Origin of the sequence: Streptomyces sp. NBC_01450 (genome assembly GCF_036227505.1) — a bacterium.
Classification (GTDB): domain Bacteria; phylum Actinomycetota; class Actinomycetes; order Streptomycetales; family Streptomycetaceae; genus Streptomyces.
The window spans coordinates 624,169-854,854 of record NZ_CP109481.1 but is presented as its reverse complement, the minus strand read 5'-3'; the positions used below and the strand labels follow the sequence as shown (position 1 = coordinate 854,854).

Here is a 230,686-nt window from a genome sequence, read left to right as displayed (position 1 = left end):
CGGCCCCCTGACGGATATCCGTCAGGGGGCCGCTCCGCGTCCCGTGCGGATCCACGGTGATCGAGAACGTGACGAGCCATTGCCAGGCGTGTTTCCCCAGGATTAATATCTCAACTGAACTGAACTTGACTCAGTTTGACCTGGGGAGGGTCATGCGACGACGCACGATACGCGCGGGTGCCCCGGCCTCCTTCGGCATCCCCGAGAGGGTGGGCGTCGACGCGTACGTCAGGTCGGTCAACGCACGGCGGGACAGGCGGTCGCAGGGCCACTTCTCCGCCCCGCCCGTCCGCGGCTGACATCAGCCCGCCCCGAAGCCGACGGACATCGCCGGGCCGGCCGCCGTGCCGGACATCCCATCCGCCTGGGCCGCCGGCAGCCCGTCCGACCAGTGAAAGGACCATCCATGGCCAGCGTGTTGCGCGACTACATGGCACGTATGGACAGCGACCACCCCGAGCAGGCACTCGAGCTTCTCGTACCGGACTTCCGTTTCCACATCGCGCTGCCGGGCCGAGAGGCGACGGGACGGTCCAAGGGCGAGTTCGCCGCTTACATCGCGGGCCGCAACGCCGTCGAGAGGGTGCACGAGATCCTGCGTCACAGCTCCGACGGTGATCTCGAGACCGTGTACGGAGTGGTGACCGAGTCGGGGAAGGCCGTCGGGTCCTTCCTGTCGGCCGCAGTTGTCACGCCCGACGGGCAGATGGCGCGCTACCAGTCGTACTTCACCACGACGTACGACCTCATCGACTGGCCGGAGTAGCGGCGCTGCCGGGCCGGCGGGACTGACCGCGACACCCATGGCCGCGGCTGTGCACGCCGGTGTCCGCAGCGAACTCAACCGTGCACGAGCACAGCCCCGCACCCCACCGAACGGCAAGGAAACACCCATGACCGACGCCTCCACGGACACAGCCCCCGCCGCGACCGCCCCCTTCCTCACCGCATGGTTCGAGATCCTCGACAGTGACGAGCCGAACAGGATCCTCGACCTGATCAGTGACGACTTCTCGCTCTCCATCCTCTTCTCCACCGGCGACGGTGACGCCACCGACTTCGCCGGGGACCGTGCCGCGCTGGTCCGCTACCTCGAACAGCGCGAGCGGGGTACGCGCACCCACCATCGGCTGTCCGCGACCACCCTCGGCCAGGACGAGCTCTTCCTCGGCGAGGTGCGGCGCGGGGGCGTTGTCGAGGCGAGTTTCGTCGCCGCCGGGCGGGTGGACGCAAGCGGTCGGCTGCAGCGTCTGCTGATCGGCCGGTCGTCCGAGATCCGTTTCGAATGAACACGGTTCGTCCGCACTGAACCCGTTCGGATTCACTGAACTCGCTCTCTCTCAAAGACCACGTACGGAGGACAGTCATGTACAACCTCGTCCTGCTGGCAGCACGGCCCCCGGAGTGGACGCACGAGCAGTTCATCGGCTGGTGGCGAGGCGACCACGCGGAGCTGACCTACCGGCTGCCCGGACTTCGCGCCTGGCGGCACACCGAGATCGACCAGGCCCTGGAGAGGCGCTCCGAGGGGTGGGACGGGATCTCCGTGCTCAGCTTCGACTCCCCGGAGGACCTGAAGAAGGCCCTCGCCAGCCCGGAGTGGGCGGCCGCGGTCGCCCAGGTCGGCGACATGAAGGGCCGCCGCATCGCGCTGATGGGCCACGAGGCGGAGATGTTCACCGGATGAGGCTTCACATCAGCCTCGGCGGCGATGCGCATCAGTCATTCACAGCAGGGTTCGTGACGGAGTTCGGCACAGCGTAGCGAGGACGCGGGATGCGACAGGTAGTGCGGGAGTTCCAGCAAAGAGCCGAGCAGGCGGACTTCGTCGCCGTCATCGACGACGCGGGCAGCCATACGGCGCGAGAGATGCTCGCCGAGGCGGCCCGGCTCGCCGAGGTGATGTTCCCGGGCGCGGCCGGCGGGACCGGCGGCACCGTCATGCTCCAGGCCGACAACTCATGGCGCACCGTCGTCGGTAGCCTCGCCGTCGGCCTGAGCGGCGGGGTGCTCGCGGTGGTCAACCGGCACACCACACGGGCCGAGTTCGCCGCGGCCTTCGAGGACATCCGCCCCGACGTCGTCGTCGCCGAGCCCTCGGCCATGAGGGAATGGGCGGTGCCCGAGCTGGTACCGGGCGGGGCCGAGGACACGGCGCTCGACGGCTGGAGCGTCCACCGCACGCTCGGGCAGCCGGATGTGTCGCGCTGGTCGGGTGGCGTCCTCATCGGGCTGACCTCCGGTTCGACCGGGCGGCCCAAGGGCGTCGTGCAGTCCGAGGAGGCCCTGCGCTACGCCGGCACGAGCACCATCGAGATCAACGGCCTGACCGGCGGCGACGCGGTGGCCGCGATCGTGCCGCTGTCGTCGACAGCCGCGTACTGCTTCGGCGTCTACCTCTCGCTTCTGCTGGGCGGCCCACTCGTCCTGACGGCGAAGTGGGACCGGGCCGTCGCGCTGCGGCGGATGGCCGACGCCGAGGTCCGCTGGACCATGTGCGTACCGACAATGGCGCTGCAGATGGGCGCTGAAGCGGCGGGCTCCGGCATTCTCTCGGGGGTCCGCGCGATCACCGTGGGTGGCGGACCGATGGACCGCGGCGCCCTCGCGCGGGCCGAACAGTCCCTGGGCACGAAGATCCTCCGCGTCTTCGGCATGTCCGAGTGCCTCGGCCACACCTCGCCGAGCCCCGACGACCCCGAGGACATCCGGCTCGGCAGGGACGGGCGCCCCTTCCCCGGCACGGACCTCCGCGCGCTGACCCCCGACGGGGCCGAAGCCGGACCCGGCGTGTCGGGCCGGGCGCAGGTACGCGGTCCCTCCCTCTTCCGCGGCTACGCGCGGGACGGCCGGGTCGAGCCTCCGGCGCTGACGGAGGACGGCTACTTCCCCACCGGCGACCTGCTGATGACCCACGAGGACGGCACCGTCAGCATCATGGGCCGTGAGAAGGACATCATCATCCGCGGCGGCCGCAACATCGACATCACCGAGATAGAGCGGGCGGTCGCCAGCTATCCGCGCGTGGCCAGGGCCTGTGTCGCGGCCGTCCCGGACGAGGTGCTCGGCGAACGTGTCGCGCTGCTCGTCGTCACCGAGGACGGAGGCGGCATCGACCTCACCGAGGTGACCGGGCACCTGGAAAGCGTCGGGCTGTCCAAGACCAAGTGGCCCGAGTTCGTCTACGGCATCGAGGAGTTGCCTCAGACGAAGGTCGGCAAGCTCGACCGGTCGGGGGCCCGCGAACTGGCCCATCGGCTGCGCGCGCGTCATCCCGACCCGACCTGATCCGAAGGCGCGGACGCGGGGCACGCCCGCGGGCCGCACTCACGCCGCTCCACGCGGCCTGATCCACAGCGGCAGACCAGCCAGCAAGGGAGAGTCATGACCACGCGGTTCGACCAGGGCCCATGGGCCGCAGCCGGAGTCCAGACCGTGCAGCCCGGGGTGCACCGCGTTCCCCTGCCGCTGCCCAACGACGGCCTGCACGCCGTCAATGTCTATCTGCTGGAGAATGTGGCGGACGACGACGGCATCGTCATGATCGACGGCGGCTGGGCGATCCCCGAGGCACGCAAGGCGCTCGAGGAGGCACTGGCCGCCATCGGCCGCGATCTCGGCGACATCAGCCACATCCTGGTCACCCACATCCACCGCGACCACTACACGAACGCCGTGGAGCTGCGACGGCTGCTGGGCTCGCGCGTCTACCTGGGCGCCGGTGAACGGCCGGGCCTGGAGATGCTCGGCCGGCTGCGCAGCGACGAACCCGCCGGCTCACTGGAGACGTTGCGCAGGGCGGGCGCCGGTGAACTCGCCGACCGCATCCAGGCGATGGACCACGGCGGCTACGACCCGAGCGTGTGGGAGGCCCCCGACCGCTGGCTCGGCGCGGAAACCCTCCGCTTCGGCGACCGCGAGCTGCACGTCGTACCGACTCCCGGGCACACCAAGGGACACGTGGTCTATCTGGACGAACAGCGCGGACTGCTGTTCTCCGGGGACCACGTCCTGCCGCACATCACCCCGTCCATCGGCTTCGAACTGGCCGAACCGGGCGGCCGGCCACTCGCCGACTACCTGGACTCGCTGCGGCTGATGACCCGGTACGCCGACACCCGCCTGCTGCCGGCGCACGGGCCGGTCGCCGACAGCGCCCACATCCGCGTCGCCGAACTGCTCACGCACCACGACAAGCGGCTGGCCCAGAGCCTGACGGCGCTGGGAGAGGGCACGCTCGACGCCCACGCGGTCGCGCGCGAACTGGGCTGGACACGCCGGGAAGTGCCGTTCGGCGAGCTCAACGCCTTCAACCAGATGCTCGCCGTCAACGAGACGGCCGCTCATCTGGACGTCCTCGTGCTGCGGGGGCGGGCCACGGTGGCGTTCAAGGACGGGGTGAACCAGTACACGCGCGTGCAGTGACACCCGGATCGCGAAGAGGATCGCGAAGAGAAGGGGGCCGCGGCAGGTGCCGCGGCCCCCTTCTTCTGCCTGTCAGCGGGCCGTCCAGCCGCCGTCGACGTACAGCTCGGAGCCGGTGACGAAGCTCGCGTCCTGTGAAGCCAGGAATGCCACGGCCCCCGCGACCTCGTCGGGTCTGCCCAGTCGGCCCAAGGGGGTGCCCTCGACCATCGCCGTGTGCCGGGGCGTACCCCTCCACAGCTCGCGCGAGAGAGGCGTCTCGATGAAGCCGGGATGGATCGAGTTGACGCGGACACCGCGCGTGCCCCAGTGCAGCGCGGCGTTCTTCGTCATCAGCCGGACCGCGCCCTTCGCGGCGTGATACGAGAACTGGCTGCCGAAGCCGCCGACCGTACCGAAGATCGACGCGATGTTGATGATCGAGCCCCCACCGGAGCGTTCGATCGCCGGCCCGCCGTGCTTCATGCCGAGCCAGACCCCGCCCTGGGTGACCGCGATGACCTTGTCCCAGGACTCCTTTGTCTCCGTCTCCACGGTCCGCATTTCGGCGATGCCCGCGTTGTTGACGAGCACGGACAGGCCGCCCAGCTCGGCGACCACGCGCTCGACCGCGCCGCGCCACGCCTCCTCGTCGCTGACGTCCAGCGCGAGGCCCAGGGCTCGCGCCCCGTCGGCCGTCAGCTCCTTCGCCAGCTCCTCGCAGCGCCCGGCGTCCACGTCGGTGACCACCACCGTGGCTCCCTCGGCGGTCAGCCGACGCGCGACGGCGGTTCCTATGCCCCCCGTCGCGCCGGTGACCAGTGCGATCTGCCCGGACAGTCTGTCTCGCACGCCTTCTCCTTCGTTCGGTGCGCCAGCGGTCACGGCAGCAGCTCCAGCCCCGACCGCAGCAACGCGGGTACCGCGGAACCGACCCGTTCGAAGCCGGTGCCGACGGTGTGTCCCGCGAGATAACGGGCGTGGATGCCCTCGGCGATGACGGCGAGCTTGAAGCAGCCCAGCGCCTGGTAGAAGGCCAGGGCCGTGATGTCCCGGCCGGATTTCGCCGCGTATCGCTCGGCCAGCTCACGGCCCGCGGGGAAACCGGGGTTGGCCGTCGGGACATGACGTGCCCCGAGGACCGGTTCGCAGGTCGGATCCCAGTACATGAGCAGCATGCCGAGGTCGGCGAGAGGATCGCCGAGCGTGGCCATCTCCCAGTCGACGATCGCCGCGATCCGGCCGAAGTCACCGGGCGCCAGAATGGTGTTGTCCAGGCGGTAGTCGCCGTGCACGACCGCCGCGGCGCCGCTCGCGGGCAGGGCGCGGGCGAGCCGGCCGTGCAGCATGTCGAGGTCGGGGAGCACCCGCGTGGCTACCTTGTCCCACTGCCCGCGCCACCGTCGCACCTGACGGGCCAGATAGCCGTCGGGGCGGCCGAAGCCGCCGAGCCCGACCGCGGTGGCGTCGACCGCGTGCAACGCCACCAGGGCGTCCACGAGCGCTTCGGCGGCGCGTCGCGCGTCGGCGGGCGGCAGCGCGGCGGTCTCGTCGCCGTCGCGCAGCACCGCGCCCTCGACGAAGTCGACGACGCTGAACGGCGCTCCGATCACTTCAGGGTCCGCGCACGACAGCACCGCCCGGGCGACCGGTACGCCGGTGGCGCCGAGCGCGGCGACGACGCGGTACTCGCGGTCCATGTCGTGCGCGGTCGGTGTCAGTACCCCGAGCGGCGGCCGGCGCAGCACCCACCGGTGCGTCCCGTCGGTCACGTCGTAGGTGAGATTGGAGCGCCCGCCGTGCAGCAGCCCGACCCTCAAAGAGCCCGCGCACTCGGGTACATGGCGCTCGAAGTAGCGCTGCAGCGCCGGCACATCGACGCCGACCACGGCCGTCTCGGGTGTGGTCACCGCGCGGCCCTCCGCTCCTGAGCCGCCCGTACCGCGCGCTTGGCGATCGCCCAGCGGTGGGTCTCGGAAGGGCCGTCGTAGATACGGAAGGGACGCACCTCCCGGTACAGGCGCGACAGCGGGGCGTCTCCCGAGATGCCGAGCGCGCCGCACACCTGCACGGCCCGGTCGACCACTCGGTTCACCGCCTCGGAGACGTACGTCTTGGCGATCGAGGTGTGCTGGGCGGCCGAGCGGCCCTGGTCCAGTTCCCAGCAGGCCCGCCACAGCACGGCCCGGCTGGTCTCGATGTCTATCTCGTTGTCGGCCAACAGTTGCTGCACCATGCCCAGTTCGGCCAGCGGCTTGCCGAAGGCCGAGCGGTCCGCGGCGCGGTCGAGGGCGACGTCCTGCGCCCTGCGCGCCACTCCGAGCCAGCGCATGCAGTGGGTCATGCGAGCGGGTCCGAGGCGCACCTGCGCGTACCTGAAGCCCTGGTCCACCTCGCCCAGCACGGCGCTGTCGCCGACCTCGCAGCCCTCGAAGACGATCTCGCTGTGGCCGCCGAACAGGCCCTGGTCCAGGGTGTCGATATTCCGGACGATCTTCATGCCCGGGTTGCCGGCGTCGACGAGGAACATCGTCGCGCCTCCCGCGTCGCCGGGACCGCCGCTGGTGCGGGCCATACAGATGGCGAAAGCCGCCCCGTCGGCGCCGCTGATGAACCACTTGCGGCCGTCGATGCGCCAGCCGCCCTTGGTCTTCGTCGCGGTCGTGGCGAGCGCACGCGGGTCGGATCCGGCGCCCGGCGCCGGCTCGGTCATCGCGAAGCAGGAGCGCACCTCACCGGTGGCCAGCGGGCGCAGGTACCGATCTTTCTGCTCCTCGGAGGCCACCATCTCGAGCAGGTGTGCGTTGCCCTCGTCGGGCGCCGCGCAGTTGAGCGCCAGCGGCCCCAGCAGCGAGTACCCGGCGGCTTCGAACACCACCGCCTGCCCGCACAGGTCCAGTCCGAGCCCGCCCCATTCAGTGCCCACATGCGGGGCGAAGACTCCGGCCGCCCGCGCCGCGTCCTGCAGCCGCCGCCGCAGCGGCTCCGGGCCGGCGTGGACGTTCCCGTCGCACGCCTGCTCCTCGGGTATCACCACTTCTCGTACGAACTCTGCGGTGCGCCGCGCGATGTCGGCGACCCTCTCGTCGGTCTCGAACCCGATGGACACGTTCACTCCCGAGTTTGGCTAATGGGCATTAGCCATCACAAGACCAGAAGAGGTGCTGTGTCAAGGGTCGGGTTATACTGCCGACCCCATGGAGATGGAATGGGCTAATCATCGATAGCTTCGGGGGTCCGTGTGAGCGCAGACCAGGACGGCCCGTACGAGCGGGCACACCGGCCGGCGCGGCCGCAGGGCGCACCCACGGCCGACCGCAGATCGGCCATCCGACAGGCCGCGCTGCGGCTGTTCGCCGAGCAGGGCTACCGGTCCACCACCATGACCGACATCGGAGCCGCCGTCGGCATCCGCGGTCCGAGCCTGTACAAACACGTGGCTTCCAAGCACGAGTTGCTGGCCGAGATCATGATCGGCACGATGGAGCAGCTCATCGCGGACCACGTCGCGGCCGTCGCCGGCACCGACGACGTACGGGAGCGGCTGCGCCGCGCCGTGGAGGCGCACATTCGCTACCACGCGCGTCATCGCCTGGAGGCCTTCGTCGGCAACCGTGAGATCGGCAGCCTGGAACAGGCCGACCAGGACCGGGTGCTCAGTCGCCGCAGCGACTACGAGCGCCGCTTCCGTGAACTCATCGAGCGAGGTGCCGACGAGGGCGCTTTCCGGGTGCGGTCGGCCAGAATCGCCTCGTACTCGATCCTGGACATGGGCATCGGTGTGGCCAGCTGGTTCCACGAGGGCGGCGAGTTCTCCGTAGACCAACTCGCCTATCAGTACGGCGACATCGCGCTGCGTGTCGTGGGAGCGCGGCCTTCGGGTGGCAGGCACGAGGGCGACACGGAGCACGCCGGTCAAGGCGCCCTCGCCCCTCCCGGGGCGGACGCCGGACCGCCCGGCGGCGATCCGGCGTCCCGGTGACCGTCAGGCGGTGGTGGTCGGTACGTCGGAACCAGCGGTGGCCCGGGAGGCGCGGCGCCGGGTCAGGCGCGTGCGCAGGCCCAGCCGCCCTCCGGTCACGACCAGGGCGACGATCAGGACGAGCCCGGTGAACAGGCTGGGGGCCCACTGGGCGGAGGTCGCGAGGCCGAGGCCCACCGTTCCGGTGCCCAGCAGGAGGATCGCGATGACGGTGCCCCAGGCGTTGAAGCGGCCCGCGCGGAGCTGGGTGGCGCCGACGAAGGCGGCGGCATACGACGAGAGCAGATAGGGCGTGCCGGCCTCGGGGGAGCCCGAGCCGATCTGCGCGGCGAAGACGACGCCCGCGAATCCCGCGATCGCCGAGGACGCGACGAGCGTGAGAAAACGCAGACGGTCGGTGGGCACCCCCTGCAGACGTGCCGCGTCCGAGTTGAAGCCCGTCGCGTACAGGCGGCGCCCGGTCGCGGTGTGCTCCAGGACGAACCACAGGGCGATCGCCAGCACCAGGAGATAGAGCACGGGGACGGTGAATCCGCCCGCGCTCGCCTGCGCCATGCCCGCGAAGGGTTCGAGCAGGAGCTTGACGCCCGTGATCGACGTACCGTCGGTGAACATCGTGATGAACGCCTGGATGAGTGACCCGGTCGCCAGCGTCGCGATGAACGAGTCCACCCGAAGTGTCACCACGACGATCCCGTTGATGACCCCGATCACCAGCGCCGTGGCCATGGCGAGTGCGATCGCACCGCCGGCCCCGATGTCCGTCGACACGATCACCTTGGCGGTGATGACTCCGCTCAGCGACATCGTGTAGGCGAGCGACAGGTCGAAGACGCGCGCCGCCAGCGGCGGCACCACGCTCAGCGCGACCAGACCGGCCACCGCGTTGCTGTTGAGCACCTGCTGGAAGGTCGACCAGGTGGGAAAGGTGGCCGGCGCCCAGAACGAGAACACGATGATGATCACGATCCACACGTAGACCGCGCCGATGTTCGTGAACGAGAGGGACGAGAGCGCACGGCGGGCCGGTGAGGGGCGGGCGGGCGGGGCGGGCGGTTCCTCCACCGGTCCCCCGAGGGCGGGTCCCGTGCCGGTGGGTCCGGCGGCGGTAGTGCTCATCATTCGGTTCCTTCCATGGCGTGAACCAGCGTCGGCTCGGTGATGGCGTCGCCGGCGATCTCCCGGACCACCCGGCCCTCGCGCAGGACGAGGACGCGGGTGCACAGTGCGAGCAGGTCGCCCACGTCCGACGACGAGACGATGACCCCGAGTCCCTGGGCCGCCTGGGCCCTGATCAGGTCGTAGAGCTGGAGCCGGGTGGCGATGTCGACACCGGCCGTCGGCTCGCACAGCACCAGCACCTCGGGTTCGAGGGCCAGGCAGCGGGCCATGACGACCTTCTGCTGGTTGCCCCCGCTGAGCGTGGTGATCGGGGCGTCGCGGCCGGCCGTCCGGATGCCGATCCGCGCCACCCAGTCGTCTACGAGCGCGGCCTCGCGCCGGCCGTCGAGTGGACGCCGGGGCCCACGAAGCCTCGACAGCGACGGCAGGGTGAGGTTCTCGGCGACGCTGAACTCGCCGATGACACCCTGGGCGGCCCGGTCACCGGGTACCAGGGGGATACCCAGGCGAGCCGCACGGGAGGCCTGCTCCCACTCCGGCGAACGGGCGGGGGAGCGCAACCGCCCGTGCACGTCACCGGGCCAGGCGCCGGTCACGACGTACGGCAGCACGTCGTGACCGGAACCGGCGAGCCCGGCGATGCCGAGCAGTTCACCGCGGGCCAGGGTGAAGTCGACGCGCTGGAGCGGGCCGGCGGTCAACTCCCGGGCCTCCAAGGCCGGTTCGGCGGTCCGTATGGTCGCAGGTACCTTCGGGCGATCGGTGGACGGGCCCGTGTCCTCACCGGCCATCAGCGAGACGAGCGCCTGTGGCGTCAGCCCGTCCACCGGTCGGGTGGCGATCCGTCGGCCGCCCCGGATGACGGTCACCCGGTCCGCGACCTGGAAGATCTCGTCGAGGCGGTGCGACACGTACAGCACGCTCGCCCCGCCTCGCCGCACCTCCCGGACGATGTCCAGCAGTTTGGCGACCTCGCCCGGCGGCAGTACGGCGGTCGGCTCGTCCAGCACCAGCAGGCCCTGGTCGCTCTCCCAGCCCTGCAGTGCGGCCGCGATCGCCACCACCGTGCGCTGCACGGGCGTGGCGTCGACCAGCGGCCGGCGTACGTCGATGTCCAGGCCGAACCGGTGGACGAGTTCCACCGTGCGGCGTTCCTGCTCGCGCCACCGGATATTGCCGAACCGGCTCCGGGCGAAGCCCCGGCTGAGCGCCAGGTTGTCCATCGCGCTCAACTCGCCCACCAGGCCGAGCTCCTGATGGACGAAGCGCAGTCGGTCGTGGTCCGAGCCGAGATCGAACGGCTCGCCGTCCAGCCTGGCGTCGGCTCCCGCGTCGGCCTGGTGGTAACCGGCGAGGATCTTGATGAGGGTCGACTTTCCGGAGCCGTTGGGGCCGATCAGGGCGTGGATCTCGCCGTGGGCGATCTCCAGGTCGACGTCCTGCAACGCCTGCGTCCCGCCGAATCGCTTGGACAGCCCGGTGATGTTCAGCACCGGCGTGGTCGTCACTGTCTCCGACACGTCGATCACACCCCGCCCTGCACGGCGAGACCCTCGGTGGCGGCCGGGTTCGGGCGACCTTGGATCAGATCCGCGAGCCGTTCCGCGGCGGCGATGGTCGGGAGATTCGTGTTGGCGCGGGGCACCTCCGGGAAGACCGAGGCGTCGGCGACCCACAGCCCGTCGACGCCGAGCACGCGGCCGGCCGGGTCGACCACCGTGCGCGGGTCGTCGGGCGCGCCCATGCGGCAGGTGCCGCAGATGTGACCGGTGTCGCCGATCGTTTCCAGCAGCCAACGGTCGATGGCGGCGTCGTCCGCGAGCGCGTCGACGCCCGCGCCGGCGAGGTCGACGGCGATGTGCTCGAAGGCGGTGTCGAACGATCCGGAACGCACCAGCTCCAGACAGCGTTCGACTCCGTCCCGCATCCGTTCCAGGTCCCCGGGGTCGCTCAGCAGGTTCTGGTCGATCAGGGGGTGTACGTCCGGATCGGGTGAGGCCAGACGCAGGGTGCCGTGCGAGAACTCCTGGTTGGCCCACAGACACAGCAGCCCGGGGCCGCCGGAGACGTGACCGCCGCCCGCGCCGCCCCAGGTGCCGCGAGCCCCGTCGGCCACCAGGTGCGAGTCGTTCATGTCGGGCAACGCGAGCGTCTGGTTGATCGACACGATCATCATGTCGTTCTCGCCCGAGTCCGCGAGACCGGACGAGTAGCGCAGACAGCAGTTGGTCTGACGTGCGTCGAGATCCGGCCGCACCTCGGGGCGCGGGTGGAGCCAGAACAGGGCCAGCGGGTGCTCCTGCATGCCCTCCCCGACCGGCAGCGCCGCCACCGGCCCGCCCGGGCCGATGCCCGAGCGCAGCAGGATCGCCGGGGAGTGCACGGCCCCGGCGCACAGCACGACCCGCTCGGCGCGGACCTGCGTCCACTCATCGCCCACGCGCACCCGCACGCCCACCGCACGACCGTGCTCGAACAGCACGCGGTCGACCGTCGCGTCACCCACGATCCGCACATTCGGTCGTTGCCGGGCCGGTTCCAGGTACGCGTCGTTGGTGGTGACCCGGCGGCCGTCGCGGGAGTTGACGCCGTAGGGCGAAACCCCCGTGCCCGTCGGCCCGTTGTGGTCGTCGCACCACGGGTGGCCGAGGCCCAGCGCCGCCTCGGCGAGCGCATGGTCGGCGGGGCCCCACGCCTCGCGCCCGAGCCGCCGCACCGGGATCGGTCCGTCGGCGCCGTGGTGGGCCCGGTCGCCGAAGTCGGCGTCGCTCTCCATGCGCCGCAGGTAGGGCAGCATCTCCTCGTAGGACCAGCCGGGGCAGCCGTTCGACGCCCAGCGGTCGTAGTCGTCGGGCATCGCCCGGATGGCGATCATGCCGTTCACCGACGACGAGCCGCCGAGGCCCCGGCCACGCACATGCGGGCGGCGCTCCTGCGCGCTGCTGCGCCGTGACTCCAGACCCGGCCATTGGAAGCGCGCGCACGCCGTCTGGTCCAGCGCCCGCCAGCCGTTCACGCTGCGCAACTGAGGCGGGGCCTCCGCGGAGCGCCAGTCCGGTCCGGCCTCCAGGAGTACGACGTTCTGGGCGGGATCCTCACTCAGCCGGGCGGCCAGCACGCACCCCGCGCTGCCGCCGCCGACGACCACCCAGTCGGCCTCAATCACCCGGTTCATCACGCATTCACCTTCTTTCCCACGTACTTGGGGACGTCTAGGTCCTCCGTGGCCACGGCCACGGCCACGGCCACGGCCACGGCCACGGAACCGGGGACGGACGGCGGTCCGTTCCACGGCGTGATCACGCTGACCGGGCCGAAGGGATCGGCCCGTGGGGTGAGCGGGGCCACGAGCCGCCGCGGTCGGCGCTCCTGCTCCAGTGGCGTCAGGAAGCGCCGGGGGCCGTCGTCGAAGGCCGTGCGCGCGATGCGTACGGCCGCGGACACGTCATCACCGGAATCGGAAGAGGGGTGTGGGCAAAGGGTGGGGTCGGTCAGCTGGGTGGACATGCGATGACTCCCATATGCGCGGCGTCGCGCGATCGGGTCGTGAGTCAAGTGAAGTAGCTTCAGTTGTGCGGTGGAGGGTGGGCGACGTCGGGAACGCGACGTCAGCTCTTGCCCCACAGCTTCTTGAACTGGGCCTGGTAGTCCTCGACGAGCGAGAAGTCCGTCTTCGTCGAGATCAGGTTGTCCTTGTCGATGAGCATGAACGGCAGCCGCGCGTCCTGGGTCACCTTCATCGACTGGCCGGTGAAGTGCCGTGCCAGCCCGTCGGCCTGTGCCCACGCGTTCTCGATGTTGTTGAACGCGACGGCGGCCTGCGTCTGCCCGGAGGCGATGTACTGGTAGTTGGTGGACTCTCCGATGTTGACGATCGTGTGCACCTTGTTCTGCAGCCCGGCGGCCCGCAGCGCGGCCGGCACGCCCACGTTGAGCAGCGCGACCGAGAAGACGACGTGGGTGACCTTGGGGTGCGAACGCACGTAGGAGACCACGCGGTCCGGCATGTCCTTGCCGATGGCGCTGATCGGCACGTCGACCTTGTCGTACCCGCAGCCGGAGCACCACTTCTGGTAGTCGTCGCGGAAGGTGTCGGCGACCGGCTTGAGGATGCCGTAGGTCGGCAGGTCGAAGTAGACGGTGTCGGCCGCGCCCTTGCTGTCCGAGGTCACCCAGGAGGCCATGATGCTGCCCTCGAGTTTCACGACGTCGGGGCCGTCGATGAGCATGGAGATGCCGTCGCCCGCCTTGTCGTCGGTGGAGGACTCGACGACGGGGATGTTCATGTCCTTGATCTGCTTCAACTGCTTGGCGAACACGCTGCGCGGGAACCCGGAGGCGATCACCGCGTCCGGCTTGTCGCGCACGACCTGCGTCCAGGCGGCCTGCACCGACTGCGGGGTGCCCTGGGTGGGGATCTTGTTGACAGTCCAGCCGAGCACCTTGGCCGCCTGCGTGAAGTAGTTCGCCAGGTCCTGGCAGGACTGCACCCCGCACAGGATGAAGTCGATCTTCTTGCCGGCCGGGATCGGCTTCCCCACCGGCTGCGTGATGCCGACGCTCGTCGGCCGCTTCGCGTACTGGGCGAGCACTTGCTGGGCCGCCTTGACGCCCGCGGATGACCCCCCGGCGGCCGCCTTGGACGAGTTGCCGGCCCCGGTGTTGCCGCCGCAGGCGGCCAGGGCGAGCAGCGCGGCGGTGGTGAGGAGGGCTGTTGTGGCGCGGGTACGGCCGGTGGGGGTGGTTCTGCGGCTCATGGCACTTCTCCTGTCGACCGGGCGGCGGCTCGTGCCGCGTCGCCATTGATGCACAACCTGAGTTCAATTCAGGAGAATGTAAGCGCGCCGGGCCCGGCAGGCAACAGTCGTGCACGCGATTGCCCGTGTCTCCTCAACTGGCAGCGTGTCGGCTGGCAGCGCGGGGCGGCGACCGCGCCGTAGGTCCTCGACACGGCGCCGTCGAAGGCGGGTGGTCCCGAGGTCGTAGTCGACTCGGGTTCGGCTCGGTGGCGGCTGCTGGTCACCCTCGCCGTGAGGCCGCGGTGAACGTGTCGATCAGAGCGGCCGCCTCGCCGGTCGTCACCGCCTTCGCGATGCCGGCCTCGTTCTTCGAACTCTTCTCACGGCCGATCCGGAGAGTTCGAGCGGGGCGCGGTGGACCTGGTGCGCTCCTCGCCGGACCGCCCCCTCACCGGCATCGCCCACAGTCTGGGCATCCATCTGGAAACCTTGCGAAAGCGGGTCCGCGACGACAAGGCCCGCACCCAGGCGGCGGAAAGAGCTTTCCGGAGGATCTGTTGACGAGTACCGGAGCACCCACAGGGTGAAGCGGATGTGCGATGTTCTCGGCTGGAACCGCTCCGGCTACTACGCCTGGCACCAGAACAGGGAAGCGCGGCGGGAGAAGGCCGATGCGGAAGAGGACCTGGCCCGCCGCATCCGGGCGATCCACACCGATTCCCGGGGAGCCTACGGCGCCTGCCGGATTGCTCAGAAGCTACGTAGCCAGGGGCACGCGGTGAACCGTGAACGCGTCGCGCGGATCATGCGGGAGCGTGAGACCGTCGGGATAACGTGCTGGAAGCCGCGGTCGCTGACGAAGCAGGACCGTACGGCGCCGCCGACGCCGGATCTCGTCCAACGGGAGTTCACCGCGCTGATGCCGGGCCTGAAATGCGTCGGGGACTTCACCTGCCCGCCGACGGCAGAGGGATGGCTGTACCTGGCGACGGTGATCGATCTGTGCACACGGGAAGTCGTGGGCCGGCCGATGGCCGGCCTATGCGGGCGGACGCACAGCGGGCAACGCGATCTTCCATTCCGACCGCGGATCACAATACACTTCTCGCCAATTCCGGAAAATTTCGGCCGAGTTGGATATCCGGCAAAGCGTCGGCCGTACCGGTTCGTGCTTCGCTTGACGCCGCTGCGGAGAGCTTCTTCGCCGTCCTGGAAGCGGAGATCGGCATCACGGTCCGAGAGACCCGGGCGCCGGCTCGGCAGGACGTGTTCCGATGGATTGCGGAACATGGCAACCGGGTGCGGACCCACTCGGTCATCGGCTACATCACGCCGTACCAGGCGAGGACCCGCTGCCACCAACGGCTGACCTCGCGGCATAAAACGGACGTGTCGGGACCTGCGGGGGTCACTTCACTCATGGCCGGCACCAGCACCGTGAACCGCACAGTCCAGCACGTCCTGAACCGCCCCGACCGGGAATCCGAACTCGCGGCAACCGCCGACGCCCTCACGGCCGCCCTGCTGCTCGCCGCCACCCACGCCAGCTCCCCCCCTTTTTGACCATGCTGAGTACCGCCGTCGTGCTCTGGTCGGCCACGGCGCCGATCCCTGCCCTGGTCGCCATCCGCGAAGCCGCCGAGTACCTGGCCCGCCCGCCCGTACTACGTCGCGCCCCGGCGGCAGCCGGGCGTACCTCCAAGGCGGAGACCTCCGTTGTCCGGGCATGAAGGACGCCACCACCGCTGCCGGTGACACCGTGCCCCGGATCCGCGATCGAACAGCTCCTGGCCACGGCCGACTGCGTGTCGAGGTAGTGGTTGGTGTCGACCTGATGCCCGCGGCCGAAGCCGAGGACGGGCACCGGCGGTTTGCACTCCACGCCGAGCGACCGGACCCAGGCCACTCCGTCGGCGAACCCGCCGGTCAGGGTCGCGGCCAGCGCTGGGTCGCCGTCCGGATCGACCCGGTGCAAGTCCTCTGTGGCCGGGCTGACGGGCGCCGCCCGTCAGCCCGGCCATGCCACCGCCGATCACCAGCAGATGCACTATGTCAGCGCCCATGGGCAGTCCACCGCCGTGGCGTCGCCGAGTGAGACATGAGGATAATTGAACTCACCTCTGCGGTAGAGAGGTTGGTCCGAGTGCGTTGGGCCGCACGGTTTCGGCGTGTCCGGTCGCACCGGTCGGGATGCTTCGACCGGGGCGCATCGGTCGGGACACGCTGCCGGGACGACTCAGCTGGGACCGTCGGGAACGATGACGGCGCGCCCCCGTACCGCGCCCGCGCGCAGCCTCTCGATCGCTTCCAGCGCGCCCGGCAGTGTGTAGCGCTCGACCTCCACGCGCAGCGAACCCTCGCGGGCCAGCGTGACGACCCGCTCGAGTTCGGGCACCGTTCCCCAGAAGGGCAGCGAGATCCGCGTCCCGGGAGGGAGCGCGCCGGGTTTGCGGACCGTCAGTTCGCCGCCCCCGCTTCCGACCACGGCCAGCTCTCCGCCCGCCCGCAATACGGCGACCGCGAGCTCCAGGCTGGAGCGGCTGCCGACGAAGTCGAGCACGGCCACGGCTCCGGCTCCGGCCGTCCGGGCCCGCAGGACCTGGGCGGTGTCGGGCCGGAGCAGTGTGGCGAAATGCGCGCCGCACGCGTCGGCCAAGGCGAGCGCCTCCGCCCGTACGTCCACGGCCAGCACCCGCGCGGTCGTCGTGGCCCGCAGGATCTGGACGGCCAGGTGTCCCAGCCCGCCGACGCCGAGTACGACGACACCCCCTCCGTCGGCGAGCGCGTGTCGTACCGCGGTGACGGCGTGGTAGGCGGTGAGTCCGGCGTCCGTCAGTGGGGCCGCCTGGACCGCGTCGAGGTCGCCCACCGGGACCAGTAGCCGCCCGGACGGGACGAGCAGCACATCGGCCATCCCGCCGTCGTGGCCGAGCCCCGCCCCGGTGCCGGTCAGGGCCCGGTCGAGAGCCGTCCGGCGGTCGCAGTAATTCTCCGCGCCCGACGTGCAGTTCGCGCACCGTCCGCAGCCCCATGGCCCGTACACGACCACGCGCTCACCCACCGCCGGCCCCACGGACTGCGGGCCCCGCTCCACCACCCGGCCGGCGACCTCGTGGCCGAGTGTGAACGGAATTCGGTAGGGGAGGCTGCCCGGAGTGGCGTCGATGACATGCAGGTCCGACCCGCACAGCCCGGCAGCCTCGACCCTGACCAGCACTTCCTGACCCGTCGGCACAGGTCGCGGCAGCTCGGTGAGGACGGGTGGGCCGCCCCAGCGCGTCAGCCGGACTGCTCTCGTCTCGCCTGTTGACATGTCTGAGACAGTAACAAAAATGAAGTCAGTTCAGTAGTGTGAGTGAGTGGTGGTCGCCATGGATGACGAACGCGGTGACGGGAGGGCCGGACGCTTCGGCGGACGGGTTGGTCGAGGGTGGCGTGCTGTGACGCTGTGTTCGATCACTCATGTGGGTTCCGGTACCTCCTGCGGGGGATTGCCAGGTGTGGGCGTGGCCATCACAGGGGCCAGTTCCGGGCGGGGATCGACGGCGTGACGCAGGAAGCTGCGCTTCGAGTAATAGGTGTGCTCGGTCGCCCACCCGCGGACCTCCCGGGCAGAGGGGCGCAGTGATCTGGAGGCCTCTGCCTGGAAGATCCACCAGTGGTGGCCGACCGGACCGGTGGGCGTACGGCGGCAGCGGTTGGGCCGCCACTGGTCCAGCAGCAGGTGAAGGCGGGTGACGGTGAGACCCGCCTCTTCAGTGACCTCATCACGGGCGGCCTGCTCCGGGCCGCCGTGCTGGTCGACATGGCCGGCGACCGGAGCGAGACCGGCCGGAGGAGTCACCCGGTCGAACACCAGGAGCCCGCTCGGGGAAGAGATCAGTACCCCGACGCTGGTGTGGTCGCAGAAGCTCTCCTTGCTTCCGGGTGCGAGGTCGGCCGTGGTCATGCGGTGGTCTCCGGCCGCTGAGCGACGACGACGAGCCAGCTCGTCACCGACGGGGCGTCCGGGGTGGTCAGGGCGTAGACGGCGTCGAGGATCCGCATCCGCTGGGCGTGGGTGAATTCTCCTTGGGGCCGCGCGAAGACGGGGATGGACAGCCACGCCTTCTTCTCCGCCATGGTGCTGTGCTGGGCGGTGACCTCGGTGTCGACGACAGCCAGTGCGGCCCTGCCCAGCTGCTCGGTGACCGTTTCCAGCGGCAGCTTCGGCGGCGCCTCCGAGGCCGCGAGTGGCGGTGAGTATCCGTAGTTACGGACGGCGATTTGGCGGATGAGAGCGTTCAGCGACGGCCCGGTACGGACGGACTGTTCGTCCGGGTGCCGCACGCCGGCGAAGCCGCCGCCGATGTTGAAGACGAACCGCCCGCCCGGGCGCAGGATGTGGGCGACGGCCGCGAACACGAACACGAACACGAACACGAACACCGCCGCAGCGCCGGTCCTCCAGATCGCCGAGTTGCACACCACGGCGTCGGCATTGCCAGCGGGAACGTGATCGGCGAGCTGCTCGGCAAGTGTGGTGATCCAGCTCAGGCGATGGTTGGTCAGGGTGCGGCGGCCGACGCGCTGCATCGCGGCGGCATTGTCCACGGAGACGACCCGGGCCGCCTTCTTGTCGTTGGCCTGCAGCCTGATCTGCTGGCGGCGTCTGAGGAGAGCCACCTCCTGATCGTTAAGACTTGGGCGAGCGTGAGCCGTACGCAGGTCCGAACACCACGAGTAGCACCAGGTCTTCGGCCACTTCTGTGAATCGGTGCTCTTCACCGGCCGGCACGAAGATCACCGTCCCGGGACTCACTTCGTCCGTCCGGCCTGGTGTTTCGATCTTGGCGCGTCCGGCTGTGACGACATAGATCTCATCCTCGGTGTGCGGGCTCTGGGTATCTCGCCCGCCGACCGGGATGCATTACGTCCCCACCGACAGATCCGACGTCCGTAGCTGTTCGATCCAGTCATTGCCCGCTTCGCCGGGGTGCGTCCACACGCCTGCGCCCTTGATGATCTCCATGACGGGACCCTGACCTCACGCTTTGCCGAGGTGGCCTGTCCGGCTGGTGATCGCGTAAGCAGAATATGCCTCTGAACAGCGAGAATGAGGATTTTCGAGGCTTTTGTTCCAGCATCGATATCAGGCACTTCCCTGGTGAAGAAGCGCAGCAGTGGGCGGTGCATGATCCGGGCAAGATCCTGCTCGATGTGGCGCGCGATCGCGCCTGAGGGGCTCTTGGCCGATGTCGCGCTGTTGGGGGGGGGCTGGGCCGGGCGTGTTCGGGCACCGGTGACTTCTGATCCGATGCCCGCATGGTCGACGCACTTGCCACGGGCGGGAAGCCGTTCCTCACCACGATACGTACGGCGGTGGGGGCCCGAGATGCGGTAGTGGGCCGACGCGCATGCCAGACGCTGATCGGTGTGACTCCGGCGGCGGGACGCATGAGTACATCGACCGGCTGGCCGATGGGCATGCGGTCTTGTCCGCACCCCGGCATCCAACCGCGGTTCACCGACGCCGACGGCATGCGCCTGATCTGTGTGCCGCCACCACCGTCCAGGTGCTCCCGGCATGGGTGTGGTGCGGGAGCGATGTCGGAGCCGGAGCCATGCAGGGTGCCGCCAGGTCGGCGCCGTGGCGTGGGTCGTCGAAGACGATGCACATGACGAACACCCGAGGTCGGAAAGGGCTCATGGTGTCTTCGCGGTGCACGTAGGCTCTGGATGCGCGCGGTCGATGGGGAGCGCGTCGCGCCTGTGCTTGAGGGGTTTGATGAACGGAGTGTTCTGCTGTGCCGGAAGCTCATGAGGAAGAAGTCCTGGCCCGGATCGGTAAGGGGCTTGTCTATACCGAGTCGGAAGCAGCCTTCCAGGCCCCTCGACGCCGCACGGAGCAGATCTTCGAGTACAACCACACACCACCGAGCGAAACGGAAAAGCGTCGATCGCTGCTCGATGCGATCTTCGGATCAGTCGGAGAACGCACGGTGCTGCTGCCGCCGTTTCACGCCGGGTTTGGAAGCAACGTCTACATCGGTGACGACTTCTTCGGAAACGTGAACCTCACGTTCGTCGATGACGTGGACATCCGTATAGGCAACGGTGTCATGATCGCACCCAGCGTGACACTGACCACGACGGGACACCCGGTGCATCCCTCGCGGCGCGTGGACTACGGGCGGTTCTCGGAACCGATCGTGATCGAGGACAAGGTTTGGATCGGCAGCAACGTGGTCGTCCTCCCAGGTGTCCGTATCGGATACGGATCGGTCATCGGCGCCGGCAGCGTCGTCAGTCACAGCATTCCCCCCATGACCGTCGCGGTCGGAACTCCATGCCGTGTGCTCCGCCCCATCACGGACGAAGACCTCACAACACGCACTGCCGGGCGTTAGCCTCGCGCTTTCGCGAGATGGCCTGTCCGAGGGCTGATCGAGAACGCGGGAAGTGCTCCTGTCAACGATAGGACTTGCTGAGGGCCCTGTTGGCTGCGAGGAAAGAAGCAATTCCCAGGTGAAGAAGCGTATCGGGTCGTACCCGCGTGTCCGCATCGAGGGCGGCGGACGTGTGAGGCTGATCCTTTGGAGTGGACACCCTGACAATGGATCTTGATGGTCCAGGGAGGGATGTTCAGGTGGGACGCAAATCTCCGTATCCGGAGGAGTTCAGGAAGGACGCGGTCGCGCTCTATCGCGCCGGGGGCGGCAAGCGCACATACGCGGCGGTGGCGGCGGACCTCGGCATCACCGCCGAGTCGCTGCGGACGTGGGTCCGCAAGGAGAACGAATTCCAGGCACTGCCCGAGCGCCGCGAGGCCGGCGGAAGTCCGGCTGGGGAACTGGCCCGGTTGCGGGCGGAGAACGCCCGGCTGCTGAAGGCGGAGAAGGAGTGGCAGCTTGAGCGTGAGATCCTGCGCCGGGCAGCTGCCTATTTCGCCCGGGAGGTGAAGTGAGCCGCCGCCGCTGGGACTTCATCTCCGAGAATCGCGCCGCCTTCGGCGTGAAGCGGATCTGCCGGGTCCTGGGCGTCTCCCGCTCCGGCTACTACCAGCACCGGGCCATTGCAGATGCCCGCGCCGACGAGCCGTCGAGGAAGAACGAACGGTGTCGGAAATCCGACCGATCCATGCCGACCACCAGGGCGCCTATGGCGCACCGCGCGTCCATGCCGAACTCCGCTCCCGCGGGAGAAAGATCAACCGCAAGCGCGTGAGCAGACTGATGAGGATCAACCGCATCGTCGGACGGCACCTGCGGCGCAAGAAGCGCACGACCATTCAGGACAAGACGGCCCTGCCTGTGCCGGACCTGGTGATGTGTGACTTCACGGCGGACATGCTCAACACCAAGTGGTGCGGCGACATCACGTACGTCGCCGTCGGCTCGACCTGGCTGTATCTCGCCACGGTCATCGACATCTGCTCGCGGCGCGTGATCGGCTGGTCGATCGCGGACCACATGCGCACCTCGCTGGTCACCGTCGCGATCGAGATGGCGGTGGCCGCCCGCGGCGGCCAGGTCCACGGCGTCGTCTTCCACGCGGACAGGGGCGCGCAATATGGATCGGCCGCCTTCTCCGAGGTCTGCCGTCGGCACGGCATCCGTCGCAGCGTGGGCCGCGTCGGCTCAAGTTATGCCCTCGCCCTCGCCGAATCGTTCTTCCAGGGCCTCAAGCGCGAGTTGCTGCACGGAAGGCGCTGGACCTCGAAGGCGCAGACACGGCTGGAGCTGTTCAGGTGGCTGTCGTACTACAACCGGCGCCGCCGCCACTCCGCCCTCGGCTACGTCGCGCCAGCCGAATACGAACAGCAATTGATCACGTCACGTACGCTGTCACTGGTCGCGTGAAACCCGGTGTCCACCCCCGGGGATCAACCTCAGTGGAGCCGCACATCACCGGCGCGGGCATCACGGCCAACTTCTTGTCTTTCTTGTCGGTGAACTGCACGCTGCCGTCGGGAAGTTGCTCAGCCTTCAGCCCCTTGGCCTTGAGGGGCAGTGTGTAGGAATAACCGCCCGCGTCGGGGCGCTCCCTTATCGCGACATACTGGTCGAAACCCGTCCGTGTGGCTTCGACCACTACGTCCGCGACGGCGCGCAGGGGAACCTGGCGAGTCCAGGCTCCATGACGGCGATGGACCGGTGGTGGCCGTCGTGTCACGTAGATGTCGCGCCGGCGCGGTTCGATTCAGAGCAGGATCGGCTCTTCGAGGCCGTGCTCGGCGATCGGCTCCTTCAGCTGGTCGACCTTCTGCCGGTCTTGGCCCTGGGATAACTGGCGGAGTTCCGATGTCCTGGAGCACTTTGAGTGTGGTGTAGCCGTCATGACGTCACCCCGAACCGAAAAACCTCAGTAGCGGCAAGGTCACTGCCTGCGGCGGGCCCTGAGTATCTTTGAAGCATTGCGGGCCCTGGTCTTCAGCAGTTCAGCGATTTCGTGGATGCGACGGCTCTGTGCATGGATCACCTCATCCTCGTAGTGAGCCACCAGAAGCCGCAGGATTCCTGAGAAGTTCACCTCGTCCCGACAGTCTCTGTCTGCGGCCGCAGTTGCGATCTCTCGCTGGGAAGGGGGGCTCCCAGCTGTCTGTTCTTCAGGGGTCCACCGCGGATCGCTCATCGATTCGTCGGGGTTCCGATACTGGAACCCGCGCTTGCGCATGCACGCGCTCCATGACCGTACGGTGGACAAGAAGCGGGGATCGGACCGCGCCCGATCCCCTTCCTGTTGCCTGAGCGCCTGAATACCACGTTCAGGGCTCACCGCGGGATCGGTCTTGTCTACCTGCACTGAGATTTCCCCGCCGTTGAGCTTGCGGCGAGTCTCCTCGTCACATCCCCCTTTCGGGACAACCTTCCCATTGTAGGTAGTGACGCTTCCCTCAAATACCGGCAGTTGGCTTTCCGGAATCACTATGGGTCGGCTTTCACGCCGGGCCGCCGCGGCCATTTCTTCCGCGAAGCCCGCAGGCCCGCGGTAGCCGTATCGGTCAACATCATTGGAGCCGAGCCAGCCGAGCATGGTGGCATTCTTAGGGTACTTCGATGCGGAGACCTCCGGGCCCCTGAAATCCAAACCGAAGGCGTCCATACAGTCATGAAGTGATCGCATGGTCGCGCGCTGAACCCGGACATAGTCATCGTTCGACAGTTCATACGCGTCCATAGGGAGCGTCAGAAAGCCTGCGGATTCCACCCGCTGGCTGATTTTCGGTGCGTCCGCTTGCGCTGACGTCTTGGGCGCGGACGTGCATGAGACGGACCCCAGGAGCAGTAAAGTAGACGCTGAGATCACCACTATCGATGGTTTCATTTTCTTCATTGCTTCCCCTGGGGCGGTTATTACGTCAGGCCGTGTGAGGGTCTCCGCTGATGGGCAACACGCCAGGCTGTCGGAGCACTGGAGCGGAGCTGTGCGCCGTGGTCAGTGGCTATCGCCAGAAGACCGTCGGACCGTAGGCGACGATGCTCGAGTGCACGTACTTCGCCTGAACCTTGTATGCGTGCGCGTCATCGACGCCCGCCGTGTAGTCCTGGGCCCATTCCCGTACACCGTCACGGTTGCCGCACTGGTAGATCTCTTTGTCCGACTGGTTGATCCAGATCAGAGCCACATTGTCGAAGCCGTAGTTGTACATCTTCGCCCAGGCGTACCACTTACCGCCGTAGCTCCCCTGGTTGACGCGGATGTACGTGGAACCGCCGACGTTCGCCTGAGTGCCGTTCACCGGGGAGATGTTCGACGCCTGGGAGGGCTCCTTCAGCCAACTCCCGCACCAGAGCGGAGCAGCCGAGGCTGGAGAACCGGACAACATGAATGCTGCCGTGGCCGTGGTTGTCGCCATGGCGACGCTGAGGATTTTCTTGAGCATTTGAGTCTCCTGACGGGTTGGCGGTAGACGTACGCGATCTGGCAGGGGTCAGCGCGGCCGAGCATGGATCCGGCAGCGCGCCCGAGCCGTTCCGGGCGGCGGACCACCCTGTTCTGGACACGTCGACAACGGTGTACGGCCAACCTGGGGCAGACCTTGCGAGAAACCTTGTGGGCCAGGTCACGGTGGTGCTTTGTGGGCCTGTACAGGTGTGAAGGGGCACGGCATGGTGGAGTTCCGGTTGCTGAGCGCTCTCGAGGCACGAGTCGGCGGACGACCAATACCCTTGGGGCACGCGCGGGAACAGTGCGTCCTCGCGGCCCTGCTGATCGACGCCAGCCGTCCCGTGCCGGCCGACCGGCTGCTCCACCGGGTGTGGGGCGACCGCGTGCCCCGCCGGGGTCGGGACACGCTCTATGCCTACATCTCCCGTTTGCGCCGTGGACTGGATCCGCACGGCATCCGTCTGGTCCGCCGTTCCGGCGGCTACGTCATCGACATCGACGAGACTGCGGTGGACTTGCACCGCTTTCACTACCTGATCGCGCAGGCCAGGAAGGCCCCGGACGACCCGTCTGCGCTGAGTCTGTTCGACGAAGGGCTCGGACTGTGGCGGGGCGAGCCGCTGGCAGGCCTGGACTCCCCTTGGCTGAACACTGTGCGTGAGCAGCTACAGGCCGAGCACTGGGCCGCGGAGCTGGACCGGACCGATGCCATGCTCCGCACCGGCCGCCACAGCGAGTGTCTGGCCGATCTGTCCGTACGGGCCGTCGCCCATCCTCTGGACGAGCGGCTGGCCGGCCAGTTCATGCTGGCCCTTCACCGCGTTGGCCGCCCCGCCGACACCTTGGCCCACTACCGGCGCGTCCGGGGACGGTTGGCCGAGGAGTTGGGGGTGGACCCCGGCCAGGCCCTGCAACAACTCCACCAGCAGATCCTCAGCGCCGACCCTGCCCTCGTCATACCGGCTCCACTCTCCGCATCCGCTTCCGGGCCGCCACGCATCCCGGCTCCTCAGCGGGCCGCATCAGTGGGGAGTTCGCACACGCCGGTTTCGGACCGGCCGGACGACGCCACCGGTCGCGGTCACGAAGATCGGGGTGGGCCGAACGTACCGCAACAACGCCCCCGCCTGCTTCCGCCGGCCCCGTCCCTGTTCATGGGCCGGGAATACGAGGTGGCCGAGGCCCGTCGCCTGCTCGGCCAGGAGACGACCGGGCCGCTGACCCTGCTGGTCACCGGCCCGGCTGGGGTCGGTAAGACGGCCTTCGCCGTGCACACGGGGCATCTGCTGACCCCCCGGTTTCCGGACGGTCAGCTCTACGTGGACCTGCGGGGCTTCGGCGACGAGCCAGGCGAACCGTTCACGGTCCTGGGCGCCTTCCTACGAGCGCTCGGTGTGCACGGCGGTGCGATGCCCCCGGACCTGATCGGCCGGATCCACCTCTACCGCACCGTGCTGGCCCAGCGCAGGACACTGGTCATGCTGGACAACGCGGCCGATGCGCTGCAGGTGAACGACCTACTGCCCAGCGGAGCACATTGCGCTGCCATCGTCACCAGCCGGACCACACTGGTGAGCCTGGACGGTGTCCGGCTCCCTCTGAGAACCCTCGACTCCGCGACGGGGCTGGCTCTGCTGCGTGAGATGGTAGGCGCGGACCGGACCGTCGCGGAGTCCGACTCGGCCCGGTCCATTGTGGAAATGTGCGACGGTCTTCCCCTCGCGATATGGGTCGCCGGAGCGCGATTGGCCGCACGACCGCATTGGCCGTTGGCCAAGGTCGCCCGTGCGCTCGACGACGAGCAACGCAAGCTTGATGAGCTGGCCGTCGGTCACGTCGCCGTGCGAGGAAGTCTCGAACTGACCTACCGGAGCTTGGCGCCCACGATCCGGCACGCATTGCGGATGCTCGCACTGCTGCCCGGACCGGACTTCGCCGTCTGGGCCTTGACGGCGCTGCTGAACGTGGACCTGGGCCGCGCGGAGGCCGTGCTCGATGAACTGGTGGATGTCCATCTGGTGGAGGTCGGATCGGCTGGTGCCACCGGAGTGCGCTACCGGCTGCACGACCTGGTGCGGCTGCTGGGCCGGGAACGGGCGGAGCGGGAGGTCCCGTTGCCGGAGCGCACGGCCGCGCTCACACGGCTGCTGGGCGCGAGCCTGCACCTGGCCGACCTGGCCGCGGACACCCTCAGTGTCGACTTTCAGGGCATCGCACAGACCGGCCTGGCATCCTGGCGGCCCTCCCCGAAGGACACCAGCCAGATCCTCGCGCACCCGCTTGCCTGGTTCAACGACGAGCGTCAGTTCCTCATCGAGGTGGTGGATCAGGCGCTTGACAGAACCGAAATCGCACCAGCCGCCGGGCTGGCCACCACCCTGACGACGCTCTTCCAGATCGGCAGCCACTTCGACGATTGGGAACGGATCCAGAGCCGGGCGCTCAAGGTGGCAGTGAGTTGCGGCAACCAGCGAAGCGCTACCCAACTCCACCGCTGCCTGGGCGAACTCACTACCATCCTCGACCGGTATCCGGAGGCGCTGGACCACTTCGAGAAGGCGCTACAGCTGGCCGACGGCGAGGGTGAGGCCTACCGAGCCAGCGCCACAGCCGGGCTGGCCTACGTACACCGCCTGTTGGGCCGGTACTCCTCGGCCGTGCGTCTTTTCGAACAGGCGGCTGAGCTGGCCCGAACGGTGGAGAACGTCAATTGTCGCGTGTACGCCACCAACGGCATCGGCGTCATCTATCTCGAGCAAGGGCGTGTCGAAGCGGCCATGGAGCGGTTCACGCAGTGCCTGCGGGCGAGCCGAGAAGCGGGATACCGGCCCGGCGAAGCCCAGGCTTTGCGATGCCTGGGACAGAGCCACCGTGCGCTTGGCGCCTACCCCAGTGCCGCCGACTGCTTCCGACAGGCCGCTTCGATCAGCGAGAGTCTGGGCGACCGACTCAGCGTCGCACATGCGACCTGCTGGCTGGGTGACGTTCTGGTCCGACAAGGCACCCATGGGGAGGGGCGTAAATTACTGGCCAGCACTCTTTGGACCTACCGGGAGTTCGGCAATCTGTGGGGCGAGGCGGCGACGCTCTATGCGCTTGCGGAGGCGCAACTCGTGGCAGGCCACCCAGCTTTGGCCCGCCGACGCGCCGAAGCAGCCGTCAGGCTGTGGCGACAAATCGGTTCCCGGTCCTGGTTGGCCGTGGGCCTCGACACCCTGGCCAAGGCCCATACCATGGCCGGTGACCTCGTGGCCGCAGCCTGCACTCGGGACGAGGCCACGGCAGTTCGGACCGCCCCGGACACCCATTAGGGCGCGTATCGGGTCGTGATCAGAGCGGGTTCTCCTGATCGCCGTCGGTATCCAACCCGGCCAGGCCCGATCAACGGCCCTGTTCGCCCTCGCCGAAGAAGTCCCGGCGGCGATCCTGGCCCGCATGCTTGGCATCCACATCATGTCGCAGTCCAGTGGCAGAAAGGCATCCGCTGGCGACTGGACCGCCTACGCCGCCGACGTCAGCCGCCGCTCAAGTGGTCAGGAAACCGAAGGAGTCCCTCATCCATGACGCCCACGCCTCGCTGGAAGCAACTGCTCGACGACCGGCTCGCCGAGGCGGTCAACGTGCTCGGCGCCGTCCCCGGCGTCCACAGCCTGATCGTCGGCGGCAGTCTCGGACGCGATGAGCCCTGGCCCATGTCCGACATCGATCTCCTGCCCATCTACGTCTCCTCGATGGAGCCGTCACAGAGGGTGGAAGAGCGACGCAACGAACTCGTCGACTGGTGGGCCGCCTCCGGCCACGCACAGACGCTCGACACCGGATGGCTGGCCTTCACGGCCCAAGAACTGCGTGACGTCCTCTCGGCAGGACCGGAGGGGATCGCGCAGCGCATGCCGGAGCCGCGCTGGTTGCACGGCTTGGACAAGGCATTCGGCGGACACGCTGTCGCAAGCAGGGACAAACTGACCGCAGAGTTCACCCACTGGGCCACGCAGATCCGATTCCATCCCTCAGTTGTTGAAGCCCGTCTCCAACGCTGGCGTCACGACGCGCGTCAAGCTGCAACCGAGGCGTCCCTCCTGCGCGACAGCGACCCGCGGCGAGCTACTCAGTTTCTGCGAGAGTCCGCTCGCGCCCTGCGGATGGTCTGCATCGAAGGCTGGGGAGAACGCCTCGGGTCCATGGGGCGGGAATGGACCCGCTTCGAACGCATAGCGGAACGAAACGACGCCCATCCCCTCGCCGCCCGGATCGCCACCATCGCGGGGGCCGACCCCCAGGAAGCGGCCGAACGCGCCAAAACGGCGCCGCCCTGGCTTCAAGAACGCATCGACCTCAGTCACCGCGCTCGGCACATGGTCGGGGAACACGTCACAGCCGAGGAGAACGCCCGCGACCAACTGGCCGCGTTCACCGTCCACGTCACGAAGCACCGACCCGACCTCGACGGACCCTGGAGCGGCAGCCCAGATCCCGCACTCGACCATCACCTCGCCCAGCTCCAGGAACTCCTCACCCGACATGGCTGACCGTCGCTGCCCGGACCCATTCCAACAGTTCCAATACCCGACCTCACCCGCAAATCCACACCCGCCGAGGGCGGCTTCCGCACCTTCCAGCCCGTTGTCAACGGTGACGCATGTCCATGGGGTCTGAACCGCCACAGCTGCCAGGAGTTCGTGATGTCCGGAGCGGACCTCGTCTACTGGCACCGCAAGCGCGAGCAGTGACGGATGCTCGCCGAGCGAGCGCCGGGCAGCGCGACCGCCGACTACCTGCACGAGGTATTCGAACCCACGGCCCTGTATGTGCCAGAAACCTCATCCAACGCTGGCCAGGATGTGGAGAGGCGTTGTCGTGAGTTCCTGCCAGTCGACGGTGATAGTGGGGCCTCGGTGATTGCCGGGCGGCCCCGGGCGGCGCCAGGATGGTCCGGTGCTGCTGCGACTGCCCTACCTGGCCCTGACGAGCATGTTCACCTTGATACGGCTCCTGCCGATGGGCGATTGAGGCAAGGACGCCGAGATCCTGGCGCTGCGCCACCAACTCGTCGTGCTGCAGCGGCAGATCGACAGGCCGAGGCTCACCTGGCCGGACCGCGCGCTGCTCGCCGCACTCCCGTACCGCCGCCCCGGGTACAACTTCGAGCGCCGCCCGGCACAGCACCGAGGCGGCGCGTCACATCACAACAGGGCAAACGTTGCCTGCCGCGGCACTAGTAGCGTGTCGCTGCTTAGGTATGGGCTGTTTGATTGAGAGGCTTGCGTCTGGCAGATTCCTCTCCCGCTCTGCCGGACAGGACTGGTGCGATGGGTTCGCAGAAGAAGAGGCCGGTGGTGCTGACCGCGCAGGACCGCGAGGAGTTGGTCCGGGTGACCACGACGGGGGTTCATCCGGCCTCGGTAATCAGGCGGGCGAGGGTGCTGCTCGCACTCGACACCTCTGCAGGCGGGATCGGCTCGCAGGAGGTGATCGCGGCCCGGCTCGGCGTCTCCGGTGAGACGTTGCGGCTGGTCGCCAAGCGTTTCACCGAAACCGGTGGCGATGTTCACGCCACCATCGCGCGGAAGAAGCGCGACCTCCCGCCGGTGCCCTCACCGGTGACCGGTGAGGTCGAAGCCCGGCTGATCGCGATGGCGTGCTCACAGCCACCCCAGGGCTATACCCGGTGGTCGCTGCGGCTGCTGGAGAAGCACGTCGCACTGGTCGAGGACATCCCCGATCTGGACCATTCCACCATCGGCCGGGTCTTAAAAAAACGGAACTGCGTCCTCACCTGAAGAAGTGCTGGACCATCCCACCACGGGCGAACGCGGAGTTCGCGGCCCGGATGGAAGACGTACTGGCCGTCTATGCCCGGCCCTATGACCCGGCACGTCCGGTCGTGTGCATGGACGAGAAGCCCTACCAGCTCCTCGGCCATGTCCGCGACCCGCTCCCGGCCCGCCCAGGTCACGACGCCTGCCAGGACAGCGAGTACATCCGCTGCGGCACGTGCTCGATCTTCGTATGGGTCGAACCCCTGCGCGGGTGGCGTCGAGTTCAGGCACTGTCCCAGAGGACCCGGATCGACTGGGCCGGCCAGGTCAGGCAGCTGCTGAGCGTGGACTACCCCGATGCCGAGACGGTTGTGCTGGTGATGGACAACCTCAACACCCACGGCATCGCCTCACTGTACGAGGCATTCGAACCAGAAGAGGCCTTCGCCCTGGCTCAGCGCCTCGAGATCCACCACACGCCCAAGCACGGGTCATGGCTCAACATCGCCGAGATCGAACTCTCCGCGCTGACCAGGCAATGTCTCGACCGCCGGATCGGCGACCTCGACACCCTCAACACCGAACTCTCAGCCTGGCAGAACGCCACCAACACCGACCAACGTCAGGTGGACTGGCAGTTCACCACCCACGACGCACGCATCAAACTGCGCCACCTCTATCCCAGGAATTAGCTGCGACAGTCTACTAGCTGGTGCAGCGGCGACGTTCCGGCGTTGATGCAGCTGAGCGCTCTCTGGCTGACCATATACAGTGCAACAGGTGTGGCGATATCGCTGGTTCGAGTGGTTTACCTTCCGTCCGCCGCCCCTCGGTTACCGATCTTGATGATCAATCGGTCGATTGGTCATCAATCTTTCCCGCGGCTCGCCTCCGCCACCGGTCAAGACTGCGCTGGGTCTTGATCGTGTCCGGGTGGTTGGGGCCAAGTACTCGTTCGTGGTCGGCGAGCAGCTTGGCGAAGGCGGTAACGGCACCGGCCGCGTCCCCCGACTTTCCCTGCCAGTAGGCGAGGTCGTGTCGGGAGATGAGGGTTTCGGGATGGTCGGGGCCGTTGACTCGCTCCTGGTCGACGAGCAGCTTGGCGAAGGCGGTAACGGCACCGGCCGCGTCCCCCGACTTTCCCTGCCAGTAGGCGAGGTTGTGTCGGGCTTTGAGGGTTTCGGGATGGTCGGGGCCGTTGACTCGCTCCTGGTCGACGAGCAGCTTGGCGAAGGCGGCAGCCGCGCCAGCCGCGTTCCCCGCGTCCCCCTGCCACCAGGCGAGCTTGTGGCGGGTGTCGAGAGTGTCGGGGTGGTCGGTGCCCAGCACCCGCTGCTGGTCGGCGAGCAGCTCGGCGAAGGCGTCAGCCGCGTCAGCCGCGTCCCCCGCGGCCCCCCGCTGATTGGCAAGGTTGCTTCGGATATACAGAGTGGACCGATGGTCAGGCCCCAGCACCCTGAGGGCGTCTTCCACCAGTTGTTCGGAAGTAGCGATGGCGGTGGCACGGTCTCCGGCCTCCCCTTGCCACCGAGCGAGGATGGCTCGGGCTCTGAGGGTATGGGGGTGGTCCGGGCCTTGCACCCGTTCCCGGTCGGCGACCAGCTGTTCAGATGCTGCTGCGGCGCCAACTACATCTCCGGCCTCGCCCCGCCACCAGGCGAGGTTATGTCGGGCTTGGAGGGTGTCGGGGTGGTCGGGGCCGTTTACCCGCTCCTGATCGGCGAGCAACTCGGCGAAGGCGGTAGCCGCGCCAGCCGCGTCCCCAGACCAGCCCTGCCAGGAGGCGAGGTTATGTCGGGCTTGGAGGGTGTCGGGGTGGTCGGGGCCGTTTACCCGCTCCTGATCGGCGAGCAACTCGGCGAAGGCGGCAACCGCGCCGGCCGCGTCCCCCGCCTCTCCCCGCCACCGGGCGAGGCCAGCCCGGGCGTCCAGCGTGTCGCTGTGGTCGGGGCCCAGCACCCGCTCGCTATCGGTGAGCAGTTCGGCGAAGGCGGTAGCCGCGCCGGCCGCGTCCCCTGCTTCTCCCCGCCACCGGGCGAGGGCACCCCGGGCGTCCAGGGTGTCGCTGTGGTCGGGGCCAAGGCGGTTACTTGTCTCGGTAGCGAGGCGCTGGAAGTGGTCGCGGGCGGCGCTCACCTGGCCGGATTCACCGAGACTATTTCCGCTCCGGTACAGCACCACGTGGGCGTCGGGCCGGTAGAGGGGGTCTTCGGCCGTGCCAGTGAGGACGGTGGCGTTGGCACGCAGGGCTTGACCGAGGTCGGTGTCGCGTTCAATGTCGGGCCAGGCGGCCCGAAGAGCGTCGGCGGCGGTGCGGGCGAGTTGGTCGCGCAGGTCTGGGGTGAGGGTGTCGCGGGTGGCGCGTTGGATGAGGCGGTGGACGCGGACGGCCCGTGGGGGCGTGTCGGGGGTGTGGTCGATCAGGCTGAGCCGGTGCAGAGCACGCAGGGCGCCGACGGCGTCCTCCCGGGTCACCGTACTGGGTGCCGGCCCAGTGGTGGCCGAGGCGGTGCCGCTGGTGCGGTGGAGGGTGATGTGGTCGAGGGCGGGGGCGCTGACCAGCGCAGAGTCGGGGATGCCGCTGGGGTCGAGCATGGCGATCAGTTGGAGCATGGGCCGGGCCAGGCCCTGCGGGCGGAGGCGCTCTGCCCGCTCAATCGACAGGGACCAGGTGGCGGCGACGGTGGTTGCTTGGTCGTCGGGAAGGATGTCGGGCTCGGGGAGCAGGTCGGACAGGATTCGGGTCCGGTCGGTCAGCAGTTCGCGGTAGCGGGCGCAGCTGATGCCGGTGTCGATCAGGTAGGCGGCGGCCTGGGATAGGGCAAGCGGCAGGTGCCCGAGATCGGCGGCCAGAGTGTGGAGATGGTCGGCGGGTTCGTGGCGGTGGTGGTCGGCGAGCGCCTGGGCCAGGTGGGCGGTGGCTTCCTCGGGGGTGAACAGACCCACGGTGAGCAGGCGCCGGCCCGCCGCGGTCAGGGCGGCATCGCGGCGCCGTGTGGTGGCCACGGTGCGGCCGTGCGGATTGCACGGTGGCCACAGCCCGCGCAGGTCGGCCGGGTCGGTCACGTCGTCCAGCACCACCAGCCACCGGCACGGCTGTTGTCTGCCGGGCCTGGGGTGCAGCCACGCCAGGAAGGCATCGGCGGCGTGCTCGTCCCGTTCCACGGCCAGCAGTTCGACGGCGGCCTGCGTGAAGCCAGCCACGACCGCTTCCCGGCTGCTCGCGCTGACCCACACCAACACATCCAGCTCACCGTGTTCCCAGGCGGTGCGGGCGTAGTCGGCAGCCAGCTGCGTCTTGCCCACCCCGCCCAGCCCGGACAGCACCTGACCGAGCACCGCGGTGTCCCCTCCGCTGACCGCCTGAAGCAACTGGTCGGCCACGGCACGGCTTTGGAAGGCCAGCGCCCGCGGCGGGATCACACCCACCTGGTGCGGCCACAGCGCCGGTTGCCGCGCCAGTGTCTGGAACTGGACCTGTTCGGCGTAGCCGACGGCCAGGCTGCCGTGCTGGGCAATGACTCTGGTGCCCTGAGCGTCGGGCACACGCTTGGTGGCAGTCCCGGGCCGGGGCGGCGTGGTTGCCTGGGTGCTGCCGGGTACGTTCAGCCCTTGCGTGGACCCGGCTGCGGAGGGTTTCCCAGGTTCACATCCCCCATGGTCCAGGCAGCAGCCGAGCCACTCTCGGCGCGGATGGACACGTCCCCGCTCACAGCCACCCCGCCGTCGCCCGCCGACGCAGCCCCCGACGGCCCCAGCTTCTGCAGGTGCCCGACTGCGCTGTTCAACGCCTCGGCGAAGCCCCGGTCCTGCTCGGCGGCGTCCTCCAGCGCTAGCTGGACCCGCTGCCGGGTACGCTCGCTCGGTGCCTCCTGCCCAGCGCCCGCTTCCTCGGCCAACCGGTGCAGCGCCGGATCCTCTCCCAGTTTCCGGCCCACCAGGTCATGGAGACGGTCCATGCCGACATCCAGCGCCCGGTCGACCTCGCCGTCCGCCCGGTCGCCCACCCGCCGCGCCTTGCGTACGCCCCACGCGAACAGGTACCCCACCGCGATCTCGATGCCCGTCACCATGCACTCCCCCTAGCATCGTTGACTACGCATCAGACCGTACCGCTAGCCCATACGAATGAGAGCAGATTGGGAGCGGTCCAGAATCTGCGGCGATCCTTCCGTGATCCGCTTGGATATCTCCCCACGAATTCGCGACGCGAAGCCATAGTGCAAAGGGGCGTAACCACCATGGACTCCGGCGCTGGACTTCGTGGTCCCGACCGCGCGACTCCGGCGCAAGCCCAGCTCTCGCAGGAAGGCATCCGCCTCCACGACCACCCGTAGTTCGTCATCGAGAACCGTCCAATAAGTACTTCCTGAAGGCACCCGTACGGGCAGCGCCTTCATCCGAACCCCTCGCTCTGCGCGCAACGATCTACCGCAGAGCCGCATCTCCAGAGAACCGTCGCAGCACCCCAAACGAAGAGGGGACCTGCAATGTCACGTAACAGGGAACGGCTCCCCGAGAACGTGTGGCGGCCACGGCCAGGTCCATTCAGAGCGCGATGACGTCGCGGCCGGTACGGGACTGCAGCCGGACGCTGTCCTTGATGCGCCACAGCACGGTCCGGTGGCCGTCGACCTTGATCTCGTAGGCCCACGGACCCGCCGGCAGCTGCGGCACCGGACGTGCCAGGGCGACGTCTACAGGCCACTTCACAGGAACAGCCTGCGGCTCTCGGACACCGGCCGCCTGCTGGAGTACTCCCGCGCTGCCAGCAGGCGGCCCTGGCGGTATGGCCGCACCGCCGCACGGCGCGAGCCCGGCCGAGCTGCGCGACCGGGCCCTGAAGTGGTCCGTGGTGTTCTCGACTTCCTGTTGAGCGTCTCGCCGAACCGCCAGGCTGTCATCACACGGGTGGCGCCCGCTCACGGCAGCGGTCTCCTTCGCCTTCACCAGGGCGGCGAGCGGGGAGCGCCGACCCTTCCCGATATTACGGATCTTAGGGACAATTGGACTGTCTCGGAGGGTGTGCCGTCTCAGTTGAGACCACGGCGTTGAGGCGTTAGTACCGGCTGGACGACCAAATGATCTCTCTCAGGAAGAGTTGAGCAGCTTCATCCCTTCGCGGCGGAGCCGAGAGTACTGGTTGGCGAAGTACGTCGACTTTTTACCGTGAGCCTTTCCAACCTGGCGGCAGCGCCAGGGTGTTGATGAGTGAGGGCTGTACGGAACGACGAAGCTCCTGGTAGACGGGTTCTCGACCAAGATCACCGGTGTGCGCCAGGAGCTTCGCGTGCTTGTCCACCCGTCCTCGATCGATCTGTCCAGCCGCACCCTGGGACACCTGAGCAGACAACTCGCCGCCCGGCAGCGAGAGATCGGGACACGATGGCGCCGCCTGTCGGCCTGTCGCCAGGCGTTGCCGGTCCTGGGCCACCTGCGGTGCGGTGATACGTACGCCCAGCTCGCCGCGGGGTTCGGCGTCGGAATCGCGACCGTGTTCCGCTACATACGAGAGGCCGTCGAGGTGCTGGTCGCCCATGCCCCGACCCTGATCGAGGCGATGGAGACCATCCGGACGAAGGCATTGGTCATCCTCGACGGGACCCTGCTGCCGATCGACCGGATCGCCGCAGACACCCCGTACTACTCGGGGAAGCACAAGCGGCACGGCATGAACGTCCAGGTCCTGACCGACCCCTTCAGGCGGCTGCTGTGGGCCTCGCCCGCGCTGCCCGGCGCCACCCACGATCTGACCGCCGCCCGAAGCCACGGGATCATCGATGCCCTCGCCACCGCCGGGCTGAAGTGCTGGGCGGACAAGGCGTACCAAGGAGCCGGCCCCCTCGTGCGAGTGCCCTTCCGGGGCCGCCGCCTCAAGGGATGGAGGAGACGCCACAACGGCACCCACGCCAAGATCCGGTGCCTCGGCGAGCAGGCCATGGCCACCCTGAAAGGCTGGCGCCTGCTACGCAAACTCCGCTGCAGCACCGACCGGATCACCGACATCGTGAAGGCCGTCCTCGTCCTTCACAACGCCTTAACCTGAGGTTGGAAAAGGCTCCGTGTCCTTACGCAGCAGAGATGCGGTGCGTGTGGCGCAGGGATCGCGGCTGGCGGCCGGTCGGTGGGTTCGCAGTGCCGGCTGCCGTTGTTGAAGGCGAGTCGGGGTCGCGGTGCTGCAGCTCCTGGCGGAGTTGGGCGAGTGCCCGGTGCAGTGTGCTTTTGACCGTGCCGGGCGCCATGCCGAGGGCGGTGGCCGTCTCGTCGGTGGACATCTGCTCCCAGTAGCGAAGGACCAGGACGCTGAGCTGCTGGGGCGGCAGCCTCTTGATGATGTCCATGAGCAGTGCACGGACAGCGTGCTGCTCGGCCTGGTCCTCGACGGACGCGTCCGGCAGATGGTCGGTGGGGAACTCCTGCAGTTTCCGGGCCCGCCACGACCCGGTGCGGGTGTTGATCATGACGCGGCGCAGGTAGGCGTCCGCGAGGCGTTTATGGCTGGTCCCGTCCTCGTCCAGATGGCGGTGGAGGGCGCCGCCATCCGGACGAGGATTTCTGGGCGTCGTTCGTCGGCTACTTCAGGTTGAGTGCGTCCCCGGCCGACACCTTCAGCGAGGTGGTCGTGGTGCCGGGGAAGTACCAGCGCCAGCTGCCTGCAGAGGTGACGGTCACGTTGGTGGTCAGCTTTCCGGCGTCGCCCGTCGTCACGGTCTTGACCGTGGTGTAGTGGGCGGCGCCCTTCTTCCTGAACTGGAGCTTGACCTGCTGTCCGGTGAACCCGTGGTACTTCAGGTCCTCCCAGTTGGCCCGCGACAGCTTGCCGGTGACGGTCACCTTGGCGCCCTTGGTGACCTTCGCGGGTGCGATCACCGTGGTGAGCTGGGCAGCCCGCTTGACCTTGTACTCGGCGATGTCGTCGGAGATCCAGTAGTCCCCGTCGTTCGCCTTGACGGTGGCGTCGAGGCGCCAGATGCCGGCGACCCTGTTGGTGTCGATGTCGTCGCTGTCGGGGATCCAGGCGGGGTCGATGGTCATCGTGGCCCGGCACACCGAGGTGGTCGCGCTCTTCTTCGTGCAGGACGAGTCGTCGTTCCAGGTTGCGAAGGTGTAGGCGTTCGTCTTGTTGAAGGTGAAGACATCCGTGAGCTTCTTCACCCCCGAGTTGTCCTTGATGGTGATGTCGATCGGGTAGCGGATCGTCTTCGCCGTGCCCACGATGACGTTGCCGCCGCCGTTGACGACGGTCTTCACCACCCGGATGTCACCCCGCCCCTCCGCGTGCGCTCCGGTCGCCGTCGTCAGCACCAGGGCCGCCGCCCCGCCGGCCGCGGCCCAGGCCGTTCTGCCTCTCATGATCCTCCCCTTGTCGTGCGCGTGCCAGGAGAGACTATGTGATCAAGGACCTTCCACGGTGTTCGGTTTCCACGCAGTGACCGGCTTCCTCACGACGTCGCCGCTCGGCGGCAAAACGCTTGGCCTTGCGCCGAACCCGCTCGCCCAAGGCCTCTGGCTCGGCGGTGCGGAGCAGCTGCTGCTCCGCCGGGTGGAATGTTCATGGCCCGCGTTCGCCGCCTTGATGCAGCAATCCGGGGCTTGGGCGTGGACTTGACCGCGCCTCAACTCGCGGGCCTTTCCTGCATCGCTCCGCCCCAGACCCGGAAGCCCTTTGCGGAGGACGCCTGGGACGCGGTGTATGCATCTCCCGCGGGGCAGGCGGCGAACGTGCACCGGTTCTGTACTCAAGGAGCTGTCGCTGGCGAACTGGGAGTGCGCGAGCGTACTGTGGCTGCGCCCCACCTACCGGCTCGCCCGGACGGGGGATGCGGCTTGCGTTGCTTGCTGCCCCGTGACTTGGCCATACGGGGAGCCTAGGGACGTCCTGCGGCCCGCAACCGGACCTGCTGCAACAGGCGCCTTGGGGCCAGCGCAGGCGGGAGCCGTTCGCACCACCGCGGACAACTGACGAGCTTCCATGCCACCGCAGCGATTCACCGAGGTCACCCGGCAGCGCCTTCCCGACTTCCTGGAGGTGGAGAAGGTCTGGTGGTGGGGTGCCCTGGACGAGGTGCGCTTCCTGCAGCGCCTGTTGCGGCCGATACACCCACACCCACACCCGCCCGCCACCGCGCCGGGCCGCACACAGCCGGCACAAGAAGGCCACGGGTCGGCACTCCAGCGCCCCCACCCGCCACGCCCACCCCTGCGCGTCCCCACCCCGGCAGGCCAGCGCTTCAGGCCCGGCGGCCCCCGACAGCAAAGCCCGCGCCAGATGCTGTGCAAGTACACGGCACCACCCGGCCAGTTACTCCTGCGCCACCCCGTCGAGCAGCACCTCGCCGTCCGGACGCCCACCATGCCTGCGCTGCACCGGGTTCGCCCACCGCCACGATGCCGTGAGATCGGAGACCTGCAGCCGGTAAGCGGCCGCCACCCGGTGCAGTAAAGACCACGCTGTCTCCCCCCGACGGGCACCACCCGCAGCGCTCCGCACACGGCGTCTCCTCCCGCGCCACGTCGTGCACCGCAGCCCGTCGTTGAGCCCCCCGTCGTCAACGTAGACGGTTGACCAGAGCGAATGCGTCCTCGGTCTTGGGGTGGGTCTTGCCCAGTCGGGTGTGCAGGATCTGTGCACCCCGGCGCGCGAGGTCCGCTGCGGTCGGGTCGTTCAACGTGTGCAGGGTTCGGGCTTTGAGCAGCAGGGCGTACCCGATGTACAGGTGGTCCGGCGCGTAACTGGCCTCGCGGATCCGCAGCGACCGCGAGATCAGCGGCACGGCGGTGGCGTAGTCACCGAGGTCAAGGTGGACGTTCGCCAGTGCTATCAGGTCGAAGCTCACGTACGGATCGTCCGGCCCGTACGCGGCCTCGTCGATCTGTAGCGCCCGTTCGGCCAGTGGCCGCGCCGCCTCGTGTTCGCCGAGAAGGCACAGGATCCGCGCAAGCGTGGCCAGGTCCGTCGCGATGGCGGGACTGCCCGCCGGCAGGCTGGACTCGTGCAGGCGCAGCGCGCGTTCCGCCAACGGGCGTGCCCTCTCCGTCGCGCTGAGGTCCTGGTGGATCTGCGCCAGGGTGATCAGGTCGAAGCCGACCTCCGCATCCCGGCCCTCGAGCGACTCGTCAATCGCGAGGGCACGTTCACAAAGGGGCAGTGCCACCGAGTAATCCCCGAGCTGGATGAGGAACGTCGACGCCAGCCTCAGCAGCACCGCAGTCTCCGCAGCGCACTCGGCCGGTGGGTCGTCCTTGGCCACCGCAATGACGTGCGGGAGCAGGTTCTGCCACCGCGGCCGCGCGTCCGGGTCGCCGTGGATGTCGTGCGGCACGACCGCGAGCAGCGCACGACACAGCTGGACCCGAGCGTCAGTGTGCACCTGGTCCGGCATCGCGGCCCGGATGGCGGCCTGCACCAGTCGGTGCAGCACCAGGGACGCGTTCCCGCGCCTCGCGAGACCCATACCGGCCAGGGCGCCGACCGTCGTGTCCCACGCCAGCGGGTCGGCTGCGACTCCGTTCAGCGTTTCGGGGTTGACGGTGAACAGGTCCAGCGGGATCGGCTCCGGCGCCAGCAGGGCACACAGCTCCAGCAGACGCACCGCCTGGGGCTGGTCCGTCTCCAGCCTTCGCACACTGAGCTGCCACAGGGTCGCGACCACCACGGCCGGCCGGTCGGTCAGCTCGCCCCGCGCGATCATGTCCTCCAGCCGCGACGTCAGCAGAGCCAGGTACTCCTCGGGCGCCGTGTGGTTGTAGCCCATATACCCGGCCGCCTGCTCCAACGCCAGTGGCAGGTCCCCCAGTTGCTCGGCGATCCGGTCCGCCACCGCCGCGGTCATGCCGGGGACCCGCCGGACCAGCAGCTCCACCGACTCTCGCCTGGTGAACACATCCAGGTCGATGACGCCGGATCCGCCCGACCAGCCACTCACCCTGGTCGTGACGATGACATGGCCATTGCTCCCCGGGCCGCCCGACGGCAGCGCGTGCGTGAGCGTGCCCGGCTTCTCCCCGTTGTCGAAGATGATCAGCCAGGGCCTGCGGTCCACCAACTTGCCGTACACCCGTGGGATGACCTGGTCGGAGGTCACCTCCGTCAGCCCCAGCTCCCCGGCCAGCGATACGAACTGGGACGCCACCAGATCGGGGTGCTCGGCGTCCACGAACGCGACGAACCGGTACTTCGACAGGTAGCGGTAGGCGTACTCGACGGCGAGCTGGGTCTTGCCGACGCCACCCAGCCCGTGCACGACCAGCATCGCGGCGTCGTTCACCGAGGTGAGGTGCTTCCGCACCTCCCGCAGCGTCGCGTCGCGGCCGGTGAAGTTGGTGTTGCGCGGCGGCAGTCGGTACGCCACGGGCGCGAGCGGGTCCTGCGCCCGGTTGCGGCGCGGCGCCTGCCACAGCCCGATGAGTGCCAGTGGTATCAGGATGAGGAGTACCACCCACGGGTGGACGCGTACGAAGTCGAGCGGCCCCGGCCAGCGGCTCTGGCCAGACGCCGCGTTGAAGGCAAGGCTGCCGACGAACAGCACCAGCAAACCGGCCACCGCGCTGGCCAGCGTTCGCCACATGGCTCCCTCTTCGGTATGACGGCGACCGCGACGATCTACAGCCAGCGCGATCTTATCCCAGGCGCCGCACCACCTGAGGGGAATCGACCGCAAGAGCGGGATCGCCGCTGCTCTCTTCGCCTGGGTGCACAGCGCATGGCCGCCCAACTGGACCACGCCGCACAGTCCCTCCTTGCCGGCCCCTTTCCGCAGTGATAGGGGCCTGGCCAGGCTTCCTCGATCGCGGCCTGCGCGAGGGCGGCTGGAACCCGCAATGGGAGCCGACGACCTGGGGGCCGGGATTCGGGCAGGTGGCGGGCGAGTGGGGGTTCACCATCGCCCCGCGACGGCCCGCCGCATGGCGCAAGCAGCACCGGGCGTCGCATCGTGCTCACTCCGCAGCATCTATGGTCCTCGGCTAGGGACTGGGACAGGTCACGCCGGCGCGACGAGGGTCCTCTGCGACGTGTTCCTTCTTCTGTTACACCTCAGGTGCTGTGACCTGCGGAGGCAGGGGGACAGCGCGGCATGCAGGGGAAGTTGGGAAAAATTCTTGCCCCGGGCATCCGGATCCGGCCTCGTCGCCCGTGACCACGGCCAGCCGCAGCCGGGGCATCCCGTCCCTGCCCATACTGCCACCGTACGGAGCGAGAACAACTGCCGGGAGCCCCCACGAGGACTCACACGGCAGCGAACTTCCGCAACAGCGCGTCCCTGACCTTCGGCTTGCACCACCCGTCCGCAGGGATGAACAGGATGCACATGCAGCCCGCTTCACGACCCGCACTGCTGGGAAGGAAACTCGGCTGACGGCCCTTTCGTATGTCCGTCCGTCAAGGGCGCCAGACGAGTTGCCACCCTGGCGGTGCCGTTGGACGAAGGACATGGGGGCCGGATGAGGAGAATCCAGAGCAGGGGCCGTGGCCCCGATCTCCCACGCCGCAATACATGGCAGCGACGGACGATGGCGAGAACGCAGGCGAGGAGTCGTGGCCCCGGCCGTCCACGCCGTGCCACGTGGGCAGGACGCTCTCTCGGCTGGATCATCACGGCAAACAAGGCATTACTCGCCGCGATCAGTGCCGGTCTCGTCGGGATCGTCACGGCTTGGGTCACGGGGTTGCCGAACCTTCTCGTTGCCCAGCTGAGCGATCCGGCGCCGCCGCTGACGGCCACGGGCACTTCCTCACCCGGCAGTTCGGAGGCGGCGCGGAAACATCCTGCACAACCGACCGAAGAGGACTGTGCTCTCGCGGGCGTCTACGCCGTACCTGGCACTGGGTACGCCACCCGCCCTCGTTCCACGGCGGATCTGTCCGCGTGGCTGAATGATGCCGCCGATCCCGACGCGACATCAGGCGAGTACGTGTTGCAGGCCAGAGCTGGTCAGACGGTTGTTGTGACGGCCTTCCACACGGTCCTGATCAGGAGGGTTCCGGCACCGCGGGCAACGGTGGTCACCGTGTTCTCTCCCTGCGCTGGCGCCCCCGAGATCTTCTACCACGCCTCGGTGGACCTCGACGCGGCAGATCCCACGCCGAAGCTCACAAAGACGGTGAACGAGTCCAAGAGGGTGCCCGTCGACCGCTTCGAGGACACGGTCACCAACGACTCACCGCTCGTTCTCGATTTCGAGGCCTCGTCTGCCAAGTACGACGTGACGTGGAAGTTCCGAATCGACTACACCGTCGATGGCCAGTCGAAGACCGCTTGGATTCCTGACGCTACGCATGCGTTCCACACGCTCGCCACACGACCCGACGCCCCTGAGCTGACCTATTCTCCCGGAACAGGCGGCATGTGGACCGTCCGAAAGGGGTCGCCAGACTGACAACGTCCATGCTCACCCCCAACCTGCACTCTTCTGGCAGGGGCGCTTCAGGAACAGGCACTCTCAGCCAAGTGACGCGGTAGCCGGGGAGAAGGTGCAGCCGAGCAGAAGCCTGTGGTCGGGTCAGCGCAGGCGGACCACGGTGACGACCGCGTGCCGGGTCGTGCCCGCCACGACTTGCACCACGATGTCGCCCCCGGCGGGCGTGCAGGCGTCGCCGGCCTTCGTGGACGCGCGCCCGGGCTGGGGGACCAGGCGCAGGGCGACGGCAGCGGCGAGTGCCGTGGTCAGGCGCTGGGACAGCGCGACGCGTCCGTCGGGAAGCTGTACGGCGAGTGCCCGCGGCTGGCGCGCGGTGCCGGTGAACCCGGCCACGGTCGCCTCGATCGTGTCCGCGTGGCGGATCTTCAACCACGACGTCCCGGTGCGGCCGGCTCGGTAGGGGGAGGTGGTGCGTTTGGCGACGATGCCTTCGACGCCGTGCTTGTTGTGGAGGGTGTTGTACCAGATGAGTGCGGTGTCGCGGTCGGTGGTGGCGGAGACGGCCTGGATCGGGGTGTGCGCGGGCAGTTCTGCCAGGAGGTTGAGGAGGGCTGCGCGGCGCTCGCTGTACGGGCGCGGCCGGACGTCGTCGGATGGCAGTTGCAGGGTGTCGCAGGCGATGTAGTGCGCGGGGAGCTGGGCGGTCAGGTGGCGGGCGCGGACGGGGGAGGAGGCGGCTCGGGCTTGGGCGGCCTCGAAGCTGATCCGTCCGTCCTCGGTGGTGATGACAGCCTCGCCGTCCAGAACGGTTCCGGCCGGGGGGGTGGTGGCCTGCGAGGCCGAGATCTCCCCATGTGGCGGTGACGTCGCGTCCGGAGCGGGCCTGCAGGCGGACCCCTTCGCCGGTCCGCCACATGATCATTCTGTGGCGGCTGAGCTGCCCAGTCTCCGCCGGTTCGCCCAACACCTCGAACGCGACCTCGACGCCGTGACCGCCGGCCTCTCGCATCCGTGGAACTCTGGTGTCGTGGAGGGCCGTGTCAACCGGATCAAGATGCTGAAGCGCCAGATGTTCGGCCGCGCAGGATTCGAACTTCTCCGTAAGCGAGTCCTGTTGACATGACTGAGCGTCACCAGGGCTCGTTCGCACAGAGTTTGCCCCCAGCCCGAGATCGACGCATAGGGTGCTGCCGTGAGCAGCGAGAGTGTGTATGCAGGCCGGTTCCTCGGGGAGTTCCAGGAGCTTGAGCATGGCCGCACGGACGGACCCTCACTGAGGGATTGCGTGCGAAGAGAGGGCGAGGCATATGAAGCGGATCTCGTTCGCTACCTGCGTGCCGGCTCGCTGCTGGCCGCGACCACCTCACGAGTCCACGACGTCCTCAGCTCCAGAAACGAGCTGATCGGCGGCGTGCATCTCCTGACTGACGGTGAGTGGTTCTGGTACACGGACCTGGCGCACTACGTCGAGCACTACCACGTTCCCCTGGACGCCCGATTCGTCGACCACGCATGTGGCCGCGGCTGGAGACCGCCTCAGCTGAGCGACGCCGAGCTCGTCCGGATCGCCGATGCCTTCTTCCCCGACGACGTCTCTGCACCGGCAGTAGAGGGTTTGTGAGACACCCAGAACCGGGGCCGCTCGACTCCTTGACTGCATGAGGTGTCTTTCCCGCCGGATGGTTCTCGGGCGACCTTGACCGCCGTCACATGAAGATCGACAGTGACGCTGCGTACGTGACCACAAGAAGTGGACCAGAGCCTTTCTTCGGGAGTCATTTGTTGGTGACTTCGGGAGTCACCCTGTGACGAAGATTGCTAGTTGACATCGGGCGACGTTCGTGACCTGCACTGATGCCAACCAGCTTCCGCGGCCGGAAGCACAGAATCAGGGAGATAGTTGGCACTTTGGTACAGCGCAGGTCACGGTACCTGTGGCGACCGCGCCTCCGACATCGTTGTCGAAAGCGCGGCCTGCACGAGGCGCGGCCCTACGGGATGCAGCACGCCCCGAGGGGACACCGGACGCCGGGGAGTGTGGTCGGCCTACGGCGTGTAGTGGGCGTCACTGCCGTACAGCTCCCTGGTGAACGCGGAGACATCGGCGCTGCGATCGGCGCCGTCGAGGTTGTACGTCAGATAGACGCCGTATCCCTCACTGACCGTGCGGCGGGCGAGGTTGGCGGCCGTGCTTTGTGAGGTTCCGCCGATCTCGACGGCCGCCGGCGACAGCTTCGACTTGGGCAGTGCGATGCCGGGGACCTGCCAGGTGCCGTAGTACGGGTTCCAGGCGTAGTCGAACTTGGACGAGACGTCGACGCCGCCGTAGGACAGGCGCGACGCGGCCGGACCGATGTTGTAGAGGCTGATGATCTTGTCCGGCATGTTGGCACGCAGTGCCGACACCAGGTACACGAACGAGCTGGCGTTGGGCTGGCCGGTGCCGTTGTTGCCGTAATCGGCGTACTCGTCGTCGAAGTCGATGCCGTCGAGGCCGTATTTGGCCACGGTGTCCGACAGTTGTTTCGCGAACGTCGAAGCCGCCTGCTGGGACGGGAAGTTGGCGAAGCCCGCGCCCTGGTGGTTGCCGAGCACCGAGAGGACGACCTTGATGCCCTTCTGCTGCAACGGCCGTATCTGCGTGGCGGCGTTGTCGAGGACGCGTTGCACGTTCTCGTTGAAGTACAGGGTCGCCGCCTTCGTGCCCGTGTTGTAGTTGATGTTCGCCGCGAAGATCACTGCGACGTCGAAGACGTTGCCGCCGCCGTTGGCGAGGGTGTACTTGCCGACGTTCAGCATGCTGTTGTTGTTCACCTCGACGTACGCCACCGAGGTTGGTCCCTGTTTCGCGGGAGCGGGGGCCGCTGCCGCGCCGGTCGTGGCGGTCGCGCCTAAGGCGAGGGCCGTAATGGCCGAGAGTACGAGCGTGGCCGTCCGTATTCTGCTCCGCACTGGAGTGAACATCGTTGATCGGTCTCCCATCGCATGGAGCGGCGCCCGACCTGTTCGCGAGCGCCGAGAAAGCCCCCCGGATCTTTCCGTTCCCGTGACCGAACCCCCAGAACCATGCGGGAACTCTTCACGACTCCCACGCACGCACGTCGCACCGTAACCCTGGTCCCCGGCAAGGGAGTTACTAGAACGCTGTGCTGCCGCGCCGGCCCAGGCCGGCGACCAACAGAACCCATGGAGATCGGCATCGACGCGATCACCGCCGGCGCGGACGAACCAGGCATGCACGCCGCGGATCCGCAGCACTGGAGCAAACGGTCAGCCGCTCCTCTCCAGCAAACCTCAGGTTCCGCTCCTCGCGGATCGAACGTCTGACCGGTGTCAACCATCCTCTTTTGCACCAACCAAGAATCCTTGTCATACACCCAGGAGATCAGCTCTGGAATTCGAGCGAAGGGCGAAGGCATCTCGTCCGAAGGCCTGCGGCGGCTGGTCGAGTGCGTCCGTGCCGCGCTCGACCAGCAACGAACCGGCCTTGAGGAGGTGCATGGCGACTGGGTGGTGTTCATGCCGCAAACAGGGTGGGCGCTGAGTCTGGACGACTTCCTCATGACCCGGCTGGTCGAGCTCGCGGTGCATATGGATGACCTGGCGGTCAGCGTGGGCCTCAGCGCGCCGGATCTCCCGGGCGCGGCCCTCGATCCCGTGGTTGCGCTGCTGACCGGGCTTGCCGTCCGGCGTCATGGCCAAGCGGCCCTGCTGCGTGCCCTGACGCGTGCGGAGCGGGCGCCAGTTGCGATCAACGTGTTCTGAACGTTGCGTCAGCTCGCGTCAGCCCGTTCGGCCTGGGCTTGGGTGTGGTCGAGGCGGTAGGACTCGGTGCCGGTCTGGATGATGGCGCCGTTCAAGGTCAGCCGGTCGACGGTAGCCGCGCAGAGCCGCGGATCGGTGAACGTCTTCGTCCACCCATCCGGGGCTGGCACATGTTCCCTTTCGAGGATCACCGCTGGTCTTGTCAACTTGGTGGGGTTCGAAGTGTGTTGGGGCTTGACGGGGCCGAAGGGAGCCGTCGGCCGGTGCTGTGGTCAGGGTGCCGCAGGTACGTCTGTGTTCTTGTTCCAGATCGTGAAGCGGATGGTCATCTCGGCGCGGTGGTCGGGGGCGGTCAGAAGGGGGCGGCGGGGCCGGAAGTGTGGCGAGACGGCGCTGGACACCGAGAGGAATTCTGGGCGCCGGCGGGTGAGCGGAAGCCCTTCATGGCGCGTTCGCGCCGGCGGGTCGGCTGGTGGGAGTTCTCCGCCCGGTTGTTCAGGTACGTGGACTGCCGGTGCTCGACGGAGCGCATCAGCTCGCGGTGGGCGACGCCGTAGCCGCGGAGCTTGTCGGTGACCAGCGCCCGCGGCACCCTGCGCTGCTTCTTCATCAGCTTGGCCATGAACCGCCTGGCGGCCTTGGCGTCGCGCCTGCTCTGGACAAGGACGTCCAGCACGTTGCCGTCCTGGTCGACCCGCGCGCCACAGGTACCGCCGCTCGCCGTTGATCTTTACGAACACCTCGTCCGGGTGCCGCTTGTCACCGGCCCGGGGCTTTCGGCGGCGCAGCCCGGCCGCGTACGCGGGTCCGAACTTGGCGCACCACTGGCGGATCGTCTCGCAGGAGGCGATCACGCCGCGGGCGAGCATGAGCTCCTCAACCACGCGGAAGCTCAGCGGGAAGCGGTGATACAGCCACACGCAAGTAGGCGATGATCTCCGCCGGGTACCGGAACCCCTTATACGACGGCGACCCCGCGTCCAAGAGTGCCCTCCCCGCGATCACAACCCCAAGATCATCCCAAACCTCAGCCAAGTTGACGACGCCCGTCACGCAAGCCTTCGCAGAGCATCCCGATGCCCCGATCATCCGCAGCTTTCCGGGACTCGCCTCACTGACCGGCGCCCGGATCCTGGCAGAGATCGGCGATGACCGGACCCGCTTCGCCAACGCCGGATCACTCAAGGCCTACGCAGGAAGCGCCCCGCTCACCAGGCGCCAGAGCCCACTACGACCGCCGCCGAGAGGCCGGCGACCGCCACGTGGCCGCACAGAGGAACCTCTTCAACCGCTTCATGGGAATGCTGTTCTACTGCCTCCAGAACGGTCACCTATACGACGAAGCAATCGCCTTCCCGCAGCCGTCACCCGAACTCGCTGCAGCAGCGGCTTGACGCCTATCGGCGTGGGATGTCTTGTCGGTCAGGACCGTATCCGGCGTCGTGCGGGGGCGGCCGATCCGCTGGGCGCCGCCCGCACACGGCCGGGGCCCGTTGGGGTGGGCTCCGGCGGCGTGCTGGTCAGCGCGCACGATCGTGGAGTCGACGGCGACGACCCGATCGAGGTCGCCCTCGGCGTCTGCCCGCGCGAGCAGAGCGGTGAAGATCCGTTCCCACGTGCCGTCGACCGCCCACACCCGCAACCGCCGCCCCGTGCTCACCGACAAAATCAGCCGAACATTCCCTGAGCGCTGCCCAGTTGGCAGTACCGGGACGCCTCGGGGTTGCCGGTGCCGGCGGCCCGGAGAACTCCCGCCATCACAGGTCACAAGGCACGTCTTCCGTCGCCAAGGAACCCGCAGGCGGTCACCGATCCATGGATCCGTCTTCAAATCTTGCGCACAAATTCCACACGCCCCTCTCTTCAGACGGGCCCCGATGGTCTAGATTGACCGTGCTTCACATGCTGGGACACGAGGCGACAAATGGTGAACTATGGGTCCGACGATGCAGACGGCCAGTAGCCGCGTCGCTTGCGCCAGACATGGGGGTGATCATTTCTTGGAGCCCGAGAGGGGCTTTGGGTGCAGGGAGCATCCGAGGTTTCGACGGGTTCCCGCGCACCTCAAGAGCCTGGCAGGACATGCGAGTCTGCTGCCGCCAGGGTGGGTTGTTCACGTAGCTCTGAAATAGCCGGGATGTCATGCGCGGGGGGCGGGGGCGTCCCGAGGGGAGGAACAGTGCGGGGGCGGGGGCCTCCCGCAGGGGGGCGAAACAGTGTTAGGCGAACACGTCGAACCACTGGGGACCTTGGGGGGTTCTGTGCGGCAGGGGGGAATAGTCGGCCCCTATTCGTCGGCGCGCGGGCGTCTGGCGGACGGGGCAATCAGCCAGCCCGCGATCGAATGGGAGCAGCGGTACAGACGTACCGTGATCATCAGCGACACCGTGGCCACCGCCCTGGTGGTGGCGGCGATCGGCGACTTCTTCGGGGCCCGGGACGCGGCCAACTGGCATGAGAAGTGGGGAATTCTCGCCTTCGGCACCCAAGTGCTGGTGCTGGGAGCGCTGGCGGTGAGCCGGTCGTGGGCTCCGGCCGTACTCGGCCAGGGCGCCGAGGAGTTCCGCCGGCTCGGACGTTCACTGTTCACGGCGACCGTCGTCCTGGCGCTCGGCGGGATCGCCCTGACCTCGCGCAACATCAAGCTCTGGATCTTCGTCGCGATCCCCGCGATCGCGCTCGTCACCATGACCGCGCGGTATCTGCTCCGCCTGTGGCTGCACAAACAGCGCAAGGAAGGACGATGCCTGAGACCGGTGCTCGCTGCCGGGAGCCCGCCCACCGTGCGCGACCTGATCAACCGGACCCGCAAGTTCCCGCACCTCGGCTGGCGGGTGGAGGCGGTGTGCACGACGGACGGCCGCGGGCTCGACGGTGACCAAGGCGGGCTCGACGGCGACCAGTTGGACGGAGTGCCGGTCATCGGCCTGCTGGAGGACGTCGCCAAGCACGTCCGCCACGACGGCTACCGTGTCGTCGCGGTCACACCGGACCCGCACTGGTCACCGGACCGGCTGCAGCGACTGGCCTGGAACCTCGAAGGCAGCGACGCCGAGATGATCGTGGCCCCCGTGCTGATGGAGGTGGCCGGCCCACGGCTGCACGTCGACGCGGTGCTCGGGATACCGCTGCTGCGGGTCAGCATGCCGACCTTCACCGGAGGCCGCCGGGCGATCAAAGGGGTCGCCGACCGGATGGGCGCGGCGGTCCTGCTGGTGCTGTTCGCGCCGCTGATGGTCCTCGTCGGGCTGCTCGTGCTGGTGGACAGCCGAGGCGGGGCGTTATACCGCCAGCGCAGGGTCGGCAAGGACGGCCGCGAGTTCACCATTGTCAAGTTCCGCACCATGGTCGCCGGGGCCCACGGGGCACGTGCCGAGCTGGCCGACCGCAACGAGGGCGCGGGCGTGCTGTTCAAGCTCCGCCGGGATCCGCGGGTGACCCGGGTGGGAGCGGTGCTGCGCCGGTACTCGCTCGATGAGCTCCCGCAGCTCTTCAACGTGCTCACCGGATCGATGTCGCTCGTCGGTCCACGGCCTCCGTTGCCGGAGGAGTGCGCCGCGTACGACCCGGACATCCGGCGGCGACTGCTGGTCAAGCCCGGGCTCACCGGCCTGTGGCAGATCAGCGGACGCAGCGACCTGTCGTGGGAGGAGGCGGTCCGCCTCGACCTGCGGTACGTGGAGGACTGGTCGCTCGCCCTGGACACAGTGATCTTGTGGAAGACGCTGCGTGCCGTGCTCCACGGGCAGGGGGCCTACTGATGCGCGGGGGTCGTCCGACCGGCGCGCGGACCGCAGGCCGCAGGGGCCTGCCTGGGGGGAGAGACCGGTCATGAGAGTCAGCGTTTTCGGGCTCGGCTACGTGGGCTGCGTATCGGCCGCGTGCCTGGCCAGCATGGGGCACGAGGTCATCGGAGTGGACGTGAACCAGGTGAAGGTCGACCTGGTCAACGACGCCAAGGCTCCGGTGGTGGAGGAACGTATCGGCGAGCTCCTCGCCGAGGTCGTGCGGACCGGAGCGCTGCGCGCCACCCGCGACGTCCACGAGGCGATCATGGGCAGTGAGGTGTCGCTGGTCTGCGTGGGCACGCCGTCCGAGCCCAACGGCAGCCTGTGCACCACGTACTTGGAGCGGGTTACCGAGGAGATCGGTGCCGCGCTGGCCGAGCGGGGCGGGCGCCAGACCGTCGTGTTCCGCAGCACCATGCTCCCGGGCACCTGCCTGAACCTGCTGGTGCCGATCCTGGAGAAGAACGTCGGCGGCACGGCCGGGGTGGACTTCGGGGTCGCGGTCAACCCGGAGTTCCTGCGTGAGGGCACGAGCGTGCGGGACTTCTTCGACCCGCCCAAGACCGTCATCGGCGAGCTCGACCCGGCGAGCGGCGACGCGGTGACGGCGCTGTACGACGGCTTGCCCGGCGAGGTGTTCCGGGTGCCGGTGCCGACCGCCGAGGCGATCAAGTACGCGGACAACGCGTTCCACGGCCTCAAGATCGGCTTCGCGAACGAGCTGGGCGCGGTGTGCCAGGCGCTCGGGGTGGACTCGCACCAGGTGATGGACGTGTTCCTGGCCGACCGCAAGCTGAACATCAGCCCCGCCTACCTGCGGCCCGGCTTCGCCTTCGGTGGCTCCTGCCTGCCCAAGGACCTGCGCAGCCTGGTCCACGCGGCGCAGCGGGCCGACGTCTCGGTGCCCATCCTCTCCCACGTGCTGGCCTCCAACTCCGACCATCTGCAGCGCGCGGTGGACCTGGTCGAGCGCACCGGCAAGCGCCGGGTGGGCCTGTTCGGGCTGTCCTTCAAACCCGGCACCGACGACCTCCGCGAGAGCCCGCTCGTCGAGCTGGCGGAGAGGCTCTTCGGCAAGGGCTACGACCTCAAGATCTACGACGCCAATGTGAGCCTCTCCCGGCTGCTCGGCGCGAACCGCGAGTACATCGAGAGCCGGCTGCCGCATCTCGCGCAGCTGCTCGCGGACTCCGTCGACGAGGTGCTCGAGCACGCCGAGGTGTGCCTGGTGGGGACCAAGGACCCGGCCGTGCTGTCGGCGCTGCCCCATGCGGGCGGACCGGTGATCGTCGACCTCATCCGCCTTCCCGACGCCGAGGCGCGCCGGGCCGAACCGGGGTACATGGGCCTTGCTTGGTAACGCGACCAGCGGCGACGGGACGAACCGTCGCGCGCTGATCCTGGTGGAGAACCTGTCGGTGCCGTTCGACCGGCGCGTGTGGCAGGAGTGCACGACGCTGCGCGACGCGGGCTGGGAGGTGCACGTCATCTGTCCCAGGGGGGAGAAGCGGGACACGGAACCGGAGGCGGTGATTGACGGGGTGCGGATCCACCGCTACCCGTTGCGCGCGGCCACCGGAGGGCCGGCCGGCTACCTGCGGGAATACGGATCGGCGTTGTGGCACACGGTCCGGCTGGCCCGCAAGGTCGGCCCGGTCGACGTGGTCCACGCCTGCAACCCGCCCGACCTGCTGTTCCTGCCGGCCCTGTGGATGAAGCGGCGCGGCGCGCGGTTCGTCTTCGACCAGCACGACCTGGTACCCGAGCTGTACCTCTCCCGGTTCGACCGCGGCGAAGACCTGCTCTACCGCGCCGTGTGCGCGCTGGAACGGCGGACCTACCGGGCCGCGGACATCGTGCTCGCCACGAACGAGAGCTACCGGGACGTCGCGCTGCGCCGTGGCGGCCGGCGGCCGGAGGATGTCTTCGTGGTGCGCAGCGCGCCCGCGACCGACCGGTTCCAACCGGTGCCGCCGGAGCCGGAGTTGAAGCGCGGCAAGCCTCATCTGTTGTGCTACCTCGGCGTCATGGGCCCTCAGGACGGCGTCGACTACGCCCTGCGGGCCCTCGCGAAGCTGCGCGACGAACTCGGACGGACCGACTGGCACGCGGTCTTCGTCGGCGCAGGCGACGCCTTCGACGCGATGGTGGAACTGTCGCGGCGGCTCGGTCTCTCCGAACAGGTGCAGTTCACCGGGCGCATCCCGGACGCCGACCTGGTGCGCTACCTGTGCACCGCGGACGTGTGCCTTTCCCCCGACCCGCGCAATCCGCTCAACGACGTGTCGACCATGAACAAGGTCCTGGAGTACATGGCGATGGGGCGGCCGATCGTCTCGTTCGACCTCCGGGAGGCGCGCGTCTCCGCCGGTGACGCCGCCGTCTACGCGCCCGCCAACGACGAGGCCCAGTTCGCCAAGCTCATCGCGCTGCTCCTCGACGATCCCGAGAAGCGGGCCCGGATGGGCAAGATCGGCCAGGAGCGGATCAGCGGGCCGCTCTCCTGGCGGAACTCGCAAGCGTCGCTGCTCGCCGCCTACGCCGCCGCCTGCCGGGACCATGCCCCGGTGTCGGCGGGTGGGCCGGTCCGTACGGGGAAGAGGCCGCACCATTGAATGACGACACGATCCGCCTGGTCACGATCGGACGGATTCTCCGTCGGCGGTGGCGGCTTCTCGCCGTCCTCGCCGTAGTGGGTGCGCTCGTCGGCTTCGGCACCTCGGTGCTGGTGCTTCCGCCGCGGTACACGGCAGAGGCATCGGTACTGCTGCCGGGGCAGTGGGAGGAGCGCGAACTGCTGACCCAGGTGGACATCGCGACCAGTTCGGCGGTGGTCGACCGCGCCGCCGCCGCGCTCAACTGGAAGGGCGTCAACGGCACCGAGCTGCGGGACGACGTGAGCGCCAAGGCCGCCGACGGGAACATCATCAAGATCTCGGGTACGGCCGACACCCCGGAGCGCGCCCAGCGGCTCTCCGACCAGGTGGCCCAGCAGTTCGTCACCTTCGCCACCCGCATCGCGGGCGGCAGTACCGACCCCCAGGCGGATACGGCGACAGAGGCACTGCGGAAGCAGGTGGCGGAGACCAACCGCCGCATCACCGACCTGGCCAACGCGGCCAACCCGGGGCAGACCGTGGAGGGCGTGCAGGCCCGCACCGAGCTCGAGGGTCTGCGCACCGGGCTGCAGGACGCCATGAAGAAGCTGGAGGAGGCCAACCCGGCGACCGCCAAGGCCAGCATGGTCGTCATGGGACCGGCGCCCCGGCCGACCGGCGCGGCAGCGCCGACGCGGATGCAGCTCATCGCCGCCGGGGCGCTGCTGTTCTTCCTGCTCGCGGTCGTCGGCCATCTCGCCGCCGCACGGGTGAGCCGCCGATTGCGCACCGAATCGGAGATCGCCGCGGCGCTCGGCGCGCCGTTCCTCGGCACCGTCGACGTGCCCGGCGAACGGCACGGGCACCGGCCCGAAAGCCGTGGCTCACGGGCCCGGCTCCGCCGGCTTCTCGGCATCGACACCCGGTGGGACATACCTGCCCCGCAGAGATCCGGCGATGAGGCCGAGAGGCGGATCCGCTACCGGCGGGTGTGCGCTCGCCTCCGGGACCAACTGCCTGCCCCCCGGCGGCTGCTGGTCGTCGTACCGGAAGGCGACGAGGTCGCCCGCCGGGCCGCCGGACAGCTCGTCGCCGAGGCCACGAGTGATCCGCAGCTGCGGGTGGTGGAGGTCTCGGTGGACCGGCCGATCGTGCCGGACCGCGACACCGAGTCCGGTGCCCTGGCCGTCCTCAGCCCGGGCAACTGGACCGCCGAGGAACTCGCCGGCATCGCCGAGGCGTGCGCGGACGGCGGGCACGAGGTCGTCGGCGTCGTCGTCGCCGGCACGGTCCGCACCCGCCCGGCGCGGACTGCCGACCGCCCTTCTGACGAGGCCACCCTGGCGCTCGCGGTTCACGGCCACGCGACAGGAGATTCAGCGTGACGACGAGCACGACTTCGGAGTCGTCGGCCGCCACTCCGCTCCTCGACCTGCAGGCGCTGGTGGTCGCGGTGCGCAGACGTCGCCGTCTGTGGAGCGCCATGGCGCTGCTCGGACTGCTGATCGGCGCGGCCGTGGCGGTCCTGCTGCCGCCGGCACCGGCCGCGGTGACCAAGGTGCTGGTCGCGCATCAGGAGGACCAGCCGAACGACACCGGAACGCTGATCCGCACCGACGCCCAGCTGCTGGCGACCTCGCGGATCGCCGGCCAGGCCCTGCGGATCCTCAAGTCCCCGGAAAAACCGGAGGACCTCATGCGGGACTACCGGGGCACCGGACTGACCAACAACGTCCTCCAGATCGATGTGACAGGCAAGACCGACGCGGAAGCGGTGGCCCGGGCCAAGGCACTGGCCGAAGCGTTCGTCGCGGACCACGCCAAGCGCATACAGGACATCGCCAACGCCAACGCCCAAGGCCTGCTCGACCAGCGCGCCCGCATGCGGGCGGAGCTCGCCGACGTCAACAAGGCGATCGGCGGCCGGACGCCCGACACCGACCCGAAGGACGCGGCGAACCTCGAGTCGCTCTTCGCCCGGCGGGCCGAACTCACCTCACAGATCTCCGACTTCGGCCAGCGCGCCGAGGAGGCCCGGGTCGGCGCGCCCCAGCTCGTCGCCGGCACGCAGATCGTGGACGCCCCGCGCGCGGTGCGGCACTCCCTGCCCAAGGCCGTCGTCACCAACGGCGTGATCGGACTCGTTCTCGGGCTCTTCCTCGGGCTCGCGCTGGCCGCGGTCGGCGTGGTGGTGGCGGACCGCCCCGTGCTGCGCCGGGACATCGCGGCGAACCTCGGTGCCTCGGTCATCGCGGAGCTGCCCCGCCGGTCGGGCAGGCTGTGGCAGCGCCGACGGACCCGGGTGGCACGCGAACGGCTCACCACGACACTGGCCCGCACCGTGCGCGGCTCCGCGGAACCGCTGTCGCTGTTGGAACTGGGCTGCGCCCGCAGCACGAGCGTGATCGCCCTGAACCTCGCCCGGGCACTGGCGGCGGACGGGCCGGTGGTCGTCATCGACGGTCTCCCCGGCCCGCAGCTCGCAAGGCGCCGCCCGAAACCAGGAGACCCCACCGTGGTCGGCGGCGAACGTGCCGCGGCCGTGTCGCCTCAGGAGCACCGGATCGGCGTCGGCTCGGTGGCGCCCGGCACGGCGTGGACCGACCTCCAGTATCTCGGCACCCAGACCGTGCTCGTCGTGCGTGCCGGGCACGGCAGCGCCGCATGGCTGCACACAGTGGCGCGGCAGCTCGCGGACCAGCGCATTCCGGTGATCGGTGTAGTGCTGATCGACCCCGATCCGCGTGACCGGACCGACGGCACGCTGTGGGACGGGCTGCACACCGCGCTGCGCGGCCGGAGCGAGCGGCCGGCCCTGCAGAACGGGACGGGCCGGCGGCGCGCGGAGCGGCAGCCGATGCGGGCCGCTCGGGTCCCGGACGACGACCAGGAGGTGCGGTAGGACATGTGTGGCATCGCAGGCACTTACCGATGGCCGGACGGAAAGGTCGTGACCGACCGGCTCACCGACACCCTCGCACACCGTGGCCCGGACGGCGCGGGCCGCTACGGCCACCCCGTCGGTGACGGCGAAGTACAGCTCGGGCACCGCCGGCTGGCCATCATCGACCTGTCCGGGACCGGCGCCCAGCCGATGGTCTCGGACGGCCTCGCCCTGACGTACAACGGCGAGCTGTACAACGCGCCCGAGCTGCGTGCCGAGTTGGCAGCCACCGGTGTGCGCTTCCGCGGTACCTCCGACACCGAGGTACTCCTTGAGGCCTGGCGGCGCTGGGGCACGGACTGCCTGCCCCGACTGCGCGGCATGTTCGCGTTCGGCATCTTCGACGAGCGAACCGGTGACCTGGTGCTCGCCCGCGACCAGCTCGGCATCAAGCCGCTGTTCCTGCTCCGGCGCGGCGAGGGCCTGATGTTCGCCTCCGAGCTCAAGGCGCTCGCCGCCGCGACCGGCGGGTCGCTGGAGGTGGACCATGCGGCGCTGGTGGCCTCACTGCTGTACTACTGGGTGCCCGACTCGCGCTGCGCGTTCCGCGAGGCGGAGAAGCTGCCGCCGGGGAGCTGGCTGAGGTGCCGGCCCGACGGCCGGGTGGAGCGCGGCCAGTACTGGAACCTCCGGGACATCGCCGCCGAGGGCCGGGAGCGGGCCCGAGCCGGCGAGCAGCCGGACCTGGCCGCCGTCGTGGAGGAGTCGACCCGGCGCCACCTGCTCTCCGACGTACCCGTGGCGACCTTCCTCTCCGGCGGCCTCGACTCCAGCTACCTGACCGCGCTGGCGGCCCGCCACCAACCAGGGATCTCCGCCTACACGATCGGCTTCCGCGCCGAGGACGCCAAGTTCGAGGCGATGCCGGACGACCTGCGCTACGCCCGGCAGGTGGCCGAGCGGTTCGGCGTCGACCTGCACGAGATCGAGATCGCCCCGAACGTACTCGACCTGCTGCCGCAGATGACGTACCACCTGGACGAGCCGATCGGCGACCCCGCCGCGATCAACACGTATCTGATCTGCATGGCCGCCCGGGAGGCCGGGGTCAAGGTGATGCTCTCGGGGATGGGCGCCGACGAGCTGTTCGCGGGGTACCGCAAGCACCTGGCCAACCTGCTCGCGCTGCGCTACCAGCGCGTCCCGCGACCCCTGCGGCGCGGAGTGTCCGGGGTCGTGGACCGGCTGCCGGTCGCCACGTCCCGCCGGGGGTACCGGTCGGTGCGCTTCGCGAAGCGGTTCCTCTCCTTCGCCGAGCTGCCGGAGGAGACCGCGTTCCGGCGCAGCTACACCATGTACGACCAGGACGAGCTGCTCGCCCTGCTCGATCCGGACCTGGCCGGGACGGTCGACGACGTGCTGACCGAACATGCGGACGTCTACCAGGACAACGACCTCGAGGACTTCGTCAACCGCATGTGCCTGACCGACGCCCGGATGTTCCTGCCGGGCCTGAACCTCGCCTACACGGACCGGTCGAGCATGGCCGCGTCGACCGAGGTACGGGTGCCGTACGTGGACGTCGAAGTGGTCAAGGCGGCGTTCGCCGTGCCCGGCGATCGCAAGATCGTCGGACGGCAGGGCAAGGCCGTCCTCAAGGAGGCGGCCACCTCGATCCTGCCCCGGGAGATCGTCTACCGGCCCAAGGGCCTGTTCAGCGCCCCGCTGCGCGCCTGGATGAGCCGGGACCTGGCACCGCTGGTGCGCGAGGTGGTCAACGACGGCGAGCTCGTCCGTTCCGGGCTCCTGCGCCGCGACGCGCTGGCGCGCATGGTCGCCGAGGACGCCGCCGGGCAGCAGGACTTCTCCAAGCATCTGTGGCACGTACTGACCCTCGAGTACTGGTATCGCGACGCGACCTCCGGGTCCGGCCAGAGCACTCGGTTGACGGCTTAGGAATCAGGAGTTCGGGTGAAGCAGGTCGTACAGAACTACAAGAGCGGCGAGCTGGCGGTGCTCGACGTGCCGGAGCCGGGGTGCAAGCCGGGCGGTGTGCTGGTCCGCAGCGCCTTCTCGCTGATATCCACCGGAACCGAGCTCATGAAGGTGTCCGAGGCCGGCATGTCGATGCTGGGCAAGGCCCGCTCCCGGCCGGACCAGGTGGCCAAGGTCATGCAGAGCGTGGCCACCAACGGGGTGCCCGCCACCTACCGCAAGGTGATGGGCAAGCTGGACTCCTACACGCCGCTGGGCTACTCGCTGTGCGGGGTGGTCGAGCAGGTTGGCACCGGGATCGACGACGTGAAGGTCGGCGACCTCGTGGCCTGCGCCGGCAACGAGCACGCGCTGCACGCCGAGCTGAACTGGGTGCCGAAGAACCTCTACGCCCCGGTGCCGGACGGCCTCGCGCCGCGCCACGCGGCCTTCGGCACCGTCGGGTCGATCGCGATGCAGGGCGTCCGCCAGGGCGAGCCGCAGCTCGGCGAGGTGGCGCTGGTCATCGGCCTCGGGCTGATCGGGCAACTGGTGGTGCAGCTCCTCGCCGCCGCGGGAGTCCGCGTGGTCGGAGCCGACCCCGACCCGGTGCGCTGCGAGCTCGCCGAGCGCCTGGGCGCCGCGGCCTGCGGCGATCCCGCGTCCGCGGCCGTGGAGGCGGCCGTCGCCGAACTCACTGGCGGGCACGGCGTGGACCAGGTGTTCCTGGCCGCCGGCGGTGGCAGCAACCAGCCCGTCGAGCTGGCCGCCCGGCTCTGCCGGGACCGCGGCCGGGTCGTCGACATCGGCAAGTGCCGCCTGGACCTGCCGTGGAACGCGTACTACGAGAAGGAACTCGACGTCCGCTTCTCGCGCTCGTACGGCCCCGGGCGCTACGACCCGGAGTACGAGCTCGAAGGGCGGGACTATCCGATCGGCTACGTGCGCTGGACCGAGCGCCGCAACCTGGCGTGCTTCCTCGATCTCCTCGCCCGCGGCAGCGTCGACGTGGAGCCCCTGGTCTCCCACATCGCCGAGTTCGACGACGCCGTCGAGACGTACCGGCGCCTGAAGGACGGCGAACTGAAGGCCGTGGCCGTGCTGTTCCGGTACCCCGAGCAGAAAGAGGAAGCGGGGGAGGCCGAGGTTCCGGCCGTCGCCGTGCCCGCGGTGAAGCGATCCGGCGGCAAGGCGCCCGCTCCGGCCCGGTCCGCCAAGGCTCCGGTGCGCCTCGCGTTCGTCGGCGCGGGAAACTACGCGACGTCGATGCTGCTGCCGCACCTGGCAGGGCGCGAAGGCGTCGAGTTGTCGACGGTCGTCACCACGACGGCGCTGTCCGCGGCCAACGCGCAGCGGAAGTTCGGCTTCGCCGAGGCGACCACCGATCTCGACGCCGTGCTCGGCGACAAGTCCATCGACGCGGTGTTCGTGGTCACCCGGCACAGCTCGCACGCCGAACTGACCCGGAGAGCGCTGCTGGCCGGCAAGACGGTGTTCGTGGAGAAGCCGTTGGCGCTCACCGAGGACGAGCTGGCCGGCGTACTCGCGGCGGTGGAGGAGTCCGGCAACGACCGGCTGCAGGTGGGCTTCAACCGCCGGTTCGCGCCGCTGCTGCAGGAGGCCAGGAAGCGGTTCGGCGCCCGGACCGGTCCGGCGAGCCTGCGCTACCTGGTCAACGCGGGCCGGCTGCAGCACGGCAGCTGGTACCTCCAACAGGGCACCGAGGGCTCGCGGTTCGCCGGTGAGGGCGGACACTTCATCGACACGGCGAGCTGGCTGCTGGATGCCGACCCGGTCTCGGTGTACGCGACAGCGGCGCCCGGCAACGAGGACCTACAGGTCGTCCTGCGCTACCCGGACGGGTCCACCGCCACCATCAGTTACGTCACCACCGGCGCGCCCGGTTTCCCCAAGGAGACGCTGGACCTCATCGCGGACGGCAAGGTGTTGCGGCTCGACGACTTCGTTCGTGCCTCGGTGTTTGCAGAAGGGGGGGTCGGCCGCAAGCGGTGGGTCAGTTCGCGGCTGCCCAAGGCCCGGGACAAGGGCCAGAACGCCGAGCTGGCCGCGTTCATCAAGGCCGTGCGGACCGGCGGGCCGATGCCGGTGCCGCTCGAGTCGCTGGTCGCGACCACGGCGGCCACACTCGCCGTGCAGGCCGGCCTGGTCGGCGGCGCGCCGGTGACGCTGGCGAGGGCGCGATGACCATGAGCGCGGGCTGGTACCTGCGGCGGCTGTCCCGGATGGGACCGCGGGAGGTCGGCGGCCGGGCGGGCGACGCGGTGCGCAGGCGGCGGTGGCGGTCGGCGCGGCCGGACTGCCCGAGCGTGACCGGCGCCCGGTTCACCGCGGTACTGCCCGCCGGGACGATCGCCGCGATACCTCCGGACGCCGCGAAGCGTCTCATCGCCGAGGCGGACCGGCTGATGTACGGGCACGTCGAGTATTTCGGGGTGGTCCGCGACGACCTGACCGACCCGGACTGGTGGTGCGACCCGAAGACCGGGCGCCGGGCTCCGTGGGGCTACGCCTTCGACGTGCCGTACCGGAACGAGGACGCGGTCGGGGACATCAAGCAGATCTGGGAGCTGTCCCGGCATCAGTACCTCACCGTGCTCGCCGCCGCCTACGCGATCACCGGGAACGAGCGGTACGCCGAGCGCGTGGCCGAGCACCTGCGGTCGTGGTGGGCGGCCAACCCACCGCTGCGCGGCGTGCACTGGATCAGCGGCATCGAGCTGGGCATCCGGCTGCTGTCCTGGGTGTGGATCCGCCGGCTGCTCGACGGCTGGCCGGGCGCGGCCGGGCTGTTCGAGGGCAACCCGGTGGCGCTGAACCAGATCTGGCACCACCAGCGCTGGCTGGCCGCCTTCCCCAGCCGGGGGTCTTCGGCGAACAACCACGTCATCGCCGAGGCCGCCGGGCAGTTCGCCGCAGCCTGCGCGTTCGGGTGGTTCCCCTCCTCGGCGCGTTGGCGAGCCGGCGCGCTGCGGTCGCTGGAGCGGCATCTGCGCGGCAACACCTTCGACTCCGGCCTCAACCGCGAGCTGGCCACCGAGTATCACGGACTTGTGCTGGAGCTCGGCCTGGCCGCGGTGGCCGAGGCGGATGCCGCCGACGTGCCGGTCCCCGCGTCGATCCGGCTGGTGCTGCTGCGGATGACCGACGCGCTCGCGGCCGTCGTGGACAGCCGGCTACGGCCGCCGCGCCAGGGGGACGCGGACGACGGACACGGTCTGGTCGTGGACGGCGCGGGCACCGACCGCTGGGCCTCGCTGCTGGCCACCGGCGACGCCGTGTTCGGCCGGCTCGCATGGTGGCCGGCGGTGACCGGCACCGATGTGCGCACCCCGCTGCTGGCAGCGCTCATCCGGCCGTACTCGGAAAGTGGAACAGCACCGGCCGTGACCCGCCCGGCAAGCCGCCCGGCCCATTTCGCCGACGCGGGGCTCACCATCCTGCGCGGTCCGGGAGAGATCTGGTGCCGCTGCGACGGTGGTCCGCACGGCTTCCTGTCCATCGCCGCGCATGCCCACGCGGACGCGCTGTCCGTGGAGGTCCGGCACGACGGGGTCGACGTGCTCGCCGACCCGGGGACGTTCTGCTACCACGGGCAACCCGAGTGGCGGCAGTACTTCCGGTCGACCCTCGGCCACAACACCCTGCAACTGGACGGCAGTGACCAGTCCGTCTCCGGCGGCCCGTTCCTGTGGACCCGGCAGGCCCGCAGCCGCGTCCTGGTCGCGGACGCATCCGACGAGGGTGTGGCCCGCTGGTGTGCTGAGCACGACGGTTACCGGAGCTCCGTGCACCGCCGCCGGGTGGAACTGACGGCCGCAGCCAAGGAGCTGAAGGTGGTGGACGAGGTGCGCGGCCCGAGCGGGGCCGTGCAACTGGCGTTCCACCTCGGCCCGGCGATCGCCGCGGACCTGGCGGACAACCGGGCCGTGCTCACCTGGACCCGGGACGGCGAGGACCGCTCCGCGGAGCTCGACCTGCCCGGGCAGCTGTCCTGGCGGGCGCATCGCGGCGAGACCGACCCGCCGTTGGGCTGGTACTCCGCCGGCTTCGGGCGCAAGGAACCCACCACCACGCTGGTCGGCACCGGCTTCGCCGATGGCGCGGAGGGGTTCACCACCGTCCTCAGGTTCCGCGGCTAGGGGGGCGCGTGGGGATCAAGAGGCGGCACTGGGCGTTGGCGGTGGCACCGCTGGCGCTGGCCCTGCTGGCGACGACCGGCTGTGAGAGCACTTCGGGAACCAAGTCGGAGTCGAAGGCCGCGCCATCCACGTCCGCCACGTCCGCGGCCCGATCCGTGGCCCGGGTGTGTGCCAAGCCCGCGGCCGGGCCGGCGAAGGCACCGGCGGGCGCGGTGACGGTCGACCCCGCGGTGGTCGGTGACCTGGCGGCGAAGACCAAGAGCAGCCCGCCGAACACCACGTTCTGGCTCAAGCCGGGCAAGCACAGGCTCGACCCGGACCGCTACGCCCAGGTCATCCCGAAGGAGGGGGACCGCTACCTCGGTGCGCCGGGCGCCGTGCTCGACGGCCGGGAGAAGAACCAGTACGCGTTCGCCGGCAGCGCCCGCGACGTCGCCATCCGCTACCTGACCGTGCAACGTTTCGTGGCGCCGCCCGACGAAGGCGTGGTCAACCATGACTCGGCCGACGGGTGGGTGATCGAGCACGCGACAATCCAGGACAACTCCGGCGCCGGGCTGATGGCCGGTGCCCGCCAGCAGGTCCGCGCCAGCTGCCTGCGCGACAACGGCCAATACGGCATGAACGCATATAAAGCCAACGGCCGCATCACCGGCCTGGTGGTCGAGGGCAACGAGATCGTGGGCAACAACACCGGCGACTGGGAGCGGCGGCGCAAGGGCTGCGGCTGCACGGGAGGCATCAAGTTCTGGGCTGTCAACGGCGCCGACGTACGCGGCAACTGGGTGCACGACAACCGCGGAACCGGGTTGTGGGCGGACACCAACAACAACGACTTCCGCATCGAGAACAACGTGCTCGAGGACAACGACGGTGCCGCGCTGATCTACGAGATCAGCTACAACGCGGTCATCCGGAACAACACGATCCGGCGGAACAACTGGGTCGAGGGCCGAAAGGGAGCCGACAGCGGCGACACCTTTCCGCTCGCGACCGTCTACCTGTCCGAGTCCGGCGGCGAACCACGGATCCGAGCCCGCACGGACAAGATCGAGATCTACGGGAACGTGTTGGAGAACAACTGGTCCGGGATCACCCTGTGGGAAAACGCCGACCGGTTCTGCAACAGCCCGGCCAACACCTCGTCAGGTGACTGCACGTTGCTCGTGAAGAAGACGAACCGCTGCGTACGGCCGGCGATCGCCAAGGCACCCCTCTACTCCGACTGCCGATGGAAGACCCAGTGGGTGGACATCCACGACAACCGCTTCGTGCTCGACGAGTCCGTCGTCAAGTGCACGGAGATGTGCGACCGCATGGCGGTGCTGTCCAACTACGGCACCTATCCGGACTGGTCCCCGTACCACGGCGAAGGGGTGGCCGACGCCATCACCGAGGAGCAGCACAACCGCTGGCACGACAACGTCTACGTCGGGCCGTGGAAGTTCGTCGCCGAGGACCAGAGCCGGGTGCTCGACTTCGGGCAGTGGCAGGCGACGCCGTACCAGCAGGACAAGGGCAGCACCCTCGACCTACAGGCCGGTGGTTGAGATGGGTGAGAACCTGACGCGCGGACCGGACACGGCGGGGACGCTGCCCGGCGCCGAACCGCGCCCGGCCGGCACACCGAAGACCGTCGGGATCGCCTGGGGGCTGCTGGTCCTCAACACGCTCGGCTCCGCCGGAGCGAAGACCATCGTCCCGCTGCCCCGCTCCCTCATCCAGATGGTCACCATGGGCTCGCTGGTCGCCGCGTTCGCGCTGGCCCTCGTGGTCAACCAGCGGGTGCGCATCAGAGCCAGCGCCTACGTGCTGCTGCTCACCCTGCTGCTGGTGTCCAGCGCGATCTCCAGCGCGAGCCTGGAGTCCGGGACGGGCGCGCTGTTCCGCTGCTTCCGGCTGACTCTCTTCGTCGGCACCCTGTGGCTGCTCAGCCGCTGGTGGGACGGCAGCCTCACGTTCGTCCGCCACCACATCCGGGCGTACTTCGCGGTCCTCGGCTCGGTGGCCCTCGGCCTGGTCGTCTCCCCGGGCAAGGCCCTGCCCGACCTCTACGGCGGACGCCTCGTCGGCGCGCTGTGGCCGCTCACCCCGCCGCAGATCGGGCAGTACGCGGCGGTGATCATCGGGCTCACCGTGCTGCTCGTCATCGGCAGGCGGACCGACCGGACCAGCGCCGTGCTGGTCATCGTGCCGTCGCTGGTGCTGCTCGCGCTGACCCACACCCGGACAGCCACGCTCGGCCTGCTGCTCGGGCTGGCGCTGGCGATCGGCTCGCTCGTCCTGACCAGCGCCGCGGCCCGCCGGTTCTTCACCTGGGCCGTGCTGTGCTCGGTGGTGGCCGCGGTCGGCTTCGCCTCCGCGCTGCAGACCTGGTTCCTGCGCGGACAGAGCCAGGAGAACTTCTCCAGTCTCACCGGCCGGGCCAAGGTCTGGAACGCCCTGCTGGCCGAGCCCCGGTCCACCTCGGAGAAGCTGTTCGGAGTGGGCCTGGGAGACAAGTCGTTCGGCGGGCTGCCGATCGACAACAGCTGGCTGGCCGTCTACAACGAGCAGGGCCTGATCGGTGTCACCCTCGTCGCGGTGATCATCGTCGTGCTGGGCGGCGTCGCGCTGCTGCGCCCGCCGTCCCTGCAGCGGGCCTGCGCGATCTTCCTGATCAGCTACTGCGCGATCGCGTCGTACACCGAGGCCGGCCTCGGCGACGCCTCGCCGTATCTGCTCCATCTGGCCCTGGCCGCCTCGCTGTTGGCGGCCCCCGCCCAGGCCGCTCCGCTCGCGCTGCCCGAAGCCCCTCGACGGCACGTCCCGCGCTGGGCCCGTAGATCGGAGGTGACCTGACCATGCACGTCCTCGTGGTGCACAACCGCTACGCCTCGGCGCAGCCGAGCGGGGAGAACAAGGTCGTCGACCAGGAGGTGGAGCTGCTGCGCGCGGCCGGCCACCGGGTCGAGGTGTTCGAGCGGCGCAGCGACGACATCGCCGCCCGGTCCCTCCTCGGCAAGGTCGCCGTGCCGCTCCTCGTGCCGTGGAATCCGGGGGTGCGCACGGAGCTCGCCGCCCGGCTGCGCGCCGAGCGGCCGGACGTGGTGCACGTCCACAACGTCTTCCCGCTCCTGTCGCCCGCGGTCCTGGCCGCGTGCGCCGACGCCGGTGTGCCCGCCGTCGCCACGCTGCACAACTACACCCAGGTGTGCCCACCCGGCACGCTCCAGCGGGACGGCCGACCGTGCACCGAGTGTGTCGGGTCGACGCCGCTGCCCGCCGTCCGGCACGGCTGCTACCGCAACTCGCGCCTCGCGACGGTGCCGCTCGCGGTCAGCCTGTCGGTCAACCGGCGGCGCTGGTGGTCCGGGGTGGAGCGGTTCCTCTGTATCTCCGCGGCGCAGCGCGACGTCCTGGTGCGGGCCGGCATGCCGGCCGAACGGCTGGCGGTGAAGCACAACTTCGTGCCCGAACCGGACACCCGCCGGGAAGGCGGGGGAGAGCAGTTGCTCTATCTCGGCCGGCTCGCGGAGGCCAAGGGCGTGCGGCTGCTCATGGCCGCGTGGGACGAGGTCGCGGCGAGCGGTGGTGTGGGCGTCCCGCTCGTGATCGCCGGCACGGGGCCGCTGGAGCGAGAGGTGACCGCCTGGGCGGAGGGCCGGGACGACGTGCGCTACGTCGGTCTGCTGGACCCGGCGGAGTGCCGAAAGGCCATCGCGGGATCGGTAGCCGTGGTGGCTCCCTCGACATGGCTGGAGGCGTTCGGTCTGGTGGTCGTGGAGGCGATGGCGGCCGGGGTCCCGACCGTCGCCGCTGGTCACGGTGCCTTCGTCGAACTCGTCGAGGACGGCGTCACCGGGCTGCTGCACCAGCCGGGCGAGCCCGCCTCGCTCGCGTCCTGCATACGCCGGATCGCCGCCGAGCCGGCCCGCAACCGGGAGATGGGCCGGGCGGCCCGGCGCCGTTACGAGCAGGGGTTCAGCCCGGCCGTCGGCCTTGAGCGCCTGGTGGAGGAGTACCGCACCGCGATCGCGGGTCGGTCAGCACTGGCTCGCGATGGGGACACCCGCGCGAGCAGGGGGGATGGGGACAGCAGATGACACGATGCCGACTCTGCGGCTCGGAAGCGATGGCGAGCGTCGTCGACCTGGGGGCGACCCCGCCGTGTGAGAGCTTTCTCGCCGCGGACCAACTGGACCTGCCGGAGCCGGCGTACCCGCTGCACCTGCGGGTCTGCACCGACTGCTGGCTGGCGCAGATACCGCCGCTGATCACGCCGGAGGAGACGTTCAAGGAGTACGCGTACTTCTCCTCGTTCTCGACCTCCTGGGTGGAGCACGCGCGCACGTTCGTCGACGGCGCCGTACAGCGCCTCGACCTCGGCCCCGACGCCTTCGTGGTCGAGGTCGCGAGCAACGACGGGTACCTGCTGCGGCACGTGGTGGACCGGGGGATCCGCTGCCTGGGCATCGAGCCCTCGGTGAACGTCGGTGCCGCGGCGCGGGATGCGGGTGTGCCCACGCTCACCGAGTTCCTGGACCCGGCCACCGGCAACGCCGTCCGCGCCGAGCACGGCCCGGCGGACCTGGTCGTGGCCAACAACGTGTACGCGCACATCCCCGACGTGGTCGGGTTCACCCAGGGGCTGCGCGCCCTGGTCGCCGACGACGGTTGGGTCTCCATCGAGGTGCAGCACCTGCTGACCCTGATCGAGGAGAACCAGTACGACACGATCTACCACGAGCACTTCCAGTACTACACGGTCGCGTCCGCGACCCGAGCCCTTGCGAGCGGCGGACTCGCGCTCGTGGACGTCGAGTTGCTGCCCACGCACGGCGGCTCCATCCGGCTGTGGGCCCGGCCGGCCGAGGTGGCCGGCGAGCCGACCCGGCGGGTGGCCGACGTGCTGGCCCGGGAGAAGGTCGCCGGGCTGCAGGAGCTGTCCGGGTACACCGAGTTCTCCGCTCGGGTGGCCAAGGTGCGCCGGGATCTGCTGCGGTTCCTCATCGAGGCGGCCGAGCGCGGCGAGACGGTCGTCGGCTACGGCGCCCCGGGCAAGGGCAACACCCTGCTCAACCACTGCGGTATCCGGCCCGACCTGCTCGCGTACACGGTCGACCGCAACCCGTACAAGCACGGCAGGTTCACCCCCGGCACCCGCATCCCGATCCTGCCGCCCGAGCAGATAGCCGCCGACAAGCCGGACTACGTCCTCGTCCTCCCGTGGAACCTGCGGGCCGAGCTGGTCGAGCAGCTGTCCTTCGTGCACGACTGGGGCGGCCGGCTGGTCTTTCCGATCCCGGAACTGAGCATTGTCGAGGTCAAGTCATGAAGGTCGTTCTGTTCTGCGGCGGTTACGGGATGCGCATGCGCAACGGAGCCTCCGACGACGTGCCCAAGCCGATGGCGATGGTCGGGCCGCGACCGCTGATCTGGCACGTCATGCGCTACTACGCGCACTTCGGGCACACGGAGTTCATCCTGTGCCTCGGCTACGGGGCTCACCACATCAAGAACTTCTTCCTCAACTACGAGGAGACGACGTCCAACGACTTCGTGCTGCGGGACGGGCGGACCGAGCTGCTGTCCACCGACATCGCGAACTGGACGATCACGTTCGCGCAGACCGGCATCGAGTCGCCGATCGGGGAGCGGCTGCGCCGGGTGCGGCACCACCTGGACGGTGACGAGATGTTCCTCGCCAACTACGCCGACGTGCTCACCGATGCCCCGCTGCCGGAGATGATCGACCGGTTCGCCCGGCGCGACGCCGGGGCGTCGATGATGGTGGTGCCGCCGCAGTCCTCGTTCCACTGCGTGGAACTGGGCGAGGACGGCCTGGTGGGGGGCATCACCGCGGTGAGCGAACTGCCGCTGTGGGAGAACGGCGGCTACTTCGTGCTCCGCCAGGAGGTCTTCGACCACATACCGGAGAACGGGGACCTGGTCGCCGACGGATGTGCCCAACTGGCCAAGCGCGGGCGGCTGGTGGCGCACCAGCACCGCGGCTTCTGGAAGCCGACCGACACCGTGAAGGAGCGGGCCGCGCTCGACGACGCCTACGCCCAAGGCGACCGCCCGTGGGCCGTGTGGGAACGGGACGGCGCGGGGGCGAACGCAGGAGTGGGGACCGCATGATCCAGCTCAACGCCGGGCGCCTGGACCGGATCGTCGCAGTGGGCGCGCACTGCGACGACATCGCCATCGGCGCCGGCGGCACGCTGCTGACGCTGTGCCTCGCGCGGCCGGGTATCCGCGTCGACGCGCTGGTGCTCTCCGGCGGTGGCAGCGAGCGGGAGCAGGAGGAGCAGGCCGCGCTCGCCGCCTTCTGCCCGGGTGCCGACCTGCGGCTGACCGTGCTCAAGCTGCCGGACGGCCGGATGCCCGCGCACTGGGAGGAGGCCAAGGCCGCGGTCGAGGAACTGCGCGAGCGGACCGAGCCGGATCTGCTCCTCGCCCCGCGCACCGATGACGCGCACCAGGACCACCGCGGCCTGGCACAGTTGCTGCCCACCGCATTCCGTGACCACCTCGTGCTCGGCTACGAGATCGTCAAGTGGGACGGCGATCTCGGCCGCCCGGCGGCGTACCAGCCGCTGTCGCCGGAGATCGCCGAACAAAAGGTGCGGCTGCTGCAGGAGCACTACCCCTCGCAACGGCACCGGCCCTGGTACGACCGGGAGGTCTTCCTCGGCCTTGCACGAATCCGCGGGATCGAATGCCACGAGCGCTACGCCGAGGCGTTCGCCGTCACCAAACTCACGCTCAATCTGGGGGACTGAACTTTGCGCGTACTGCTGACCGGACACCAGGGCTACCTGGGCACCGTGATGGCCCCGGTCCTCGCGGCCGCCGGCCACGAGGTCGTCGGCCTCGACGCCGGCCTGTTCGCCGACTGCGTCCTCGGCCCGACGCCCGCGGACCCGCCGGGGGAGCGGATCGACCTGCGCGACGTCACGGCCGAACACGTGGCCGGGGTGGACGCTGTGATCCACCTGGCCGCGCTGTCCAACGACCCGCTGGGATCGCTGGCGCCGGAACTCACCTACGACATCAACCACCACGCGTCCGTCCGCCTTGCGCGGCTGGCCCGCGACGCCGGAGTGCGGCGCTTCCTGTACGCGTCGACCTGCTCGGTCTACGGCGCCTCCGGCGGCGACGACCTGGTGGCCGAGGACGCCCCGCTGCGCCCGGTGACGCCGTACGCGGAGTCGAAGGTGCGGGTGGAGGACGACCTGCACGCGCTGGCTGACGGCGACTTCACCCCGGTGTTCATGCGCAACGCCACCGCCTTCGGCTACTCGCCCCGGCTGCGCGCCGACATCGTGCTGAACAACCTGGTGGGCCACGCGCTCCTGTCCGGCGAGGTGTTGGTGCTCTCCGACGGCACCCCCTGGCGCCCGCTGGTGCACGCCGCCGACATCGCACGCGCCTTCGCGGCCGCGCTGACCGCGCCGCGCGCAGCCGTTCACGACCGGGCGTTCAACATCGGCAGCGAGATCAACAACGTCACGGTCGCCGAGATCGCCGAGCAGGTCGCCGAGGCAGTGTCCGGCGCGAAGGTGGTGATCACCGGGGAGAACGGTGCCGATCCGCGGTCGTACCGGGTGGACTTCTCCCGGTTCCGCGCCGCGATTCCCGGCTTCGACTGCGAGTGGACGGTGAAGCAGGGCGCGCTCGAACTCGCCGACGCCTACCAGAAACACGGGCTGACCCGGGAGGACTTCGAACGACGCTTCACCCGCCTGGCCGTGCTGCGCGCGGCGACCGACGCCGGCACCGTCGACCACACTCTGCGGTGGCGCCGATGACCGACGCCGGCGAAGAGATGTACGCGCTGGTGGAGCGGCTGTACCCGCTCTGCCGGAGCATCACCGGCGACGGTGTGCGCGCCACCCTGGAGATCGTCGGCGAGTACCTCCCGCTCCAGGTGCACGAGGTGCCGACCGGGACGCAGGTGCTCGACTGGACGGTGCCGCAGGAGTGGAACATCCGGGACGCGTACATCGCCGACACAGCCGGCCACCGGGTCGTCGACTTCGCCGCGTCCAGCCTGCACGTGCTCGGCTACAGCGTGCCGGTGTCGGCAACCATGCCGCTGGCCGAGCTGCGCGAACACCTGCACACCCTGCCGGACCACCCGTCCTGGGTGCCGTACCGCACCAGCTACTACAAGCCGGAATGGGGGTTCTGCCTGGCCCAGGACACCTTGGACGCGCTGCCGGACGGCGAGTACGAGGTACGCATCGACTCCACACTGGCCGATGGCCACCTCACCTACGCCGAGCACGTGGTCCCCGGGCAGATCGCCGACGAGGTGATCGTCTCCTGCCACGTCTGCCACCCGTCGCTGGCCAACGACAACCTGGCCGGCATCGCGGTGGCGACGTTCCTGGCCCGGGCGCTGGCGGAGGAGAAGCCGTACTACACCTACCGGTTCATCTACGCGCCCGGCACCATCGGGGCGATCACCTGGCTGGCCCGCAACGCGGAGCGGGTGCAGCGGGTCAAGCACGGCCTCGTGCTGGCCTGCGCCGGGGACCCGGGCCAGTTGACGTACAAGCGGAGCAGGCGCGGCGACGCGGAGATCGACCGGGTGATGCGGCACGTGCTGGCCGCGTCCGAACGCCCGCACCACGTCAACGAGTTCACTCCGTACGGCTACGACGAGCGGCAGTTCTGCTCGCCAGGGTTCGATCTCGGCGTGGGCTCACTCACCCGGACCCCGTACGCCGGCTACCCCGAGTACCACACCTCGGCGGACAACCTGGACTTCGTCTCCCCGGAGGCGATGGTGGACACCCTTGCAGTCTGCCGCGAGGCGTTCGCCGTCCTCGACCGCAACCGGCGGTACCTCAACCTCAGCCCCTACGGCGAACCACAGCTGGGCCGACGCGGGTTGTACGACGCGCTCGGCGGCCGCAGCGACACGAAGCAGGCCCAGATGGCCATGCTCTGGGTGCTCAACCTCTCCGACGGCGAGCACAGTCTGCTGGACGTCGCCGAGCGGTCCGGGCTGCCCTTCGACACCGTCGCCGCCGCGGCCGGCGCCCTGTGCAGCGCCGAATTGATCAAGGCATGACGTCGATGACCACCGAGGGGGAGAATCCGCAGACAACGGCGCCACCGGCCGGATCCGCCAGGCGGGCCCTCGTCGGCAGGCTGTCCTGGGGACTGGCCGACCAGGCGGCCTCCAGCGTGAGCAACTTCGCGGTGGGCATCTACGTGGCCCGCTCGCTGGGGGTGACCGCGTTCGGCGTGTTCAGCCTCGCCTGGGTGACGTACGGCGTGGTGCTCAACGTCTCCCGCGGGCTGGCCACCGACCCGCTCGTGGTGCGCTTCAGCGGCGTGCCGGACGCGTCCTGGCGCGGGGCCGTGGCCCGGTCGACGGGTACCGCACTCGGCGTCGGTGGCGCCCTCGGCGCGGTGTGTCTGGTGGCCGGGCTCGGCCTCGGCGGCCGGGTGGGGCCCGCGTTCGCCGCCCTTGGCGTCATGTTGCCGGGGCTGCTGCTCCAGGACGCCTGGCGGTTCTCGTTCTTCGCCAACGGCGCCGGGCGGAAGGCGTTCGTCAACGACGTCGTGTGGGGAATCGCGCTCGTACCGGCCATGGTGGTGGCGGCCCGGGTGGGCAGCGTGGCCGCTTTCGTGCTCGCCTGGGGCGCGTCCGCCACGGTGGCGGCGGGGTACGGCTACCTCCAGTCCGGCATCCGGCCCGGGATGACCGAGGCACGCGGCTGGCTTCGCGAGCAGCGCGACCTCGGCTACCGGTACCTGGTCGAGAACGTCAGCCTCAGCGGCGCCAGCCAACTGCGGGCGTACGGGCTCGGCGCGATCGTCGGGGTCAGTGCGGTGGGTGCGGTGCGGGGCGCCGAACTCCTGCTCGGCCCGTTCCTCGCCGTGCTGATGGGGCTCTCGCTGGTCACCGTTCCGGAGGCGGCACGGGTACTGCGGCAGGCACCGCAGCGGCTCGGCAGGTTCTGCCTCCTTCTGGGCGGGGGACAGGCCGCCGGCGCGCTGCTCTGGGGCACGTCACTGCTGCTGATGCCCGACCGGCTCGGCGAGCTGGTGCTCGGCGACGTCTGGCACTCCTCCTCGCAGCTCATCGTGCAGATCACCCTCAGCGTCGCGGGAGCGGGCCTCGGCACCGGCGCGGCGGCGGGGCTGCGCGCTCTCGGCGCGGCCCGGCGCAGCCTGCGCTCCCAACTGTTCGCCTCCGCCTGCTACGTCGGCGGCGGGCTCGGCGGGGCAGCCCTCGCCGGCACGGCCGGCTCGGCCTGGGGCGTCGCCGCCGCGACCATCAGTGGCTCGGCCGTGTGGTGGCTGCAACTGCGCTCCGCCCTGCGCGAGCGCCGCCGCGATCCCATCCCCGAAGTGAGGACCTCATGACCGACCGACCGAGGCTGAGCATCGGCCTGCCCGTGTACAACGGCGAGGAGTACCTGGCCGAGTCGCTGGACGCCCTGCTCGGCCAGACCTACGAGGACTTCGAGCTGGTCATCTCCGACAACGCCTCGACCGACGCGACCCAGGACATCTGTGCCAAGTACGCCGCGCAGGACTCACGCATCCGGTACCTCCGGCTGCCCCGCAACATCGGCGCCACGCCGAACCACAACCATGTGTTCGCCGAGTCCCGCGGCGAACTGTTCAAGTGGGCCTCGCACGACGACCTGTACGGCCGCGACCTGCTGCGGCGCTGCGTGGAGGCGCTGGACGAGCGGCCGGACGTGATCCTCGCGCACACCGACCAGGCGGTCATCGACGGCGACGGCCAGGTGAAGGTCCCCTACGAGTACACGCTCGCCACCGACTCACCGCACGCGCCGGAGCGCTTTCGCAGTCTGCTGTTCGAGCCCGGGGGCGACGACTTCTACGGGGTCATGCGGGCCGACATGCTGCGCCGGGTGAAACCGATGGACAGCTACCACCACGCGGACCGCACGTTCGTCGCCGAGATCACCCTGCACGGGCCCTTCCACCAGGTGCCGGAGTTGCTGTACTTCCGCCGCGACCACCCCACCCGCGCCGAACGGGCGAACCCCTCCAAGCGCGCCCGGTGCGTCAACCTGGACCCGCGCCGGGCAGGCCCGCTGCACCCGACGCCCCGGCTGCTCGCCGAGTACGTCTGGGGCTTCGCCTCGGCGATCCGGCGGGCGCCGCTGTCCCCGGCCGACCGGCGCGCCTGCTACCGCCACCTGGCCGCGTGGATGACCAGCCGGGTCCGGCCCGGCGCCGGCGAGCGGGTCGAGGACCGCGCCCCGGTCGACCCGGCCCAGCTCACGGTCTCCGTCGACGCCCTCGTCGCCGGCCGCGAGGGGAGGCACGCATGACGTCCGGGGGCGAAACTCCGGTGCGCGTCGGGGTGTTCGGCCTGCTCGGCTCCGGCAACCTCGGCAACGACGGATCGCTGGAGGCCGTCCTCGGGTACCTCCGCGCCGAGCACCCGGAGGCGGTCGTGGACGCGCTGTGCGGCGGGCCCGAGGCCGTGACGACCCGGTTCGGGATCCCCGCCACGCGGCTGCACTGGAACCGCGCGGAGTACCGGACCGCGTCACGTGCGGGCGCGATCGCGGCCAAGGGGCTGGGCAAACTCGTCGACGTCTTCCGCACCGCCGCTTGGGTGCGCGGGCACGACGTGGTGATCGTGCCGGGCATGGGCGTCCTGGAGGCCACACTGCCGCTGCGGCCGTGGGGCTTCCCGTACTCGCTGTTCCTGCTCTGCGCGAGCGGCCGGCTGCTGCGTACCCGTGTCGCGCTGGTCAGCGTCGGCGCCGCCGAGATCGGCAACCGGCCCACCCGGGCTCTGGTGCGCTGGTCGGCGCGGCTGGCCGCGTACCGGTCGTACCGGGACGCCCAGTCCCGTGACGCGATGCGGTCGATGGGCGTGGACACCGCGTGCGACGAGGTCTACCCGGACCTCGCGTTCGCGCTGCCGGCGCCGCGGGCGAGCGTACCCTCGGGCCCGCCGGGCACGGTCTGCGTCGGCGTCATGGACTTCCACGGCGGCAACGACGACCGCGCCCGGGCCGAGGAGATCTACCGGCGCTATCTCGACGGGACGATCCGGTTCGTCCGCACGCTCGTCGAGGAGGGCAGGCCGGTCCGGCTGCTCACCGGCGACCAGTGCGATGCCTCGGTGGTCGCCGCGATCCTCGACGCGGTGGACTCACCGCTGGTCACCGCAGCCGAGCCGGCCTCACTGGCCGACCTGATGAACGAGATGGCGGCCGCCGACACCGTGGTGGCGGTCCGCTACCACAACCTGATCTGCGCGCTGAAGACCGGCACGCCGGTGCTCGCACTCTGCTATGCGGCGAAGAGCGACGCGCTCATGGACCGGATGGGGTTGGGCGCGTACTGCCACCCGGCCCGCGAGGTCGACGCCGACCGGCTCCTGGAGCAGTTCCGGGCACTGGAGAAGCGATCGGCCGAGCTGCGGCAGACCCTCACCGAGCGGAACCTGGCCGCGGCCCGGCAACTCGAGCACCAGTTCACCTCCCTGACCACGGCCCTGTTCCCCGCGACCGACCACGCCCACACCCTGCGGAAGGCTCCATGAAGGCGACCGAAGTCCCGGAGATCACCGGCGCGTACCTCTTCGAGCCGACGCCGTACGCCGACGAACGCGGCTTCTTCTGCCGCACCTTCGACGCCGACGTGGTCCGCTCGGTGGGCCTCGACCCGGACGCCTTCGTCCAGGACAGCCTGTCCCGCTCGGTCCGGGGCGTGCTGCGCGGCCTGCACCTGCGCTCCGGCGCCGGCGAGGCCAAGCTGGTGCGGTGCTCGTACGGGAGGATCTTCGACGTCGTCGTGGACCTGCGGCCGGACTCGCCGAGCTACCGCAACCGGGCCTTCTTCGAGCTGTCCGGCGAGACGCAGACGACCCTGTACATCCCGGCGGGGTGCGCGCACGGCTTCCAGGCGCTGACCGACACAGCCGACACCTCGTACCGGATCGATCGCCCGCACGATCCGGCCGAGGACGTGACGATCGCCTTCGACGACCCGGAGCTCGCCATTCCCTGGCCGCTGCCGATCACATGGATGTCCCAACGGGACCGGGAGGCGCCGAGCCTCGCCAAGGTCCTGCAGCACACAGAAAGTTGAGGCCGGCGTGCCCACCGAAGACACCCAAGAACTCCTCCTGCCCCGCTCGCGGAAGGCGAACGAGCGGCTGCACGCCATGATCCCGGGGGGCGCGCACACCTATGCCAAGGGCGACGACCAGTACCCCGAGAACCTGGCCCCGGTCATCAGCCACGGCCGCGGTGCCCACGTGTGGGACATCGACGGCAACCGCTACATCGAGTACGGCTCCGGCCTGCGGTCGGTCAGCCTCGGCCACACCCACCCACGCGTGGTCGAGGCGGTGCGGCGGGAACTCGACCGCGGCAGCAACTTCGTCCGGCCGTCCATCGTGGAGGTCGAGGCCGCAGAACGTTTCCTGGCCACAGTGCCGACCGCGGAGATGGTGAAGTTCGCGAAGAACGGCTCCGACGCCACCACCGCCGCGGTGCGGCTCGCCCGCGCCGCCACCGGGCGCCCGCGGGTGGCCCTCTGCGCCGACCATCCGTTCTTCTCCGTCGACGACTGGTTCATCGGCACCACACCGATGTCCGCCGGCATTCCGGCGGCGACCAACGAGCTCACCGTGGCGTTCCCCTACGGAGACCTGGCCGCCACGGAGGAGCTGCTCACCCGGTACCCGGACGAGATCGCCTGCCTGATCCTGGAACCCGCCACCCACACCGAGCCGCCGCCCGGGTACCTCGCCGGCCTGCGCGAGCTGGCCGACCGGCACGGCTGCGTACTGATCTTCGACGAGATGATCACCGGTTTCCGCTGGTCCGAGGCGGGCGCCCAGGGCCTGTACGGCGTCGTCCCCGACCTCTCCACGTTCGGCAAGGCGCTGGGCAACGGATTCGCTGTCTCCGCGCTGGCCGGGCGCCGCGACCTGATGGAGCAGGGCGGACTGCGTCACTCCGGCGACCGGGTGTTCCTGTTGTCCACCACGCACGGTGCGGAAACGCACTCCCTGGCAGCCGCGATGGCCGTGCAGACCACCTACGTCGAGGAGGGCATCACCGCGCGGCTGCACGCCCTCGGCGAGCGGCTGGCCGCCGGTGTCCGCGACGCGGCGGCCGGCATGGGCGTCGGCGACCACGTTGTCGTCCAGGGCCGGGCCAGCAACCTGGTCTTCGCCACCCTCGACGAGAACCGGCAGCCGTCGCAGCAGTACCGCACCCTGTTCCTGCGCCGGCTCCTCGCGGGCGGGGTCCTGGCCCCGTCCTTCGTGGTGAGCAGCGCACTCGACGACGCGGACATCGACCGCACCGTCGACGTGGTGGCCCAGGCATGTGCGGTGTACCGGAAGGCGCTGGACGCCGCCGACCCCACCCCCTGGCTAGCCGGGCGGCCGGTGAAGCCCGTGTTCCGCCGTCTGGCGTGACGTGATGTGACGTCAGCGGCGCTCCCGCCGACCGGCATCGGCCGTTCGACCGGCCGACCGATCGCCCAGCCGGTCGGCCGTCCGGTCGACCAGCCACGCGGTCGCCGGAATGACCGCCAGCGCCGTGCACCAGCCGCCGAGCACGTCGGTCGGATAGTGCGCGCCCAGGCCGACCTGCGCCCATCCCATGGCGGCGCCGGCCACCAGCGCCGAGGCGAGCACGAGTGACGTGCCGGCCGTCCTGCCGAGGCCGAGCCGGCGGGTCGCGAGCAGCGCCGCCATGAGGGCGAGCGCGGTGGCGAAGGCGGTGTGCCCGCTCGGGTAGGACAGGTTGTCACCGTGGATGGTGCGTCCCACCAGATGCTTGAGCAGCGTCGCCGTCCCCACGGTCACGGCGACGCCGGCGACGACGAGCACCGCCGCGCGTGGACGCCGAAGCAGCAGGCAGCCCGTCACGGCGGCCAGGACCAGCGTCGCCGCTCCCACGGGTTCCCCCAGGAAGTCCAGGGCCAGGGCGACGTGCCGCCACGGCGGCCGCAGGGTGTCCGCCGTCGGCCGGATGATCCACCTGTCCACCGCGCCGGGCTCGCTGTGGCCGGCGTACAGGACCCCGAGCGCGACGACCACCAGCGCGGCGAGGACCGCGATCAGCGCGAGCCGCGGGCGCAGCGACGGGGGCAGCACCGCGAGCACCGGTCGGCCGGTCACACGTTCACCGCGTCCGGTCGGCCTGCGATAGTGACTTTGTTCCGATGCCGCTCGTCGGCATGGCCGGGATCGTCAGCCTGTACGGGCTGCGCGGCTGGACCGAGCAAGATGATGAACCCGTCAAGTGCGAACTGGGCCGGGCCGACTTCCAGGTCCTCTCCTGCCAGGTGATCCAACGCGAGCCCCCGTCGTGTCCGATTCATTCTCCAGCGACCATGACCGCACCGCGGACACCCGCTCCTGGCCCGTACGCCTCCGCGGGAGCCGTCAGCACCCTAACCGCGATCCGGTCGTGGCAAACCGCCGTCGGACAGTCTCGGACTGTGAGCTGCGCCCTGTTTCGTAGCGGATGTTCGCGGACGGTGACTTCGAGCCTGAGGCGCCTGGAGGGGCAAAGTTCCCCTCCAGGCAACCGACTTGAGGCTCTAGAAGAAGCCGAGCTTCTGCGCCGAGTACGACACCAGCAGGTTCTTCGTCTGCTGGTGGTACAGAGGCAGCGCATCGCTGACCAGCGCAAACAGTGCCCGTCTCGGCTTTGGCAGGATTGCTGGCCCGGGAATGGTCCGGATCTTGACCGATACGGTCCCTCGGACTGGGTGGCCGCTCGGTGCCACGCAGCGGTCGGAGCCGACAAGGGGGGCCGCCTACTGCGTCCGCTCGCACTCTGGTGTGACATAGCCATCGGCCGATACCGCCCTGTACGCCGAATCCCGCACGCTGCTGGCGTAGAGCGATAATCCGCTCGCCGTGGCCGGGTGCGGTGGTGGCCGTCCGTCGTGAGCTATGACGGTCCCACATGGCACAGGTTGCAGGTAGCGTCTTGTGCGGTCCAGGTGGTCCACGTGAGCCGTGTAAGCCAGGTCAGGTCCTAGTGGTCCAGGCGCGTCGATGCTCTTGGTGAGATGTGCGTGAGAGCGTGCGAGTGGTGAGGAACCCCGCCGGCTGGTGCCGACGGGGGTTCTGTCTGTGGCGACGAGTTGCGCCGTGCGGTGTTCGACGGAGCTTGCTGTGCTCCGGCTCGCCGCTTCCGACTCGGCACCGGCGAGGCGGACGTCCTGAACAGCGCAGCGCTGCGGGACTGCTACCAGCAGGTGACGGCGACGGCGCACGGGCTGCTGGCCGACTTTCGCGAAGTCGAGGCGAACTTCAGGGAGCTGGACGATCGTGTCGATCACCGCGACGTGGAACTGTTCCCTGGTCAGGTCGAGGCCGTGCTCCTCGAAGAGGTCGATTCCGGTCTGCATCGTCATGTGGTCTCCAGTGTCGTCCTGTCCGACGAGGATGGGGTCGGAGACGGAGGCCCCTTTGATGAGCGTCTTGGCGTCGAAGTCGGCGACCCGGCCGACGTAGCCGTAGTGGACGTTCGACCACATGTCGCAGAAGACCTTGTAGTCAGTGCCCGGAACGTTGATGAAGTAGCTCTCCTCGGAAAGGTTGAACTTCTTGTCCAGCTTGGGCTTGTGGTCCCACTCGCAGACCTCGGGACAGACCTAGGAGCCCCACAGGGACAGGGCTTCGCACATGGCGCGCCCCCGGTCGCGTCCGGTCAGTCCGTCGTACCAGGCTCCCGGTCGCAGTAGCCCTTGGATCGTATTCACCTCGTCGGACCGTGCGTTGTGTGTCAGTTCGTCGCATATGTAGATCTCCATCTCGGAGAACAGGTCCTTCCCCTTGTTCAGGTCAGGCTTGGGCTCGGGGCCCTTCTTGTAGGTGGCCTTGTGAGAGATCTTCCCGTCATCGTTCTTGACGGTGATGGTGAAGACCCCGCAGACGGGGCTGAAGCCGCCGAGGTACACGGGCACCGTGTAGGTCTTCGTGTACGACCAGTCCCAGCCGTTCCTGCTCTTGGTTCAGGTCTCGGTACCACCGTTGCAGGAGCTCGAGGCACCGCCACACATGCCGTCGGGGCGGAGTCCGGTGGGGTCGGTGAGGGTGACGGGGGTGTTGTTGGCGTAGGCGTAGCCGTTGAGGGATTCGTGGTTGTCGGGGGCGAGGACGGGGTCGACGGAGAGGAAGCGTCCGGTTGCCGGGTCGTACTCGCGGGCGCCTATGTGGGTGAGGCCGGTGTCGGTGTCGGTGGGTTTGCCGAGGAAGCCCTTGTCGTCGGGCCAGGCCGACGGTGCCGCGCCGCGGGTTTCGCCGAAGGGCTTGGTATAGCGGCTGGTGACGGCCTGTGCGGTGGCGTCCACGGTCGGGTGCTCGCGCAGCTCATCACGGTGATCATTGCGGGGAGATCATCGGTCACCGAGCCACCTGGTGGTGCGTCAGCACCAGCGGGGCCCGCACCAACGTGGTCGCGTGCCGCGGGTGCACGCGTACCTTGGTCAGGAGAGAACTGGTTGCAGAGCAGTAGTCGCCGGCGCCGCTCTCCGATAACGTACCGACCAGACGGTACGCCTGAGTGTGCCCCACGCGCCGTCGTGTGCTCGATGAACAGCAACGTTTCATCCGCCACAGGACGGAGAGCCCCTCATGACGCAGAACACGGACCGCGACAGCCTGGCCCTCGCGCGCCGGACCTGGAGAACTCTCGAGCCCTACCACGGGGCTGTCTACTTCTCGCCCGAAGCCGCAGGCCAGTACGCCGAGTTGGGCGTGGACGCCAGGACGGGGTACTTCGCGTCCCGCTCCGCCGCGCTCGGCGCCGCCCCGGCGGATCTGGTCATCGCCACGTTCTACAACTTCAATCCCCAACTGGTGCGCCGAGCCATACCCGCGGCATGGGAAGCCGCCACGCCGCAGCGGTTCGCCGTCGCCCGGCTCACCGGGATCGATGCCACGCTCCGCCGCATCCTCGGCGCGGACGTCTCCTCACCGGCGCTGGCCCGCGCAGCGGAATTGGCCCGTACCGCGGCTGAAGTGGCCGTGCGCCATCCACAAGGCCGCCCCCTCTTCGCCGCGCACGCCGCACTGCCGTGGCCGAGCGCACCCCACCTCGTGCTCTGGCACGCGCAGACTCTGCTGCGGGAGTTCCGTGGCGACGGTCACGTGGCGGCACTACTGACTGGCGGACTGAGCGGGCTCGAGGCTCTCGTCACGCACGCCGCCACAGGCGACATCGACGCAGGGGTGCTGCGCGACTCGCGGGCATGGACGCCGGAGCAGTGGGGACAGGCCGTGCAGAACCTGCATGAGCGTGGATGGCTCGACGACGGACCCGACCTGGCCTTGACCGAGGACGGTACGCGGCGCAGGGCGGAGATCGAGCACACCACCGACAGGCTGGCCGCCCTCCCTTACATCACGCTCGGTCCTGCCGCCTGCGCCGAACTTCGTTCGCTGGTGAGGCCGTTCAGCCTTGCGGTGGCCAAGGAGCTCCTGCCGTGGGCAGTCGACCGCCTCAGCGAAGAGAGCGCATGAGAGAAGAGAGCGAGGTCGGGAATTCTCGACGGCGGGTCCATCTCGACGACCCCCGAAGCAGCCGAGGGGCGTCGTCAACTTGGCTGAGATCTGGGATGATCTTGGGGTTGTGATCGCGGGGAGGGCAGTCTTGGACGCGGGGTCGCCGTCGTATGAGGGGTTCCGGTACCCGGCGGAGATCATCGCGTACTTGCGTGTGGCTGTATCACCGCTTCCCGCTGAGCTTCCGCGAGGTTGAGGAGCTCGTGCTCGCCCGCGGGGTGATCGTCTCCTGCGAGACGATCCGCCAGTGGTGCACCGAGTTCGGAATCGCGTACGCGGCCGGGCTGCGCCGCCGAAAGCCCCGGGCCGGTGACAAGTGGCAGCTGGACGAGGTGTTCGTAGAGATCAACGGCGCGCGGCGGTAGCTGTGGCGCGCGGTCGGCCAGGACGGCAACGTGCTGGACGTCCTTGTCCAGAGCAGGCGCGACGCCAAGGCGGCCAGGCGGTTCATGGCCAAGCTGATGAAGAAGCAGTGCCGGGTGCCGCGGGCGCTGGTCACCGACAAGCTCCGCGGCTACAGCGTCGCCCACCGCGAGCTGATGCGCTCCGTCGGGCACCGGCAGTCCACGTACCTGAACAACCGCGCGGAGAACTCCCACCAGCCGACCCGCCGGCGCGAACGCCCCATGAAGGGCTTCCGCTCACCCGCCGGCGCCCAGAAATTCCTCTCGGTGTTCAGCGCCGTCTCGCCACACTTCCGGCCCCGCCGCCCCCTTCTGACCGCGCCCGACCACCGCGCCGAGATGACCCTCCGCTTCACGATCTGGAACAAGATCACAGGCGTACCCGCGGCACCCTGACCACAGCACCGGCCGACGGCTCCCTTCGCCCCGTCAAGCCCCAACACACTTCGAACCCCACCAAGTTGACAAGACCCCTCCGGCTCCTACGAACCCTCGGCCTCACATGACGAACCCGGACAGATCTCGATCGTGCAATGACCCCGGGCGACGAACGCTCGACCTTTGCTGCGACGGAACACGAGTCTGCAGACTCAACATCCTCACCCACCCCGTAACGAGTGGGTTTCCAAGGTTAATTTCCAGGTTCCAAGGGTTGGCGCGGAACCATCCCCTCGTTATCGTTCACGCACTTCACTCAATCGTTCCGCTGAACGAATAGCGAGAAGGACGGTCGGTCCATGTCCGACATCCACCACCCGGGACGGCGATCGGTCCTCGCCGCGGGTGCCGCGGCACTCGGTGCGTCCTGGCTGCTCACCGGCTGTACGGGTGCCGCCGCCGCACCCGTGCTGCCCGCGGCGGCGAAGAAGGGCGCCCCCGACCGCGGCGGCACCCTCCGTATCGCCCGGCCGCCCGCCTCCGAGGCCGAGACGCTCGATCCGGCCAGCGCCCTCTCCGCGTACGAATACCTCGGCGCCCTCTACAACCGGCTCGTGCGTGTCGACGCGAACGGCGACCTCGCCCCCGACCTCGCCGAGTCCTGGGAGCCCGACGCCCAGGCCCGCACCTGGACCTTCCGCATCCGCGAGGGCGTCACCTTCCACGACGGCCGGCGGCTCACCGCCGCCGACGCCGCCTACACCCTGCGCCACATCCTGGACAAGGCGACCGCCTCGCCCCAGGCCGCCGTCCTCGCCCCGCTGATCGACCCCAAGACACTCCGCACACCCGACGAGCACACCCTCGTCGTGCCGCTGAAGACCCCCAACGCGGAGTTCCCGAGCCTGCTCACGCACTACAACTGCTATGTAGTCCCCGACGGAAGCGCCCGTTCCATCGGGCGGACGGGCATCGGCACGGGACCCTTCAAGCTGGAGTCCTTCGCCCCGGCGGGACCCGGCCGTGTCACCGCGTACACGGACCACTGGCAGGGCCGCCCCGTCCTCGACGCGATCGCCTTCTACTCCGTCGCCGACATGTCCGCCCGCTCGAACGCCCTGCTGGCGGGACAGGTCGATCTGCTCTCCCAGACCAATCTGGACTTCGCGACCGCCCGGGTGGTCGCCGCCTCCAGCCGGGCCACCGTCGCCCGCGTGAAGAACGCCCAGTGGTACGTGCTCCCCATGCTCACCACGGAGAAGCCCTTCACGGACGTACGGGTGCGGCAGGCGATGAAGCTCGCCTACGACCCCGAGCACGTGGTGAAGGTTGCCCTCCAGGGCGCGGGCACCGCCGGCTGGGACAACCCCGTGCCGCCCAGCGACCCCGCGTACATCGCCGTGCACCCCGCGCACGACCCGGAGAAGGCCAGGTACCTGCTGAAGCAGGCCGGGCACGAGGGCCTCGCGATGGACCTCTACACCTCCTCCTACGACCCGATCTTCACGCCGATGGCGCTCGCCTACCAGGACTCGGCCAAACGCGCGGGCATCCGGATCAAGGTCAAGACGGCCGCGGCGGACTCGTACTACACCCAGATCTGGATGAAGAAGCCGCTCATGGCGACCTACTGGTACACCGGCAGACCCGTCGACCAGCTCTTCACGCAGGTCTTCCGCGGCGGCTCCTCGTACAACGAGACTGCCTGGTCCGACAAGGACTTCGACGCCCTGCTCGACCGGGCGCGACGGGAGACGGACGACCGGCGGCGGCGCGAACTGTACGGCGAGGCACAGACCTTCGTCGTCGAGAAGGGCGGGGCGATGACCCCGATGTTCGCCGACCGGCTCGTCGGCCTGTCACGGAAGGTGCGTGGATACGCCGAGCACGGCTTCGAGTTCGACTACCTCGGCATCGGCCTGAAGGGAGCCTGAGCAGTGGTCTCCTTCATAGCCCGCAGGGTGGCCGCCGCCCTCGGCACCCTCTTCCTCTCCTCCGTCCTCGTCTTCCTCGCCGTCCAGGCCCTGCCCGGCGACGTGGCCACCCAGGTCCTCGGCAAGGACGCCACCCCGGACGCCGTCGCCGCCCTGCGCGGGAAGCTGAGGCTCGACCGGCCCGCCTGGGAGCGGTACGCCGACTGGGTGCGCGGCGCCCTGCACGGCGACTTCGGCACCTCCCTGGTCTCCGGGAAGGCGGTCGGCGGCGAAGTCTCCATGTACCTCGGGAACTCCGCGCTGATCGCCCTGATCACCGTCCTGTTCGCGGTCACCGGTTCGATCGTGCTCGGCATCCTCGCGGGCCTGTACCGCGACCGCTGGCCCGACCACCTCATCTCGACCGTCAGCCTCGTCGGCATGAGCGTCCCCGAATTCGTGGTCGCCACGGTGCTGGTGCTCTGCTTCTCCGTCGCGCTGCCGTGGTTCCCCGCGGTCGTGCTCTACGGCCCTGACGCGAGCGTCGGCCAACTCCTGCCCGCCGTCTGGCTGCCCGCACTCGCTCTCGCCGTGGTGATGGCCGCGTACATCGTGCGGATGGCCCGGACCTCCGTCATCGACGTGATGGCGAGCGAGTACGTCACCACCGCCCGCCTCAAGGGCCTGTCGACCTGGCGGGTCGTCACCCGGCACGCCCTGCCCAGCGCGATGCTGCCGACCCTGCACGTCATCGCGCTGAACGTGGCCTGGCTGGCCGGCGGGGTTGCCGTCGTCGAGAACGTCTTCAACTACCCGGGCATCGGCAAGCTGATGCTCTCCTCCGTGCAGAACCGCGACCTGCCCGTCATCCAGGCCATCGCCCTCATCAGCGCCGTCGTGTACGTCGTCTGCAACCTTGCCGCCGACCTCGGCGCCATGGCCCTCAACCCCAAGCTCCGTACGCGCGGGAGGACCCGATGACCACGCTCGACACCGCCCCGGCGGCCCCGCCCGCGACCGCTCCGGCGCGCGCCGCCCGCGCCTGGCGCGCCGTGCGTTCCTCTCGCGCGGCCGTGATCGGCCTCGCGATCGTCGCCGTCCATATCCTCATCGCCCTGCTCGCGCCGCTCCTGACCTCCTACGACCCCATCGCCAACGACTCCTCGCACGCTCTGCTCGGTCCCGGCTGGAACCACTGGGCGGGCACGGACCAGTACGGGCGCGACGTCCTCGCCCGGGTGCTGTACGGCGGCAGGTACGCGCTCGGCGTCTCCGTCGCCGCGACCGTGGTGACCGTCGCCCTCGGCACGGTCGTGGGCTGTGCGGCGGCGCTGCGCGGCGGCTGGTTCGACGACGTGCTGGGCCGGGTGCTGGACGCGGTCCTCGCGGTGCCGTCGATCCTGGCCCTGCTCGTCGTCGTCACGGCGCTGGGCACCGGCCCGGCGGTCATCGTCCTCGCGATCGCGGTGGTGTACGTGCCCCAGGTCGTACGGGTCGTGCGGGGCGCGGCACTCGCCGTGGTGCCCGCCGACTACGTCACCGCGGCCCGGGCCCGGGGCGAGGGCACCTGGTCGATCCTGCGGCGCGAAGTCCTTCCGAACATCACGGACGTCGTGTGCGTGGAGTTCGCGATGCGGGCGTCATGGGTCGTGCTGCTCATCAGCTCCCTCTCCTTCCTCGGCTTCGGCGCAGATCCGCCCACCCCCGACTGGGGACTGATGGTCGCCGAGAACCGCACCGCCATCACCGTCGTCCCGATGGCGAGCCTCGCGCCGATCATCGCCCTGGCCACGCTCGTGGTCGGGCTCAACCTCGCCGCCGACGGCCTGTCCAAGGCGTGGGGCGTCGACCGGATCAGGGAGGGCTCCTGATGACCTCGATCGTGTCCGTGAACTCCCTGTCCGTGGCCTACCGTTCGGGTGGCCGTGACGTGCCCGTCGTGCACGAGGTGTCGCTGAACGTCGCCGAGGGGCGGACTCACGCTCTCGTGGGCGAGTCCGGCAGCGGGAAGTCGACCGTCGCCGCGACCCTCCTCGGGCATCTGCGGCACGGGTCCCGGATCACCGGGGGCTCGGTGCTCGTCGACGGACAGGACGTGTTCGCCCTGCCCGCAGGGGAGTTGCGCCGACTGCGTGGCGGCACCGTCGCCATGGTCGCCCAGAACGCGGGGCACGCGCTGACGCCGTCCATGCGGATCGGGCGGCAGATAGCGGAGGCCGGCGGTGACGTACCGGTGATGGAGCTGCTCGAACAGGTCCGGCTGCCCCGCCCCGCCGAACTGGCCCGCCGCTATCCGCACGAGCTGTCAGGCGGTCAGCAGCAGCGCGTCGCCATAGCCATGGCCGTCGCGGCCCGCCCCAAGGTACTGGTCCTCGACGAGCCGACGACCGGCCTGGACGTCGTCACCCAGCGCGGTGTCCTCGACCTGATCGCCGCCCTGCGCGACGAACTCGGGCTCGCCGCCGTGCTGGTGAGCCACGACCTCGGGGTCGTCGCGCACATGGCCGACGAGGTGACCGTCCTGCGGTCAGGGCGGGTGGTGGAATCGGCGCCCACCAGGCGGCTCTTCGCGCAGCCCCAAGACCTCTACACCCGACGCCTGTTGGCGAGCGTGCCGCGCCTCGACGACGCCGGGCTCGCGATCGTGGGCGAGTCGGGGGAGCGGGAGGTCAGACCCAAGGCCGAGGTGCCTGCCGACGCCCCCGTCGCCGTGTCCGCCCAGGACGTCACCATCGACTACGGCGGCACCCGGGCCGTGCACGGAGTCTCCTTCGACGTCCGGCGCGGCGAGGTCCTCGCCCTCGTCGGCGAGTCGGGCAGCGGCAAGTCCACGCTCGCCTGGACGTTGGCGGGCCTGCGCACACCGTCCGGCGGCACGATGCGACACGAGGCGGGCGACCTGGACCGGCCGGCGCGGCAACGGCCGCTGTCCCTGCGGCGCCGGGTGCAGCTCGTCTTCCAGAACGCGGACACCTCGCTGAACCCCCGTCGCTCCGTGGGCGATGCGGTCCGGCACCCCCTGCGCTTCTTCGGCACGGCGGCCGACCGCCCGGAGGCGGCCGAGCGGGCCCGCCGCCTGATCGCCGATGTACGGCTCGACCCGGCCCTCGCCGACCGCCTGCCCGCGCAGCTGTCCGGCGGCCAACGGCAGCGCATCGGCATCGCCAGAGCGCTGGCGGGCGAGCCGGACGTCCTCATCGCCGACGAGATCACCACCGCCCTGGATGTGTCTGTGCAGGCCGACGTCCTGCGGCTCCTTGACGACCTCCGTCGGGAACGCGAACTGGCCTGTCTGTTCATCAGTCACGATCTGGCCGTCGTACGGGGCATCGCGGACCGGGTCGTCGTCCTGCGCCACGGCGTCGTCGTGGAGGAGGGCCCGACGGAAGCCGTGTTCGCCGACCCCCGGCATCCCTACACCCGCCGACTGATGGCCGCCGCCCTCGAACCCGACCCCGACGCACAGCCCTACGTCGAGGACACCCTCGACTGGGCCGACGCGGCGGACGGGGACGACGTCTGGACCGATCACGGCGACGGCCACCGCGTCCGACGCTGGCGTCCCCTCAACGCCCCTGTGGCGGAAGGAGTTTCGTGAAGTACCGCGAGCAGTTCGAGCGCCAGGTCGTCCGTGAGGACGTCTGGATCCCCACCCGGGACGGGAACACCCGCCTGCACGCCCGCGTCTGGCGTCCGGCCGACGCGGAATCCGACCCCGTTCCCGCGCTCCTCGAATACCTCCCGTACCGCAAGAGCGACTGGACCGCGCCCCGGGACGCCCAGCGCCACCCCTGGTACGCCGGGCACGGCTACGCCTCCGTCCGCGTCGACATCCGCGGCCACGGCGACAGCGAGGGCACACCCGGTGACGAGTACGACGTACAGGAACTCGCCGACGGCGTCGATGTCGTCAACTGGCTGGCCGCGCAGTCCTGGTGCACCGGCAAGGTGGGCATGTTCGGCATCTCGTGGGGCGGTTTCAACTCCCTGCAGATCGCCGCTCTCGCACCCGAGCCGCTGAAGGCGATCGTCACCGTCTGCTCGACGGACGACCGCTACGACAACGACGTGCACTACACGGGCGGCGCCCTGCTCGGCATCGACATGCTCGCCTGGGCCGGCACCATGCTCGCGTTCGCCTCCCGCCCGCCGGACCCGGCGAGCGTCGGCCACGACCGCCTGCTGCCCATGTGGCGCGAGCGCCTGGAAGCCCTCGAACCCTTCCTGCACACCTGGCTCGCCCACCAGCAGCGCGACGACTACTGGCGGCACGGCAGCGTCTGCGAGGACTACGACGCCATCGACGCGGCCGTTCTCGCGGTCGGCGGCTGGCACGACCCCTACCGCGACACCGTGCTGCGGCTGGTGGAGTATCTGCCGGGCGACCGCGTACGGGGGCTGATCGGTCCCTGGTCGCACCAGTATCCGGACCGCGGGCTGCCCCCGGGCCCCGCGATCGGCTTCCTCCAGGAGACCCTGCGCTGGTGGGACCAGCACCTGAAGGGCATCGACACGGGCGTCATGCGGGAGCCGCTGCTCCGCGCCTGGATCAACGACCCGGTCCCGCCCGCCACTTCGTACGACGTCATGCCGGGACGCTGGGTCGGTGACGCCGACTGGCCCTCCCCGTCGACCACTTGGGACGAGCGGCCCCTCGGGACGGGCGAGGACCCCGTCCTCGTACGGTCGCCCCAGCACACCGGCCTCGACGCGGGCCGCTTCTTCCCCTTCGGCAACGCGAGCGATCTGCCGCCCGACCAGCGGGAGGAGGACGGCAGGTCGGTGTGCTTCGACTCGGCGCCGCTCACGGAGCGCGTCGAGATTCTCGGTCGCCCGCGCGTCCGGCTCCGGCTCGACAGCGCGACCCCGCGCGCCAACGTCGTCGCCCGCCTCTGCGATGTCGCCCCCGACGGCTCGTCCACACTGGTCACCCGGGGCGTGCTGAACCTGCTCTCCCGGCACGGGCGCGACCAGGCCGTGGAGTGGACGCCGGGGACGTACGAGGACGTCGAGTTCGAGCTCAACGGCATCGGGTACGCCTTCCCGCCCGGCCACCGCATCCGCGTCGCCGTCTCCGACGCCTACTGGCCGTGGGTGTGGCCGCACGGTGAACGCGGCGAACTGAGCGTCGTACCGGCGCGGAGCTCGCTGTCGCTTCCCGTGCGGGAACCGGTGGACGAGCCGCCGATCCGCTTCGCGGAACCCGAGCAGGCACCCCCGCTCCCGGTGACCTACGACCTGCCCGCCGAACCGCGGCCCGAGCGGCTGGTCACCCACGACGTGGCGACGGGAGAGTGGACCCTGGAGGTCGACCCCAACTACGGGGGATCGCGGACGTATCCGGACGGACTGCGCTACGAGGAGAGCGCCCGGGAGACCTACCGCATCCGCCGCGACGACCCGCTCTCCGCGTCGGCTGTGTCCGAATGGACGATCCGGCTGACGCGCGGGGAGGATGAGGACGCGGAGATCGTGACGCGGACCGAGCTGCGCGCCACGGCCGCGGACTTCATCATGGACAGCCGCATCGAGGCACGGGCGAACGGAGAGACAGTGGCCAAGCGCGCATGGCACCGCACCACCCCGAGGACGTCGGCATGAAGGCCGCCAGGACCCCTCGCCGTGCCGTCGCCGCCGCCGACCGCACCCGCCAGCCCACCGAGGTACGCCGCCGCCTCATCGTGGAGGCCGCCGTGCCGCTGATCGCCGAGCGCGGCTCTGCGTCGGTGGGGGTGCGTGACGTAGCCGCCGCGGCCGGGGTGTCCGTCGGCACGGTCACGTACCACTTCGGGAGCGTGCAGGAGATCCTCTCCGAGGCGATGGTGCTGCACATCGAGCGGTACTACGCGGCGCTCAGCGAGGCCGCCGCGCAGGCGGCCGGCGCGGCCGAGGCGCTGCGGATGCTCGTCGACGCGCTGTTCACCGAGGACACCGACCGGCACTGGCGGATGTGGTTCGACTACTGGAACGCGGGCGACCAGGACCCGGACCAGGCCTTCGCCCGCGGCCAGGCCGAGCGCTACGAGGCCTGGCACGCCCAGATCCGCGAACTGGCCGAACGCGGCGTCGACGAAGGGGAGTTCAGCTCCGACGACCTGGGCGGCTTCACGGTCCGCTTCGCCGCCCTCGCCGACGGCCTCGCCCTGCAACGGCTACGGCAGGCACCCCCGCTGAGCACCGAGGACGCGCGTCGTCACCTCAACCGCCTGATCGAAACGGAACTCCGACGGCGCTCGTGAGACGGTCGCCGGGCCCCGCACAATGGTGCCCGGCACCGAACAGGAGGACCCTCGCAGGCGCTGTCACGTTGACTGAAGACTGCGAGCCGGGCGGCTGGTTCGGTCGGCCGACTGCGCCGGTCGGGCAGGATCTCCCGCTTGAGCGAGGCGAAGAACGACTCCGCGGCGGCGTTGTCCGCCGAGGTGCCGACCGCTCCCGTGGACCGGCGGATCCCGGCCCGGTGGCAGGCGTCGGCGAACGCCTTCGACCCGTATTGAGCCCCGTGATCGCTGTGGAAGATGACGTCGTCCACCCGGCCGCCGCGAGTGCGGACGGCCGCCTTGAGCGCGTCGGTGACGGGTTCGGCCCGCATGTGATCAGCCATCGACCAGCCCCGTAGGCGACGGGAGTACACGTCGATGACGGTGGCCGGATACAGGAGTTTCCCGTCGGCGATGGGCAGATAGGTGATGTCGCCGACCCAGACCTGGTTGGGGGCGGATGCGGTGAGGTTGCGCCGCAGCAGATCGGCACCGCCTGGGCGGCGGGGTCCGGAATGGTGGTGCGGTGTCGATGCTTCAGCCTCCGCCCCTGGATGGCGTGTTGGCGCGTGAGCCGTTCGACGCGTTTGCGGTTGACGACCACACCGCCCGCGCGAAGCCCGGCGGTGATCCGCTTGGCCCCGTACGTCCTTCCGGACTCCGTGTGGACTCCGTGTGGACCTTGCGCATCCGCCGGGTGAGTGCAGCGTCCGCGGCCTGTTTCGCGGCGCGGGCGGGGGCGGTCCTCAGCCACCGGTAGAACGCGGACCTCGACCAATTCAACACGGTGCACAGCCGCTTCACGCCGAAGGCGCCGCGGTGGTCGGCAACGAACTCGAAGCGGCTCACCCGTTCGTCTCGCCCGCAAAATACTTGGCCGCCCGGCGCAGGATGTCACGTTCCATCTCCAGCTCGCGCACCTGCTTGCGCAAGGCCGTGATCTGCGCGTCCTTCGCCGACTCCGCAACTGCCTCGGGCCGCTCGGCCTTCTCCGCCGTCTTGGTCCACTGCCGCAGCGTCTCGTGATTCACACCCAGCTCGGCGGCGATACGCGAGACGGGCCGGCCCGACGAACGGGCCAACGCCACCGCGTCGGCCCGGAACTCCGCCGAGTACTTGTAGGTCCCCACCCGGGACTCCTCTCCCTGGACTCAAGATCCAGTGTCGAGGTGTCCACGATCAAGGTGGAGGGCCCGCCACCGTCATCCCCGGCTTCACCGTCACCGCGAAGGGCGCAGTTGAGAGGAGCGGCGCAGCTCGACAGTCAGCGGGCGATTGAGATCGCGAAGGGTGTGAATCCGGTGGACCGGATGACGTGCGGTACGAACAGGATCGCGGCCTCTGTGGCGCGGGCGGTCCGGATCCCGCCGAGGTCGGTGATCCATTCCTTTTGCCAGCCGAGGTCGGTGAGCAGTTCGCGGACGGTCTGCTTGGCCTGCGGGTCCTCGCCGGAGAGGAACGCGGTCGGCGTCTGGGGGAGCGTGGCCGGCGAGGTCATCACCGGGAAGAGCATGGTGTTGAGTGTCTTGACGACGCGCGTTTCGGGGAGCGCTTCCTGGAGCTGTTCGGCGAGGCTCGAGCCGGGGTAGATCAGATCGGCGGGCAGTCCGTCCGGTCCGTCGGTGGTGGCGTTGGAGACGTCGACGAGGATCTTGTCCCGGAGTTCTTCGCGCAGAGCGGCGAGCCGGTCCAGCGAGCCGGCACCTGGGGTGGCGTTGATGACGATCCGGGCAGTCCGGGCGGTGTCGGCGGCGGCGCCCGGCGTGCGGTCCGCCACGGTCACTTCGTGTCCTGCCCGGGCGAGGGCTGCGGCCAGGTTGCCGCCGACGCGGCCGTTTCCGAGAACTGCGATCGTGGTCATGATGATCTGGTCCTTCCGTGCGTGCGGGTTGTGGTGCGCGGTCAGCGCGAGAGCGTGGATACGGCCTCGGCGTGGACGCCGGGCGCGGCAGCCAGGAAGCTCTGGCTCTGTGGGGTCCAGGGGCGGCCCTCGGCGTCGGAGATCCGTCCGCCGGCCTCGGTGACGAGCAGCGCTCCGGGAAGCAGGTCCGCGCGGGCGCCGGCGAACTGCCAGAAGGCGTCGATCCGGCCGGCGGCCACGTTCAGCAGGTGCAGGGTCGCGGGCACGGCGGCGCGGACGACGAGCGCGTCGAAGAGCATTGCGGTGATCGAGGAGCCGACGCGCCGCACGACCTGTTCGTCCTCGTCCGGCCGGGCCTGGCTGGTGGCCACGATGCTCAGGCCGAGGTCCGCGGTCTGGGAGACGTGCAGCCGCCGGCCGTCGAGGTGGGCGCCCGCGCCGGTCAGCGCGGTGTAGGTCTCGCCGGTCAACGGCAGGTGGACCGCGGTGAGCACCGGCTGGTTCTCACGCACGAGGGTGGCGGTCACCGCCCACTCCGGCAGGGCGTGCAGGTGGTTGACGTTGCCTTCGGCCGGATCCACGACCCACCATTCGCCGGGCGGCAGCGCCCCGCCGTCCAGTTCGTCCTCCACCCAGCCGGCGTCCGGGCGCAGGCGCGTGAGACGAGGGCGCAGGATATCGAGGGCCGTGTCGTCGTTGGCGGCGAGCGCGCGCATCAGCTCTTCGCGGGTCTGGTAGCGGACCACCTCGCCGAAGCGCTCGCGCAGCGCCGAACCCGCCTCACGCACGGCTGTCGCGGTCTGGGCGAGCAGGTCGGCGTCGGAGGCGGCGACGCCAGTGGTCTGAAGCGTTTCGGACATGGTGGTATTCCCGTCTGAGGAGGGGTGCTGAGGCCGGTCGAGGGCCGAACTGCGCGTTACTTCTTGCGCTTTCGCCTCAACGGTATGCAGCCCCTCAATTAACTTCAAATGCATGTAAGGCACGGCTAGGATTACTCACATGCAATTGGATTTGAACCTGCTCGCCGCGCTCGACGCGCTGCTGGAGGAGGGCAGTGTGGCCGGGGCGGCGGCGCGCCTGCATGTCACCGCCCCCGCGATGAGCCGGAGTCTGGGCCGGATTCGGCGCACGACCGGGGATCAGATCCTGGTGCGCACCGGCCGCACGATGACCCCGACGCCGTATGCGATCGCCGTCCGGGAACAGGTGCATGAGCTGCTGCACCAGGTCCAGGGGGTGCTGGCACCGAGCCGTGAACTCGATCTGACAACGTTGGAGCGCACTTTCACACTCCGCTGGCACGATTCCCTGGTCGCCTTGAGCGGCCCCACACTGCTCGCGGCCGTGCGCGGACAGGCGCCGGGCGTGCGATTGCGCTTCGTCGCGGAATCGAGCATCGACACCCCCGAGTTGCGGCGCGGCGAGGTCGACCTGGAGGCGAACGCGAACCGCCCGAGCGCACCGGACATCCGTGCCGAGAACGTGGGCGAGACCCGCCTCGTCATCGTCGTGAGGCAGGGGCACCCCCTCACCCGCGCCAGGACCGTCACCGCAAAGCAGTACGCCGCCGCTGAGCACGTCACCGTCTCGCGACGTGGAAACCTCAGCAATGCCCTCGACGACGCCCTCGCGCGGCTCGGCCTCACCCGCCGCGTGGTGGCGACCGCGCCCACGGAAGCGGCCGCGCTGGAGTTCGCGCGCGGCTCCGATATCCTGATCAGCGTCCCCGAAGCCACCACGCGGTCAGCGGTCGCCGACCTCGGCCTGGTCGTGCTCCCCCTCCCGCTCGAACTGCCGTCGGCACCGGTATACCTGTCGTGGCATCAGCGCTACGACACCGACCACGCCCACGCCTGGCTGCGCGGGCTGGCGCGAACCGCGCTGGCCATGTGCGGAGCGTCGTAGTCGGCGCCGTCCGGCCGCTTCACCCATACGTCCACGGTCCACGCGACCACCACGGCGATCTGCTTGAACGTCAGCAGCGGCTTGTCCGTGCGGGTGCCGGCCGTGGAGGCGGCCAGACCGACGTCTGCGGCTCACCATCGCGGATCGCCGGTGTGCAGATCAATCTCACCGGGATTTCCTGTACCTCAACTACTCACGCTCCGATCCCGGAGCCGAGACGCGGTCGAAGCCGCGCTCCAGGAACAGCGAGACGGCCGCGCCGCTGATGGCGTCGCGCGTCCGCTCCTTCTTGCGGGCCCGCAGTCCCGTCGACTCGCTCATCTGGCCACAGTAACGGTCATGACCGGGTTGCTTTTTTAACCGAGTAACGTTTCCATGGGCGGTGTGAATCAGACAGACACTCCTCCCGTGCTCGTAACCGGGGCGACGGGCCGGGTCGGCCGCGTAGTCATCGACCAACTCCTCGACGCGGGTGTGCCGGTCCGCGCCCTCACCCATCGCTCCGAGGCGGCGGCAACGCTGCCGGCGAAGGTCGAGGTCTTCACCGGCGACCTCACCGTGCCCGAGTCGCTCGACCCGGCATTGAATGGCGCCGGTGCGGTCTTCCTCGTCTGGACCGCCCCGCCTCAGATCGCCGCGGCAGTCGTCGAGCGGCTGGCAGCCCACGTGCGGCGGGTCGTCTTCCTCTCCTCCCCGCACCAGACGCCGCACCCCTTCTTCCAGCAGCCCAATCCCATGGCGGTGCTGCACGCCGACATCGAGCGGCTCATCGCGGCCACCGGACTCGAGTCGACGATCATCCGGCCGGGGATGTTCGCGTCGAACTCGCTGGCCTGGTGGGCGCCCGCGATCCGGGCCGGCGAGGTCGTCCGGTGGCCTTACGGCGCTGCCGAGACGGCACCGGTCGACGACCGCGACGTTGCAGCCGTCGCGGCGCGGACGCTCTATCAGGACGGATACGCCGGAGGCGACTACGTCCTTACGGGCCCCGAATCGCTGACCCAAGCCGCGCAGGTGGACGTCATCGGTGACGCCCTGGGGCGCCGGATCGCATTCGAGGAGATGACGCCGGACGAGTTCCGAAGTCTGTCGGAGGGTACGGCGCCCAGCTCGGTCGTCGACATGCTGCTCGTCGCGTGGAGCGCGGCGGTCGGACAGCCCGCGTACATCACCACTGCGGTGGCCGACATCCTCGGGACGACGCCGCGAACGTTTCGCCAGTGGGCCGTCGACCACGTCACCGCGTTCACGGAGGGGTCGGAGGGTTCGTAACCTCGTCGACCGCGACCTGCGCCCCCCTTCCCTCAGTCCGCCGTCGACCCGGCCCCGGCCCCCGCCCCGGGATGTGCCGAGCGCGTGGGCGCGTGAGGCTCAGGCGGCCGGGGGCATCGTGCGTACCGACAGGACGCGCGGCCTGCGGCCCAAGTGCGCGACGTCGAGTGGCGCCTGCTGCCCGACTGAATAGTGCAGGGTTACTGACCTTTTCGGGTTGTCTTCGGGTGGTGACGTTGGGTGATCCCTGCGGTGTGCCGGTGTTATGCGGTATGCGGATGGTGGGGGCCTGGCTGCTGAGCGGCGGGCTGCGCGTGAAGGGATCCGGCTGGAGGCCGGGCAGAGGTTCGCACGAGGTGACAGGACTTCGGACATCGCCAAGGACCTGCGGGTGAGCGAGCGTTCGGTGGAGCAATGGCGCCGGGACTGGCATGAAGGCGGCATGGAGGGTCTGAAGTCGAAGGGACCTGCGAAACTGCCGAAGCTGTCGGACGAACGGTTCGACCTGCTGGAAAAGGAGCTGGCCAAAGGGCCGGCCGCGCATGGCTGGAAAGACCGGCGGTGGACACTGGAACGCGTCAGAATACTGATCGGCCGCCAGTTCAAGGTCAGTTGCTCGATCGCGGGAGTGTGGCGGCTCCTGCACCGCCACGGCTGGTCCTGGCAGAGCCCGGCCCGACGCGCACTGGAACGTGACGAACACGCGGTCGAGCTCTGGAAGAAGGACGTGTGGCCACAGGTGGAAGCACCGCGGCGGCGCTCGGTGCCTGGATCGTCTGCGAGGACGGGGCCGGGTTCGCGATGACGCCGCCACGCGCCCGCACGTGGGGCCGGCGCACACCAGATCCAGCGGCCACACGTGATGATCTTTCGCACAGCCGATGAACGCGACCGCCACGCACAGGTCACGCAGTAATCGCCAGAACGAGACGAGGTGCAGACGGCTGTCGGCACATTGCGAGACATGTCGACCGAACGTCAGACTTCGCAGGCACAACTCACGCCGGTTCCTTGGCCTGACTGGACGCGCGGTCGCCAGATCAGGCAGAAACGCCCAGCAGCAGCGGAACGGCACCGTACGCCACAACCGTGATCACGCTACGGCGTGAGCCAGCGGAAGCCGTACCCCAGCGACCTGTCCGACGCCCGATGGGCCTTGATCGAGTCGACGTTGACGGCCTGGAGAAAAGCCCGGCTCGACCGCAGGCCCACCGGGCAGCCGGCCAAGGTCGACCTGCGCGACGTATTCAACGCACTCCTCTACATCAACCGCACCGGAATCCCCTGGAAATACCTCCCGCACGACTTCCCGAACCACGGCACCGTCTACGCCTACTACGCAGCCTGGCGCGACGAGGGAATCCTCGCCGTGACCGTCACCGCCGCGAGCCTGTCCGGGAACGCCGTCGGAATCCAGCTCCTCGACCAGGCCAAGAAGACCTACCCGACCATCTCCAAGAGCTGGGTGGACACCGGCTTCAAGAACGCCGTCATCGAACACGGCGCCAGCCTCGGAATCGACGTCGAAGTCGTCAACAGAAACCCAGGAGTTCGCGGCTTCCACGTTGTCAAAAGGCGCTGGGTTGTCGAACGAAGCATTGGCTGGATCATGCTGCACCGGCATCTCGCCCGAGACTACGAGACCCTGCCCGCCAGCTCCGAGGCCATGATCCACGTCGCCTCGATCGACAACCTCACCAAGCGCATAGCGGACGAGACGACATCCACCTGGCGAGGAACTTGCTAGCAGATAAAGGGCAATTCACCTAGATCAAACGCCCGCTAAGGGCTCTGGGCTACGGCACAGTACTCGCCGCCGAGGGCAGCCGCAGGGCTTCCGGTCGAGCCGGCAAGGAAAGACTGTGCGTGATCTCCGGCGGCCGGCTTGACACCACCCGGGGAGCGGCTCGCTCGGTTCGTCCGTGAGCCGCCAATCTGGCCACTTTTGCCCTCTTTATGAAGTATAGGGGTTGGCGTAAAGGTGACTTGACGCCTGGTGGACAGGGAAAACTGCTGACCTCGGCACTTGACGGCACCACGCTGTCCTCCCATGAGAGACATGAACAACAGGTGGCGCCGCGGGATCCGCCCTCCCCGGCCTCGGCATACGGTGGCAGCCGCCGCCCTCGTGGCGCTCGTGGCCGGTCTGACCGCCGCCCCCGGCGCCGCTCAGGACCTCGGCCCGCACACCGGGCGAACGGAAGCCGCCGCGCAGACCGGAGCGGCTCGGTCGCCGATCATCTCCCGGCATCAGCTCACACTGATCACCGGCGACCGCGTCACGCTGGAGACGGACACCTCGGGCAAGCAGAGTGTGTCGGTCGAGCCCGCCGAGGGCCGCGAACGAGTCGCGTTCATCAAGCGCCAGGCCGGTCGCGACTGGACGGTCATACCCGCCGACACACTCCCGCTGCTCGCGACGGGCCGCCTCGACAAGTCGCTGTTCAACGTCTCCGCCCTGGTCCGGGGCAAGTACGCGCAGCGGTCGAGCCTGCCGCTGATCGTCGAGTACGCCGGGGACGCGGGCACCGCCCGGCGACAGCTGACCGCCGCCGGTGCCGACACCGTCCGCCCCATCGGCGGGACCCCCTTCGCGACCCTCGGCGAACACCGCGCGGACGCCGCCGGGTTCTGGAAGGGCATCGCCCCCGGCCGGACGGACGCCACCTCCTTCGGAGCGGGTTTGCGCCGGGTCTGGTTGGACGGCCACTCAAGGATCCAGCTCGACAGGACGGTGCCGCGCATCGGGGCCCCGCACGCCTGGGAGAAGGGCTACACCGGCACCGGCGTCAAGGTCGCCGTGCTCGACACCGGTTACGACCCCAACCACCCGGACCTCAAGGGCCTCGTCACCGAGTCCGCGAACTTCACCACCGAGCCGAACACCGACGACCTGAACGGTCACGGCACCCATGTGACCTCCACGGTCGCCGGTTCCGGCGCGGCCTCCGGCGGCCGCTACAAGGGTGTGGCACCCGGTGTGCGGATCCTGTCCGGCAAGGTGTGCACCGCGGACGGCAACTGCGACAACTCCGACATCGTCGAGGGCCTGGCCTGGGCCGCCCAGCACGGCGCCAAGGTGATCAACCTCAGCCTGGGCGACACGGACACACCGGAGACCGACGCCCTCGAGGCCATGGTCGACGCCGTGACCCGTGACTACGGCACGCTGGTCGTGGCCGCGGCCGGCAACAGCGGTCCCGACAAGGTCTCCTCGCCCGCCTCCGACGACCGGGCGCTGGCCGTCGGCGCGGCCGAGGACGACGACGACCTCGCCGGCTTCAGCTCGGTCGGCCCGCGGGTGGGCGACTCCGGCCTCAAGCCGGACATCATCGCCCCCGGCGTCAACGTCGTCGCCGCGAGGGCAGGCGGCACCACCGCCGACGACGGCTATGTCGCGATGAGCGGCACGTCCATGGCCACGCCCCATGTGACCGGAGCCGCCGCCATCCTGTTCCAGCAGCACCCCGACTGGACGGCGGAGCAGGTCAAGCGCCAGCTGATGCAGTCGGCGACCGGCGCCAAGGAGCACGGCGCCTACTTCCAGGGCGCCGGACGCGTCGACGTCGCCCGGGCGGTCGACCAGGACGTCACCGCCGACACCACCGCGCTGGACTTCGGGCTGGTCCGCTGGACGGACGGCAAGCGGCCTCCGGTGACCAAGACCATCACCTACCGCAACCCGGGCGCCGCGCCGGTCACCCTTCAGCTGAAGGACAACCCGAGCAGCGGGAAGAAGGACGTGCCCGCTCCCGCCGGCCTGTTCCGGCTCAGCGCCGACACCGTCACCGTGCCCGCGCACGGAACCGCGGCGGTCACCCTCACCGCGACCCCGGAAGCCACCACGACGTACGCCGCGTACAGCGGTGTGCTGACCGCGAGCACCGCGGACAACCAGGTGTCGGTGCGCGTCCCGTTCGACATGGACGTCGAGCAGCCGTCCTACGACCTGCGCATCGGCATGAAGAGCCGCACGGGCGCCGCCCCCGACAACGCCTACCTGCTGGTCAACTCGGCCGACGGCAAGGCGTACGAGGTCGAGGCGCTCGGCAAGAGCAGCACGGTGGTGCGACTGCCGAAGGACACCTACTCCGTGAGCGGCTTCTACTTCGACGCCTCCTTCACCGAGGGCACCATCGTCGGCGTGCCGAAGGTCGTGATGAGCGCCGACCGGCAGGTGACCATCGACGCCCGGAAGGCGAAGCCCGTCACGGTGTCGGCACCGAGCCGCTCCGCGCGCATCATGTCGGCCGAGATCGGCACGATCAGCATGGCCGACCAGCTGCTCTCGGTCACCATGTACAACGCGATCGGCACGGACCACATCGACGGCGTGTACGCGGTGCCGACGGCCCAGTACAAGGACTCGAAGTTCACCTACCTCGTCACCAGCGTCTGGGGCGACCCGGCCGGCGCCGACGGGAACCCCGCCTCGGTCTACTACCTCACACGACCGGTGCACGGCGGCATCCCGGCGGATCCGGCCTACAACCCCCGCAAGTCCGAGCTGGCCAGGGTGAACACCACGTTCGCCGCCACCACGCCCGGCACCACGGCCACGCGCATCGTGTGGACGTACGTCGACAACGTCCGCTTCAGCGGACGGGCGATGGAGGGAATTCCGGTCCCGGCCCGGCGCGTCGACTACTTCTCGGCGGCCGATGGTCTGCGCTGGCAGACGGCCTTCGACCAGAACAGCTTCCTCGACCCGAACGCGCACGGGCAGAGTTACCTCAGCGACCTGCACGGCTACCAGGCCGGCTCCCAGGTCGAGGAGCGCTGGAACGGCGGGATCCAGGCCGTGGGCCTCTCGTCCCAGATGGCCGCCTTCCGAGAGGGCGACACGATGTACCGGCCCTTCCAGTCGGCCGCGAACGGCAACCTCGACCTGGTGGCCGACACCACGTCCGGCCTGCCCGAGGTGAAGCTGTGGCGCAACGGCGAGCTGGTCTCCCAGGACTGGAGCATGAGCGACGTCCCGGCCGACGCCACCCCCGCCGACTACCGTCTGACGGTCGAGCACAACCGTGACATGGCCCCCAGCTCCGTCTCCACGAGTGTGCGGGCGGAATGGCGGTTCCGGTCGCAGACCACGGCGACCCGGCAGGCGCTGCCGCTGTACGCGGTCCGTATGTCGCCGAAGCTGGATGAGTGGAACCGGGCCGAGGCCGGCCGCAAGCTCGACATCCCGGTCCTGATCCAGCGGACGGCCGGCGCCCCGGCGTCGCCCCTCCGCGTCTTCACCACCGAGGTCTCCTTCGACGAGGGGAAGACCTGGCAGTCGGTGCGGGTCAAGGGCTCCGGCATGGAGCGCACCGTGACCGTGGAGCACCCGCGCCGCGCCGCGGGCGGCTCGGTCAGCCTGCGCGTCTACGTCAAAGACGCGGCGGGCAACTCCTTCAAGGAGACCGTCATCAAGGGCTACCTGCTCAAGTAGCCGCCTTCGCGGAGTAGCCACGTCCTCGAGTATCCGCTTCCGCGAGTGGCGCAGCCCGGCCGCAGCGGCCGGACGAACGGGGACAGGGCCCGCCGGACACGTCCGGTGGGCCCTCTTCGTGTGCGTTGCGGCGTCCGCCGTGCTCAGAGCCAGTCGCGGCGGGCCGCGTGCCAGCCCAGCTGCATACGGGTCGCGACGCCCGCCAGGCTCATCAGGCCCTGGATGCGCCGCTGGACGGTGCGCTTGCTGACCCGCAGCTGTCCGGCTATCGCCTCGTCCGTCATGCCGGCGACCATCAGGGAGAGCAGGTGCCGGTCCTCCCCGACCGGCGAGGCGGCATCCGTGGTGCCGGCGCCGCCGATCTGGCCCTCCTCGGTCACCCGGAGCGGGGCACCGATCTCCCAGTGGTGTTCGAACAGGGCGATGAGCGCGTCCAGCAGGCTGCTCTCCCGCACCACCGCGGCCCGCAGTTCCCGGGGGTTGCGGGACGTGCCCGAGGCGGCCAGCGGCAGGATGGCCACCGAGCGGTCGGCGATCGCCATCCGCAGCGGCAGCAGAGGCACCGCCCGGGCGACCTCTCCGGCGCACACGCCCTTGACGACGTAGTCCACCGAGTCGGGGTCGTCGAAGTACGCCTGCTCGTACAAGGCCCTGTAGAGCACGCCCCGGTCCAGCGCGTCGAACTCCTCCTGATTGCTCTCCGGGGACATGGCCACGTACTGGGCCTTCACGAACCACATCATCTCGCGGCCGGCGCCGTACTGGAGCTGGCGCAGATGCTGGCGCAGTGCCGCCGCGCCGGTGATGATCTCGACGGCCTCGCCCGTGCTCCGGGCCCATGCGCTGCGGCGGTGTGTCTCCGCCAGTTCGTAGACGGCGGCCCGGGTCTGTTCCAGGGCGTCGAAGTGGCGTTGGAGCCGGGGCATAAGGGCCACCTGCGGCGGCACGGCCGAGAACCATTCGGGATTGTCCTCGACCGCCGACGCCAGGCCCTTGCGCTCCAGCGCGCGCAGCAGCAGTCGCGCGGTCACGACGTCGAGGGCCGAGCGGCCTGCGATGTCCTGAGCGGACGCCGTCCCGGTGGCGACCAGAAGGCGGTACACCTCGCTCTCGTCGGCCGTCAGGCCCACCGTCTCCAGCATGTCGCCACCTTTCTCACCATCCGGGCCGCCTCCGCCGGGGGTTCCCGTGGGGGGAACGCGGTCGGTCCGGCGGATGATTCCACCAGCTCCTGCGACCAGGCACCACTACGGTTGTCACCGGCGATCGGGTTCACCGTGACGGGGCGGTGCCGTCAGCACATCCGGTGGACCCCGGGCGGGGCCGCTCGAGTGTCACAGACTGTGGGCCACGGGCGTCTGCCCAGTGGCGCCGAACTGCCGCTGTACGAACCTCGCCAAGGCGGTCGGCCTCCGCGTCCTGGCTATAGAGGATGACGTGGGCGCCGTTGATCATGCCGGACCTTCGTTTCGCCGAGGTGGGGCCGTTCGGTCTACGGGGTCGTCACCGGGCCCGACTGGTCCCAGCCGGGCACGAGGTCGTCCCGGTGGACATCTTCCCCATGGACCCGCTCGCCGCAGGTCTCGCACACCGTGTGGGTGACGAGTTCGTGATCCCGGTGCCGGATCCGGGCGGGCGGCGTGGTGACGACCCAGCGGTCGCCCCAGCCGATGAGTTCGCGGGTGATGCCTCCCAGATCGCGCCCTGCCTCCGTCAGGTAGTAGCCGCTGTAGCGTGCGTCGTCCGGCAGCGGGTCTCTGCCCCTGTGGGAGCCGCTGGGACCGGACCACCTGGCGCCGCTGGGGTGGGTGGCCGACCCCGTGCTCGGGCCGCTGCTGGCTCCAGAGCGGGGCCGGGAGCTGCTGTCCACGCCGAGGGGCGGGCATGCGGGTGAGGCACCGAGGCCGGCGGCCGGGCTCGACCCGAGCGACCTGGCGTGGCTCGCGGAACCGGACCCGGGCAACAACCGCACGTCCTACCGGTTCGTCCTGGTGGAGGGGGGCGAGCCGGAGGAGTTGCCCGGACGTCTCGCGGACGGGGACGGCACCGTGTTGAACGAACCCACGACCCACTGGGAGGCGCGCCACAGATCGGCGCGCAACCAGAGGGAGTTCTCGTCCTACGACGACAGGGCTCTCATGGCGGTCGGCCGGACCGGCACCGGTTGGAGCTTCGCCTTCGACGGCGATCCCGCCCCGTTCGACCAGCGTCGGTTCGTCTCCCCGGCCGCGGCCGCCAGCGCGGGCACCCGTGCGCTGGTGGTGTGGAGCGGCCTGAGGACATGGCACGGGGAACCGTTCTTCCACCTTTCGGTGGCGCATGACGGTGCCGAGCAGTACGCATTCACGTACGTGGACGGAGAGATCCGGCCAAGCGGGGAGATACCGCGGGCGCTGGACCCGAGCCGGTTCTTCAGCGACCTGGAGGACAGCGCCGGGGCGGAACGGTCACTGCTGGAAGCGGTGGCCGGGGAGTTCGGTGCCTGTCTGCCGCGTCATGCCATCGTGAACGGGCAGCTGCATACATTCACCACCCGTTCATGGACGCGGCCGCCGAGGGACGGCGAGACGTACGCGGTGATCCGCATGCACCGGGCAGTCGCGCGCCCGGCGGACGAGAGAGGACGGGAGAGGACGAGAGAGGACGGGAGAGGACGGGAGAGGACGAGAGAGGACGGGAGAGGACGAGAGAGGACGGGAGAGGACGGGCCGGGGAGCAGGTAGAGACCGGCCAGGCTGCGGACATTCTCAATGCGGTGAGAGCCGAGAGCACGTAGACCTGGGATGTCGGAGGACGATCACCGGCTACCGGATCGACCGCCCGGCCGGGATACTCTCCGTCATCGGCCACACCAGCCAGGGCGTGAGCGGTCCGACCAACTTCGTCATCGACCCCAGTGGACGATGGCTCTACGTCAACAACAGCACAGCCGACAGCGTCGCCCAGTTCGCCGTCCTCTGACAACTGGGAAAGCCGCGTGGGCGGGGCCGCCGGCTGCGGTCCCACCCACGCGGTGCTGTCCCAGGTGACCTCCCGGGGCGTGACGTCAGCGCAGGCCGAAGGCCCGGGTGATCGTCTGCGAGACGGTGTTGCCCGCGCTGTCCCGGGCGCCGACCCGGAGGGTGACGAAGTCGGCGGACCGCGGCGCGCGCAGGTTCGTCCGCCATCCGTCGTCGCACCGGCTCAGGTCGGTCCGCTGCCAGGTCGCACCGTCGTCGTACGACACCTCGACGGTCGGCTTCCCGATGGTGGCGGTGGTGCCCGGCAGGTGCGAGGCGGTCACCGTCAGGCCGGCGTGCCGGTCGGCACGGCCGGACTTGTCGGTGTCCACGCCGTAGTCGAGCTGGATGAGCGGCAGGGACACCGCCGTATCGCTGCCGGTGACCGCGGAGGTGAAGTCCCACTCGGTCAGCGTGTGCGTCGAGTAGGGGTTGGCCCAGGTGCCGCGGTCGTTGTCGAGGACCAGCCGGTAGGGCAGGCGCTCGGCGCCGAGGCCGGGAACCTGCAGGTACTCGGCGTTGCCCCAGTCGAGCTGCTGGTCGCCCTGGTAGAGCGACATCCAGTCCTTGACGTCGAAGTTCGCGCCGGCCTCGCCGACGTGGCCGGACCCCGAGTCACCCCAGCCGGGCGCGGTGATGTACATCGTGTCGAGGTAGCGCACCGGCTGGTAGTTGATCGGGCCCATGCGGGGCCGCTGGATCGGGCCGAACCAGCTGACCTTGCCGGTCTTGCGCGCCGGGTAGTTCAGCGGGTCGATCGAGTGCTGCCCGGTCTCGCCTTGGATGAAGGCGTCGTCGAGCCACGTGGTGCCGGCGGTGACCCAGTCGGTGCGCTCGCCCTCGGCGGGCGCGGTGAGCTGGTTGCCGACGGCCCAGCCGCGCCAGACGTCCGGACGGAACTCCATCGCCTTGCCCTGCCGGTAGTTCCGGAAGGAGACGTTCACCCGGCTGAGGTCCTTGGACTCCTCACGCCAGGTCGGGTCCGCCGGAACGGCGCCCGTCCAGTGGTGCACGACGTCGTAGACGTAGTCGGTCGTGGGGTGTGAGGTGACCTTCAGCGAGACCGCGCCGTGCCGGAGTTGGCCGAGCAGGTCGGCGCCCTGGTCGGCGTTGAGCGTCGCCACCGTCACCGGGGCCGGGCTCTGCGGGCTCCAGGGGTTCTCGTCCCAGGGCTGCAGGCGGCCGACGCCGTCGTTGACGACCAGCAGTAGCCGGGCGCCGGCGCCCGCGGCGGCCTCCGCCTGGGCCTTGATCCCTTCCGTGCCGGCGCCGCGCACCACGACGGCCTTGCCGCGCACGTTCTGCCGCGCGAGCTCCTCGGCCGTGCCATCACCGGCGAAGACCGCCGTCAGGTTCCGGGTACCGGCGGGCAGCGGCGTGGCCGCGCGCTTGACCAGCGGGTCGTTGAAGGTCGTCGACTTCGTGCTCACGGTCAGCGCGGGCTGCTCGAGGCGGAAGCGGGCGCCGGTCTCGAACTCGCCGTCGGTGACCTTCTTGCCGGTCGGGAGCGCCCAGATGCTGTCGTACGACGGGTCCGGCAGCATCGACGTCTCCACCAGGCTGTCGGTGAAGGACCGGTGGGCGTCCAGGCGCGGCGCGACGGCGATGGTCTGCTGCGGCACGCGCGCCAGGATCCGGCGTGCCTTGCGGCCGTCCAGGGTGACGGTGCGGTCCTGGTCCAGCTTCACGTCGTTGAAGGCGAGCAGCACCATGCCGCGCGAGTGCGGGCCTTCGGCGCCCTGCACGTCACCGGTGAGCCAGCCGCTGTAGCTGCCGACGGGCAGCCGCGCCGTGCCGGTGCCGGACGCGTCGAGGTCCATCACCGTGAAGAGGTGCTCGGCGGTCAGGACGACCCGGCCCTCCAGCGGCTTGCCCGAACGGTCCTTGGCGACCACGGTCAGATTCTGCCGCTGGCCCTCGCGGGCCGCGCCGATCAGGGTCCGGGCGCGGACCGCTCCGCTGCCGTCCGTACCGGTGATCATGGCGCTGACCGACTGGTCGCCGCCCAGCTTGTCCAGATCCGCCGTCAGGGTGACCGTGGCGGTGCCGTGGGCGGGCACGGTGACGTGGTCGGCGGAGAGGCTGAACAACCCTGCCGGGACGGTGCCGTTGACCGCCAGGTTGAGGTTGGCCGGTGCGTCGCCGACGTTGGTGTACGTCACCGTCTGGACGTCGGTCTGCCCCGGCTTCGGGGGCCACGTGTGGAAGCCGGAGTAGGCGGTCGTGGTGGCGAAGACCGTGGTGTGCACGGCCGCCAGCGCGTCCAGCCGGCCGGCGCCTGCCTGGTACGGGGTGTACGCCGGGGTTGCCTTGGCGCTGCTGACCAGGGCCTCCTTGAGCTGGGTGCCCGTCCAGTCGGGGTGTTCTGAGGCGAGGAGCGCGGCGGCACCGGCGACGTGCGGCGTCGCCATCGACGTGCCGCTCATCGTGGTGTAGTAGCCGGAGCCGCGCTTGTAGTGCGAGCGCGCCGCGACGATGTCGACGCCGGGCGCGGTGATCTCCGGCTTCAGCCCGCCGTCGCCGTCACGCGGGCCCTGGCTGGAGAAGTCGGCGAGCGTGTCGGTGGAGTCGACGGCGCCGACGGTCAGCGCGGAGTCTGCGGTACCGGGGCTGCTGATGGAGTGCGGGCCGCCGTTGCCCGCCGCGATCACGAACAACGCGCCCGTTTCGTGGCTGAGTTCGTCGACGGCCTGGCTCATCGGGTCGGTCTTGTCACCGCCGCCGCCCAGGCTCATGCTGATGATCCTGGCCTTCTGGTCGCGGGCGGCCCACTCCATGCCCGCGATGATCCAGGATTCCTGGCCGCTGCCCTCGGAGTTGAGCACCTTGCCGACGGCCAGCCGGGCGCCGGAGGCGACACCCCGCTCCTTGCCGTCGGAGGCACTGCCCGTGCCGACGATGGTCGAGGCGACGTGCGTGCCATGGCCGTTGTAGTCGGTGATGTCGTCCTCGCCGGGGACGAAGCTGGCGCTGTCGGACACCTGCCCGGCCAGGTCGGGGTGTTCGGTGTCCGCGCCGCTGTCGAGCATCGCGACCTTCACGTCCTGGCCGGTGTCGCCCTCCGCCCAGACCTTGTTCGCGCCGATCTGTGCGGTGGAGTCGGCCAGGTCGGCCTTCACCTTGCCGTCGAGCCACACCTTGGCGACGCCGCCCGCGAAGGACGGCGCGGCGGACCGGGCCGCGGCGCCCGAGCCCCCGGTGAGCGAGGACCAGAACTCCGGTGCCTGCTTGTGGTTCTGGGCGAGGGCCGCGCCCTGGATGCTGTCCAGGCGGCGGACGTCGGTCGAGCCGGCCATCTTCGCCCGGGTGCGGGACTTGGCGGCGGCATCGGTGTAGCGCAGGATCAGCGGCAGCCGGGAGCTGTGCGCGTCGTCATAGCCCTCGGCGATCAGCCGCGTCACGTTGAAGAGCTGCTTGTCGAGTTTGCCGGCGCTCACGTACGGCAGGGCGGCGTCGGGGTAGACGTAGGTGGCGCCGTCCAGGACGGCGCGGTGGAAGCCGGTGGTGGCTCCGCTCGCGGCCTGGAAGGAGCGCACGACGGTGCCGTCGGCGGCGGTCCCGATGGTGACCTTGTCACCCGTGATCAGGGTGACGGTGTGCGTGCCGGCATCGCCGGGGGTTTGGTGTCCGGCGTCGTTGTGCGACACCTCACCGGCGGAGTACGCGGACACAGCGGCAGTCGCCGGTATGACGCCGAGTGTGAGCGCGGCCGACACGGCGAGGGCGATCGGCCCGGGCCGGGGGATGGGAACCTTGGGCAAGGAAGACTCCTGAGACGCGGCGAAGAGCGAAAGATCACTGGATCCTCCGGCCTCCCCCGTCGTCGTTCAAGGGGTCGCACATGTCGCTCTTGTGCCATGGCACAGTTACGCCGCGAGCAGACGGGGTCGTCGGCCACCGCGCGTCCGGGGGGACGGCGGCGGACCGCCCCATGAATTCAGCGTGTCGAGGGACGGAGCAACGGGTCTGTGGGGCATCCCGGTCGGCGGCTTGGCGCATGCCCTCCGCCGGGGCGGACGCCAGGTGCGGCGGGGCCGCGCTCTGACGTCATCGATGGGTGATGGGCCTTCCCGCGGGGGGCCGACAGCCCCACAGCCGGTACCCACTCGCCGTCACTCAGCGCGTGCCCTCGCCCACCCGCACTGGTTGCGTCAACTGCGGATCCCCTGGATGTCCGCGACGACGTCCACGACGCCTTCCTGACCCTCGGCTGCGCGCTCATACGCTGACCGTGCCCTTTCGTCGGCGAGTAGTGAGAGATCCTCGCCTGGTCAGAGGGCATCTTCCCGCATTTTGTTGACGGTCCCAGAGCTCGTAACACGATCTTGGCGATGTGGTCGTGGCATCGCGCTTTGCCGTCAGACTTCGAGGTCTCGGGCGGCCTCCTCACGTTCGCACACGGTTGCCGCCGTCTGGTTGCCGGGCCCGGCACCGTCGGGGGGTTCGCGCAAATCCACACAGCATCGACCCGGGCAGGGAGCGGGTATCTGTCGAATCCGTGTCGAAGTCCGGATACCGGGGCGCCCAGTTGCGGAATCGGCGCAGGTGTTCAACCTGTGGACGATGCTCTACTCGCAACGCGCCTGCTACCGGTAGTTCGTTAAATCCGGCGGTGGTGTGGGTTGACGGCAGGTTGGGTTGGTCGTAGGCCGGTGGTAGGAGTCAACTGCCTTGTTGGGGGCTGAAGATGACCGCTCGCCGTCCGTGTCCGCCTGCGCCGGGGCCGTTGGTGGAGTACGCGGCCCGGTTCGACGACCTCTTCTTCAGCCTGGCGCAGCGGCCGGGGGTTTCGTGAGGATCTGACCGGGCTGCTGGCGCCGCGGGAGCGGAACAAGACCATCACCTGCCCAGGAGAAGGCGCAGTTGACCAGGGTCTGGTGGCGGCGGATGGCGCGGTCGGAGGAGCTCGCGGACGACTTGGTAGAGGCTCAGGCCGGCGCTGGGTCTTTTGGGGCCCGGGCCAGTCGTTGCAGGGTGCAGAGGGCGTGCGCGACGGCGACGAGGATGACGTGGTGGTGCCAGCCGCCCCAGGTCCGGCCCTCGAAGTGGGCAAGTCCCAGGGCCTGCTTCATCTCCCGGTAGTCGTGCTCGATGCGCCAGCGGAGTTTGGCGAGCCGGACCAGTGTGGTCACAGGCATGCCGGAGGGCAGGTCGGACAGCCAGAACTGCACCGGTTCGCTCTCACCGGCGGGCCATTCGGCCAGCAGCCAGCACACGGGCAGTTCCGGGCCGTCGACGTTCTGGCGGACCTCGCGTCCGGCAGGCGGCGACGAGTCCGCAGCCACCACCTCCCTGGCGGAGTTCAAAGCCAGGGCCTGCAAGAGCAGGTAACGGGTCACTTCGGCGGCGGCTGGATGGTCATGGTCTTGGAGACGGTGACCTGGTCGATCTCGGTCACGCGCACGGTGATGTTCAGGGCCCAGGTGCTGGGGAGGGGAATCCGCAGGCACTCCGCGCTGGGCATACTTAGCCCGGTGGAGTACGAACTACGTTCCCCGCCGGTAGCGTGAAACCGAGCAACTCGACTCCACTCAACTCGGGACAGTCCAGAGCCTCCATCAGACCCGGAGCGGTTCAAAATGACGAGCGCGGCCAGCCACCCCTCGTCCTGCAGCGCGAGATCCTCCAGAGCACAGCACAGCGCAGCGCGGCAGCGACCAGTTCGCCCCGGTTCAGACGGTGGACCGCCGCCAGTACGTGGGTGGAATCCGTCCGGATCCGTCCCCGCCGCCTGACCAGCCCAGCCTCCGCAACCCGGTCCACGAACAGCGCCAAAAGCCGGTCCGCGCGGTCGCCTACGGCCACCCGGCCACGGAATTCGCTCAGGACCGTGAAGTCGAACCCCGGATCATCCAATCCAGCTCAAGGCCCAGACAGTACTTCCAGTCCAAACGGCAGCGGACTGCGTCCGCCGCCTGCCGGTCGGTGAGGTTCTCCGCATACTGGAGCACCGACACGAGAGCCAGCTGAGCCGGCGACAGCCCGCGCCGTCCGTCAGCCGGATACCAGTCGGCGAAGTCGCCATCCGTGAACAGGCCGTCCAGCCGATCGCGCACCCACATCGCGGCCGTGCCACGTGGATTGCTCGCCCGTGCCATCCGCACCGTCAACGGCGGAATCACCCGCCCCGAAACCGAACCCATCGCCACCGCGCTCACCTCCGACCGCCGAAACCGCCCGGCTTCCACCAGCGCAACACCACGAAGACATCAACACCTCGCGGTCCGCAGACCTCACCCCACCGAGTGAAGATCACCAACAGCATCCTTTCGGTGGAGCAAGCATGCTGAGCGACGGCTGACGCTCGGATCGGCCTCCAGGGGGTGCATTAGCTGGAGATGTTCAGTGCGCGGAATGGGCGAGACAAGCGAGACGTGGGTCCTGGAAGTCTGGGGGTGGTGAAGCGGCCGGGGTGGAGTAAGGTCTTCGCTGGGTCGACACGGCCCCGGCGGTTCCCGTGCAGGTGGACACGGGTGGTGCACACCCCGGTGGGGACGTCCTCCACATCATGTCGGACCACACCGCATCGAGGACCAGCCTTTGACTCCGCATTCCCTGGCGTTCTACGTGGACGTCGTCACCACCGGCACCTTGCTCGGCGTGGGCCCCGCGGATTCTCCCGACCACGTCACCAAGGCCCTTGGGTCGGACTTCGCTGAGGACACCTTCGGCGACCGCAGCATGTGCCGTGACTACGGTCTCGCCGAGTTCTACTGGGACCGCGCTTCCGCCGACCACCCCTGGTCGGGCCACCACTTCACCCTGCAGGTGCACCGGCTCGCGCACCGGGACCGCACCCTCGTCAACGACGCGCTTCGTGCCCGGTACGGGCGGTTCACCCCCAGGCTTCGGTTCGAAAAGCTGCAACGTCTATTGGTGCGGCGCGGCGTACCCCTGTTGGAGATCCCGGAAATCCCGGCGTACGCTCCGTATTTCCGTACTTTCTGGCAGCCCGATTCCCATGTGGCCGTCTCCGTCATAGGCACCTACGGCGAGTACAGCACGCCGGACAATCTGCGGGTCGGCGACGTGCACAGCGTTCAGGCCCCGCTGGCTGCCGAGGAAGTGGAGTGGCGGAGGGCACAGTTCGGGTAGCGCAGGGACCGGGGGGCTTGTCAATTTCGCCCAACTTCCTAGTAGGGCTTGGTCAGGTTCGTATCGGTGTGGGTATGTTGCGGTGGCAGGTGGGGCAGGCACCGGTCCAGAGGGCGAGGAGTGTCTGCAGCTCGCGGACGACTTGGTAAAGACTCAGGCTGGCGCTGGGTCTTTTGAGGCCCGGGCCAGTCGTTGCAGGGTGCGGAAGGCGTGCGCGACGGAGACGAGGGTGACGTGGTGGTGCCAGCCGCCCCAGGTCCGGCCCTCGAAGTGGGCAAGTCCCAGGGCCTGATCACCGAGGCACGCAGGTGAAGCCCGGCGAGGTAGCTTTCCGGGGTCTTGTCGTAGCGGGTCGCGATGCCCCGCCACGCATTGAGCTTGTTGATCAGGCGCTCGACGGTGTTCCTCTCCTTGTAGAACTCGGCGTCGTGGTCGACGGGGCGTCCCCCTCTGCGGCCCTTCGTCTTCCGGTTGGAGGCCTGGTCCCGTTTTTCCGGGATGACGGCCTTGATGCCGCGCCCGCGCAGGTGGGCGCGGTTGCCGCGGGAGGAGTACGCCTAATGGAAAGCGAAGGTCGGCGGGAGCTGACCTTCAGGGCGCGAGCCGAGCCTTTGAGGATGCCCGGACCTCAGAGTCCTGTTGATAAGACGAGGCTGGTTCGCGCCCAGCAGCATGGACCTCAAGTGGTCAAGACGAGGTACAGATCCGTCTGCGAGGGCAGTCAACTGGTCCCGTTGGTACAGGCAGGCCCGTATCTGACTGCCGCGCGGTCTGCTGTCCGTAGTCCGAGCCGGTTGTGCGGATCACCTCTCACCTCTGCCTGAGCCCTCAGCTCTGACACGGGCCAAGGACCGTATGACTCGCTGGGGTTGCGAACGGCTGGTGGGATGACGTGCCTTGAGCACTTCCATTAGGGAGCACGCGCACCCTGCACAGGCTCTGGCCTGGGAAGAGAGCCGCGACGAGAGAGGGCCGGATGAAGATCGTCGGATTACCGACGCCAGTGTTCTGTGGAGTGGACTGGGTCGAAGACCACCACGACGTAGCCCTGGTTGACGCCGGGGGAAAGCAACTCGCCAAAGTGCGAATCAGTGACGACGCGGCGGGGTTCGCCCAGCTCATGGCCCTGCTGGCTGAACATGGCGAGAGCGAGGGCGCCCCGATTCCCGTGGCGATCGAGACATCACGCGGGCTCCTCGTCGCCTGCTTGCGGGCCACCGGCCGGCCGGTCTTCGCGATCAACCCGCTGGCAGTCGCCGCCGGATCTTCCCCAGCACCGGGATGAACTGTGGGCTGTCGGCCGCCTGTCCCGCGGTCAAGACGAACGCCAATGGCCGGCACTTGCGGTCGGCGGCGAGATGGACCTTGCTGGTTTGCCCGCCCCGGCAGCGCCCCGGCAGCGCCCCAGCAGAGCGGCTTTCAGTCGGACCCTGAGCTGACGCCGGACGCGTCGCCGCTCGCCCCGCTCGGGATCGGCAACCGTCCTGCCCGCTTCGTCCCTCTGGACCGCCCCCTTTGACCTGGCCTCCTCCTCTTCGGCGGCAGCCTTCTCCAGAGCGGCGAGCACGTCCTGGCTCGCGTGCATCCCGGCGGCATCGTGATGGGCCCGCACGGTGGTGGAGTCGATGCTGACCAGCGACAGATCCACCTCACCCCGCTTCGCGGCCTCCGCGATCAGGCCCTCCAGCAGGGCCTCGAACACTCCGGCGTCACGCCACTGCCGGAAACGATTGGACACCGCCGACCAGGCACCGAATTCCTGCGGCATCTCCCGCCACTGCCCGCCGGCCCTGAACCGCCAGACCACACCCTCGAACTGCTGGCGCAACCGCTCGGGGTACGGGCCATACTCGCCGATCGGCAGGTACGGCTCGATGAACTCCCGCTCCACATCGGTCAGCTGCGCACGCGTCACGCAAGACGATCTACCGGATCGAAGATCAGCACGAGAGGAGAACCCGCTCATTGATCACGACCCGATACGCGCCCTAGTTCTGCGCCACCTTGACCCTCTCGCCATCCCCGTGTTCGGCCCTCGCTGTGCGGATCCGCAGCACCCACCCCGTCATATGCGGTGATCGACTTCCATCCGGCGCACGGGTTACGGTCCATGACCGTGGAGTCGAGGATGCCGCATCGGAAGCGGGCGCATTGAAGCTCGCAGACCTGCTGCTTCAGCTCCAGACGCAGTCGGCTGAGCAGGGCAGGAGCCTTCATGTTGGTGCCTTGCCTGTCTCGACGCAAGCCTCCCCCAACTGCCCTATTTCATATGTGAGTTGCGCATGCAGTCATGGGCGGGCGGCGGTTCGCCTCGGTGCTCGCGATCCGAATCGCACCCAGTCGGCAGGATCAACATCACAACAAGTGAGGGGCTTTTGATCGTTTTTGTGCAAGATGGAGGGCGGTCTTGAAGTCTGCGACCCTCCTATCATCGGTCAGTCATTGCCAAGAGTTGGCGATGACTTGACCATTTCAGGGGGGTGCGAAGACGGTTTACGGTGACGACCACCACGTCGCTGGCATTGTGCTTGGCGCTCGCTGTCCAGTCGGCCGCGGTGGCGCTGACCGACGACGGAACGAACGGGACCGACGGATCACGGTCGGCCGCTGGTGTGGGCGACCGGATCACCGAGGCACCGAACGAACAGGCAGCGAAGCTCGCCGCAGTCCTTCAGGGGCACCGGGTCGAGGTGCTGTCCGCGCGTACGGAGGACTCGACGACGTGGGCGAACCCGGACGGGACGATGACCACGGACGCCGCCTCGGGGCCGATCCGCGTCAAGGAGAACGGTCAATGGCACCGGATCGACACCGATCTCGTCGACTCCGGCAGCAAGCTCGAGCCGAAGACCGCGGTCGCCGACGTGCAACTGTCCGGCGGAGGCGCCGAGGCTTTCGTCCAAGTCGCCGACGGGGAGCGGGCGTTCGGGCTGGACTGGGGAAGTAGCCTGCCGGCCCCGACGGTCGACGGGGACACCGCCGTCTACCGGTCCGTGGTACCGAACGGCGACCTTCATGTCACCGCGCTGCCGTACGGGTTCACGGAGTCGCTGATCCTCAAGGAGCGTCCGGCCGAGCCGGTGGAGCTCAGACTCCCGGTGACGCTCAAGGGCATGAAGCTGGAGAAGACCGCCGAGCGGCATCTACGGCTTGAGGACGCCACTGGCGCGCTCGTCGCCAGTGCCCCGGCACCCCGGATGTGGGGCACGGGCACGGATCCCCGCTCGGGTGATCCGGCGAAGAGCGCCGAGATAGCCACCACCGTCGAGGAGACGGCCGACGGCACGGTCCTGGTGCTCAAGCCGAGCCAGGAGTTCCTCGACGACCCGGCGGTGGCCTACCCGGTCACCATCGACCCGACCACCACACTCGCCGCCTCGACCGACACCTGGGTCGCCACCAACTACCCCGACTCGCAACGAGGTTCGGCGGAGCTGAAGGCTGGCACCTACGACGGGGGCACCACCAAGGCGCGCTCCTACGTCAAGTTCGACGTCGCCAAGTACGTCGGCAAGCACATCCTCAGCGCGTGGCCACCCGCCACGAATCACAGTCCAGGGGCGTAGACAAGGAGATGGACCTCAAGAACAACAAGAAGGGCCGCGAGATCGGCCGATACTGCAAAGCGCGCTACTCCAAGGCCGAGGCTTGGAAGAAGACCCGGAGCTCCTGCAAGAGCCATGTCACGAAGGGCAAGTTGTGGATCATCAAGAGTGGCCGTCTCGTGAAGAGCAACGCATGATGACCATGCTCCACCGTCGGGTCGTCCCGGTGCTCCTGCTCGCTCAGGTCGCGTATGTGGCCCTGCTTGAGTTCGCGTTCACCTTCCTGGCGCTCGACACCGCGGAAATCGACCACACCGATCCCCAAACCGCCGGCACCGTGCTGTACGCGGTGCTGGTGGTTGTCGCCGTCCTGGCCATGGCGGGCGGCGCCGCCCTGCTGGGCTCGGCGCGGGTCAGGGACAGGACACCACGCGCGCTGCGCGTCGGCTGGCTCGCCCTGCTCGGACTCGGTGAGGTCGCCGTCGCCGTGATGTTCCTGAGAACGGTCGTCACCGGGGCCTCGGGCCCGGACACCCTGACCGGCGTGCTGGCAAGCGTGGCAAGCTGCGCAGTCGCACTGTCGTGTCTGACCGAGACGAGCACTGTGCTGCGAGGCACTCCGGCCTGAGTCACGGCGGGCGGAGCCGACACCGGCTCCGCCCGATCCGCTTGCTCACGGCGAACGATGGCGGCACGGGTCCCGCCACAGGGGACTGGACACACGGGCCGACGCCGAGACGAGAAGTGCCGTGGCGGCGGCCCGCCGTTGTAGCGATCAGCGTGAGTCCCACCGCGAGCAGTGGCCAGGCGTTCCATTTCAGAGCCGTTGCTGCCCTATCCGCGCCGTCGCCGCACGGACCGGTGGTCATATCGGTGCCGCCCAGTGCATGGGCCACCCTCGCCGAGGGACTGGCCGCATAGATGGTCTCCACAGTTCGAGGGGATTGACAGTGCCCGAACTGCCAGAAGCAGGCCAGACGCGTACACAGCTCGTACCAACGCAGCGTGGATGAAAGGCCGTTGGGCTCCCAGCGGGTCATCGATGTCTGTCGCCCTCACAGGCCCCGCGTAGGAAATGCCACGTTCCTGAGACAACGCAGCCAGGCCACGGGCCACGACGTGAGACAACCGAAGGATTGCTGGTCAGATGGCTGGCGTGTGCCACCATCCATGAGACCCCACATGTCATCTGTAAGGTCTCGCGGCTGATGTCGTAATCTCACGGGTCGTGTCGTACCGATGTCGTATACGACATCACCGTGAGACTAGCGCGTGGGTGCTGCTGCTCAGCGCCTCGTCTCGTACCTGGTCAGGACCACGCCGCCGGGAAACGTCCGCGTCTCCACCAGGTTCAGGTTCACCCAGCTGTCCAGCGCGGTGAAGAACGGCGTGCCGCTGCCCGCCAGGACCGGATAGGCGGCGATCGCGTACTCGTCGATCAGCCCGGCGCGCATGGCCGCCCCGGCGAGCGTTGCGCCGCCGATGTTCATTGGGCCGCCGTCCTCGGCCTTGAGCCGGGTGATCTCGGCGATCGCGTCGCCGGTGACCAGGCGGGTGTTCCAGTCGACCTTGTCGATCGTCGAGGAGAACACCACCTTCGGCGTGTCCCGCCAGTTCCGCGCGAACTCGATCTCCGCCGGGGTGGCGCCCGGCTGCTGGTCGCCGGTCGGCCAGTAGGAGCTCATCGTCTCCCACAGCTTGCGCCCATACAGCGACAGGCCACTCGCCTGCTCGTGGTCGAGCCACCACTGGAACAGCTCGTCGCTCGGCGGTCCGCTCCAGCCGATGTCGTCGCCGGCCGCGGCGATGTAGCCGTCCAGGGTCAGGTTCATGCCGTAGATCAGTTTCCGCATGGCTCAGCCTTCCGTTCGTGGGTGTCCGGCGTATAGACCAGCGTGGCGCGGGAAACTCATCGGTGCGCGATCTGGGCTCGCCGGTAGCCCTCGTGCTCGGGGCTCAGCGTGGTGTACTCGGCCGACTCGGACAAGCAGCCTGATCTCGACCTCGCCCTCGCGAGGAAATGCCACGGATTTGAGACTGATCATGGGTGACAAGGCCGTGAGACAGCCAAGAACGCCCAGGTCACGCAAGATCGACATGTCACGAGCGACGAGACCCTACAACCCAGCCTACGAACGGCCACGCCCACCGGCACGACGAAACCCCACGGCCAGGCTCCCGTGCGCCCCGTGATGGGGCCGACCACGAACCCGCCCATGCCAGGCGGGCGTGACCGGTCGGCGGATACGGGCCGGGAGTGGGGTACTGACGCAGATCGCAGCAATCACCCCGGCCCGGAAGCTGGCAGCCCGTGAAGCGGAAGCAGAGCTGGCCCGGTACGACTTGAATCAGTGGAGCCATTCCGAAGTCTGACAGCGGCGTGGAGCGTCCGCTGCTGCATCTGCGGTGATCTCTTCCGGGTCCGGCTCAGTGACCTGGGCACCGGTCGGATCGGATGCCCGAACCGGTGCCCCACTGCACTCGTGCGATCTGTGGCTTATGCCCTGCGGAACCAGCTCGATCCCCTGTCGTGCCCCCGTTGCGACAGCTCAGTCGCCACGGCGCCGCACACCGCATCGTTGACAGGCTGCGCCGTATGCGGTGATGCGCTGCCTCCTGGTGCCACGCCGCCATCCTCGGAGGTCAGGTACGACAACAGCGCCTCCTTGTGAACCCGTTGCGGTCACCACACGACTCCGTCTCGGCTACACCGCGCCGATCGGATCGACAGACCAGGACCGCGTCCGGCACCTGACCGTCGCGCTGCCGCCTCGCTACGGGCTACCGACGAAATGCGGCTTGTGAGGTGATGCAATGCCGGTCGCCAGGTCGGCGAGCTGTGCGTGAACCTCCCGCTCACCGATGGCGGGCTGGTGTCGGAAGGTGGTGGCACAGTGTCCGAGACTGATCGACAGGAGGGGGAGACGATGGGTGACTTCTTTGAGCGGATCGTCGATGTTGAGGTGACCGGCGAGGAGGCCGGGCCGCTCGCGGAGCGGATGGTCGACTGGATGGTCACCGAGGGCCTCATCACGCGTGAGCTGTCCAGTGAAGGGGTATACAGCCTGACCGTGGACGAGGGCTATGTGCCAGGGCCCAACTGGGCGCGAGCCGTTGCCGACTCATCGGACCCGGACTGGCTGCCGGGCCCGGTGGCCGTCATCGTCGGGCGCGAATACCACGTCGGTGGTCAGGGAGCGGACGATGCGGAGTACGCCGTCTGCCCGCGGTGCGAGACCAAAACCGTGATCATCAACTATCCCGAGGAGTTTGAGGCGGACGAGGATGTCTGGCAGCCGTTCAAGGACGGCATCGCCGCTTGGAAGGAAACGGGCGAGGGGAGTGCCCCCTGCTCCACCTGCGGTGCCTCGGTCCCGGTCACTGAGTGGCAGTGGGAGCGCAATTTCGCGGTGGGCGCCCTCGCCTTTGACTTCTGGGGGTGGCCGCCGCTCTCCGCCGGCTTCTGCGCAATGTTCAGCCGGCAGCTGGGGCACCGCACGGTGGAGCACATGGGCAAGTTTTGACGGGACCGCTCACACCTCAGCGTGAGAAACCCACCCAACGCGAGCCGCGTTCTCGCAGGTCAAGTGCCTCAGCTGGCGCTCAGCACAGCATGGGACCTGCTGGAAGCTCTTTCACTCGCTAGGCTCAGTGGGCCCGTTCTGCGCGGCGTTAGAGGGTGGGGGAAGCGTGGCAGTAGGCGATCAGGGAAACCTTCCAGGGCCCGCTAACCTGCCGCGCTGGCAGGTCTACGGGCTAGTGCCGCGGCAGGCAACGTTTGCCCGTCAAGGAGCGGCGTCCGGTGCGTGCTCTCGGCGTGCCGGCCGGAAGTCCTCGTACTGGACGTACTTGGGCTTTCGTCCGGTGCGGCGAGAGGGCGTGCCGGGCGTCGCGACGGGGCGAACGTTGCCTGTCGCGGCACTAGTCGCGTTGCTGTTGTTGCTTTCGAACGTGCCCCTGGTGTGTCTCATCGCGCTGTGGCCAGAGCCAGCAGATCTGGCTGGCCCGACCCGACTTCACCTGCTGAGCTGGTCTTGGACCGTTTCCCCGGAGCGGCGGATTCTTCTTTGTGTGGCGTTCTGCGGCTTGCTGGGTGGCTCCATTCGGATGCTGCTACGCATCCGGGGGGATTTCACCTCCCAGGAGGTCAGGAAGTGGTACGTACCGTGGTACTTCCTGACGCCACCGATCGGAGCGATCCTCGCCCTGGGCTTCTATCTGGTCGTCCGGGGTGGCTTCTTCGCCGCCCCGACATCTGCCGAGAACGTCAACGTTTTCGCGTTCGGCGGCGCGGGCGTGCTCGTGGGGCTGTTTGCCGAGGTTGCGACCGACCGGCTGGAGGGTGCGTTCGGCGGCGCGTTCTCTGCACGAGATCGCCAAACACAAGACCCTTCTGAACGAGGCGAGTCAACGAGCCGAGGCGGTGGCCAACTGTGAAGCACAGAGTGGCCAACTGGCCGGTTCACTGTCCATAGAGCTCTCCTGGCGAAGGTTCGCGCTCCATGAGGTGATCTCGGAGTCCACGACGGCCTCGACTCGCTCCATCGGTAGCGTTCGATAGCGGGATGCAGTCACCCCCAAGCCTCTGCGGAGTTGGTCAAAAGGCAGGCGGAATCGGCGATGATGCGTCGGCAGGCACGGTCTTCCCCTCGGATCCCGGGGCGCCGAGATGTCCATGACCGTGGAAGGGCGCGTCATCCGCCGGCGGCGTCCTCGGCCTCCCAGCGCAGCAGGTCGCCCGGCTGGCACTCGAGCACCTCGCAGAGCGCGGCGAGCGTCGCGAGGCGCACCGCCTTGGCGCGGCCGTTCTTGAGTACAGCCAGGTTGGCGGGCGTGATCCCCACGCGGTCCGCGAGCTCGCCCACGGACATCTTCCGCCTGGCCAGCATCACGTCGATGTCGACGGCGATCGGCATCAGATCACCTCGTCCAACTCGGCCTGCATCTGCGCTGCTTCGACGTCGCGCGCGACGGCCTGGGCGAGCAGCATCCGCAGCACGAGCACGATGAGCGCGACCCCCAGGATGGCCACGCCGACCCCGCCCATGATGACGGTGACGCCCGGGTCGTCCCGCTGGCCCGGCGCGTTGACGGCCGTGACCGCGAACCACACGAGGGCAGCCGCCACGATCGCGCCGATCACCCCGTCCACGTACCGGAAGGCGGCGTGGGAGAACACGGTTCCGCGTCGCACCATCGCCACCAGCCGCCATACACAGACCAGGGCGACCTGCACCGACACCATGCCCAGGATCGTGATCACGCGCAGCGCGGTCAGCGGGACCGACCCGTCCTCCGGGTCCCTCCCGCTGACCAACGTCCACACCATCCCCGCCTGTACGAACACGGTGCCCGCGAGCACCACCACGAGCACGGCGCGCAGCACCCGCACTGTCAGCTTTCCCACGACCCTGCGGGTGCCGATTATTGCGTCCGGGCAGGTCAGGCTGCGTGTGTGTATGCGTGGAGGATGCCGCCGAGGTGGTCACGCCGGTGGATGTCCAGTGGGTCGGGGTCGGTGATCGGTTCGGGGACGGGTCGCAGGGGTGTCGGGCTGTGCAGGGTGCGGTGGGGCCGGTGCTGGTTGTAGAAGGCTTCGAACTGGGTGAGTGCGTGGAGCAGGTGGGCCTGGTTCCAGATCAAGGTGCGGTCGAGGAGCTCGTGTCTGCAGGTCTGCGCCCACCGTTCCATGACCGGGTTCATGCGGGGCACGCGGATGCTGGTGGTGACGACCTTGATGCCTTCGGTCTCGGAGACGGCGTCGTACGCGTGGGTGGATTTGCTGTCGCGGTCCCTGATCAGGTATCGGACGGTGGCGCCGGTGTCCTGCAGGTCCATGGCGAGGTTCCTTGCGGCCTTGGTGATCCGGTCGGAGGTGGGATGGGCGGTCGCGCCCTGGATGCGGATGCGGCGGTTGGTGTGCTCGATGGCGGCGAAGACGTACAGCGTCGCGCCGTTCAGGGCGTTGGCGGTGAAGAAGTCGCGGGCGAGGGTCGCGTGGGCCTGGCCGCGCAGGAACGCGGCTCAGGTGTGGCGGTCGCGTTCGGGAGCGGGGTCGATCCCGTGTGCTCGGAGGATCTCCCATACGGTGGAGGGTGCGACCTTGATGCCCAGTACGGCGAGTTCGCCATGAATGCGCCGGTAGCCGCAGCCTGGGTTCTCGCGGGCCAGGCGCAGGATGAGAGTCTGGATGGCGCGGCGGGTCGGTGGACGGCCGGGCTGTTTGCGGTGGGAGTTGTGGGGGTGGCGGCGGCGCATGAGGTCGTGGTGCCACCGCAGGACCGTGTCCGGTGGGACGATCAGGTGCAGCTGCCGTAGTCGGGCGGGAGGCAGCCTGTGGAGGAGTGCAGCAAGGAAAGCGCGGTCTGCTGAAGTGACGCGCGGCCTGTCGCTCTGCCGCTGCAGGACCGCCAACTGGTGACGTGGCGTCAATATCTCGATGTTCTTGTCCACGTCGCTCATCGGCAGCGGCCGGATGAAGGCGTACACGCTCGACACGGCGAGGTAGGGCAGTCGCAGCGGCACGGTCAACCAGGTTGACACGCCCGCCTGGCGATCAACGGCCGTTCGGAAGAACCTGCACGTCACACACTATGGATGGCGTTTTCGGCACCCACCGGTCAGCCGCAGTCGTTGCGAGCAGGGAGCGCTGGTCTTGGGGACTGCATCCAGCCGGTCCCAGTCGACTTCGGGGTGTGCAGCGGGCGCGTTGACCGACACCGTGGTGAGCATCGCCACGTCGACCGCCCCGGCCCGCGAGGCCGGGGAACGTCACACATCCGCTCTGCGGAACCTGTTCAACAAGCTCCTGGGTTGCCTCTACCACTGCTTGCAGACGCGGACGCTCTACGACTCACAGCGTGCGTTCGGGCCCTCCCTCGCATTGGCCGCGTAGCCGCCGGACCGATCCGGGTGATGGGCTGGTCCGGTGGCTTGGCGGGTGAGGCAACTTCAGCGGACCCAGGGTCCGGGAAGGTCCTTGCGCACGATCTCGAGATCAGCAGTCGTGCGTCCGCGTGCATGGATCCAGGACTGGTCCTGGATCCCGTCTCTGCGTATCAGCCGGCCAGGTGCCGAGTACCAGCGCACGGGCGAGTCGTCCTTGCTGGTCCACATGGGATGGTCAGGCAGGTTCACTCGGGCATAGCGCTCGTGGAGACTCGGCAGCAGCGGGTCGGGCAGCTCGCAGGCGTCGTAGAGACCGAGGTCGTCCGCTCCGAAGAGGGACTCGCTCAGCACGAGTTCGACCCATGCGAGGGACATCCGATCGAGGAACGGGATCCAGCCGTCGCGTGACTCCACCACCACCGGCGGATCGTCCTGTTCGATCTCGGCCAGGGGGATTGCCCAGAAGGCGCAGTCCTGATTCTCATGGCGGAAGACCAGGATGCCGCCCAAATCGTCGGTGACGTAGAGCCCCGTCGCCGGGACCAGGGGGTCCTGCTGCTGGGTCAGATCTTGCCTGCGCCCGAACAGCGCGTACCCCTCGCGCAGGGCAGCCGGGAGTTCGAAGCCCAGCTCGGCTTCGATGGCCGCCAACTCGCTCTCGCTGTAGCCGTCTGCTGGCTCCAGCGGGCGGCCCATCCACGCGTCGGCGAACCAGCGCACGAAGTCCCAGGCTTGCGTGCGAGTGCGCACCCCGCCTCGCAGTGCCATCGAAATGTCAGGACCGTCCAGCATGCCGAGGACGCTACCGCCTTCGAGCCTGTGGCGGAGCACAAGCACAGCTCCGCGGGATCGCCAGCAATCAGCTTGACCCGCCGACGACATGAGATGTCTTGGACTGCTCAGCGATGACGTGACCGAGGGTGGGCACCAGGGTGCCGTCCACGATGAGCACAGTGTCCTTGCTGAACCGCCTGCGGGGCCGCAGGGCAAGCGCGGGACCGAGGTGGTCGATGATCCGGTCGGCCGCTGACTTCGAGACACCGAAGAGCGGCGCGAGTTGGCGCATCGTCAAATCGTTCGCCAGTGGGCCGACACGAGCAGTACCCGGTCCTCCAGCGGAGGGGACCACGGCCGGCCCTTGCGGACCGGATCCGCACCTTCGCGGCGCAGCGCGGTGATCCCGGTTGTTGTGGTCTTGGTGGTTTGGTCACGGTTCTCGCCGGCGCGCGCAGACAGGAATGAGCGTTGTTCAACCTGAATTCGCTGGTCATGGGGCTGGCGTGGGCGGAGGCTGAGATGCTCGTGCCGGTCGTGGGCGTGATCGGTAGCAGGTGATCGTCCGGCGCATTGCCGGGTCGCCGGAATCACGATGCCGGGTCTGGAGTGCCTCGAAGGCTCCAAGGAGAGCCGGGGCCGTCGGCGGCGGGGTTCGGTCAGTCGCTTTCCCGGTAGTTCATGAACCAGTGGGTGTCGAAATAGCGGGCCATCGTGAACGGGTGGTGCGGTTCGGTAAGGATGCGGCAGACGAACTCCGCGGCCTGGCAGTCGAAGGGGACGTCCTTGTTGTCGAAGGACCGGACCACGACGGGCCAGCGGTCGGGGTCGTCGCCGTCGGCCCGCCAGCAGTACAGGTCCTCGTGCTCAGTGCCTGCCCAGATGAGCAGACCGTCCTGCCTGAGATCCGTCCACGGCTCCTGGTTCAGGTCCAGGTATCCGTCGAAGGCGCCCGTGCCGAACGTCTCGACCATGCGCTTGTAGTCGCTCGGCAGCGTGGTGCCCAGACGTGACTCCACCTCCGCCCAGTCCACGTCCGGCCGCTGGGCGGGCTGTGTCCAGCCGGTGATCCGTCTCAGCCGTTCCATCCAGTCGACCCAGTCGACGTCCTCGTCCGCATCCGGAGCGACCGCCAGGGGTTCTGGCACTTCCCTGTGAGCGACCACCAACACCGGCCGCGCGGCCCCCTCGGCGTCCCGCGCCGTACCCGTGCCGACCCACTGATCCCCACACGCCCACGCCCGTATCGTCACGGCCCGGTCCTCGAAGGGGACGAGGAGAGCCGCGCCCCTGGACTCATCGACCGTCGGATCGGTGAAGCCGTCGAGGACGAGGGTGCGCGCGGCGCCGTACCTGCTGTCGAGCAGGTCGGTCAGGTCCTGCGGGTCCAGGTCGCCGGGCAGGTAGGTGTAGCCGTCCCCAGGACCGAGTTGGGTCAGCAGGTCGTTGACGGTCGCTTGCGTGAGCTCCATGGCGGACAGTGAAGCGCACCGCACTGACAATGGGCGTCGTCCAACCTGAAGCTACGAGCAGGGCCCGCAGGAGCGTGGTCCCGTGTCGGGCGTTCATGCGGACCTTGGTGAGGATCCGCCAGTTCTGCAGGTCGGCGAAGCCGTGCTCGTTCACCGCACGCTCGCGGCTGATCAGTTTGATCGCTTCCTTCTGCGCGGTGCTGAGGGGATGTCGCGTTCCGGCCTTCCGGCGGCGCGGGAGGCATTTCACTTCGTGGTGTGCCGGACCGTGTCGCGGAAGGCGATCGGAGTCTGGCCGGTGCGGTGGTGGAAGTATTTGCTGAAGTGGGTCGCGCTGGAGAAGCCGAGGCGGTCGGCAATTCGGGCGGCGGTCTGGTCGCTGTGGGCCAGAAGGCGCTTGGCCTCCAGCACGACACGACGGTCGATGAACTCCTTGCCGCCGAGGCCGGCAGCGGCGAGCGTGGCGCGGGAGAGGGTGCGGGGTGAGTAGCCGAGCATGTCGGCGTAATCCTCGACCCTGCGGGTACGGGCGAAGTCCTCTTCCACGGCATCGCGGAAGCGCAGGTAGGTGGCGTCGGGTTCGGGGGCGGGACTGCCGGCGGGCGCGGTGAGGTGGGCCAGGCGCAGGACGAGGACCGCGAGCAGATGGCGCAGGGCTGCGGTGTGGATCTCCAGGGGCAGGTGTCCGAGGGCGTGGAACTCGATGGTGACGTGGTCGGCGGCCAGCCGTAGGGCCGCCTCGTCGCCGAGCAGGGGGCGGCGCAGGATCGGGGCGTGCGGGTCTTCTATGCGGGCACTGGCGGTGGTCGCGGGGTCGAGGAAGTCCTGGCGGAACAGGATCAGGGTGCCTTGGGCGCGGGTGAGGTCGCCCCATTGCTGAACCTGACCGGGGCGTACCCAGAGCCAGGAGCCGGGGTCGAGGGCGTATGCGGTGAAGTCGACCGTGTGCCACAGGGACCCGCCGGTGAGGGTGATCAGGTGGTGGAAGTCCGGCCGCTGGGGGACCGAGAGCCGTTCTGCGGGGACTCGGTCGCGCAGGTCGTCCAGGGACAGCACTTCGACGCCGGCCGGGGTTCCGGCAGGAGCGGTGAACGAGATCTCTGGGATGCCGCGCTCGACACCGTGTCGTTTTTTGACCATCTTGAGTCGCCAGCGTATCCGATTCAACCTGTTCATGAGCTCTAGCTTGGAGGAGTCACCTCGTCCGACATCGATCCGAGTCGGAAAGTCGTAAGGGGGGAGGAGTGTGGTGCCTTCGGTGGAGCGGGGCTCGCTGACGTACGCCTTCGACGCGTACTGCCCCTGGTGCTACGGCTTCGGCCCGGCGCTGCGGTCCTTCGCTGAGAACAACGCACACCGCATCCGCCTCGGCGTCGTCCCGGCCGGCCTCCGCACTGGTGCCCGGGCGCGGCCAGTGGCGGCCTGTCCGCACCTGCTACCCGACGCGGGCCGGATAGGGCGGCTGACCGGCGTCGTCTTCGGTGCGGGCTACGGCCGTGCGCCGGTGCGGGGCACGAGCGTGCTCGACTCCGCCGCCGCGGCGGGGCCGGCCGCGCAGCGGGCCCAGCCCGGCATCAGCGAACTGGATGCGGCCAAGGGCGTGCAGCGTGCGTGGTTCGTCGACGGCCGCGGTGTCCGACGCCGACGTCCACCGAGGCATAGCCCACGAGCTGGGTCTGGACGCCGACGCTGTGACCTCGGCATACACGTCCCCGGCCGGCCGGATGAAGGCCCACGCCGGCTTCCGCAAGCTGCGCCGCCTGCGCGTCACCTCCTACCCGACGCTGCCGCTGTACACCGCACACGGCGTCGATCAGATGGGCGACGCGGCCTCCACAGCCGCCTCCCTGGCCGCCGCACTCGACCAGTGCTTGACCACACCCATCCCCCCACCCATGACCTGACCCCGCAAGGAGAACCGACTTGAGCAACGCCAAGAACCTCGTCCTGACCGCCGCCGGCGAACTGTTCGGAAAGAAGGACCCGAGCGCCGTGGACCGCTGGGTCGCCGCCGACTACCGCCAGCACAGCGCCCTGGCCGCCGACGGCCCCGAGGCCCTGCGCCGACTGGTCACCGGCCTGCCGGAGGGCTTCCACTACGAGGGCGTCCGGGTGATCGCTGACGGTGACCTGGTCGCCCGGCACGGCACGTACCACGGTTTCGGCCCCGACCCGCTGGTCGCCTTCGATATCTTCCGCGTCACCGGCGACGGCAAGCTCGCCGAGCACTGGGACGCCCTGACCCCGCTGGTCGAGGACACCGCCTCCGGCCGCTCCCAGACCGACGGCCCCACTGAGCCGGCCGATCTGGACCAGACCGAGACCAACCGCGCCCTGGTCCTGGAGTTCGCCGAGAAGGTCCTCAAGGGCGCCGACTACTCGGTCCTGACCGACTACATCTCGACCGAGACCTACCACCAGCACAACCCGGAAGCGGCCGACGGCCTCGACGGCTTCGGCGCCGCCGCCGCGAAGTGGGCCGAGCAGGGCAAGAACCTCGTCTACAAGACCGTCCACAAGGTCATCGCCGAGGGCGACTTCGTCCTGCTCCAGTCCGAGGGCGCGTTCGGCGTCCCCGTCGCGTACTACGACCTCTTCCGCGTCCAGGGCGGCAAGATCGTCGAGCACTGGGACGTCATCGCTCCTGTACCCGCCGAGCTCCCGCACTCCAACGGCCTGTTCTGACACCGGACGGCACCACATAGGAAAGTGCGATGAGTGAACTCAGCTATGTCGGGAAGACCTTCGTCTTCCGTGTCGACAACGGAGTTGACTTCCGCAACACCTACGCGGCTGACGGCACCACCTTGCGCTACGAAACCCTGGAGGCCCCCACCAAGGGCGCTGGGGAGACCGTCACCCTCCACATCGCCGAGGTTGCCCCCGGCCTGTTCATGCTCGGTTGGGTCGAGACGTCAGGCATGACGATCACCCACCTCATGAACCTCAACAACCACACCGTCCACGCCTTCTGGACCTACGAGACAGGCGACGGCCGCGTCGCCGAACTCCACACCGGAACTCTCGAACCCGCCTGAAGCGCTGATCACGTCGACGTGCCCCCACCAGCTCGCGGGTGAGGGCACGGCGACGTGCAGTGCGACGCCCCCTCGACCCGTAACGTGCTCACTGCCCGGGAGGAACCATGTACGCGACCGCACTGCCGCTCGCCGCCTACCGCGCCGCCATCACCCTGGAAGGGCCGTTCAGCTCCGTCACCAGCCAGGGCCCGGATGCTCGGCACACCGACCTGGTCCGCGAGGCACTCGACCTGCTGGGCGACGACCCGGCGGCGACGCGGGCCGGGCTACGCCCCGGCGCGGCGGACCGGCTCGACGATCCCGCTGCCCGGCGACTGCTGCGCGCCGTGCTGACCGTCCGGGAGCCGGATCCCTTGCCCACCGGGACCGCCCGCGTGCTGGACCGGCTCCTGTCCGGCGAGCTCCTGGCGCGCCCGACCACCGACGCCGCCTCGCTGCTCACTCTCCGCGACACGCTTCCCGACACCACATACCGGGCCGCCGAGCGTACGGCGCTGTGGCAGGGCGATATCACCGCCCTCCACGCCGATGCCATCGTCAATGCCGCCAACAGTGCCCTTCTCGGCTGCTTCGCCCCGATGCACCGGTGCATCGACAACGCCGTCCACGGCGCGGCCGGTCCCCGCCTGCGCGCCGACTGCCACACGATCATGACCTTGCAGGGACACCCGGAACCGACCGGCACCGCCAAGATCACCCGTGGCTACCACCTGCCCGCCCGCTACGTCCTGCACACGGTCGGCCCCATCGTCTACGGCTCCCTCGACGCGGGCCACGAGCAAGCGCTGGCAGCCTCCTACCGCGCCTGCCTCGACCTCGCCGCCGACGTCGAGGGCATACGCACCGTCGCATTCTGCGGCATCAGCACCGGCGTCTTCGGCTACCCCAAGACGCCTGCCGCGCGAACCGCCGTGAACACCGTGGCGGACTGGCTCGATCACCATCCAGGACGCCTCGACCGCGTGATCTTCAACGTGTACGCGGACGACGACCACGCCGCCTACACCCACGCACTGACCGAAGGAACCCCGTCCCGATGAACCAGCCCACCTGCGATGTAGAAGCCGCCGCCCGCACGATACGCACCTGGCTCAACGAGGCCGACCGCGTCCTGATCACCGCTGGGGCGGGCCTGAGCGCCGCCGCCGGATACGACTACGGTGACGAAGACCGATTCCGGGAGCTCTTCCCCGCCCTGCACCGCCACGGCCTGCGCTCCCGCTACATGGTCGGCGTGCCCCTGCCACCCGCCTTGCTGTGGGGCTACTGGGCCGTCCACATCGACGACATCCGCCTATCCACCACCCCCAACCCCCTCTATCGGCGACTGCGCGCGCTGGTCGGCGACACAGACCACTGGGTGATGACGTCCAACGTGGACGGCCTCTTCGCCCGGAGCGGCTTCAATCCGGACCGGATCTTCTCCCCGCAGGGCGACTACGGCCGCTACCAGTGCGCCACCCCCTGCACCCCCACTACGTGGGACAGCAAGCCCCTCGTCGCACAGCTCCTCGCCTCCTGTGACCCGGCCACTGGAGCCGTCACCGACCCCGCTGCCCTTCCCCGCTGCCCGAACTGCGGCGGCGAGATCGAGATCAACGTCCGCGTCGGCCCTGAGTTCGTCGACACCCCTTACCTCCCCGCCGGCCGTCGTCTCCAGGACTGGCTCGGCACCGCCCCCGCCGATACCCGCCTGCTGGTCCTGGAGTTCGGCGCAGGATTCAACACACCTGGTGTCATCCGATGGCCCGGTGAACACCTCGTCCGCCACTCTCCCCAGGCACGCCTCGTCCGCGTCAACCCCACACACCCCCATACCCCCGCCGACCTCGCAGACCGGGCCCTGCCCGTCCCGGCTGACGCCCACCACCTGCTCGACACACTCACCGTGCCCCGGTCGGCCGCCCACTCCACGGTGGCGTCATGAGCGACCCGGAGAAGAACAAGGTCGCGGCCAAGGCGTTCTACGACCTCATGTTCAACCAGTGCCGCCCCGCCGAAGCCATCGACCAGTACGTCGGCGCCACTTACATCCAGCACAACCCGCACGTCGGCGACGGCAAGCAGGCATTCATCGACTACTTCGAGCGCATGGCAGCCGAGTACCCGGGCAAGCGTGTCGAGTACCAGCGGGCCTTCGCTGAGGGTGACCATGTCGTACTGCACTGCCGCCAGGTCTGGCCCGACGAGGAGTACGCGGGCATCGACATCTTCCGCTTCGACGCAGACGGCAAGATCGTCGAACACTGGGACGTCCTCCAGGTCGTCCCACCCACCTCCAAGAACGACAACACCATGTTCTAAGCGGGGCCTCGGACTCACCGTGATGGCACGGCGTGGCCCGCTCGATTGCGAGCGACGCGCTGAGGTGTGGCCAGGCGCACGGTGGCGAGGCTGGTTCCTTCGCGGGCGAGGGAGAAGTCGCCGCCGGGGACGGCCTGGTGGTGAGGTGCCCCTGGCGGTGTGGACACTCTGACAATGGGTCTTGTGGATCCGAGGAAGGGTGTCCTGGTGGGACGTAGGTCTCCGTATCCGGCGGAGTTCAGGAACGACGCGGTGGCGTTGTATCGCGCGGCGGGTGGGAAGCGCACGTATGCGGCGGTCGCGGCGGACGTCGGGGTGACCGGCGAGACGCTGCGCAGCTGGGTGCGCCAGGCCGACGAACATGCTGGCCGCGATCACAGCTGCGGCGAGCAGGACGTGGAGAGCGGGGACGAGGAATTGGCCCGGCTCCGAGCGGAGAATAGCCGGCTGCGCATGGCCGAGAAGGAGTGGGAGCTCGAGCGGGAGATCTTGCGCCGGGCGGCGGCCTGTTTCGCGAAGGAGATGAAGTGAAGACCCGCCGCTGGGACTTCGTCTCCGCCCATGCCAAGGCCTTTGGTGTTCAGCGGATATGCCGGGTCCTGCAGGTCTCGCGCTCCGGCTACTACCGGTGGCTGGCCGGCGCGAAGGCCCGCGCCGCCCGGCAGGCCGCAGAGGACGCGCTTGTCGCGGAGATCCGCGAGGTCCACACCGCGCACAAGGGAACGTACGGGGTCCGCCGCGTCCACGCCGAGCTGCGGGGCTTCGGGCACACCATCAACCGCAAGCGCGTTGAGCGCCTGATGCGCCGGCACGGTATCGAGGGCCGGCACGTACGGCGCCGCAAGCGCACCACGGTCTCTGACCGGCTTGCGCCGCTGGCTCCAGATCTGGTCCAACGCAACTTCTCCGCCAGGCAGTTGAACGAGAAGTGGTGCGGTGGCATCACATACGTGCAGGTCGGTGGGACGTGGCTGTATCTCGCCTGCGTCATCGACATCTGTTCACGCCGGGTGCACGGCTGGTCGATGGCCTCCCACATGCGCACGGAACTGGTCATCGACGCCCTGGAGATGGCCGTGGCGACCCGCGACGGCCACGTGGACGGGGTGATCTTCCATGCGGACAGGGGCTCAGTACACATCGGCTGCGTTCGCGCAGGTCTGCAATGGTTTCGGGATCCGCAGGAGCATGGGCCGCATCGGCTCGAGCTACGACAACGCCCTCGCCGAAAGCTTCTGGCAGGGACTCAAGAGGGAGACGATGCACCAGAGGCTGTTCTCCACGATGCATCAGGCGAGACTGGAGATCTTCCAATGGCTCACCTACTACAACGCCCGCACGCGCCACAGCGCTCTCGACTACCTCTCGCCAGTAGAATTCGAACAGCGACAGCAGAGAGCGCGTAAACTCACACTCGCAGCATGAACCCCCGTGTCCACATTCCGGGGGACGCCTCATCCGCAGCCGACCCCCAGTGGGGCGACGCGACGCACCCGCCGGTCCTGTTCGTTTTCAACCAGGTCGGCCCGCGGCCCGCGTTGAAGCAGATGGAGAAGGTCGCCGACCTCACCCGCGAACACTGGCAGGGCCAGTGGGCCGAAGGCTGCTTCCGCATCTACAACGGGAAGATGCCGATCGTGGCGACCACGCTGGAGCTGCTGCGCGAGCACGGTTCGGCCGGGCCCGCGTTCCGGCGCTTCGGCTGCGAGGACTACCAGAACCTCTGGGACGCGATCGGCAACCCCCGCCGGGATGCTGCCCGCGCCCGCCGCGCCGAAGATGCACGACGCCGCCAAGCGCAGGAAGCAGCCGAACGCGAGGCTCAGCGCCCGGTGTGCGCGGACTGCGGGACCAAGTTCACCGACGACCGGTGGAAGGCAGCACCACGGTCGACTGGGGCCGCGGGGACAGCCACCCGCACCTGTGCGAAGACTGCAAGGCGAGGGCACTCGGAGCGGAGCGGCAGGCCGAACAAGCCGAACGCGAGCGCCAGGAGCAGGAGCGCCAAGAGGCGGAAGCGGCGCAGGACGGAGCCCGGAAGATCTGGCGTGAGCTGAACCGGCAGGAACACGCCGTGGCCCGGTGCACCGTCGAGCGCCTCATGCGGGAGATCGGCATCACCGGTGCCGTCCGCGGCAGGAAGGTGATCACGACGATCACCGATCCAGCCGCCGGTCGGCACCCGGACCTCCTCGACCGCGACTTCGTCGCCAGTGCCCCCAACCGCTGCTGGGTCGCTGACTTCACGCACGTCGCCACCTGGAGCGGGGTCGTCTACATCGCCTTCGTCGTGGACACCTTCTCCCGTCGCATCGTCGGCTGGTCCGCCTCCACGTCCAAGGAGACCAGGCTCGTCCTGGACGCCCTGGAGATGGCGCTGTGCCAGCGCGACCGGGACGAATTTCCGCACGTACAGGGCGAGTTGATACATCACTCGGACAGTGAGTATGTGAAGTACCGGATGTCCCGGGCTTCTTGACTCGCACCGCGACGGACGCGCCAGGATACCGGTGCCGGGATGCTCTCGCGGCCTCCTGACCCGCACTCCGATCGACGGCGCTGTCCTTCCTCGGACTTGTCGGTGGCCCGGGAGCATCCCGGCGAGGCGCTCGCCTCGCCGACGGGAGTGACTTAAGGAGAGCCTGGCCAAGGTCCCATCACTGTCTTGTCCGCCGCCTCGGTGAACGCGCGCCGACCCGCTGCGCTCATCTTCTGCGAGGAAGCCGACATGGCCAGCATTCCACCCGTCTCCCGCGTCGTCATCGGCGGCGTGGACACCCACAAGGACCTGCACGTCGCCGCTGTGATCGACACCGACGACCACGTCCTGGACACCGAAGCGTTTTCCACGACCCGGGCCGGCTACCGCGCACTGCTTGCCTGGATGCGCACCTTCGGCGACGTCCGCCGCATCGGTATCGAGGGCACCGGCTCCTACGGCGCCACGTTGACCTCATTCCTGCGCAGGGCCGGCTACAAGGTGGCCGAAGCCGGACGCCCGGACCGGCGGCTGCGGCGTAGGAAGAGAGGTTGAACTTCTTGTCCAGCTTGGGCTTGTGGTCCCACTCGCAGACCTTGGGACAGACCTAGGGCCTGTGTGATGTTGTGATCCTTCTTCGGATTCCGGTCCTGTGCGGGGGCTGGATCGGGTAGGACGCTGGTGTGAGGCGCGGGCAACTCACTGAAAAGCAATGGAAGTTGATCGAGCCGTTCCTGCCGATAGGCGAGTACGGCCCGTACCCTGAGCGGCTGCGGGAGCAGTTCGAGGGGGTGATCTGGCGGTTCCGCACCCAGCAGTCAGTGGCGGGAGATGCCGGGTGAGTTCGGTCCGTGGGCGACGGTCTACGGCCGCTTCCGGGTCTGGAGGGACGCCGGCGACTTCACCGCATTGCTGGAGGGCGTGATCGCTGAGGCGGCCCGCCAGGGGCAGATGCGGTCCCTCGGCACAGGTTTCAGAGACCGTCCAGGGCCGTCCATCTGATCCAGGGCAGGCACGTAATCCCAGGTCAGGTCCTCACAGTTCGGGCGAGTCCGCGCCAATGTTCAAATTCTTCGGGCTCATCCAGGAGCCCGGCACCGGGCCCCGCCACCTCCCCACCTACCTGCTCGACCACGACCCTATGCACGCCGGACCGACCCTGGTACGCGTCACCGTCCACGCCACCCCCACCTGTGACGGCCATGGGCTTCACTGCGCTTCGCTTGTTTACCAGCGGGGTGACTTCTTCTCGTACAAGGGATCGATGCGGCGCATGTAGCCAGTGTCATCGCGGTTGCGCAGGCCGCAGTCGCGGTACTGCTCGTGCAGTCGGGCGAGGGCGTCGCGGTCGAGCCGGACGCCGAGACCCGGTCCGCGGGGCACGCGAACGGCGCCGTCGGTGAAGGTGAGGGTGCCGGGCTGGACGACTTCCTCGGTCTTCCAGGGCCAGTGCGTGTCGCAGGCATAGGTGAGGTTGGGGGTGGCGGCGGCGATGTGGGTCATGGCGGCGAGGCTGATGCCGAGGTGGGAGTTGGAGTGCATGGACAGGCCGAGGCCGAAGGTGTCGCAGATACCGGCGAGGAGCCGGGAGCGGTGCAGTCCACCCCAGTAGTGATGGTCGGAGAGGACGACTTGCACCGCGTTCCGGCGTACAGCGGACGGCAGTTCGGCGAAGGCGACCACACACATGTTGGTGGCGAGCGGCATGGGCGCCTCGCGGGCGACGCGGGCCATGCCTTCCTGACCGGGAGTGGGGTCCTCCAGGTACTCCAGAACGCCGTCCAGAGCGCGGGCCACCTTGACCGAGGTCTCCACGGTCCAGGCGGCGTTGGGGTCCAGGCGCAACGGGAGCGCGGGAAACGCCTCCCGCAGGGCCAGGACCGCCTCGATCTCCTGCTCGGGCGGCAGTACGCCGCCCTTGAGCTTGATGGCGGTGAAGCCGTACTCCGTGATCATGCGCCGGGCTTGGGCGACGATGCCGTCGGTGTCGAGCGCGGGGCCCCAGTCGTCGGGCTCGGCGCCGGGATGGCTGGCCCACTTGTAGAAAAGGTAGGCGCTGAAGGGGATCTGTTCGCGGACGGCACCGCCGAGCAGGTCGCTGACTGGGCGTCCGGCCGCATGGCCCTGGATGTCCAGGCAGGCGACCTCGAAGGGGGAGAAGACGCGGTCCACGGTACTGCTGGTCGTAATCATGCCGGTCAGGCCGTGACCGTCGCTTCCGGAGTCGTCGCCGAGCGCCAGGGCGATCCGTCGGCGGATCGCGCCGAGCGCATGAACGTCCATGCCGACGATGGTGTCGGCGGCCGTCCGCAGCCGGCGCAGATGGCCCTCGTCGGCGTAGGTCTCGCCGAGGCCGGCCAGGCCCTGGTCGGTGTGGACCTCGACGATCGCGCGTAGGGCGTAGGGCTCGTGGACACCGACCGCGTTGAGGAGAGCGGGGTCCTTGAACGCGACCGGGGTGATGTCGATCCCAGTGATCAGGATGCCGTCGCTCACTGGGTGGCCGCATCGGTGGGGGCGGCCGCCAGGGCTACGCAAGGATCGCCCGTGCCGTCCTGCAAACGGACGTCGCCGTGTGTTTGGAACTCGCCTGTGTCGCAGGCGAGGAAGCTCCCGCCCCCATCGGCGTCGACTCCGCTCCCCACACGCTCCGTACGCTTCGGCAAGTTCATCGAATCGTCAGCGGTGAAGGAGGGGACGGGAAAGAACGGAGCGTCCTTGAGCATGAAGCCCCTCTTTGTTTCTGTACATGAACTCGGCATGTGAATGTGAACGCATGTACTGTAAAAGCACCTGTTTGAGGTGGTCAAGACATGTGCGTATCTCTCTTGCCGCGCGCAGCGGCTCTGTCTGACGGTGATCGTGATCTTCAAGGCACCCCTCCCAACCCGCGCCGGCGCACGGCATACTTGGGCCGCCCGCCCCGCGCCCAGGCGGTCCGGCGAGCTCGATACGCACTGACCAGGGGTCCCCGTGACAGCATCCGTATCCATAAACATGCCCGTATCCGTGCCCGCGCTGCCCAGCGGCGTGGACCCGGCGTGGCTGCCGCCCGAGGTGTTCCGCCCGCTCGGTTCCCGGCGCACGCTGATCTCCGGAACGGGCCCGGTGGTGGACACGGTGCACGGAGAAGTGGCGTGTGCCTGCGCGCAGTTCGGCGGTCAGGTCGTCAGAACTGCGCGGGTGCAAGGCGCGTCGTACGACCTGGTGCTGGAGCTGGGCGAGGACGGCGATCCGGACGGACTCAGGGACGAGGGGTTCGCGCTGGTGCGGGCGGACGGGGTCACACGGGTGACGGCTGCCGGTCAGGCCGGGCTGCTGTACGGGTTGTTCCACCTGGTGCGGCTCGGCGAGGCGGCCTTCGAGGGCGAGCGGGCGCGCGAGGTGCACCGGCCGGCGCTGGCGCTGCGGATGCTGGACCACTGGGACAACATGGCCGTGCACCCGGTAATGGGCCAGGTCGAGCGGGGATACGCGAGTGGCTCGCTGTTCTGGCACGACGGCCTGGCACGGGGCTCGCGGGACGAACTGGAGCGGGTGCGCTGGTACGGAAGGCTGTTGGCCGCATGCGGCGTCAACGCGGTCGCCGTGAACAACGTGAACGTACACGAGACCGAGGCGCACCTGCTGACCGACCGGATCGGCGAGGTGGCCGCGATCGCGGACGCGCTGCGCCCGTACGGGATCCGGACGCATCTGTCCGTCTCCTTCGCCGCGCCCGTCGTGCTCGGCGGCCTGCCCACCGCCGATCCGCTTCACGAGTCGGTGCCCGACTGGTGGGCCAGGACGACCGGCCGGGTGTACGCGGCGATACCCGACTTCGGCGGGTACGTGGTGAAGGCCGACTCCGAGGGACAGCCCGGCCCGTTCACCTATGGCCGCAGCCACGCGGACGGCGCCAACATGCTGGCCGCGGCACTCACTCCGTACGGCGGCACGGTGCACTGGCGGGCCTTCGTCTACGACCACCGGCAGGACTGGCGGGACCGGTCGACGGACCGGGCGCGCGCGGCCTATGACCACTTCGCCCCGCTGGACGGCGAGTTCGCGCCGAACGCGGTGCTCCAGGTGAAGCACGGGCCGATGGACTTCCAGACGCGCGAGCCGATCTCCCCGGTGATCGGCGCGATGCCGAACACGCGGCTCGCCGTGGAGATACAGGCCACCCAGGAGTACACGGGACAACAGCGGCACGTGTGCTGGCTCGGCCCGATGTGGAGCGAGGCGCTGCGGTTCAGGCCCGAGGGCGAGGAGGAGCAGAGCGTGGGGGAACTGGCCCGCGGCGGCGGCCTGGTGGCGGTGTCGAACGCCGGTGACGACCCGTTCTGGACGGGGCATCCGCTGGCGCAGGCGAACCTGTACACGGTCGGACGGCTCGCCTGGCAGCCCGACGCGGAGCCCCGCGCCGTGCTTGACGAGTGGATCGGGATGACCTTCGTACCGGCACAGAGCGCCGATCCTGAGCGTCTGCGTAGCGGGTTGCACGCGGTCCTCGACGGCTCGTGGCGGACCTACGAGAAGTACACGGCGCCGCTCGGCGTCGGCTTCATGGTGCAGCCGGGCCACCACTACGGGCCGAGCGTGGACGGCTACGAGTACAGCCCGTGGGGCACGTACCACTTCGCCGACCGGGACGGAGTCGGCGTCGACCGCAGCCGGGCGACCGGAACCGGTTTCGCGGGCCAGTACGCGAAGCCGTGGGCCGAGGTGTACGAGACGCCCGAGACCTGCCCGGACGAGCTGCTGCTCTTCTTCCACCATGTGCCGTACGGCCATGTGCTGCACAGCGGCGAAACGGTGATCCAGCACATCTACGACACGCACTTCGACGGTGTGGGAGAGGTCGAGGAGGCACGCAGGGTGTGGGCCGGGCTCGAGGACCTGGTGGACCCGGCGCGCCATGCGCGGGCGGCAAAGCGGTACGAGGAGCAGCTCCGCAGTGCCTGCGAGTGGCGCGATCAGATCAACACGTACTTCTTCCGGAAGTCCGGCGTGCCGGACGCACGCGGGCGCCGCATCCACTGACGGCACGCGGCGTCCCCGGGACCGATAAGTCCCGGGGACGCCGAATGCCACGGTATTACCGAAGGCTCAGCACGCAGACCCCTCGCGGGTCCAGTGTGAGTGCCTCACCGCGCTCCACCTGCTTGCCGGTCAGCAGGTCCACGGCCGCCGCGTGCGCGGTCACGGACACCGGGTCCGGCGCGTGGTTGAGTAGGAAGAACAGGCGGGTGCCGTCGGGGGCGGTGCGGGCGGCGGTCTCGACCGAGGGCTGGCCGGCGTACGGGCCGACGAGCCCGTGGCGGGCGAGGACACGGCAGATCACCCAGTCGACGCCGGGCTGGTCGAGTGCGGTCGCGACGTACCAGCCCTCGCCCCCGCTCTCGCCGAAGGGGTGCCGGGTGACGGCAGGGGTGCCGGCGTAGAAGTCGGCCTGGTAGGTGCCGACCGGCTCGGCGCCCTGCGGCAGCACGATCTCGAAGAGCAGGCGCGCCTCGGTGTGCAGTGCGTCGTCTCCCGCCCCGAGCACGACCGGGTTGACGGTGTCGGCCGGGCGGGAATCCCACTCGTCGACACGAACGCCCATGAGACCGGCGAGCGGGCCAGGGACGTCGGTGAGGAAGGCGTTGTCGTGCTCGTCGACGCGGCCGGAGAGGAAGGTCGTCAGGACGGTGCCACCGCGGGCGGCCACCGCCTCCAGTCGGGTGGCGAGGTCGCCCTTGACCATGTGCAGGGCGGGGGCGAGCACCACGTCGTACGGGGTGAGGTCGGCGGTGACCGGGACGACGTCCACGTCCGCTCCGGCCTCACGGGCGGCGCGGTAGTACGCGTGGACGACCTGCTGGTAGTGGACCAGGCGTGAGGGCCCGTCCGAGATCTCCAGCGCCCACCAGCTGTCCCAGTCGAAGAGCAGGGCGGTGCGGGCCGGGGTGCGGGCGCCGAGTATGACCGCTCCCAGCTCCGCCAGCTCCTGTCCCACTTCGGCGACCTCGCGGAACACGCGGGTGTCGGCGCGTCCGGCGTGGCCGATGACCGCCCCGTGGTATTTCTCGCAGGCCCCGCGCGAGGCGCGCATCTGGAAGTAGAGGGCGGCGTCCGCGCCGTGGGCGACGGCCTGCCAGGTCGCCAGCCGCAGCTCACCGGGGCGTCGGAGCGGGTTCACATCGCGACAGGCGGTGGTGGACGGCGTCTGCTCCATGAGCCAGAAGGGCGCGCCGTCCTTGAGGCCGCGCATCAGGTCGTGTCCGAGGGCGGCCATGGTGGGCGGGGCGTCGAGCGGTGGGTAGCTGTCCCAGGAGGCGAAGTCGAGGTGGGGCGCCCAGCGGTGGTAGTCCAGCGGCCGGAACATACCCATGAAGTTGGTTGTGACCGGCGTTTCCGGATCCAGGCGACGGATGGCCTCCTTCTCGGCGCGGAAGCAGCCGAGGAGCGCGTCCGTCATGAAGCGGTGGTAGTCGAGGGTGATGCCCTGGAAGGCGGTGTGGTCGGGACCGCGCCAGTGCTCGGTGAGGGCGCTGGGCGGCTCGATCTCGCCGAAGTCGGTGTAGCGGTGCGACCAGAAGGTGGTGCACCAGGCGTGGTTGAGGGCGTCGAGGGTGCCGTACCGCTCGCGCAGCCAGACGCGGAACGCGGCGGCGCACAGGTCGCAGTAGCAGGCCCCGCCGTACTCGTTGTTGATGTGCCAGGCGAGCAGTGCCGGGTGGTCGGCGTAGCGCTCGGCGAGGCGGTCCGCGACCGCGGTGGAGAGGCGGCGGTACGCAGGTGAGCTGGGGCAGAAGTTGTGACGCTGGCCGTAGCCGTGGCGGCGGCCCTCGAAGTCGGTGCGGTTGACCTCGGGGTGGGCGCGGGCCAGCCAGGGCGGGAGCGCGGCGGTGCCGGTGGCCAGGCACACGCGCCTGCCCTCGGCGGCAGCGCGGTCGAGGATGCGGTCGAGGACGGTGAAGTCGTAGACGCCCTCGGCGGGTTGGGTGAGCGACCAGGTGAAGACACCGACCGTGAGGGTGTCGATGCGGGCCTGGTCGAAGAGGCGGTGGTCTTCGTCCCAGACGGGCTCGGGCCACTGCTCCGGGTTGTAGTCGCCGCCGTAGGCGATCTTGTCGGTCCTGGGGGCGGTCATGCGGTGAAGTCCTCCTGGGTTTCGGTGATCACCGGGCGGCCTGAGTGCAGCAGGGAGAGAAGCAGCGGGGCAGCAAGCAGGGCGGGCAGAGCCTCGGTCGACAGCGCGGTCAGCCCACCGGCCAGGACGAGCAGCGAGGCCACGCCGAGGGTGGTTCGGCCGTGCCGGAGCAGGAAGTACGCGGCGAGGCGGGCGGTGTCGATGGTGCGGAATGCGAAGAGGGAGGTGAGGAGAAGGACGTGCGCGCCCCACAGGAGAGAGACGAGGCCGATTACCGCCAGCAGGCCCGCCCACCAGCCGGGCAGGCCGGAGGCCCCGAAGTGGGTGAGCGAGAAGGCGATCAGGGTCAGCCAGGCGAGCAGTGGCGTCCAGAGTCTCAGCGCCGGGAGGGCGTTCAGTCGCCAGCCGCGCCAGTAGGCGCGGGCCGGGTGGAGGTCGGTGAGGTCGCGGCCGCGGTGGTGGAGCGCGTACAGGGCGGCGGAGAGGGCAGGGCCGAGCGGCAGCAGGCAGACGGCGGCGAGCGGCAGGTTGGCGGGGTCGGGGCCGAGGAGGAGCAGGGCGGCCAGGCCGGGCGATGCGGCGGCGAGCAGCATCGCTTCGACGGTGACGAGGGTGTGCACCAGGGCCGCCGCGTGTGAGAGCGGGCCGTCACCGAAGGCGCGTCGGCCGGCCGTGTGTGGGGTGCTCATCGATGTTCCTCTCCGCCGAGCAGACGGCGCTCGTCCCACCAGGGCGGGGTCTCGTCCTCGAGCGGGCTCATCTCGACCAGGGTGATCTCGTGGCGGGCGAGGGTGAGGTCGAGGTCGGCGCGGCCGTCCTCGACGGGCAGGCGCTGGTGGGTGCGGGCGGGTTCGGCGGCGTCGTACAACATGTCGATCTGGTCGGAGCGGGGCGATCGGGGGCTGCCCATGCGCCGCCAGGCGGTCCACGCGTTGCCGTGTTCCTCGTCCACGGTCGAGCGGCGCGCGAAGGCCTCGCCGCGTGGACGGCTGCCGACCGGGACGGACAGGCGCAGGGTGTGCCGGTCCGGGCCGGGTGTCTCGCCCGTCGGGTCGACGGGCGCCCAGGCGAGGAGGGTGACCCGGCCGTCCGGATGGCGTGTGACCAGGTGGTCGTCCCCGTGTGCCAGCAACTCCTCGCCCATCCGCGCCATGAACGCGTACAGGTGGTACGTCGGCTTCTTCACCTGCCGGTGGGTGAGCAGGCCGAACCCGCCGTGGAAGAGCGCGGTGGGCGGGCCGGCCTCCTCGAACATGTCGCTGAAGGTCCAGTACGAGAAGGAGTCGGCGACCTCCCCGCCCGCGGCCAGCACCGGTGCGAGGTAGGCGGCGTGGAAGGCGGTGTCGTGGACGGGGTTGTCCGGGCGGTACGAGGAGTTGAACTCGGTGATGTGCACGGGGACGTCAGCGAACCGGGTGCCCTTGAGCTGGCGGCGCGGGGTGGCGAACTGGTCGAGGAGACCGTCGGCCGGTGCGAGCGTCTGGTGGACGCCGAACGGGACGTGCTGTGCGGGTCCGGAGGTGTAGGCGTGGCGGGAGACGAAGTCGACGGGGACCTCCCGCCGCTCGGCGAACTCGGCGAAGCGCACCATCCATTCGTCCGCACCCGGCGAGATCGCCGGGCCGCCGACCTGGAGCGAGGCGTCGACCTCCTTCACCGTCCGCGCGGTCACCTCGTAGAGCCGGTGGTACGCCGCCTCGTCCGCGCCCTGCCAGAAGTCGGGCAGGTTGGGCTCGTTCCACACCTCGATCGGCCAGGTGCGTACCTCGTCGAGACCGTAGCGGTCGACCAGGTGGGTGAGGGTGGCGCGGACCAGCCCCGCCCACTCCTGGTGGGAGCGGGGCGGGGTGACGTTGCCGTGCCACCAGAACACCGTCTGGTCCCCGGAGGCCAGCTCGCCCGGCATGAAGCCCAGTTCGAGGAACGGCCGGATGCCGAGTGCCAGGTAGGCGTCCACCACCTGGTCGACGTAGGTGAAGGAGTGGTGGACGTGGCGGGCGCCCTCATGGGTGTACGGACGGTGGACGCCCATGCCGTCACTGAGCAGGCCGTGGCCGCGGATGTACCGGAACCCGATCTCGCGCTGGAGCAGCGCGAGGGAGTCCTGGTAGTCGCGGCGCAGGGCCAGTTCGATGCGGCCGGTGCCGACACAGAAGCGCCACGCGTCGGACAGCCGGGCCACGGACTGCTCAGGGATCCGATGAACGGTCACCCGTTCTCCTTCTTGTACCGTTCGTAGGCCTTGTTCTGCAGGTCGATGTACTGCTGCATGTTCTTCGCCTTCAGCTCGGCGAGGTAGCTGTTCCATTCGGACAGCGGGCGCTTGCCGAGGATGAACTGGAGCAGGTTCTGGGTGACGTGGTCCCTGAGCGGCGTGTCCCACAGGGCGGCCTGCTCCTGCTCGTCGGAATTGAGCGGATGGGCCGGGTCGATGGGCAGCTGCTTGCGTTGGGTCATGACGTCCTGGAATTTCTTCTCGTCCGGGATGAACGACGAGGAGACCAGGGCCCAGCTGCCGCCGTAGGCGAAGACGCCGTTGGAGAAGCCGTAGTCCTTCTGCAGGTCTTTCGGGGCGCCCGGGTCGGAGCCCTGGAGGTTGATGCCGTCCTTGACCTTGTACCGGCCGGGTCCGGAGCTGGTGTACGTGACGTCCTTGACGCCGTACTTGCAGAACTCCTGGCCCTCGTCCGAGTACCACAGCCAGTCCATGAACTGCATCAGCGCGACGAAGTCGTCGCTCTTGAGCGCCTTGCTGGAGATCATGACGCCGTTCTCCAGGCGGGCGCCGCCCAGGACGACCTCGCCCGCGGGCCCGATCGGCACCGGCACCATCTCGATCTCGGCACCCTTGACCTGCTTCTCCAGGTTGTACCGGTAGTTCTGCGCCAGTTCCTGCGGGTTGGCGCTGATCGCGAAGGACTTCTCGCCCAGCAGCTTCTGCACCGCGTCGTCATCGGTCTGCGTGAAGCTCTCGGGGTCTATCAGCTTCTCCGCGACCAGTTTTCTCAGGTATTCGACGACCTGGCGGTACTCGTCCCTGGCGCCGGTGAAGACGAACTTCTGGGCCTTCGCGTCCCAGCTGGTGTTGTCGTACGTCCAGCCTGCCTTGATCCCGTACGCCTGACCGAGGTAGCTGAGCAGGGCAGCGGCGGGGAACGGTGTGTTGGTGCTCCAGCGGTCGGAGAAGGGGTAGCGGTCGGGGTACTCCTTCTTGAGCGCCTTGAAGACGTCGTACACCTCGTCCCAGGTGGTGGGCAGCTTCAGGCCGTGCTTGTCGAGGATGTCCGTGCGCAGCGCCATCGAGTAGCCGGACTTGCCCTTCTCGTGCAGGCCGGGCAGCAGGTAGTACTTGCCGTCGGACTGGCGGATGGAGTCCAGCTCGGGCTCAAGATTCCACTTCTTCACCTTGGCCTGGAAGTTGGGCATCAGGTGTACGTAGTCGCTGACCGCGACGATCGCGCCCGACGAGACGAAGGCGACCTCCGACGGGTGGTACGTCTTGGGGATCAGGAAAGGCGCGTCGCCGGCGCCGATGAGCAGGCTGCGCTTCTTCTCGTAGTCGCTCAGGGGGACGGCGACGGGCTGCAGGGTGATGCCGGTGCGCTTGGTGACCTCCTTCCAGAACAGCCAGCTGTCCTTCATCGGGTAGGTCGGGTTGTTGTTGTGCAGGACCGAGAAGGACAGTTCCTTGGTGGCCTTGAACTGGTCGCCGACGCCGTACTTCTTCATCGCGCCGTTCTGCTTCTTGGACAGGTCCTTGGGGTCCCCGCCGTCGTCGCCGCTGCCGCAGCCGGTGAGCGTGGCGAGACCGATGAACCCGGCGGCGGCCAGGATCTGGCGCCGCGACAACTGTCCTGTGTTCTTCAACGGATACTCCCTTGTTCCGTGAGCCATGTGGTGCGGGAAGTCGGTGGACCGCTCAGCCCTTGACCGCGCCGAGCATCACGCCCGAGACGAAGAATCGCTGGACGAACGGGTACACGCAGAGGATGGGCAGCGCGGTCAGCACGATGGTGACCGACTGGATGTTCGCCGCGACCTGGGTGACCTGGTCCGTGGCGGCGCCGGCGTTCTGGCCGGTGGTGGAACCCGCGATGAGGTTGCGGAGGTACACGGTGACCGGCATCAGTTCGGTCTTGTCCATGTAGAGGAACGCCGAGAACCAGGAGTTCCAGAAGGACACCGAGTAGAAGAGCGTCATGGTCGCGATGACCGCCTTCGACAGCGGCAGCACGATCCGCAGCAGGGTGCCGTACGTGCTCAGACCGTCGATCTGCGCGGCCTCTTCGAGCTCGGACGGCATGCCCTCGAAGAACGCCTTCATCACCAGGAGGTTGAAGACGCTGATCGCGTTCGGGATCACCATCGCCCAGATGGTGTTCTTCATGCCGAGGCTGGTGATCAGTACGTAGTTGGGGATCAGGCCGCCGGAGAAGAACATGGTGAACACGGCGATACCGACGAGCGCGCCCCGCCCCTTGAGGTCCTTCTTCGACAGGACGTACGCGTAACAGGTCGTCAGGACCATGGAGACGGCGGTGGCGACCACCGTGTACAGGACGGTGTTGCCGTAGTTCCGCCAGAACATTCCGTCCGAGAGGACGAGCTTGTATGTGGTGAGGTTGAAGCCCTTGGGCCACAGCGACACCTCGCCGGCCCGGATCTGTCGCTCCCCGCTGAATGAGCGGGCGATGATGCTGATGAACGGATAGAGCGTCACCACCACGACGCCCGTGAGGATCAGACCGTTGATCCCCTGGAAGACGCGATAACCGCGGGTCGGCTGGTCGACCGAGGTGCGGGGGCGGGCGGCACGGCGCTCGGGAGTCAGGGTCACCACAGGCTCGTCCCCACAGTGCGGCGCGAAAGCTGGTTGGCGGAGGTGATCAGGACCAGCCCGATGAGCGCTTCGAAGAGGCCGATGGCGGCGGCGTAGCTGAAGCTGTTGGACTCGACACCGGTCCGGTAGAGGTACGTGGAGACCACGTCGGCGGTCGGATACGTCAGCGGGTTGTACAGGAGGAAGATCTTCTCGAAGCCGACCGCCATGAACGTGCCGATGTTGAGGATCAGCAGCGTCACCATGGTGGGGCGGATGCCGGGAAGCGTCACGTGCCAGATCTGCTTCCAGCGGTTGGCACCGTCGATGCGTGCCGCTTCGTACAGGTCGTCGTCGATGGTGGTGAGCGCGGCGAGGTAGAGGATGGTGCCCCAGCCGGCGGTCTGCCAGATCTCCGAGCCGATGTAGATCGTACGGAACCACCCGGGTTCCTGGATGAAGCGGATCGGTTCGTGGCCGAACGTCTGGAGCAGATGGTTGACCGGGCCGTCCGTGGCGAGTATCTGCATCGTGATGCCGGCGACGATCACGATGGACAGGAAGTGCGGAAGGTACGACACCGACTGCACGAACCGCTTGAGGGCACGTCGGCGCACCTCGTTGAGCAGCAGCGCGAGCAGGATCGGGATCGGGAAGCAGAAGACGAGCGTGAGCGTGCCCATCCACAGCGTGTTCCTGAACACTTGCCAGAATGTGGGGTCGGTGAGGAACATCCGCACATAGCGCAGGCCCACCCACTTCTCGCCCAGGATCGAACCGCCCGGCTGGAAGCGGCGGAAGGCGATCACGTTCCCGATCATCGGCAGATACCGGAAGACCAGGAAGAACAGCAGCGGCAGTACCGCGAGCGAGTACAACTGCCAGTCGCGGCGCAGCGCCTGACGCCAGCTGCGGCGCCCGGTCGGCCGGGACCGACGGGGCGGGACGGGCGGATGGGCCGCCGGTGGGTCCTGGGTTCCGGGCGGCGGATCCAGGGCGGTGGAGGTGCTCATGCTCGGGCCTCCGTGGGTGGGCTGAGTGGGGTGACCGACGACCCGGCGGGCCGTCCTGAGAGGGGTGGTGATGCGCGGGAGACGTCTGGGTGCACCCGCATCACAGCGATACGTGACCGATAAGTTTCAGAAGATTTCCGGTAACTTGGCGGAAACTTATGAGCGGTCTTCGTCCTTGTCAACGCTGTCTATATAGTGGGACATGAGCGAAACGCGCCGCTGTCCGGGTTACTTCACGAGGAGTCAGATCCCGTGTGGTGCTGTTACTGTTCCGGAAATTTTCGATTGGTTAACGGAATAACCGGACGGCGGCCTGCCGTCCCCGAACACCTTGCGAGGTCCCGTGCCCGCCTTCGACCTGGCCCCGGACGAGCTGGAGCGATACCGCCCCGTGCTCGATGAGCCCGCCGACTTCGACGCCTTCTGGCAGGACACCCTGAAGGAGGTGGAAGAGGCCGATCCCGTGGTGTCGGTGCGTGCCGTGGACACCGGCCTGCGGTTGGTCGACACCTGGGACGTGACCTTCCGCGGATTCGCCGGCGAACCGGTGCGCGCCTGGTACACGCGCCCCGCCGGGGTGTCGCACCCCCTGCCCGCCGTCGTCGAGTACGCGGGGTACGGCCGCGGGCGCGGGCTCGCGCACGAACGGATCACCTGGGCCGCCGCCGGCCACGCGCACCTGCTCATGGACAACCGGGGGCAGGGCGGCCAGTACGGATGCGGCGGCGACACCCCCGACCCGCACGCCTTCGCGCCCGGTGGTCCCGGCCCCGCCACGCGCGGCCTGCTCGCGCCGCACGACTACCACTACCGGCGACTGATCACGGACTCGGTGCGCGCGGTCGCCGCCGTACGCGCGCTGCCGGGCGTGGACGGCACGCGCGTGGCCGCGGTCGGCAACAGCCAGGGAGGCGGCCTCGCGCTGGCCGTCGCCGGCCTCGTTGCGGACCTCGCGGCGGTGCTGGTGAGCGCGCCGCTGCTGTGCGACATCCGCCGCGCGCTGGACCTCGCGGGAGCCGGTCCCTACGAGGAGATCGCCGCCTACCTCGCGGTACACCGCGAGGCCGGGGATGCCGCGATGCGTACGCTCTCCTACATGGAGGGTGCCTCCTTCGCGCGCCGAGCCCACGCCCCGGCGCACTTCGGTGTCGGGCTGCGCGACACGGTCTGCCCGCCCAGCGGCGCCTACTCCGCCTTCCACCGCTACGGCGAACTGACCGGCCGTACACCCCGCCGGGAGATCCACGCCTACCCCTTCAACGGGCACGAAGGGGGTGACGCGGTGCACGTGCGCAAGCAGCTCGCTTGGCTGCGCGAGGTGTGGGAAGACTGAGTGACTGACGTCCGCCCTTGACCGCTGACAGCGGCCCTGGGCGCCGGAAAGGCCGCTCATACCGATTCCTCCAACGGCCGCGCGGCGTTGGCCGACGACGGGGCGGAGACCGTGACGGTGCTGATACGGGCCTCCGTTCCGTCGACGTGGTGCACGGCTCCCGTGAGCCGGAGGGTCTCTTCGCTGATCACGTCACCAGCATCGCGCCGGACGCTGACGCGGATCTCACCGGGTTCGACGATCCGGCGCCCGTCGCGGTCGGTGAACGCCAACAGCCGCGTGGGCACGGCGAAGCGGACCCGGACGGACTGCCCCGGCTCCAGGAACACGCGCTCGAACGCCACGAGTTGAGCCAGTGGACGCGTGACGGAGGCCACGGGGTCGGACGCGTACAGCTGCACGACCTCCGCGCCACCGCGGTCCCCGGCATTGCGTACGGTGACCGCGCAGCGGATCACGTCGGCGGCGTCGACCTCGCGCGCCCCGACCGCGAAGTCCTCGTAGGCGAACTCCGTGTAACTCAGCCCGAATCCGTACCGAACCGGCGGTGCGGTGTCGATGCTGGTCACGGAACTCGCGGCGCCCAGCGGCGGATGCAGATAGCTGTACGGCTGGCCGCCGGCACCGCGCGGCAGGCTCATGGGCATGCGGCCGGACGGGTTGACGCGTCCGCTGAGCACGCCGGCGACGGCGGCCGCCCCTTCCTCCCCGGGGAAGAAGGCCTGCACCACGGCCGCGGCCCCGCCGAGCATCCAGTTGATCGCGTACGCGCGACCCGTCAGCAGAACCACGATCGTCGGGGTTCCGGTCGCGATGACCGCCTCGACGAGGGCCCGCTGCGCACCGGGGAGTTCGAGGTCGTCTACGTCGCATCCCTCCCCGCTCGTGCCCCGCCCGAAGAGCCCGGAGCGGTCACCCACCACCACAACGGCGACATCGGAGTCGTATGCCGCGGCGACGGCGGCCGGGATGCCTTCCGTGGCTCCGTCGTCCACGCCCGTTCCCTGCGCCGTGAGAATCTTGGCGCGGTCGAACTCACGGCGTATCGCGGACTCGACCGTCTCCACCCGAAGACCGGGTTCGATGTCGGGGTGCTGCGGCATCACGTGATTGATGAAGGAGTAGCAGCCGAACAGGGCGGGCACGGACTCCGCGTTCGGACCGATGACGGCGATGGTGCGGGGCGCCGGGGCGCCGTCGCCCAGGGGCAGGAGACCGTCGTTGCGCAGCAGGACCAGGGAGCGTTCGGCGATCGAGGCCGCCAGCAGCCGGTCCTCCTCCGTGTCCAGGTCGGGTGCCGGTCCCGAGGGGGGAGCCCAGTCCGCGTCGAGCAGGCCGAGTTCCGCCTTCTGCCTCAGGACCCGTTCCAGCGCCCGGTCGACGACCTCCATGGAGAGGCGGCCGTCGGCGATGCGCTCCTGAAGCGGCTGCAGATACGTGACTCCCGTGGGCAGTTCGACGTCGATGCCCGCGGTGATGGCCTGGGCCGCCGCCTCGCCTGCGTTCTCGGCGACCCGGTGCAACGTCTGCAGGAACGCCACGGCGAAGTAGTCGGCGACCACGGTGCCGTCGAAGCCCCACTCCTCGCGCAGCGTTGCGGTCAGACGACCGGCGCTGGCGGCGACGGGCACGCCGTCGATCTCCGCGTAGGAGTTCATGACGGAGCGCGCCCCCGCATCGCGCACGGCCACCTCGAAGGGGAACTCCAGGACGTCTCTGACTTCGCGTTCTCCGGCGTGCACGGGGGCGAGGTTGCGACCGGCCCGGGAGTTGGAGTACCCGACGAAGTGCTTGAGGGTGGCCACGATTCCCGCGCTCTGCAGACCGCGGACATAGGCGGCCCCGGTGAGCGCGACGTGGTACGGATCCTCCGAGATGCATTCCTCCACCCGCCCCCAGCGCATGTCCCGGATCACGTCGAGCACCGGCGCCAGCCCCTGGTGGATGCCGAGGCCCGCCATCACGCGGCCGATGCGCGCCGCCATCCGTTCCACGAGAGCCGGGTCGAAGGTGGCGCCCCAGGCGGGCGGCACGGGGTAGGTGGCGGCCTTCCACGCGGCCAGTCCGGTCAGGCACTCCTCGTGGACGATCGCGGGGATGCCCAGCCTGGTGTTCTTGCGCAGCCACTGCTGCTTGGCCGCCAACGCCGACAGTCCCTCGGAGGGATCCAGTGGCCGGGTGCCGTAGTGGCGGGTTATCTGGCCAAGACCCTGCGCGGCGAACTCAGCGAAGCCCTGCTCCACCGTGTCCATCGCGTCCTGCAGCGGAGCCACCGCACCGCCGTCACGGTCGACTCCTTGCCACAGGCCGACGAGTTGGGCGAGCTTCTCGTCCAACGTCATGGCGGCGATCAGTTCGGGGACGGCGACCCGGTCGTGGTCGAGCTCGACCGCTTCGTCATTGAGGGCAGACACGAATCACTTCTCCGCGTTCGGCGGGCTATCCCGCAACTCCCGGCACATACATGTCCGCAACCAGCTGCAAGAGTTGCGGAAGATCTGTGACGCGGACGTTAATTGGGGGTAAAAAGAGGCGTCAAGACCATGCTTCCAAACATGCGGCTCAGACGCTGTTTGCATGGGGCGGTGACGGAATATTCCGTCAATTATTGCGGGAATTTGCGGTACGGACGTACCGTCGGAGTGCTCTACGGGAGGGATCCGACATGACCGGTCGGGCAACGATGGCGGCGGTGGCCAAAGCGGCGGGAGTCTCCATCTCCACGGTGTCGCGGGTCCTCGCCGACAGACCGGATATCTCCGAGGAGACCCGCCGTCGCGTCACACGGGCGGCGAAGGAAACCGGCTATGTGCTGCGCAAGGGGCGCCAGCAGCCGCAGGACGGCATCCTCGACGTCCTCATCGAGGGGGTCACCTCGCCCTGGGCCGGGGAGCTCATATCCGGGGTGCAGATGGCCGCGTTCAGTCTCGGGTACACACTCGCGCTCACGTCCACCAGCCATCCGCGCTTCAGCATTCGCGACTGGATCGCCGTCCGTCGCACGCGCCCTACGGACGGCGTGATCCTCGTGCTCTCGCGAGCCCGCCACGACGAGATCGCCGCGCTGGCCGATCTGTCGGCGCCGCTCATCCTTCTCGACCCGGTGGGCACCAGCGAACCCACCATTCCGACGGTCGGGGCCACGAACTGGTCGGGAGGCGCCGCGGCCACCCGCCACCTCCTCGAACTCGGGCACCGGCGCATCGGGTTCATCGGCGGTCCCCCCGAGATCCAGTGCACCCGGGAGCGGCACGAGGGCTACCTCGCCGCGCACCGCGAGTTCTCGCTCGCCCCCGACCCCGCTCTCACCCGCTACGGGGACTTCCTCATCACCGGCGGTGTGGAACACGGCGCCGCGCTGCTCGACCTCCCGGACCCGCCCACCGCCGTCTTCGCGGGCTCCGACGGGCAGGCAGCCGGCGTCTACCAGGTGGCCCGCGCGCGGGGGTTGCGGATCCCCGAAGATCTCTCCGTCGTCGGGTTCGACGACACGGCGATCTGCACGATGCTCGCCCCTCCGCTGACGACGGTCCGCCAGCCCCTGGCGGAAATGGCGGCGGAAGGAGTACGGCTCATCGCGCAGGAGCAGGCACGGCCCGGCTCGTCGCTGGGGCGGCGGATCGAGCTCGCGACCTCGCTCGTGATCCGGGACAGCACCGAGCCGCCGAAGGCCGTCGGGGGGAACCCCTCGGCCGGCCCGGCGACCCCGTGAAGGAGACCGGGATGGACGGGCGGACGACCGTTCGGATGACCACGGTGGCCGAGATCGCCAACGTCTCGCAGAGTGCCGTCTCCAAGGTGCTCAACGGCCGACCGGGAGTCTCTGCCGAACTGCGGCGACGCGTCATGGACGCCGTCGAGGCAACCGGTTACCAGTGGCACCGCCGCGCACCGCGCCACGGATCGGTGGAGGTGGTGTTCGGCAGTGTGGGCAGTGCCCTCAACGCGCCGCTGCTGCGCGGGTTCTCCGCCGTGCTCCGCGCGGCCGGCCGGCCGCTCACGGTCAGCCATGCCGACGGTGCCCCCGACTGGCTGGAACACCTGCTCGCCCACCGGCCGGCCGGTGCCGTACTCGTCCTGTCTCCGGTCCCGCCCGACGTCCGGCGCAGACTGGCCGAGGCCCGTCTGCCCACGGTTGTCCTCGACACGATCGGCGACGCTCCCGCGGAGATGAACGCCGTCGGAGCCACCCAGTGGCGTGGCGGGGCGCTGGCGGCGCACCACCTCACGGGTCTGGGCCACAGGAGAATCGCACTCATCACCGGACCGCTGGACCTGGTCTGCTGTCGCGCTCGCTTCGGGGGGTATCTTTCGGCGCTGCGCGAGGCGAACATCCGCCCGGACCGCGCATTGATCCGTTCCGTGCGTTTCCAGGCGGAGCCTGCCCGGCGCGCCGCCCACACCCTTCTCGACAGCGACAGTGCCCCGACCTCTTTCGTTACCGGCAACGACCTTCAGGCCCTGGGCGTGATCGAAGCCTGCACCGAGCGCGGACTGCGGGTTCCGGAGGACGTCTCGGTGGTCGGATTCGACGACATCGACGCCGCGAGGTCGTCAGCCCCCGCTCTGACCACCGTGCGCCAACCGTTCGAGGACATGGCCGCCGAAAGCATCCGCGTACTGGGCAGTGTCAGTGACGACCCGTCACTGCCTCCCGTCCGACTCGACATGTCGGTGGACCTCGTCGTCAGGAAGTCGACCGGTCCGGCCGCCAAGGACGACGGCCGCAGGCTGTTTCCGCTCCTCGATGGGAGCTGAAGACCCGGCGGCAGCCGTTCCGCGTGAGGCGCACCGAAGCCCGTCCTGGTCAGTCGGCGCGACACTCCACGGAAAGTCGCCGAGTCGGCGCCGCGGCCGGCATACGGCGCCGCCGTGGATCTCAGCTCCCTCGCCCCGGTCGACGAGGTCTGAGTGGGCATTGAGCCTCGCGCTTTCGTGAAGCGTGGTGTCCGACGGGTGGTCAGACAAACGAAAAGTGCCTCTGACCAGCAAGAATGAGGATTGTCGAGGTCCTTGTTCCTGCCACCGCCGGAGGCACTTCCCAGGTGAAGAAGCGTATGGGGTCCTACCCGCGTGTCTGCGTCGAGGGTAGCGGCCGGGCGGCGGTCTCGCAGGCGGGAGGCGTCCTGCTAGTGGAAACGGCCGGAAGACCGGGCTGGAGCAGGCGATATCGGCGGCTCTGGCACCGTGGCGCAAGGCGCGGGCGATACACGATCCGGGGAAGATCCTGCTGGATGTAGTCCTGGCAGTCGCGCTCGGCGGAGACTGTCTGGCCGACGTGGGCATGCTGCGGGCCGAGCCGGCCGTGTTCGGTCCAGTGGCCTCCGATCCCACCGTCTCCCGCCTCACCACCGCCCAATTCGCCCTGGCCCAGCTGCCGAAGAACTACCGGCGCGGGCGTCAGACCCTGATCCGGACCGACTCCCGCGGCGGCACCCACGAGTTCGTGGCCTGGCTGGCCCAGTGCGGCTGGTGGCTGTCGTACTCGGTCGGCATGACCATCACCGAGCAGATCCCCCACGCCGTCCTGAAGGTTCCCGCCTCGGCCTGGACCGCGGCCACCGAACCCGGCGGAGAAGTCCGTGACGGCGCCTGGGTCGCCGAACTCGACGGCGACTGCCTCAAGGGCTGGCCGAAGGGAATGCGGCTGATCGTCCGCAAAGAACGCCCGCACCCCGGCGCCCGGTTGCGCTTCATCGACGCCGCCGGACTGCGGCTGACCTGCTTCGCCACCAACACCACCAGCGTCCCGATCGCCGCCCTCGAACTGCGCCACCGCCAGCGGGCGAGAGCCGAGGACCGCATCCGCGCCGCCCGCTCCACCGGCCTGCGCAATCTGCCCCTCCACGACATCGCCCAGAACCAGATCTGGCTGGAGATCGTCCAGCTGGCCCTGGACCTGCTCGCCTGGATGCCGATGCTCGCCCTGACCGGCAAGGCACGACTCTGGGAGCCCCGCCGCCTGCGGCTCCGCCTGTTCTCCGCCGCCGCCCAGCTCGTCACCACCGCCCGTCGCCGACACCTGAAATTCGCGACGCACTGGCCCTGGACCAACGTGATCACCCACGCGATCGAACGACTCCAGGCCCTCCCGAACCCAGGCTGACCAGCAGCGACCCACCCCTACGACCAGAACCCGCACACCGGAGCCGTGGAACCCGCGCCCACCCGACGCGACAGCCGGGCCACTGACCTGCCCGCACCCCATCCAACAAGCCGAAACGGCCCACCAGATGAACCGGCAAGCCGTCACGAAAGATCGAGGCTAACGATCACCTACTGGCGCAGGACACTAGGTTCTGTCCGGCGGATCTGGTGACTGCCTCGAATTCGGGTACTTGCGGGGTCGTGATCCACATTCTGATCTCCGGGGCCATGAGGCGTTGGCGAGTCGGACCCGAAGTCCGCGGTGCTGTCAGTCATGCCCCGCGAGCGCCTTGCTGCCCGACGCCCCGCACAAGCACCGGCGCCGCGCCGGCATCTTCAGCCAGAGCGGCGCCATCGGAGACATGGACCTGTATGGGAACGTTCAGGCGACCGTGAACCCCTCGAACGTGGCGACGCCCCGGGTGCCGGTCCAGCCGTTCGCCGCCGTCATGAAGACCCCGGCGTCCTGGCTGTCCGCCGCCCCGGCCGGCGTGGCGGTGCCGACCCTGGTCCAGTTGATGCCGTCCGTGCTGCACTCGCCGATGTACGAGCCGCCGGACCTGGTCAGCCGCAGTCGCACCGGCGCGGTGAACGCCCCGGAGAGCGCGATGGAGTCGAACCGGCCGTCGCCGTCCGCGTCCCACGACAGCGCGCACCCATTGGACGGCGTCACCGCGAGATTGACGTACCCGGCCGATCCGTCGTCCGACAGGTCGTTGCGCACGATGAGCCCGGCGCGCGCCCAACCCCCGGTGGCGTCCTGTGAGGTGACTGTCACTGTGGCGACCGAGCTGTCGCCGAAGGCGCCCGCCCGGTAGACCGCGCCGAACTCGTTCGTGGCGCCCCACAGATCCGCGCCGCCGCCCTCGACGGCCAGCGTGTCCCCGGACTCGCCGAACACCGCGTCGTTGAACGAAGCTGTACGGTATGGCGCCTCGACGCCTGTTCCCGCCAGCAGCCACACCGCTGCCAACGCCGACCCGGCGGTGGCGCCCGTCCGGTACGCCGCTGTTACCGGCACTCTGGACACCAGTTTCCCGGCGGCCGCCCCGGTCAGGGCGACCGTGAAGGACGCCGAGAACGACTCGCCCGGCGCCACTGAGGTGGCCGTCACCGCGCCGGCCGGCTTTGCCGACATGCCGTCCGGCGGGTCGACCGACAGCGTCACACCGGTCGCCGCCGCGAAGCCGTTGCGGTTGGTGAACGTCACGGTGACGGTGGCCGGCCGACCGGCCGACACCGAGCCCCGGTCGGATGAGGCGGCCAGGGTCGTCTGGTGGGGGTCGGCGGCCAGGGTGTCGCGGACCAGGCCGGCGAGCCGGTGCGCATCCCCGGCGGCCCGGACCGGGTAGGCATCGTGCCGGTGTGCCCAGGTGTCCTCCAGCGCGAACCAGTCGATGGCCGCGGGCTCCTTCCCCTTCTTCAGCGCCGCCGACAGCTCGTCGAAGTACGTACGCCAGCGCGTCAGATAGAGTCCGCCGACCAGCCCGGACCACTCCCGGTTGGCGTAGTCGTGCAGCCCCTCGTCGCTCTGCGCGCGGCTGCCCCAGGTGGTGATGATCGACCGTGCGTCGTACTCCAGTTGGTCCTTCTCGGCGCCGGTAGCGCCCCAGGACCGTGCGTCGGCCAGCCACGTCCCCAGCAGGTGCTGCTCACTGGTGGCCAGTACTCGGTCCATCAGCCGCATCCAGTCCAGCCACACCGCTGCCAGCTGGTCGAAGCGGCCCCGGTCCCCGGCCTCGTACGCCGTCTTGATCTGCGGCAGCAGTATCCGGCTGCGGTTGGACAGCACCTGCCGGGCCACGTCGGCCAGGTCGTACCGGTAGGCGGAGCCGGCGCGCAACGTGGCGGGGACGCGCAGCAGTTCGGTCAGGGCGGTGTCGAACACCGTGGTGTCGTACCGGTCGGACTCCGGGCCCCAGGCCGCTGCTTTGGTCGCGCCGAGACTCGGCCGGGCGCCGAACAGGCCGTCGGGGGCCTCGCTCCAGGAGTCGGCGCGCGTCATGTTGTACGCGGTGTCGCGGATCGTCCTCCATGCGGCGACGGCGTGCCGGTCGGCGGCGCCGTAGCGGGATTCCGCGTAGGCGGCGAACCAGTCGTCCAGGTCGATGCCGCCGGGCGTCCAGGCCAGGTCGGTCAGGAGCGCGAAGGCGGCGTGGTTGTTGTCGGCGGCCTCGGGCATCGCGGCGATCCCGGCGAGCGCGCTGCCCTCCTTGTCCCGCCACTTCGGGTACACGTCCACCCAGTCGGGAGCGTTGGCGCCGATCGGGGTATGGCCGCCGAAGTTCCAGATGCTGCCGAAGGCGTACGGAGTGCCGCCCCAGTCGCTCTCTCGGTCGGTCACCGTCGTATAGCGGTCCGACAGGCCGTCGACGACGAGCATCCGGCTCTTGTCAACGGCCTCCAGGATCGCCTTCGACGGGTTGGTCTGCCAGCCCAGGATCGCCCACACGGCACCCGGGTGCGCGGTCTGCAGCGCGGTCTCGACGGCCTTCGCGGCGTCGCCGACCGGTACGTCACCGGCGTTGCCGCCCTCGTGCAGCAGGTCCATCTTGTACATCGTGCTGTCGCCGAACCGCCGCGCCTGACTCCGGTAGAAGGCGGCGGCGACCTCGGTGAAGGCCGAGGTGCGGGGGTCGAGCCAGTCGGGGCGTTTGAAGGCTCCCCAGGTGCCCTGGGGGACGATCGCCGCGTCGCCGCCGTGCCGGTCGGTGAACCCGTCCGGCACGGTGCCGAAGTATCCCGGCAGTACCGGCGTCATGCCCAGCTCCCGCACCCGGCCGATGACCTTCTCGGCGAGGGCCGCCCGTTCCTCGATGAGCCTGCGGGACATCGGGCCGCCGAAACCGGACATGTTCTGCAGCAGCCACCAGGGCTGGTGGGCCGGGGCGGGGATCCAGGCCCGCACCTCGGCGTCGGAGTAGCCGAGCTTCCGGAACGTGTCGTAGTAGACCGCGTCGCCGCCGATGTAGACCAGCACCGCGTTGACGCCGTGCAGGGCGAGCACGTCGAGTTCCCGCTCCCACGCGTCCCAGTGCCGGTACGGCGCCGTGTAGCCCTCGTTGGTGTCGTTGAAGGCGAACCGGTGCGGTACGTTCGCCGATCCGCTGATCTCCCCGCCGGGCGCGGGCAGCAGCCGGGGGAGGTCCAACTGCTCGCCGTTCCAGGAGACGGAGGCGTGTGCGGCCTGTCTCAGGTAGCTGTGAAAGCCGGTGAGCAGCACCGCCGGGCTGGTGCCCTCGACGGTGATCTGCCCGGTCCGGCCGGTGACACGGAACCGGTCGCCCGCGCCGGTGACGGGGCGCAGGGTGATCTGCCGCTGGTGGTCGGGTACGAGCCGCCGCAGCGCGGCCACCGCGGGAGCCGGATCGAATCGGCCACCGGACGCGAACGCGCCCTGCGCGTGGGGCAGTAGCGTGGCGCCGCCCAGTACGACCGCACCCGTCAGTACCCGTCTGCGGGTGATGCCTCGGTTGTCGTTCATGAACGTCATGTCCTTCCCGGCGCTCAGGCGACCGTCATCGCGAACACGTGCAGAGTGGCGACACCCGACTGGAGACCGTCGCTCACGTTCGGCAGGACCAGAGACCGCAGCTCCTTGCCGGAGTCGAGATCGACGCCGAAGGTGTAGAGGCTGACCGGGTTGTCGTCGCGGCCCGTGGCGATGTGGCGGTATGGCAGCACGACGGACGCCGACGCGTTCGCCCCGTACCAGTCGGGGACGTCGACGGAGAACGCCTGCTCGGACCCGTCGGCGTAGACGACCTTGCCGTCTCCCTTGCCCGCGCCCCAGGTGCTGGTGCCGAGGAAGGCCAGCCGGGAACCCGAGCCGGACAGCAGCACGGTCTGCCCGGAGCAGATCACGTTGTCGAGGTTCCCGGGCCGGGTGTCCGGCCAGGTGAAGGTCACTCCGTTGTACGTGACCGCCGCCCCCGGGGTCAGCCCGGCCGCTGCCAGTGCCTGCGCGGACAGGCTGGACGCCGAACCGTCGATGTCGGCGACGGTGAGGGCGTCGTCGGAGGCGATGCCGGCGTTGTCGAAGGCGCCGGGAAGCGACCGGTACGGCAGCAGTACCGAGGAGGACACGCGGGTGCAGTCGGAGCTGCCGGGGCCTACGTCGAACAGGGCATGGGCCATGAACGAGACCTCGCCCTCGGCGTCGTCGGCGAGCCGGGTCCGCCACGTGCGGGTCGCCGCTCTTCCGGGCGCCAGGCGACCGAGGGCGGACGGCCGTCCGGTGCCGTTCACGGCGAGGTACAGAACGGTGCCTAGCAGCCCGACCGGGGCGGTGTTGGTGAGGGTGGCGGTCAGGGTCACGGCCGAGCCAGACGCTGGAGCGGACGGTGAGACGGTGAGCGAGACGGGCGGGGTGAGGAAGTCCTGGTCGGGGCGGAAGGTCTGACGGTGCGTCCGGCCGGTGCTCATGACTCCTCCACGGTGAAGTGGTCGAACACGGCCTGCACGGTCGTGCCCGGGTAGTTGAGGTTCACCGCGCTCGCCACCACCCCGGCGTCCAGGGCGCCGCTCGCGGACGGCACGGTCGCGCTGCCGATCTCGTCCCACGCCAGCCCGTTGCCGGTGGCGTACGCCGTGTACGCGGTCCCGGAGCGGACCAGCCGCAGCCAGGCGGGGTGGTAGGAGGCGCCGCCACCGGCCCAGGTGTCGAGATGCCCGTCGCCGTCGCTGTCGGTCATGAACTCCAGGCCGTAACTCTTCGACATGGTGAGCACCGCGTAGCCGCCCTTCTCCGGCGCCGTCAGGTCGTTCGCGACCGCGATCCCGTACTTGGCCGACGGGTTGTCGCTGCCGGTCAGGCTGACCGTCTCGACCTGCACCGCGCTGGAACTGGTGGCGGCGCCGGGAAGGTGGATGACGCCTTTCTCGTCCGTGCCGCCGGACAGGTCCCGGCCACCCGCCCAGATCACCAGCTGACTGCTGTACTGGGCGAAGGCCGCGCCGTCGGCGGTGGCGAAGGAGCGGTAGGGATCCTGCACCCCGACCGGCCGGTAGGGCACGGTGAACGTCCTGGCGGACCGGGCGCAGTCGGCGCTGCGCCCGGCGACGTCGAAGACGAGGTGCGCGGTGAACGACACGTTCCCGGCCACGTCCGTCGGCATCCTCGTCGTCCAGCTGCGAGTGATCTTCGCGCCGCGTCGCAGGTCGCCGAGCGGGATCGTCCTCGTCGCGGTCGTGGCGCCCGGATCCATCAGGTAAAGGACGGCGTTGCGGAGCGGAAACGGGCAGGTGTTGGTGAGAACCGCGGTGGCGGTCATCGCGTCGCCGCCCGCCGGGTCGGCCGGATCGGTGGTGACGGCCAGGGCGGGGCCGAGGGCGTCGAGCGCGGTCCCGGCCGTCGTACGCGTCATCACGCGGCTCACCTCCGGTTCCAGTCGACGGTGAAGGTGTTGGCGATGTCGCTGGGCAGGGTGGCAGGGACCTGGATGTGGACCTTGCCGTCGCCGCGCGTCCACCGCAGCGGCCCGTGGTGACCCAGCAGGCGGATGCGAGACTCGGCGCCGATGGGTATGTCGGCGGGCACCGACAACGTCCCGCTGGGGGAGCCCAGCACGATGATGTTGAACCTGCCCGGAGAGACGGTGTAGCGGATGCCGAGGGGGCTGCCTTCCTCCTCGGCCCGCAACCACGGCGTGGAACCGTAGATCGCGGGGCCGTTGACGTCCAGCCAGGCGCCGATGTCGCGCAGCCGCTGCTCCATGATGTCCGGGATCGTGCCGTCCGGCCTGGGGCCGATGTTCAGTAGCAGGTTCCCGTTCTTGCTGGTCACGTCGGCGAGCAGGTGGATGAGGAACTCCGAGGTCTTGTAGTCCTCGTCCAGCTCGAACTTGTTGTAGCCCCAGGAGTAGCCCATGGTGATGCAGCACTCCCACTTCTGCGGGTCCATCGTGGGGTTGGTGCGCTGCTCGTACGTCGCGAAGTCGAAGTGCGTGTCGAAGCGGTCGTTGACCACGACACCCTTGGGCCGGGGGCGGTTCATGGCCTGGTTGTAGTAGTGGGCCATCGGCTCTTCGCTGCGCCACGGCGTGGTGTCCGTCTTGCGGAACCACTGGCCGTCGGCCCACAGCAACTCGGGGTCGTAGCGGTCGATGATCTCGTAGAGCTGCTTCAGCTCGTAGTCCCCGACGTAGTCGTCGACCGGCTTGTAGCCGGTCATGGGGATCTCCTGTCCGGTGTAGAAGTTCTTCATGGGCCGGTCGAGCGCAGGGTTGAAGAACTCGCCGAGCGAGTAGTACAGGCCGGGCCGTACGGTGCCGCGCCTGCGCGCCGCCGCCATCAGCTCGCCGACAAGGTCCCGCTTCGGCCCGTACTTCCCGGCATGACGGTCTGTCACTTGGCTGGGGAAGAGCGCGAATCCGTCATGGTGCTTGCTGGTGAGCGTGAAGTACTCGGCGCCCGCCTGCTCGAACAGCCGCACCCAGGAGTCCGGGTCGTAGTTCTCGGCAGTGAACCGCGGGATGAAGTCGTCGTAGACGAAGTCCTCGCCGTAGGTGTCGCGGTGGTACGTCCACGTCTGGTTGTCCTTGGAGCTCTGGTACCACAGGTACCACTCGGCGGCCATCTGCCGTGCCGAGCCGGCGGGGACCGAGTAGACGCCCCAGTGGACGAAGATGCCGAACTTGGCGTCCTTGTACCAGCGGGGGACGGGGTGGGTGTCCAGGGACGCCTTGGTGGGGAGGTAGTCGGGGCTGCCGTTGGCGATCGCCTGTGCGGCGCCGGGCGGGGCGAGTAGTACGGCCCCGCCGAGGGCGGTGGCTGTCGTCAGGAACCTTCTGCGGCTGACGGTCAAGGAACTGCCTCTCAGTGAGTGGTCGAGAAGGAGTCGAAGACGGCGGTGGTGGTCTGGCCGGGGTGGGCGAGGTTGACGGCGCTCGCGACCAGGCCCGCGTCCCCGTCGCCGCTCGCGGACGGCACGTTCGCGGTGCCGACCTGCTGCCAGGCGGATCCGTCGGTGCTCGCGTAGGCGGTGCAGGCGCTGCCGTCGCGTACGAGTTTCAGCCAGGCGGGGTGGTAGGAGGCGCCGCCGCCGGCCCAGGTGTCGAGCTTGCCGTCGCCGTCGCTGTCGGTCATGAACTCCACGCCGTACTGCCGGGACATGGTCAGCACGGCGTAGCCGCCCTTCGCGGGATCCGTCAGGTCGTTGGCGACCGCGATTCCGGCCTTGGCCGAGGGCCCGCTGCCGGTCTGGCCGACGAGGCGGGCGATGACGCTGCCCGTGGCCGGCGCGGCACCAGGCAGGTAGACGGCCGCCTTCTCGTCCTTCCAGCCGGCCAGGTCCTGGCCGGCTGCCCAGATGGCGAACTGCCCGCGGTTCTGGGCGTATTGGGCGCCCTCGGCGGTGGCGGTGGTCAGGTACGGCGCCCGGACACCGGTCGGGACGGGGACGACGGTGGCGTCCACGCTGTCGCTGTCGTGCCGGACGCGCCCGCTCTGGCGGAAGGACGACGCGACACCGATCCGCGCGGCGCCCCACGGGGCGTCTGTCGGCGGGGTGACGGTCCAGGTCACGGTCGTGCTGTCGCCCGGGCCGAGCGTGCGCCGGCCGATGCTGTCCGACGTCGCGGTCCAGCCCTCCGGCAGGGCGAGCCGGGTACTCACCTCCCTGACGGCGCTGCGGCCGGTGTTGGTGACGGTCGCCGTGATCTCCGAGCCGTGCCCGGGCCGCAGGCTCGGCAGGTACGGGGTGAGCCGGACGCGGGCGGCGGGGCAGTCGCGGGCCACCCCGAGGCCGGCCAGGTCGACGGCGTCGGCGAACGCCTTCATCCCGATGTCGTTGGGGTGCAGATGGTCGCCCGAGTCGAACGCGGCGGCGTAGCGGGTGGGATCGGCCGGGTCCCGTACCGCCCTGTCGAAGTCGGCATAGCCGTCGAAGACCCCGCCTGAGTCCCGGACGAACGTGTTGACCCGCTGCCGGTCGGCCTCCTTGGCCTCGGTCCACCAGTCGCCCCAGCCGCGATACGGGACGACCGTCGCACCGATCACCCGCAGCCCGCGGGCGTGCGCGCGGCGCGCGATCTCCTTCATGCCGTCGATCACCTGAGCGCCGGTGGCGCCGCCCCAGCTGAGGTCGTTGACACCCTCGAAGAGGATCACCGTCCGGGCGCCCGGCTGCGACAGCACATCGCGCTCCAACCGGTCCAGTGCCGACGGGTTGCCGTCGGTCCCGGCCGTGATCCGGTTGCCGCTGATGCCCTCGTTCAGTACTCCGGCGGTGGTCGAGCAGGCCGACAGCCGCCCCGCCAGATAGTCGGGCCAGCGCCGGTCGGCGTTCGCCGTGGAGGCCGCCCCGTCGGTGATGGAGTCGCCGAGCGCCACCACCGAGCCCCCCACGTCACCGCCTCTTACATCGACACCGGTCAGGAACGGGAAGGTGGAGTCGGTCCTGGTGAAGGCGTCCCCACCGGCGTCCCCGGCATGGTCCCCGCCGCCGTCGGGCGTCCAGTAGACGGTCTGGAGCCCCATCCAGTGCTGACTGATGTGGGTCAGCCGGCCCGGGAAGTACAGGCTGACGACCAGATCGCTGCGGGCCGGCACGGGCAGCCGGACGGAATCGCTCACCGCCTGCTCCCCGGCGGCGATCGTCACCTCGTCCCTGCCGCCGAACCGCAGCTGGTACGGCTTCGCGACGGAGGCGTTGCTGTCCCGGCGTCCCACGGTCGCGTGCCCGATCGTCACGGGCTCGGTGGTGAAGCCGTTGGTCAGCCGGATCCGCACACGCGACCCGCCGGCACTCACCCGCACCGGTATGCGTACGGTCACCTCCGAGGTTCCCGGGTCGTACGAGGCGTGCTGCGCGGTGGCCCAAGTACCCGTCCACGCCCGCTGACCGGCCTCGGCGGGCGCCGCCGGGAGGAGCACTGCCAGGATGGCCGCCACGACTGCCGCCGTCGCGGCTCTTCGGTGCCGACGCAGATGTCCGAGCACAGGTCCTCCTCAGGAACAGCCACGGCCGAGGCCGGGCGTCGTCAGATCGATGGAGTCGGCGAAGGCCTTCGTTCCGGCGTCGTGGGGATGCGGATGGTCGTAGCGTTCACTCGGCGCCGTGGTCCATGTCCTTTTGCGTATCGCATGCACGTGCCGTCCCCTACCGTGTCGCCCCGGCGGCGCGGAGCGCCTTGAGCGCCTTCGCGGCGCCCTTGGCCCCGGAGGTTCACGAACGCCGGGGTGACCCCGAGCGGCGCCGCGTACGCCTTGAGCATCGCCGGGCCGCGGACGACCGTGCCGCGGTTGACGTGGCTCCACACACCGGAGGGCAGGAAGACGTCCCGGGGGGTGCCTTCGTCGAGCTTCGGCACGGCCGGGCCGAGCATCCACTCGTCGGCAACCGTGTAACCCGCCTCGTCCTTCGGGAAGTCGAAGAACAGCGGAGCTGGGCCCAGGAGTTCCACAGCGGGGTGGCGTACTGGGCGTAGGAAGTGTCGGAGCGCTCGGGCTTGCCGACCAGCACGATGGTCGCGGTAGACCTCGGCGGGGGTGTCCTCGACGAACACCGTGGAGGCGGCCGGACGGTCACGGGCGACGGTGAACTCGCCGAGCCCGTTGCCGCCGGAGTTGATGCGGACGTCCATCGGCTCGTCGGTGTCGACCCGCAGCCCGGTGCCGTCGGCGGTGTACCAGAAGGGGGACACCACCTGGTAGGACGCCGGGCTGAACGCGGTGTCGACCAATTGCCCCGAGTCCAGCGGCCACGGCTGGACGGTCTGGTCGGTGTTCTCGCCGTGCCCGTACCAATGGCCGGCGCTGTCCAGGTCGTACGCCGTGCTGAGCACGTCGGCGGTGGCCCCGGACAGCGACCAGTTCACGTCGTACCGGTCGGACCGAAGAGTGATCCTCAAGTACACGGTGACGTCCGGGAGATCGGTGGCGGCGGTGACGCGCACGGTGTCGCCCTCGCGGCTGCTGTCGGTGACCTCCCGGACGAGGCACCAGTCACCGCCGGTCCGGAACCGGAACGCCCCGGCCGCTGTGGCCAGCGCAGTCCGACCCGCCCGTACCGTGGTGAGGGTCAACCGGTCTGTGGCGACGCGCAGTTCGTAGCCGGGCGTCGCGAAGGTGACCGGCCCGGAGCCCGCGGCGCCAGGAGCCGTGCCGAGCAGCGGGGCGGCCAGGATCGGCGCCGCCGAGCCGCGGCGCACGATTCCTCTCCCGATGGGCATCAGGCACCTCCGCCGCAGGTCACCTTGGCGTCCGCCCAGTCGGCGTGGTCGAGGGCGTTACCGTCCGCGGCGTCCGAGACGATGAGTTCCAGCTGCCGTGCTCCGCTGACGTCGACGTCGATCGCCTTGGTGTCCGCGTCGCGGTCCACGGTGCCGCTGTCGTAGACCTGTTCGCCGTCGGCGAGGACGGTGAAGTCCACCGTGGCCGGGCCGTCGGTGCGGCCGTACGTCTCCTGGTCCAGGCCGAGCGCCGCGTGGAAGGTGGTGCAGCTGCCGCCGAGCCAGACCTGGACGCTGCTCGCGGCGTGCGTGCCGAGCCCCTTGGCGTACGTGGTGTCGTGCAGGGTGAGCGGCAGGCCGTCGCCCGCGGCGTTCTCGCCGTTGGACCGGTCGCGTTCGACCGGGCCCCAGCCGTTGCTGCTGGACTGGAACGGCAGGTCGCTGATGTAGTGCTCGCCGGCCGTGGGCGGCGGTGGCTGAGCGGTGATCACCTTCTCCCCGGTCACGGAGCCGCCGCTGAAGGACGCCTTCGCCTTCAGGACCACGACCGCGTCCGTCGCCTGGTCGGCCGGGACGCCGACCGTCCACCGCGCTTCGGCCGTGGCCCCCGGTTTCACGGTGCCCACCTGTATCGGGTCCTGCGGCGTCGCTGCCCAGCCGTCGGGGAGGCCCGTCAGGCTGAGGGCGGTGCCGCGCAACGCCCGGCCCGTGCGGGGCACGGTGACGGTGGCGGTGACCTGGTAGGTGTTGCCCGGCTCGACGGTGTCGGGGGCGTCGACGCCCACCGTCGCCGGGGTGGCCTGCTGGGCGTAGACCGCGGGGTCGTACGAGGGGGCCTTGACGTCGGCGACGCGCAGGGAGGAGGTGACGTTGCCGAGCTGGGTCAGTGTCACCTTGCCGAGGTCGCCGCTGGTTCCGTCCTCGTTCCAGGAGGCGATGGCGATGGTGTTCCTGCCGTCGGCGCGCAGAATGCCGTTGGGGATGGGGAAGGTGTGCTGTGGGCCGGTGTCGTTGACGTACTGGCCCATCAGCCAGCCGTTGACGTAGATCAGGGCCCGGTAGTCGCGCGTGGCGTCGTCGGCGATGGTGACGCCGACGGAGACGTCCTGGCCCGCCGGTATACGGCTGGTGAAGTTCGTGCGGTACCAGGCGAGGCCCGGGGTGGTGTCGGACACCGGCAAGGAGGTGTCCTTCCACTTCTGGTCCGGGTAGCCCGGCAGGGTCCAGCCCGAGCGCTCGCCGTACAGGCCGCCGGTGTTCATGGCGCCGCGTGCGGTGTCCACGGGCTGTTCCCCGCCCCGTGCGCCCTGGACGCGCCAGGTGATCCGGGCGTCGGAGCCGGAGAGATAGGCGGTGGTCAGGCCGCGCGGCTGCTTGTGGTCGTCGCCGGCGTAGGCGAAGTCCTCGTTGTGGCCCATCGTCCCGACCAGGACGGAGACGACGTTGTCCGCTCCCTTGTGCAGCAGCCCTGCGGAGAGGGGGAAGGTGTGGCGGCCGGTCTCGCTGGTCCCGGCGAACTTCCCGTTGATCCACACCGAGTAGGCGCCGACGGCCCGCGAGGAGGTGTCGGGATTGGTCGCGTAAGCGGTGAGCGACAGGGACTTCTCGGTGCCGGTTGCCGTGAAGTGGCCCCGGTACCAGACGTATCCGTAGTGATAGCCGTACTCGTCCTGGTACAGGACGGGCAGGGTGCCGGGCCGGGTGGGGTTGTCGGTGGTCAGTTTGTCGGCGTACGTCCAGGAGGAGTCGTCGAAGCCGGCTGCGGCCTCGGGCGTCTCGGTCGACTTCTTCCAGTACGTCAGCCGGGGCAACTGCACGTCCTTGGGCCCAGGCACGGACCCGAACAGGCTGCCGGACGCCGTGCGGCGTACGGTGACCGGGCTGCCGTTCCAGGTGACGTTCCGTACGGCGGAGGAAGCGAACACCTCCAGCGGCCCGGCCTTCGACGCGTCGCCGGTGAGCGCGAGCGTGCTCCCGCGGACGGCGGAGGTGCGCACGAGTTCGCCACCGCGTACCAGGGTCGCGCTGTCGGGACGCCAGAAGCCGGCCGCCTGGTCGTCGGTGCCGATGAGCAGCAACAGGTCGGGGCGGCCGCCGCCGTGGACCAGGATCCGGGTGAGACCGGAGTGGGTGTAGTCCAGCTTCAGGTCACCGCGGTCCGGGTCCCATGCGGCCTTGGCCGTGCCGTCCAGCACGGTGACGGTGGGCTTCGACGCGTAGCGCAGCACGGTCTGCCCCGGGTCGCCGTCGGCGCCGTACAGCAGCGCGACGTCCCGGTCGCCGGCGGTCGTACTCGTCATCAGCTCGCTGGTGGAGTACACGAGCCGCTGTCCGCCCAGGTCGTACCCGGCCAGGAGGATCTTGCCGGTCTGCCCGTTCAGCCGCACGCTCACCGGATAAGTGCCATTCGGGGTCCGCCAGTTGAACCTGGTTGTGGTGTCGGAGTCGGCCATCGCATCGGCGTGCCGCAGGTACAGGAACTGCGTCCCGGTGTCCGGGTTGGCGCGGGCCGTGACGCCGACCGACTCGTCGGAGGAGGCGGGCGCCTCGGCCGGCTCCGTCTTGGTCAGCGGGGCGGTGGTCGTGTAGAACAGGCCCTGCCGCTTGAGCTCGTCGTAGTCGGCGCCGGTCTGGCGGGCCTCGGTGATCGGGGCGCCGTAGTCGTACGACGTGTACACCTGGCGCGGGTCGGCCAGCCATCCCCAGTTGGTGCCGCCGTAGGCCATGTACAGGTTCTCAATCGTGGCGCCCTGCATGATCTCGGCCTTGTTGACGATCTTCTGGTAGGCGGGGCCCACGGTCTGCCGGCACTTGTCGTAACCGGTGTCTCCCCAGGTCTGGAACCAGCCGGTGCCCGCTTCGAGGACCGCGAGCGGTTTCGTCTCGTCGGGGCGGGTCAGTTGGGGCACCCACCACTGGCCCTGGCAGAAGGTGTTGTACTGGTCGAGCGCCCCGACGAAGTCCAGCCCTTCACCGCCCGCGTACTGCGGCTCCGGCTCGTTGCCGACGAGGGGGACGGTGATCCCGTCGGACCTCGCCTGCTTGCTCAGGTCGACCATGTAGGCGCGGCCGTCCGGGTCGTACAGCTCGTTCTCCACCTGGTAGAGCAGCACCGGGCCGGTGTCGTTGCTGACCTGGTGGCGGGCGAGGATGGTGTCGATGTGGCGCAGCCACTCGTGGGCGGCGTCCAGGTAGCCCGCGTCGGTGGAGCGGGCGCGGCCCTTCTGGGTCGTCAGCCAGCCGGGGAAACCTCCGCCGTCCGTCTCGGCGTTGATGTAGGGGCCGGGCCGGGCGATGACGTAGAGCCCGGCCTCCTGCGCCATGTCGAGCAGCTTGTCGACGTCACGGACGCCGGTGAAGTCGTACGTGCCCCGGGCGGGGGAGTGGTAGGCCCAGTCGAAGTAGATCGAGACGGCGTTCATACCGCTCGCCTTGATCTTCTGCAGGACGTCCCGCCACAGGTCCGGGCTGGGCAGCCGCCAGTAGTGGAACTCACCGGACCACAGCATGACCCGTTTGCCGTCGATCGTGACGGAGTACGTGTCGTAGCCGACCTGGTGGACCGAAGTCGACCGCGCCGGGGAGTCGGCCGAGGCCCGGTCGGCCGGGACCGCCGCAGTGAGAGCGGCGAGCAGCACGGCGGCCAGAGCGACGGACCAGACGGTGCGCAGCAGGCTCACGAGCCTCATACGGTGCCTCCCGTGCAGGTAAGCCGGGCGACGGCCCAGTCGGCGTGGTCGGAGGAGATGTCGTCGCCCCCGTCTGCCAGCAGGTCCAGCCAGCCGGCGCCGGTGACGTCCACGTCGACGGCGGTGCCGCCGTCGGTGCCGTACACCACCGGGGTGTCCAGCAGCGTCCGGCCGTCGGCGACCACCCGGAATGAGACGCTGCCGCCGTCGCCCACCTCGTCGTCCACCCCGGCGGTCGCGGTGAACCGGGTGCAGCCGCCGCCGAGGTAGACGCGGACCTGGCTGTCGGCGTGCACGCCCAGGCCCTTGGCGTACGTGGTGCCGCCGATGGTGAGGGTGTGGCCGTCGCCCGCCTCGGACTCGCCGTTGGACAGGTCCTTCTCGACCGGTCCCCAGCCGTTCACCGCTTTGACCAGGGGCAGGTCGCTGAGGTAGGTGTTGCCGACCGGTCCGGGCGGTGGCACCTGGACGGCGCGTTCACCTGTGACGGTCCCCGCACCGCCCTGTTGCCGCAGCGTCGCGGTCGCGGTCAGCAGGGCGTAGGCGACCGGGTCGGCGGGCGGGGTGACGGTGTACGTCGTGGTCACCGTGGCGCCCGGCTTCACCTGGGCGAACCCGGTCGGGCCGGTGGCCTTCGCGGTCCAACCGTCCGGCACCGTGAGCGACAGCCTCACCGTCCGTGCGGCGGCGGCGTGTCTCGGGACCGTCAGCGAGACCGGGACCTCGGCGGCCGCACCGGTGCTGAGGAACGGACCGGCGTCCACGGTGACTTGGGCCGTCGCCTGCGGCACGGCATACGTCTTCGCGTGGTACCAGGGTGCTGCCACGGTGCCTACGTCGATGCCGCCCGCGACGCTGCCGAGGTCGACGAACTTCGCCGTGCCGGGGCCTGCGTTGTCGGCGGTCGACCAGACGGCCAGGGCGATGGTGTTCTCACCCTGCTCGCGCAACAGGCCCTTGGGGATCACGAAGCGGGTCTGCGGTCCGGTGGCGGGCAGGTAGCGGCCGATCAGCCAGCCGTTGACGTAGATCAGCGTCTGGTGCGCCGTGCGCGCGCCCGCCGTCTCACCGAGTTCCAGCCCGATGGAGGTGTCCTGGCCGCGTGGCAGGTCGAGCCGGGCGGTGGCGCGGTACCAGCGCACCCCGGGATGCGTCGTCGCCGTGGCGGCCGCCAGGGTGGTGCGGGCCCAGCCGCCGTCCGGGTAGCCGGGCAGCGACCAGCCGCTCCGCTCGCCGTACAGCCCGCCGTTGTCGTAGGCGCCGCGGGCGGTGTCGACGGGGTCCTCGCCGCCCAGGTCGCCCTGGATCTTCCAGGTGATGGTCGAGGCGCCGCCGACCACCTCGGCGCTGATCAGGCCGCGTGGTTCCTTCGAGTGGTCGTGGCCCCATTCCTCGTTGTTGCCGGCGTTCACCGCCAGCACGGAGACGACGTTGTCCTCGCCGCTGCCGCTGAGCGTCCCGACCGGGATGGCGAAGGTGTGTGCCCCGCCCCCGGAGCTGCCGAGGTAGGCCCCGTCGAGCCAGACCGAGTACTGCCCCGTGGGTCCGGTGTTCGCGTCGAGCGCGAGCGCCGTCGCGTGCCCGGTGGTGGCGAACCGGCCCCGGTACCAGACGTTGCCCTGGTGGTAGCCGTACTCGTCCATGGCGAGGACGGGCAACGAGCCGTCGAGATCGGGGTTGTTCGAGGTGAGACGGGCAGCTGTGGTCCAGGACGAGTCGTCGAATCCGGGGGCCGCCTCCGGCGCCTCGTCGTGGTACTTCCAGGTGGTCAGCGCCGGCAGGTCCACCCTGCGGGGCGACCGGGTGACGGCGGTGGCCTCGCCGTTCCAGGTCGTCCTGGCCACCGTCGAGGTGTCGGCGATGACCTCGATCTTCGTCTTCTTCGTGGAGTCGCCGGTCAGCTTCAAGGTGCCATCGGCGCTCACCTCGGCGGTGCGCACCAGCGAAGGGCCGCGGACGAGGACGGCTCCCGCGTCGGTGTCCTGGCGCCACCAGTGGGCGGTCTCGGCGTCGTCGGCGATGAGGAGTTCCAGGCCGTTGACGAGGACGCGGGCGAGGCCGGAGTGCGTGTAGTCCAGCCGCAGATCACCGCGGTCGGCGTCCCAGCGCACCGAGACGTCCCCGTCGAGGACGGTGACCTTCGGCTTCGCGTCGTAGCGCAGTACGGTCTCGCCGTCCTCGCCGTGCCGCCCGTACAGCAGGGCCACCTCGCGGTCGCCGATCCGGGCGTGGGTCATGATCTCCGACGTGGAGTACACCAGTCGCTGGTCGCCCAGGTCGTAACCGGCGACGAGGAGTTTGGCGTCGCGGCCGGCGACGGTGATGGAGCCCTGCTGGGGCACCCGCGGGTAGTCGCCGTCCTTCCCCGAGATCGACAGCGTGGTGCTGTTCGTCGTCTTCACGGTGGTGTCGGCGTGCCGGACGGCGAAGAACTGGGTGCCGTCGTCGGGATTGACCCGGTGGTCGATGCGCAGCGCGTCATCGGTGGGGGCCGGTGCGTCGGCCTTTTCGGTGCGGGCCAGCGAGCCGACGGAGGTGACCAGATAGCCGAGCCGCTTGAACTCCTGGTATTTGTCGGTGAGTTGCCGGGACTCGTTGATCGCGGCCCCGTAGTCGTAGGAGGTGTAGACGGCGTTGGGGTCCGCCTGCCAGCCCCAGTTGGTGCCGCCGTAGGTCATGTAGAAGGACTGGCCGGTCACCCCGGCGGCGATGTTCATCTTGGCGAACACCCGGGTGAAGTCGGTGCCGGTGAGCTGCGCGCAGCTCTGGTAGCCGGTGCCGCCCCAGGGGTCGAAGGCGCCACCCTGCGCTTCCGGGATGAGCAGTGGCGACTGGGGTTTCCAGGCCTTGACGTAGCTGTAGTCGGGCAGGTTCTGCCAGGTGTCGGGGTGGGAGCAGTCGAAGCCCTGCGGATAGGCGTCGAAGCCGTAGATGTCGGGGGCGCCCTTGCCGCTCACCCAGTTCTGGTTGGCGCCGCCGTCGTTGACGAAGGTCGGGACGTCGATGCCGTCGGCCCTGGCCCAGTCGATGAGCATCTGCATGTAGTCGGCATCATGGCGACCGCCCTGGTACTCGTTCTCGACCTGGTAGAGGATCACGCTGCCGGTGCCCCGGGTCAGCTGGTGCCGGGCGATGATCGGGTTGATCCGGCTCATCCACTCCCGCGCATCGGCCAGATAGCCCGCCTCGGAGGTGCGGTTGACTCCCGTGCGGGTCTTGCGCCAGGCGGGGAAGCCGCCACCGGAGACCTCGGCGTTGATGTACGGGCCGGGGCGGGCGATCACGTACAGGCCCGCCCGCTCGGCCTCGTCCAGCAGCCGGTCCACGTTCCGGATACCGGTGAAGTCGTAGGAGCCGGGCTTGCTGGAGTGGTAGCCCCAGTCGAAGTACAGCGAGACCGCGTTGAAGCCGCCCGCCTTGATCTTCTGCAGCACATCCCGCCAGGCGTCCGGGCTGGGCAGCCGGAAGTAGTGGATCTCGGCACCCCAGATGTACAGCGGCTTGCCGTCGATCCTCACCGAGTACTGGTCGTAGGTGACGGTGTGCGCCTGGGGCGAGGCCGCTCTGACCGCCGCGCGGGTCTCGCCGTGGGCCGCCGTGCTGCCCAGACATCCGGCGGCGAGCAGTAAGGCGGAAAGGAGAGCCCGCCGGCGTCCCCTCATGACGTCAGCTCCTTCACCACGGCGGCCCGCGCGGTCTCGATGTCGGAGACGTTCTTCGTGCGGCCGTCGAGGTCGCGGGTCGCGGTGGTGAGGGCGTCGGTCAGGGCGGGGTCGTCCTTACCGCCGTCCTTCTTCCGCAACTGGGCGATCAGCTCGAAGTCCTCGACGCCCTCCTTCAGCTGCTCCCAGCGGATGCTGGACATCGGGCCGTTCCTGCCGGGATAGACCAGGTACTCGTCGCCCTGGGTGAAGATGTACACCGGCTGCGAGAAGGGGTCGGACGTCCAGCTGTTGTACGACCAGCGCAGGAAGCCGTCCAGGTGGCGCTGGGCGGAGATCCACGGCAGCATCCGCGCCTCCACGGCGGGGGAGTACGCCAGGGTGTTGGGGTGGGCCGGGGTGCCGTACACGTAGAAGGTCGTGATCTTGCCGGCCGCGTGACGCTCCGCCGCCTTCTCGGGCGTCATCTGGTCGATGGTGTCCCAGCTGACAGACAGGTCGGAGGCGATGTCCGTCGTGCCGGCCGACCCGGCGACCGAGATCCGGTCGTCGAAGTCCGGTGCCACCTCGTGGACGAAGTCCTTGACCACGGTCATGGTGTCCACCGGCCGTTCGTCGAACGACAGGTAGGTGTGATCCAGCCAGCCCTTGGTCTTCAGATGCCTGACGAACGCGGGCAGGAACGTCCCCCATGCCTCGCGCCAGCGGGCGCCGCCCAGGTCGACTGGCTCGGTGACGGTCCTGCCGGTGTGGGTGTCGGTGTAGGTGAGGTGCTCGCCGTCCTGGAAGGCCAGCATCGAGAAGGCCCCGATGTCCGGGCCGAGTCCGGACTTCAACGCCGTCCGGACGTAGGTGTCCCAGCGGGAGAAGTCGAAGGAGAACCGGCTGCCGTCCCACTTCCAGGCGACCATGCTGGAGTACGGTGTGGCCGTCTGCGACTGGCGGGTGCCCAGCGACCACTGGTGGTGCCACGGATTGTCGACGATGGTGGTGTTGATGACCTTCTGGCCACGGCTCGACAGGTCCCGGTCGTAGGCCTCGATGAGCTTCCAGTGCCTGTCGGACCAGAGTTCGACGCCGCTGTTCAGCGCCATCGTCTCCGGTTGCGCCCACACGTCCAGGAAGAAGCTGTAGTCCTTCGGGTCCGGCACGGTGGCCTTCGCGACCTCGACGGACAGCGGATAGGTGACCCTGGTGCCGTCGTCGGCGGTGACCTCGACCGTGCCTGAATAGGTGCCCGCGGCGGCCGACTTCGGGATGTGGAAGGTGAACCACAGCGGCTGCGCCGCGTAGGCGGGCACGTCGATCGAGGAGCCCTCCTGCAGCGCGTCGCCGACGACGTCCGGTGCGCGGTCCCCGGACACCTCGGTGGCGGAGCTGACCTGGTCGATGGTGGCCGACCAGTCCATCTCGCTCTTGGAGCGCTGCACGGGCACGTATGTGACGAACCTGACCTGGGTGCCCGAGCCGGAGATCTTCACCCCGCCGGGTCCGGCGAGGTCACCGACGCTCGCCTTCACGTCGTGCAGGTCGTGGCCGGAGGCGATGGCGAGCTGCGCGGACACCTGCTCGTTGCGCACGGCGGAGAGCGCGAGCCGCGTGGTGTCCTTGCCCTGGATGGCGGTGGTCGGGTAGCGCGGGACCCGGACCTCGGCGGAAGAGGCGAAGGACCCGGTGGGCACCCAGGTGATCGTGTTCCTGGTGCCCATGGCGTCGGCGACCTTGACGGTCAGCCAGGTGGTCGTGGATCTCGAGTTGACATCGGCGTCCGGGGTACTGGTACCGGCGATCGCCGTCGTTGTCGCGGCTATGACAATGCCGGCGACGAAGGCGGCGACGGCGGTGGGAACGCGTGACATGGCAGGGCCCTCTCAGTTCAGGAGGTGATGGAGAATCCCTTGAAGACGGCCTCGCTCCTGTCGCCGGGGTAGTTGGCGTTGACCGCGCTGGCGACCAGCCCTGCGTCCTCGGCGCCGGCCGCGGACGGGACCTGTGCGGTGCCGACCGTCGTCCAGGTCTCGCCGTCCTTGCTGGCGTACGCGGTGTAGGTGGTGCCGTCACGGACCAGCTTCAGGTGGGTCGGATGGTAGGTGGAGCCGCCGCCCGCCCAGGTGTCGAGGACGCCGTCGCCGTTGCTGTCGGTCATGAACTCCAGCCCGTAACTCCTGGTCATGGCCAGCACCGCGTAGCCGCCCTTCGACGGATCCGTGAGGTCGTCGGCGATCGCGATCCCGGCCTTTCCCGCCGGACTCTCGCCGGTCTGGGAGACCAACTGGGTTTGCACGGTGGACTGTTGACCGGCGGCGTCGGTCAGATAGACCGCGCCCTTCTCGTCCTTCCAGCCGGACAGGTCCTGTCCGGCCGCCCAGATGGCGAACTGGTCGCCAGACTGCGCGTACTGGGCGTCGGTGGTCTGCGTCGTGCGGTACGGATCCTGGACACCGCCCGGAGTCGCCTCCACCGTCGCCTGGACGGTGTCGTCGACGGTGACGGTCTTCCCGGCGGATGTCCTGTACGTCACCGTGCCAGTGAGGTCATGGCTGCCCCATACGGCGTCGGCGGCCGGGGTGACGGTCCAGTTGGTGGTGTACGCGGCCCCGGGCCTGAGGGAACGTGCGGTCGCCGCGGTGGTGGCCTTCGCGGTCCAGCCGTCGGGCATGGTCAGGGCCGTGCGGACGCCGCTGATGGTGCCGGTGCCCCAGTTGGTGGCGGTGGTGGTCACCGTGAAGGGCTTACCGGAGCCGGTACCGGGGGCGTCGGGGCCGATCAGCACGGACGCGGCAGGTACGCCGTCCCGCTTCAGCGCCCGGATCGCCTTGAGGGCGCCCTTGGCGCCGAGCTTGACGAACGCGGGGGTCACCCCGAGCGGCGCCGCATAGCCCTTGAGCGTCGCGGGGCCGTGGATGAGCGTGCCCTGGTTGACGTCGAACCAGTTGCCCGACGGCAGGTACACCGTACGGGTCGCGCCGGAGCCGAGCTTGGGCGCGGCCAGGACGGCCGGGCCGAGCATCCACTCGTCGTCGACCGTGTAACTCGCCTGGTCCTTCGGGAAGTCGAAGAACAGCGGGCGCATGATCGGGTCGCCGGTCTTCAGCGTCGCCTGCACCTGGTCCCAGATGTACGGGGCCAGCCGTTCGTGCGCCTTGATCGCCGCCGCGTACAGGTCGATGGTCTGCTGGTCGTACGTCACCTTCTGGCCGGTGGTGACGTCATTGGTCTCCACCGGCGAGGTGGAGGAGTACATCAGCGGCATCAGCGAGGCCGACTGGGCCCACCGGATCAGGACGTCCTTGCTCGGTGCGGCCTGCCCGCCGGAGCCGCCGATCATGTCGGACTCCACGAAGGGGTAGCCGATGGTGGAGATCGCCAGGTTCTGGCCGACCGATGCCCGCAGCGAGTCCCAGCCGGTGCCCTTGTCGACCTGCCGGGTGACGAAGCCGGCCTGATGGGCGGTGGAGCTCCAGTGGACCCGGATGCCGGCACCCTGCAGGTCGAACTCGTCGGCCAGTTCGGTGCCGAGCTTCTGGTAATCGGTGGCCCGGTACCCGTCGCGCGGGGCGCACTTCTCGTCGAAGAAGCGGGTGTCGAACTTCAGGCCGTCGATGCCGTAGGCGGCCATCAGTTTCCTGAGATTTCCCTCGTACCAGGCCTTGGCGTCCGGGTTGGCGAGGTCGATGATCCCGGCGGTGCCGTTCCACCAGGTCACCTGGCACGGTTTGGTGGTGTCGGAGGCGTCCCTCAGCAGATAGCCGTGATCGGCGGCGTACCGGTAGTTGTCGGAGTCCAGGTTGATCCACAGGGTGACCCAGATCCCGAAGTCGAACCCCATGGCGTGGATCTTCTCCGAGAGGCCCTTGGGGTCGGGGAAAGTGGTGGAGTCGAAGGTGAGATTGCCGTACTCGGACTCCCACTTGTCGTCCAGCTGGATGGTGTGTCCGTGGAGTCCCCTGTCGTGCAGCTCGGTGGCGTAGTCGAGCAGCTTCTGCTGGTCGACGTGGGTGTAGAACTGCGCCCAGGAGTTCCACAGCGGCTTCTCGTACTGCGTGTAGGTGGCGTCGCTCTGCTTGGGCTTGCCCACGATGCCGATGTAGTCGCGGTACACGTCCAGCGGCGTCGACTCGACGAAGACGGAGGCCTTGTAGGTCGCGGCAGAGTCGACGGTGAAGCGGCCGAGGCCGTCTTTGCCGCCGTTGATCGAAACGTTCATGGTGTCGCCGGTGTCGACGCGCAGTCCGGTCGAGGCCGAGGTGTACCAGAAGGGATCGATCATGTTGTACGAGGCGGGTCCGAAGTCGCTGTGCTCCACCTCTCCGCTGTCCAGCGGCCAGGGCTGGTCGACGCCCGGTCCGCCCTGGGGGGTCTCGGCCTCGCCATGCCCGTACCAGTGTCCGGCCGAGGCCAGGTCGTAGGCGAGTCCGAGCCTGGTCGGGTTGCCGCCCTTGACGTTCCAGTCGAGCTGGTAGCGGTCGGCTTCCGGGGTGATGCGGGCCTCGACCGTGGCGCCGGCGAGGGTGGTGTCGGCGGTGAGGGTGAGGACGCCGTTGTTCCACTTCCAGTCGGTGATGCCGGTGGCATGCTGCCACGCACCGTCGGACGTGGTGAAGCGCAGTGCGCCGGTGTCGCCGGAGGCGGCGGCGAGGACGGTTCTGCCCGCGCGGCGGGTGGTCAGGGAGAGTTCGTCGGTGGCCACGTCGAGGGTGTAGCCGGGGGCGCTCGCGGAGGCCGGCACGGACACGGTGACAGCCTTCGCGCTGTGGGTCACCTTCGGCCCGGCGGCGGAGGCGCCGGGCCGGGACGACGCGTGGGCCGCCGGGCCGGTGACGGGGGCCAGGAAAGCGGCGATCAGGGCGGCGACAAGGAGGAAGCCGCTGGGACTGCTCAGTCGGACGTGCACTCGGGTCCTCCTGTCGGACAGGACTCTGCCCTATGGACGGCGATACGTGGTGCTGGGCGCGGTCTGCGCGGTGTCGCTTCGGTGCGGTCACGAGGATGCGCGGTGCCGTGAGAGATGTTTGATGTTGCTTGGAGATGCAAGATTCAGCGCAATTTCGCTCATGCTCTTGCAGGGCGCGCCGCCTGTCAATATGCGGTGCAGGAGACCCAGTTGGGGCGAAGAGAGGCTTCAGGGGCCGACTGCGTCCCTGGTGGCGGACGGCCACGGGGCCTGTGAGACACCCTCGCAAGCCTCGAGACCGCCCGAATCGAACGGTAAAATCTGTGTGAACGGGCGTCAGGCTGGGGCGTCGGAACGGGTCGGTTGGTGTGGGTTGTCCGGGTCCAGGCCGCGTGCACCACGACGAGATTCGCGACCGGGGGCGCGGCCGAGGGCCACCCACTCGACGCCGGGTCCCCGAACTGCGACGCGAACGCCTCCGTCCAGGCGTCCGCCGACTCGCGACTCCTGAGCGCCGTCTCATGGGCGATCCTGCACGCCTGGCCCCGTCCGGGGCCGTGAACTGTCAGGCTGGGAACGCACCTTGGGTGGCTGGTTCTCCACTGCGGATCGCCTCGGCGCCTGCGGACGTCCCGGGTCCTCGCCGAGTTGGAGCCGCGTGAGCGCCGGTTCGGTGGTGGTGAAGCGGGTCCGCGCCGGCCAGGGTCTTGTCGGGGAAGTCGATGACGAGCGTCGAGTCCGTCGGTCCCGCCGCATGGGTCCGCAGATCCGCGGTCGACCGCGGTCGCCGACGCCCGTCCCCGCGGTCGGCCGAGTAGTTCCAGCGCCTCCGTGGCGGTTTCCCGCCTTGGGCGCACGGCGTGACCGATGCGTGATCCGGCGGCCCTTGACGCCATGCGCGATTCATTGAGCATCATGGTGCTAGTTGATTGAAAGCACTGGAATTCATGCACAAATAAGCATGCTAGGTGTAAGTATCAGCAGGACAGTGCAGGCACTGCATGCGGAGAGCTACTCCGTGAAACGGCACCTCATGGGCGTCGCCGGGGCCTTTGCCCTGGCTCTGGCCCTCACCGGCTGCGGCAAGGCAGCGCCTCCGACGGCAGCGGCTCAGACGGCAAGACGATTCGCTTCGTCGCGGCAAAATACGACGACGACACTCAGCCCTACTGGAAGGCGCTCATCAAGGACTTCGAGGCCGCGAACCCCGGCTACCGCGTGAACCTCGATGTCGTCGACTGGGAGCGGATGGACTCCAAGGTCAAGACGTACGTCCAGACCAAGCAGGAGCCCGACCTCCTCAACTACAACAAGTTCTCCGACTTCGCTCGCGACGACCTGGTCTACAAGGCACAGGACGCCGTCTCCCCGCAGGTGCTTGCCGACTTATTGCCGCTGTTCAAGGAGGAGGCCGAGTACCGGGGCACGCAGTACGGTCTGCCGTTCATCTCCAGCGCGCGGCTGTTCTTCTACAACAGCTGCCCTTCACTTCAACTCGTTCCCCATCATCTGGGCGATGACGCGCGGTGGCCCCGGCTTCGACACCGACACGACCACCACCTGTCTCTACAAACTCGCCTTCGACAACCAGGCGGTGGGCGAGTCGGCCGCCATGGCCGTCGTCAACCTCGTGCTGATCCTGGCAGTGGTGCTGGTGTATCTGCGCGTGGTCCGCCGACGGGAGGACACCGCGTGAGCCGGACCTCGGTCCCGATGAGAACGCGGACTGCGGGAAGAACGAAGGCGTCGAGGCGTCCGATGAGGCTGCCCACAGTGGTGCTCACCGCCGTCGGCTGGCTGGTGGCGCTGGCGTTTCTCGCGCCATATGTCGAGATGCTGCTGACGGCGCTCAAGCCGACCCCGGAGCTGATGAAGTCCCCGCCGTCCTATCTGCCGTCCCGGTGGGAGTGGTCGAACTTCAAGAACGTCTGGTCGCTCACGGACCCGCTGGTCACCGACGCGCTGCTGTTCTCCCTGTACGTCGCCGCGGCGGCGACCTTGCTTACCCTGGCCGTCGGGCTGCCCGCCGCGTACTACACGGCCCGGCACCGCTTCCGTGGGCGCGGCGCGTTCCTGGTGCTGGTGCTGGTCACCCAGATGTTCGCGCCGACCGCGCTGCTGGTCGGCACCTATCGGGAGATGGTCTGCCTCGACCTGACCGACACCGCCGAGGCACTGATCCTGGTGAACGCGGCGTTCAACCTGCCGTTCTGCGTCTGGATCCTCAACGCGTACTTCGCGAGCATCCCCAAGGAGCTGGAGGAGGCCGCCTATCTCGATGGCGCCGGGCGGTTCGGTGCGCTGGTCCGGGTCACGCTGCCGCTCGCGATGCCCGGTGTGGTGACCGCCCTGGTGTACACGTTCACCGGCGCCTGGAACGAGTACGTGGTCGCGCTCACCATTACCTCCTCCAGCAACCGGATGACTCTGACCCGGGCCATCCCCGGCTTCGTCACCTCCTACCACGAGCAGTTGCAGTACCTTTTCGCCACCTCGCTCGTCACGATCGTGCCGGTGGTGGTCCTGTTCGTCTTCGTGGAGCGCTACCTCGTCAGTGGCCTGACCGCCGGCGGGGTCCGGGGATGAGTCGGCTACGACGCGCGGCGTCAGGCTCGGATGACGTCCACACCGGCCGCCGTGAACGGCTCCGTGAGCGCGTCGCTGGCGGCCTTGTCCGTCACCAGGACGTCGATGTCCTCCACGGGACAGATCCGGGCGAAGGCCCGCCGGGCGAGCTTGGAGGAGTCGGCGACCACGACGACCTGCTGGGCGCGCCGGGCCAGTGCCCGGTTGATGCTGGCCTCGCCCTCGTGATGCGCGGTCGCACCGTGGGTGACGTCGATGGCGTCCACGCCGATGAAGACATGGTCCAGCGCGATCTCCGTGAGCAGTTCGGTGGCCAGCGGCCCTATCAGCTCGTACGACGCAGGGCGGGCCACTCCGCCGGTCACGACAAGTTTGACGTGCCGCCGTACGACCAGCTCGTTGGCGATGTTCAGAGCGTTGGTGACAACGGTGAGTGCGGTGTCCGTGCCACCGGAACTGAGGTCGGCACGGGTGGCCAGCGCCCGGGCCACCTCGGTGGTGGTCGTGCCGCCGTTCAGTCCCACCACCTCCCCGGCCTTGACCAGACCGGCCGCCGCGTTCGCGATGCGTTCCTTCTCGGGCGCGTTGCGCGCGGCCTTGTAGCGGAGCGGGAGGTCGTAGGCGATCGCGTTGATCACCGCCCCGCCATGGGTGCGGGTGACCATCTGCTGGCGGGCGAGTTCGTCCAGGTCGCGCCGGATCGTCGCGGCGGAGGCCCCCAACGCGGTGGCTGCCGCCTCCACTTCGATCCGGCCGTCGCGTGTCAGCATGTCCAGCAGCGCGCTCCACCTGACCTGCGGTGCCGCCATGTTGATAGCCCCCTGTAGCGATGTGCCCGATTGAAGCGCGCCGGATGCGCGCTGTGCGCGCTTCCATGAAAGCACATGGCTTCTTTGGGTAATTTATGACTGCCAAACAAGCAATTTCATGCATCACTGTGATGTGTGGGCGAGCAGCCGGAGTCCCGATCGCCCTGCATCCGGATCAAATGACCAGTGCGGAACCGCTGTCCACTGGGTGGCGGCCGCCACACGCACGACGCACGACCGAACAGGACTTGCCCTAACGGAGTTTGGCGGACAGGAACAGGGACAACCCCAGCCGTCAGGTGCGGTTGAGCTTTCTTGGCGCTGCCTGACGCCGGGCGGCGCTTTTGCTGCTCGGGTGGGTCCGCCCTGCAGAACCTTGCTTGCTGCGCCACGCCGAGACCGCGGCTGTCCGCCACGGACTGGACGCCCGAGCCGTCCTTGTCGAGGTCGGCCGCCGGGGCATGGTGGGCGGCCAAGAGGACAGGACATGATCACGGACGTCGCGCTCGACCTCGCTGCGCGAGAGCGGACGTGACGACGCCTCTGCGGGTGCCGATCATTCATCCGCCCAGGTGAAGCGTTGATCCCGTATCTCCGGCCGCGCCTCCCTTCACCCTGTTGTCTCCATCTGTGCAGGGCATCGACGGCATCATGATCTTCGTGCTGCTGCGTCTTGGGTGTCTCGCCGTGACCCACACCTTCGCGTTCCTGCGCCTGTTGCCGATGAGCGTTAGAGAGAAGGGCAGCTGCGGCACCTCCTGTTGCTGGTCCGCCCGGACACGCTCCTGCGCCGGCATCGCGGCCTGCTCAAGCGGCGCCACGCTGCGGCCTGCGTGCCGAAGCGCCGCGGGCGCCCGCCGACCATCCGGTCGATCCGGGCCCTGGTCGTGCGTCTGGCGGGCGAGAATGACTCGTGGGGCTACCGGCGGATCCACGGCGAGCTCGCGGCGCTCGGCATCAAGGTCGCCGCCTCCACCGTCTGGGAGATCCTCCGCGAGCACGGCATCCCACCCGCGCCCGAACGGCAGAGCACCACCTGGGCCGACTTCCTGCGCAGCCAGGCAGAAGCGCTGCTCGCCTGCGATCTGTTCGAGGTCCGCACCCTGACCGGGGCGCGCCTGTACGTCCTCGCGGTGATCGAGCACGCCACGCGGCGGGTGCGGATCCTGGGCGCCGGCGCACACCCGACGGCGGAGTGGATCGTGCAGCTCGGGCGCAATCTCCTCATGGACCTCGAGGACGCAAGCAGCAGGGCCAGGTTCTCGATCCGCGACCGCGACTCGAAGTTCACGGCCGCTATTGACGACCTGCTGACCGACGCCGGGCTGAACGTTGTCACCACCGGCATTCGGATACCGCGGATGAACTCCCCCATGGAGCGCTGGATACAGACGTGCCGACGTGAGTTACCGGACCGCACCCTGACTGGGAACCAGAGCCACCTTCTGCACTCGCTCCGCGAGTTCGAGACCTTCTACACCTGCCATCGACCGCACCGAACCCTGGGACAAGCCGCGCCGCTGCGCCCACTGCCTGCACCGATCAACGTGCCAGAGCAGATCGGGCATCTTGAGGTCCGCCGACGAGACCGGCTCGGCGGAACCCTGCACGAGTACCAACATGCCGCCTGAGCAGGCCGGATGACGTATCGGCACCCGCAGACCCGCTCTCCACGAACGACCCCTCCCAGCATGATCAACCAGAAGATCATCCCACTCGATCAGCCAACGTGACAGCGCCCTTCGTGCGGCCGGGCTAGGCCGCCCACGAGGCATCCGTTCGAGGCGCGGTGAAGATCCGATGCCGTTCGCGAGTCACCAGGCACGGGGCGCGACCAGGACGGTCATCGGATGACGTGGCCGCGTTCGGGCGTGAGACGGTCGCCGCGATGCAGGCGGCGTGAGAAGGGCGGACGATAGCACAGGTGGCGTCGGCTGGAGGGCGGCTTACCCGCACCGGTCGGGGTGCGGCAGACTGGTTGGGATCCGATGGTGTCCAGCCGGACGTGTAGCAGCCGAAGCAAGGGAAGCCGCCAGATCCGTGAGTGACGAGTCCGACGCCCCGAAGCCCGTTGACGAGGGCGCGTTCGGCATCGACGCGTTCTCCCTCGACGACCGGCTGCGGCTTTTCCACTTCGCCGCCGCCGAGAAGCGCCACGAATACCTGTGGCTGCTGCGCGCCTTCGACCGCGGACGCGCCAACTACCAGGTGTTGCTGCACGCTTCGGACGCGGTGGGACTGCTTGAGCGGCTCGCAGTCGACCATCCCGCCGCGGGCGCCGTCGGCGGGTTGGCCGGTGTTCAGCCGTTGCTCGACGCGCTCGCGGAGTGGCAGGTCCTGGACAGGTCGTACGACGGGACGCGCGCCGCGAACCTGGCCGAATACCGTAACCGCCACTACGTGTACCAGTTTACCCAGGCCGGATATCGCGCGTACCGGGCTGTGGAGGACGTACTCGGCGCGAGCCTGGAGGACGCCCAGCTCTCCCGCCTTGTCTTCCCCGACATCCTCGGCGACCTGCGCGCGCTGGCCGAGGCCAACGCCGCGGGCGACGGGGAGGAGGTGTACCGCAAGCTCGGCCGTCTCGACTCCGTGCTGAACGAGATGGCGCAGCGCGCCGCCCGTTTCTATCTCATGCTGGGCGACCTGGCGCGCACCAACGACACCCGGCCCGAGGTGTTCCTCGCCCACAAGGACACGCTCCTCGCCCACATGCGGGAGTTCACCGCCGAACTCGGGCGCTATGCCCCGCTGCTCGCCGAGGCAGTCGAGAAGGCCGCGGCCACCGGTGTGGACCGCATGATCGAGTACGCGGCCGAGGCCGACGAGCGGCTCTTCCGCAGCCCCGCCGAGCGCCTGTCGGACTGGCGGCACCGGTGGGACGGCATCGCCCACTGGTTCGCGGAGCGCGAGCACAGCGAGACCGAGCGGCTGCAGGACGCCACCGTCACCGCGATCCGCTCCGTCCTCGCCCTGCTGCGCCGAGTCACCGAGGCGCGCCGGGGCGGGGTGAGCCGGGAGAGCCAACTGCGCCACCTCGCCCAGTGGTTCACCTCCTGTGAGAGTGACGAGGACGCGCACGCCCTGTTCCAGGCGGTCTTCGGACTCGGCGCGCCCCGCCACATCGCCGTCCCGTACGCCGATCCCGAGCAGATCCCTGGGCGTACGTCCTGGTGGGAGGCCGAACCGGTCGAGCTGGCCCGCACCCTGGTCCAGTCCGGCCGCACCCCCGCCCTGCACGGCCCCGGCCGCATCGAACGCAACGACGCCCAGCGGGCCCGGCTCCGCGCCGAGCAGCTGAAGGAGCAGGCCGAGCGCCGCAGTGCCGCGAACGCCCTCGCATCGGACGGCGTCTACGGTCGGACGCTCGACGAGCCTGAAACGCGGGCCCTGCTCGCCCTGTTGGACGTGGCGCTCGCCGCCCGTGTCCCCGCCAGCCGCATGGTCACCGCCGCCTCTGGATCCGCCCACGGGGTACGCCTCACCCTCACCCCCGCCGAGGGCTCCACCACCGTCGACACCGTGCGCGGCCGCCTCCACCTCGACGGACTGCGCCTGGAGGTCACCGTATGAAAGACCTTCCCGATGTCCTGGGGCCTGTGGACCTCACGACGGGCGGTACGACCCACGGACAAGGCAGGACCGCATGAGCCGCGTCGCCGAGGGTGTCTCCCCGCTCGAACTCGCCGACTACCAGAAGGCCGTACGGCTCGTACTGCGGCATCCGCTGGTCACGCCCGGGTATCCGGACAAGGCGGCGCTGGCGACCGTGCGCCGCTGGGCCGGGCAGCTGCGCACCGATCTGACGGAGGTGCTCGGCTACCGGCTCGTCACCACCGCCGACACCGCCCGGCTCCAGCGCGCCCAGGACGGCCTGGACGCCACCCGCCCGGCCCTCACCCGCGCGGGACGCCCCTTCGACCGACGCCGCTACGCCTACCTCGTCCTCACCCTCGCGGCCCTGGGCCGCCACGGCGCGCAGGTGGCGCTGGGCGAGCTGGCCGACGCGGTCGCCGCCGACGCCGTACGCATCGACGGACTCGGACTCGACACCGCACGCAAGCCGGACCGGGACGCCTTCGTCGACGCCGTCACCTGGCTCACCGAACGCGGCGCGCTCACCCTCGCCGACGGCTCTGCCACTGCCTGGGCCGGCGATCCCGAGCGTGCCGAGGCCCTGTACGACATCGACCGCGAGATCCTCCTCGCCGTCCACCACCCGACCCGCGTCCTGCAGCACCTGAGCTCCGTCACCGCGCTCCTCGACTCCGCAGGCGCGCTGGGCATGTCCGCCGGCCGTGCCGCCCAGCGCCGCGACCAGGCCCGCCGCGCCCGCCGCCTGGTGCTGGAGAATCCGGTCGCGTACTACGCCGACGCCGACACCGAACTCCTGGGCCAGCTGCGGGCCCCCGCCCTCGCCGAGGACCTGGAGCGCCTGACCGGGCTGACGGTGGAGCGGCGGGCCGAGGGCGTGGCGCTCATCGACACCTCCGGCAGACTGTCCGACATCCGCTTCCCCGGCGGCGGCACCGTTGCGCAGGCCGCGCTGCTCCTTGCGGCCCGGATCAGCGCCGCCGTGCAGCGTTCCGGACGACACGCCCTCGAACTGCTGCCCGCGCCCACCGCCGCCGAACGCCTCGTGGCCCGCGCCCGGCGTATCGACGGCGCCCTCCCTACGCGCTCGGCGATCGCCGAGTTCGCCACGCCCGACGAGCCTGACGCGGGGGCCGCGTACGAGATGCTTGAGCCGTATGAGAATCATGACGAGGCGGGAGAGGAGCGGGGAGAGACCCGGTATCCCTTCGTCACCGACTCGTGGCTGCGCGGCAGGCTCAAGGAGATCACTGGTGAGTACGGTGCGGGCTTCGCCGCCGATCTGCGCGGCGACCCGGACCGGCTGCTCGGCCAGGCTCTGGCCCTGCTGGCCGCCATGTCGCTGATCGTCCGTGTGGACGGCGGAGTCCTCGTGCTTCCGCTGCTCGCCCGCTACCGCGGGGTCACCGCCCGGGTGAAGACCCGTACGGCAGCTCAACCACCAGCCCAGACCGCACCAGCCCATACCGGCCTGTTCGCCGACGACACCGCCAAGGACCCGACTCCGTGAGCACCCCCGCTCCCACCCCGGCTCCCCGATATGTCCCCACCCGTGCCGGGATCATCAACCTGTGGGACTACCGGGACGAGGAGTTCTCCTTCGCCGGCGGCTGGCTGGTGCTGCGCGGCCCCAACGGATCCGGCAAGACCAAAGCCCTGGAAGTCCTCTTCCCGTTCGTCCTCGACGGCCGCATCGACCCCAAGCGGCTCAACCCGTTCGCCGCCGAGGACCGCACGATGAAGTCCAACCTGCTCTTCCGCGGCCAGGACAGTGCCCTCGGCTACGTCTGGATGGAGTTCACCCACCGTGTCACGGGCGAGGCCGTCACCTGCGGTATCGGGCTGCACGCCCAGCGGCACCGCGACACACCCGCGCGTTGGCACTTCGTCGCCGAAGGCCGCGTCGGAGAGGAATTCTCGCTGCTGACCGACGACGACCGGCCGATGACGAGGAAGCAGCTAACCGCCGAGCTCGGACGCGAACTGATCGCCTCCACGGCCGACTACCGTGCCGCCGTCGACCAGCGCCTGTTCGGCCTCGGCCGGGAGCGGTACGAGCAACTGCTCACCCTGATCCTCACGTTGCGCCGTCCGCAGCTCGCCAAAAACCTCGACCCGGCCAAACTCTCCGACACCCTCACCGCGGGCCTGCGCCCGCTCGACGACGACCTGATCGCCGAGGCGGCCCGCTCCTTCGACGACATGGAGTCCGTGCAGCGCACCCTTGAGGGGCTGGCCGCCGCCGACGACGCCACCCGCGCCTTCCTCGCGAGCTACTCCACCTATCTGCGGGTCCACGCCCGCACCGCCGCGGACAGGCTCACCGCCCGCCGCGCCGAAACCGCCGAGCGCGCCGCCGCCCTGCGCACCGCCGCCGCGGACCTGGCGGCGGCCCGTGAACAGCAGGCCACCGCCGAGACGCGCGCCGAGTCGGCCGACGCCGCGCTCGCCGCCCAGCGCGCCCGTCTCGACCAGCTGCGCTCCTCCGCCGCCTACCAGGCCATCGAGCAACTGGCCGACCTGGAACGCCTGGTGCGCACCTGCGAGCAGGCCGCCCGGCAGGCGAGCGCCGAACGCGAACGCCGCACCGCCGCCACCGGCCGCGCCCGCGCCGAAGCCGAACACGCAGCCCGGCTCGCCGGCGAACTCGACGCAGCCGTCTCCCGGGACGCCGCCACCGTCGCCGACCACGCCCACACAGCCGGCCTCGCCTGGACGCCGGCCGATGCCGAGCCCGACCACATCGCCGACCGTTCCGCCGCGCTGGCCGCCGCCCGCCACGAGGGCGTCCGGGTCGTGCGCGGCGCCCAGCAGGCGGCACGCGGTGCCGACCAGACCCGTGACCTCGCCCGGGTCGCACTCGACCGCGCGCAGGAGGCGGTCGCTGCGGCCGAAACCGCCGAAACCGCTGCCGAGTCGGCCCTCGAATCCGCCCGCGAACAGACCCGTACGGCGCTCGGTCAGTGGACGGGGGAACACGGCGCGCTCATGGCCGAAGCGGGTGCCGACCGACTCGCCGAAGCCCTCGAACTCACCGGCGAGACCGAGGCGGTCACACTCGCCGACGCCTTCACCGAGGCCACCACTGCCGCCGTGCAGGAGCTGCGCGACACGATGGCATCCTTGCGCGCTCAGCGCACCGATGTCGAGCGTCGGCACGCCGAGACCAAGGCCGAACGCGACCGGATCGCCGCCGAACACGACGACGCCCCGCCCCCGGCCCGCGGCCGCACTGCCGAGCGAAGCGAGATGGGCGTCCCCCCGGCCGAAGACTGGGGGAGGGCGCCCAGTGACGGCGTGCCGCTGTGGCGACTCGTCGACTTCGACGACGAGCTGACGGATCATCAGCGCGCCTGCCTGGAAGCTGCCCTGGAGGCGTCGGGCCTCCTCGACGCGCTCCTCACCACCGAGGACAACCCCGTGACAGCCGGGCACAGCGAGGGCTACCTCCGCGCCGGTGCCCCGGTGAGTGGACCGAGCCTCGCCGATCTCCTGCGACCCGAGAACCCCGATGGCCTCGGGGACCCCGAAGGCAACGCCGCGATCCCGGCCGCGCGGATCACCGCTGTACTGCGCTCCGTCGCCGTCACCGGCGATCTCGACACCGGGACCCCACAGATCAGTCCAGACGGCCGGTACGCGGCCGGTGTCCTGGTGGGTGCCCACACCAAGGAGCACGCCGAGTACGTCGGCGCCACCGCCCGCGCGCGCCGGCGCGCCGCCCGGATCGCCGCCTGCGAGAAGCTGCTGGCAGAACTCTCCGCCCAACTGCACGAGTTGGCGCGCGCACAGGCCCGTGCGGACGCCGCCCTCGACGCGTACGCCGCCGCTCGCGCCGCCCTGCCCCGCACGACCGGCATCACGCAGGCCCTGCGCGAACTCGACAAGGCCGCAGCGAGACTGCGCGCCACCCGCGACGCCGCCGACGCGTCCCAGGCTTCGTACGACGAGTCGGTGGCCACCTGCTCGGTCGCCGAGCGCGCCCTGCGCCGCACCGCGGCCGAGTACACCATCGAGATCGAGCGCGTCGACGCCGTCGAGACCGCCACCCGCGCCTTCGAGACGGCGGTCCGCGAACTCACCGCCCGCCGCCGCGAACACGCCCGCCAGACCGAGGCCGCCCAGGCAGGCGCCGACCGGCTCACCGCCGCCGCCGAGGACGAGGAGGCGGCGCTGGACGCCGAGCGCGCGGCGCGCCGCCGGCACACCGAGGAGGCCGCGGGACTCCAGGCCCTCCAGGAGGCCGTCGGGGCCGAGGCGCAGGAGGTGATGCGCCAGGTGCAGGAGGCCGAGGACGGAATCGACGCCCTGGTGAGGGAGGCCGAGGCGGCTCGTGTGGCCCAGCACACCGCGATCGCGGGCACCGCCGCGGCCGAGGCCCGCCGTACGGCCGCGGCCGAGGCCGGGTCGGTCGCCGCGGCGGAGGAGAAGGACACCGCCCGCGGCCTGCGCCCGTACGCCGCCCGTGAACTCCTCGACATCCTGCGCTGTCCGCCCGGCCTCGCCTGGCCCGCCCAGGAGGCCGACTGGGCAGGCGAAGCACTCCCGTTGGCCGTGGTCGCCGTACACGAGGCGATCCTCTCCGCGACCCGCGACCTCACCCCCACCGAGACCAGCCTCAAGCAGTCCGTCACGCGTCTCACCAAGGCCCTGGACGACCTGCAGGCGCAGCTCGCCGCCGCCGGACAGGACTACCGGCCCGAATGGGACGGCTCCGACGGGGTCATCCTCGTACGCGTGGCCGACGAGGAGGGCCCGCTGCCCGTCGCCGCCTTCGCCCAGAAGATCGCGGCACACCGCCGTGACCAGGCCGAACTGCTCTCCGAGTCCGAGCAGCGCATCCTGGAGGACGCCCTGCTCACGCGGCTCGCCCAGCAGATCCACGACCGCACCGTCGACGCCCGTGACCTGATCAGGCGGATGAACACCGACATGCGCAGGCGCACCATGTCATCGGGGACGACGGTCGGTGTGAGCTGGCTGCTCGCAGACCATCTCGACGACGAGCAGCGCGCTGTCTGCGGCCTCCTCGACGCCGACGCCGCCCGCCTCGGCCCCGACGGTCTCGTCCGGGTACGCACCCACTTCGCCGCGCAGATCAAGACCGCCCGCGCCCGCCACCGCGACCAGCCCTATCGGGAGTTGCTCGCCGAGGTCCTCGACTACCGGCGCTGGCGGCAGTTCGCGTTCCAGCTCGTACGCCCCGACAAGAGCGAGGAGAGGCTCACTCGCGCCCGGCACAGCCGGCTGTCGGGCGGTGAGCAGTCCGTGTCGCTGCACCTGCCGCTGTTCGCCGCCGCGCACGCCATGCTCAACTCCGCCGACCCGCACGCCCCGCGCCTGCTCGCCCTCGATGAGGCCTTCGCGGGCGTGGACGACACGGGGCGCGGCGAACTCATGTCGCTGGCAGCCCAGTTCGACCTCGACCTGTTCATGACCGGCTACGACCTGTGGGCCGCCCACGCCTCCGTGTCCGCCGCCGCCCACTACGACCTCGCGCACACCGCCGTCGACCACACCGTCTCCGCGCTGCTGCTCGTCTGGGACGGCGACCGGCTCCTCGCCGACGACACCGGCGATCTCACCACCGCCCTCGGCTCGCCCGGCACCCGGCGCGTCCCGACGTCCGAGGGGGCCGCTGTTGTCGACTGAGCCGCGTGAGCACCGTGAGTGCGAGGAGTTGCGGGGCGAGGGATGGACACGGCTGCTCGCCGCCGCCCGCCGCAGGCTGGAGCGCACCGGCGGCGTGATCGACGGCGACATCGGGCTCACGGGGCCCAGCGAGGCCGAACGCCGCACCGTCATCGGCATCACCGGCCGCTACCGGCCCGAGACCGCCAAGCGCCTCGCCGTACCCCTGAGCGACCTGGACGCGTATCTGCACGACCGGTACGGCACCGGTCTCCTGACGACCCTCGGCCGGCTCCACGGCCCGTTGCGTGACCGTCCGGCCGAACGGGCCGACGAGGAAGCGCGCCGCGAACAGGCCATGAAGTCCGCCCACTCCAGCCCACTCGCAGAGCAGGGATGGTTCGCGGCCTGGCTGGAGCGGATCGCCGCTGACGGCACCCTCACCCGTCTTGTACGCCGCGGGGACGCTCCCCTCCTCGACGCGGCGGTACGCGTCCTGGAAAGGCTCCCCGGCGACCGGGACCGGCCCCCCGTGCACCCGGCCGGCGTCCTGCCGCTTCCGGTTCTCGCCGAGTGGGCCACCGGCGACACCAAGGCCCTCGTTCCCGGCAGCCCACTCGAACAGCTCGTCCTGCGCGCCCTCGCCCAGCGCACCGGTGGCGACGTCCCGCGCGTGCGGGCCGGACGGCGCGCCCTGTGGGAGAGCGCCGGAGCCATCGCCGACGACCTCGCCAGCCAGGTACTCGTCCTCAACATCGGGGCCGAGGGCGACACCGTGGTCTGCGACTGGCTGCGCGACGCCGCCGACTTCGGCATCCCCTTCCGGCTCACGCTCCACCAGCTCGCCACCGACCCCGTCGTGCCCGCGGCCCGCACCATCTTCGTCTGCGAGAACCCGGCCGTGCTGCGTGCCGCGGCCGGCGAACTCCAGGACACGAGCGCGGCCCTCGTCTGCACCGAGGGCGTCCCGTCCGCCGCCTGCCACAAATTGCTCGGCGACGCCGTACGCGCGGGAGCCCGGCTGCACTGGCGCGCCGACTTCGACTGGGTCGGCCTGCGCATCACCGCGGACGCCGTGGCCCGCCACGGCGCCCGCCCCTGGCGGATGACCGCCGCCGACTACACGGCGGCACTCAGCAAGGGCGAGTCCACACCGCTCGCGGGACCGCCCGCGGCCAGCCCCTGGGACCCCGAACTGGCCCGTACCATCGAGGAGTCGGGCAGCACGGTCATGGAGGAACGCCTCCTGCCCGCACTCTTGTCCGACCTCACCCGCACCTGACCCGGCGAGTCCGGGAGCCGGCTCGATCTGCCCACAGGGGAGTGTCGGCCGGTGTTCACCGACGAGCGGGGACCTGGCGCCGAGGACGATGTCGAGGCCGAGGAAGCGGACGCTCCCGGGCTATGGCTGTACGCGCCGGCGCAGGGTTTCCGAGCCTGCTACCGGGAGTGGGGCTGTTCATCGACGGGCTATGAAGAGGACGCGTGCGGTGGCGCGGGTGGTCGTCACGGACAAGCAGTGTTCCTGCGGCGCGGCCCTCCGTGAGGTCATGTCCTCCGTCGAGCACCGCTCGCACGAGGGGCTGAACAACCGGGCCGAGAACAGCCACCAGCCCACCAGGCAGCGTGAACGCGCGATGAAGGGCTTCCGCAGTGTGGGCGCGGTCCAGCGGTTCCTGTCCGCGTTCAGCGGCATCTCGCCCCACTTCCGGCCCCACCGCCACCTGATGACAGCCTTCGACCACCGAGCCGAGATGACCATCCGCTTCGCCATCTGGGACCAGATCACCGGCACTGCCAGCCGACCCGCCACGGGCTGAACACGGGCCCGGACCGCAGACCCACCACACCCCGACGCACCATCAGACAGTCACGCACCCAACAACGTGACAACGCCGCTTGGCGGGGTCCCAGCGTTGCGCGCGGGCGGTGGCCAGCACGTCGGGGGCGGCTTTGCGCATTTAGGGCAGGCGCATCCGGCGCATCAGCCTGTCCAGTTCCTCGGACAGGGCCGGGGTCTGGGGAAACGTCACGGTCGTATATTCCTTCGCTGGTCGGGGTGGGCGCCGATAGGCTCGGCGGGTGATCAATTTGGCGGTGCGTGGTGACAGCGGGGACGTCGTGGCTCGCGCCAAGGCCGGTGTGGTGTGGACCGCTGACTTCGCGGACCTGGACCCGGCGGAATTTCCGATGCTCTGGGCCCTGACTCCGTATGGCGATGCGGTGTTCAACCAGCGGCAGATGCCGCTGCTGCTGGCGGAACTCGACCGGCTTCCTGCAGTCTGTGGTGGTGACTGGGTCGCCCAGGCCCGCGAGTTGTGTCAGGTTGTCGAGCGAGGGCTGCACCTGTATCTGTGGTTCATCGGTGACTGATCCCGATCGGCGGGTCTTCAACTGCCCTGGGGCCGCTGCCTATTGGCCCAGGGCCTGCCAGCCGATCGTGCCGCTCTGGACGGAGTGGGTCTCGTCCGCGCGTACGAACTCGCCGGCGGGTCTGTTCGCCGCGAGATGCTCCAGGATGGAGAGCAGGTCGTCGTCGGCGAAGCGTCCGGCGGTCGCGGCCAGCCTCAGATTCGCCGGCACTCAAAGCAGGATCCGGAGCGGGTGCTCGAGAACGTCCACGAACGCCTTCATCCACTCGGCCGCAGTGGCGCCGTCCACCGACCGGTGGTCGACGGCAAGGGTCAGACGCAGTACGGACGCGATGTTGATCGCCCCCTCGTCGACGACTGCCTCTTGCCGCACCGCGCCGACGGCCAGGATTGCGGCCTGTGGCGGGTTGATGATCGCTGCGAAGTCCTCGGTGCCGTACATGCCGAGGTTGGTGATCGTGATCGTGCCGCCTTCCAGTTCGTCCTGCTGGAGCCGGCGCTCCTTCGCACGGGCGATCAGGTCCTTCGTTGCCTCGGCTACGTCGCTGATCGACAGGGAGTCCACGCCGCGGACCACCGGGGTGACCAAACCGCCGTCGGTGGCGATGGCCACAGCGATGTCGACGTCCGAGAAGTGCCGGATCGAGGTGTCGTTCCACTGCGCGTTCATCGCGGGGACGCTCACGTGTGCGGACGCGATCGCCTTGACGAGCAGGTCGTTGATCGACACCTTCACGCCCGGGCCGGTGTTGATCTGTTGCCGCAGCTCAAGCAATGCGTCGACGCGTGTGCCGGCGCGCAGATAGAAGTGCGGCGTGTTCTGCTTGCTCTCCGTCAGCCGGCGGGCGATTGCCATCCTCATCCGCGTGTTGGGCACGTCCACGAATCGCGGTCCGATGGCCGAAGTCCCGTTTCTCGGAATTTCTGCCCCGGTGTTGGCCGGCAACGTCTCCTCCGGCTCCACCGAGGTGACGACGGCTGCTTCGATGTCGGCGCGCCGGATTCGTCCGTGCGGGCCGCTCCCCACCACAGCGTTCAGATCCACTTCGAGTTCGCGCGCGAGACGTCGTGCCAGCGGGCTGGCGAAGGTGCGCTCGCTGTTGTCCCGCGCCGCCACGGCGGGCGCCGGAGTGACCGTGCCCGCGGGCGTTGCGGGCTCTTCCGGCGCCGTCGCCGAAGTGGTGGACGCCGTCACCGGCGCTTGTCCGGTACCGAGCGAAGCCACCAGGGCATCCACCTCGGAGGCCGACTCGTCCTTTGCCCCCCAGACTGCGATCGGTGTACCCACCGCCACTGCCGTGCCCGCTTCCACCAGGAGGCGCAGTAGTACGCCGTCGCTCTCGGCTTCCACGTCGACCGCGGCTTTCTCGGTCTCCACCGTGACGATCGGGTCGCCGGCTGCATAAGGGGTGTTCAAGCCGACGTTCCAGGCTTCCAGGATCGCCTCTGTGGTGTTGGCGGCGACCTCGGGCATGCGCATGATCTCAGCCATTGTTCTGCCCCTGCGTGATCTCGCGGAGCCTGGCGACGACTTCCTCCGTGGAGGCGAACGCGGCACGCTCCAGTACCTTGCTGATGCTCGGCGACGCCTCGCCTCCCGTCACGCGCTCGATCGGGGCGTCGAGCCAGTCGAACAGCCGGCGTTGGATCTCGTCCGAGAGCCAGCCGCCGTAGGAGGTGCCTATGGCGCCCTGCTCGGCGATGAGCACGTTGTTGGTCTTCATCACCGATTGGGTGATCGTGTCCCAGTCCAGGCTGGCCTGGTCCAGCCAGCGCAGGTCGATGACCTCGGCGTCCACTCCTGTCTGTTCGACGGCGGCCAGAACGGCGGGTGTCATCGCCAGGTAGGTGAGGATGGTCAGGGCCGCTCCCTCGCGGCGTACGGCTGCCTTGCCGACGGGAAGGTAGTGGTCGTAGTTCTCCGGCAGCCCGGGCCCGGTGGAGTTGTACAGATCCACGTGCTCGAGGACCACGACCGGGTCATCACAGGCCAGAGCCGTGTTCATCAGGCCGACGTAGTCGAACGGCGTTGACGGAGCGACTATTCGCCAGCCCGGTGCCGTCGCGAAGATGCCGGCTGGGTCCATCGAGTGCTGCGATCCGTAGCCGGTGCCGGTGGCGACCTTGCTGCGCAGGACGAACGGCACCTTGCCCTCACCTCCGAACATGTGGCGGGCTTTTCCGATCTGGTTGAACAGTTGGTCTGCCGCCACCCACATGAAGTCGGCGTACATGAACTCGACAATCGGGCGGAACCGGCCGTCCAGAGCCAGTCCGCCGCCGAGGCCGGCGAACGCGTTCTCCGAGATCGGGGTCCCGAGTACGCGGTCGGGGAACGCCTCGCTCAGGCCGCGGGTAGCACCATTGGTGCCACCGTTGAGCTTGTGTACGTCCTCTCCCATCACCACGACGCGAGGATCGGTCCCCAGGCGACGTCCCATCACCCCGGCGACGGCGCCGATGAACTTGACATCGGTCAAGTCGTCGGCAAAGTCCTCGGCGTCGGTGAACTCGATGCCGGCCAGCTCCGACAGGTCGCCCCGGATGCCTTCGTCGACGAACGCCGGGTCCGGCCACTCCGAGGGCACGATGCGTCGCTCACCCGGCTTGCCGCCCGGCCGCGGTTCCAGGAGGACGTCGCCGAGTTCCGACATCAGAGACTTGGCGCGTTTGATCGTCTCCGTAACCGCCCTCTTGCTGAGGATTCTGCGTCGCACCAGGTGTCCCACCATGGTGTCGATCGGATCCCGACCGCGCCACTGCGATTCCTCCTCCTTGGTGCGATACCGGAACGCCGAGCCGGGGAAGGGGCCGTTCTGGTGGAAGTAGCGGTACACATCGGCTTCGATCATCGTCGGACCGTCGCCGCTGCGCATATGGGCGAGGGCCTGCTGCGTCACGAGGTACACAGCCAGCGGATCCATGCCGTCGACCTTCCAGCTCCGGATGCCGAAGCCCGGGCCGCGGCCGGACAGCCGTGGTTCGGCGGTGACTTCGGACACGTGGGTGGAGACGGCGTACAGGTTGTTCTCGACGAAGAAGCACAAGGGCAGCGACCACGCCGCCGCAAGATTGAGGCTCTCCAGCGTGGATCCGATGTTGATCGCGCCGTCGCCGAAGAACGTGAAGGTCACCGCGTCAGTGCCGGCTTTCTTGTGGGCCCACGCGGATCCGGCCGCGAGCGGTACCCCGCCACCGACGATCGCGTTGGTCCCGATGGCGCCGGCCTCGTGCCACTGGAGGTGCATGCTGCCGCCTCGACCGTGGCTGAAGCCCTGGTCCAGTCCACAGATTTCACGCAGGCTGCGCAGGAGTACGGCCCGTACATCCTCAGGGAACGGCTTTGTTGGATCTATGCCTTTTGGGTACAGATGGGCGAGCGCCTTGGCGAGGAACTGGTGATGGCCACGATGTGACCCGTTCACGGTGTCCTCCGACGTAAGGGCGAAGCACGCACCGACCGCGCCTCCCTCCTGGCCGATGCTGGAGTGCGCAGGGCCGTGGATGAGCCCGTCCGCGGCAAGCTCCAGGACGAACTCCTCGAAGGTCCGGATCAACACCAGCTGGCTGAACATGCCAGTCAAGAGTTCTGGAGCCGCGGCGTCCCAGTCGTCCTGGGTGACGACGAACTCCGACCACGCGGCGTTCGCTTCGAGTGTGCGTTCCGCAGGCATCGGGAGCCTCCTTCAATCGGCGAGAGCGCAACCGACACTGCCACATAGTTGGATCCAATCACAAGAGTAAGCTCGACTTCTGGTGTCATGGGCGTCATCATTGGCGTGCGTTTGTATCCAAAGGAGGAAGATCATGGCCCTACCTGGCCTCGTGCGCCTGGATCACATCGGATTCACGGTGCCGGACCTGGACCAGGCGCACGCGTGGCTCGTGGACGTCCTGGGTTGTGAGTACCTGTACTCGCTCGGCCCGTTCAGCTCGGCAGGCGACTGGATGTCGGAGCACCTGAACGTGGACGCGCGCACAGTCATGCGTCAACTGCGCTTCTACCGGTGTGGCGAGCAGGCCGTGTTCGAGGTCTTCGAGTATCAAGCGGATGTGCGGCAGACGGTTGTCCCGCGCAACAGTGACGTCGGCGGTCACCATGTCGCGCTGTACGTCGAAGACCTGGACGAGGCCGTGTCGTTCCTGAGAGCGAGGAACGTTCCCGTGCTGGGCGACCCGACCGTCAGCGCCGGACCGTCAGAGGGGCAGAGGTGGGTCTACTTCCTCTCACCGTGGGGAATGCAGTTCGAGCTTGTGTCCTATCCTGGCGGCAAGGCCTTCGACCGTGACCCGTCAAAGTTCAGAGGTGACCGCTCTTGACTCCTGCGCCCGCTCGCAATCCGCGCAGGTCGGACAGTGTCAGGAGTCAGCACATCGCCGGCATCCTCCGCGACGAGATCCTCGCCGGTGAGCTGACCCCCGGCACGTGGTTGCGCCAGGACGAACTCGCGGAGCGCCTCGGCACGAGCCGTATCCCGGTCCGCGAAGCCCTGCGCATCCTGGAGTCCGACGGCCTCACCGAGTCGTTCCCCAACCGAGGGTCGCGGGTTCCTGTGCTCAGCCTCGAGGACGTGAACACGTACTACCGGATGCGCGAGCGACTCGAGCCGCTGACTCTGACCGAGAGCCTTCCCCATCTCACCGATCACCACCTCGCCCACCTGGAGCACATCCAGGACGAGATCGAGAACCAGAGCAACGTCAATCGGTTCCTTCTTCTGGACCGCGACTTCCACATGGCGACCTACGCGGGTTGCCCCAGCGACCACCTGCTGGCCATGACAGTGCGGCTCTGGAACTCCACCCAGCACTATCGTCGTGCGTTCATGGTGCTCACGGACCCTGACCGGGCCGCGATCGTCAACGCCGAACACCGGCTGATCCTCGACGCCGTGCGGCGCCGTGATCCTGAAGACGGTGAGCGGTACCTCACGGGGCACATCCGCCGCACGAGGGTCGAACTCACGGCTCACCCCGAACTCTTCATCGAAAAACGGTGACACGGGGCGGACTGCTGCAGCAGCTGGCCTGATCTTTCGGGCCAGCGACTGAGCGATCTCCGTGTCGGGACTGAACGCCCGTCTCAGGGGGTGGGATGCCGACGCGCGTGCCGGACTCGGCCCGTTAACGATCGCCCCGTGGTGCGTGGTGCGTGGTGCGTGGTGCGTGGTGTGCGGTGTGCGGTGTGCGGATGAGCGTCCGCTTCGACCGTCGCCCCTGAAAGCCAGGGGGTGCAGAGCTGGTGATGCCTCGCAGCCGTGCAGCCGGACACCGCGATGGCCGTCGCTGCCATACGCATTCGACGCACGCAGTCGGCTCTCTCAACGCATGGCGAACTGCTATGAGATGGGCACGCACGCCAAGAATGTATCCAACTGAATGTGAGTGAAAGGCATCTGCGCCGTATACCCTGGTGCACTATTTCTGCGGAGCCTACAATGGATCCAATCAACATTCGTTGAATGCCCCACACCACGAGGAGAGCGCCGTGCCCATCGCTACGGTCAACCCCGCTACCGGTGAGCTCATCGAAGAGTTCGCTTCACTCACGAAGGAACAGGTCAATCAGCGGCTGACGCAAGCAGAGGCCGCGGCCGCAATGCTGCGGGCAACCGACTTCGACACTCGCGCCCGGTGGATGCGGGCAGCCGCAGACCTGGTCGAGGCTGAGGCAGCCCACACGGCGCGAAGGCTCACGATCGAGATGGGCAAGCCGATCGCGCAGGCCCGCGGAGAGGTCCTCAAGTGCGCGCACGCGATGCGGTTCTACGCGGACAACGCCGAAATCCTGTTGGCCGACCAGCCACTCACTGACCCGAGCACGGTCAGGGCTTCGGCTGCCTACACCTCCTACGAGCCTCTGGGCGTCGTTCTTGCCGTGATGCCGTGGAACTATCCGATGTGGCAGGTGATCCGCTTCGCTGCGCCCGCGCTGATGGCCGGCAACGTCGGCCTGCTCAAGCACGCCTCGAACGTGCCGCAGTCCGCGATGTACCTCGACACGCTCTTCGAACGAGCGGGCTTCCCCGTCGGATCGTTCCAGACGCTCCTCATCGGCTCAGCCGACGTCGAAGCAGTCGTCCGCGACCGGCGCGTCGCCGCCGTGACGTTGACCGGTTCTGAGCCTGCCGGGCGGTCGATCGCAGCTGTCGCGGGCTCAGAGGTGAAGAAGGCCGTGCTGGAGCTAGTGCCGCGACAGGCAACGTTCGCCCCGTCGCGACGCCCGGCACGCCCTCTCGCCGCACCGGCCGAAAGCCCAAGTACGTCCAGTACGAGGACTTCCGGCCGGCACGCCGAGAGCACGCACCGGACGCCGCTCCTTGACGGGCAAACGTTGCCTGCCGCGGCACTAGGCGGGTCAGACCCGTTCATCGTGCTGCCCTCCGCCGATGTCCGCGCGGCCGCCCGAACGGCCGTGACCGCTCGTACGATCAACAACGGCCAGTCCTGCATCGCGGCCAAGCGGTTCATCGTCCACACGGAGGTGTACGAGGAGTTCGTCGAGGTCTTTGTCACGGGCACAAAGGCGCTGACGGTCGGCGACCCGCTCGACGAGGAAACCGAGATCGGGCCGATCGCCACGGAGTCCGGTCGGCGCGAGCTCGTCGAACTGGTCGACGACGCCATCACGAAGGGTGCCGTCCTGCGGTGCGGTGGGTCGGCGGTCGGTACCGAGGGATGGTTCTTCGAGCCGGCGGTGCTGGAAGAGGTCACCGACGAGATGCGGGTGTATCGGGAGGAGGCTTTCGGCCCGCTGGCAGTGGTCCACCGGGTCGATGACATCGAGCAGGCCGCGGCGCTCGCCAACGACACGACCTTCGGCCTCAGCTCGTCGGTCTGGACCACCGACCCGGACGAGGAGCGGTTCCTGATCACCCGCCTCGAGGCCGGTGCCGTCTTCGTCAACGGCATGAGCGTCTCCTACCCAGAGCTACCTTTCGGCGGCGTGAAGGACTCCGGTATCGGCCGCGAGCTCGCCGCTGAAGGCATCCGGGAGTTCTGCAACCTCAAGACGATCTGGAAGAGCTGACGAGAAACGTTGGTCTCCTCGGAGCGGGCGCTATGGGCTCGGCCATCGCTCGTCGGCTCCTGGCGCACAGTCACGACGTCGTGGCCTGGAACCGTTCCCCCGCGCCGCTCGCCGAGCTGGTCGAGGCCGGCGCTCGACCAGCTGCCGCGCCAGGGGAGGCGGTCGGGGCGCCGTGTCCTTCTCGATGTTCGCCAGCGACATCGCCACCGACTCACTCCAGGCCGATGAACACTTCCAGCACTCCGCCGGCGGGTGCATGTCTGCCTTGCGCCATCACTCCTACAGCCGCCGGTAGGGCCGCTTGCGCCTAGCCGAGACCGTCGCCCATGAGGCGTACCTCGAGCTGCCGACAGTGCCCGCGCTCCACCGAGTGTTCGAGGAGGCGCCGGCGGACCCGGCGCTTCGCGGCAGGGATTGGTGAGCAATCGCTGAAGTCCGGCGATGCACACCGGCCCTACGAAATGGGAGGCCGACCGGATCAACGAGCCCGGCCCGCATACTCGTTGCGTTCACTGCTTTGGGTGCGAGATGTGCAGCCCAGGCGCCTCAGCCTGATGTGCATCCCACTGTTCATGTGGGCGCCGGCGATACGATCGGTCTCGATGGGCGTTCCGTCCAAGATCACGTGGGGGAGGTCGGCCTGGCACTCCCTCAGCACGCGAATGCAGATCTGGGACTTGCTCTGCGAGAACGTCGGCGCTTTCGCGGAGGTAACGGCAGCCGGTGGCCCAGGAGACCCCGGCGGTGCGGGCCAGGCAGTGCACACGTCCGCACATGTGGCGCAGGCGCCCTGGCGGAGGGTTCGTTCGAGATGTCCATCGTCACTGAAAGCGGCGTTGGCCAGCGGGCCGCACCGTAACAGTGACCGGACTGTCTCCCCCCGGATACAGGTCCGTGTGCATGAGGGCAGTTGCACGATGGTGAGTCAGTCGTGTGCGGTGGCGTACTCGCGCATCCCGGCGGCCCTATGGGTGTGGAGGATCGTCCTGGATGAGGACGATGCTGGTGCCGAGTTGGATGTAGGCCGCACGACCAGGTCGCGGCGGTCTGGCGTACCGCAAGGATCAGCGCGCGTCCCTCCGACAACACCCTGAACAGTTCAGTGGTCGAAAAGCTCGATGAAACGTGGCAGCGACGCGTCGAACGCGTCGTCGTATGACATCGATGCGAACTCGTAGAGGGAGCGACGGCCAGGGGCACCTGCGCCACCCGCCCTCAGTGTGTTATCGAGCCACTCCTGGGCGACCACAGCTGCCCGGCCGGCCTCAACCACGGCCTGCACGAGACCGACCTCGCGGGCCCTCTCGGCGGTGAACGGCTCTCCGGAACCTATGTTTTCGATCGCCAGGCGCGGCCCGATCCGATGAATGATGGGCACTTGCGCGATCATCGGCCACATCCCTGCGCTGACCTCCACCGTGCCGATGCGCGCACTGTCCACTGCGACGGCGAAGTCGCAGGCTGCGACGAACGAGGCGCCCCCGGCGAGCGCGTCGCCGTTGACGGCAGCCGCGACAGACAAACCCAGACGAGGGAAAATCCGGAGGGTCTCCATCAACGCCTTGCCGAACAGAGCGGGGTCTGCACCCGCTTTGATGGAAGCGATGTCGAGACCGCCACAGAAGGTCTCACCTGCGCCGGTGAGCAGGACGGCGCGGATGTCCGGGTTGTCGTCACACTCTTGCAGCCGGGTGCGGATGTCGGTGAGGATGCCTGGGTTCAGCAGGTTCCGCTCGCCATTGTGTATGGTCAAGATGCTGATAGCACCGACCACTTCTTGGTCTACGCCGCCGCTCCAGACGCTGTCCACGCTCTTCATCGTCTGAGTCCTCTCACTTAGTTGCGGTCTGCTTGTCGAAAACGGCGCGTCCGATTCCTGGCATGTCGGCCTTGCTGCGCCGCGATCCGTCACTACTGCGTCCTCGCCCAGGCATCAAAGGACTCGGAGGATGTCTTCGACGCGGTCCTTGGCGTCGCCGAAGAGCATGGCGGAGTTCTCGCGGTAGAAGAGCGGGTTCTGGACGCCGGCGTACCCGGAGGCCATGGAGCGTTTGAAGACGATGACGTTCTCGGCGTTCCAGACCTGGAGGACGGCCATGCCGGCGATGGGTGAGCCCGGGTCCTCGGTGGCGGCGGGATTCACCGTGTCGTTGGCGCCGATGACGAGGACGACGGTGGTGTCGTCGAAGTCGTCGTTGATCTCGTCCATCTCCAGCACGATGTCGTAGGGGACCTTGGCCTCGGCCAGCAGGACGTTCATGTGGCCCGGCAGCCGGCCCGCGACCGGGTGGATACCGAAGCGCACGTTGACGTCCCGGTCCCTGAGTTTGCGGGTCAGCTCGGCGACGCCGAACTGGGCCTGGGCCACGGCCATGCCGTAGCCGGGGGTGATGATCACCGAGTCGGCCGACCCGAGGAGCTCGGCGACCCCCTCGGCAGTGATCTCGCGGTGCTCGCCGTAGTCCTTGTCGTCGGCCGGGCCGGCCTCGATGCCGAACCCGCCGGCGATCACGGAGATGAACGACCGGTTCATCGCTTTGCACATGACGGAGGACAGGTAGGCACCCGAGGAGCCGACCAGGGCGCCCGTGATGATCAGCAGGTCGTTCTCCAGCAGGAATCCCGAAGCCGCGGCAGCCCAGCCGGAGTAGGAGTTGAGCATCGAGACCACGACCGGCATGTCACCGCCGCCGATCGAGGCGACCAGGTGCCAACCCAGGGCCAGCGCCACGATCGAGACCGCGACCAGCGGCCACAGCGCCGGGTCGATCACGAACCACGTGGTCAGCACCGCGAACGCGGCCAGGGCACCGAGGTTGAGGTAGTTCTTGCCGGGCAGCATCAGCGGGGACGACTTGATCCGTGCCGAGAGCTTGAGGAACGCCACGATCGAGCCGGCGAAGGTGACCGCGCCGATGAAGACGCCGATGAACACCTCGGCGGAATGGATCCCGAGCAGCTCCTGAGCCTTCAGCACTTTGGCCTCGGTACTGACCGTGCCGTCCAGGGTGAACTCGACGTGCAGGTAGCCGTTCCAGCCCACCAGCACCGCGGCCAGACCCACGAAGGAGTGCAGCAAGGCGATCAGCTCGGGCATCCCGGTCATCTCCACGACCCGGGCCCGCCACAGCCCTATCGCGGCACCGACCGCCATGGCGCCGCTCATCAACGCCAGACCGACTCCCGAGATGTCACGGTGGACCGCCAGCGCAATCGTCGCGGCCAAGGCCACCGCCATGCCGCCGATGCCATAGGTCTTGCCGGCCTTGGCGGTCTCGTGCCGGGACAGTCCGGCCAGCGCCAGGATGAAGAGCAGGGCCGCGACGATGTAGGCAGCCGCCGCGGCGGTCTCGACAGTCATCAGATCAGACATAACAGGGGCCTTCAGCTTCTCGAGAACATGGAGAGCATCCGGCGGGTCAGTGCGAAGCCACCGAAGATGTTGACCGAGGCCAGCAGAATCGCGATCGTCGACAGCACCGTGACCACCTCGCCGTTCGGGGTCTCACCGTGCCCGATCTGCAGCAGGGCGCCGACCACGATGATTCCCGAGATCGCGTTGGTCACGCTCATCAGAGGCGTGTGCAGGGCGTGGTGCACTTGCCCGATCACGTAGTAGCCGATCACGATCGCCAGTGCGAACACCGTCAGGTGTCCCAGCAGTGCCGAGGGGGACAGGGCCGCGAGCAGGAACGACACCGTGGCGCCGACCCCAACCATCGTGAACCGCCGCTGAGTCGACACCGGCCGCTCGGCCTGGGAGCCGACCGGCTTCATCCCGGAGGGTGCGGAGGCGGGAGTGGCTGCTGGAGCGGCGGACACCTGGACCGGTGGAGGCGGCCAGGTCGACACGCCGTCGCGCACGATGGTCATCGACCGCTGCACCACATCGTCGAAATCCAGCACCAGTCGGCCGTCCTTGCCCGGGGTCATGAGCTTGATCAGGTTGACCAGGTTGGTGCCGTACAGTTGGGACGCCTGCGCGGGCAACCGACCGGGCAGGTCGGTGTAGCCGACAATGGTCACACCGTTGGCCGTGACCACGGCCTCGTCCGTGACCATGCCCTCGACGTTGCCGCCGCTCGCGGCGGCCATGTCCACGATCACGCTGCCCGACCTCATCGACGCCACCATCTCCGCGGTGATCAGCGTCGGTGCAGGCCGGCCCGGGATCTGTGCCGTCGTGATCACGATATCCATCTCGGCGATCCGGTCGGTGTACAGCCGGGCCGCACGGGTGTTGTAGTCCTGCGACATCTCCTTGGCATAACCGGTCGCCGACACCTCCAGGTCGCCGGCATCCTTGGGCTCGACCGAGAGGAACTCGCCCCCCAGCGACCTGACCTGGTCGGCAACCTCCGGCCGCGGGTCGGTGGCGTACACGATGGCACCCAGGCTTCCCGCCGCACCGACCGCGGCCAGCCCCGCCACCCCCGCACCACAGACGAGCACCCGGGCCGGCGGCACCTTGCCCGCAGCCGTCACCTGACCGGTGAAGAACCGGCCGAAGACATGAGCGGCCTCCACCACCGCCCGGTAGCCCGCGATATTCGCCATCGACGACAACACGTCCAACGACTGCGCCCGCGAGATACGTGGCACCGCATCCATCGCCAACGCCGTGATCGGCCGCGTTGCCAGGTCCTCTACCAGCGCAGGGTTCAACGCCGGGCTCATGATGCCCATGACCGTCGCACCCGGCTTCACCTCGTCCAACTGCTCCGACGAGAGCGCGTTCACCCCGAGCACGACGTCCGCTGCCAGCGGGTCACCGATCCTCGCACCGGCCCCGGCATATGCCTCGTCCGGGAAGTTCGACAACGCACCAGCACCAGACTGCACCACGATGTCGTACCCCAGCTTCACCAGCTGGACCACCGTGGCAGGAGTCGCGGCAACGCGCGTCTCGCCGCGGCGGGCTTCGCTCACGATTCCGATCAGCATTCCCAAAACTCCAGGGTGTCGATGGCGCAGAGCACTCGGCAGACCCTCACGTACGCGCAGCAGGAGCGCCATCCAAGGCGAGTGCAGACCTTGGATGGCGCTTGTCCGGGGCCTGCGGTCAGGCGACGGGCTTCGTCAGTCCGCCGTCAACGCGCAGCACCTGCCCGGTCACGTAGGAGGCGTCGTCGGACGCCAGGAACGCCGCCGCGGCGCCGATTTCGGCGGGCTCGGCCCAGCGGTCGAGGCGAATGCCAAGCCCCTTGGCCATGCCGGCCCGAACCTCTTCGGCGCTCTTGCCCTGCTGCTTGCCCATGGCCTCGGTCTTGGTGAGCCAACCCTCGGTCTTCGTCATTCCGGGGGAGATCGCGTTGACCCGGATGCCGCTGGCAGCCGCCTCGGTCGCCAAGTAGCTCGTGAGCGCGACCACGCCCGCATTCACGATGCCCGTAGGACCGGTGTTGGGAATCACCGCGTGTGCGGTCGCGCCGACAACATTGACGATGTTGCCGCTGCCGGTCCGGCTCAAGAACGGTAGAGCGGCCTGCGAGACGCGAAGGAACCCGATCAGCTTCGTGTCGAAGGCTGACGCGATGACCTTCTCGTCGACTTTGTCCAGGGTGGACGGCGCGAGCTGCGGCCCTGCGTTGTTCACGAGGATGTCAAGGCTGCGCTGCCACGCGTGCACCTCTGCCAGCGCGCTATTGACGGAATCCGCGTCGGTGACGTCCGCGACGAGGGGGAGCACATCCACGGCGCCGGCTCCAGCGGTGAGACGACCGGCCGCGGCCTTGACGGCCGCTTCGTCCCGGGCTGCGATCGCCACCTTGGCGCCACGTTCCAGCAGGGCCTGCGCGATGGCGAAGCCCAGGCCTCGACTACCACCGGTCACGAAAGCCGTGCGGCCCTCCAAGTTCCAACCTGCAGCCATGTTCGGCTCCTCCAGTCAGCAGTTCATTGCTTACTGCAGCGAGTGGATCTGAACGCCGAGGTCACTGCAAGCGCGGTTAACGCAGGGTTCACAGATGGACTGTTGGGCCATCTCGCACTTTCCGACCGGGTAACGGTGCGAGGCGCACACTGTTCTGCGCCCAGCCTGCTCTGAGGTTGAAGGAGGGAGGGGTGATGGAGATCCTCAGCCTCGAGGTACCGCACGGGAAACAGGGCGCTGGTGGTCGCCGCGCCCGTGGAGCGCGCTCGCGCTGCAAAGTTGCGATCGGGACCTTCGACGGTGTTCACCTCGGTCACCGTCAGGTCCTTCACGGGTGCGACACAGTGCTCACATTTGACCCACACCCGATGCAGGTGCTCGAGCCACGCCAGGTACCGAGCCTGCTGAGCGATCGCCGACGGAAGCTCCAGAAGCTTTGCAGCTTGGGGATCCGGCGCGTGGCGATCGTCCCGTTCGACCAAGCCTGGTCGAGAGTCTCTGCCGAAGACTTCGTCGAAGGTGTCGTTGTCGACCAGCTCGGTGCGGAGTCCATCAGCGTCGGCCAGGGCTTTCGATTCGGCGCCCGGGGCGCCGGGACGACAAGGACCTTCGAACAGCACCCCGAGCTGAGCACCCGGGTTGTCCCGCTCGTCACGTGGGGCCCTGCCCATGAGCCGATCTCATCGACCCGCATTCGCAGTCTGATCTTCGACGGCGACGTCGAATTGGCCGCTGACCTGCTGGGAGTCTCCCTCGCGCTGCCGGCAGTCGTTGGCGATGAGGGACAGTTACTGATCTCGTACGAGTTCGCGCTCCCCGCACCCGGGTTCTATCTCGGGCACGTCGACAGCCACCCTTGCGCGCTTCGAGTGTGTCAGGACCGCACGGTCCAGGTCATGAGCACAGCGCGGACCGGCACTCATGTTGAGGTGACGTTTGTGAAGCGAGCTTCATAGGCCGCGCCGGCCTTCCACTACTGCCTCAGGTGTTCGGGTTCCGCGGACCCCACAGGCGTCTGGGCGTGTGCCGTTCGCAGCCCTGCCGGGATGGATGTCCGACGAGGTCCCCGGGGGGTGCTCCCAGGAGCCAAGAGGTAGACCCAGGTCTGGGCTGGGCTTGGCGCTGTCGTGCGTACCGTCGGCTCACGCATGAGCTGGACGCCGTGCGCGATGAGGTGAGCAAGGGCGGCCTCGAAGTCGTCAACGTAAAGCGCAGGGTGGATCCCGCCGGCATCGCTGTCGCGGTGTTGGACCTTCACCTGATCCGCAGCGGTGTGCCGGCAGAGCCCGAAGTCGAGGCCTGCACCCGAGCGCAGAAACCGAAGGCTGCCGGTCCTGGCATCGGTGGCCACTCCCGGATGAGTCTCCATCAGTCGTCCTCGGTCTCGAAGGGACCGAGGACGTAGAACTCCTCGACGCCCAGAACGTCGACGAAGAACCGGGCCGCGGCGTCGAGATCGGGCACGGCGGGTCCTGGACGGTCATCACTGCGCAGCCCCGGCACTCCACCTGCAGGTATCTGACACCCTTCTGACTTGTTTAGTATTACTGCACATCAGTCCCGGGCAACGTCCGACGCCGATCAACGACCGCCCGTAGACCGCATGCTGGAATCCAGGAGGGAACGGACCTGTGGAACCCGAAGCACGCGCTCGCTTGCGCACCGCTCGCACTGCGGCCAAGCTCAGCGTTCGTGAGTTGAGTCGCCGCGTTGGCATCTCACCGAGCATGTTGTCCCAGATCGAGAATGGGCACTCCGAACCCTCGGTCGCCACCCTCTACTCCCTGGTGTCGGAACTCTCGATCTCGTTCGACCAACTCCTTGCCGTACCGGGGGCGGGGCATAGTCCCGGCCCACCAACGCCCCCCACGTCGCCTCTTGTGGCGCCCGACGAACGAGCTGTGCTCGTGATGGACAGCGGCGTCACCTGGGAGCGGCTTACGCCCAGCCCTGACCCGCTTGTCAATGCACTGCTCGTGACCTACCCACCTGGCAGCAGCTCCTCCTCGAACGGAGGGTTGATGAGTCACCATGGACGGGAGTACGGCTTTCTGATGTCGGGGCGCCTGACCGTCCGCCTCGGGTTCGAGACCTACAGCCTCGAACCCGGCTCGTCCATCAGCTTCGACTCTTCAGTTCCCCATTTGTACGTGAACGAGAGCGACGAGCCGGCGAGCGGCCTGTGGCATGTGGTCACCGGCTGCGGTGCGTTGGGAACCGAGGGCCCGATCCCCACCTGTCACGCCACCGACATGCAGCACGGAGGCCGCTCGTAACGGCCCCGCTGCTCACCGGGAGTTGACGTCGCTTGCTGTTCAGGTGTTCAGTCGTACTGAACACGCGTGCATCAGGCCGAATGCTGGCGGTGCGCGTGCGTCTCCCATACCCGCGACTGTGCGCTTGGTAAAGGACTTGTGATGGCGATTCCGACGTTTGGACCGAACGCGGTCGACTGGGAAACCCGCATCGACATGAACAGGCTCCGCGACGAGCGGCTGGCCCGTCTCCGCGAGTCGTTGGAGCGGTCCGACCTCGGTGCGGTCCTGGCCTTCGACTTCTCCAACATCCGCTACATGACCTCAACCCACATCGGCACCTGGGCAATCGACAAGATGATTCGGTTCTCCCTGCTGGTCAGGGGAGGTGAGCCGATCGTCTGGGACTTCGGTTCAGCCGCCAAGCACCACCAGCTGTACAACCCGTGGTTGGACTACTCGAAAGCCCACGCGGACGGTGATCCGCACGGAGCCCATCACGGGGCCGATGCCCGCAACCCGAGCGGCGCTCGTGCCGGCATCTCGACGTTGCGCGGCGCCATCGACCCTCTGGTCGGGATGGCCGACTCCGTCGCCCGGAAGATCAAGCACGAGCTCGAGCTCTATGGGCTCCTGGACGAGCCGCTCGGCGTCGACGTCATCGAGCTCCCGGTCCTGATGGCCCTGCAGAAAGCGGGCATTACGGTGGCCGACGGCCAGCAGGTGTTCCTGGAGGCCCGACGCATCAAGACACGTGACGAGATCCATCTGCTCACCCATGCTTGCTCGATGGTCGACGCCGCCTACGAGAACCTCTATGAGTTTCTCCGGCCGGGTGTGCGTGAGAACGAGTGCGTGGGTGTGGTGGCCAAGACGCTCTACGACCTCGGCTCGGAGTTCGTCGAAGGCGTCAATGCGATCTCCGGGGAGCGGTGTGCACCACACCCCCACGTCTTCTCGGACCGCATCGTTCGGCCCGGGGATCCGGCGTTCTTCGACATTTTGCACAGCTACAACGGCTATCGCACGTGCTACTACCGCACGTTTGCTGTTGGCAGTGCCTCTTCGGCCCAACGCGACGCCTACACGCGCTCCCGTGAGTACATGGACGAAGCGATCAGTCTCGTCCGGCCGGGAGCCACGACGGCCGACATCGTGTCGGTGTGGCCGACGGCGCAGGAGTTCGGGTTCCCCGACGAGGAAGCGGCCTTCGCCCTTCAGTACGGCCATGGTGTCGGGCTGTCGATCTGGGAGAAGCCGGTGTTCTCCAGACTGGTGTCCATCGAGCACCCCGAGGTGCTCGAAGAGGGCATGGTGTTCGCGCTGGAGACCTACTGGCCGTCAAAGGACGGCTGGGGCGCGGCCCGGATCGAGGAGGAACTCGTGGTGACCGCGGACGGGTGCGAGGTGATCACCAAATTTCCCGCAGAGGAGCTTCTCGTCGCCGGCCAGCGTTACTTCACCGTCTCGGGACCGTTGTCGACCGAGCGCGACTCCCAGTCGCATCTGAACACGGTTACCGGGACCCGGTCCAGCCACCGAAACGACTCTGCTGACCTCTGACCGCCAGGCTGTCCCAAGCCTGTCGGTCCACGTGGCCGCGAGCCGCCGGTTGCTCCCGTGAGTCAGATCCGCACAACCCCCTCGCGGGACTCCGCATCGCACTTCCCCTTCTTGTCGCCCGTGCCCCTCGACTGGCCCGCTGGTCACGGCCTTTGCGTGACGAGGGGAACCTCACACAGTCGGCCGGCGCTTTCCTCCGCCCTCCGCGGAGGAAAGCGCCGGCCGACCGAGCTCGGCCCTTGAGCCCCTATCAAGATCATTTCTTGGTGCCGCCGTTCGCCGGCCAGAGAGGCGGCCTCTGCTCGATCGTGTGTTTCCACCAGGAGACACGTTGATCATCCAAAGGTCGTGACGGACAGTCTGCAAGACGATGCCGCGCGCAGCGGGCCCTGACCGTGGTCCCGATTCCGCCGTGAGTTCTACTCATGCCCGCCCCTGAGGGCGGACGCACCGTTCGAGCCGGCCGACGCGGTGCTGTGTGCCGGCGGGCCGGAGCTGTCGCTGGGCCGCACCGGCGCGGGCACGGAGCGATGCACGACCCACTGGCCCAGGGCCACATCGACGTGTCCCGCCTGCAGCTGGTTCTGGCAGTGTTGGAACTGACGTGCGGGACTGAACGGCGGCTGTCCATCCCTCTTCTTCGGAGGGAATCCCCGCCTTCAGGCGGGAGGCGATCCGATCCTGAGCCCTGCGGCGCGGAGCGCCGAAGCATCGCTCCCGAACGCTCCACGATGATAGCCGCGCTCAGTTCGGCCGCTTCTGGTTGTCGATGTAGTCCTTGACCACTTGGAGCGGTGCACCGCCGCAACTTCCGGCGAAGTAGGAGTCGGACCAGAACCGGCCGTGCATGACCGCCCGTTTCACCCGGCCGGTGAACTCCTGCCGCAACCGGCGCGAGGACACGCCCTTGAGGGAGTTGACGGGTGCAGCGGCTGCAGTTCTTCTTGTCCGAGTCCCCCTGGGAGGCCGAGCAGGTCAACGACCGGCGGCTTGAGCTGCTGCGGGAGGAGTCGGCGGCGGCTCCGCACGACGGCGGGGTCATCGTGATCGACGATTCCGGGGACCGCAAGGACGGCACGGCGACCGCGCATGTGGGCCGGCAGTGGCTGGGCCGGCTGGGCAAGACGGACAACGGCATCGTCACGGTGACCACGGTGTGGACCGACGGCCGCGTGTACTACCCGCTGCACGCGAGGCCCTACACCCCTGCCCATCGCTTCGCCCGCGGCCGGTCCGATCCGGCCTTCCGCACGAAACCGCAGCTGGCCGCAGCCCTCGCGGCCCGCGGGAAGGAGGCGGGCTTCGACTGCCGGGCACTGGTCGCCGACTGCGCCTACTCCGTCAGCGACGACTGGTACCTCGCACTGCGCGAGGCCGGCCTGGCCTACGTGGTCGCGCTCAAGCCCCGCAACGGGCACACCGAAACCTGGTGGGCCGCCGATGCCCGCCTGGGCGGCTACGGCCCCAACTCACCCTGCCGCCTGATCGTGGCCACCACCGACCCGGCCGGCCTGCCGGAGAAGGCCACCTGGTACCTGGCCACCAACCTGCCCCACCCCGACGCACCCCACGCCCCCACCAGCCCGCACCCGCCGGCCGACCTCGCCGAGATCGTCCGCCTCTACGGACTGCGGCCGTGGATCGAGCAGAGCTATAAACAGGTCAAGGACGAACTCGGCTGGGCCGACGTCCAAGTCCGCTCCGACCGCGCCATCCGCCGCCACCAGACCCTGGTCAACTGCGCCTTCTCCTTCTGCTGGGACCAGTGGTTCGCCCCACCCGGACCCCTGGACGCCACCGCGCTGGACCCCTGCCCCGACGAGGGGCCAGAGAGGGGAATCAGGAATTCAGCAGTAACGAACTACAGGTAACGAGAAGTCACCCCGTTTACGAGGTGGAGGAGTCACCGCGCTGGACATCACACCGTCCCGCGTCCGAACGCCTGCACTACTACCGTCCGTGCCGCGGCACGGGAGTTCGCCGGACCATTCCCGACCGGACCTGCCAGGCCGCCGCGGCCGTGAGCGGAGACCTTCCCCGTGGAGCGGCTCGGCCGACCGCCATGAACGCTTCGGCGTTGTCACCGCCCGCTCCTGGAGGCGCCTGCATCCCAAGCCGGAAGGCCGCCAAGGCGGATGACGAGCACGACGGTGAACTGACCGTCCTCGAAGGCACATTGGTCCACCTTGCCGTCGAGCGTCATTACGCCCCGCCGGGTCTGTCGCGGCTCCTCGCATCCGCAGGGCGGTGGGTACTCCAGCCAGTACGCCGAAGGCCACCCACGCTGGGCCCAGCCGCCCCAAGGGCCACGCCGCCAACCCCGCATCGCGCCACCCAGTGGGCCAGAAACGCACCGAAAAGGACACGCTCAAGCGAGACAGAGTACAGCAGCCTTAACGATCAAGATGAACCGAAACGGGCCCGGAGACGACCGCTGAGCCCGGACACCGGCCTTTGATCACCCTCGAACGTCAGAGATGGTCACCGAAGGATCTGCGTTGAAGTCCACGGTCGGATTGCTGTGGAGACCCGAGAATTGCCCCGCCGGCACGGGACAAGGGGCGGAGCGACACGCGGGGCCGCTGGTGTGACGCTCAGCTGGTGTGTGGTCAGTCGGTGGTCTCAGGGGCGATGTTCTTGTTGAAGCGGAGCAGGTTGTGAGGGTCCCAGGCAGCCTTGATCGAACGCAGCCGTTGGTGCTTGGCCTCGCTGCCGTGCACTCCGCGCCGCCACTCTTCGCCCAGGTCGTCGGTGAGGTTGGCGTAACCGTTCGTCAGTGTGTGCGGCCGCATCGCCGCGGTGAGGGTCGTGGCCCACTCGTCGTACTGCGCATCGTCCTCGGGTGCGTCCCACTTGCAGATTGCTTCCCATAGCCAGGTGGCTCCTTCACGGGAGAAGGCCATCGCGTCCTCGTCGACGTCCTCGGAGATCGCGCCGCCCATGAACGAGATGTTGATCGAGTAGATGAGGCCGGGGTTCGAAGGCACGGCGGCAACGTTGTCGAGTAGCACGTCGACGGCATCGGCGGACAGTGTTGACAGGTACCCACCACGCAGGTTCATGCGCATGCCGTAGGGGGCTACGGCGTCGAGCATGCTGTTCGCCTGGACCCACGTGGTCTTCGCAACCAGGTGGGCAAGCGGTTGGCCGAGCGCGGAGAGCGGCTCGACGACCTCATGGGCTGTAGCGGCCTCCCCGGTGTAGACCACGACGAGAACCAGCACCGGCTTCCCGTGCACGTGTTCGGGCAGCATCGGCAGAGGGGGAGCGGGAGCGATCGCGATCAGCAAGCCCAGCTCCCGCGGGGCTGTGGCCAGGTGCGCCGAAAGTTTGCCGAGGACGTCGGCGGCCTGGTCGAACGGGAAGATCAGCTGTCCTGCAACGACGTCGGGGCCGAGCGGGTGCGCGCGGTACTCGAGCGAGGTGACGACCCCGAAGTTGCCGCCCCCGCCGCGCAGCGCCCAGAACAGCTCGGCGTTCTCGGTCTCGTCGGCGCGGACCTTGCGGCCGTCCACGGTGATCATGTCGCAGGCCAGCAGATTGTCGACGGTGGCGCCGTAGCGGCGCATCAGGTAGCCGATGCCGCCGCCCAGAGTCAGCCCGGCGACACCGGTGCTGCTGACCGTCCCGGCGGGTACGGCCAGGCCGTGCTGCTGTGCGGCAGCGTCCATTTCGCCCAGCTTGACGCCCGGTTGGGCCCGCAGCACCCGGGTCTCAGGGTCGACGGTGACCGCCCGCATCGCCGAGACATCGATGACCAACGCGCCACCGGGCATCGCATAGCCGTCGGAACCATGCCCGCCGCTGCGCACGGCCACCGGTATGGCGTGTGCGGAGGCGTAGCGCAGGACGGTCGCGACGTCTTTTTCGTCGGCGCACTGTGCGATCAGAGCGGGGCCCTCGTCGGCGGCACGACCCTGGTACACGGCACGCGCAGCGTCGTACTGGTCGTCGCCGGGCCGCAGTACCGCGCCGCGGAAGTCGGTGGGGAAGTCGGGATGGGTGTGGGGTTCTGTTGACACGCTCATGGGAGGCTCCTGTGTCAGGGACGCACAAGCTGACCGGAAATTCAGCTTCCGATTGCGTCGGCAAGAACCTAACACCGGTGCAGAAAAAGCCCGTTAACACCCCTTGGTGATCGTCATGCGGCGTGCCGATGTCTGCGGGAGCGTCCGCCTGATCAGCCACGCAGTGCAGACGCATTTCGAGAGGGCGGGCTCGACCCGCCGGTGCCGCGTCAGCCAAGGTTCGCCCCTTCGCGACGTCCGGCACGCTCCCTCCTGTCTTGAGTGCGTGGGAGGCGCCCCCACTCGCCGCTCCTCGACGGGCAACCTTGGCTGACGCGGCATCAGGCCGCTGCCACTCAGGGCACCTTCGGGATCCATTCTGCCCGGTCGGTGCCAAGGATTCCCGAGCGAACGGTTGAGAATGGATCCATTCTCTGTCACGGTGGACCGAGTGACACCATCAACGGCTCACAGCGAGGACACCATCAGTTCCTCGCTCAGGCGTTGAGGTATCTCCGCCCGATGGCCTGGACGCGACCACAGCGTCTCGGACGGGTTCGCGCGCCGTGCTGCGCACCCTCGGTGAGATCTGCGGCCTCGACCGGCAAGGTCAATGCGCTGTGGCACGCACGATGCGTTTCACCCTGCCTGTTGACCATCGACTGTGCGGTCGCGGCTCAGTGGATGCAGGAGTTCCATCAGCCTCCTTGAGAACCCGTGCCGATCGCGACGTGACGTCCAGAGCGTTGAAGGACACAATGAGCTTGCCTGAGCACAATCTTCAAGCGAAGACTCCCCCTGTCGCCTGGAGCGTGGCGCTGCGCGGTGCCGTACGAGGCAGGTCCATGGCACAGACGACCACGGCCGCCCTGATAGTCGGGTCAACTCTGTTCATGGTTAACCTGTACTCGCAGGTCCGGGACGGCCCGTTCACGTGGATACTCACGCTTCGCATCGCCCTGACCTTCCTCGTGCCGTGGTTCAACGCGACGATGGGGATCGCGATCGGCTCACGGAAACCCGGCGCTTCGCCGTGTCGCCAGAACGAGCCCGCAGATATGGCCAGGCCCCAGGAGTCCGGCCCACCTTCACCCCGATCCGGCCGCTTCCAGGCAGGACCCGTCGAAAGGTAATTCTCATGTCGCTGGTGCCGCTACTCACACCCGATCAGTTCTCATCGGTCGACCAACCCGCTCTAGCCCAGGGGGTGAATACTTTCGGCGAAGTGCTGAACACCTGGGCGGGCATCGGTAACAGCCCCGGCTTGTTCGCCAAATACCTGCCTTTCCTCGGGCAGCTCAACGGCCAGGGCGCGTTGGAGCAGCGTGTGAAGGAGCTGGTCGGCGTACGCGTCGCCGTGCTCAACCACTGCCGCTATACAGCGAGTCACCGCTGCACGTCGGCGCTGTCCAAAGGGGTGGGAGTCGACGAGCTCGCGGCGGTTGCGAACGGCAAGCTCGAAGGCTTCACCGAGCAGGAGCGGCTGGCCCTTCAGCTGGCTGAGGAGATGACGGTCGCCCTTCCGGCGGTCCCCGTAGAAAGTAACCCCACCGGCGTTTCGACGAGTGTCCGCGACGACGTGCAGCGGGCGTTCGACGCAGCGGAGCTGGTAGAGCTTGTCATGTGCATCAGCGTGTGGAATGCGCTGTCACGCTTCCACCGTGTCATGGACTTCGAGCTGGACATGCCGGAGGCACCCGCACCTGTGGCAGACCGGCTCTGAAACCGCGTAGGGCAGTGAGGCCGGTCAGGCAGGAGTCTGGCCGGCCTCACGCTGTATCCGGATGAGCTACGCGCGCGGCAAGCAGCTTACGAACGCGCTGCCGCTCATGGCGGCCATTCCGCTTGCAGGCGAAGCGAGGCGGGGAGGCCTCGCGGGCCGTGGTGCTCGTCGTGAACCAGTGCTCCGCAGCACCTTGGGATCCGTAGTTCCCTGACCACATGTTGTGGTCAGGGAACTGCACGGGGGACATGAACAGGACCCGCCGGAACTCTGTGCCGATGCCGGCCCCGCCGCGCAAAGAGCGCGCGGATGCGGCGCGCAGCCGCGGGGCGACACTCGGGGCCGCGAGACTGTTCGACGAACATAGCGCGGACGGCGCCGCCACGGACCAGGTGGCGGCTGCCGCAGGTGTCGGCAGGGGCACTTTGTTCCGTCGCTTCGGCGACAGATCCGGACTGGCCACCGCGCTGCTGACCGACCGCGAGCAGACGCTGCCAGGAAGTCGTCCTCAACGGCCCGCCCCCAGCTCCCGGATCTGGTCCGCACATCGGAGACTTCGACCACGGGCGCGCTACTGGGCCCAGGCCTGCCATCTCTGGCACCGCCATGTGAGGACCCTGCTCAACGCCATATCTGACCCGCACGCCGCCGCCCACACGCTCCCCGCCACGCTGTCCGCCGAACATGTCACCGTGCTCCTCCGCGAACTCTGCGAACACAGAGAGTTGACGCCCCGTTCGCTGCGCTCTCGGAGTGCTGCAACATCGCCAACGGTGTCTCGGCGCGATTAACGCGCCACTAACGTCTCCTGGCCAGACTTAAAGGAATCAACGGCCGAGCGAGTGTCCATTTCACGGTGAGATGTGATGTCGCCGATTCGCATTGCACGGTTCGAAGCGTCAGCCGGTTGTGACGTCGATTTCGCATCCTCTAACGCGTTGAGGGGTAGGTTCATAAACGGGTTCACTGAAATTCCCAGTGACGTTCTGCCGAGTGGAATTTGAATGACGACTCGGCAGGAACAGTCCGTGCGCAATGGTACTCGGTGAAGTGGAGAAGGTGGCATTTGATGCGAACTGGCGACCAGTACTTGGAGTCTCTCAGGGACGGGCGCGTTGTCTGGGTCGGAGGTGATCGGGTCGATGACGTCACGACACACCCGAAGACCCGAGCAGCGGCCAGAACTTTCGCGAAGTTCTACGACCTGCATCACGAGCCCGAGATGCAGGACATCATGACCTTCGTCGACGACGATGGAGTGCGTCGTTCGATGATGTGGTTCAAGCACGGGGACGCCGAGGGGTTGCGGCGCAAGCGCGTATATCTGGAGACCGTGGTCCGGGAGCTCGATGGCGGATCGATCGGGCGGACTCCGTGCGCGAACAACTACGGCCTGGTCACCTACGAAGAGGACCCGCAGCCGTGGAGCGACCAGTCCGTGGGTACTGGCGGGCGTGACCTGACCGTGGGCATCCGAAAGTTCCTGGATCTGGTGAAGGAGGGCGACCTCAACTGCGCCTTCGCCTTCATCGACCCTCAGATCGACCGGTCCAGGCAGCACGCGGCCAAGACCGCGCTGCGTGTCGTGGAGACTCGCGACGACGGCATCGTGGTCAACGGTGTCAAAGCCGTGGCCACCGGTGTGCCGTTCGCCGACTACATTCACATCGGCGTCTTCTTCCGCCCGGGAATCGAGAGTGAACAGGTCATTTACGGCGCCTGTCCGGCGAACGCGCCGGGCGTCTCGATGGTCTCCCGCGAGACGACGGTGCGTGACGACCCCGACAACCACCCGATTTCTTCGACCGGTGACGAGCTCGAATGCACCGTCATCTTCGACAACGTGTTTATTCCGTGGGATCTTGTGTTCCACATCGGAAGTCCCGAGCACGCGTCGCTGTACCCGCAGCGCATCTTCGACTGGACGCACTACGAGGCGCTCATCCGGCAGATGGTCCGGGCCGAACTCATGGTCGGACTCGCGATGCTGATGACCGAGCACCTCGGCACCTACCAGATTCCACCGGTCCAGGCGCGCCTGGCGCGTCTCGTCGAGTTCTACCAGACGATGCGAGCCCACGTGATCGCGTCCGAGACGGAAGGGTTCATCTCACCGTCGGGGCTCTACAAGCCGAACGTTCTGCTCTTCGACTTCGGCCGGTCGTACTACCTGGAGAGGTACGCGGAAATGAGGAACGAGGTGATCGACCTTGCCGGCCGTGCCTCGCTCCTGTTTCCCACCGAGGAGCAGTGGAACAACCCCGAGCTTCACGACTGGCTGGAACCGCTGCAGGCAGGGGCGGTCAGCGAGCCCTACGACCGCCTGCGCATCTCGCGCGTCGTCCGTGACCTGTTCCTCTCCGACTTCGGCGACAGGGTGAGCACCTTCGAGCAGTTCAACGGGACCCCGATGCTCCCCACTCGGATGCACACGATGAAGCGCTCGGAGCTGTCACCCTCCGGGCCGCTCACAACGCTTGCTCGGAAGGTCTGTGGCCTTCAGAAGCCCGGCGCCCCCGAGGTGACGGCCTACACCGAGCAGGCCGAATATGCCCGACGCCTTGACGGCGCACGGGCTGAGGGTTCACAGGTTCGCTGAGCCGACGACGGTGTTGGGGCGGTTCGTGGCGGCTTTCGGCCGCGAACCGCCGGCCCTCAGCGTTGCCCTGGGCAGAGGCTCGATGAGGATCAGCAATAACTGGGCGAGGGATGCCGGCCCGGGCACCTTCGCGTGTGGACGGAGGGAATGACATGGCCTATTACATTGCACGTGCGGCGGACCGGAAGTTCTTCGATGTCGAGGGCGTTCCGGGTCTTCGACAGGCGCTGTTGGTCGGACACGAGCAAGGTGCCGCTCACCTGGAAGTGAGCTTGTACGAGCTGGCTCCCGGGGCGACAACGGGCTGGGCTCGCTGCCCGTTTGAGGAGTCGTGGTTCATCACAGGCGGATCCGGCGAAGCTTCCTTTGCAGGGCTGCGCTACGAACTCGGTTCCGGCGACTACGGTGTGGCGCCTGTCGGCATCGCCCACTCGCTCTCCGCCGGTGATGAGGGACTGACATGGCTCGGGGTACGCGCACCGAAGCCGCCGACGTTCGACGGAGCCCGCAGCAGCATTGCCGCCAAGCCCTCGTTGGGTGAGAATCTCGGTCGCCCGTCCGAGACGGACCCTCGGCATCGCTTCGTCGGGCACTTCGAGGACTCGGACATGGCGCCCTACGCGCAGTTGTCGATGCCTGGCTACCACGGTCCCAACGTCAAGAACATCAGCCTCAGGATGATGGTCGACCAGCTGCTGGGAGCACAGCATCACACTGTCTTCGTGTGCGAGATCGCGCCGAAGTCCGGCCCGGGCAAGGCGGCCAAGGTCCATTACCACCCGTTCGAGGAGATCTACTACTTCACCTCTGGCGGGATGCGAGGGACCCTCGACGGCAATGACGAGGTCATCCAGACAGGTGATCTGGTGTGGGCAGGCACCAACGGCACACATGGTTTCGTCAACGAACGTGAGGAGCCGGCCCGTTGGGTCGAAGTGCAGTCGCCGATTCCTCCGACTTCGGACGGGTTCTTCTTCCCGGACGACTGGCGTAAAGTCCCGGATGAGCACTGACGATCACTGAGGATCACTGACGGGCACTGAGGAGCACGGAGGCTCGACCATCGATGGGTGACTCCGATTCCGATCGACCAAGCGGCTCAAAGGCGCCAGGTCGCCAACATCGCGCGATCATCAGACGGAAACTGGCAATGCCGGAGCCGGCGAAAGGTGTCGTCGTCCGTGACAGGCTCAGTCAACGGTTGAGAGGGCTGCTCGACCGCCACACTGTGGTGAACGTCTTCGCGACAGTTGGGGCCGGCAAGACGACGGCAGTGGTCCTGGCCGTCAGTGATCTCGACAGGCCCGTTGCCTGGCTGTCACTCGACGGTACGGAGCAGGCGGCGGGCCGCCTGCTCGTCTATCTCGAGGCGGCTGTCGAGGGCGTTGTCCCCAGCGCAGCCGATGTGGCGACTGATGCCCTGAGCAGCAGTCTTCACATCGGTGAGGCAGCCGGTTTGCTGGCTGAAAGTCTCCAGGGGAGTCGACTGATTCTCGTGTGTGACAACGTGGAACGGATCGCCCCCGACGAGACCTGCATCGCCGTGCTGTCGTCCTTCGCCCGCTACCTGCCATCCGATGTGAACCTCGTACTGATCTCGCGCGTCGATGTCCGCCTCGACCCGGGCTCGACGAGCGAGCGTGACCGGGTGGGTGGGCTGGTCGAGAGCGATCTTGCTTTCGACGCTCAGGAAGCGGGCGCGGCACTTCGATCTGTCGGCCATGTCGACGTGAATCCGGCTCAGGCGGTGGCGGCGACAGGGGGCTGGGTCACTGGCGTCTTGTTCGAGGGCTGGCGTCATGCAGGGTCTTGTGAGCTGGATCCCGACTCGCTGCGGTCGTATGTCGCAGCGAACGTCTTCAACTCGCTTTCCCTGGCTGAGAGGACGTTCCTCCTTCATACGAGTCTGTTGGAGGAGGTATCGGTTGGGGGTGCCCAGGCCCTGGGACAGGAGAACGCAGCGCAGGTCATGGCGGATCTCCGCGCCCGGCATCTTCCGGTGACGTGGTCCTCGGACGGTTCGCGCATGACGCCGCACCCGGTGTTTCGCGACTTTCTGCACGAGGCTCTGGGACGTGAGGATGCCAAGACGCTCGGCGTGGTTCGTCGTAGGTACGCCGAGGTCCTGATCGCCTGCGGTGAGCATGAGGAAGCCGTCGATGAGTTGCTCCGGCTCGGTGACCTGGAGGCGGCTGGGCGGCTGGCTGCGGTGGCCCTTCCCAGCCTCGTTGCGCGGATGGACTTCGCGCCTGCGGCACGGTGGCTCGATGCCCTGGGAGCGTCGGTCCGGACTCTGACCCCGGAGATTGGATCGGTCATCCTGCGCGTTGCGTTCGCACTCGAGCAATCTCATCGTGGAGTGGAACTTGTCGATCGCCATGGATACGACTGGCTTCCGGGTGTGGGAGATCCCGACTTCGAAGAGGCCCACGTCCTGGCCTGTTGGTGCCTTTGGCACTCTGGGCGGATCGAGGAGGCGCAGTCTATTGCCGATCGGCTGCCACCGGGTCGGAACTGGCTGATCGCGCAGACGCTGATCGCGCTGGCCACTGGCGGGGAGCAGCCGCCTTTCCCCGAGTACTCGACCATGCCGTCCGGCCCACTCGACGGTTTGCTGATGCGGCTTGCTTTCATGCGCGGTCGTCTGGAAGGACTCGACGATCCGGGTTCGTTCGATCCGTGGCGCACGATACTCGGCGGTCCTTGGGTCGTTGCCGCGCTGCGCGCCACCGGGCGACTCGATGCCGCGATGTCGATGTTCGAGCCTCGCAGTGGTTCATCGCAGCCGGTCTGGCTGCATGCCGTCGACGCCGTCGATCTCATGCTTGACCTCGGCCGCGGAGAGGAAGCCTGCGCGTCCATCAAGCGAGGAAGGGAGCTCATCGCGTCAACCGGCTCGAAGGTGTACAAGAACATGAGCCTGCTTGTCGAAGCCAAACTGTGGCTGCGCCTCGAGGGTGACACACAGCGTGCCGACAGTGTGCTGGCGGAGGCAGCTGCCAACGGAGCCTCGGAGTACGCCCTCACACGGGAGACATGGCAGATGTGGTCGGGTCTGTCGATGCTTCTGCAAAGCAGGGATGCCGAGGGGCACGAGCACCTCTCGGAATGCCTCCGGAGCATGCAGCAGGGAGACCGCCATCTCGAGCTCCCGACGGCTGCCGTGTACCTGGCCGAGGCGCAATGGCGTCTTGGCCTTGAAGATGAGTCCGACGCCACGGCCGACTTTGCGATGGATTCCGCTTCGACGCACAGTACGCAGCACCTGCTGCTGACGGCCCTGGCCGACATGCCGTCGGTTGCGGCCAGAGCTGCGGACACCAAGTCCAGTCGCATGTCGCCCTGGCACGAGACCCTCGCTGTCCTCTCGAGCCAACATCCCGTACGGGTGAGCGCGAGTACGCCCCGGCTGCTGCTCGAGGAGTTCGGCGAGCCGACCCTCACGGTCGACGGAAACGTGGCTCAGCTTCGGCTGACGAAGAGTGTCGAGCTTCTCAGCTACCTGCTCTGGACGCCCGATCGCAGGGCGACACGCGAAGAGCTTCTCGGGGTGCTTTTTGGTGGCCGCAGCGATGCTGCCAGCCGAAGCTATCTGCGGCAGGCGCTCTACCGGCTTCGCGAGGTACTGCCTGACGGCCTGGGCGCGACGCAGGATGGCGACGTTGTTCAACTGGTCGGCCCCGCGTTGGCCATGGGTTCGGCACAACGGGCAGTCGACCTCGTTGCCCAGGCTGGGAGGCAGGACGGAGAGATTCGTCTCCAGACGCTGTCGCACGCCCTCCGCATTGCTGAGAGGGGGCCCTACCTTGCGACGGTCTCAGGGGATTGGGTTGCCGAGCGCCGTGTAGTCCTGGCGGAGACCTTCTTGTCGGCTCGAGTCGCCGCAGCCAACCTCGCGTATCGACTGAACCGTTATCGCGAGGCAAAGGGACTGGTCGACCACGTGCTTCGCGAAGACCCCTACCGCGAGCAGGCCTGGCAGCTCGCCATCAGGCTGGCGCATGCCAGCGGCAGCGATGACGTCGTGCTGGCGCTCTACCAACGGTACGTCGCGCGGATGCGGGAGCTCGGCGTGCCGCCGTCCGACGAGGTTCGCCGGCTCGTCGTGCAGCTGCGCCGATAGGGCCGGCCGATTTCGCGTCGGTAAACATGTCGTCAGTCAGACTCAAGTCAGCTGGTTACAGGAAACGCTCAAGCCGTCTCGTTACAGGCAACGGAGGCATCATGGGTGCATCGACCGCGCAGGAGATGCGTGCTACATACCGCGGAGCAATGGCGCGCTTCACGACCGGCGTCACGATCGTAACCACCAAGACTCCGAACGGACCAGCAGGGATGACGGCCAGTGCGGTTGCGTCCGTTTCACTGGATCCGCTCTTGCTGCTGGTGTGCGTCGGAAACACCCTTGCGACGAGGGACGCGATTTCCCGCTCCGGAGTCTTCGCTGTCAGTGTCCTTTCGCGGGGTCAGGAACGGCACGCGCTTCAGTTCGCGAGCCGGTGTGACGACAAGTTCGCCGGCGTCGGGCTGCGAACCGACCACGACCTCCCCGTAGTCGACGGCTCAGTCGCTCACTTCGCTTGCAACGTGAACGAAGAGATCGCCGGGGGAGACCACACGATCTTCATCGGCGAGGTGGTCAGCTGCGGTTACTCCGTCGACCCGGACCCCCTCGTGCACTTCGGCGGAAGATTCGGCAGCCTCTGCGACCCCCGTTCCCATGCGCAGCTGGCGTTCGACTGGCAGCTCGCTGCATCGATGTAGCAGGACCCCGCCCAGGCGCCCAGGCCAGTACCGCGCGTCACCGTGAGGTGTCGGGCCTGGGTGATATCAACAACCCTTTGCGCACGTCGCGCACCCTGTCTCCAGGAGATGAACGTGGATGTATCCGTGCTGGGTCTCGGCCAGATGGGATCCGCCATTGCCGAACGACTCATCAGCGCAGGCCATCAGGTCAGTGTCTGGAATCGGTCGAAAGGCAAGGCTGACGGCCTGGTGGCCAAGGGCGCGTTCGAGCTGGACGCTCCCCATGAGGCATGGGCCCGGTCGGAGGTCTGCATCACGATGGTCGCAGACTCCCGTGCCCTGGCCGATGTCGCGCTCGGGCACGACGGGGGGCTCGCGCACGCCGCGTCCGGCAAGGGACGGACTTTCATCGACATGAGCACTGTCTCTGCGGACGTCTCCCGTGATGTGGCCGCCGCGGCTGCGGCCAGCGGCGTCCAGTACCTACGCGCTCCAGTGAGCGGGAACCCGGGAGTCGTGCGTGCCGGGAACCTCACGATCATCGCCTCGGGTGAGGACGCCGTCTTTACGTCCGTCGAAAGCCTGCTCCGCGACATCGGCCCCCATGTGTTCTACGCCGGCGAAGGAGATGCTGCACGAATCATCAAGCTGGCTCTCAACCTCATGGTCGCTGGGACGGCCGAACTTCTCGCCGAGTGCATCGCATTGGCGGAGGCACACGACGTACAACGGGACAAGCTTCTGGAGATCGTCGGTGCCTCGGCGGTCGCGTCACCGTTCGTGAAGTACAAGATCGGGCCCCTCCTGGCGGACGACTACACGTCGACGTTCAGCTCGCGGCTCATGCGCAAGGACGTGGATCTGGCCCTCGAGTCGGCGGCAGCCGGTGGAGTTCCGCTGCCGGTCACCGGCGTTGTGCAGCAACTGCTTCAGGCGTGCATCTCGACCGGCTTGGGTGAGTTGGATTTCATGGCCCTCCTCATCCGGCTTCAGCGTGAGGCCGGTCAGACATCTGCTTGACCGGCGGTGGTGGGAATACCAAGGTCGTTGAGGAGGGCCGGAAGGACATCTGGGTGGAGCGGTTGCCCTGCTCGGCGACAGGGGAACAGCCACCGGCAGGGGGCGCGGTGTTCATGTTGCCCCGGCTGTCGATCCAGCAGAACAGGGGTTCCGCGAGCGGTTCGGGAACGGGGGACGGCGGCTTGCCGAGCCGAAGGAGGGTGGGAAGGGCTCGTACGGGGAAGCGATGGTCCGGAGGGACGGTTGCTGCCTGATTGGCTGTCGGGCCGGAGACCTGGCGCGGCCTCCGGCGTCGGAGGCTCGGTGGGTGGCCTGGGACGGTTCGGTATTGGCCGGAGGATTCTTCTGAGCAATTCGATCGGTGTGGGCAAGACAATCGAAGCGGGCCTGGTTGCCGCGGAGATGGTTCACGGAGCACGCAGTTCACAGTCCTCTACGTCATGAACGGGCAGAGCCGGGCAATGGGGCTGCTGAAGGTGGGACAGGCGGTCAGCGCGGCGGGCGATGCCGCGCTGCTCGGCGAGGGTACTTTGTGTGCGGAGTCGTTCGCGAGTAAGAGGATCCGCGCAAGGACGGTGTCGAGGCGGGCGCGGTACTGCGAACTGCGAGAGTGGGCCGAGGCACGGGAGAAGAAGGGGCGAGACGACGATTGTTTGTCCGTCTCGGGGCATCGCCGGGTACCCGACCGGGCCGCCGTGAGGCGGTCCTGCTGCGCAGCTGAGACCGGTGTGAGAACCCAGAGTGTCTGCTCCCAGACCTGCCCTACCGCACTACAGCGGGGCGGCCCCTTCTGGAGATCGATCATATCGACGACCACACTGCGGGCGGTCGCGACCACCCCAGCTCCATGATCGCACTGTGCCCTGCTGCAGAACCCTGAGGTGTCTATGACGGATCGACGGCGGTCGGCTGACGCACCGAGCCGGCCGCATGCAGATACCGCTCGAGTTCGTCGGCGGCACGACGGTATCCCCCCGCCTCCTCCTGGGCGGCCTGCAGGGTGGTCGCGGCTGCCCGGAACCGGGGGTCGTCGAGCAGGTGCTGGGCGAGGTCACGTACGGAGGCCTCGGTGACGTCCTGAGTACGGATCGACAGTCCGGCACCGAGCTCGGCAACGTGCTGGGCCACCATCGGCTGGTCAGCGCCCTGCGGGACCACCAGCATCGGAACCCCGGCGTACAGGGCCTCGTTGACGCTGTTCATCCCGCCATGGGTGACGAACAGCGCCGCGCGGGCCAGTACCTCCGGTTGCGGTACGAAGCGGCGGGCAAGCACATTGGGCGGCAACGGCTCCAGCGCGGCGGGATCGGTCTGCCCGGTGGCGACGATCACGGTGCCGCCCAGCGGGGCGAGCGCGGTGATGAAGGTGCGCAGCAGCTGTGGGGCGGCGTTGAACACCGTACCCAGCGAGGCGTACAGCACTGGTTCTTGCAGCTGTTCGGCCGAGAACGACGGGTCGGTGGGGCGGGCGCCAATGCTTGGGCCGACGAATTGGTAGGACTCGTCGAATTCCTCCGCGCCGGGCTGGAACGCCCGCGAGGTGTAGACCAGATTGAGCGGCTGACAGATGTTCGCCACGTCGACCAGGGGCAACCCACGCATGTCGTAGCGGCGGCGCAGCGCCCGGCGAGACAGCAGAAAGTCCTGGAGATTGCGGGGCCGAGTCATCGCTTCGGCCAGCAGCCCCCACGAACCGCGCGTGATGCTGGGGACATGCCGGTTGTAGGCGAATGTGGTGTACGACGACGCCGCAGGCACTTTGAGTTCGCGGGCGGCGACCGCGCCCCACAAGCAGGCGTTGTCGTGGACGATCAGATCGGGTCGGACACCGCGCAGGTCGGTGAGCACAGCGGGCAGCAAGCCGACGGCAGTGCCCGTGAGCATCTCTATGAACCCGGCTGTCGTCGGCGGATCGGGGACCGGCAGGCTGCCCCCGGAGTAGTCGTACACAGTCGCGCCGGTGCCCTCGATCTCCTCACGGAACGCGGGCGCGGTGTGGTACGTCACGGTGTGGCCGCGCCGAACAAGCTCGGCCACAACCGGCAGCGTCGGGTTGACGTGCCCGTGCATGCCGATGTTGAGGTACGCGATGGTACTCACAGGCTGCCCCCCGATAGGGAAGAAGTGGATGCCTCGCCCGGACTGGCGGGTGTCGTTGAAGGTTCGTCGACCCGGTACAGTCCCGGACCGCTGATGCGCAGTCCGTCGAGAAAGCGCCCCGCCGTGCGGGACGCGGTGCTGATCAGGCGCTGAGTCTGGCGGAAGTCCCACGGAGCGGGCCAGACCTCGATGCCGGTCGGCAGCACAACGGTCGGGATATGCTTGGACACCTCGTCCAGGTCACGCTCGATCTGATGGTGCAACAGCACCAGCCCGGCCCTGGCGGCGATCGCGCTGGCACGCCGGCGCGTGGTGGTGGGGCGCAACGGCGAACTCTCCGGCCCGGTCGGCACCACCACCACGCTGGCCGCCCCGGCCTGCAGGGCCGCCAGTACCGGGACATAGGCGGTCACTCCGCCGTCGACGAGCACCCGGCCCTCACGTTCCACCGGGGGGAGCATCCCGGGAACGGCCGCGCTGGCCAGCAGCGCGGACTCGAGGTCTCCGTGGTCGAGCAGTACCGGATCGCCGGTGTCCAGGTCCGTGGCCACCGCGGTGAACGGGACCGGCAGCTGCTCGATCCGCGACGGCAGCCCAGCCCCAGCGATCAGTCGACGCAGGCCGCGATCGGTGAAGATGCTGGACCGTGAGAACAGGCGGTAGCCGAGTGGATACACCTCACATCGATGCAACTGGGTCCACACGTGGTCCAGCCACGGCGCGGCCCTCTCGGGACAGGCGGCCGCAATGGCCCCGTTGAGGGCACCCACCGAGGTTCCGATGATCATGTCCGGGACGAATCCGCGCTGTTCCAGCGCGTACCCGATACCGACGTGCGCCGCTCCGAGTACCCCACCGGCGCCCACCACCACTGCCACGGGACGGGGAAGAGCGCGCAAGCCCGCCGACGTCGGGTTCCCGGGCGGCCGGCTCGATGACGAGGGAATCGCCCCCTTGTCGCCCGTCACGGTTCGACGTCTCTCACGGCTGCTCGACGACTCGCCTCCGCCGCAGAGCATGCCCATGAGGTTGGTCTTTGAGGCAAGTAACCCTCCGCTTTTCTGACCATGGCGCCGAATCGGACCGGTTTCCAAGTAAGACCGGGTGGCCACGCGGTTTGTGACACCGTCGGCCAGGCGTGTCCCGGTGAGGCCCGTTACCGAGACCCGTGACAACGCACTGCATCCGCAGACCTGGAGGTGCATGCCGTCGCGCGAGACCTGTGGCTCCGGTGGTCGGTCAGCACTGTCAAGCGGAGAGGTCGAGTACGCCGGTGACCTCGAGCACCACGCCCCAGGCCGTGAGCTACGTCATCGAGTCGTTGCCCGCGCGGACCGGCGGGCGCGGGATCTCCGCTGTCCACCGATACAGCCAGAACCTGGACTCGGCGCTCATTCTCTGGTTGATCGCCGGTCGTCCGTAGCGACCGCGGTCACCGAGGCGCCCGCCGTGGGGGTGCAGGTACGTCCCTGTCCTCCAGGGGCCTGGTCGACGACGGGTAAGAGGCGAGGTGCGCGACATCAGTTCGGATCACCCGCCGCGGCCGGTCGACGTCACCGTGGTCTTTCCTCAACGCGTCACCATGAGCGCCGGGTTGAGAGGGCGGACGGAACGGCAGCCGCTGCGGGCCCCGCGGGCGCTGTCGCATGGGCTGGTTCCCGAGATGATCTCGGGGTTGGTCATGGTGGAGGAGGGTGTCCGTGGGCCCGGGTTCGACGTAATTCGGAGCCTCTGGAGCAACGGCATGCCCGCCGGCCTGCGGCTTCACCTTCTCGGCTGCCGCAGGTCGTTTCTCTGGGCGTTCGCGTTTCCGCAGGTGGCGGGGACTCCGGTGCGGTTTCCGAGGACCTGGCCGAAGACCGTCTCGAAGCCGCTGCGTGATCGACGACAGAGCGTCGATCACGAACCCCGCCCTGAGACCGCCAACTTGCGCCGTTTCAGAGGGGTCTATCTCCACCGTCCCTCGGCCCATTGTTGGCCCATCGACGTGATCGGCCAAGCCGCCTACCTGCCCGTTTCTCTATGCCTAGAGAAACGGGCGATTCGGGGCCCAAGCGGAGAGCCCGCAGGTCAGCGGGCACCTCGCGCATCCAGGCGAGACGAATGATGTCGAACGCGGGTGGGGGACGCGTCGCCGTCGTACAAAGGGCACCGGTACCCGGCCGAGGTCATCTCCCGCTGTGTGTGGCTGTACTTCCGCTTCCCGCTGTCGCTCCGCGAGGTCGCGGAGCTGGTGCTCGAGCGCGGTCTGATCATCTCGCATGAGACGGTGCGGCGGTGGTGTGGGAAGGTCGGCCAGGACTACGCCGACGCGCTGCGCCGCAGGCAGTCCCGGCCTGGCGACAGTGGCATCTGGACGAGGTCTTCATCAAGGTGACGGGGAGCGGAAGTACCTGGGGCGGGCCGTGGACCAGGAAGAAGGGACGGTGCTGATGAACACCCTGGTGCAGAAGTGCCGGGACACCGCCGCGGCCAGGTGCTTTTTCCGCCACCTGCTGACGACGCGTACGGCGGCGCGGGTGGTCGTCACGGACAAGCTCCGCTCCTACGGCGTGGCCCACCGCGGGGTCATGCCTTCCGTGGAGCACCGCTCGCACAGGACGGACGTGGCGACCCCGACCAGGAAGAGCGGCGGCACGTCAGGCGACGGCGCAGGATCCGCTTGAAGGAGGCCCTGATCGGCAGGTCCGTGGAGGGCTGACGAGCAAGGCCGGTTACATCGCCCCGTCCCAGCGCACCCCGGGCAGTCCGCCGCGTTCGCCGCGCGCGTGCAGCTCATCGAGGAACTGGAGCAGGCGGACGCCGTCCTGATCGGCGCCCCCATGTACAACTACTCGATCCCCTCGACCCTCAAGGCATGGCTGGACAACGTGCTGCTGCCCGGCCGCGCCGCGGGCCCGACCCCCTCCGCCCAGGGCACCCCGGCCGTCGTCGTCGCCAGCCGCGGCGGCTCCTACGCACCCGGCACCCCCCGCGAGGGCTACGAGTTCGTACAGAACTACCTGGAGGCCGTCCTCCAGGACACCCTCGGCCTGGACCTGGACTTCATCGTCCCGGAATTCACCATGGCCCCCCGCAACCCGGCGATGTCCGAACTGGTCCCCCTCTACGAGGCCTCCCGCGAGCGCGCCTTCCAGGACGCGAGCGCCAAGGCCAAACAACTCGCGGAGCGCCTCGCCGCGTGACCCCCGGACCGTGGATGCCGTGTGACGCCTCGCCCCAGGACGTCGCACGGCCCTACCTTCTTGAATGCGTCCCATGAGCTCGCGGCTCTGGGACTGTGCGGGAGGGCAGGGATGAGTCTTATTTCGGCCTCGCCAAGGATTTCCACTGAGGTCTTCTCGGCAACGTGATGGTTGCGGTGTGTGACGGGGGCGGGTGCCCGCTCGCGGCCTAGTTCTGCGGTGCCAGGGTGCGTAGGACGTCGAACTCGTTGCCCTCGGGGTCTGCCATGACTACCCAGTTTCGGTCTGAGCCCTGGCCTACATCCGTCGTGGTGGCGCCGAGGCCGAGCAATCTGGTCACCTCGTCCTCGGTGCTGCCGTCGATCGGGCTGACGTCGAGGTGAAGCCGGTTCTTCACGGTCTTGCCCTCGGGCACCTGGATGAACTGCAGGGTGGGCGGCATCTGGCGGGCCCGAACATCCTCGATGGTCGGCACCCAGGAGCCGATCTCTACCTTGCCCTCGCTCCGGTCGATCACCTTGAAGTCCAGGACCTCGCACCAGAAGGCCGCGAGTCTCTCCGGATCGTGGCAGTCAACGGTCAACTCGGTGAACCTACTTGTCATGACTCTCCCAGATAGTGCGGACGGGGCTCAGAGTATGCCGCCCGTCCGACAGATCCGAGATCCTTTTGACCAGGGACATCAGACGGGCTTGACCCGGCATCAGATACGCGAGAAGCCCCTGTCGGGCAAGCACAAGCACCACGGCGGCAACGTCCAGGTCATTTCCGCACCCGACGGCTGGCCGCTCTGGGTCTGGCCGGTCCGGTCCGGCCGCGAGTACGACACCACCTGCGCCCGTACCCACGGCCTGATCGCCGCCCTGACTCGGCTCGCCGACACCCTGGACATCCCCACCCTGACCGACCTCGGCTACCAGAACGCCGGGGCCGGCCTCCGCCACCCGGTCAAGAAACCCAAGGGCGGCGAACTTACCGACGACGCGAAGGCGTTCAACTCCGTCATCCGAGGCGTCCACGGCGTGGCCGAACGCGCCAACGCCCTGCTCAAGGTGGCCTTCAAGGCTCTGCGCAGGGTCAGCCTCGACCCCAAGGCGATCACCCGGATCACCCGCGCCGCCCTCGTCCTGCTCCAGATGGAGCACGGTCGCACCTGCTGACGAAGGTCACGAACCGTCACGAGACGTTACCGAGAAGGGCTCACTGGGTCGCGGTCACCGATGATCGCGGTCACACACTGCTCAACCATCGTGTCGAAAACGACCTGCAGGCCGTCACTCCGGCCGAGATCCGCCGCATCACGGCCTATCTGCGTAGGCACGGAGTCAAAACAACCACTGCGCAGGCCGCGCACACCGCCGCACAAGCCCAGCTCACCGTCGTCCCCGCAGAACGCCGAACCGCTCAGCTGATCCGCGAACTCGCCGACGAGCTGCTGGCCGGCAAGGCCCGGCTGAGCGCGCTGGAAGGCGAGATCGAGCAGCTGGTCGCCGACCACTCTGACGGGCCCTCATCCGCAGCCTGCAGGGGGTGAGAGGCTGCTCTCGCCGCCGAGCTCCTCGCCACGGTCGGCGATATCCACCGTTTCGGCAGCGGCGACGCCTTGGCAGCTGCCTCAAGCCTCTCCCGGTGCTCTCGCAGTCTGGCAAGGTCCGCTACTCGCGCAGCGCGACCGGCGGCGAACAATCCCTCAAACGGGCCTTCTACCAGGCCGCGTTCTGCTCCATCCAGCGTGACCCGACCTCGCGGGCCTTCTATGACCGCAAGCGAGCCGACGGCAAACGACGCCACCAGGCCCTGATCGCCCTCGCCCGGCGCAAGGTCAACGCCCTCTATGTCATCCTGCGAGACCGACGCCTCTATGACCCGGCCAACACTTTGTCTCGTGGCTTGACATCAGCATGAGGCAGCGGAGCGCACCGCCGGCCAGGCGTGCGGCGCGGTAGCCGTGCGGACAGCTCGGTCCCCGTCCGCGACGTAGCCTTGCCCGCAGCCCGCAGCCCGCAGCCCGCAGCCCGCAGCCCGCAGCCCGCAGCCACGGCCGACGCGTGGCGACGAGCCGTAGTTCTCAAGGCCGGGTTCGCCGCGAAAGCCGGTGCGCCCACGCGGCAGGCAACCGGGGAGCGGGCGCGCTTACGCCTTACCGCCTGCGGGGTAAGTAAACCGGGTCAGTAGATCCGTCAGCTGCTCGGGTTCGCCGGGCCCTAGTTCGGCAACCAGACGCTCAGTCAGCGGCTCCGTCGCCACATGGGCTGCATCGCAAAGCTCGACGCCCTGAGGCGTGATCTCCACTGCTCGCACCCGCCGGTCTCCCGGAACGGTCTTGCGTACGGCCAGCCCCCTGCGCTCCAGGTCATCCACGACCCGCATGATTCCCGCCTTGTCCGACCCCGTCGCCACAGCCAAGTCCCGCTGCACCGTGGGCCCGCGGTTGATTAGCACGATCAGCACGGCAAAATGCCGCAACTCGATGCCGAGTGGCCGAAGCGCCTCCGTCATCACCGTGGCCGAGCGCCAGTGCGCCTGGCGCAGCAGCAAGCCGAGAGGCAAAGGCAGGGCATCCCGGGGGCGGTCGGTTACACGCGAGGCGGTGGTTTGGCGAGGAATGTCGGCGCTCATGAGCGCATTTTACAGCCTACCATATCATTCGATATGCTATCGTTCGTGGTTGAGTTGGGGCGTCTGAGGCTTTGGTCGTAGGTTGGTGGTGTAGTGGTCGGCGGCGATGGCCGCGGCCATGCCCTGGCCGATCTCGCTGACCGCCACAGCCAGCATTGCGTGCCGGTCGGCCTGTCACGCCATGCGCAGCGTGGCGCCGACGAGCGCGGGCATGGAGCGCAGCGCGGACGTCATGGTCAGGTCCAGGCCCGTGTGCTCGTGCTGAGACCAGCCCAGGTCGTAGCGCAGCGGTCCGCCGAACAGCTCTTGTTCGGCGTCGGAGACCAGAGGCTCGGCCATCTTCACCGGACCGAAGAACCTCTTCACCGGGCGCCCCCCGAAGTGAGCCAGTTCAGTGCCCGGTACGACGGGCCGTGGGTGAGCATGTGGAAGATGGCGGCGGTGCAGGGGTGGCAGTCCGGCGGGGGTTTCTCCATCGGCGCCCAGAACAGCCCTTCGTGCTTGTCCGGCTCGGCGTTGTGCGGCTCCCCGGTACAGGACTGGGCGACGAACACGGCGGTGATCCGGGCCATGCCTTCGCCGGGCTCGTGGTGGTGGACGAGGCCGCGGAAGTCCTGCTGGTCGGCGCTGATGCGCACCCCCGTCTTTTCCATCGCTTCGCGTCGCGCGGCGCGGTCGAGCGGTTCACCGGCCTTCGGGCAGGTCCGCCCCCACAAGCGCGCTTGCCGTTACGACCGCGGTATCGGGGTCAGGCGTTTGACGCGATTGCGGACCACGAGGACCGCGAGGCCCAGGAGGACGGGCTCGGTGAGGCGAGAGGCCATCTCGATGTAAATGCCGGCGGTGGTCAACTCCTGGTCGGCGGAGCGGAACACGACCGAGTTGAGCGTGACTTTCAGTGCCTTCTCAAAGCGCTCACGGTGAACCGGTTCCCGGTCGGGTTGTGCGGATCGTCCTTGCCGATCTCGAAGGTCACACTCCCGCTCCCAGGCGGGACGGTGCCGGTCGCTTCCTGTTTCGGATCATCGTCGGGGAGCCCGAAGCCCATCAGCAGCACAAGGGTGACGAGCATGGTCGCGGCGAGCCAACCGAGGGCCCGGGAGGCGCGTAAGCCGTAGCCGGACAGCATCCAATAGCCGTGCAGCAGACCACGCTCCGCGCGCGTGGTGCCGGTGTGGCTAGGGCGGCATCATTTGGCTCCACCCGGGACGACTCCAACTGGCCTCAGTTTGGGGATGATTTGTGAAGATCAGGCGTCGTGAAGTAACCCCGGAGGGCGGCTTGCTCTGGGCCCAGAGCCGGGGCATGTAGGCAAGGCATGCTGGCCTGTCGGTCGGTCGGTAAATGTGTCGCGTGGTGCTGAGGGTGTCGGGATACTCCCTCGGTGACCCTTACTGCACTGCCTCAACCGCTTCGACCTCGTGCCCTGAGGCCCGGAGATCTCGTCGTTATCGCATCGCTGTCCGGGCCGCTCCATGCCGTCTACGAGCCCGACCTCGAGCACGCGGTGGTCGTGCTCGAGCGGATGGGATTCCGCGTGCGGCGGGCACCGCTCCTCGAAGCAGGGCGGCACCGTTGGTGGAGCGCGGCTCGGCCGGCGGAGATCGCCGAAGAGCTCAACGCTCTTCTGCGGGACCCCGAAGTGCGCGCGATCATCGCGCATGACGGCGGCCAGACGGCGCTCGGCTACCTCGACCTGATCGACTTCGAGGCGATCACTGCCGACCCCAAGCCGATCCTCGGCTTCAGCGACATCTCGCTGCTGCATCTGGTGCTCTACGCACGCACGGGTCTGGTCGGCTTCCACACCGACCTGGCCACCCCTGGACTCGGCGGACACTGGCAGCGCGCGACCACAGCACGCCAAGCGGAACTCGAGAAGCTCTACACGACGCTGCTGACCGGTACCGAGCCGATCGGTGCGCTGCCGGCCACCCCGACGTGGGAGTGCTGGCGTGCCGGTCGCACCGAAGGCCACCTGATCGGCGGAGTGATCAACCGCATCGTGCTGAACCAGGCGACGCCCTACGCGCTGCCGCTAGAACGGTTCGACGGCGCGGTGCTGTTCTGGGAGGAGGCGGGCGGCCAAGCATCGTATGTGTGGAACTATCTGCAGGTGCTACGGCACGCCGGCATCCTCGATCGGATCTCCGGCATGGTCGTGGGCATCCCGGACGGGATCGACGGACTCGACTCGCCCGACGCGTCCCCGACCCTGCGCGAGATCGTCCTCGACGTCCTCGGAGACCGCGACATCCCGGTCCTGGGCAACGTCGAGTTCGGACATGCCGGCCCGAATCTGCCGATGCCCGTCGGCATCCGCGTCGCTCTCGACGCGCAGCAGCGAACGTTGTCGCTGCTCGAACCGGCGGTACGGCCGCTCACGTTGATCGGACCGGGCGGCTGAGCAACGCGGATCAGCGAGCCGACAGCCTCGGCAGCACCCACCCTCGGCGGACATCCACCGTCCCACCGCAAGACCCAGGGTGGGGCCACTTCGCCTCGCCACCACCCCCAAGTACCTTCGAATGCCCCTCTCAGCGGGGCCAGTTGAAGGCGCCCCGGGTGGAGCCGAATGGCGCCGCCCTAGCCACCGGTGCGGTCGTGTCGGCGCATCTCCATCTCGCCGTAGTGGAAATTCGCCGCCCCGGGCTCGTTCTTGCTGTCCTCGAACGCCTTACGCAACGCTCGGTACACCGGAGCAAGCTGCGCCGGCCCCACCGGCCCGACGCTGGACCCCGCCGCATTTCAGCCCGCGACCGCCCCCGGCTGCCGCGCCCGCCAGGCAATGGAGCGGATCCTCGCGGTAACCGACTGGCCGGCCATCAGCAAGAACGACGATCTGTTCCAGCGCAGCCAGGCGCAGCGGTGGCGCGCGATCTACAAGGCGGCGTTCGACTGGTGTCGGCGTACAGGCAAACGTGGCCCTGGCAAGATTTTCGTAGCCGGAGATCATCTCGACGCGGCCTGCCCCTGGACGAGCCACGCGAGCGACCACCCTCCCCGCGCGAAGCCGCCCGGTGGACCATCACCGCTCCCAACCGGCACGGCCCGCACACTGCGCAACGTCTGCAGCGGTTACTCGAGCACTGCCCGGAACTCCGCCGCACCCATGACCTTGTCCGCCAGTTCGCCACCATGCTCGATGCCCGTGACACGGCACCCTTGCCGCACCGGCTCGACAAACTCAGCGTCAGTGGACTGGCTCCGCTCGCCGGTATCGCCACAGCTCTGCGTGAAGACCAGCAGGCGGTCACCCAGGGAATCATCACCCCCCAACTCGGGGGTCAACGAAGGCCGTATCACCGACGTGAAGCTCCAGAAACGCATCATGGGAGGGCGCGCCGGCGTCCCGCTCCTGCGCCACCGAGTCATACTGATCGCCCACATACGCCGCCGCTACGCGGGCAGACCGACCGCCGCGTCGAGATGATCTCCGGCTACGAAAATCTTGCCAGAGCCACGTTCACTTGTACGCCGACACCCGGCGAGGATCCAGCTGCCGGCGGTTTACACAGAGCCTCGAGTAGCGATCGCTAGTTCAGAGAAGCTTGTGTCAGACGAGCGCTCCTCCGACCGGATCCGGCCCAACGGACACGGCTCGTCGACATCCGCGACAACCTCATCGCCCGCATTGCCGAAGCCGAACGCGAAGGCTGGCTGGGTGAAGTCGAGGGACTCCAGGTCAGCCTCACCGGAGCAGAGGAGAAGCTCGTTCGGGGGATGGAGGTCGCCGTGCACCCACACCGGCGGGCCCTCCCACGCCTGGGCCGCAACGGCGTCGTCCCAGACGGCCCGGACGTCGGCAGCGATGTCGTTGGGGCCAATGGCCTGGAAGAAGCTCTCGAAGCCGTCCGTGCAGTTCTTGGGATGGGCACCGAAGTCCGTAGAGATCGGCGCCTCGGCGGGAGCCTCCACATGGAGCGCCGGGAGGAAGACCGCCAGCGTGTCGGCCGCGTGGGCCGCGGCTGATCGCGCCGTGGTCCAGCGGCTCGCCGGGAACCCACGTCATCACGATCCAGTGCTTGAGGAAGCGCTCGGACGCTTCGCCGAACCGCACCGGGAGCGGCAAGCGCGGGGCCAGCACCGGTAGCCACCGCCGCCCCTTCAGCTGGAGCTCCGGAGTGGGGTCCATGCTCTGCATGCGCACAGCC

At 68.9% G+C, this 230,686-nt stretch carries 171 protein-coding genes and 43 pseudogenes (1 of these 214 cut by a window edge); 120 read left to right on the top strand and 94 right to left on the bottom strand.

Features of this window, described 5'->3' with window-relative positions; genetic code table 11:
• The first annotated feature begins 152 nt into the window (after window positions 1–152).
• The 6 genes from OG568_RS52270 to OG568_RS52245 all read left to right on the top strand — a co-directional run bounded on the left by OG568_RS52270 (window position 153) and on the right by OG568_RS52245 (window position 4,425).
• Window positions 153–299 carry a hypothetical protein gene (locus OG568_RS52270; RefSeq protein WP_329537135.1) on the top strand — a complete coding sequence of 49 codons (147 nt, stop codon included), beginning with the start codon at window positions 153–155 and terminating at the stop codon, window positions 297–299.
• Between the two features lie 107 nt (window positions 300–406).
• Complete coding sequence (locus OG568_RS52265) at window positions 407–766, top strand: nuclear transport factor 2 family protein (protein WP_329537134.1); 360 nt, start codon at window positions 407–409, stop codon at window positions 764–766.
• Between the two features lie 127 nt (window positions 767–893).
• Complete coding sequence (locus OG568_RS52260; RefSeq protein ID WP_266590471.1) at window positions 894–1,289, top strand: hypothetical protein; 396 nt, start codon at window positions 894–896, stop codon at window positions 1,287–1,289.
• Window positions 1,290–1,366: 77 nt separating this feature from the next.
• The gene (locus tag OG568_RS52255) at window positions 1,367–1,687 is read left to right on the top strand and encodes an EthD domain-containing protein (protein ID WP_329537133.1); all 321 of its coding nucleotides are present in this window, start codon (window positions 1,367–1,369) and stop codon (window positions 1,685–1,687) included.
• A gap of 89 nt (window positions 1,688–1,776) precedes the next feature.
• A complete protein-coding gene (locus OG568_RS52250) occupies window positions 1,777–3,288 on the top strand; it encodes a class I adenylate-forming enzyme family protein (protein ID WP_329537132.1) in 1,512 nt (503 codons plus the stop codon).
• A 96-nt stretch (window positions 3,289–3,384) separates the two neighbouring features.
• The gene (locus OG568_RS52245) at window positions 3,385–4,425 is read left to right on the top strand and encodes an MBL fold metallo-hydrolase (protein WP_329537131.1); all 1,041 of its coding nucleotides are present in this window, start codon (window positions 3,385–3,387) and stop codon (window positions 4,423–4,425) included.
• Window positions 4,426–4,497: 72 nt separating this feature from the next.
• Here OG568_RS52245 and OG568_RS52240 read toward each other — a convergent pair whose 3' ends face one another.
• The 3 genes from OG568_RS52240 to OG568_RS52230 are packed head-to-tail and all read right to left on the bottom strand — an operon-like array spanning window position 4,498 to window position 7,513.
• A complete protein-coding gene (locus OG568_RS52240; protein ID WP_266590479.1) occupies window positions 4,498–5,256 on the bottom strand; it encodes an SDR family NAD(P)-dependent oxidoreductase in 759 nt (252 codons plus the stop codon).
• A 29-nt stretch (window positions 5,257–5,285) separates the two neighbouring features.
• Entirely contained in the window at window positions 5,286–6,314 is a 1,029-nt protein-coding gene (locus tag OG568_RS52235; protein WP_329537127.1) for a phosphotransferase family protein, read from the bottom strand.
• A complete protein-coding gene (locus OG568_RS52230; protein ID WP_329537126.1) occupies window positions 6,311–7,513 on the bottom strand; it encodes an acyl-CoA dehydrogenase family protein in 1,203 nt (400 codons plus the stop codon). The genes OG568_RS52235 and OG568_RS52230 overlap by 4 nt, the downstream gene beginning before the upstream one ends.
• Window positions 7,514–7,645: 132 nt before the next feature.
• On the opposite strand from OG568_RS52230, the pseudogene OG568_RS52225 reads away from it, so the two are divergent.
• Window positions 7,646–8,272: pseudogene (locus OG568_RS52225) on the top strand (TetR/AcrR family transcriptional regulator); the annotation flags it as partial.
• Window positions 8,273–8,389: 117 nt separating this feature from the next.
• On the opposite strand, the gene OG568_RS52220 reads toward OG568_RS52225, so the two are convergent.
• The 5 genes from OG568_RS52220 to OG568_RS52200 all read right to left on the bottom strand — a co-directional run bounded on the left by OG568_RS52220 (window position 8,390) and on the right by OG568_RS52200 (window position 14,265).
• Entirely contained in the window at window positions 8,390–9,505 is a 1,116-nt protein-coding gene (locus OG568_RS52220) for an ABC transporter permease (protein WP_329537125.1), read from the bottom strand.
• The gene (locus OG568_RS52215) at window positions 9,505–11,028 is read right to left on the bottom strand and encodes a sugar ABC transporter ATP-binding protein (protein WP_329537124.1); all 1,524 of its coding nucleotides are present in this window, start codon (window positions 11,026–11,028) and stop codon (window positions 9,505–9,507) included. Before OG568_RS52215 ends, OG568_RS52220 begins: the two co-directional genes overlap by 1 nt.
• A 5-nt stretch (window positions 11,029–11,033) precedes the next feature.
• Window positions 11,034–12,683 carry a GMC family oxidoreductase gene (locus tag OG568_RS52210; RefSeq protein ID WP_329537123.1) on the bottom strand — a complete coding sequence of 550 codons (1,650 nt, stop codon included), beginning with the start codon at window positions 12,681–12,683 and terminating at the stop codon, window positions 11,034–11,036.
• Window positions 12,683–13,015 (bottom strand): hypothetical protein, encoded by a 333-nt coding sequence (locus OG568_RS52205; protein ID WP_329537122.1) that lies wholly within the window; start codon window positions 13,013–13,015, stop codon window positions 12,683–12,685. Before OG568_RS52205 ends, OG568_RS52210 begins: the two co-directional genes overlap by 1 nt.
• A gap of 101 nt (window positions 13,016–13,116) precedes the next feature.
• Entirely contained in the window at window positions 13,117–14,265 is a 1,149-nt protein-coding gene (locus OG568_RS52200) for a substrate-binding domain-containing protein (RefSeq protein ID WP_329537121.1), read from the bottom strand.
• 574 nt (window positions 14,266–14,839) lie between these two features.
• Between OG568_RS52200 and OG568_RS61860 the strand changes: the two are divergent.
• From OG568_RS61860 to OG568_RS52190, 4 genes and pseudogenes are all read left to right on the top strand, one after another.
• Window positions 14,840–15,052: pseudogene (locus OG568_RS61860) on the top strand (IS3 family transposase); the annotation flags it as partial.
• Between the two features lie 193 nt (window positions 15,053–15,245).
• A complete protein-coding gene (locus tag OG568_RS61855; protein WP_443077974.1) occupies window positions 15,246–15,428 on the top strand; it encodes a DDE-type integrase/transposase/recombinase in 183 nt (60 codons plus the stop codon).
• Window positions 15,429–15,666: 238 nt separating this feature from the next.
• A complete protein-coding gene (locus tag OG568_RS61850; RefSeq protein WP_443077929.1) occupies window positions 15,667–15,810 on the top strand; it encodes a hypothetical protein in 144 nt (47 codons plus the stop codon).
• Window positions 15,811–15,812: 2 nt separating this feature from the next.
• A complete protein-coding gene (locus OG568_RS52190) occupies window positions 15,813–15,977 on the top strand; it encodes a hypothetical protein (RefSeq protein ID WP_329537119.1) in 165 nt (54 codons plus the stop codon).
• 506 nt (window positions 15,978–16,483) lie between these two features.
• Here OG568_RS52190 and OG568_RS52185 read toward each other — a convergent pair.
• The 4 genes from OG568_RS52185 to OG568_RS52170 form a co-directional block, all read right to left on the bottom strand.
• On the bottom strand, window positions 16,484–17,560 hold the full coding sequence (locus tag OG568_RS52185; protein WP_329537118.1) for an alcohol dehydrogenase catalytic domain-containing protein: 1,077 nt from the start codon (window positions 17,558–17,560) through the stop codon (window positions 16,484–16,486).
• Between the two features lie 147 nt (window positions 17,561–17,707).
• Window positions 17,708–18,196, bottom strand: coding sequence for an NUDIX domain-containing protein (locus tag OG568_RS52180; RefSeq protein WP_329537117.1), 489 nt, complete (start codon window positions 18,194–18,196; stop codon window positions 17,708–17,710).
• Entirely contained in the window at window positions 18,193–18,912 is a 720-nt protein-coding gene (locus tag OG568_RS52175) for a class I SAM-dependent methyltransferase (protein WP_329537116.1), read from the bottom strand. The genes OG568_RS52180 and OG568_RS52175 overlap by 4 nt, the downstream gene beginning before the upstream one ends.
• Window positions 18,913–18,922: 10 nt before the next feature.
• On the bottom strand, window positions 18,923–19,153 hold the full coding sequence (locus OG568_RS52170) for a cupin domain-containing protein (RefSeq protein ID WP_329538264.1): 231 nt from the start codon (window positions 19,151–19,153) through the stop codon (window positions 18,923–18,925).
• Between the two features lie 260 nt (window positions 19,154–19,413).
• On the opposite strand from OG568_RS52170, the pseudogene OG568_RS61845 reads away from it, so the two are divergent.
• From OG568_RS61845 to OG568_RS52155, 3 genes and pseudogenes are all read left to right on the top strand, one after another.
• Window positions 19,414–19,608 (top strand): annotated as a pseudogene (locus OG568_RS61845) (IS1380 family transposase); the annotation flags it as partial.
• A 425-nt stretch (window positions 19,609–20,033) separates the two neighbouring features.
• On the top strand, window positions 20,034–20,636 hold the full coding sequence (locus OG568_RS52160; RefSeq protein WP_329537114.1) for a sugar O-acetyltransferase: 603 nt from the start codon (window positions 20,034–20,036) through the stop codon (window positions 20,634–20,636).
• A gap of 239 nt (window positions 20,637–20,875) precedes the next feature.
• Window positions 20,876–22,088 (top strand): annotated as a pseudogene (locus tag OG568_RS52155) (IS3 family transposase).
• 16 nt (window positions 22,089–22,104) lie between these two features.
• Here OG568_RS52155 and OG568_RS52150 read toward each other — a convergent pair.
• The 4 genes and pseudogenes from OG568_RS52150 to OG568_RS52135 all read right to left on the bottom strand — a co-directional run.
• A pseudogene (locus OG568_RS52150) lies at window positions 22,105–22,329 on the bottom strand (hypothetical protein); the annotation flags it as partial.
• A gap of 99 nt (window positions 22,330–22,428) precedes the next feature.
• On the bottom strand, window positions 22,429–22,566 hold the full coding sequence (locus tag OG568_RS52145; protein ID WP_329537112.1) for a hypothetical protein: 138 nt from the start codon (window positions 22,564–22,566) through the stop codon (window positions 22,429–22,431).
• Between the two features lie 39 nt (window positions 22,567–22,605).
• Entirely contained in the window at window positions 22,606–23,406 is an 801-nt protein-coding gene (locus OG568_RS52140; RefSeq protein WP_329537111.1) for a hypothetical protein, read from the bottom strand.
• 265 nt (window positions 23,407–23,671) lie between these two features.
• A complete protein-coding gene (locus OG568_RS52135; RefSeq protein WP_329537110.1) occupies window positions 23,672–24,112 on the bottom strand; it encodes a hypothetical protein in 441 nt (146 codons plus the stop codon).
• A 226-nt stretch (window positions 24,113–24,338) separates the two neighbouring features.
• On the opposite strand from OG568_RS52135, the gene OG568_RS52130 reads away from it, so the two are divergent.
• From OG568_RS52130 to OG568_RS52115, 4 genes are all read left to right on the top strand, one after another.
• Window positions 24,339–27,428, top strand: coding sequence for an AfsR/SARP family transcriptional regulator (locus tag OG568_RS52130; RefSeq protein ID WP_329537109.1), 3,090 nt, complete (start codon window positions 24,339–24,341; stop codon window positions 27,426–27,428).
• A 249-nt stretch (window positions 27,429–27,677) separates the two neighbouring features.
• Window positions 27,678–28,646, top strand: a complete 969-nt coding sequence (locus tag OG568_RS52125; RefSeq protein ID WP_329537108.1) for a hypothetical protein — start codon at window positions 27,678–27,680, stop codon at window positions 28,644–28,646.
• Between the two features lie 780 nt (window positions 28,647–29,426).
• Window positions 29,427–29,897, top strand: a complete 471-nt coding sequence (locus OG568_RS52120) for a helix-turn-helix domain-containing protein (protein ID WP_266624875.1) — start codon at window positions 29,427–29,429, stop codon at window positions 29,895–29,897.
• Window positions 29,786–30,568: an IS630 family transposase gene (locus tag OG568_RS52115; protein ID WP_266624874.1), complete on the top strand. Its 783-nt coding sequence runs from the start codon at window positions 29,786–29,788 to the stop codon at window positions 30,566–30,568. The genes OG568_RS52120 and OG568_RS52115 overlap by 112 nt, the downstream gene beginning before the upstream one ends.
• 157 nt (window positions 30,569–30,725) lie before the next feature.
• Here the strand turns inward: OG568_RS52115 and fxsT (OG568_RS52110) are convergent, their stop codons facing one another.
• The 3 genes from fxsT (OG568_RS52110) to OG568_RS52100 all read right to left on the bottom strand — a co-directional run bounded on the left by fxsT (OG568_RS52110) (window position 30,726) and on the right by OG568_RS52100 (window position 34,589).
• The gene (fxsT, locus tag OG568_RS52110) at window positions 30,726–33,422 is read right to left on the bottom strand and encodes an FxSxx-COOH system tetratricopeptide repeat protein (protein WP_329537107.1); all 2,697 of its coding nucleotides are present in this window, start codon (window positions 33,420–33,422) and stop codon (window positions 30,726–30,728) included.
• 59 nt (window positions 33,423–33,481) lie between these two features.
• Window positions 33,482–33,949, bottom strand: a complete 468-nt coding sequence (locus OG568_RS52105; protein ID WP_329537106.1) for a hypothetical protein — start codon at window positions 33,947–33,949, stop codon at window positions 33,482–33,484.
• Window positions 33,950–34,424: 475 nt separating this feature from the next.
• Window positions 34,425–34,589 carry a hypothetical protein gene (locus tag OG568_RS52100; protein WP_329537105.1) on the bottom strand — a complete coding sequence of 55 codons (165 nt, stop codon included), beginning with the start codon at window positions 34,587–34,589 and terminating at the stop codon, window positions 34,425–34,427.
• A gap of 577 nt (window positions 34,590–35,166) precedes the next feature.
• Here OG568_RS52100 and OG568_RS52095 point away from each other — a divergent pair.
• Window positions 35,167–35,922 carry a transposase family protein gene (locus OG568_RS52095; RefSeq protein ID WP_329537104.1) on the top strand — a complete coding sequence of 252 codons (756 nt, stop codon included), beginning with the start codon at window positions 35,167–35,169 and terminating at the stop codon, window positions 35,920–35,922.
• A gap of 22 nt (window positions 35,923–35,944) precedes the next feature.
• On the opposite strand, the pseudogene OG568_RS52090 reads toward OG568_RS52095, so the two are convergent.
• Both OG568_RS52090 and OG568_RS52085 read right to left on the bottom strand, forming a co-directional pair.
• Window positions 35,945–36,385: pseudogene (locus tag OG568_RS52090) on the bottom strand (SigE family RNA polymerase sigma factor); the annotation flags it as partial.
• A gap of 64 nt (window positions 36,386–36,449) precedes the next feature.
• Complete coding sequence (locus OG568_RS52085) at window positions 36,450–37,229, bottom strand: hypothetical protein (protein WP_329537103.1); 780 nt, start codon at window positions 37,227–37,229, stop codon at window positions 36,450–36,452.
• A 58-nt stretch (window positions 37,230–37,287) separates the two neighbouring features.
• Here OG568_RS52085 and OG568_RS52080 point away from each other — a divergent pair, with 58 nt between their 5' ends.
• A complete protein-coding gene (locus OG568_RS52080) occupies window positions 37,288–37,485 on the top strand; it encodes a hypothetical protein (protein WP_329537102.1) in 198 nt (65 codons plus the stop codon).
• A 363-nt stretch (window positions 37,486–37,848) separates the two neighbouring features.
• The gene (locus OG568_RS52075) at window positions 37,849–38,319 is read left to right on the top strand and encodes a hypothetical protein (RefSeq protein WP_329537101.1); all 471 of its coding nucleotides are present in this window, start codon (window positions 37,849–37,851) and stop codon (window positions 38,317–38,319) included.
• A 106-nt stretch (window positions 38,320–38,425) separates the two neighbouring features.
• Here the strand turns inward: OG568_RS52075 and fxsT (OG568_RS52070) are convergent, their stop codons facing one another.
• Window positions 38,426–40,444 carry an FxSxx-COOH system tetratricopeptide repeat protein gene (gene fxsT, locus OG568_RS52070; protein WP_329537100.1) on the bottom strand — a complete coding sequence of 673 codons (2,019 nt, stop codon included), beginning with the start codon at window positions 40,442–40,444 and terminating at the stop codon, window positions 38,426–38,428.
• Window positions 40,445–41,387: 943 nt separating this feature from the next.
• On the opposite strand from fxsT (OG568_RS52070), the gene OG568_RS52065 reads away from it, so the two are divergent.
• Window positions 41,388–42,254 carry a hypothetical protein gene (locus OG568_RS52065; RefSeq protein WP_329537099.1) on the top strand — a complete coding sequence of 289 codons (867 nt, stop codon included), beginning with the start codon at window positions 41,388–41,390 and terminating at the stop codon, window positions 42,252–42,254.
• A gap of 123 nt (window positions 42,255–42,377) precedes the next feature.
• Here the strand turns inward: OG568_RS52065 and OG568_RS52060 are convergent, their stop codons facing one another.
• Both OG568_RS52060 and OG568_RS52055 read right to left on the bottom strand, forming a co-directional pair.
• Entirely contained in the window at window positions 42,378–42,665 is a 288-nt protein-coding gene (locus OG568_RS52060) for a hypothetical protein (protein WP_329537098.1), read from the bottom strand.
• Window positions 42,666–42,716: 51 nt separating this feature from the next.
• Window positions 42,717–43,001: pseudogene (locus OG568_RS52055) on the bottom strand (DNA ligase); the annotation flags it as partial.
• Between the two features lie 184 nt (window positions 43,002–43,185).
• On the opposite strand from OG568_RS52055, the pseudogene OG568_RS52050 reads away from it, so the two are divergent.
• Both OG568_RS52050 and OG568_RS52045 read left to right on the top strand, forming a co-directional pair.
• Window positions 43,186–43,359 (top strand): annotated as a pseudogene (locus OG568_RS52050) (transposase); the annotation flags it as partial.
• 69 nt (window positions 43,360–43,428) lie between these two features.
• Window positions 43,429–43,857 carry a hypothetical protein gene (locus OG568_RS52045; protein WP_329537097.1) on the top strand — a complete coding sequence of 143 codons (429 nt, stop codon included), beginning with the start codon at window positions 43,429–43,431 and terminating at the stop codon, window positions 43,855–43,857.
• A 425-nt stretch (window positions 43,858–44,282) separates the two neighbouring features.
• On the opposite strand, the gene OG568_RS52040 is transcribed toward OG568_RS52045, so the two are convergent.
• Entirely contained in the window at window positions 44,283–45,200 is a 918-nt protein-coding gene (locus OG568_RS52040) for an endo-beta-N-acetylglucosaminidase H (RefSeq protein WP_329537096.1), read from the bottom strand.
• A 366-nt stretch (window positions 45,201–45,566) separates the two neighbouring features.
• Here OG568_RS52040 and OG568_RS52035 point away from each other — a divergent pair, with 366 nt between their 5' ends.
• Window positions 45,567–46,001 carry a hypothetical protein gene (locus OG568_RS52035; RefSeq protein WP_329537095.1) on the top strand — a complete coding sequence of 145 codons (435 nt, stop codon included), beginning with the start codon at window positions 45,567–45,569 and terminating at the stop codon, window positions 45,999–46,001.
• An 8-nt stretch (window positions 46,002–46,009) separates the two neighbouring features.
• On the opposite strand, the pseudogene OG568_RS52030 reads toward OG568_RS52035, so the two are convergent.
• A pseudogene (locus OG568_RS52030) lies at window positions 46,010–46,156 on the bottom strand (ATP-binding protein); the annotation flags it as partial.
• Window positions 46,157–46,273: 117 nt separating this feature from the next.
• Window positions 46,274–46,985, bottom strand: a pseudogene (locus tag OG568_RS52025) (IS6 family transposase).
• A gap of 52 nt (window positions 46,986–47,037) precedes the next feature.
• Between OG568_RS52025 and OG568_RS52020 the strand changes: the two are divergent.
• A pseudogene (locus OG568_RS52020) lies at window positions 47,038–47,395 on the top strand (transposase); the annotation flags it as partial.
• Here the strand turns inward: OG568_RS52020 and OG568_RS61840 are convergent.
• A complete protein-coding gene (locus tag OG568_RS61840; protein WP_443077991.1) occupies window positions 47,329–47,661 on the bottom strand; it encodes a hypothetical protein in 333 nt (110 codons plus the stop codon). The pseudogene OG568_RS52020 and the gene OG568_RS61840 overlap by 67 nt on opposite strands.
• Window positions 47,662–48,262: 601 nt before the next feature.
• Here OG568_RS61840 and OG568_RS52010 point away from each other — a divergent pair.
• The 21 genes from OG568_RS52010 to OG568_RS51910 all read left to right on the top strand — a co-directional run bounded on the left by OG568_RS52010 (window position 48,263) and on the right by OG568_RS51910 (window position 75,838).
• Window positions 48,263–49,762: a sugar transferase gene (locus OG568_RS52010; RefSeq protein ID WP_329537094.1), complete on the top strand. Its 1,500-nt coding sequence runs from the start codon at window positions 48,263–48,265 to the stop codon at window positions 49,760–49,762.
• A gap of 70 nt (window positions 49,763–49,832) precedes the next feature.
• Window positions 49,833–51,149: a nucleotide sugar dehydrogenase gene (locus OG568_RS52005; protein ID WP_329537093.1), complete on the top strand. Its 1,317-nt coding sequence runs from the start codon at window positions 49,833–49,835 to the stop codon at window positions 51,147–51,149.
• Window positions 51,139–52,404, top strand: coding sequence for a glycosyltransferase family 4 protein (locus OG568_RS52000; protein WP_329537092.1), 1,266 nt, complete (start codon window positions 51,139–51,141; stop codon window positions 52,402–52,404). The genes OG568_RS52005 and OG568_RS52000 overlap by 11 nt, the downstream gene beginning before the upstream one ends.
• A complete protein-coding gene (locus OG568_RS51995) occupies window positions 52,401–53,771 on the top strand; it encodes a Wzz/FepE/Etk N-terminal domain-containing protein (protein WP_329537091.1) in 1,371 nt (456 codons plus the stop codon). Before OG568_RS52000 ends, OG568_RS51995 begins: the two co-directional genes overlap by 4 nt.
• Window positions 53,768–55,288 carry a Wzz/FepE/Etk N-terminal domain-containing protein gene (locus OG568_RS51990; RefSeq protein ID WP_329537090.1) on the top strand — a complete coding sequence of 507 codons (1,521 nt, stop codon included), beginning with the start codon at window positions 53,768–53,770 and terminating at the stop codon, window positions 55,286–55,288. Before OG568_RS51995 ends, OG568_RS51990 begins: the two co-directional genes overlap by 4 nt.
• A 3-nt stretch (window positions 55,289–55,291) precedes the next feature.
• Window positions 55,292–57,226 carry an asparagine synthase (glutamine-hydrolyzing) gene (gene asnB, locus OG568_RS51985; protein WP_329537089.1) on the top strand — a complete coding sequence of 645 codons (1,935 nt, stop codon included), beginning with the start codon at window positions 55,292–55,294 and terminating at the stop codon, window positions 57,224–57,226.
• A gap of 15 nt (window positions 57,227–57,241) precedes the next feature.
• A complete protein-coding gene (locus tag OG568_RS51980) occupies window positions 57,242–59,449 on the top strand; it encodes a bi-domain-containing oxidoreductase (protein ID WP_329537088.1) in 2,208 nt (735 codons plus the stop codon).
• Complete coding sequence (locus OG568_RS51975) at window positions 59,446–61,404, top strand: alginate lyase family protein (RefSeq protein ID WP_329537087.1); 1,959 nt, start codon at window positions 59,446–59,448, stop codon at window positions 61,402–61,404. The genes OG568_RS51980 and OG568_RS51975 overlap by 4 nt, the downstream gene beginning before the upstream one ends.
• Before the next feature lie 8 nt (window positions 61,405–61,412).
• Window positions 61,413–62,954, top strand: coding sequence for a right-handed parallel beta-helix repeat-containing protein (locus OG568_RS51970; RefSeq protein ID WP_329537086.1), 1,542 nt, complete (start codon window positions 61,413–61,415; stop codon window positions 62,952–62,954).
• Between the two features lies 1 nt (window position 62,955).
• Window positions 62,956–64,245: an O-antigen ligase domain-containing protein gene (locus OG568_RS51965; protein WP_329537085.1), complete on the top strand. Its 1,290-nt coding sequence runs from the start codon at window positions 62,956–62,958 to the stop codon at window positions 64,243–64,245.
• A gap of 2 nt (window positions 64,246–64,247) precedes the next feature.
• The gene (locus OG568_RS51960; protein WP_329537084.1) at window positions 64,248–65,489 is read left to right on the top strand and encodes a glycosyltransferase; all 1,242 of its coding nucleotides are present in this window, start codon (window positions 64,248–64,250) and stop codon (window positions 65,487–65,489) included.
• On the top strand, window positions 65,486–66,721 hold the full coding sequence (locus tag OG568_RS51955; RefSeq protein WP_329537083.1) for a class I SAM-dependent methyltransferase: 1,236 nt from the start codon (window positions 65,486–65,488) through the stop codon (window positions 66,719–66,721). Before OG568_RS51960 ends, OG568_RS51955 begins: the two co-directional genes overlap by 4 nt.
• Complete coding sequence (locus OG568_RS51950; RefSeq protein WP_329537082.1) at window positions 66,718–67,527, top strand: glucose-1-phosphate cytidylyltransferase; 810 nt, start codon at window positions 66,718–66,720, stop codon at window positions 67,525–67,527. Before OG568_RS51955 ends, OG568_RS51950 begins: the two co-directional genes overlap by 4 nt.
• Window positions 67,524–68,171 (top strand): PIG-L deacetylase family protein, encoded by a 648-nt coding sequence (locus OG568_RS51945; protein ID WP_329375336.1) that lies wholly within the window; start codon window positions 67,524–67,526, stop codon window positions 68,169–68,171. The genes OG568_RS51950 and OG568_RS51945 overlap by 4 nt, the downstream gene beginning before the upstream one ends.
• 3 nt (window positions 68,172–68,174) lie before the next feature.
• Window positions 68,175–69,200, top strand: a complete 1,026-nt coding sequence (locus OG568_RS51940; protein WP_329537081.1) for an NAD-dependent epimerase/dehydratase family protein — start codon at window positions 68,175–68,177, stop codon at window positions 69,198–69,200.
• Complete coding sequence (locus tag OG568_RS51935) at window positions 69,188–70,471, top strand: DUF4910 domain-containing protein (protein ID WP_329537080.1); 1,284 nt, start codon at window positions 69,188–69,190, stop codon at window positions 70,469–70,471. Before OG568_RS51940 ends, OG568_RS51935 begins: the two co-directional genes overlap by 13 nt.
• Entirely contained in the window at window positions 70,468–71,775 is a 1,308-nt protein-coding gene (locus OG568_RS51930; RefSeq protein ID WP_329537079.1) for a hypothetical protein, read from the top strand. The genes OG568_RS51935 and OG568_RS51930 overlap by 4 nt, the downstream gene beginning before the upstream one ends.
• Window positions 71,772–72,719, top strand: a complete 948-nt coding sequence (locus OG568_RS51925) for a glycosyltransferase family 2 protein (protein WP_329537078.1) — start codon at window positions 71,772–71,774, stop codon at window positions 72,717–72,719. The genes OG568_RS51930 and OG568_RS51925 overlap by 4 nt, the downstream gene beginning before the upstream one ends.
• Window positions 72,716–73,948, top strand: coding sequence for a polysaccharide pyruvyl transferase family protein (locus OG568_RS51920; RefSeq protein WP_329537077.1), 1,233 nt, complete (start codon window positions 72,716–72,718; stop codon window positions 73,946–73,948). Before OG568_RS51925 ends, OG568_RS51920 begins: the two co-directional genes overlap by 4 nt.
• Window positions 73,945–74,496, top strand: a complete 552-nt coding sequence (rfbC, locus tag OG568_RS51915) for a dTDP-4-dehydrorhamnose 3,5-epimerase (protein WP_329537076.1) — start codon at window positions 73,945–73,947, stop codon at window positions 74,494–74,496. The genes OG568_RS51920 and rfbC overlap by 4 nt, the downstream gene beginning before the upstream one ends.
• A gap of 7 nt (window positions 74,497–74,503) precedes the next feature.
• Window positions 74,504–75,838, top strand: a complete 1,335-nt coding sequence (locus OG568_RS51910; RefSeq protein ID WP_329537075.1) for a glutamate-1-semialdehyde 2,1-aminomutase — start codon at window positions 74,504–74,506, stop codon at window positions 75,836–75,838.
• 12 nt (window positions 75,839–75,850) lie between these two features.
• On the opposite strand, the gene OG568_RS51905 is transcribed toward OG568_RS51910, so the two are convergent.
• Window positions 75,851–76,546, bottom strand: a complete 696-nt coding sequence (locus tag OG568_RS51905; protein ID WP_329537074.1) for a phosphatase PAP2 family protein — start codon at window positions 76,544–76,546, stop codon at window positions 75,851–75,853.
• Window positions 76,547–77,535: 989 nt separating this feature from the next.
• Here OG568_RS51905 and OG568_RS51900 point away from each other — a divergent pair.
• A pseudogene (locus tag OG568_RS51900) lies at window positions 77,536–77,655 on the top strand (hypothetical protein); the annotation flags it as partial.
• Window positions 77,656–77,775: 120 nt separating this feature from the next.
• Here OG568_RS51900 and OG568_RS51895 read toward each other — a convergent pair.
• The 3 genes and pseudogenes from OG568_RS51895 to OG568_RS51885 form a co-directional block, all read right to left on the bottom strand.
• Window positions 77,776–78,006: pseudogene (locus OG568_RS51895) on the bottom strand (polymorphic toxin type 44 domain-containing protein); the annotation flags it as partial.
• A 30-nt stretch (window positions 78,007–78,036) separates the two neighbouring features.
• Window positions 78,037–78,348: a hypothetical protein gene (locus tag OG568_RS51890; RefSeq protein ID WP_329538331.1), complete on the bottom strand. Its 312-nt coding sequence runs from the start codon at window positions 78,346–78,348 to the stop codon at window positions 78,037–78,039.
• A 48-nt stretch (window positions 78,349–78,396) separates the two neighbouring features.
• Window positions 78,397–78,735, bottom strand: coding sequence for an RHS repeat-associated core domain-containing protein (locus OG568_RS51885; protein ID WP_329537073.1), 339 nt, complete (start codon window positions 78,733–78,735; stop codon window positions 78,397–78,399).
• A 283-nt stretch (window positions 78,736–79,018) separates the two neighbouring features.
• On the opposite strand from OG568_RS51885, the gene OG568_RS51880 reads away from it, so the two are divergent.
• The 8 genes and pseudogenes from OG568_RS51880 to OG568_RS51845 all read left to right on the top strand — a co-directional run bounded on the left by OG568_RS51880 (window position 79,019) and on the right by OG568_RS51845 (window position 88,882).
• On the top strand, window positions 79,019–79,906 hold the full coding sequence (locus OG568_RS51880) for an SCO6745 family protein (RefSeq protein ID WP_329537072.1): 888 nt from the start codon (window positions 79,019–79,021) through the stop codon (window positions 79,904–79,906).
• 130 nt (window positions 79,907–80,036) lie between these two features.
• Window positions 80,037–80,748: pseudogene (locus tag OG568_RS51875) on the top strand (IS6 family transposase).
• A 341-nt stretch (window positions 80,749–81,089) separates the two neighbouring features.
• On the top strand, window positions 81,090–82,664 hold the full coding sequence (locus tag OG568_RS51870; RefSeq protein ID WP_329537071.1) for an ABC transporter substrate-binding protein: 1,575 nt from the start codon (window positions 81,090–81,092) through the stop codon (window positions 82,662–82,664).
• A gap of 3 nt (window positions 82,665–82,667) precedes the next feature.
• Window positions 82,668–83,624 carry an ABC transporter permease gene (locus OG568_RS51865; RefSeq protein ID WP_266593461.1) on the top strand — a complete coding sequence of 319 codons (957 nt, stop codon included), beginning with the start codon at window positions 82,668–82,670 and terminating at the stop codon, window positions 83,622–83,624.
• Window positions 83,621–84,514 carry an ABC transporter permease gene (locus OG568_RS51860; protein WP_329537070.1) on the top strand — a complete coding sequence of 298 codons (894 nt, stop codon included), beginning with the start codon at window positions 83,621–83,623 and terminating at the stop codon, window positions 84,512–84,514. Before OG568_RS51865 ends, OG568_RS51860 begins: the two co-directional genes overlap by 4 nt.
• A complete protein-coding gene (locus OG568_RS51855) occupies window positions 84,514–86,241 on the top strand; it encodes an ABC transporter ATP-binding protein (RefSeq protein WP_329537069.1) in 1,728 nt (575 codons plus the stop codon). The genes OG568_RS51860 and OG568_RS51855 overlap by 1 nt, the downstream gene beginning before the upstream one ends.
• Window positions 86,238–88,244, top strand: a complete 2,007-nt coding sequence (locus tag OG568_RS51850) for a CocE/NonD family hydrolase (protein WP_329537068.1) — start codon at window positions 86,238–86,240, stop codon at window positions 88,242–88,244. The genes OG568_RS51855 and OG568_RS51850 overlap by 4 nt, the downstream gene beginning before the upstream one ends.
• Complete coding sequence (locus tag OG568_RS51845; RefSeq protein ID WP_329537067.1) at window positions 88,211–88,882, top strand: TetR/AcrR family transcriptional regulator; 672 nt, start codon at window positions 88,211–88,213, stop codon at window positions 88,880–88,882. The genes OG568_RS51850 and OG568_RS51845 overlap by 34 nt, the downstream gene beginning before the upstream one ends.
• On the opposite strand, the gene OG568_RS61835 is transcribed toward OG568_RS51845, so the two are convergent.
• From OG568_RS61835 to OG568_RS51830, 5 genes and pseudogenes are all read right to left on the bottom strand, one after another.
• Window positions 88,837–89,385, bottom strand: coding sequence for a transposase (locus OG568_RS61835; RefSeq protein ID WP_443077973.1), 549 nt, complete (start codon window positions 89,383–89,385; stop codon window positions 88,837–88,839). The two genes, OG568_RS51845 and OG568_RS61835, sit on opposite strands and share 46 nt — an antisense overlap.
• A gap of 62 nt (window positions 89,386–89,447) precedes the next feature.
• A pseudogene (locus OG568_RS61830) lies at window positions 89,448–89,657 on the bottom strand (IS3 family transposase); the annotation flags it as partial.
• 91 nt (window positions 89,658–89,748) lie between these two features.
• Window positions 89,749–90,033 (bottom strand): transposase, encoded by a 285-nt coding sequence (locus OG568_RS61825; RefSeq protein WP_443077928.1) that lies wholly within the window; start codon window positions 90,031–90,033, stop codon window positions 89,749–89,751.
• A gap of 134 nt (window positions 90,034–90,167) precedes the next feature.
• Complete coding sequence (locus OG568_RS51835) at window positions 90,168–90,764, bottom strand: NADPH-dependent F420 reductase (protein WP_329537066.1); 597 nt, start codon at window positions 90,762–90,764, stop codon at window positions 90,168–90,170.
• Window positions 90,765–90,805: 41 nt separating this feature from the next.
• On the bottom strand, window positions 90,806–91,624 hold the full coding sequence (locus tag OG568_RS51830) for a 3'(2'),5'-bisphosphate nucleotidase CysQ (RefSeq protein ID WP_329537065.1): 819 nt from the start codon (window positions 91,622–91,624) through the stop codon (window positions 90,806–90,808).
• 139 nt (window positions 91,625–91,763) lie between these two features.
• On the opposite strand from OG568_RS51830, the gene OG568_RS51825 reads away from it, so the two are divergent.
• The gene (locus OG568_RS51825; protein ID WP_329537064.1) at window positions 91,764–92,669 is read left to right on the top strand and encodes a LysR family transcriptional regulator; all 906 of its coding nucleotides are present in this window, start codon (window positions 91,764–91,766) and stop codon (window positions 92,667–92,669) included.
• 213 nt (window positions 92,670–92,882) lie between these two features.
• Here OG568_RS51825 and OG568_RS51820 read toward each other — a convergent pair.
• Window positions 92,883–92,990, bottom strand: a pseudogene (locus tag OG568_RS51820) (TetR family transcriptional regulator); the annotation flags it as partial.
• Between the two features lie 87 nt (window positions 92,991–93,077).
• On the opposite strand from OG568_RS51820, the gene OG568_RS51815 reads away from it, so the two are divergent.
• The 4 genes and pseudogenes from OG568_RS51815 (at window position 93,078) to OG568_RS51800 (ending at window position 99,378) form a co-directional block, all read left to right on the top strand.
• Window positions 93,078–93,941, top strand: a complete 864-nt coding sequence (locus OG568_RS51815; RefSeq protein ID WP_329537063.1) for an NAD(P)H-binding protein — start codon at window positions 93,078–93,080, stop codon at window positions 93,939–93,941.
• 265 nt (window positions 93,942–94,206) lie between these two features.
• Window positions 94,207–94,790 (top strand): annotated as a pseudogene (locus OG568_RS51810) (IS630 family transposase); the annotation flags it as partial.
• 256 nt (window positions 94,791–95,046) lie between these two features.
• A complete protein-coding gene (locus OG568_RS51805) occupies window positions 95,047–95,688 on the top strand; it encodes a transposase (protein ID WP_329537061.1) in 642 nt (213 codons plus the stop codon).
• Window positions 95,689–96,000: 312 nt separating this feature from the next.
• Window positions 96,001–99,378, top strand: coding sequence for a S8 family peptidase (locus OG568_RS51800; protein WP_329537060.1), 3,378 nt, complete (start codon window positions 96,001–96,003; stop codon window positions 99,376–99,378).
• Between the two features lie 143 nt (window positions 99,379–99,521).
• Here OG568_RS51800 and OG568_RS51795 read toward each other — a convergent pair whose 3' ends face one another.
• Window positions 99,522–100,520, bottom strand: a complete 999-nt coding sequence (locus tag OG568_RS51795) for a helix-turn-helix domain-containing protein (RefSeq protein WP_329537059.1) — start codon at window positions 100,518–100,520, stop codon at window positions 99,522–99,524.
• Window positions 100,521–101,132: 612 nt separating this feature from the next.
• On the opposite strand from OG568_RS51795, the pseudogene OG568_RS51790 reads away from it, so the two are divergent.
• Both OG568_RS51790 and OG568_RS51785 read left to right on the top strand, forming a co-directional pair.
• Window positions 101,133–102,101, top strand: a pseudogene (locus OG568_RS51790) (SMI1/KNR4 family protein); the annotation flags it as partial.
• A 55-nt stretch (window positions 102,102–102,156) separates the two neighbouring features.
• Window positions 102,157–102,339, top strand: coding sequence for a beta-propeller fold lactonase family protein (locus OG568_RS51785; RefSeq protein WP_329538263.1), 183 nt, complete (start codon window positions 102,157–102,159; stop codon window positions 102,337–102,339).
• Window positions 102,340–102,424: 85 nt separating this feature from the next.
• Here the strand turns inward: OG568_RS51785 and OG568_RS51780 are convergent, their stop codons facing one another.
• Window positions 102,425–106,138, bottom strand: a complete 3,714-nt coding sequence (locus OG568_RS51780) for a S8 family serine peptidase (protein WP_329537058.1) — start codon at window positions 106,136–106,138, stop codon at window positions 102,425–102,427.
• A 926-nt stretch (window positions 106,139–107,064) separates the two neighbouring features.
• Between OG568_RS51780 and OG568_RS61820 the strand changes: the two are divergent.
• Window positions 107,065–107,224, top strand: a pseudogene (locus OG568_RS61820) (IS701 family transposase); the annotation flags it as partial.
• Between the two features lie 81 nt (window positions 107,225–107,305).
• Here the strand turns inward: OG568_RS61820 and OG568_RS51775 are convergent.
• The 3 genes and pseudogenes from OG568_RS51775 to OG568_RS51765 form a co-directional block, all read right to left on the bottom strand.
• Window positions 107,306–107,599 (bottom strand): annotated as a pseudogene (locus OG568_RS51775) (transposase); the annotation flags it as partial.
• A 113-nt stretch (window positions 107,600–107,712) separates the two neighbouring features.
• Complete coding sequence (locus OG568_RS51770; protein WP_329537057.1) at window positions 107,713–107,841, bottom strand: hypothetical protein; 129 nt, start codon at window positions 107,839–107,841, stop codon at window positions 107,713–107,715.
• A 358-nt stretch (window positions 107,842–108,199) separates the two neighbouring features.
• Window positions 108,200–108,520 carry a transposase gene (locus tag OG568_RS51765; protein ID WP_329538262.1) on the bottom strand — a complete coding sequence of 107 codons (321 nt, stop codon included), beginning with the start codon at window positions 108,518–108,520 and terminating at the stop codon, window positions 108,200–108,202.
• Window positions 108,521–108,917: 397 nt separating this feature from the next.
• Between OG568_RS51765 and OG568_RS51760 the strand changes: the two genes are divergently transcribed.
• A complete protein-coding gene (locus OG568_RS51760; protein WP_329537056.1) occupies window positions 108,918–109,472 on the top strand; it encodes a hypothetical protein in 555 nt (184 codons plus the stop codon).
• A 153-nt stretch (window positions 109,473–109,625) separates the two neighbouring features.
• On the opposite strand, the pseudogene OG568_RS51755 reads toward OG568_RS51760, so the two are convergent.
• Together OG568_RS51755 and OG568_RS51750 are read right to left on the bottom strand one after the other, a co-directional pair.
• Window positions 109,626–109,757 (bottom strand): annotated as a pseudogene (locus tag OG568_RS51755) (IS701 family transposase); the annotation flags it as partial.
• A 5-nt stretch (window positions 109,758–109,762) separates the two neighbouring features.
• Window positions 109,763–110,029, bottom strand: a pseudogene (locus tag OG568_RS51750) (transposase); the annotation flags it as partial.
• 419 nt (window positions 110,030–110,448) lie between these two features.
• On the opposite strand from OG568_RS51750, the pseudogene OG568_RS51745 reads away from it, so the two are divergent.
• A pseudogene (locus OG568_RS51745) lies at window positions 110,449–110,730 on the top strand (IS110 family transposase); the annotation flags it as partial.
• On the opposite strand, the pseudogene OG568_RS51740 reads toward OG568_RS51745, so the two are convergent.
• Window positions 110,714–111,387, bottom strand: a pseudogene (locus OG568_RS51740) (transposase); the annotation flags it as partial. The pseudogenes OG568_RS51745 and OG568_RS51740 sit on opposite strands and share 17 nt — an antisense overlap.
• A gap of 583 nt (window positions 111,388–111,970) precedes the next feature.
• Between OG568_RS51740 and OG568_RS51735 the strand changes: the two are divergent.
• The 3 genes from OG568_RS51735 to OG568_RS51725 are packed head-to-tail and all read left to right on the top strand — an operon-like array spanning window position 111,971 to window position 113,645.
• Entirely contained in the window at window positions 111,971–113,038 is a 1,068-nt protein-coding gene (locus OG568_RS51735) for a hypothetical protein (protein ID WP_329537055.1), read from the top strand.
• Between the two features lie 8 nt (window positions 113,039–113,046).
• A complete protein-coding gene (locus OG568_RS51730; RefSeq protein WP_329537054.1) occupies window positions 113,047–113,214 on the top strand; it encodes a hypothetical protein in 168 nt (55 codons plus the stop codon).
• Window positions 113,211–113,645 carry a hypothetical protein gene (locus OG568_RS51725; protein ID WP_329537053.1) on the top strand — a complete coding sequence of 145 codons (435 nt, stop codon included), beginning with the start codon at window positions 113,211–113,213 and terminating at the stop codon, window positions 113,643–113,645. Before OG568_RS51730 ends, OG568_RS51725 begins: the two co-directional genes overlap by 4 nt.
• A 658-nt stretch (window positions 113,646–114,303) precedes the next feature.
• Here OG568_RS51725 and OG568_RS51720 read toward each other — a convergent pair.
• Complete coding sequence (locus OG568_RS51720; RefSeq protein WP_329537052.1) at window positions 114,304–114,870, bottom strand: dihydrofolate reductase family protein; 567 nt, start codon at window positions 114,868–114,870, stop codon at window positions 114,304–114,306.
• Between the two features lie 835 nt (window positions 114,871–115,705).
• Between OG568_RS51720 and OG568_RS51715 the strand changes: the two are divergent.
• The 3 genes and pseudogenes from OG568_RS51715 to OG568_RS51705 all read left to right on the top strand — a co-directional run.
• Window positions 115,706–115,795, top strand: a pseudogene (locus tag OG568_RS51715) (telomere-protecting terminal protein Tpg); the annotation flags it as partial.
• A gap of 149 nt (window positions 115,796–115,944) precedes the next feature.
• Window positions 115,945–116,541 carry a hypothetical protein gene (locus tag OG568_RS51710; protein WP_329537051.1) on the top strand — a complete coding sequence of 199 codons (597 nt, stop codon included), beginning with the start codon at window positions 115,945–115,947 and terminating at the stop codon, window positions 116,539–116,541.
• Window positions 116,542–116,896: 355 nt separating this feature from the next.
• On the top strand, window positions 116,897–117,454 hold the full coding sequence (locus OG568_RS51705) for a hypothetical protein (RefSeq protein WP_329537050.1): 558 nt from the start codon (window positions 116,897–116,899) through the stop codon (window positions 117,452–117,454).
• A 257-nt stretch (window positions 117,455–117,711) separates the two neighbouring features.
• Here OG568_RS51705 and OG568_RS51700 read toward each other — a convergent pair whose 3' ends face one another.
• From OG568_RS51700 to OG568_RS51690, 3 genes and pseudogenes are all read right to left on the bottom strand, one after another.
• Window positions 117,712–117,933 (bottom strand): helix-turn-helix domain-containing protein, encoded by a 222-nt coding sequence (locus tag OG568_RS51700; RefSeq protein ID WP_329537049.1) that lies wholly within the window; start codon window positions 117,931–117,933, stop codon window positions 117,712–117,714.
• Complete coding sequence (locus OG568_RS51695; RefSeq protein ID WP_329537048.1) at window positions 117,933–118,424, bottom strand: DUF2975 domain-containing protein; 492 nt, start codon at window positions 118,422–118,424, stop codon at window positions 117,933–117,935. Before OG568_RS51695 ends, OG568_RS51700 begins: the two co-directional genes overlap by 1 nt.
• 35 nt (window positions 118,425–118,459) lie before the next feature.
• Window positions 118,460–119,542: pseudogene (locus OG568_RS51690) on the bottom strand (integrase core domain-containing protein).
• 229 nt (window positions 119,543–119,771) lie between these two features.
• Here OG568_RS51690 and OG568_RS51685 point away from each other — a divergent pair.
• Window positions 119,772–119,912: pseudogene (locus OG568_RS51685) on the top strand (IS110 family transposase); the annotation flags it as partial.
• A gap of 56 nt (window positions 119,913–119,968) precedes the next feature.
• On the opposite strand, the gene OG568_RS51680 reads toward OG568_RS51685, so the two are convergent.
• The 4 genes and pseudogenes from OG568_RS51680 to OG568_RS51665 all read right to left on the bottom strand — a co-directional run bounded on the left by OG568_RS51680 (window position 119,969) and on the right by OG568_RS51665 (window position 123,291).
• Window positions 119,969–120,697 carry an SMI1/KNR4 family protein gene (locus tag OG568_RS51680; protein ID WP_329537047.1) on the bottom strand — a complete coding sequence of 243 codons (729 nt, stop codon included), beginning with the start codon at window positions 120,695–120,697 and terminating at the stop codon, window positions 119,969–119,971.
• Window positions 120,698–120,794: 97 nt separating this feature from the next.
• Window positions 120,795–121,084, bottom strand: a pseudogene (locus OG568_RS51675) (helix-turn-helix domain-containing protein); the annotation flags it as partial.
• A 254-nt stretch (window positions 121,085–121,338) separates the two neighbouring features.
• Window positions 121,339–122,151, bottom strand: coding sequence for an SMI1/KNR4 family protein (locus OG568_RS51670; protein ID WP_329537046.1), 813 nt, complete (start codon window positions 122,149–122,151; stop codon window positions 121,339–121,341).
• Between the two features lie 246 nt (window positions 122,152–122,397).
• Window positions 122,398–123,291, bottom strand: coding sequence for a helix-turn-helix transcriptional regulator (locus OG568_RS51665; RefSeq protein WP_329538261.1), 894 nt, complete (start codon window positions 123,289–123,291; stop codon window positions 122,398–122,400).
• 467 nt (window positions 123,292–123,758) lie between these two features.
• Between OG568_RS51665 and OG568_RS51660 the strand changes: the two genes are divergently transcribed.
• The 11 genes and pseudogenes from OG568_RS51660 to OG568_RS51610 all read left to right on the top strand — a co-directional run.
• Window positions 123,759–124,055 (top strand): hypothetical protein, encoded by a 297-nt coding sequence (locus OG568_RS51660; protein WP_329537045.1) that lies wholly within the window; start codon window positions 123,759–123,761, stop codon window positions 124,053–124,055.
• Window positions 124,056–124,074: 19 nt separating this feature from the next.
• A complete protein-coding gene (locus OG568_RS51655; protein ID WP_329537044.1) occupies window positions 124,075–124,836 on the top strand; it encodes a nuclear transport factor 2 family protein in 762 nt (253 codons plus the stop codon).
• Window positions 124,837–124,865: 29 nt separating this feature from the next.
• The gene (locus OG568_RS51650) at window positions 124,866–125,189 is read left to right on the top strand and encodes a MoaF-related domain-containing protein (protein WP_329537043.1); all 324 of its coding nucleotides are present in this window, start codon (window positions 124,866–124,868) and stop codon (window positions 125,187–125,189) included.
• A gap of 107 nt (window positions 125,190–125,296) precedes the next feature.
• Window positions 125,297–126,232 carry a protein-ADP-ribose hydrolase gene (locus tag OG568_RS51645; protein WP_329537042.1) on the top strand — a complete coding sequence of 312 codons (936 nt, stop codon included), beginning with the start codon at window positions 125,297–125,299 and terminating at the stop codon, window positions 126,230–126,232.
• Window positions 126,229–127,119, top strand: a complete 891-nt coding sequence (locus tag OG568_RS51640) for an NAD-dependent protein deacetylase of SIR2 family (RefSeq protein ID WP_329537041.1) — start codon at window positions 126,229–126,231, stop codon at window positions 127,117–127,119. The genes OG568_RS51645 and OG568_RS51640 overlap by 4 nt, the downstream gene beginning before the upstream one ends.
• The gene (locus OG568_RS51635; RefSeq protein ID WP_329537040.1) at window positions 127,116–127,496 is read left to right on the top strand and encodes a nuclear transport factor 2 family protein; all 381 of its coding nucleotides are present in this window, start codon (window positions 127,116–127,118) and stop codon (window positions 127,494–127,496) included. Before OG568_RS51640 ends, OG568_RS51635 begins: the two co-directional genes overlap by 4 nt.
• Window positions 127,497–127,703: 207 nt before the next feature.
• Window positions 127,704–128,921: pseudogene (locus tag OG568_RS51630) on the top strand (IS3 family transposase).
• Complete coding sequence (locus tag OG568_RS51625; RefSeq protein WP_329537039.1) at window positions 128,918–129,553, top strand: hypothetical protein; 636 nt, start codon at window positions 128,918–128,920, stop codon at window positions 129,551–129,553. Before OG568_RS51630 ends, OG568_RS51625 begins: the two are co-directional and overlap by 4 nt.
• A 17-nt stretch (window positions 129,554–129,570) precedes the next feature.
• The gene (locus OG568_RS51620; protein ID WP_329537038.1) at window positions 129,571–129,975 is read left to right on the top strand and encodes a DDE-type integrase/transposase/recombinase; all 405 of its coding nucleotides are present in this window, start codon (window positions 129,571–129,573) and stop codon (window positions 129,973–129,975) included.
• Between the two features lie 249 nt (window positions 129,976–130,224).
• Window positions 130,225–130,527: pseudogene (locus OG568_RS51615) on the top strand (IS110 family transposase); the annotation flags it as partial.
• 131 nt (window positions 130,528–130,658) lie between these two features.
• A pseudogene (locus OG568_RS51610) lies at window positions 130,659–130,926 on the top strand (transposase); the annotation flags it as partial.
• A gap of 276 nt (window positions 130,927–131,202) precedes the next feature.
• Here the strand turns inward: OG568_RS51610 and OG568_RS51605 are convergent.
• The gene (locus tag OG568_RS51605) at window positions 131,203–132,471 is read right to left on the bottom strand and encodes a glucarate dehydratase family protein (protein WP_329537037.1); all 1,269 of its coding nucleotides are present in this window, start codon (window positions 132,469–132,471) and stop codon (window positions 131,203–131,205) included.
• Window positions 132,468–132,701, bottom strand: a complete 234-nt coding sequence (locus OG568_RS51600; RefSeq protein WP_329537036.1) for a hypothetical protein — start codon at window positions 132,699–132,701, stop codon at window positions 132,468–132,470. The genes OG568_RS51605 and OG568_RS51600 overlap by 4 nt, the downstream gene beginning before the upstream one ends.
• A gap of 271 nt (window positions 132,702–132,972) precedes the next feature.
• On the opposite strand from OG568_RS51600, the gene OG568_RS51595 reads away from it, so the two are divergent.
• Window positions 132,973–135,000, top strand: coding sequence for an alpha-glucuronidase (locus OG568_RS51595; RefSeq protein WP_329538260.1), 2,028 nt, complete (start codon window positions 132,973–132,975; stop codon window positions 134,998–135,000).
• Between the two features lie 55 nt (window positions 135,001–135,055).
• Here the strand turns inward: OG568_RS51595 and OG568_RS51590 are convergent, their stop codons facing one another.
• From OG568_RS51590 to OG568_RS51565, 6 genes are read right to left on the bottom strand one after another with little or no spacing between them, the layout of a single operon-like run.
• On the bottom strand, window positions 135,056–137,092 hold the full coding sequence (locus tag OG568_RS51590) for a beta-galactosidase (RefSeq protein ID WP_329537035.1): 2,037 nt from the start codon (window positions 137,090–137,092) through the stop codon (window positions 135,056–135,058).
• Window positions 137,089–137,781, bottom strand: a complete 693-nt coding sequence (locus OG568_RS51585; protein ID WP_329537034.1) for a hypothetical protein — start codon at window positions 137,779–137,781, stop codon at window positions 137,089–137,091. The genes OG568_RS51590 and OG568_RS51585 overlap by 4 nt, the downstream gene beginning before the upstream one ends.
• The gene (locus OG568_RS51580) at window positions 137,778–139,304 is read right to left on the bottom strand and encodes a GH39 family glycosyl hydrolase (RefSeq protein WP_329537033.1); all 1,527 of its coding nucleotides are present in this window, start codon (window positions 139,302–139,304) and stop codon (window positions 137,778–137,780) included. Before OG568_RS51580 ends, OG568_RS51585 begins: the two co-directional genes overlap by 4 nt.
• On the bottom strand, window positions 139,301–140,959 hold the full coding sequence (locus OG568_RS51575) for an ABC transporter substrate-binding protein (RefSeq protein ID WP_329537032.1): 1,659 nt from the start codon (window positions 140,957–140,959) through the stop codon (window positions 139,301–139,303). The genes OG568_RS51580 and OG568_RS51575 overlap by 4 nt, the downstream gene beginning before the upstream one ends.
• Before the next feature lie 52 nt (window positions 140,960–141,011).
• A complete protein-coding gene (locus tag OG568_RS51570) occupies window positions 141,012–141,932 on the bottom strand; it encodes a carbohydrate ABC transporter permease (protein ID WP_329537031.1) in 921 nt (306 codons plus the stop codon).
• The gene (locus OG568_RS51565; protein WP_329537030.1) at window positions 141,926–142,924 is read right to left on the bottom strand and encodes an ABC transporter permease; all 999 of its coding nucleotides are present in this window, start codon (window positions 142,922–142,924) and stop codon (window positions 141,926–141,928) included. Before OG568_RS51565 ends, OG568_RS51570 begins: the two co-directional genes overlap by 7 nt.
• A gap of 343 nt (window positions 142,925–143,267) precedes the next feature.
• Between OG568_RS51565 and OG568_RS51560 the strand changes: the two genes are divergently transcribed.
• Complete coding sequence (locus tag OG568_RS51560; protein WP_329537029.1) at window positions 143,268–144,257, top strand: acetylxylan esterase; 990 nt, start codon at window positions 143,268–143,270, stop codon at window positions 144,255–144,257.
• A gap of 56 nt (window positions 144,258–144,313) precedes the next feature.
• On the opposite strand, the gene OG568_RS51555 is transcribed toward OG568_RS51560, so the two are convergent.
• On the bottom strand, window positions 144,314–146,599 hold the full coding sequence (locus tag OG568_RS51555; RefSeq protein WP_329538259.1) for a beta-glucosidase: 2,286 nt from the start codon (window positions 146,597–146,599) through the stop codon (window positions 144,314–144,316).
• Between the two features lie 323 nt (window positions 146,600–146,922).
• Between OG568_RS51555 and OG568_RS51550 the strand changes: the two genes are divergently transcribed.
• The 3 genes and pseudogenes from OG568_RS51550 (at window position 146,923) to OG568_RS51540 (ending at window position 150,363) form a co-directional block, all read left to right on the top strand.
• On the top strand, window positions 146,923–147,969 hold the full coding sequence (locus OG568_RS51550; protein ID WP_329537028.1) for a LacI family DNA-binding transcriptional regulator: 1,047 nt from the start codon (window positions 146,923–146,925) through the stop codon (window positions 147,967–147,969).
• Between the two features lie 11 nt (window positions 147,970–147,980).
• The gene (locus OG568_RS51545; protein WP_329537027.1) at window positions 147,981–149,015 is read left to right on the top strand and encodes a LacI family DNA-binding transcriptional regulator; all 1,035 of its coding nucleotides are present in this window, start codon (window positions 147,981–147,983) and stop codon (window positions 149,013–149,015) included.
• A gap of 287 nt (window positions 149,016–149,302) precedes the next feature.
• Window positions 149,303–150,363 (top strand): annotated as a pseudogene (locus tag OG568_RS51540) (transposase).
• A gap of 423 nt (window positions 150,364–150,786) precedes the next feature.
• Here the strand turns inward: OG568_RS51540 and OG568_RS51535 are convergent.
• The 10 genes from OG568_RS51535 to OG568_RS51490 are packed head-to-tail and all read right to left on the bottom strand — an operon-like array spanning window position 150,787 to window position 172,821.
• On the bottom strand, window positions 150,787–153,888 hold the full coding sequence (locus tag OG568_RS51535; RefSeq protein ID WP_329537026.1) for an alpha-N-acetylglucosaminidase: 3,102 nt from the start codon (window positions 153,886–153,888) through the stop codon (window positions 150,787–150,789).
• Between the two features lie 23 nt (window positions 153,889–153,911).
• Complete coding sequence (locus OG568_RS51530; protein WP_329537025.1) at window positions 153,912–154,829, bottom strand: beta-glucosidase; 918 nt, start codon at window positions 154,827–154,829, stop codon at window positions 153,912–153,914.
• Window positions 154,826–155,770, bottom strand: coding sequence for a hypothetical protein (locus OG568_RS51525; RefSeq protein ID WP_329537024.1), 945 nt, complete (start codon window positions 155,768–155,770; stop codon window positions 154,826–154,828). Before OG568_RS51525 ends, OG568_RS51530 begins: the two co-directional genes overlap by 4 nt.
• A gap of 8 nt (window positions 155,771–155,778) precedes the next feature.
• Complete coding sequence (locus tag OG568_RS51520) at window positions 155,779–157,209, bottom strand: alpha-L-fucosidase (protein WP_329537023.1); 1,431 nt, start codon at window positions 157,207–157,209, stop codon at window positions 155,779–155,781.
• An 11-nt stretch (window positions 157,210–157,220) separates the two neighbouring features.
• Window positions 157,221–159,344 (bottom strand): GDSL-type esterase/lipase family protein, encoded by a 2,124-nt coding sequence (locus tag OG568_RS51515; protein WP_329537022.1) that lies wholly within the window; start codon window positions 159,342–159,344, stop codon window positions 157,221–157,223.
• 41 nt (window positions 159,345–159,385) lie between these two features.
• Entirely contained in the window at window positions 159,386–160,576 is a 1,191-nt protein-coding gene (locus tag OG568_RS51510) for a hypothetical protein (protein WP_329537021.1), read from the bottom strand.
• Window positions 160,576–164,265, bottom strand: coding sequence for a beta-galactosidase (locus OG568_RS51505; protein WP_329537020.1), 3,690 nt, complete (start codon window positions 164,263–164,265; stop codon window positions 160,576–160,578). The genes OG568_RS51510 and OG568_RS51505 overlap by 1 nt, the downstream gene beginning before the upstream one ends.
• The gene (locus OG568_RS51500) at window positions 164,262–167,927 is read right to left on the bottom strand and encodes a beta-galactosidase (RefSeq protein ID WP_329537019.1); all 3,666 of its coding nucleotides are present in this window, start codon (window positions 167,925–167,927) and stop codon (window positions 164,262–164,264) included. The genes OG568_RS51505 and OG568_RS51500 overlap by 4 nt, the downstream gene beginning before the upstream one ends.
• The gene (locus tag OG568_RS51495) at window positions 167,924–169,786 is read right to left on the bottom strand and encodes a DUF4091 domain-containing protein (protein WP_329537018.1); all 1,863 of its coding nucleotides are present in this window, start codon (window positions 169,784–169,786) and stop codon (window positions 167,924–167,926) included. Before OG568_RS51495 ends, OG568_RS51500 begins: the two co-directional genes overlap by 4 nt.
• A gap of 17 nt (window positions 169,787–169,803) precedes the next feature.
• A complete protein-coding gene (locus OG568_RS51490; RefSeq protein ID WP_329537017.1) occupies window positions 169,804–172,821 on the bottom strand; it encodes a TIM-barrel domain-containing protein in 3,018 nt (1,005 codons plus the stop codon).
• Window positions 172,822–173,898: 1,077 nt separating this feature from the next.
• Here OG568_RS51490 and OG568_RS61815 point away from each other — a divergent pair.
• From OG568_RS61815 to OG568_RS51480, 3 genes and pseudogenes are all read left to right on the top strand, one after another.
• Window positions 173,899–174,237, top strand: a pseudogene (locus OG568_RS61815) (extracellular solute-binding protein); the annotation flags it as partial.
• Window positions 174,238–174,337: 100 nt separating this feature from the next.
• Complete coding sequence (locus OG568_RS51485) at window positions 174,338–174,517, top strand: hypothetical protein (protein WP_329537016.1); 180 nt, start codon at window positions 174,338–174,340, stop codon at window positions 174,515–174,517.
• Window positions 174,518–174,579: 62 nt separating this feature from the next.
• Window positions 174,580–175,407, top strand: a complete 828-nt coding sequence (locus tag OG568_RS51480; RefSeq protein WP_329537015.1) for a carbohydrate ABC transporter permease — start codon at window positions 174,580–174,582, stop codon at window positions 175,405–175,407.
• Window positions 175,408–175,427: 20 nt separating this feature from the next.
• Here OG568_RS51480 and OG568_RS51475 read toward each other — a convergent pair whose 3' ends face one another.
• Entirely contained in the window at window positions 175,428–176,216 is a 789-nt protein-coding gene (locus OG568_RS51475; RefSeq protein ID WP_329537014.1) for a DeoR/GlpR family DNA-binding transcription regulator, read from the bottom strand.
• A 383-nt stretch (window positions 176,217–176,599) separates the two neighbouring features.
• Between OG568_RS51475 and OG568_RS51470 the strand changes: the two are divergent.
• The 7 genes and pseudogenes from OG568_RS51470 to OG568_RS51440 all read left to right on the top strand — a co-directional run.
• Window positions 176,600–176,751: pseudogene (locus OG568_RS51470) on the top strand (4-hydroxy-2-oxovalerate aldolase); the annotation flags it as partial.
• 125 nt (window positions 176,752–176,876) lie between these two features.
• Window positions 176,877–177,847, top strand: a pseudogene (locus OG568_RS51465) (integrase).
• A 409-nt stretch (window positions 177,848–178,256) separates the two neighbouring features.
• Window positions 178,257–179,789 carry a TIGR02677 family protein gene (locus OG568_RS51460; protein ID WP_329537013.1) on the top strand — a complete coding sequence of 511 codons (1,533 nt, stop codon included), beginning with the start codon at window positions 178,257–178,259 and terminating at the stop codon, window positions 179,787–179,789.
• 73 nt (window positions 179,790–179,862) lie between these two features.
• The gene (locus OG568_RS51455) at window positions 179,863–181,320 is read left to right on the top strand and encodes a TIGR02678 family protein (protein ID WP_329537012.1); all 1,458 of its coding nucleotides are present in this window, start codon (window positions 179,863–179,865) and stop codon (window positions 181,318–181,320) included.
• Window positions 181,317–185,462: a TIGR02680 family protein gene (locus tag OG568_RS51450; RefSeq protein WP_329537011.1), complete on the top strand. Its 4,146-nt coding sequence runs from the start codon at window positions 181,317–181,319 to the stop codon at window positions 185,460–185,462. Before OG568_RS51455 ends, OG568_RS51450 begins: the two co-directional genes overlap by 4 nt.
• Window positions 185,452–186,723 carry a TIGR02679 family protein gene (locus tag OG568_RS51445; RefSeq protein WP_329537010.1) on the top strand — a complete coding sequence of 424 codons (1,272 nt, stop codon included), beginning with the start codon at window positions 185,452–185,454 and terminating at the stop codon, window positions 186,721–186,723. The genes OG568_RS51450 and OG568_RS51445 overlap by 11 nt, the downstream gene beginning before the upstream one ends.
• A 220-nt stretch (window positions 186,724–186,943) precedes the next feature.
• A pseudogene (locus tag OG568_RS51440) lies at window positions 186,944–187,261 on the top strand (DDE-type integrase/transposase/recombinase); the annotation flags it as partial.
• A gap of 78 nt (window positions 187,262–187,339) precedes the next feature.
• Here the strand turns inward: OG568_RS51440 and OG568_RS61810 are convergent.
• Window positions 187,340–187,426: pseudogene (locus OG568_RS61810) on the bottom strand (ATP-binding protein); the annotation flags it as partial.
• 136 nt (window positions 187,427–187,562) lie between these two features.
• Here OG568_RS61810 and OG568_RS51430 point away from each other — a divergent pair.
• Window positions 187,563–187,814 carry a hypothetical protein gene (locus OG568_RS51430; RefSeq protein ID WP_329537009.1) on the top strand — a complete coding sequence of 84 codons (252 nt, stop codon included), beginning with the start codon at window positions 187,563–187,565 and terminating at the stop codon, window positions 187,812–187,814.
• Window positions 187,815–187,853: 39 nt separating this feature from the next.
• Here the strand turns inward: OG568_RS51430 and OG568_RS51425 are convergent, their stop codons facing one another.
• From OG568_RS51425 to OG568_RS51415, 3 genes are read right to left on the bottom strand one after another with little or no spacing between them, the layout of a single operon-like run.
• On the bottom strand, window positions 187,854–188,024 hold the full coding sequence (locus OG568_RS51425; RefSeq protein WP_329537008.1) for a hypothetical protein: 171 nt from the start codon (window positions 188,022–188,024) through the stop codon (window positions 187,854–187,856).
• The gene (locus OG568_RS51420; protein WP_329537007.1) at window positions 188,025–189,287 is read right to left on the bottom strand and encodes a dihydrolipoamide acetyltransferase family protein; all 1,263 of its coding nucleotides are present in this window, start codon (window positions 189,285–189,287) and stop codon (window positions 188,025–188,027) included.
• Between the two features lie 10 nt (window positions 189,288–189,297).
• Complete coding sequence (locus OG568_RS51415; RefSeq protein WP_329537006.1) at window positions 189,298–191,487, bottom strand: alpha-ketoacid dehydrogenase subunit alpha/beta; 2,190 nt, start codon at window positions 191,485–191,487, stop codon at window positions 189,298–189,300.
• A 133-nt stretch (window positions 191,488–191,620) separates the two neighbouring features.
• Here OG568_RS51415 and OG568_RS51410 point away from each other — a divergent pair, with 133 nt between their 5' ends.
• The 4 genes from OG568_RS51410 (at window position 191,621) to OG568_RS61805 (ending at window position 195,154) form a co-directional block, all read left to right on the top strand.
• Complete coding sequence (locus OG568_RS51410) at window positions 191,621–192,133, top strand: VOC family protein (protein WP_329537005.1); 513 nt, start codon at window positions 191,621–191,623, stop codon at window positions 192,131–192,133.
• Window positions 192,130–192,813, top strand: coding sequence for a GntR family transcriptional regulator (locus OG568_RS51405; RefSeq protein WP_329537004.1), 684 nt, complete (start codon window positions 192,130–192,132; stop codon window positions 192,811–192,813). Before OG568_RS51410 ends, OG568_RS51405 begins: the two co-directional genes overlap by 4 nt.
• A gap of 488 nt (window positions 192,814–193,301) precedes the next feature.
• Complete coding sequence (locus OG568_RS51400; protein WP_329537003.1) at window positions 193,302–194,843, top strand: aldehyde dehydrogenase family protein; 1,542 nt, start codon at window positions 193,302–193,304, stop codon at window positions 194,841–194,843.
• Entirely contained in the window at window positions 194,813–195,154 is a 342-nt protein-coding gene (locus tag OG568_RS61805; RefSeq protein WP_443077972.1) for an NAD(P)-binding domain-containing protein, read from the top strand. The genes OG568_RS51400 and OG568_RS61805 overlap by 31 nt, the downstream gene beginning before the upstream one ends.
• A 788-nt stretch (window positions 195,155–195,942) precedes the next feature.
• Here the strand turns inward: OG568_RS61805 and OG568_RS51395 are convergent.
• From OG568_RS51395 to OG568_RS51380, 4 genes are all read right to left on the bottom strand, one after another.
• A complete protein-coding gene (locus tag OG568_RS51395; protein ID WP_329537002.1) occupies window positions 195,943–196,662 on the bottom strand; it encodes an enoyl-CoA hydratase/isomerase family protein in 720 nt (239 codons plus the stop codon).
• Between the two features lie 114 nt (window positions 196,663–196,776).
• Window positions 196,777–198,207, bottom strand: a complete 1,431-nt coding sequence (pntB, locus tag OG568_RS51390; protein ID WP_329538258.1) for a Re/Si-specific NAD(P)(+) transhydrogenase subunit beta — start codon at window positions 198,205–198,207, stop codon at window positions 196,777–196,779.
• Between the two features lie 20 nt (window positions 198,208–198,227).
• Complete coding sequence (locus OG568_RS51385; protein WP_329538256.1) at window positions 198,228–199,787, bottom strand: Re/Si-specific NAD(P)(+) transhydrogenase subunit alpha; 1,560 nt, start codon at window positions 199,785–199,787, stop codon at window positions 198,228–198,230.
• Between the two features lie 118 nt (window positions 199,788–199,905).
• Window positions 199,906–200,715, bottom strand: a complete 810-nt coding sequence (locus OG568_RS51380; protein ID WP_329537001.1) for an SDR family NAD(P)-dependent oxidoreductase — start codon at window positions 200,713–200,715, stop codon at window positions 199,906–199,908.
• 194 nt (window positions 200,716–200,909) lie between these two features.
• Between OG568_RS51380 and OG568_RS51375 the strand changes: the two genes are divergently transcribed.
• From OG568_RS51375 to OG568_RS51365, 3 genes are all read left to right on the top strand, one after another.
• Window positions 200,910–201,671, top strand: a complete 762-nt coding sequence (locus OG568_RS51375) for an FAD synthetase family protein (protein ID WP_329538255.1) — start codon at window positions 200,910–200,912, stop codon at window positions 201,669–201,671.
• Window positions 201,672–202,346: 675 nt separating this feature from the next.
• The gene (locus OG568_RS51370) at window positions 202,347–202,991 is read left to right on the top strand and encodes a helix-turn-helix domain-containing protein (protein WP_329537000.1); all 645 of its coding nucleotides are present in this window, start codon (window positions 202,347–202,349) and stop codon (window positions 202,989–202,991) included.
• 141 nt (window positions 202,992–203,132) lie between these two features.
• On the top strand, window positions 203,133–204,533 hold the full coding sequence (locus OG568_RS51365; RefSeq protein WP_329538254.1) for a M24 family metallopeptidase: 1,401 nt from the start codon (window positions 203,133–203,135) through the stop codon (window positions 204,531–204,533).
• 744 nt (window positions 204,534–205,277) lie between these two features.
• Here OG568_RS51365 and OG568_RS51355 read toward each other — a convergent pair.
• Window positions 205,278–205,454: pseudogene (locus tag OG568_RS51355) on the bottom strand (IS200/IS605 family transposase); the annotation flags it as partial.
• A 2-nt stretch (window positions 205,455–205,456) separates the two neighbouring features.
• On the opposite strand from OG568_RS51355, the pseudogene OG568_RS51350 reads away from it, so the two are divergent.
• A pseudogene (locus OG568_RS51350) lies at window positions 205,457–206,371 on the top strand (IS701 family transposase); the annotation flags it as partial.
• 771 nt (window positions 206,372–207,142) lie between these two features.
• Here the strand turns inward: OG568_RS51350 and OG568_RS51345 are convergent.
• Window positions 207,143–208,561: an FAD-binding oxidoreductase gene (locus OG568_RS51345; RefSeq protein ID WP_329536998.1), complete on the bottom strand. Its 1,419-nt coding sequence runs from the start codon at window positions 208,559–208,561 to the stop codon at window positions 207,143–207,145.
• Between the two features lie 1,117 nt (window positions 208,562–209,678).
• Here OG568_RS51345 and OG568_RS51340 point away from each other — a divergent pair.
• The 7 genes from OG568_RS51340 to OG568_RS51310 all read left to right on the top strand — a co-directional run bounded on the left by OG568_RS51340 (window position 209,679) and on the right by OG568_RS51310 (window position 218,628).
• The gene (locus OG568_RS51340) at window positions 209,679–210,263 is read left to right on the top strand and encodes a carboxymuconolactone decarboxylase family protein (protein WP_329536997.1); all 585 of its coding nucleotides are present in this window, start codon (window positions 209,679–209,681) and stop codon (window positions 210,261–210,263) included.
• 218 nt (window positions 210,264–210,481) lie between these two features.
• The gene (locus tag OG568_RS51335) at window positions 210,482–211,054 is read left to right on the top strand and encodes a TetR family transcriptional regulator (protein ID WP_329536996.1); all 573 of its coding nucleotides are present in this window, start codon (window positions 210,482–210,484) and stop codon (window positions 211,052–211,054) included.
• 278 nt (window positions 211,055–211,332) lie between these two features.
• The gene (locus OG568_RS51330; RefSeq protein ID WP_266423285.1) at window positions 211,333–212,862 is read left to right on the top strand and encodes a 4-hydroxyphenylacetate 3-hydroxylase N-terminal domain-containing protein; all 1,530 of its coding nucleotides are present in this window, start codon (window positions 211,333–211,335) and stop codon (window positions 212,860–212,862) included.
• Between the two features lie 152 nt (window positions 212,863–213,014).
• Complete coding sequence (locus tag OG568_RS51325; protein WP_329536995.1) at window positions 213,015–213,875, top strand: cupin domain-containing protein; 861 nt, start codon at window positions 213,015–213,017, stop codon at window positions 213,873–213,875.
• Between the two features lie 137 nt (window positions 213,876–214,012).
• The gene (locus OG568_RS51320) at window positions 214,013–216,985 is read left to right on the top strand and encodes a BTAD domain-containing putative transcriptional regulator (RefSeq protein ID WP_329536994.1); all 2,973 of its coding nucleotides are present in this window, start codon (window positions 214,013–214,015) and stop codon (window positions 216,983–216,985) included.
• 101 nt (window positions 216,986–217,086) lie between these two features.
• Window positions 217,087–217,626 carry a flavin reductase family protein gene (locus OG568_RS51315; RefSeq protein ID WP_266423277.1) on the top strand — a complete coding sequence of 180 codons (540 nt, stop codon included), beginning with the start codon at window positions 217,087–217,089 and terminating at the stop codon, window positions 217,624–217,626.
• A 114-nt stretch (window positions 217,627–217,740) separates the two neighbouring features.
• Window positions 217,741–218,628 (top strand): NAD(P)-dependent oxidoreductase, encoded by an 888-nt coding sequence (locus tag OG568_RS51310; protein WP_329536993.1) that lies wholly within the window; start codon window positions 217,741–217,743, stop codon window positions 218,626–218,628.
• Between the two features lie 885 nt (window positions 218,629–219,513).
• Here OG568_RS51310 and OG568_RS51305 read toward each other — a convergent pair.
• Both OG568_RS51305 and OG568_RS51300 read right to left on the bottom strand, forming a co-directional pair.
• Window positions 219,514–220,728 (bottom strand): macrolide family glycosyltransferase, encoded by a 1,215-nt coding sequence (locus OG568_RS51305; protein ID WP_329536992.1) that lies wholly within the window; start codon window positions 220,726–220,728, stop codon window positions 219,514–219,516.
• Complete coding sequence (locus tag OG568_RS51300) at window positions 220,725–221,606, bottom strand: patatin-like phospholipase family protein (protein WP_329536991.1); 882 nt, start codon at window positions 221,604–221,606, stop codon at window positions 220,725–220,727. Before OG568_RS51300 ends, OG568_RS51305 begins: the two co-directional genes overlap by 4 nt.
• A 1,241-nt stretch (window positions 221,607–222,847) precedes the next feature.
• On the opposite strand from OG568_RS51300, the pseudogene OG568_RS51295 reads away from it, so the two are divergent.
• Window positions 222,848–223,328: pseudogene (locus OG568_RS51295) on the top strand (IS6 family transposase); the annotation flags it as partial.
• A gap of 109 nt (window positions 223,329–223,437) precedes the next feature.
• Window positions 223,438–223,913: pseudogene (locus OG568_RS51290) on the top strand (FMN-dependent NADH-azoreductase); the annotation flags it as partial.
• A gap of 208 nt (window positions 223,914–224,121) precedes the next feature.
• On the opposite strand, the gene OG568_RS51285 reads toward OG568_RS51290, so the two are convergent.
• The gene (locus OG568_RS51285) at window positions 224,122–224,517 is read right to left on the bottom strand and encodes a VOC family protein (protein WP_266594024.1); all 396 of its coding nucleotides are present in this window, start codon (window positions 224,515–224,517) and stop codon (window positions 224,122–224,124) included.
• Between OG568_RS51285 and OG568_RS51280 the strand changes: the two genes are divergently transcribed.
• Entirely contained in the window at window positions 224,516–225,073 is a 558-nt protein-coding gene (locus OG568_RS51280) for a transposase family protein (RefSeq protein ID WP_329536990.1), read from the top strand. The genes OG568_RS51285 and OG568_RS51280 overlap by 2 nt on opposite strands.
• A gap of 26 nt (window positions 225,074–225,099) precedes the next feature.
• Here the strand turns inward: OG568_RS51280 and OG568_RS51275 are convergent, their stop codons facing one another.
• Window positions 225,100–225,411 (bottom strand): hypothetical protein, encoded by a 312-nt coding sequence (locus OG568_RS51275; RefSeq protein WP_329536989.1) that lies wholly within the window; start codon window positions 225,409–225,411, stop codon window positions 225,100–225,102.
• A 32-nt stretch (window positions 225,412–225,443) separates the two neighbouring features.
• On the opposite strand from OG568_RS51275, the gene OG568_RS51270 reads away from it, so the two are divergent.
• Window positions 225,444–225,818 (top strand): transposase, encoded by a 375-nt coding sequence (locus tag OG568_RS51270; RefSeq protein WP_329536988.1) that lies wholly within the window; start codon window positions 225,444–225,446, stop codon window positions 225,816–225,818.
• A gap of 228 nt (window positions 225,819–226,046) precedes the next feature.
• Here OG568_RS51270 and OG568_RS51265 read toward each other — a convergent pair whose 3' ends face one another.
• The 4 genes and pseudogenes from OG568_RS51265 to OG568_RS51250 form a co-directional block, all read right to left on the bottom strand.
• Complete coding sequence (locus tag OG568_RS51265; protein ID WP_329536987.1) at window positions 226,047–226,532, bottom strand: MarR family winged helix-turn-helix transcriptional regulator; 486 nt, start codon at window positions 226,530–226,532, stop codon at window positions 226,047–226,049.
• A gap of 174 nt (window positions 226,533–226,706) precedes the next feature.
• Window positions 226,707–226,898, bottom strand: a complete 192-nt coding sequence (locus tag OG568_RS51260; RefSeq protein WP_329536986.1) for a hypothetical protein — start codon at window positions 226,896–226,898, stop codon at window positions 226,707–226,709.
• Window positions 226,895–227,248, bottom strand: a complete 354-nt coding sequence (locus tag OG568_RS51255; RefSeq protein WP_329536985.1) for an NUDIX domain-containing protein — start codon at window positions 227,246–227,248, stop codon at window positions 226,895–226,897. Before OG568_RS51255 ends, OG568_RS51260 begins: the two co-directional genes overlap by 4 nt.
• Before the next feature lie 12 nt (window positions 227,249–227,260).
• Window positions 227,261–227,700, bottom strand: a pseudogene (locus tag OG568_RS51250) (pentapeptide repeat-containing protein); the annotation flags it as partial.
• A 216-nt stretch (window positions 227,701–227,916) separates the two neighbouring features.
• Here OG568_RS51250 and OG568_RS51245 point away from each other — a divergent pair.
• Window positions 227,917–228,939, top strand: coding sequence for a S66 peptidase family protein (locus OG568_RS51245; RefSeq protein WP_329536984.1), 1,023 nt, complete (start codon window positions 227,917–227,919; stop codon window positions 228,937–228,939).
• 671 nt (window positions 228,940–229,610) lie between these two features.
• Here the strand turns inward: OG568_RS51245 and OG568_RS51240 are convergent.
• Window positions 229,611–229,865, bottom strand: coding sequence for a hypothetical protein (locus tag OG568_RS51240; protein ID WP_329536983.1), 255 nt, complete (start codon window positions 229,863–229,865; stop codon window positions 229,611–229,613).
• 380 nt (window positions 229,866–230,245) lie between these two features.
• Window positions 230,246–230,686 (bottom strand): annotated as a pseudogene (locus tag OG568_RS51235) (phosphotransferase); its annotated part runs 140 nt beyond the window's last position; the annotation flags it as partial.

Coding starts and splice junctions, on each gene's coding strand:
- OG568_RS52270 (WP_329537135.1), top strand. CDS start 153: ATGCGACGACGCACGATACGCGCGGGTGCCCCGGCCTCCTTCGGCATC.
- OG568_RS52265 (WP_329537134.1), top strand. CDS start 407: ATGGCCAGCGTGTTGCGCGACTACATGGCACGTATGGACAGCGACCAC.
- OG568_RS52260 (WP_266590471.1), top strand. CDS start 894: ATGACCGACGCCTCCACGGACACAGCCCCCGCCGCGACCGCCCCCTTC.
- OG568_RS52255 (WP_329537133.1), top strand. CDS start 1,367: ATGTACAACCTCGTCCTGCTGGCAGCACGGCCCCCGGAGTGGACGCAC.
- OG568_RS52250 (WP_329537132.1), top strand. CDS start 1,777: ATGCGACAGGTAGTGCGGGAGTTCCAGCAAAGAGCCGAGCAGGCGGAC.
- OG568_RS52245 (WP_329537131.1), top strand. CDS start 3,385: ATGACCACGCGGTTCGACCAGGGCCCATGGGCCGCAGCCGGAGTCCAG.
- OG568_RS52220 (WP_329537125.1), bottom strand. CDS start 9,505: ATGAGCACTACCGCCGCCGGACCCACCGGCACGGGACCCGCCCTCGGG.
- OG568_RS52210 (WP_329537123.1), bottom strand. CDS start 12,683: ATGAACCGGGTGATTGAGGCCGACTGGGTGGTCGTCGGCGGCGGCAGC.
- OG568_RS52205 (WP_329537122.1), bottom strand. CDS start 13,015: ATGTCCACCCAGCTGACCGACCCCACCCTTTGCCCACACCCCTCTTCC.
- OG568_RS52200 (WP_329537121.1), bottom strand. CDS start 14,265: ATGAGCCGCAGAACCACCCCCACCGGCCGTACCCGCGCCACAACAGCC.
- OG568_RS61850 (WP_443077929.1), top strand. CDS start 15,667: ATGGCCGGCACCAGCACCGTGAACCGCACAGTCCAGCACGTCCTGAAC.
- OG568_RS52190 (WP_329537119.1), top strand. CDS start 15,813: ATGCTGAGTACCGCCGTCGTGCTCTGGTCGGCCACGGCGCCGATCCCT.
- OG568_RS52185 (WP_329537118.1), bottom strand. CDS start 17,560: ATGTCAACAGGCGAGACGAGAGCAGTCCGGCTGACGCGCTGGGGCGGC.
- OG568_RS52180 (WP_329537117.1), bottom strand. CDS start 18,196: ATGACCACGGCCGACCTCGCACCCGGAAGCAAGGAGAGCTTCTGCGAC.
- OG568_RS52145 (WP_329537112.1), bottom strand. CDS start 22,566: ATGACGGCTACACCACACTCAAAGTGCTCCAGGACATCGGAACTCCGC.
- OG568_RS52140 (WP_329537111.1), bottom strand. CDS start 23,406: ATGGACGCGTATGAACTGTCGAACGATGACTATGTCCGGGTTCAGCGC.
- OG568_RS52135 (WP_329537110.1), bottom strand. CDS start 24,112: ATGCTCAAGAAAATCCTCAGCGTCGCCATGGCGACAACCACGGCCACG.
- OG568_RS52130 (WP_329537109.1), top strand. CDS start 24,339: ATGGTGGAGTTCCGGTTGCTGAGCGCTCTCGAGGCACGAGTCGGCGGA.
- OG568_RS52125 (WP_329537108.1), top strand. CDS start 27,678: ATGACGCCCACGCCTCGCTGGAAGCAACTGCTCGACGACCGGCTCGCC.
- OG568_RS52120 (WP_266624875.1), top strand. CDS start 29,427: ATGGGTTCGCAGAAGAAGAGGCCGGTGGTGCTGACCGCGCAGGACCGC.
- OG568_RS52105 (WP_329537106.1), bottom strand. CDS start 33,949: ATGGTGACGGGCATCGAGATCGCGGTGGGGTACCTGTTCGCGTGGGGC.
- OG568_RS52085 (WP_329537103.1), bottom strand. CDS start 37,229: ATGAGAGGCAGAACGGCCTGGGCCGCGGCCGGCGGGGCGGCGGCCCTG.
- OG568_RS52075 (WP_329537101.1), top strand. CDS start 37,849: ATGCCACCGCAGCGATTCACCGAGGTCACCCGGCAGCGCCTTCCCGAC.
- fxsT (WP_329537100.1), bottom strand. CDS start 40,444: ATGTGGCGAACGCTGGCCAGCGCGGTGGCCGGTTTGCTGGTGCTGTTC.
- OG568_RS52065 (WP_329537099.1), top strand. CDS start 41,388: ATGGCGAGAACGCAGGCGAGGAGTCGTGGCCCCGGCCGTCCACGCCGT.
- OG568_RS52040 (WP_329537096.1), bottom strand. CDS start 45,200: ATGTTCACTCCAGTGCGGAGCAGAATACGGACGGCCACGCTCGTACTC.
- OG568_RS52005 (WP_329537093.1), top strand. CDS start 49,833: ATGAGAGTCAGCGTTTTCGGGCTCGGCTACGTGGGCTGCGTATCGGCC.
- asnB (WP_329537089.1), top strand. CDS start 55,292: ATGTGTGGCATCGCAGGCACTTACCGATGGCCGGACGGAAAGGTCGTG.
- OG568_RS51975 (WP_329537087.1), top strand. CDS start 59,446: ATGACCATGAGCGCGGGCTGGTACCTGCGGCGGCTGTCCCGGATGGGA.
- OG568_RS51965 (WP_329537085.1), top strand. CDS start 62,956: ATGGGTGAGAACCTGACGCGCGGACCGGACACGGCGGGGACGCTGCCC.
- OG568_RS51960 (WP_329537084.1), top strand. CDS start 64,248: ATGCACGTCCTCGTGGTGCACAACCGCTACGCCTCGGCGCAGCCGAGC.
- OG568_RS51955 (WP_329537083.1), top strand. CDS start 65,486: ATGACACGATGCCGACTCTGCGGCTCGGAAGCGATGGCGAGCGTCGTC.
- OG568_RS51950 (WP_329537082.1), top strand. CDS start 66,718: ATGAAGGTCGTTCTGTTCTGCGGCGGTTACGGGATGCGCATGCGCAAC.
- OG568_RS51945 (WP_329375336.1), top strand. CDS start 67,524: ATGATCCAGCTCAACGCCGGGCGCCTGGACCGGATCGTCGCAGTGGGC.
- OG568_RS51930 (WP_329537079.1), top strand. CDS start 70,468: ATGACGTCGATGACCACCGAGGGGGAGAATCCGCAGACAACGGCGCCA.
- OG568_RS51925 (WP_329537078.1), top strand. CDS start 71,772: ATGACCGACCGACCGAGGCTGAGCATCGGCCTGCCCGTGTACAACGGC.
- OG568_RS51920 (WP_329537077.1), top strand. CDS start 72,716: ATGACGTCCGGGGGCGAAACTCCGGTGCGCGTCGGGGTGTTCGGCCTG.
- rfbC (WP_329537076.1), top strand. CDS start 73,945: ATGAAGGCGACCGAAGTCCCGGAGATCACCGGCGCGTACCTCTTCGAG.
- OG568_RS51880 (WP_329537072.1), top strand. CDS start 79,019: ATGACGCAGAACACGGACCGCGACAGCCTGGCCCTCGCGCGCCGGACC.
- OG568_RS51870 (WP_329537071.1), top strand. CDS start 81,090: ATGTCCGACATCCACCACCCGGGACGGCGATCGGTCCTCGCCGCGGGT.
- OG568_RS51860 (WP_329537070.1), top strand. CDS start 83,621: ATGACCACGCTCGACACCGCCCCGGCGGCCCCGCCCGCGACCGCTCCG.
- OG568_RS51855 (WP_329537069.1), top strand. CDS start 84,514: ATGACCTCGATCGTGTCCGTGAACTCCCTGTCCGTGGCCTACCGTTCG.
- OG568_RS51845 (WP_329537067.1), top strand. CDS start 88,211: ATGGCACCGCACCACCCCGAGGACGTCGGCATGAAGGCCGCCAGGACC.
- OG568_RS51835 (WP_329537066.1), bottom strand. CDS start 90,764: ATGACCACGATCGCAGTTCTCGGAAACGGCCGCGTCGGCGGCAACCTG.
- OG568_RS51830 (WP_329537065.1), bottom strand. CDS start 91,624: ATGTCCGAAACGCTTCAGACCACTGGCGTCGCCGCCTCCGACGCCGAC.
- OG568_RS51825 (WP_329537064.1), top strand. CDS start 91,764: ATGCAATTGGATTTGAACCTGCTCGCCGCGCTCGACGCGCTGCTGGAG.
- OG568_RS51800 (WP_329537060.1), top strand. CDS start 96,001: ATGAACAACAGGTGGCGCCGCGGGATCCGCCCTCCCCGGCCTCGGCAT.
- OG568_RS51795 (WP_329537059.1), bottom strand. CDS start 100,520: ATGCTGGAGACGGTGGGCCTGACGGCCGACGAGAGCGAGGTGTACCGC.
- OG568_RS51770 (WP_329537057.1), bottom strand. CDS start 107,841: ATGCCCAGCGCGGAGTGCCTGCGGATTCCCCTCCCCAGCACCTGGGCC.
- OG568_RS51765 (WP_329538262.1), bottom strand. CDS start 108,520: ATGGGTTCGGTTTCGGGGCGGGTGATTCCGCCGTTGACGGTGCGGATG.
- OG568_RS51730 (WP_329537054.1), top strand. CDS start 113,047: ATGGACCTCAAGAACAACAAGAAGGGCCGCGAGATCGGCCGATACTGC.
- OG568_RS51725 (WP_329537053.1), top strand. CDS start 113,211: ATGATGACCATGCTCCACCGTCGGGTCGTCCCGGTGCTCCTGCTCGCT.
- OG568_RS51720 (WP_329537052.1), bottom strand. CDS start 114,870: ATGCGGAAACTGATCTACGGCATGAACCTGACCCTGGACGGCTACATC.
- OG568_RS51710 (WP_329537051.1), top strand. CDS start 115,945: ATGGGTGACTTCTTTGAGCGGATCGTCGATGTTGAGGTGACCGGCGAG.
- OG568_RS51700 (WP_329537049.1), bottom strand. CDS start 117,933: ATGCCGATCGCCGTCGACATCGACGTGATGCTGGCCAGGCGGAAGATG.
- OG568_RS51680 (WP_329537047.1), bottom strand. CDS start 120,697: ATGCTGGACGGTCCTGACATTTCGATGGCACTGCGAGGCGGGGTGCGC.
- OG568_RS51670 (WP_329537046.1), bottom strand. CDS start 122,151: ATGGAGCTCACGCAAGCGACCGTCAACGACCTGCTGACCCAACTCGGT.
- OG568_RS51665 (WP_329538261.1), bottom strand. CDS start 123,291: ATGGTCAAAAAACGACACGGTGTCGAGCGCGGCATCCCAGAGATCTCG.
- OG568_RS51650 (WP_329537043.1), top strand. CDS start 124,866: ATGAGTGAACTCAGCTATGTCGGGAAGACCTTCGTCTTCCGTGTCGAC.
- OG568_RS51645 (WP_329537042.1), top strand. CDS start 125,297: ATGTACGCGACCGCACTGCCGCTCGCCGCCTACCGCGCCGCCATCACC.
- OG568_RS51640 (WP_329537041.1), top strand. CDS start 126,229: ATGAACCAGCCCACCTGCGATGTAGAAGCCGCCGCCCGCACGATACGC.
- OG568_RS51635 (WP_329537040.1), top strand. CDS start 127,116: ATGAGCGACCCGGAGAAGAACAAGGTCGCGGCCAAGGCGTTCTACGAC.
- OG568_RS51625 (WP_329537039.1), top strand. CDS start 128,918: ATGAACCCCCGTGTCCACATTCCGGGGGACGCCTCATCCGCAGCCGAC.
- OG568_RS51600 (WP_329537036.1), bottom strand. CDS start 132,701: ATGCTCAAGGACGCTCCGTTCTTTCCCGTCCCCTCCTTCACCGCTGAC.
- OG568_RS51595 (WP_329538260.1), top strand. CDS start 132,973: ATGCCCGTATCCGTGCCCGCGCTGCCCAGCGGCGTGGACCCGGCGTGG.
- OG568_RS51590 (WP_329537035.1), bottom strand. CDS start 137,092: ATGACCGCCCCCAGGACCGACAAGATCGCCTACGGCGGCGACTACAAC.
- OG568_RS51585 (WP_329537034.1), bottom strand. CDS start 137,781: ATGAGCACCCCACACACGGCCGGCCGACGCGCCTTCGGTGACGGCCCG.
- OG568_RS51565 (WP_329537030.1), bottom strand. CDS start 142,924: ATGAGCACCTCCACCGCCCTGGATCCGCCGCCCGGAACCCAGGACCCA.
- OG568_RS51555 (WP_329538259.1), bottom strand. CDS start 146,599: ATGACGTTGGACGAGAAGCTCGCCCAACTCGTCGGCCTGTGGCAAGGA.
- OG568_RS51550 (WP_329537028.1), top strand. CDS start 146,923: ATGACCGGTCGGGCAACGATGGCGGCGGTGGCCAAAGCGGCGGGAGTC.
- OG568_RS51545 (WP_329537027.1), top strand. CDS start 147,981: ATGGACGGGCGGACGACCGTTCGGATGACCACGGTGGCCGAGATCGCC.
- OG568_RS51535 (WP_329537026.1), bottom strand. CDS start 153,888: ATGAACGACAACCGAGGCATCACCCGCAGACGGGTACTGACGGGTGCG.
- OG568_RS51530 (WP_329537025.1), bottom strand. CDS start 154,829: ATGAGCACCGGCCGGACGCACCGTCAGACCTTCCGCCCCGACCAGGAC.
- OG568_RS51525 (WP_329537024.1), bottom strand. CDS start 155,770: ATGACGCGTACGACGGCCGGGACCGCGCTCGACGCCCTCGGCCCCGCC.
- OG568_RS51510 (WP_329537021.1), bottom strand. CDS start 160,576: ATGCCCATCGGGAGAGGAATCGTGCGCCGCGGCTCGGCGGCGCCGATC.
- OG568_RS51505 (WP_329537020.1), bottom strand. CDS start 164,265: ATGAGGCTCGTGAGCCTGCTGCGCACCGTCTGGTCCGTCGCTCTGGCC.
- OG568_RS51500 (WP_329537019.1), bottom strand. CDS start 167,927: ATGAGGGGACGCCGGCGGGCTCTCCTTTCCGCCTTACTGCTCGCCGCC.
- OG568_RS51495 (WP_329537018.1), bottom strand. CDS start 169,786: ATGTCACGCGTTCCCACCGCCGTCGCCGCCTTCGTCGCCGGCATTGTC.
- OG568_RS51485 (WP_329537016.1), top strand. CDS start 174,338: ATGACGCGCGGTGGCCCCGGCTTCGACACCGACACGACCACCACCTGT.
- OG568_RS51480 (WP_329537015.1), top strand. CDS start 174,580: ATGAGGCTGCCCACAGTGGTGCTCACCGCCGTCGGCTGGCTGGTGGCG.
- OG568_RS51475 (WP_329537014.1), bottom strand. CDS start 176,216: ATGGCGGCACCGCAGGTCAGGTGGAGCGCGCTGCTGGACATGCTGACA.
- OG568_RS51455 (WP_329537012.1), top strand. CDS start 179,863: ATGAGCCGCGTCGCCGAGGGTGTCTCCCCGCTCGAACTCGCCGACTAC.
- OG568_RS51420 (WP_329537007.1), bottom strand. CDS start 189,287: ATGCCCGAGGTCGCCGCCAACACCACAGAGGCGATCCTGGAAGCCTGG.
- OG568_RS51415 (WP_329537006.1), bottom strand. CDS start 191,487: ATGCCTGCGGAACGCACACTCGAAGCGAACGCCGCGTGGTCGGAGTTC.
- OG568_RS51410 (WP_329537005.1), top strand. CDS start 191,621: ATGGCCCTACCTGGCCTCGTGCGCCTGGATCACATCGGATTCACGGTG.
- OG568_RS51395 (WP_329537002.1), bottom strand. CDS start 196,662: ATGAAGAGCGTGGACAGCGTCTGGAGCGGCGGCGTAGACCAAGAAGTG.
- OG568_RS51385 (WP_329538256.1), bottom strand. CDS start 199,787: ATGCTGATCGGAATCGTGAGCGAAGCCCGCCGCGGCGAGACGCGCGTT.
- OG568_RS51380 (WP_329537001.1), bottom strand. CDS start 200,715: ATGGCTGCAGGTTGGAACTTGGAGGGCCGCACGGCTTTCGTGACCGGT.
- OG568_RS51375 (WP_329538255.1), top strand. CDS start 200,910: ATGGAGATCCTCAGCCTCGAGGTACCGCACGGGAAACAGGGCGCTGGT.
- OG568_RS51365 (WP_329538254.1), top strand. CDS start 203,133: ATGGCGATTCCGACGTTTGGACCGAACGCGGTCGACTGGGAAACCCGC.
- OG568_RS51345 (WP_329536998.1), bottom strand. CDS start 208,561: ATGAGCGTGTCAACAGAACCCCACACCCATCCCGACTTCCCCACCGAC.
- OG568_RS51340 (WP_329536997.1), top strand. CDS start 209,679: ATGTCGCTGGTGCCGCTACTCACACCCGATCAGTTCTCATCGGTCGAC.
- OG568_RS51335 (WP_329536996.1), top strand. CDS start 210,482: ATGTTGTGGTCAGGGAACTGCACGGGGGACATGAACAGGACCCGCCGG.
- OG568_RS51330 (WP_266423285.1), top strand. CDS start 211,333: ATGCGAACTGGCGACCAGTACTTGGAGTCTCTCAGGGACGGGCGCGTT.
- OG568_RS51325 (WP_329536995.1), top strand. CDS start 213,015: ATGGCCTATTACATTGCACGTGCGGCGGACCGGAAGTTCTTCGATGTC.
- OG568_RS51320 (WP_329536994.1), top strand. CDS start 214,013: ATGCCGGAGCCGGCGAAAGGTGTCGTCGTCCGTGACAGGCTCAGTCAA.
- OG568_RS51315 (WP_266423277.1), top strand. CDS start 217,087: ATGGGTGCATCGACCGCGCAGGAGATGCGTGCTACATACCGCGGAGCA.
- OG568_RS51280 (WP_329536990.1), top strand. CDS start 224,516: ATGACTCTCCCAGATAGTGCGGACGGGGCTCAGAGTATGCCGCCCGTC.
- OG568_RS51285 (WP_266594024.1), bottom strand. CDS start 224,517: ATGACAAGTAGGTTCACCGAGTTGACCGTTGACTGCCACGATCCGGAG.
- OG568_RS51265 (WP_329536987.1), bottom strand. CDS start 226,532: ATGAGCGCCGACATTCCTCGCCAAACCACCGCCTCGCGTGTAACCGAC.
- OG568_RS51240 (WP_329536983.1), bottom strand. CDS start 229,865: ATGATGCGTTTCTGGAGCTTCACGTCGGTGATACGGCCTTCGTTGACC.